Consider the following 224,678-nt stretch of genomic DNA (forward strand, 5'->3'; position numbering starts at 1 on the left):
CTGCAGCGACACGTTGGACCCTTTCCACCCGGTCGATCCAACAATCATGCCAACAGGTGCATCCGAACGTTTTCGCCATTCCCCAACGGAGTCCTTCAGGGCCGAGAAGCTGACTTGGAGCCACTGGCCCGCATCACGGTCGCGGCACCGGTCCGTCACCGGATCCGGGACCGGAACATCGCTGCTTAATCGACATCGCAGAGTGGCTTGTGCGGTCACAGGTGCCAGCGACAGCGGCGCTCGTTGGCCTACGATCTGCCGATGATGGCGGCGGCTGGTGCGTACCGGAGAGGTGCCCCGCTCGGTGGCGAGGCGGCCGCCGCAGGCGGGTCGAACGTCGCGGATTCTGCCGGTGACGTCCGCCGCGCAGTCCCGGAAGTCGTCCGGCGTCGGCTGTCGCCGTTCGACGCGGGCGGTGACCTCTGCTCCTGGCTGGCCACCGCGCTGATCGTCGCCATTGCCGCCGTGCCGCGTCTGCTCAACCTGGGCAGCCCAAATGGCAAGATCTTCGACGAGCTCTACTACGCGACCGAAGCACACCACCTGCTGCTGCGCGGCTTCGAGTGGGACGAGAAGAACAACGTCGCCGCAAACGTCGTCCACCCGCCGCTCGGGAAGTGGATGATCGGGCTCGGTGAGCTGGTGTTCGGCTATAACGAGACGGGTTGGCGCGTCTCCGCCGCGGTCGTCGGCACCCTGTCGGTGCTCATCCTCGTACGCGTGGCGCGGCGGATGTTCCGGTCCACCGTGCTGGGGTGCGCGGCGGGTCTGTTGATGGCGCTGGACGGCATGCATCTGGTGTTGTCCCGGGTGGCGCTGCTCGACATCTTTCTGATGTTCTTCATCCTCGCGGCGTTCGGCACTCTGCTCCTCGACCGCGACGCCCGCCGACGGCGCTGGCTGGCGGCGCTCGAAGCCGGCCTCGACCCTTCCGTGCCGGGGCCGGCCGGCCGCCTGCCGTTCGCGGTGCCGTGGTGGCGCCTGGCCACCTTCGTTCTGCTCGGCTGCGCGTGCGCGGTCAAGTGGAGCGGCATCTGGTACGTGCTCGCCTTCGCCGCGCTGATGCTCTACTGGGAGATGCAGGCACGCCGCTCCGCGGGCGTACGCCGCCCGTGGCGGGACGCTCTGGTCAGAGAGATCGGCTGGCTGGCGATCGGCGGCACTCTTCTCCTCGTCGTGTACCTGGCGAGCTGGTCAGGCTGGTTGTCAACCGACGGGGGACACTTCCGGCACTGGTTGCGCGACGCCGGCCACGACGAGTTGCCGATCGTGGGCGCACTGCAGAACCTCTGGCACTACCACGCGGAGGCGTTACGGTTCCACACCACGCTGGAGAAGGCGCATCGCTACCAGTCCTGGCCGTGGCAGTGGCTGCTGCTCGGGCGACCGGTCGCGTTCGACTGGTGGTGTGGCGGCGCACCATGCGCCGGGTCAGCCCCCACAAGGGAGGTCCTGCTGTTGGGGACGCCGCTGCTGTGGTGGTCGTTCATCCCGGCGCTGGGCGCACTGACCTGGTTCGGCATCGCGCGACGGGACTGGCGGGTCGGCCCCATCTGGCTCGGCATCCTCGCCGGACTGCTGCCCTGGTTCTACTTCGCCGTCGCCGACCACCGGACGATGTTCTATTTCTACGCCCTTCCCGCGGAGCCGTTCCTGGTCCTTGCCGTCGTCTACGTCCTCGGCATGGTCATGACTCCGCCTCGCCCCTCGGCTGCCACCGGCAGCGCGCCGTCCGGACCTGACCGGCGTCCGATCGGCGTCATCGTCGCAGCGGCCTACGTGCTACTGGTTGCGGCTTGCTTCGCGTACTTCTATCCGATCTACGTCGGCAAGGTTCTGCCGTACACCGACTGGGCCGCCCGCATGTGGTTGGGTAACCGCTGGATCTAATTCCGGTCTGATCCCGGGCGCTCGTGCTGGTGCTGGAGATCCACTGGCCGTATGCTCCGTGCGTGTCACAGCCGGGGTCCCGTCTCGTCGCGGCGCGGTTGCTCGTGGTCGGGCAGCTGTCGATGGTGGCGCTCTATATGGCGGGCGTGGTCGTCCCGTACCTGCTGACGTTCACCCTCGAGGGGATCGATCACTGCTCGTCGACGAGCGGATGCCAGGCGCCCGGCGACGTGTTCAGCGGGCCGATGTTGGTGCTGCTGTTTCCCGCCATGATCATCACGGTGCTGGGGCCGATGGCGGCGGTCCTCTTGCTGCTGATGTCGTTTACCTCGCTGGCCAGGCGGCGTCGGGAGATGTCCGCCGTGCTGCGGCGGTCGCTGTTCGGGGCGGCCGGGCTCACGTTGGCCTTCCTGGTCTTCACGCTGCTGCCGCCGGGCCGACTGCTGCTGGGCTGGGTGCTGGACTGATGACGAAGGGACTGTGGCGGGCGCAGCTGGCTCTGGTGTGGGCTTTCGGGCTCGCGGTCTTCTTCTTCCTCTTCGGACTGCTGGGCGGGCCGCACGGCGGAAACAGCAACGGCGTGTACGACATGGTGTACGGACCGCTCCCTGAGGGAGTGTCGGTGCGTGGCTCGCTGGCCTTTCCGCCCGCCTGGTTCACCTTGCTCGCCATGGCGGTGGCCTGGCTGGCCCCGCTCATCGCGGCGTTTCTCGCCTGGCAGGGCCGGCGTGCGCTGAAGGGCGACGGAGAGCAGGGTCTGCGGGACCGGATACAGGCCGGCACCGTCGCCGCCTTCGTCATCGTGGTGTCCTACCTGACGCCGATCGGCTGGACGCTGGTCTACGGACTGACCCGCTGGACGATCATGAACATCTGGGGCGAGGGCCCGGACGCGGCGCAACTGGGGTCTTGAGCGGGCGGCACCTCGCCGACGAAGATTGCCGAGCGCAAGACCCGCAGCTCAACTCATTCTGAAACTGCGGCTCCCCTCGACGGGGTGGATCATCCGGCCACGATCAGTGAGGCAGCGGGACGACGTAGGAGTCGACGCGGGCGATGAGCCCGTCGCGGAAGGTGAACAGGTCGTTGAAGGCGAAGCGGAACGGCCCATGGTCGACGCTGACGCCGCGGCCCTCGCCTATGGCGACGACGACTCGACCGTCCTCGTAGACGCGCTGAACGTCGAGCTCGGGGCTTCCGGTGAACGCCGGATTCTCGATCTCGCCGTCGAACTCTGCCTTGCCGCGGGTGGTTCGGTGGCCGTGGATGACCCACTCGACGTCGTCGGTAAGGGTCGCGAGGATGCGCAGGTGGTCGCTCGCCCGGAATCCGTCGAAGTACTCTGCGACGAGGCCGCGCTGGGTCGTTGGCGTCACGGCGTTCTCCGTCCTTGTGTGGGCTCGTGGTGCTGCAGGTGTGCGGCGAGGGCGTCGAGGATCGAGGCGAGCCCGTCGACTGCTTGCGCTGTCCGGAGCTCAGGGGGAAGGCGCCGCTGATGGACCATGAGGTCCGTGCCATCGCCGGCGGGTTGGACGGTGACGGTCGTGCGGAGGCCGGTGACAGACTCGTCGAAGACCAGTTCGTGCGGAGCGGTGACGCTCACGTAGACGAACCGGAGCCGGCGGGTCCGGCCGTCCGGCGCGCGGGTGTCAAGCGCGAACTCTCCGCCGGGACGCAGATCGACGCTTACCGACTCAGGCGGCACGGTGGCGTGGGAACCTCCCCAGAATGCCGCGATGCTTGCTGGCGAGGTGAAGGCGGCCCAGACACGTTCGGGTTCCGCCCGGAGGTGGCGCTGGGCGATCAGTTCGTCGCCGTGGAGCTCGGCGCTGGTCAACGAGCCGCTCCCTCGTCGGTGAGATGCCGCTCGAGGGCGTCGAGCCGATCGTTCCACGCGCGGCGCTGGTCGTCGATCCACGTGCCGAGCAGCGAAAGCTGATCGACCCTGAGTCGGCAGGGGCGTCTGGTGCCCTCGCGTCGCTGCTCGACCAGGCCGCACCGCCGCAGGACACCGACGTGGTGGGAGATTGCCTGTGGGGTCAGGTCGAACGGTGCAGCAAGCTCTCCCACCGTGGCATCGCCTCCGGCGAGACGAGTCACGAGGGCGCGACGGACGGGGTCGCCGAGGGCGGCGAAGGCCAAATCCAGGTCCGGACCAGGGGCCACGAGTGCAGGAGCCATGGCCCCACCCTAGTGCAAACCATCATTTGCGCAAGCAGCCTTTTGCGTATGTCGCGCCTGCGGGTGCCATGTGCGGGCTCCCAGCAGCGATATCGCCGTGCGGTCGTGGCGCGGTCAAAGCATCGCGACGAGCCGGAACCGTTCCAGCACAGCTGGCGTGTCGTCGTCCACGGTGAAGTCCGGATCACCCAGCCACCCTCGGTAGTCCGTTCCGTGCCAGTAGTCCTCGTGGCCAGCCCGCCAGGCGGCGACCGAGTCGTGCCCCTCGCCCTCGTCCCGGGCGTGGTCAAGGTCCACGTCGCCCAGCCGGCTGACTCTCACCTCGGTCAGTTCGATCACGGCCACCCGGCGACCGGCAGAATCGACCACCGCCGCCCGGGCACCCACGACCGGTAGTGGCTCGCCTTCGATCTCGTAGTCCTGGAGCAGGCCCGTCGTGGTGGTCTTGGTCCCATCGAGCACTGCAGCGACCAGCTTGTCGCGCAGCGGACCAGGGAAGGCGAACTCGAACGTGGGTAGATCGTCTGCGATCACCGGAGGAGACTAACGAGAGACCCTTGTCGCCAGCGAGCCGATTGTGCTGCCCATACGAGCAGTGTTGATACCGCGGATCGACTCGTCGCGGCCAGCCGTCCTGGCATGGCTGGGCCATGACATCCTCGATCTCCGGGATCTGGACTCCTGGCCTGCCTGGGGCTCGACCGCCTGAGCGCACGGCACCCCGGCACCTTGACCGACAAGGTCATCTTCCGTCGCTGGCCCGCCCAAGGCCGCGTATCGCACTGGACTCGGACCGAGGTAACAGGCGCCCAGCGACATCCATGCCATGAATGCGGCAACCGCCACGGCGAGCGAACGCCTCATGATGGAATCCTCGGGGACCGCCACTACGTATCCAACACGGGCTGGCATCAGTGCGCTCACTCTGCGGCCTACGAGCAGCCACAAGCGCCGGTCCAGGAATAGCCGGCCGGGGAGTCCCTGGCGCGTGACGCACGCCGGGTGCCCGTCACAGTCTGACGAGATGCCAGGTGGATTTCAGGACGTCATAGACCGCGGCGCGATCGACCTGACGCGGCAGCTGCCGGGAAAGCCGCCACGGCTCGGACGCGGCGGAGAGGTCCACGGTAACCGTACGTGAGGACGCAGCACCGAGCCTCCCGATCCAATGTGGGCTATCCGCGATCAGGGCTTCGACGAGACTATCGGTTGGCTCTGACACCTCCACGGGCTCGGCCTTGACCAGGGCAGAGCCAACCAACAGAGCCAGCAGGCGCCGCATGATGGCCAGGCAAACTCCCCGATCAGTTGATTCCACCCAGGCATAACAATCGTCGTGTCCGGAATACCAGAGCGAACATCCAGGAAGCGCCGGCAGGATCGGCTGACCTTGTTCGGCTGTCCCGATGGCGAGCGCGATCTCGTCCAACTGCTCCGCGCGCGGCCTGCCGGGAAGGCCGACCAGCGTCAACTCGTACGGTGCCCAGCCGTACAGGAAACCGGGCAGGTCCTGGCGCCGCATCACCAGGGCCTCATCGCTGAGACCGACAACGCCGCCAGCCAGCGAACCGAAACCGTGAACCGAGCAGGTGACGCCCTGCGCTGCCGCTATCCGCGATGGCTGCCACTGCACGTACTTCTCGTCCAGGAAGCTGTTGGTGGCGACGTCCACGACGACGACGGTGTCCTGCGCAGCGCTGACCAGGACATCAGCGAGTTCCGACGCTTGCACCGCCGTCGCGGCGACCACCCAGCAGCCCGCGATCTCGCGAACGCTGAAGCTCAGCGGAAACGGTGCGCCGTCAAGGCCGACTGCGTTGACCGAGAACGCGCCGCCAGGCCCAACACAAATCACGATTCCCTCCGCGCAGCCCGACAATGCGTCACCTGAAAGAGATCATCACACTGTCCCGACCGACACATCAGGTCCCACCGAACGCGTAGAGCTCCAAACGACCACCCGCCGTCAGACATAGACGTCACTGACCTGGCACCGCGGGTGGCCGCTTCGGCTGCCGTTCGTCACCGTGGACCTCGCACTGCGCGTCGATGGCGTCTGGCGGGTTGTCGAGGTTGGCGACGGCCAGGTCAGCGACCGGCCGGGCAACATCGCACCGCAGGCTCTGATCGCCGCGCTCATCACCGGATCGGCCGTTCAGTAGGGCTCTGGCAGGCTGTTCTTCGTGGCGGAACGTTTGCTCGATGATGAGGCCCTGGAATCGTCCGCGGTGGTGGCGAACTCGGCGATGAACCGGGAACGGCAACTCGCTGGTGTGAACAGCTACACGCGGGAACTCGGGTTCAATCCACTCGAGTGGATCGTCGCCCGGATCCGGCAATCCCCACCCAGTCCGCCGCAGCAGACAACCATCGGCTGGCTGGATCTGTGCTGCGGGACCGGGCGGTGCCTCCTACAGGCCGCAGACACCCTCGCCCGCGACGGGCTCGATCAGCTCGTCACGATCGTCGGCGTGGATCTCGTCGACTTCTTCGACCCGACGCCAATCCGGGGCACGGCGCTGCAACTGAACTGTGCCTCCATCACGTCCTGGTCGCCGCCGCGCCGATTCGACCTCATCACCTGCGTCCACGGACTGCACTATGTCGGCGACAAACTCGCGGTGTTGACCCGCATCGCCAGCTGGCTCACCGACGACGGACAGTTCAGCGCCGATCTCGACCTGGACAGCGTGCGCCTCGCCGATGGTCGGCCCGCCGGCCGGAGACTCGCCACCGCACTACGCGGGGCAGGCTTCGCCGTGGACACCCGCCGTCGGCGGATCAGGCGGAACGGGCCTGGCGTCGTGTCACTGCCGTACACGTATCTCGGCGCCGACGACCGCGCTGGCCCCAACTACACCGGCCAGCCCGCGGTCAACTCCTACTACACCGAAACACGCCGCCTTCGGTGATCAGTAGCCGCCGACGAGATGCCCACTGAGATGTGGTACGCGCTAGGCCACCGCAGCGGTATCAGAGGATGCTGCCCGGGCGAGGCCATGCCGCCCGGAGCCAGCGGCTGTGGATGGCCTCGTGGCGGACCGGGTCGACGGCGGCCGGGTCGTCGAGGAGGGTGACCAGCAGGGCGCCGTTGGGGAGCCGGCGCGTGCGGGCGGCGACCTCGGGCAGCCGTGGCGGTGGCAGACGAAGCTCGCGGAAGGGTGTCCGCCTCGGGCACCGGTCGGCGATAGCAGAAGCATGCGTCCAGAGCCCAGACGAGGTGGCCGTCCTCCCAGCTGACAAAGACGTCGATGTCGCCGTTCGTCCAGAAACTGGCCGTGCTCGGCGCCCGTCGCCATTGCGGCGAGCGCCGTGTCGAGGTCCTCGACCGTGCGTTGGTCGGCATCGGGGTTCGTGACAGGTTGATCAGCCCGTCGGGACGCTGCGGGAGCAGATTCCGCTCGGCTCCCAGTGCATACAACTGGCGAAGGGCCGGCCCGGCCGGCGCGGGTACCCGCAGTTCCCAGATCCAGTCCGATCCCACGACCGCATGGTGCCGATCCGCCGCCATCCCGGGCAAGCCGGTTACAAGATCCGCTCATGTCGGCGTTCGCTCCGCCAAGAACGGGCCCTACTGGACGGAATGTGCCGCGAAGCGTCCACTACCGGACGTGCGGCGGCTGCTCGGCAATCGTTGTGTCACCGAGTCCGGCGTTGGTGCGGAACTGGAGCACGTCCATGGCCTGGGGCAGCGGGATCAGCGGGTCGGCTGATCGCATCGCGAGGAGACCAGGTATCGCGCCACGACTGATCGCCGCATCGATTGCCCGCTGCGTCTCCGGTGGAAGCGACTCCCAGGTGGCCTTGCCCGCACAGAGGTGGCACGGCAGACCAACTCGTTCTGCAAGATCCGTGGCGCAGCGCCGGCCGCAGCCCGAGCAGCAGTAGTCGATCATGCGCGGGGCTCAGGCGGACGGGGGCGGGGTCTCCGCCGTGGACAGGGAGAGCCAGAAGAAGCCGTGACCGGCGAGGCCCAGGTCGTATTCGCCGGACTCCCGCACCGCGGGGAATTCGGCGCCGCCCATGAGCTCCCGTGGCCGACGGCCGGCGTGGGAGGACAGGGTCAGTGTCGTCGTCTGCGGGTATCGGGAGAAGTTGAACAAGCACAACACCTCGTCGTCGGGCTCGCCGCGGAGGACGGCGAGCACCGCCGGGTTGGTCGACCGGACGATGCGGCAGCCAGGGCGGGAGAACGCCGTCCAGGCGTGGCGAGTCTCGATCAGCTTCTCGATCACGTGCAGCAGGGACGACCGTGAGCGGAGCTGGTTCTCCACGTTGACCGCCATGTAGCCGTAGATCGACTCGTGGATCAACGGCGCCGGCAGATTCTCCGGCTGCGCCACGGAGAAGCCGCCGTTGCGGTCCGGTGCCCACTGCATCGGCGTGTTGACCGCCCGGTTGCCGGGCAGCGACAGGTTCTCGCCCATGCCGATCTCGTCGCCGTAGTAGATGACCGGAACGCCGGGCATCGACAGCAGCAACGCGAAGGCGAGTTCGAGCTGGCCCCGGTCGTCGTTGAGTAGGCTGGCCGTCCGCCGGCGGATACCGGTCACGCCGCGCATGCGGGCCAGCGGCGCGTAGGTGTGCTGCAGTTCGTCGCGTTCCCGCTCGGGCAGCAGGCCCAGCGACATCTCGTCGCCGTTGCGGAGGAACACCGTCCAGTGGCGGTCATCCGGCTGGTCACGCATCTGCAGCAGCACCTGTGACACCGGCCGGTGCGTCTCCCGCCGCATGGCGAGCAGCAGGCGCGGCATGAGCGACGCGTACGTGACCAGGTGGCACTCGGGGTGCTCGGTGGTGCCGAAGTAGGAGCTGGCGCCCTCCGGCCAGTCCTCACTCCATGCGATGAGGATCCGGTTCGGGTACGTCGCGTCCAGCCAGGATCGTAGGTCCCGCAGGTAGGTGTGCGTCTCGGCGAGGCTCTTGCTCGACGTGCCGGTGCGCTCGAACAGGTAGGGGACCGTGAGCAGGCGCAGCCCGTCGACCCCCTGGCGGAGCCAGAAGTCCATCACCGCGCGCATGGCGGCCCGCACCTTGGGTGCGTCGTAGTTCAGGTCCGGCTCGTGCCGGCTGTAGCGGTGCCAGTAGTACTGCCGCCGCTTACCGTCGTAGGTCCAGCCCCCGCCCTGGCTGCTGAGCGGATCGTCCGCCTCGGCGTAGTCGTCGCCCGTGTCGCGCCACACGTAGAAGTTCCCGTACGGGCCGTCCGGGTCGCTCCGGGAGGCGGTGAACCAGGGATGCTCGTCGCTGGTGTGGTTGAGCACCAGGTCCAGCACCACCCGCAGGCCCTGGCGGTGGGCGAGGCTGAGCAGTTCCAGCAGGTGCGAGGGCTGCCCGAGGCTGGCGTCGATGGTCTCGAAGTCGGACGCGGCCCGGCCGTCACCCAGGGACGGCGACGCCATGATCGGGTTCAGCAGCAGGCAGTCCACTCCCAGCCGGCGCAGGTAGTCCAGTTTCTCTGTGACGCCGTGCAGGTCGCCGTGGCCGTCGCCGTCCGAGTCGTAGAAGAACGGCACGTTCACTTCGTAGAAGGTGCTGCCGGCCGCCCAGTTCGGGTCGCCCGGCGGCTGCGGGCCGGGGCCGTCCGAGGCCTCGGTGCGGGCGAGCCGGAGCTGACCCGACAGGGCCTGCCGGGCTCGCGCGGCCACCCGCTCCGCCGTGTCCCGCTCCAGGGCCTCAAGGGTCTCGAACGCGGCCACGAGCTGCTCGCGGGTCCGCTGGTTGCCGTGCGCCCAGTTGCTCAGCTCGTCCACGGCGAGCACCCGCGCCGACGCGAGCCCGCTGCGGGTGAGCGCGAGCAGGTCGTCCGGAATCAACTCGGGCCGCCGGGGCGCGTTGCTGAGGATCAGGTCCCCGACGCCGGCGGCCCGCATCTGGGGGGTCTGCCGGCGTTCCCGGTCGACCATCCGGACGGCCGCGTACTCGAAGGCTTCCCGGACGCTGATGATGCCGTTGCCGTCCCGGTCGGCGGCACCGGTCCGCAGCCCTTCGAGGAAGGGGCCGGAGAACGCGGACGGCAGCGCGTGCTGCTTGTAGCCGTCACCCTCGTGGGCCAGCTCGGTGGCCCCGGCGGACACCACGACGATGCGGCTGCGGTCCCCGCGCTGCTTGAGGTCGCCGAAGGCGCCCGCATGGCAGCAGTCCAGGATCAGGACCAGCTCGCTGGCCCGGCACTCGTCGAGCCAGTGTCGCAGCTCGTCGGTCGGCACCGCGGTGGGCGGGAGGCGGTCCAGGTCGGTGTCGGTCGCGGTGAGGTAGAGGCGATGGCCGTCGTGCAGCCGGCCGTGGCCGGAGTAGTACACGAGCAGGAAGTCGTGCGGATCGGCGCTCGTCAGGAAGTCGTAGAGCGTGACCTGCACCGTGTGGGAGTCGTCGTCGAGGCAGTCCCGGACGTCGTCGAACGCGCCCAGGGCGGGGTCCCGGAGGAGTCGTCCCCAGTCCTTGAGATCACTGGCGGGTGAGTCGAGGTCGGGCAATCCTTCGCTGGTGTAGCTGCCCACACCGATCAGGAGTGCCCGCTTCACCGCGGCTGCCCACCGGCTCGGAACGCTCCCGGGTCACTCACCATCGACCTTCTCGGGCACGGCGGGCGTGCCCTGCCGGGGCACCGACACCGACTTGATGACCTCGGTCAGGGTCTTCTCCGACACGTCCCGCACCTCGATCTCGGTGCCGTCCGGGAGACTCATCCGCAGGTGCTTGCCCTTGTTGCGGTCCTGGTAGCGCTTGATGACCTCGGCCAGGTGCTTGATGTCCGCCGCGGCGCGCTTCGCGGTCGGATAGCTGAAGACCGCGAGGGTGAGTGCGCCGAAGATGATGCTGACCGTATCTCGCGTCCCCGGCCCGGCCGCCTCGACGAGTTCCGCCGCCTCGACGCCTGGAAGGTGGTTCAGGTGGTCCTTCAGCTGGCGGGTCTGCGCGGCCAGTTCCTCATCGCTGACCGGCCCGTCGGACACCACCCGCAAGATCAATCCATCGGCCATGATCCCATCGTGGTCGCACTCGGTTGACCGTGCAAGGGTCCCGGCCATGGGATCCCGCGCGGCGCCGGGTGCTGTGCCGGTGGTACGCCCGTCACCACGCGATCCGACCCTTACGCGGGCCCTCGACGGCCGGGTGATGACGTGCATCCGACAGATCGCGACGCCGCCGGGATTCCGTGCCGGGTGCGGCAACCACGGGTGACCGTGCGCCGTCCAAGCACTGGGACCGGCGGTTGGGCCGGCACGGCGGAAGGACGGCGAACGAGATGGGCCGGCGAAGGTTCCTCCTGACGATGGTCGCGGTCGGGGCCCTGCTGGCGGGCTGCGCCGGAGGGACAGCGGCGGAAAAGTCTCCGCCGCCCGCCCTGCCGCCGGGCAGCGGAAGCCCGGGGGTAGCGGATCCAGTGGCGTTGCTGGGCAACTGGACGCTGGCCGGAGTCGCCGAGGAGCCGCATGGCATCCTGCGTCTCGCACCCGATCGGATCCAGCTCTTCGGCCGCTGCGGGATCCTGGTCGGTTCCTGGCGGGCCGATGCCGGTGGTCTCTTCGTCGCCGCGATGTTCGGCTCATCCGGGGCGGAGGGCGGCCCTGGCTGCACCAACGCCGAGCCGAACCCGCGGTGGCTGCAGCGGGTCACCTCGTACCGGCTGGAGGGTGACATGCCGATGCTCCTCGACGCCGACGGCGCGCTCGTTGCCCGCCTGCGGCCGGGGGCGACCCCGACGCCCGGACCGTACCTGGCGGCATCCGAGGTGGCGCCACCGGAGATCACCGACGAGGTCCGGCGGCAGTTCGCGCCCGCAGCGGCGCTGCCGGCAACCCTGACTCCCGCCGCCGGGGACCGGCTGGTCGGGGTGGGTGCCCGTGTCCGGGCCCAGGAGGGCGTACGTCGAGTTCAAGGCCGACGGTGAGTGGCGCGGATCCGACGGCTGCAACGGTCACGGCGGGCGCTGGGTGGTGGGCTCCGGAGGAGCCTTCCTTGCCACCACCGGGCCCAGCACCCTGATCGGCTGCGACGGGGTACCCGTTGGGGCGTGGCTAGCTTCGTCCTGGCGGGCTGGACTGGCCGGCGAGACCCTGGTGCTCCTCGACGCCCGGTCCAAGGAGACGGGCCGGCTGCGCCGCGCCGACTGAGTACGCCCGGGATTGTGCGGCTGCCAGCGGATCCTGTTCGGCCTGGACGGATTCGGGCTGGGCGATCGGATGGGCCCGATCGGTTACATCTTCGCGGTCGGCTTTGCGGGTGACCGCGAATCTGGTCAGGCAGGTGGCGTAGTTCGTCGGGCAGCGGGTATCCGGCGGAGCGCCTCTGGCCGTCAGCACGGAGCGTGCGGTAGCGGCGAGCGGTGCGGACGAGCGTCCTGAGCGATCAGCCTGTGCCGTCCTCGATCCGGTGGTTGACGGCGAAGACGATGGCCAGGTGTGCCTCGATCCCCGACACTGCACGAGGCGCGCTCCGTGGGCGCCCCTGCCGGCTGATCCCGGCAGGAAGGGCCCTGTCATCGCCTTCGGGATAGGGAGGGAACCCTTGTCAACGTCTCTGGTGGCGGCGCCGCCGGCAGGTTTGCCGAGGTGCGCCGACGGGCGGCGGGGACACCAGTGGTGGATGCGGCCCGGGCTGGGGTGGGCCGGATGACCGACGCCCGTCTCGCGCTTCGTGTCGCCAACCGGCTCGGGCGGCTCCTCGGCCTGGCCGCCGCCGCGGTGGCGCTGGTGCTGTTCGCCCTGCTGCACGTGCTGGTGGCCCGGCTCAGCCCGGTTACGGACACGATCAGCGACTACGCCCTCTCCCCGGACGGCTGGATCTTCGACACGGCGGTCTTGGTGCTGGCCGCAAGCTCGATATGCCTGCTCGGTCCGTTGCTGCGGCGGCAGGCCGCCGTACCCTCGGCCACCGCCTGCTACGCCTGCTGGTGCCTCGGACTGGTGGTGCTGACGGTCTTTCCACGCGACCCGGTGGGAGCACCGACCACCGTGACCGGCGAGATCCACAAATGGGCATCCGTGATCGCCCTGCTCAGTCTGCCGCTCGGCGCGCTGCTGACGGCCCGGCGCAGGCGCGGACCGGGGGCCCGGGTGGTGGCGGTGACCGCGGCGGTCTGTCTGGTCGCCCTCGTTCCGTTCGTCTCCGCCTACCTGGCGAGTTCGCCGCTGAAGCCGTACCTCGGGCTGATCGAACGGGCCGTCGCGCTGGGCGAGGTCGTCCTGCTGCTATTGCTCGGCACGATCCGGCTGGGCCTGCAGGCAACCGCGCACCTGGCGGCGGAATCGGCTCCCGGCCTGAATCAACCCGGCAGCCGATCGCTCCTGGATGGGTGGCGCGGCGGGGCGTATCGGGCGGGGGATGTCCAGCTCGGCGGCGCCGTCGACAGCGTCGGCAAGCGACGTGTGGCTGGGCAGCTCGGCGGCGGTGGGCGCCCCCGGTAGGCCGCTCCGGTGGGGCAGACACTGCCAGTGGCGCTCGGGCTGCTCGCTACGCGCGTGATGTCCGATGGGGTGACGCGCCCGCGGCCACCAGCAGAGCGGCCGTCTCTGCGTGGCCGCCTCGGACGGCCCAGTCGAGCGGCGACAGGCCGTTGCCGTGGTCTTCACGGAGGTTCGGGTCCGCGCCCCACGCGAGGAGTACGCGTACCACCTCGGTGTGCCCCCACGCCGCGGCACCGGTCAGCGGCGTGCCCTCCTCACCACGCCCGCTCTCCACGTTCGGATCCGCGCCGGCCTCCAGGAGGACCCGTACCACCGCGGGCTCATTGTGCACGGATGCCCGGTACAGGGGCGTCGTGCCGTCGCGGTCCGCCGCGTTCGGGTCCGCCCCCGCGCCCAGCAGCGTGAGGACAGCGCGGAGGTCGTCGCCCAACAGCGCCGCCATCAGGCGGGCGGTGAGTTTCTTGCGCTCTCGGACGTTCACCAGCACCAGCGTAGGCGGCTCCAGACCACCCGGGCCCTGCCCCGTCGACCAGGGTCGACCGGGCAGGGCCCGCGCCGACTCACTCCGTCCCGATGTCGTGCGCGGTGCCGTCGGCGACCGCCCGAAGCTTGTCCGGGTTGGCCACGTTGTGGATGGCGGTAATGCGGCCGACGGCGTCGAAATCGAAGGTGACGGTGGCGATCACCCGACCCGGTCCGCTGAACACGATGCCCGGACCGCCGTTGAGCTCGACGAGTTCAACGTTCATGTCGGCCGGCTCGACGCCCTGATAGGTGACGGTGCCGATGGCGGCGAACCAGGCGGCCACCGTACCCGCGCCGACGACCGGGCGAAGGGCCTGGCGGACCTTACCGCCGCCGTCGGTCCACAGGGTGACGTCCGGAGACAGCAACTCCATCAGGGCGTTGATGTCGCCACCGGTCGCGGCCGCGAAGAACCGCTCGGTGACCTCGCGCTGCCGTGACCGGTCCGCCGTGAAGCGCGGCCGCCGGGCGCGCACATGGTTACGGGCCCGGTGCGCGGCCTGCCGCACCGAGGTCTCGGAGCGCTCCAGGGCCTCCGCGATCTCGGCATGGCTGAAGTCGAAGACCTCCTTCAGCACGAACACCGCGCGCTCGAGCGGGCTCAGGGTTTCCAGCACCACCAGCATCGCCGTCGACACCGACTCGGCTTCCGTGACCACCTCGGCGGTGTCGCCGGTGGTGAGGATGGGTTCGGGCAGCCACGGTCCGACATAGGTCTCGCGCTTGTGCCGGGTGGACCGCAGCCGTTCCAGCGCCAGGTTCGACACGATCCGCGCCAGGTACGCCTTGGGGTCGGCCACCTGTGCGCGGTCGGCGGCCGACCACTTGATCCAGGCGTCCTGGACGGCGTCCTCGGCGTCGGCCGCGGTGCCGAGGATGCGGTACGCCACAGAGAAGAGCAGGTTGCGGTGCTGGTGGAAGACCTGCTGGTCGAGGTCTGACGGCAGGTGGGTCACCGTGCCTCCCGGGTGAAGCGACCGCCGTGGGGCCATAACGCGCCCGAGGCGGGCATCTTCTTCATGCGGCCGTAGGTCGGCCAAGGCGAAGCGGTCACCGTCTCCTTGTACCGTGCCGCCAGGCGGCCGGTCAGACACACCCGCCGGGGGCTGTCGTCGGGGCGGGTGAACTGCACGACCGCATCGTGCCGGCCCAGGCTCACCGGCGTGTGGTAGAAGCCGAACCGGAACGGCTTGGGCTGCTTACCCGCCAGCGTACGGACGATCGACACCGCCGCGTGCACCCCGGTCGGCATACCACCTTGGCAGGTGCCGTGCATGACGCCGTAGCCCTGACGGATCGCGGCCGCGTCGCCCACGGCGTACACGTCCGGGTGTGACACCGACCGCAGCGCGGCGTCGGTGACGACGCGGCCGCGCTCGTCGACGGTCAGCCCGGCGGCGGCCGCCAGCGGTGACACCCGCGTGCCGCTGGTCCACAGGACCACCTCGGCGGCGATGCTCTCCCCGCCAGCCAGCTCGACCGAATCGAGCAGCACCTTCACCACCTCGACCCCGCTGCGCGCCTGGACGCCCAGCCGCTTGAGTGCGGCCTGCAGATACGCCTTCGCCTTCGGGTTCATGGCCGCACCGGGCTCGCCCCGGCCCAGCAGCACGACATTCAGTTCCGGGTGCCGCTCGGCGATCTCCGCGGCCGACTCGACACCGGTCAGCCCGCTGCCACCGACCACCACCGTGCCGCTGCCCAGCTGCGCCAGCCGAGCGGCCAGCAGCTGCGCGTCCTGGGCGCTGTTCAAGGTGTACGCGTGGTCCTCGACACCCGGAACCGCCGCCGTGTCGGCCACGCTGCCCAACCCGTACACCAGCGTGTCGTAGTGCAGGACCCGGTCGTCGTCGATCCGCACGATCTTCGCGTCCGCGTCCACCGCCGTCACCCAGCCACGCACGAACTGCGCACCCGTACCGTCCAACAGCTCCGGGATGCTCAGCTCGGCGACCTGCTGGCCGGTCGCCGTCATGTGCAGCCGCAGCCGTTCGGTGAACCGGTCCTGCGCATTCACCAGGGTCACCTGCACGTCCTCACGCCGCCTGACCCGGGCCGCGAGCTGGACAGCCGCGGCCATGCCCGCGTAACCCGCCCCCAGGATCAGGACGCGGTGGGTGCTCGTGCCGGCTTCGCGCTGTGTGCTCATCGTTGCGCCTTCCTCCACGGGTTGCTGACGACCAGCAGATGGAAGCTGCCCGCCCGTCCGTGACATGAGGTCCCTGTGACGCGCGGCACAGCGATCGGCAGGAGGGACGGCGACGTCGTGTTCTGGCCGCCCGGCTGTGGCGAACCGGTCAGGCGCCGCGGGCGAACAGGGCCAGGCGTACCCGGTTGTCGCTGCCGGTCTTGGTCATGAGGCTGGTGATGTGGGTCTTGACCGTGGTGATGCCGATGTGCAGCCGCTCGGCGATCTCCGTGTTCGACAGGCCCTCGGCGACCAGGTTCAGCACGTCCTGCTCGCGGGCGGTCAGCCCCTCGACCGGCCGGGGTGTGTCGGAGCGGGCGTCGACCGCGCGCTGGACCAGGCGGCGCAGCACCTCCTGGCTGAACGGGCTGTCGCCGGCGGCGGCCTTGCGGACGCCGTCCACCAGGTCGGCGGGGGGTGCGTCCTTGAGCAGGAATCCGCAGGCGCCGGCGGTCAGCGCCGGATAGAGGTGGTCGTCGTCGCCGAACGTGGTCAGCACCAGGATCCGGGTGGCGGGCCGGTCGGCGAGGATGCGGCTGGTCGCGGTGATCCCGTCGACGCCGGGCATGCGCAGGTCCATGACGACGACGTCGGGGATGAGCCGCGCGGCGAGGGACACCGCGTCGCGGCCGTTGTCGGCCTCGCCGACGACCTCGATGTCGGGTTGGGCGTCGCAGAGCATGCGCAGGCCAGCGCGGATGAGGTGCTGGTCGTCGACCAGCAGGACGCGGATCATGCCGGCTCCGTCGTGCGTGGCCCCACCGCAGCCTCGCGGTCCTGGTCCGACTGGGCCGGCGGAACGGCAGGGGAGGGGGGAGCAGGCGCCAGCGAGATGGCCGGGCCCGGGAGGACGGTACGCACCCGCCAACCCGCACCCGCCGGACCGGCCTCCAGTTGACCGCCGAGGACCTCGACGCGTTCGCGCATGCCGGTGATGCCGTGGCCGCCGCCGGACGGCATCGCCGCCGGCACCCAGCCGCCCCCGTCGTCGGACACCTCCCAGTGCACGGCCTCGTCGACCACGCTGACCGACAGGTGGGCGAGGGCGGATGTGCCGGCGTGCTTGGCCACGTTGGTCAGCGCCTCCTGGGTGAGTCGCAACACCGCCATTCCTCGTACCGCATCCAGCGACCCGACCGCGGGGTCGATGTCAGCCTCGACGGTGACGCCGGCCTGGCGGGCCCGGTCGACCGCCGCGCCGAGGGCCGCCGGCAGCGCCGACGGCTCGATGGCGGTCAGCGCCGCGTCGCCGCGTACGCCGTTAGGGTTGCGCAGGACCGCGACGAGCCGGCGCAGGTCGGCCAGGGCGGCGCTCCCCGTGCCATGCACGTCGTCGAACACCTCACCCACCCGCGGGTCCAGATCCGTCAGTACGTGCCGGGCCACGCCGACCCGCAGCACCATCGACGCGACGTGGTGCGCGACCACGTCGTGCAGTTCCCGTGCGATGGCGCTGCGTTCGTCGGCGCGGGCGGCCCGGCTCTCCGACTCGAGTCGGCGCTGCTCCTCCGCCGCCCGCTCCTGCGCCTGCCGGGTGAGTTCCCGTTGGGCCCGGATGACCAGGCCGAGCAGCAACGGGACGCCGACCTCCACGAGCAGCCCGACGATGCCGGAGAGCAACCGTGGGAACGGGTCGCCGATCGAATCGGTCAGGTCGACCGCGGCCAGCAGCCCGGCGGCCAGCCAGATGGTCCGTGGTCGGCGCGCCCGCATGGCCAGTTCGAGCAACGCCCAACTGGCGCCCACCTGGTTGATGGTGATGTCGTCGAGCAGACAGATGGCGACGGCCAGCAGCGCGGTCTGCACCAGCAGGTTGACCAGTGGCCGGCGGTGCAACACCAGCGCGACGCCGAACGCGATCCCCGCGAGGACCAACTGCATGGCCGTCGGCCCGTGGCCTTGCATCGGAGCACCGAAGACCAGGTAGCCGACGCCGCTCAGGTCGAGCAGCACGATCCGCACGAAGCCGTCGCGCACGTCGAACAGTCGTCCCACCCACCCCACGGCGTTCAGCCTATGCGCTGCGGCTCGGCGACCGGAATCGCCGCCGGCTGCGGCCACCTGACCCGGGCGGCGAGGTAGGCGGCCAGGCCGAGCGGCCCGAGCAGGATCGTCAGCACCAGCACCGGAGCCATGACCAGCGCCGGCACCCCCCGTTCCCGGCTGTCGAGCCACGCCCACCGGCCGACGAACAGGTCGAACGCGATCATGTGCGCCCACGCCGCCGCCGCGCCGTTGTCGGTGCCGAGCAGATCGCGTACGCCGTCCAGGGTCGGGGACGCCACCGCCGGCAGCACGTCCCCGAGCGCCGGGATCACCAGGACCGCGTAGATCAGCAGGGCCGGTGCCACGATCAGCGGTGACCTGATGATCCGGACGGTCCACGACCAGCGGGGCAGGAGAATCATCAGCGCCCAGAACGGCGCGGCCACCGCGAACGTCAGCTCGAACAGGATGCCGGTCATGCCGCCAGCACCAGTTCCGCGCGGTGCCGACGGGCCAGGACCGCGCCGGCGGCGGCTGCGGTGGCGACCACCAGCGCCGCCACGGCGGCCAGGGTGAGCGCGTCCGGCCGCAGCAGCGGCTGCCCGCGCAGGGCCTGCCAGGTGAGCAGCATGGTGAGTGCACCGTACGCGCCGCCCGCAACCATCAGCAGCCGCACCTGGGTGCGCTCGTCCAGTCGCCCGAGGAACCGGCGCAGCAGGATCGCCAGCAGCGGCAGTGCCTGCAACGCGTGCATTCCCACGAAGTGTCCGATCCGCAGGTCCCCGCCGGTGGTGCTCCAGCCGACCAGGGGCAGCCCGGGCCCGCCGTCCGGCACGCCCACGCTGTGCGCCCCGGAGATCCCCTCGATGCCCGGCTCCTGGCTGGGCAGCACCATCGGGATCGCCACCAGCATGCCGAGCAGGGTCAGGCCGAGGCCCAGCCCGACCGCGTACTTGCCGACCCGGTCCGCGATCGGCTGCCGCAGCACCACGATCCCGATGACCAGGTGCGCCACGAACAACACCATGATCGCGGCACCCATCAGCGAGAACAGGATGCCGTTGAGCGGGGTGGTCCCGTTGAAGTGGCTGGTCGTGCCGCGCAGCACCTGCCCGACGATGATCGCCATCTCCACCACCCCCATCGCGACGATGACGGTGCCGGCCCACTCCGCGACCCGGCTCCGCCGCGGCAGCAGGGAGAGCATCCAGGCCAGGGTGGTGCCGTACAGCACGAACGACACGGAGAACTTGAACGGCTTGAGCCAGATCGGCACGCCGGTGAGGACCCGCGAGTCGGCGACGATGCCGACCGCGGAGACGAGGGCGAGCACCGCCATCGCCGCGACGAAGAGCATCAGTGGGCGGTGCCAGTGTGCCGCCCGGCGCATCGTGGTTGTCATACCTGCAGATGCTGGTGCGCCGGCCTGCGTACTTCGCCCGACCTGAAGCCCCGGTCGCGGCCGGCGGTCGGAGCCGGTTCCTCCTACCTGGGTAGGAGACGGAACCGTGAGCCCTGGTCCGTGCCTGGCGTTCGACGCCGGGACCGTCCGGTCGCCGGCACGCGGCCGCGCCGGCAGTCCCCCTGCCGACGCGACCGGATGTGCTGGTCAGGACAACTGCAGCCGGGGCTCCAGGGTCACCTCGAACAGCCGGTCCCACGGCAGCTCGACCCGGGCCGACTCGAACCGCGCCAGGGTCGCCGTGAACGTCCTCGCGCCCCGCCGGCCCAGCACGACGCGGTGCCCGGCGAAGTGGTCGGTGAAGTACCGCTCGGTCAGCGGCACCAGCCGCTCCCGTACCCAGCCGTCGAAGTAGCTCTTCTGCTCAGGCGTGAGCGCGAGCGGGTCCCAGCCCTGCGCCCGCGCGTGCGCGTACGCCTCGACCTGCACCACGTTCTTCCACGGGTCGTCCTTGACGAACCGGTACAGCAGGTACTCGGCGTGCGCCAGGCCGGGCCCGCGCAGCTCGGGCACGCCGTAACCGCTGCCCGAGGAGCGCAGGCACGCCCAGCGGGCGGTGCCGTGGCCGAGCGCCAGCCCGAGCGCGTTGCCGCCGGTGTTCCACCCCGAGTACGACAGCAGCGCCGCGAGATCCAGACCGTTCTCCATCCGCGCGACCAGTTCGTGGTCGGCCTTGTTCACGATCAGCGGGTCCACCACGATCACCGGGGTGCCGGCGGCCAGCAGGGCGCCGATCCGCCCGACGAAGGCGTCCAGATCGGCGGCACGCTGCCCGGGTGCCGCCGAGGGGGTGTTCACGGCGACCACGATGTCCGCGTCGCCACTGACCACCCGGCCACCCACGGCGGCCACGTGCCGGCGGATGTTCTCCGCGAACGGGATGCCCTCCAACTGCGCGGTCCAGTCCTCACCCGAGACACCGGCGTACTCCAGCCGGTAGCTGGGCGTCGTGCCGGCGGCGATCACCCGGGCGACCAGCAGCGCGTCGACCTCGTCCGCGCCGGGGAAGATCTCCACCCGGTCCCCGACGCCGAGCCGGGCCACCAACGCCTCCAGCTCCACCCGCTCCGCCCGGGCCAGACCGACCGGCGCGGTGTCGTCCTCCGACAGCACGAGATGACTGATCGTGCCGTCGGCGACCCACTCCACCATCAACCGGTTGACCTGGTGGTTGCGGGCCCGCGCGGCGAGGTAGTCCTCGACGACCTGGTCCGGGATCTGCGCCCGTACGGCGTCGAGCCGAGACCGCAGCTCCTCCTGCCCGAGGTTGACCACCTGGTCGTAGAGCTTCGCCCACTCGACCAGCCGGTCGCGGTACTTGTCCAGCTCCGTGCCCGTGCTGGTGATGGCCAGCCGCTGGATGGTGTCGTGCACCTCGATCACCGCCCCCGGCCGCGTCGCGCGCAGGTTCCGGATCGCGGCCAGGTTCTCCAGGGCGGCAGCCAGCGTCGGGGCGGCCGTACGGGACGCGATCAGACCGCCGTAGGCGAGCATGCTGACCGAGATCACGTACCCGTCGACGCCGTCGACGGTGCCGAGCCAACGGGCGATGGCGGCCCCGTCGCCGGGGGTGAAGAAGCGGCCCAGCAGTTCCCGAGGCGGCAGTAGCACCTGCGCGCCGGCGCTCGCCGCGGTCATCTGGGGGCAGTAGGTGTTGACCGGCCGGTCGTCCAACGGCACCAGCGCCACGGTCAGCTGCCGGTCCGCGGGCTCGGCGAACGCCGGCCGGCCGATGGCCGCGGTGGCCAGCCCGGCCATGCCGGTGGCCAGGAGGGTACGTCGCTTCACTTGCTCTCCCTACTTCTCTGGAGCGCTCGCCGCGCGGGGGGTGGCCGGCACGAGCCGGCGGGTGATCCACAGCGGTGAGGTGACGGCGTTGCCCATCACCACCGCGTGCGCACCGGCCTCGAACGCCGCGCCGATCTGCTCCTTGCTCCGGTACCGCCCTTCGGCGATCACCGGAACCGGCAGCAGTGCGACGAGTCGCGCCACGAGCCCGAGATCGGGCCCGTCAGTCTGTGGGCTGGCCGGGGTGTAGCCGGACAGCGTGGTGGCGACGGCGTCCGCGCCCGCCTCGACGGCGGCGACGCCCTCGGCCGTGGTGGAGACGTCGGCCAGCACGAGCGCGTCGGTCCGTTCGCGGACCGCCCGCACGGTGTCGGCGAAGGTGCGCCCGTCCGGTCGGGGACGGTCGGTGGCGTCGACCGCGACGATGTCCGCCCCGGCCAGCGCCACCTCGAGCGCGTGCGCCGCCGTCGGGGTGATGAACACGTCCGCCGTGCCGTGCTTGTACAACCCGATCACCGGCACGTCGACCGCGGCGCGCACCGCCTTGACGTCGTCCGGCCCGTTGACCCGCACCGCCACCGCGCCGCCGCGTACCACCGCGGCCGCCACCCGGGCCTGGACGTACGGGTCCCGCATCGGGTCCTCCGGCTCGTCGGGCAGCGGCTGGCAGGACACCACCAGCCCGCCGGCCAGGTCGTCGAGCACACTCACCCCTCTGGTCCTTCCGTTGATGTGGGTACGGCTCGCGCCGCCACCGCTCACTCCTACGCGTTCGTGGCCAGCCGGGCCGCGCCGACCACGACGGCGTCGGCGGCCAGGGCGGCCGGCAGCAGCGGCACGTCGGCCCAGCCCGCGGGCAGTTCCGCCGCGTAGGCGGCCGACGCGGCGGGCAGCAGCGCTCCGGCCGCCCCGCCGGCCACCAGGACGGCGTCCGGGTCGAGCAGGGCCACCAACCCCGCCAGCACCGCGCCGAGCACGGCGCCGGCCCGGTCCACGACCTGCCGGGCGACCGCGTCCCCGGCCCCCGCGCGGTCCGCCACCGCCCGTCCGCTGACGCGGTCGCCGGTCTCGATGGCGTACGCGGCGGCCAGCCCGGTGCCCGAGGCGATCGCCTCCAGGTGCCCGTACCGGCCGCACCCGCACCGCAGCCGTTCGGCGCCCGGAGCCGGCAGATGGGCGACCTCGCCGGCGGCGCCGCGGGCCCCGACCTCGACGCGGCCGTTGCGGACGACCGCCCCGCCCAGCCCGGTGCCGGCAGCCACCAGCAGCACATGAGCCCGGCCCCGCCCGGCGCCGGCCCAGCACTCGCCCAGCGCCGCGGCGTTCACGTCGTTGGTGACCCGCACCTCACGACCGAGCCGCGCGGCCAGCGCGTCGGCGACCGGGGTGCCGGTCCAGCCGGGCAGGCTGTCGGTGGCGTACCGGATGCGGCCGGTCGCCGGGTCGACCGTGCCGGCGGTGCCCACCCCCACCGGCCCGGACCCGGCCGCGCCGAGCAGCCCGGCGGCCAGCCCCGCCGCGGCGTCCAGCACCGCCTCTGGCCCGGACCGGGCCGGGGTGGGCGCCTCCTGGCGCTCCAGCACCTCCCCGCCGGGGCCGACCAGCGCGGCGGCCGTCTTGGTGCCGCCGATGTCGACCCCGACCACCGGGGCCGTCATCCCTTCAGGCCGGTGTGCGCGAGGCCCTCGACGAACTGCTTCTGCGCGATGACGAACACCACCAGCACCGGCAGCGCCGTCATCGACGCCGCGGCCAACTGGACGTCCCACATCGGGCCGCCGTAGGCGTCGACGAACTGGGTGAGCGCCTGCGGCAGGGTGAACTTCTCCGGCGAGGAGAGGAACACGATCGGCTCCAGGTACAGGTTCCAGCTGTGCAGGAAGGTGAAGATCGCCACCGCGCCGAGTGCGGGCCGGGACAGCGGCAGGGCGATCCGCCAGAACGTGGCGAAGCGGCCCAGCCCGTCGACCCGGGCCGCCTCCTCCAGCTCACCGGGGAGGCTGATGAAGAACTGCCGCATGATGAACGTCGCCAGCACGCTCGGCGCGCCGAAGATCGGCACCAGGATCAGCGGCCAGTGCGTGTTGATCAGCCCCAGCTTGAAGAACATCTGGAACAGCGGCACGATCGTCACCTCGCTGGGGATGAGCAGGCCCGCGAGGACGACCAGGAACAACACGTTCTGGCCGCGGAACCGGATCCGCGCGAAGGCGTACCCGGCCAGCGCCGACACCGCGAGGGTGCCGACGGTGACCAGCAACGCGATGTAGAGGCTGTTGAGGTACTGCTGCCCGAACGGCTGCAACTCGAACACCCGCCGGTAGGCGTCCAGCCGTGGGTTGACCGGCAGCAGTTGCGGCGGGAAGGCGAAGATGTCCGCCACCGGCTTCAGCGACGAGGTGACCATCCACCAGGTCGGGAAGACGAACGGGATCGCCAGGACCAGCAGCACCCCGTAGAGCACCAGTTTGGTCCGCCGCGACAGGTCACGACTCATGGAAGACCCACCTCTTGCGCATCTGCCACTGCAGCACGGTCAGCGCGAGCACGATGACGAACAACAGGATCGACAGCGTCGCGCCGTAGCCGAAGTGGTGGAACTGGAACGCCTGCTGGTAGAGGTAGTAGACGAGCACCGTGGTTGAGGTGCCGGGCCCGCCCTGGGTGAGCACCGCGATCTGCGCGAACACCTGCAGCGACCCGACCACCGTGATGATCGACGTGAGCAGGATCGTCGGGCTGATCAGCGGCACGGTGATCCGCCAGAACTGGCGCATCCGGCTCGCCCCGTCCACCTCCGCGGCCTCGTACAGCTCCGCCGGCACGCCTTGCAGGGCGGCCAGGAACAGCACCATGTTCAGGCCGACGTTCTTGAACACCTGCACGACGATCACCGACAGCATCGCCGTGCCCTCGCCGCGCAGCCAGTTCGGCCCGTCCACCCCGATCGTGTCGAGCAGGCCGTTGATCCCGCCGTTGTCCTGCAGCAGGAAGCCCCAGACGATGGTCCAGGCCACCAGCGAGACCACCACGGGGGAGAAGAACAGGGTGCGGAACAGGATCGTGCCGCGCAGCTTCTGGTTGAGCAGGACGGCCAGCAGCAACGCCAGGCCGAGGTTGAACACCACCAGCCCGACGGAGAACAGGCCGGTGGCCCGCAGCACCGCGCCGAGGTTGGGGTCGTCGGCGAGAGCCTGGTAGTTGTCGGTGCCGACGAAGTCGAACGTGCCGGCGAGCACGTTCCATTCGTGCAGGCTGTACCAGACCACGAGGATCAGCGGCAGGATCACGAAGACGGCGCTGCCGAGCAGTTGCGGGGTGATGAAGAGGTAACCGGTGAGCTGGTCGCGGCGGCGGGTGGTCCAGAACGGCCGCGCCCGGCCCAGGGTGGGCCGGGCCTCGACCTGGCCCACCCTGGTGTCCGTCCGGGTCATGAGCGGTTGCCTACTTCGCCAGCAGCGGTTGGATCTTGGCGCAGACCCCGTCGAGGACGGCCTTGACGTCCGCGTCGGGCTTCCACAGCGGGTCGAGTCCGGCGCGTACCTGCTGGCTCAGCTCGGCCTGCCCGGCGTGGCTGGGCTTGACCACACCGTTGGTGATGCCGTCGATGACGACCTTCTGCAACTGCTCCGGCTTGAGCTTCGGGTTCGTCTTCGCGAGAGTCTCCGCGGTCAGCTGCGACTGGCGCGGCGGCGGGAAGAACTGGGCGAGCTTCGCCGAGTTGGTGGGGTTGGTCAGGAAGGCGACGAAGTCGGCGGCCACATCGGCGTGCGGGCTCTTCTTCATCACCCCGATGCCGGCCTGACCGACCACCGAGTACGGCCCCTTCGGGCCCGCGGGCAGGGGGACCAGGTCCCAGGCGAAGCCGTCGTCCTTCAGCAGCGAGGCGCGGGAGATCTGGGTGATCGTCATGGCGGCGTCACCGGCGAAGAAGTCGGCGGTGGTGCCCGGACCGGGCAGCGCCTTCGTGGTGAAGATGGCCTTGTGCAGGGTGGTCATCGCCTCGACCATCTCCAGGCTGGCGAAACCGCAGCTCTTGCCGTCCTCGCTCCACGCCTGGGCGCCCCACCCGGTCCAGAAGGTGGACAGGTTGTCCCAGCCCTTGTAGTCGAAGTCCCGGATCACCAGGCCGGCCTTGCCAGTCTTGCCGTTGACCGCTCCAGCCGCCGCGAGGGCGTTGTCCCAGTTCCACTGCCCGGCCGCGATCAGCTCGGCCGGGGCCTTCTGCCCGGCCTTCTTCAGCAGGTCGGTGTTGACGAACACGCCGAACGGCGAGGTGGAGAACGGGTACGCGTACAGCTTGCCGCCGTTCTGCCAGAGCTTCAGCGTGGCGGGGGAGAGGTCGTCGTACTGGTAGCCCTCGGCCTTCTTGAGCGTGTCGTCCAGCGGCAGCAGCGCGCCGGAGGCCACGAAGTCGGGGGCGGAGTTCTCGAACACCCAGGCCAGGTCGGGCGCGTTCCCGCCGGCGATCTGGGTGGTCAACGTGGTGGTGTAGTTGTCGAACGGCAGCGGATCGAACTTGATCTCGGCGACGTTCGGGTGGCTCTTGCGGTACTCGTCGGCGATCTCGTTGAACAGCTTCAGGTGCGCCTCGTTGGCCGACCAGATCGTCATCCGCAGACTGGCCGGGCCCTTGTCCTTCGCCTCGCCGCCACCACAGGCGGACAGGGCGAGGACGCCGGCCAGTGCGGCGGCGACAACAGCCAGACCCTTTCCTCGTTTCACTATCTTCTCCTCACCGGGGGGTTCAGTAGCCCGCGATCTGCGGCCAGCGGCGTTCCACGCCGGCGGCCGAGACGCGGTCGGTGAATTCGGCCAGCAGGCGGGGGGTGCCGCGGACCGCACGCGGGGACTCGCCCCGCGTCAGACAGAAATCGGCGAGCAGGCCGGCGACCTCGCCGACGTTCCACTCGACCGGGTGCAGCCGGTAGCTGCCGTTGGTGATGTGCGTGGTGCCGATGTTCTTGCCCGCCGGCAGCAGGTTCTCCATCCGCTGCGGGATCAGCGCACCGAGCGGGATCTCGAACGGGCAGGAGCCGACGTCGATGTAGTTGTCACCGCCGGTCGACGGGTGCAGGTCGATGCGGTACATCCCCACGCCGATCGAGTCGGGGTAGTGCACCGCGCCGTGCTCACCCCGCACCGCGAGGGAGAGGTCCTGCTCCACCACCGTGTACTCGGCCCGGATGCGGCGCGACTCCCGGATGTAGGGCGCCTGCGCCAACCCGTCCCGGCTGCCGGTCACGTCGCCGCGCAGCCGCAGCCCGGGGAAGCCGGTGCCGCCGTCCGGCCGGGGCGCCTCCGTCTGCAGCCAGTACAGCACCGAGTACGACAGCTCGCGGGCCTTGGCCAGGTGCCACGACGCGTTCGGCACGTCGATGACCGGACCCTCGAAGTAGTCGATCATCGGCCAGTTGACCAGCGTGATGTCGCTGCCGTACGTCCCGTCGGTGAAGTTGCGCCGGGCAGCGATCCGCCGGAACGTCCACAGGTTGCCGTCACCCGGGTTCACGCGCTGATCGGCGTTGACGCTCAGCGGGTCGTCGTCAGGGTTGGGGGTGAAGCTGCGCTCGACGATCTCCAGCGTGCGCGGGTGCGGCGACCGCCAGGACAGCAGCCGGTCACCCCAGAAGTCGGGCTTGTAGTCGCGCCAGAAGTCGTACCCCGCGGGCCGGTCGATGGTCTGATCACCGTCGACGTGGTCGATGGCGAAGCACACCGACACGGCCTGCATGTTCATCGGCTGCGCCTCGGCGGGTGCGCTCGGCTCCCCGGTCTCGGCCTGCGACTCGAACCCGGTGACGTACTCCGTGCCCGTCAGCGGTAGCAGCTCGCCGGTCTCCGTGGCGTCCAGGATGTACGGTGCGACCACGCCGATCCGGTCGTCCCGGTCCCGGTGCGCCAGGGTGACACCGGTGACCCGGTCCCCGTCGGTCTCCGCGGCGACCGGCCGGTACGGCTGGAGCACGGTCAGCCGCCCCGATCCCCGGTACGGCGCGAGCATCTCCTCGAGCACGGCGACGGCCACCCGCGGCTCGTGGCAGAGCCGGCTCACCCAGCCGGCGCCCGGGTTGAGGTCGGTCCAGGCCCGGGACCGCTCCGTCAGCGGGTAGTGGCGACGGTAGTAGTCGCGGATGCCGTTGCGCAGGGCCCGGTAGCTGGCGGTGGCGCCGAACTGCTCGATCCAGGAGTGCTCGTCCGGCGGGACGGCCTGGCTGGTGAGCTGCCCGCCGAGCCAGTCGAACTCCTCGGTCAGGATGACGGACCGGCCGGCCCTCGCCGCGGCGAGCGCCGCGGCGACCCCACCCAGTCCGCCCCCGACGACGAGGACGTCCGCACGCATCTGTACCACTTGCTTCCTTCCAGTTGCGCGGCCCACCGCTCAGCGGCGGTGGACCGCCGGATCAGGGGCGCCGAGGGTGTTGCCCTCGACGAGCTCGCAGGGGAGAAGCCGCTGCTGCAGGCCGGCGGCGCTGCCGTCGATGACGCCGGTCAGCACCTCGACCGCCTGCCGGCCCATCTCCTCCCGCGGGATGAGGAACCCGGTGAACGCGATGTCGGTGGGGACCGGGACGGTCGGGTCGCCGAGGGTGACGATCGACAGGTCGCCCGGCACGGTCAGCCCCCGCCGTCGGGTGGCCGACTCCAGCGCCACCGCCGTGGCGAAGTCCTCCACGAACGCCACCGTCGTCCCGTCGGCCAGGAGATCGTCGAGGCACGCGTCGGCCTCCTCGGCCACCGTGGACACCTGGCGGGCGCTCTCCGCGGTCGTCGCGGCGGCGACGAAACCACGGCGCCGATCCTCTGAGGACTCGGCGTTCATGCCCATGCTTACGTACGTCAGGCGCCGATGACCGTGCTGCAATGCCCGCTCGACGAGCCGGACCACCGCCGTCGCGTAGTCGGCGCCGACGTAGGGCACCGGTCCGCCGGCGTCGTTGCGGCGCCCCACGGCGACGTACGGAAATCCGTCGCGGTTGAGCCGGTGCAGTTCCGCGCCGTCGATCTCGCGCCCGAGCAGGATGCATCCGTCGGCCAGGCGCAGCCGGTTGTCCTGGTGGAAGATGCGTCGCCGGCCGTCCACCACGGGTGCGCTGGTGAACAGCAGCAGGTCGCAGCCCACCCGCTCGGCGTACTCCTCGATGCCGAGCAGGAACGGGTGGAAGAAGTCCCGGCTGCCGCTGGGGAAGGCGGGCTCGTACGTGAAGACGCCGATGATCCGGTTGAACCGTGCGGCGAGGCGGCGGGCCACGGGATCGGCGGCGTACCCAGTCTCGGCGATGACCCGCAACACGCGGTCCCGGGTCTCCGGGGCGATGCGGACCTCGGCGTCGGTGCGGTTGTTCAGCACCAACGACACCGTCGCCTGACTGACACCGGCCAACCGCGCGATGTCACGTTGGGTGACGCGTCTGGGGGGAGCGGACACGACGAGTCCTTCCGGTGCGGCTAATGCGTATTAGCGCTCGGCGTTGGGAAGGAGCTTGGCGGGTGGGTCGGCCTGTGTCAAGAGGTGGAGTAGAGATTTCAGCCCGATGAACTTCCTGAAGTAATGCGCATTAGCGGGAACGGCTCGCGACGGGATGGCGCCTGGGGTGCGTGAAAGGTGCGTGAAACTGGAGGAGGTGGGCCAGCCTCTTGACAGGAGCCCTTCCAGGCGAGCAACATTCGAGAAACATAGATGCTAATACGTATTAGCGCGGCGGCCCGAGAGGACTCCGACCGGTCGACGAACCCTGTCGTCTTACTGAGAGTTACCGCATGCCGCCGGCGGCCGGCGTGGAGCACGACGCACGGGACGGCGCCTCCCGTGCTGCCGCCGGACGCTCCCGCACGCCCGCCGCCGTCCGTCGAGAACCGCCAAGCGATCGATCCGACAGAACAGGAAGACGCATGACGCCACCACCCGCCTCGTCCCGACGCGCCGTCCTGGCAGCCGCCGGCGCCGGCCTGCTCGTCGCCGCCATGGCCGGCGCCGCGCCGGCCGCCGCCGACCCTGGCCTCGACTTCCCCCAGTTCACCTACGTGGGCACCGCGTTCGACAAGAGCAAGCTCGCCTACAACCCGACGAACGAGTTCATCTTCCCGAGCGTCATCCGGGCCGCCGACTACTTCCCCCACCCGCTCGGCACCTACTACCTGTACTACGCCCCGCACGAGCGGCCCGGCGGGATCTCCCTCGCGTACTCCGACTCGATCGACGGTCCGTGGACCGAGTTCGACGCCAACCCGCTGATCAGCAACACCTGGCTGCCGCACTACGCCACGGTCAGCCACATCTCCTCACCGCACGCGGTGTGGATCGAGGGCGAGCGCAAGCTGTTCCTCTACTTCCACGGCGAGAACTCCATCACCCGGTACGCGACCTCCGACGACGGCATCCACTTCAACTATGGCGGCACCGCGGTCAGCCGCAACGAGACCACCGGCGGAGAGACCTCCTACGCCCGGGTGTTCGAGCAGTCCGTGCCCCGCCTGGGGACGCGGTACCTGATGCTGTTCATGGACAATCCGACCGCGGCGCCGCCCGGACCGACCGGGCCGGTGTCCCGGCGGATCCGCTGGGCGGTCTCCAACGACGCACGGACCTGGACCATGCAACCCGAACCGATCGTGACCCCGCAGGGCGTTGAAGGTCCGAACGCCTCGGGGCCGTTCTTTCTCCGCTGGAACGATCGCAATCTGGTGATCTACCACGCCGCCGACGGCAACATGCACGCGGTGGACGTCGGGGAGGACTTCGACCAGGAGATCCACCTCGGCATCGTGCACGACTCGATGTCCGCGGCACCCGACCTCGGCCGGTCGGCCGCGCCGACGTTCTACTTCGACGGGCGTACCGCGCACATGTACTACGAGGCCGGCGGCCGGCTCACCGCGACCATCGGGCACGCCACCGCAACCCTGGCCAACCCATTGCCGGTCCGGCAGCTGGACTGCGCGGTGGACCGGCCGGTCCTGTGGCCGCCGAACCACGAGCTGATCGACGTCACCGTGGCCGTCGACCTGCGCGACGGGGTACTCGGCCCGAACGCGTTCGCCCTGACCGGCGTGACCGGCGGCGACGCCACGGACGTCAGCGGCTTCACCACCGGCACGCCCGCCACGAGCGGCAAGCTGCGGGCCGAACGGGCCGGCAACGGCGGGGACCGCGTCTACCACCTGACCTACGCCGGCCACGACGAGATCGGACGACCGGTCGGCTGCACCGTCACCGTCACCGTCCCGCACGACGAGGGGCAGCCACCCGCGTGATCTTCAACCTACGGCTCCCTAACGGCGGGTAGGGGCGAGGAGACGGAGCAGCCGCGGGAACAGGATGTCCCCGCGGCTGCCTCGTCGATCGTCAGTCGTTCGTGGTGTCCCAGCCGTAGTCGGGCAGGTCGAAGAAGTCGTCGCCGTCGACCCGGTCGACGGTGCCGTCAGCGAGGCCACCGAGCAGCGACTCCACGCCGGTCTGCACGCTCTTCACGAGCATGCCGTGCTGCTTCTGGCCCAGGTCGTCCTGCTGGCCGCGGACCTCGAACAGCACCGTGCCGGTGCCGTTGAGGGCGAACGCCGAGCGGCCCTGACCCGCGTACTCCCGCGCGTCGGGGTGGAAGTACCGGCCCACGGCCGCGAGCTTGGACTGGTCGCCGTACTGCGCCTTCATGCCGTTGGCGACGGTGAGCGCGTAGCGGCGGGACTTGTCCTGGTCGAGCGCCGGCCACGCCGCCTTGTACTTGGCGCCGTCCTGCACCCCGAGCGGCGGGTAGTCGAGCGAGACGGAGATGAGGTTGCCGTCCTGCGTACCGCCGGTGAGCCGGTCGCACGGTCCCATGTGGTGCAGGTCGACGTACGCGTCGACCGCGCCCTTCTCCGCCCGCAGTCCGACGTAGACGTCGCGGATGGCGCGCGACTCGGGGGAGAGGAAGAACCCGGCGTCGGTGTCGCGGCCCGGCAGGTCGGCGGCGCGCGGCACGTAGTTGAGGTCGGGGTTGAAGTCGCGGTTGAGGTCGTAGCCGGGCAGGTCGATGCCGTCTCCGCTGAGCCGGTGGTACCAGGCGCGCGACGCCCCGGCCAGCTGCGGGAACTCCGCCAGCGTCTCGTCCCAGGACCGCACGTTCATCCGGCGGTTGAGCTCGCCACCGTCGGGGTTGACCATGGGCATCGCGACGAAGGTGATCTCGCTGAGGATCTTCCGGGTCTGCGCGTCACCGCTGCTGCCCAGGCGCTTGAGGATCGCGAGCAGCGCCTCCGTGCCGGTCCGCTCGTTGCCGTGGATCGCGCTGGTGACCAGCAGCACCTTGTCGCCGGTGCCCACCCGGGCCGCCCACAGCTCCCGGCCCTGCTGGGTGCGCCCGACCACGTCGACGTCCACCCGGCCGCCGCTGGTGCGCTCGATCTGCGCGAGCTGCTCGCCCACCTGCTGGTGGTTGCTCCAGCCCGACCAGGAGGGGCTGTCGGCGATCTTGCAGCTGCCCTGCCCCGGTCCCTCTGGAGCGGCGGCGGAGACGGGTGGGGCGGTGAGGATCGAACCGGCCAGCGCGGCCGTCACGGCGGCGGCCAGCGCGCTTCGGGATCGGAGGATCGTCGAGATCTTGTGTACCTGCACGCGTACTCCTCTCGTGGATCCACTGTCCACCGAGCGAGGCGCAGCTGAGCACCGGTGAGGCTCGGGGAGCGGACCACCTCTGCCTTTCGGCGATCTTGGCGTGCGCGCCCCCGCCGATGCAATGAAAAGATGCAACTTTGCCAATGAAAATCAAGGTTTCCTACAGACGGTGGAGCTCCGTCCATCTTTTTCCGACAGACGGCAGAAGCCCACGAACCCGCTGCCGTGCTCAAATGGGACTTTTGCCTCCAGTGTGCAGATCAACAACCGCCTCCGTGGACGACGGTGCCGGCGGCGATGGTGTGGGTGACGCGCGTCGGCCGGATAGGGTCGACTGCGTGTCCCGTCCGTCCGTCGTAACCTCCGCAGATTTGAAGCTCTGGGAAGTCAGTGGCTGCTGACCTGGCATCCGGGCTGCGGTTCGCCGCCCAGCCGGTCGTCAGCGTCTTCGTGCCGGGTGCTCCGACCATGCCGCCGAACTTCGAGTTCGGCGGCACGGCGCCGGCCGAGGTGCAGACGTACCTGCTCGAACGGGATGACCCGGGTTCGTACGCCTGGGTCACCGAATACGACCTGGTCTTCGACGAGCTGCCGGCCGACCTCGACGCGTACCTGGTTCACTGCCTGGGCGTCGCGTGCGCCGCGGGCGACAGCGTGGTATGGCTCGGATTCGAGGGATCGTTCCATTTTGACAACGTCCTCACCGATGCCATCGCGCCGCAGATCTACGGCGTGGGCGCGCCAGGCCGCGAACCGGTCGTAGCCCCGGATCTGGAAACCCTCAAGACGCCGGCATGGCGGTTGATAATCCGTTCATTCGGGAGCAGGTTCCAGGGGTACTCGGCTGCTGGCGACCAAAGATCCTAGGCCTCATGCCGATTCGTAGACGACGGCGCCACCCGCGATCGTGTGGGTGACGCGCGCGTCGGCCGGTAGCCCTGCGCCGGCGGCGAACAGGTTGCGGTCGAGCACGGCCAGGTCCGCGCGCTTGCCGACCGCGATAGTGCCGCCGTCGGCGTCGTGGTTGACGTACGCCGAGCCAGCGGTGAACGCCGCGAGGGCGACCGACAGCGGCAGCGCCTGCTCCGGGAGGAACGGCGCGTTGTCGCGGTGCTCCGGGTCGATCCGGGTGACGGCGACCTCGATCTCCTCGAGCGGGTTCGCCGTCGTCACCGACCAGTCGCTGCCCATGGCCAGGGTGGCGCCGGAGCGCAGCAGATCACCGAAGGGATATTGCAGGTCCGCCCGCTCCCGGCCGAGGAACGGCACCGTGAGTTCCTCCATCTGCGGTTCCATCTGTGCCCAGTAGGCCTGGCAGTTCGCGGTGACCCCCAACTGCCGGAAACGCGGCACGTCCTGCGGGTGGACGAGTTGCAGATGGGCGATGTGGTGCCGGTTGTCGCGGTGTCCATTGGCCGTGCGGGCGGCCGCGACGGCGTCGAGGGCGTTGCGTACGGCGCGGTCGCCGATCGCGTGCAGGTGCACCTGGAAGTCGAGCCGGTCCAGTTCGGTCACCGCGGCGGCGAGCAGCTCGGCCTCAACGTACGCCAGGCCGTGGTTGTCGGTGTGGCCGCCGCAGCCGTCGCAGTACGGCTCGAGCAGCGCGCCGGTGTAGTTCTCCAGCACCCCGTCAGTCATGATCTTGACGGTGATCGGGTGGAAGCTGCCACCCCTGGCGGACTCCCGCTGGGCGAGGAACTCGGGGATCTGGTCGAGGCCGCGGTGCCGGTCCCACCACAGGGCGCCGACGACCCGGGCCGCGAGCCGGCCGGACGCGGCGAGCGAGCGGTACGCCGCCAGCGTCCCCGGCGTCACCCAGGCGTCCTGCCATCCGGTGATGCCCAACGAGTGCAGGTGCTCCTGGGCGTTGAGGATGGCCTCCTCCCACTCCGCGCGCCCCGGCAGCGGCACGTGCCGGTCGTTGAAGCTGTACGCCGCGCCCTCGTGCAGTGTGCCGGTCGGCTCACCGGTGACCGGGTCGCGTTCGATCCGCCCGTCATCGGGGTCCGGGGTGTCCCTGGTGATGCCGGCGATCTTGAGGGCTGTGGAGTTGACCCAGGCGCCGTGCACGTCCCGGTTGAACAGGAAGACCGGGCGGTCCGGCACGATCTCGTCCAGGTCTTCCTTGCGCGGGGTGCCGCCGGGGAAGTGCTCCATCGCCCAGCCGCCCCCGATGATCCAGGGCTGGTCGGGGTTGTCGGCCGCGTAGCGTGCGATCCGGTCCAGGTACGCGTGCCGGCCGGCGAGGTCGTTGAGCCAGACCCGGAGCCGGTTGCGCCCGGCGAAGGGCGCGTGGATGTGGGCGTCTTGGAAGCCCGGCAGCACCATGCCGCCCGCCGCCTCGACCACCCTGGTCCACGGGCCGACGAGCTCGGACACGGGCTCGGAGCCGACCGCGACGATCCGGTCACCGCGTACGGCGACGGCGTCGGACCAGCTGCGGGCGGCGTCGACGGTGTAGACGTCGGCGCCGGTGATGACCAGGTCGGCGTACTCGGTCACGGTGCCTTCCCCCTTCCGGCTCCACCGCACGGCCGCCCGCTGGCGCGTCAGCCGGGAGCTGATCCGGGCCGGCGGCTGTTGGCCCAGGATCGAAGCACATACCGAAACGCTTCGGCAATGATCGGTGCCGGCTTGGCGCCCTGGGGGGCCACGAACATCGAGCATCGAAAATGACGATGCTCACCCTGCAAAGCATTCGGGCTGTTCATGCTGGCTGATCCCGGATAGGGTCCCGCCAGTCGTCTCAGCCAGGAGGTTTCCGATGGTCAGCAAGCGTGCGCTGCGCATCGTCGTCGGTCTCGCCACACTCTCGCTCGCCGTCACCGGCTGCGGACGCTCGACCAGCGGTCAGACCCCGCAGGGCGCCGGCGGCGCCTCGGTCGCCGCCGACGCCAAGGCCGCCGATCTGGTCCCCGCAGCCGTCAAGGAGAAGGGCGTCCTCCGGGTCGCCACCGCCGAGGGCTACCCGCCGATGGAGATGTACAAGGACGGGACCCAGGAACTCACCGGCGTCGACCCGGACCTGGCCGCGGCGATCGCCGGGCGGCTCGGCCTCAAACTGGAGATGACCAACGCCAGCTTCCCCGGCCTGATTCCCGGCCTGCAGGCCGACCGCTGGGACCTGGCAATGTCCTCGATGAGCGACACCGAGGAACGCCGCAAGGCTGTCGACTTCGTCGACTACTTCCAGGCCGGCGGCTCGATCATGGTGGCCAAGGGCAACCCGGCCGGGGTGAAGGACCTGGCGGACCTGTGCGGCCGGGCCGTCGTGCTCGCCAAGGGCAGCTCCAACCTCGCCATCGGCGAGAAGCAGAACACCTCGTGCGCCAAGAAGATGACCATCTCGCAGAGCGAGGACGCCCCGACCGGCCTGCTGCAGATCGACGCCGGACGCGCCGTGGCCACCATCGTCGACTACCCGGTGGCCAAGATGCTGGCCCAGCAGAGCGGCAAGTACGACGTCCTGGAGGCCCAGTACGAGGCCGGCCCGTGGGGCATCGCGATCGACAAGAAGGACAGCCAGCTGCGCGACGCCGTGCACAAGGCGCTCCAGGAGCTGATCGACTCGGGCGACTACACCAAGCTCCTCGAGAAGTGGGGCGTGCAGGGCAGCGCCGTCAAGGCCGCGACGGTCAACGACCAGAAGTGAGCACACCGGTGGACGCGACCGCCGCAGGCCCAGGCCACGCCACGCCCGCCGGCCCGGAGACGCCGGAGGCGAACCGGATCAGTCACCCGCTGCGGCCCGGGCGCTGGTTGGCCGCCGGGGTGACCGTCCTGGTCCTGGTCTGGCTGGCCTGGACCATCGCGGTCAACCCGAACCTGCACTGGGACATCGTCGTCAAGTATCAGCTCGACCGGGTCATCCTGGACGGGCTCTGGGTCACCATCCAGCTCACCGTCGCCGCCATGGCGATCGGCGTGGCGCTCGGCGTCATCGTCGCACTGATGCAGGTCTCCGACAGCCGCATCCTGCGCACCGGCGCCATGGCCTACGTCTGGTTCTTCCGCGGCACGCCCCTGCTGGTGCAGCTGATCTTCTGGTTCAACATCGCGCTGATCTTCCCCGAGATCGGGCTGGGTGTGCCGTTCGGCGGCCCGAAGCTGGTGACCTGGGAGACCAACACGCTGGTCACCGGCTTCGTGGCGGCGCTGCTCGGGCTGAGCATCAACGAGGGCGCCTACATGAGCGAGATCGTCCGAGCCGGCCTGCGCGCGGTCGATCCCGGCCAGCAGGAGGCCGCCGCGGCGTTGGGCATGTCCCGCATGAAGATCATGAAGCGGGTCGTGCTGCCCCAGGCGATGCGGATCATCGTCCCGCCGACCGGCAACCAGTTCATCTCCATGCTGAAGACCACCTCGCTCGTCTCGGTCATCGCCGGCGCCGACCTGCTCACCGTCGCCCAACGGCTCTACCTGACCAACTTCGAGGTGATCGCCCTGCTGATCGTCGCGTCCATCTGGTACCTGGTGCTGACCACCGTCGCCAGCATCGGCCAGTACTTCCTGGAACGCCGGTTCAGCCGCGGCTTCGGCGCCACCACCCCGGGCACCCTGCGGGGACGGATCGCCCGTAACCTGCGCCCCACGGGGAGCGCGCGATGACCCCGCCGATGGTGCAGTGCCGGTCACTGCGCAAGAGCTTCGGCCGCCTGGAGGTGCTGCGCGGCATCGACCTGACCATCGAACGCGGCCGGGTGGTCTGCGTGGTCGGGCCGTCCGGCTCCGGCAAGTCCACCCTGCTGCGCTGCCTCAACCACCTCGAGGAACCGCAGGCGGGCCGGATCTACGTCGACGGCGAACTGATCGGGTACTCCGAGCGCGGCGGCCGGCTGCGGCCGCTGCCGGACGTGCGACTGCGCCGGCAGCGCGAGTCGATCGGCATGGTCTTCCAGCGCTTCCACCTGTTTCCGCACCGCACCGCCCTGGAGAACGTGATGGAGGGCCTGGTCGCGGTCAAGGGCGTCCCGTCGGCCGACGCCCGACGGCGCGCCGCCGACCTGCTCGACCGGGTCGGGTTGGCCGACCGCGCCCACCACTACCCGGCCCAGCTCTCCGGCGGGCAGCAGCAGCGGGTGGCCATCGCCCGCTCGCTGGCCATGTCGCCGAAGCTGATGCTCTTCGACGAGCCGACCTCGGCGCTCGACCCGGAACTGGTCGGCGAGGTGCTGGAGGTCATGAAAGACCTCGCGGCCAGCGGCATGACCATGATCGTGGTGACCCACGAGATGGGCTTCGCCCGCGAGGTCGGCGATCACCTCATCTTCATGGACGAGGGCCTGATCGTCGAACAGGGGCCACCCCGCGAGGTGCTCGCCGCGCCGCGCCACGACCGTACCCGCGCCTTCCTGTCGAAGGTGCTCTGATGGCGCGGCTCGACCTGCTGATCACCGGCGCCACCCTGATCGACGGCACCGGCTCGCTGGGCCGACCCGCCGACGTGGGCGCGCGGGACGGGCGGATCGTGCTGCTGCCACCGGGCAGCCGCGCCACCGCCGCCGAGGTGGTCGACGCGACCGGGCTGGTCGTCACGCCGGGCTTCATCGACGTGCACACCCACTCCGACCTGCTCGCCGGCGACGACCAGCAGCGCGAGGTGCTGCGGCAGGCGCCGCTGCGCCAGGGCGTCACCACCGAGATCTGCGGCAACTGCGGGATCAGCCCCTTCCCGATCCCGCCCGACCGCGACGGGCCCGTGCGGGAGCTGATCGCCGCGACCTTCGGCCCGCCCGCCTCGGCGTACGCGTCGTTCGCCGAGTTCGCCCGCGCGCAGGGCGTGGCCCGGCGCAACCATCTCGCCGCCCTCGTCGGGCACGGCACGCTGCGCGCCGCGGTGGTCGGCTTCGCCCAGCGGCACGCTACGCCCGAGGAAACCCGGCGGATGTGCGAGCTGCTCGACGAGGCGCTCGCCGCGGGCGCGGCCGGCCTGTCCACCGGTCTGATCTACTCCCCGGGCGTCAACGCCAGCACCGACGAGGTCATCGCCCTGGCCCGGGTGGCTGCCGCGCACGGCAAGCCGTACGTGACACACCTGCGTGACGAGATGTCCCAGGTCGAGTCCGCCCTCGAGGAAGCGATCGAGATCGCCACCGCCGCCGGGTCGGCGCTGCAGGTCTCGCACCACAAGACGGCAGGGCGGCGCGCCTGGGGGGCCACCGTCCGCACCCTCGCCCGACTGGAGCGGGCCCGCACCGAGGGGCTGGACGTCACCTGCGACGTCTACCCCTACACCGCCGGCAGTACCGCCCTGCACGCGATGCTGCCGCCGTGGCTGATCGCCGACGGGGTACCGGCGATGCTCGCCGCCGCAGCCGAGCCGGCGGTCCGCGACCGGATCCGCCACGATCTGGTCGCCGGGGTGCCCGGCTGGGAGAACACCGTCGGCAACGGCGGCTGGGACCTGATCCGCGTCGCGTCCGCCCCGAACAACCCCGACACCCAGGGCCAGACCATCGCCGACCTGGCCGCCGCGCACGGCGTCGACCCGGTCGACTACGCCTGCGACCTGCTCGCCGCCGAACGCGGCGACGTCACCATCCTCAGCCACTCCATGCACGAGGACGACGTACGCCGGGTGCTGGCCAGCCCGCTGACCATGCTGTGCTCCGACGGCGTACCGAAGGGGGGCCGGCCCCACCCACGGTGGGCGGGCAGCTTCGCCCGCGTGCTCGGCCACTACGTGCGCGACGTGGGACTGCTGGAGCTGGCCGAGGCGGTGCACAAGATGACGGCAATGCCCGCCCGCCGCTTCGGCCTGCCGGACCGCGGGCTGCTCGCCAACGGGTACACCGCGGACCTGGTGGTCCTCGACCCGCAGCGGATCGCCGACGGCGCCACCTACGACGAGCCGCTGGCGCCGCCGCACGGGGTGCGGTGCGTGGTGGTCGGCGGGCAGGTCGTCGTGGACGGCGATACGGTCACCGACGCCCGACCGGGCCGGGTGCTGGCCGTACCGGATCGAGCTGGGCTGGGGCGGCCGTGAGCGCGGCCGGCGGCGGCCCGGCGGTGCGGGTCGGTGCGATGGTGCGGCGGCTGGACGACGGCCACACCCTCTCGGCCGAGCCCGACCTGGTCCTGCCGCTGGCCAGCGTCGGCAAGGTGCTGCTCCTCGGCGAGGTGGCCCGGCGGCTCGCCGACGGCACCCTCAGCCCGACCCAGCCCGTCGAGCTGCGCGACGACGACCGGGAAGTCGGCGGCACCGGCCTGATCGGCCAGCTGTCACCCCAACACTGGACGGTCGCCGACCTGGCCACGGCAGTCGCCGCCGTCAGCGACAACGCCGCCACCAACGCCCTGCTCCGGCTGGTGACGCTGGACGCCGTGCGGCAGCTGGCCCACCGCGCCGGGCTACGGCACACCACCATGCACGACCGGATCCGCCCCGAGCGCGGTCCGGACGTACCGGAGACCTTCGCCAGCGGCACCGCCCGCGAGCTCTGCGCCTTCCTCACCGACGTGGCGGCAGGGACCTGGCAGGGCCCGCAGGCGTGTCGGCTGCTGCGCGGCTGGCTCGCCGGGAACACCGACCGCACGATGGTCGCCGACTCGATCGGCCACGACCCGTGGTCGAGCGACGGGGTCCGGGTGGAGAACAAGACCGGCACCGACACCGGCGTACGCGCCGACACCGGCATCGTGGCCGGCCGGCATACTGTCATCTACGCCGTGATCGCCGCGTTCGAGCCCGGGGCCGAACGGGCCGCCATGGCCGAACTACGGCGCTGGGGCACGGCCGTCGACCGGCTCGCCGGGCCCCACCGCCCCGACAGCTCCTGACTCAGCTCCACCGCCGCGTCGGTCAACCGCTCGACGAACCTGCCGACCACCGGATTGGGGTTGCCGGGGCGCAACGCCACCCCGATCTCCCGATGCAGGCTGGCGTGGGCGAGCTGCCGCACCGCCACCGCACCCGGGTTGCGCAGCCCCAGCGACGGCACCAGCGCCACCCCGACCCCGGCCCGCACCAGGCCCAGCACCACCTCGTAGTGGTCGCTGCGGCACCGGATCCGCGGCGCGAACCCCTCGGCCCGCGCCGCCAGCTCCAGCACCGACACCTCACCCTGCACGCCCAGGGTGGTGATCCACGGCTCGGCCGCAAGGTCGCCCAGCTGCAGCCGCCGCCGGCCGGCGAGCGGATGCTCGGCCGGGAGCACCACCAGCTGCGGGTCCACCATCAGCGGCTCGACCCTCGCGTACGGCAACTCCTGGGCCGGACTCAGCGGATGGTCGAAGACCACCACCAGGTCCAGCTCGCCCTGCTGCAGGCGGGGCAGCAGCTCGTGCGGCTGACCCAGGATCAGCGCCAGCTCCACCTGCGGATGGTCCCGGGTGAAGCTCGACAGCGCGCGCGGCAGCAGCTCCGTGCCGGCGGTGGCGAAGAACCCGATCCGCAGCAGTCCCCGGCGGCCCGCACCGTGCGCGGACAGCTCGTCGCGGGCCGCCGACATCAGATCGGCGATCTGCTGCGCGTAGTCCGCCAGGCGCTGGCCCGCGACGGTGAGCCGCAGGCTCCGCGGCCCCCGGTCCACCAGCGCCACCCCGGCCTCCTGTTCCAGGGTGGCGAGCTGGTGGGAGACCGCGGACGGGCTCAGCCCCAGCTGCTCGGCCGCGGCGACGATCGTGCCGTGCCGCGCGATCTCGAGGACGACCTGCAGGCGTGCGGTGTTGAACATCGGCGGCTGCCTTCCCTGGTCAAAGGCGGTGGGGTCGGCTGGACCTCCGCCCGGCCCACACTCTCGCACGCCCGCCCGCGTCGGCTCCGCGCTGCCTACCGTGGCCTGGGCACCGGTCCCGACCGTGCTGACGTCGCCGGTCCCGTCGCGCGGCCGATCAGTCGAGGCAGAACTCGTTGCCCTCCGGGTCGGCCATCACGATGTGACCGGCGCCGAGCGGGGGAGCGGGCTCGTGGCGCCCGAGCCGGGTGGCGCCGCGGGAGACCAGCCGCTCGGCCTCCGCCTCCAGGGCCGCCATCCGCGCCTCGGCCTCGAGCCCGGGCGCGGCTCGCACATCGAGGTGCACGCGGTTCTTGACCTGCTTGCGCTCCGGCACCCGCTGGAAGAACAGCCGCGGTCCGGCGCCCTCGGGGTCGACCACCGCCGAGGCGTCGTTGCGGCGCTCGGGTGGCACGCCCATCGCCTCCAGGGCCTGCTCCCACGACTCGAAGCCCTTGGGCGGGTCCTGCACCCGGTAGCCGAGGGCGTCGGCCCAGAACGCCGCCAACCCGGCCGGGTCGGCGCAGTCAAAAGTGATCTGTACGTCGCGGGCCATCTCAGTTCGCCTCTCGTCGGGTCTCTTCGTGAGTGTGCTGGTAGAGGTCGCGGAGCAGGCACACCTCGGCCAGATGGTGGATCAGCTCGCGGTTGATGTGCAGCACCAGCGCTGCCAGGGGACGCCCGGCGTACGGGCCCTCCGCCTCCCCGCACGGGCGGGCGAGGCCGGCTTCGCCGAGGGACTCGACCCCGGCCAACCACGTGGCGTACTCCGCGTCGAGCTGGGCCAGCGCCGCGGTCGCGGTCGTGGCGTACTCGAACGACTGGTAGTCGGTGGGCACGCGACCGAAGTGCGCGGCGTTACGTACCGCGAGCACGCCGACGATCACGTGCCCGAGCCGCCAGGCGATTGTCGTGAACGGTGGGGGGTCGGGCTGCGGCATCGCGAAGTCGATGGTCATCGCGCCGGACCCGGCCTGCACCGGTGCGGTGCCGGTGCCGCGCGGGCGCACGCTCCAACAGCCGGGCGCCGGCTCCCAGAAGTACTCGTCGCCGGTGAGTCCGTCGAGGCGCTCGCGCAGTTGGGTGGTCCAGTGCCAGGCGAGCTGGTCCCGGAGCAGGGCGTTCCAGGTCTGGTCGGTCATGGTGCCAGCCTCACGCAGATAGCGGACAGAATCGTTCCGTGATCCGTGGGACGATGAGTGCGTGACCGTGGAAGCGACGACCGAGCGGGTGCTGCGGCTGCTGGCGCTGCTGCAGCGGCGGCCGTCCTGGACCGCCGCCGAACTCGCCGCCGTGCTGGGGGTCACCGACCGGTCGGTGCGCCGCGACGTGGAGCGGCTGCGCGCGCTCGGCTACCCCGTGCACGCGACGGCGGGCGTCGGCGGCGGCTACCAGCTCGGCGCGGGCACCCGGCTGCCGCCGCTGCTCCTCGACGACGAGGAGGCGACCGCGACGGCGGTGTCCCTGCGGCTGGCGGCCGGTGGCACGGTCGCCGGCGCGGGCGAGGCGGCGCTGCGGGCGCTCGCGAAGCTCGACCAGGTGATGCCGCCCCGGCTGCGCGCCGAGGTGCGGGCCGTGCACGCCGCCACCGAGACGCTGGTCGACCCCGGGGTCGAGATCGACGCGGAGCTGCTGGTGACGCTCGCGCGGGCCTGCCGCGACGCCGTGCGGGTGCGGTTCCGGTACGCCGGCCGCGACGGCGGGGACCGCGAGCGCACGGTCGAACCGGTGCGGATGGTCACCACCGGCCGCCGCTGGTACCTGATGGCCTGGGACGTCGACCGAGACGACTGGCGCACCTTCCGGCTGGACCGGATGCGCGAGGTGGTGGCGACGACCTGGCGCTTCCGGGCGAGGGAGCACCCCGACCCGGTCGCCTACGTGCAGCGGTCGGTGACCGAGGCGCCGTACCGGTATCTCGCCCGGGTGCGGGTGCACGCCCGGCCCGACCGGGTGCGGGAGCTGGTGCCACCCCAGGTGGGGCGCGTGGAGGACGACCGCGACGGGTGGTGCGTGCTCGTCGTCGGCGGCGACAACCTGGACTGGCTCGCCGTGCGGGTCGCCGGGCTGGGCTTCGAGGCGGAGATGCTGGAGCCTCCGGAGCTGCGGGAAGCGGCCGCCCGGCTCGCCCGCCGCCTCGTGGCGATGGCCGGGATAAGTCGATGAGCCGCTGTCCGCTGCCGGATCGCAGCCAGTACCGGTAGCCCAAGCCGGCAGCGGAGGAGGCGGATGCCCGCGCACCCACCTCCTCCGGCGTACGAGCGACGCGCCCGCCCGGTCGGTCAGCGGCTGAGCCGCTGGTAGCGGCGGACGGCCAGCGGCGCGACCAGCACGATGAGCAGCAGCGGCCAGCCGAGCGCCAACGGCAGCGGATGCTGCGCCGCCCACGACTCGCCGCCGATGCCCGGGTTGCCGAACAGCTCCCGCGCGGCCGCGACGGTGGCGGACAGCGGATTCCACGCGGCCACCGCACCCAGCCACTGCGGCAGCAGGTCCGGGGCGACGAAGACGTTGGACAGGGCGGTGAGCGGGAAGGCCAGCGGGAACACGATCACCGCGACCGTGTCCGGGTTCGGCACGAGCAGGCCGAACAGGATGCCCACCCAGGTGAGCGCGAGCCGCAGCAGCAGGATCAGGCCCGCCGCCGCCAGCGCGTCGCCCACCCCGTTGCGCCACCGCCAACCCACGAGCAGGCCGCAGACCACCAGCGTGGCCAGCTCCAGCACGGCCCGAGCGAGATCGGCGCAGGCCCGCCCGGTGAGCAGCGCGGACCGGGCCATCGGCATGGACCGGAACCGGTCGACCACGCCACGGCTGGCGTCGACGGCGACCGCCGACGCGGTGGCGCCGAGGCCGTAGAGCATCGTCATCACGAACACGCCGGGCAGCAGAAACTCCCGGTAGTTGCCGTTGTCGGGCACCGCCATGCCGCTGCCGAACACGTAGCCGAAGACGAGCACGAACATGATCGGCAGGCTGAAATAGAGGATGATCTCCTCGGGCGACCGGACCACGTGCCGCATGTTCCGCCCGGCCATCACCCAACCGTCGGCCACCGCCCAGCCGAGCCGGGCCAGCGGACCGGCGGGCGACCGCACCTCGGTGGGTTCCGCCGCACCGCGCCGTGAGTCGACTGCCGTGCTCACACCGCCACCTCCTCGCGGGTACCGGCCGACCGGTGCCCGGTGAGCCGTAGGAACGCCTCGTCCAGGGTGGGCCCGCGCAGGACGACGTCCTCGACCGCCACCCCGTGCTCCTGCAGTGCCCGCATGACGTCGGCGAGCGCGCCGATCCGGTCCACGACGGGCGCGCTGAGCTGCCGGATCTCCACGTCCACGGACACCGGCCCGCCGGTGATCCGTTCGACGACGCCGGCGGCGGCCGGCAACTGCGCGGCGTGCCGGACCACCAGCTCGATCCGGTCCTCGCCGATCCGGGCCTTCAGCTCGGCCGAGGTGCCCTCGGCCACCACCCGGCCGGCGTCCACCACCGAGATCCGGTCGGCCAGCTGGTCCGCCTCCTCCAGGTACTGCGTGGTGAGCAGCACCGTGGTGCCGTCGGCGACGAGCGACCGGACCGCCTCCCACAGGCCGTTTCGGCTGCGCGGGTCCAGCCCGGTGGTGGGCTCATCCAGGAACAGCACCCGCGGCGTGGTGATCAGGCTGGCGGCGAGGTCGAGCCGCCGGCGCATCCCACCGGAGTACGCCCCGGCCGAACGGTCCGCGGCGTCGGCGAGCCCGAACTGGTCGAGCAGCTCGTCGGCCCGGCGCCGGGCCACCCGCGCCGGCAGGTGCCGCAGCCGGCCGAACAGGATCAGGTTCTGCCGCCCGCTGAGGATCTCGTCGACCGCGGCGTACTGCCCGGTCAACCCGATCAGCGCGCGGACCCGATCGGGGTGCCGGGCCACGTCGTACCCGGCGACCCGCGCGTGCCCGGCGTCGAAGCGCAGCAGGGTGGCCAGGATCCGCACCGCGGTGGTCTTGCCCGCGCCGTTCGGGCCGAGCAGTCCGCATACCGTGCCGGCCGGCACAGTCAGGTCGAACCCATCGAGCGCCGGCGTGCCGCCGTACGACTTGCGCAGCCCCTCGGCGACGACGGCTGATGTTTCGTAGGTCATGCCGGCAGCCTGGCCGGCCGCGCTGACCGGCCGCGCACCGTCCGCTGACGGCGGCTGTGCACGCCGTCAGCGCCCGTCCAACAGCGCGAGCGCCCGCTCCCGGCCCAGCCCGGCGCCCCGGGCGAAGGCCCGCTCGAACGTCCCGTCCCCGAGCTCCGCCCTGGCGGCCGCCGCCACCGGCGCGGCCTGCGCCGCCTCGCCGGCGCCGGTACCGCGCAGCAGCGCCGACACCGACCCGAGCAACAGCGCCGCCCGCTCGGCCTCACCGCGCCGCAGCACCGGCCCGACCAGGCCCTCCACCGCGGCGCCGACGGTCGGCACGTCCCACACCCCGAGGGTCGCGCCCAGCACCTCCCGGTAGCGGGCGCGGGCCGTCGGTGCGTCCCCGACCGCGTCGGCAATCTGTCCGAGCGCGACCAACGCCGCCAGCCGCACCACCTCGGCGCCGAACCAGCCGGCCGGGCACTCCGCCACCGCCTGCTCGCACAGCTGCCGGGCCCGGTCCAGGTCACCGCTCCGCCGGGCGATCTCGCCGAGCCCGTAGTGGGCCGCTGCGACCAACTCCGGCGCCCCGGCCGGTTGCGCGACCTCCACCACCCGGTGGTAGTCGGTGCCCGCCCCGTCCAGGTCACCGACCCCGAGCCGCCCGTCCGCCCGGGTACGCAGCAACTCGGCCATGTCGAGCGCCGAGCCGAGCTCGCGCGCCAACCGCAGCGCCTCCGCCATCGGTTCGGCGGCCGCCGCGGAATCCCCGACCCGGTAGGCACCCTCGGCGAGCGTGCTCAGGACCAGGATCATGCCCCACCGTTCGCCGATCGCGCGGAAACCGTCGAGGGCCACCGCCAGCTCCGCGCGGGCCTCGTCGTACCGGCCGTTGAGCAGCCACAACATGGCCAGCCCGAGCGACCCCAGGGCCTGACTCCACGGGTCACCACCGAGCAACCCGTCCCGCCGCTGCGTGAGCAGCGACATCCGCTCCTGTGACGGGGGACCGGCGGTCATCCCGGACAGGTAGAGCAGGAACGGGTACGCGGGCGGCCGGCCCAGACCCCAGAGGATGTCGCTGGCCGTCAACGGGTCCGCGCTGCCGCAGCCGCTCACCGCGGCGACCAGCAGGCAGAGCGCGTACTCCTCGGCGAGCCCTGGTGGCGGGGCGCCGAGCCGGTCGACGAGCCGCCCGGCCAGCGCGGCGCCCTCGGCCCGCAGGCCCCGCAGCCACCAGTAGAACGACAGGGCGGCGACCAGCCGCAACGCGACGGCAATGTCGTCGCCCGCCACCGCCCGGCGCAGGGCGGCGAGCAGGTCGTCCCGGTCGGCGTCCAGCCGCCGCAGCCAGTCCAGCTGCGCCGCGCCCCGCAACCCGACGTCGCCCGCCCGAGCGAGGTCGAGAAAATACGCCGCGTGCGCGTGGCGCAGCCGCTCGACCTCGCCCGCCTCGGCGAGCCGCTCGGCCGCGAACGCGCGCACCGTCTCCAACATGCGGAAACGCCCGTCGGTCGCGTCCACCAGCGACTTCTCCACCAGGCTCGTCAGCACGTCGAGCACGTCCGCGTCCACCGGCGCGCAGACCCGCTCGATGGCCGCCAGGTCGGCGCTGCCGGCGAACACGCTCAGCCGGCGCGCCAGCCGCCGCTCCGGCTCGCCCAGCAGATCCCAGCTCCAGCGCACCACCGCCCGCAACGTCTGGTGCCGCGGCTCGGCCACCCGGCTGCCCCGGTTCAGCAGCCGGAACCGGTCGTCCAGCCGGGCCGCCACCTCCGCCGCCGGCAGCGCCCGCAACCGCGCCGCGGCCAGCTCGATCGCCAGCGGCAAACCGTCGAGGGTACGGCAGATCCGCAGCACCGCCGCCACCGTGCTCGCGTCCACCGCGAACCCCGGCGCCACGTCGGCGGCGCGGTCCGCGAACAGCCGCACCGCGGCGTACTCCCGGGCCAACTCGGACGGGACACTGCCGGACGGCACCGGCAGCCCGACCACCGGGCAGAGCGCCTCACCGGTCACACCGAGCGGTTCCCGGCTGGTGGCCAGGACGCGGACCATCGGGGCGGCCCGCAGCAGCCGTGCGGTGAGCCGAGCCGCGTCGGCCACCACATGCTCGCAGTTGTCGAGCAGGAGCAGCAGCCGGCGGTCGGCGAGCGCCGCGACCAGCCGGTCGGTGACGTCGCGGGGCCCGCCCGGCACGCGCAGCGCGGCGTCGCGCAGGTCGAGCGCGGCCAGCACCGCCGGGGCGACCTCCGCACCGGCCGGCACCGCGGCCAACTCGACCAGGCACACCTCGCCGCCGTGCCGTGCGGCGGCCTCAAGACCCAACCGGGTCTTCCCCACGCCGCCCGGGCCGTGCAGCGTGACCAGCCGAGCCTCGCCGAGCAGCTTGCCGAGGCGGCGCAGTTCCTCCTCCCGGCCCACGAAGCTGCTCAACTGACCGGGCAGCGACGGCAGCCGGGGCGGGGCCACCTCGGCGCGGGGTTCGACCTCGTCGCGCAGCAGAGCCGCGTGCAACGCGACCAGCTCGGCGGACGGGTCGGAGCCCAGTTCGTCGGCGAGCACCCGACGAAGATCCGCGAAGGCGGTGAGCGCCTCGGCCCGGCGGCCGTCGGCGTGCAGCACGCGCATCAGCTGGCCGTGCAGCCGCTCCCGCAACGGGTGCGCGGCCACCAGCTCCCGCAGCTCGGCCACCAGTGTCCCGACGGCAGACGATCCGGGCCCCGCCAACCGCAGCTCCGCCTCGATCCGGTCCTCCGTCGCGGCCAGCCGGCGATCCCGCAGCCGCGCCGCCTGCGCCGCGGCGAACGGCGCCTCCAGCACATCCGCCAGCGGTTCCCCGCGCCACAACGCGAGCGCCTCGCGCAGCAGGTCGGCGGCTCGGCGCGGATCACCGCCGCCGAGCGCGGCCCGCCCCGCGTCGGCCAGGCGGACGAACCGGTGCACGTCGACGTCCTCCGGGTCGACCGCCAGCCGGTAGCCCGCCGGGTGGAACTCGACCGGATCGACCGGCCCGGTCGACAGCACCTGGCGCAGCCGGGACACCTGCGACTGCAGCGCGTTCGCCACGCCGGCCGGCGGGTCGGCGCCGTAGAGGCCGTCGATCAGCCGCCCCCGCGGCACCACCCGCCCGCCGTCGAGCAGCAACAGCACCAGCAGCGCACGCAGCCGCGGCCCGCCGACGGTCAGCCGGCGACCGTCGGCGGTATACACCTCGGTCGCGCCCAGGATGCCGAACCGCACGGCGTCGATTGTCGCTCAGGCGTTCCTGGCCGACGACGGTCACCGCCCACCGGTTCGGGTTCACCTGCGAAATGCGCAGGTGCGTCGAGCGCGGCCCCGATCGACTCCGTCCAATAGCATGGCGCTCATGGTCGCAACCTGGTGGCCGCGCCGCCCCTACCGGCGTCCCCGCCGAGCCGGCCCCTGCCACCACCGTCCCACCGACCCGAGAGTCGCTCGATGACGGACCCCGTCGCCGGCTTTTCCCGCCCAGCCGGATGGTGGCTGCGCATCGTGTTCGGAGTCATCGGGCTGGCCTCCCTCGTCCTCGGCTACATCGGCTTCGAGCGCCTGCTCGCGGTACGGCCGGAGACCGCCCACGACCCGTACGACGTGCTCTACTACGACCTGCAACTCTTCGTCCTCAGCGCCGAGCCCTTCCAGAACGCCGGCCCCTACCCCTGGCAGCTGCAGGTCGCCCGGTTCACCGCCCCGCTGTTCACCCTCCTCGCCGTGGCCGAGACCGGCCGGCTGCTGCTGGCCGCCGAGATCCGCCGCCTGCGCGCCCGACGAGCCCGCGATCACGTCCTGGTCTGCGGCGACTCCCAGTTCGCCCACATGCTCGCCGACCGGCTCTTCGCCGACGGCGAACGCGTGGTCGTGGTGCGCTCCGAACCGTTCGGACCGCTGGAATACCGCCGGCGCCGCTATCTCGGCGTCGTCGGCGACCCGACCAGCCCGGAAGTGCTGCGCGGCGCGGGGCTACCCCTGGCCCACACCATCTACGCCTGCACCGACGACGCCGACCGCAACCACGCGATCGCCAACACCGCCAGCCGACTCGTCCAGGACCGGCGACAGCCACCTCGGGTCTACGTGCAGGTCCACGACCCCGAGATGTGCCTGTCCCTGCAGGCCCGACGACTCGGCGCCGCCGGATCCAGCCGACTACGGCTGGACTACTTCCACGTCGACGACGTTGCCGCCCGCGCGCTGCACCGCCACCACCCACTGCCACCCGCGACCGGCCGACCGACGAGGGTCCTCATCGCCGGCACCGGCGCCTTCCGCCGAGCCCTCCTGGTGGAAACCGCCCGGCACTGGCGAGCCCGCCGCGCCGACACCCCTCCCGGTCACCTCGTCACACCCCTGCGGGTGGACCTCGTCGCCCCGGACGCCAGCACCGAACTGGCCCTCGCGGCGTCCCGCTACCCGTTCCTGACCACCGTCTGCCAGCTCGCCGCATACAACCTGGACCTCGACCGCCTCGTCGAGCTCGCCCCGCTCGAACGCGACCACTACGACCGCATCTACATCTGCGCCCCGGAGGAGACCAGCGGCCTGCAGTTCGTGCTGGACACGCCCGCCCTGTGGCAGGGCGCGGAGAGTTCCGTGTTCGTACCGGTCTATCGGCAGGCCGCGCTCGCCGCCGCCTTCCACGGCGACTCCCGCCACGACCTCCTCGACGAGGTGCACGGCAAGCTCCGCCTCTACCCGGTGCTGACCCGCGCCTGCGACGCCCGACTGATCGCCGAGGACCTCACCGAACGGCTGGCCCGGCTGATCCACGACCGCTACCTGCAAGCCCAGCAGCGCGCCGGAGTACGCCCGGGCGACGTGCCGGCGATGGTGGACTGGTCACGACTGCCCGAGTCACTGCGGCGAGCCAACCGGGCCCACGTCCAGGACATCGCCGCCAAGCTGTTGAACCTCGGCTGCGTCGTGGCACCCCGGCACGGCAGCACCGGCGACGCCTCCGCCGCCGGGCTGGCCATCGACGACCGGATCGAGGAACTCGCCCGCCTCGAGCACGAACGGTGGTGCCGGGAACGACGAGGAGAAGGCTGGACGTACGGCGAACCCCGCGACGACGCCCGGCGGCGGCACCCGGCGCTGCGGCCGTGGGACGAGCTGACTCCCGAGGTCCAGGAGCAGAACCGCGAGGAGATCCGGGCGCTGCCCGACGTGCTGTCCGACAACGGGTTCGAGCTGATCCGGCTGGCACCCGCGGTGCCCGCGCAGCGGAGGGGACCGGAGAATGTCGACTGATTCCGTACCGGTGCGTGTCGGCATCACCGGGCACATCAACCTGACCCGCGCCACCGAGGGTCTCGTCGCCGACGCGCTCCGCGTCGAGCTGCGCCGGATCAGTGACCGGCCGGTGCACGGTGTCACCTGCCTGGCGGCCGGCGCCGATCAGGTCTTCGCGCGCACGATTCTGGCCACCGGCGGCACGTACGAGGTGATCCTGCCGGCGCGGGACTACCGGACCGCCGTGATCGACCCCGGGAACCGGGTCGCCTTCGACGAGCTGCTGGCCCGGGCGGTCGAGGTCATCCACACCGGGTACGACCGCTCGGGCACCGCCGCCTACGTGGCGGCCAACCGGGAACTGGTGCGACGGGTGCAGCGACTCGTGGCGGTGTGGGACGGCGAACCCGGCTGCCACGCGGCGTCGACGGACCGGACCGTCGATTGGGCGCGGCAGCGCGGCATCCCGACCACTGTCCTCTGGCCCGACGGCGCCGCTCGGCTGGATTGACGGGTCGGCACCTGCGGGCTGCCGGTGCCGTGCCACGGAGCAGGACTGTTGCCCCGGCGTTCACGAGTTCCGGCGTTGGCCTGCGCGGCGGGCGGTCCGCGTCCGATGCTTGGCACCACGGGCACGCGACTACCGACCCTCCTGGGACGGGCGTGTCTCAGCCGAGGGGAGGCGGGGTGGCGACCTACACGTACCGATGTTCCCGGCACGGCGACTTCGCGGCGTCGTTCCCGATCGGCGAGGCCGCTGCCCGTGCCCCCTGTTCCGTGTGCGGCAGCGACGGCGTCAGAGTGTTCTCCGCGCCGCTGCTCGTCCGCACGCCACGCCGGTTGGCCGCGGCCATCGACCGGGCGGAGCGGAGTGCGGAGAAGCCGGACGTGGTGTCGGCGATTCCTGGCGGGCAGCAGGCGAGCCGGCGCCCGGTCAACCCCCGCCTGGCTCGCCTCCCGCGGCCGTGAGACAGGGCCCGAACCGCGCGGACGGCACGTGCTGAAGGGAAAGCGGCTATGCCCGAACTGTTGTTTCCCCTGGACTCGACCAGGAGTTTCACCGACCAGGAGAAGGTCGGCCACAACAGATGGCACCCGGACATCCCGCCCGCGGTCACCGTCCGGCCCGGCCAATCGTTTCGGGTCCACTGCCGGGAGTGGTTCGATGGCGCCATCCACAACGACGACTCGGCGGTGGACGTGCGGGACGCGCCCCTGTCGAAGGTGCACGCCCTCAGCGGGCCGTTCGCGGTGCAGGGCGCCGAGCCCGGCGACCTGCTCGTGGTCGACATCCTCGACGTCGGCCCCATCCCGCAGGAGGATTCGGGCCCGCTCGCCGGCCAGGGCTGGGGATACACCGGCATCTTCCCCAAGCGCAACGGCGGAGGCTTCCTCACCGACCAGTTCCCTGACGCCTACAAGGCGATCTGGGACTTCACCGGGCAGAAGGCGACGTCGCGGCACATCCCGGGAGTCGCGTTCACCGGGATGATCCATCCGGGGCTGATGGGCACGGCCCCGTCGGCCCAGCTGCTGGCGACCTGGAATCAACGGGAAACGGCACTGCGGGCCACGGATCCCGACCGGGTGCCGCCACTGTCACTGCCACCCGAGCCGCGTGACGCGATCCTCGGGACGCTGAGCGGCGCCGACTTCGACCGGGTGGCGGCGGAAGCGGCCCGTACGGCGCCCCCTCGAGAAAACGGTGGGAACCAGGACATCAAGAACCTCACCAAGGGATCACGGGTCTTCTATCCGGTCTACGTCCCGGGCGCCAACCTGTCTGTCGGCGACCTCCATTTCTCCCAGGGCGACGGTGAGATCACGTTCTGCGGCGCCATCGAAATGGGCGGCTTCATCGACCTGCACGTCGACCTCATCAAGGGCGGCATGAGCACCTACGGCGTCTCGGAGAACGTCATCTTCCTGCCGGGAAACACCAACCCGCAGTACTGCCAGTGGCTGGCCTTCTCCGGCATCTCCGTGACGCTGGACGGCGAACAGCGCTACCTGGACTCCCAGCTGGCGTTCCAGCGAGCCTGCCTGCATGCCATCGACTACCTGACCAAATTCGGCTACACCCCGGAACAGGCCTACCTCCTCCTCGGCGCCGCGCCGATCGAGGGACGGTTCTCCGGGGTGGTGGACATCCCGAACTCCTGTGCCACCGTCTACATCCCGACCGAGATCTTCGACTTCGACGTGCGGCCGTCAGCCGGCGGACCGACCAGGATCGATCCAGGCCAGGGTGCGCCGAAGGCGAGCTTCTGAGGGACGTCTCATCCTGCGGCGAGCAGCCTCTTCTGCACCTTGCCCATCGCGTTGCGCGGTAGCTGTTCCACCAGATGGATCTGCCGCGGGCGTTTGTGCGCGGCGATCCGGCCGGCCACGAACTCGATGAGCTGCGCCTCGCTCGCCGCGTCGGCGACCACGTAGGCGACCACCTGCTGCCCGAGGTCGGGATGGGGCGCGCCGACCACGGCCGCCTCCCGGACCGCGGGGTGGGCGAGCAGCGCGTCCTCCACCTCGCCCGCCCCGATCCGGTACCCACCACTCTTGATTATGTCGATGGACGCGCGGCCCATGATCCGGTGCCACCCGTCGGCGTCGACGGTGGCGATGTCGCCGGTGCGGAACCAGCCGTCCGAGGTGAACGACTCCCGGTCGGCCTCCGGCCGGTTGAGGTACCCGCGGAACATCATCGGCCCACGCACCTGGAGCTCGCCGGCGGACGCCCCGTCGGGCGCCACCGGGCCGCCGTCCTCGCCGACCAACCGGGTCTCGACTCCGGCCAGTGGCGTGCCGACGAAGCCGGGCCGACGCGCACCGTCCGCGCGTCCGCTGACCGTGATCAGCGTCTCGGTCATCCCGTACCGCTCGACCGGCGGCTGGCCGGTGAGCTCGGCGAGCCGCGCGAAGACGGGCAGCGGCAGCGGTGCGCTGCCGGAGACCAGCAGCCGAGCCGACGACAGGGCCCGGGCGGCGGACGGATCGGCGCAGACCCGCGACCACACGGTCGGCACGCCGAAGTACAGGGTGCCGCCGGCTGCGGCGTACGCGTCCGGCGTGGGACGGCCGGTGTGGGCCAGCCGGGACCCGACCCGCAGCGCACCCAGCACCCCGAGCACGAGGCCGTGTACGTGGAACAGGGGCAGACCGTGCACCAGCAGATCCTCGGGTGTCCACGACCAGGCGTCGGCCAGGGCGTCCAGGTCGGCGGCGATCGCCTGCCGGGGGATCACCGCTCCCTTCGGCGCTCCCGTGGTGCCGGAGGTGTAGAGGATCAGCGCGGGGCTCTCCGGCGCCGGCTCGGGATAGCTGCTGCTTGAGCGGGCGCTCAGGTCGACGGCGACGACGGGAACCGGCCCGTCCGCCAGCGCTGCGCCGCCCTCGATGGCCGGGGGGACGAGCAGCAGCGCGGCGGCGGAGTCGCGCAGCACGTGGTCCCGCTCGGTCGGGCCGGAATCCGGCGGCACCGGTACGACGGGCACGCCGGCGAGCAGGCCGGCGACCACGGCCACCACGGTTTCCATGCTGGCCGTCGCCCAGATCGCCACCGCGTCGCCGCCGGCGATGCGGTCGGCGAGGGCGGTAGCGGCGGCGAGCAGTTGCTCCCGCGACGCCCGCCGGTCCCCGACCCGGATCGCGTCGGCGTCGTCACCGAACGCCCCGGACAAGGCGGGCAGCAGCACCTCGTGGCTCCTCTCGCGTGCTCTCAGTCCAGCAGCCAGGCCTGCATCTGGCTGCCGTACGGGGTCAGGCTGATCGCGAGCAGCGCGAAGGAGACGGCCGTGCCGACCGCGAGCCAGCCGGCGGCACGCCGATGACCACGCACGCCAGCACGGAGCAGGTGCAGCAGCCCGAGGAGCCCCGCGACCGCCGCGAGCGGTCGGATGAAGATCGCTATGAGGTGCGCCAGGCTGAAGATCCAGGTCAACGGATTCCACAGGGAATCGGGGCCGACCGGCGGGAGGTAGACCTTCGGGTCGTCGAACTGATCCAGTCCCGGGCTGAGCAGCCCCTCGTAGTGCCCGCTTCGGACAGCCGCGACGAGCGCGGTGACGCCGGCGCCGAGCAGGTAGCCGGCCGCGAGCAGACCGTGGAGCGCCAGGAGGGCACGCGTGCCGGCGGGGCGTTCCGCATGGATCGACTGCCGGGCACCACTCACCATGTCCGTCATCGGCTGACCGTACCGCCCCAGCCGCCCTCCCCGTGTGCCCCGGTGACGGGCATGCACGCGACGTACCCAGGCCGCTCCCAGCGGCCCGGGTGCCGTCGACGTGGGCCGAGGCCCGACCGGTGTCGCTACCGGCTGCTCTTGAGGTTCTGGTAGAGCTGCTCGGGATCGCGGACGAAGTCCATCTTCTTGTCCCGCGCCCGGGCGAAGTCGTCGATCATGTGCTGCACCTCGCCCGGGGTGAACCGTCGGTCCTCGTCACCTTCCTTCTTCAGCCAGTTGATCACGTCGTCGTAGTTCTTCCAGTCCTTCTTGCCCATCAGGCGCTCGATGTCGGTGACGTCGTAGTCCTTCTGCATCGCCTGGCTGGACGGGTCGTGGATCTTCATCGCCTGCTCCTCCCCGTGACGTGGTTGCCTCGCGCGATTGCCCGTGGTGCGCGCGGGCAAACGGGCCCGGCTGGGGAGCGCTCAGGACCGCGGGCGACGTTGCTGAACGGCCGTTCCGGGTACGCGGGGCGGATGGCCGAACTACTGGAGGACGGCGACATCTACTTCCTCTACCGCCCACGGGTGGAGGAGGAGCACGTCGACTCCCTGGAAGAGGTGCAGCGGCTGCTGGTGGTGATGCACCCGTGGCACGGGAGGCACCTGCGACTGCTGATCGTCGGCCGCAAACGCCTGCCGGACATCGACGAGCACGACCGCTTCTGGGCGTTCGTCGACGAGGTCGTGGACCGGCCCGAGCAGTTGCACGAGGCGTTGCAGGCGCGCGCGTACCGGACGCGGACTCGCGGCGGGCGACGGCAGCCGCCGGCGCGGCCCGCCGCGGAGGGGGCGTACGTGATCGCGCGGCACGATGACCACACCCATCTGGCGTACGAGTTGGAACTGCCGTTGCGGCTCGGCGAGGCGCAGCATGAGCTCAGCATCGAGCCGGAGGCGAGCTACATCGTCACGGTGAAGAACCCGCAGGCGCCGTCCCCGCCCGGCGTCGGCCTCGGCCGCTCGCAGAAGGTCAAACTGCCTGCCCCACTGCAGCAGAAGTTCCACGGCCGGCGCTTCGCCCCGCTCGACCCGCCGGGCTTCCTCGATCACCCCGGGACCGAACTCGTGCTCATCGGCGCCGCCCACGACGCCTCGCAGGAGTTGCGGGTCGACCTGGACGCCGAGGTCGACCGCGCGGAACGGAGCACGGTCTTCGGAGATCTGCGGATCAGCCGCCGGGACCGCCCGGTCGCCCCGCTCTTCGAGGGCCGGTGGGCCTGACCGGCACAAGGCAGCGGCAGCCACCCCGCGTCGTCAGGACGCGCTGCCGCGCCACCGGTACAGGTGCTCCGGCCGGCCGGTGCTGCCGTACCGCAGCTTCAGCTCCAGCTTCCCTGCACGGGCGAGGTCGGCCAGGTATCGCTGTGCGGTGGCCCTTGAGATCCCGACCATGTCGGCAACCTCGACCGCGGTGACCTGTCGGCCGCAGTCACGCATGGCGGTCAACACCTGCTGCGCGGTGACCGACGACCGGCCCTTGGGCAGCGCGGCGGCCGGCAAGTCCTGCTGATGCAGCAGCGCCATCGCCTGGTCGATCTCGGTCTGGCTGAGTTCCTGGCTGGTGCCGAGCTGCTGGCGGTACCGGCGGTAGGCGGTCAGCCGCTCCACCAGTTGCTGCGCGGTGAACGGCTTGACGAGGTAGTTCAACGCCCCGGCGCCGAGCGCGGCGCGGACCGTCCGGGCGTCCGCCGCGGCGGTCAGCATGATCACGTCGGCGGTGAGCTCGGGCAGCACCTCGACGCCGTACCGATCGGGCAGGTACTGGTCCAGCAGCACCAGATCGGGCTGCAACTCCTTGCACCTGGCGACGGTGTCCGCGGCCGTGTGCGCGGTGCCAACCACGGTGAATCCCGCGCCGCTGACGTACGACGCGTGCAGACCGGCGACCCGGAAGTCGTCGTCGACGATCAGGACCCGCATCATTCGCTGCCCTGCCAGGCCAGCCCGGGCTCCGGGTCGAGCACGCCCGGCAGCACGGCCACGAACACCGCACCAGCATGCCCGCCGCCGGCGTCGCGCAGCGTCACGTCCCCACCGTGCCGGCGGGCGGTCTGCCGCGCCAGGGACAGGCCGAGACCATGCGGGCGCGAGGTGTCGCCGCTGGTGGTGAAACCGGGCCGGAAGACCCGCTCGGCGTGTTCGACAGGCAGGCCCCCGCCGCTGTCGGCGACGTACACGTGCAGGTCGGCGCCGGCCGCCAGCAGACTCACCTCCACCCAGGCCGGCCGCCGGAAGCCGGCTGCGGCAGCGCGGATCGCATTGTCGACCAGGTTGCCGACCACCGTGACGACATCGAGCGGGGCGATCAACCGGCCCGGCATCCAACTGTCCTCGCCGGGCCGCAACGTGACACCGGCCTCCGAGGCGACCGCGGCCTTCGCCGTCAGCAACCCGTCGAGGTACGTGTCCGAAACCAGCCCGCCGCCCATCGACTCACCCGCCAGCTCCGTCAGGTACGCCCGCGCGTCGTCGGTGTGCCCCAGGTGCAGCATGCCGGTGAGCGTGTGCAGCCGGTTCGTGTACTCGTGCGCCTGCGCCCGCAGCGCGTCGGTCAGCGCCCGGGTCGCCTCCAACTCGCGGGACAGCCCGTCCAGGTCGGTCCGGTCCCGCATGGTCAGCACGGTGCCGAGATCGTGGCCGCCGCGGCGCACCGGCCGGCGGGTCACCCGGACCACCCGGTCGCCGACGACCCGCAGCGCGCCCACCACCGCTGCGCCGTCGGTGAGCAGCGCGCGCGCCTCCGCCGGCAGGTCGGCGGCGTGTCGCGGGGTGCCACCGAGGATCCGCGCAGCCTCCGCGTTGCAGACGGTGATCCGCCCGCCGGCGTCGACCGCGACCACTCCTTCGCCGATGCCTTCCAACACCGCGACGTGCTCGCGGAGCAGGTCGGCCAGATCGGCCGGCTCCAGCGCGAGGGTGCGTCTCCGCAGGCGTCGGGCCAGCAGCGCCGCGCTCACCGCACCGACGACCAGCGCCAGGCCGGTGAACAAGCCGGTGGCCGGCAGGAGGTCGTCCAGGCGGTTGCCGACCTCGCCCGCGTCGATGCCCACGCTGACCCCGCCGACGACATCGCCGCGGGAATCGTGGACGGGCACCTTGCCGCGGGCGGACAGGCCCAGGGTGCCCCGCTCGATGCTCGACACCTGCTTTCCGTTCAGCGCGCCGGAGGGGTCGGTGCTGACCCGCTCTCCGACGGCATCGGGGTTGGGGTGCGAGTACCGGACGCCTCGGCGATCGAAGACCACGACGAACAGGGCGCCCGTGGCCTGCCGGACACCTTCCGCGTCGCGCTGGATCGCCCCGTCCGAGTCAGGACGAGCCGTGCGTAGCGCGTCACCGAGGCCGGGGCGAGCGGCGACGGATTCGGCGATCCCCAGCGCGCGATCCTGCAACTGTCGCTCCACCTCGGCCCGGAGCAGGGCGCCGACCAGGAGGAAGCCGCTTCCCGCGAGCATCACGATGACTGCCAGCTGCAGCAGCATCGTCTGGGTGGCGAGCTTCGGGGGCTTGAGCACCGTGCCAACCTACTCCCGGACCGCCACGCCCCGGCCGGTGAGCAAAACGCGCAGAACGCTACCTGTGCGGGTTACGGGCGCAACCGGCGTAACACTCCCGCAACCAGGTGCTCATCCGTACGGTCGCCTCCTATGAGCCGGACCACACCCGGCACCCGCCGGCCGGCACCGAGCGCCGACCGCCACCGCTTCAACGACGAACGTAAGGCACCTCATGCTGTCGATTGCCGGTTTCGCGATGATCGCGACATTCCTTGTGCTGATCATGACCAAGAAGATGTCGCCGATCGGGGCCTTGATCCTGATCCCGGCGCTCTTCTGTGTGCTCGTCGGCCAGGGTGCCTCGCTCGGCGACTACGTCATGGACGGCGTCAAGTCGCTGGCACCGACCGCCGCCATGCTCATGTTCGCCATCATCTACTTCGGGGTGATGATCGACGTCGGGCTGTTCGACCCGATCGTGCGGGCTGTCCTGCGCTTCTGCAAGGCCGATCCGCTGCGGGTGGTGGTGGGCACCGCCGTGCTCGCCGCCTTCGTCTCGCTGGACGGTGACGGCTCCACCACGTTCATGATCACGGTCGCGGCGCTGCTGCCCCTGTACCGGCGGTTGAAGATGAGCGTCCTCGTGCTGACCGGCGTGGTCGCGACCGCGAACGGCGTGATGAACACCGTGCCGTGGGGTGGACCGACCGCCCGCGCGGCCAGTGCCCTGCACCTCGACGCGGGCGAGATCTTCGTACCGATGATCCCCGCGCTCGTGGTCGGTCTGGCCTTCGTGCTCCTTTTTGCCGGGTTCCTCGGGCTCCGTGAGCGCCGCCGCCTCGGCGCGCTGACCCTCGACCCGGTCGAGGCGGAAGTCGATTCGGAGACTCGGGTGGTGGTCAGCGAAGCGGTCGCCGTGCCGGCCCTCGCGGGCGTCGGTGGCGACCGTCAGGTGCCGCGCCCCGCATCGCTCGGCGGCGGCACACCGGTCGACGACGACCTGGCCGACACCGGACCGGCCACGCTGGATCCGCACCGCGCCACCCTGCGACCCAAGCTGTTCTGGTTCAACGCGGCCCTGACCGTCGCCCTCCTCACCCTGCTGATCATGCAGGTCATGCCCATCCCGGTGTTGTTCATGCTCGGCGCGGCCATCGCGCTCACCGTGAACTTCCGGCACGTACGGGAGCAGAAGGAGCGCATCGCCGCCCACGCCGACAACGTCCTCAACGTCTCAGGGATGGTCTTCGCCGCCGCGGTCTTCACCGGCGTCCTCGCTGGCACCGGCATGGTGGAGCAGATGGCCCGCACCTTGATCGCAGCCATCCCCGACGCGCTCGGGTCGCACATGGCGACCATCACCGCGCTGCTCAGCCTGCCGCTGACCTACTTCATGTCCAACGACGGGTTCTACTTCGGCATCGTCCCGATCCTCGCCGAGGCGGGCGCCGCCCACGGTGTCGCGCCTATCGAGATCGCCCGCGCGTCACTGGTCGGGCAGCCCCTGCACATGTCCAGCCCCCTGGTGCCGGCCGTGTACGTGCTCATCGGTCTGGCCAAGGTCGAGTTCGGCGACCACACCAAGTTCACCGTCAAGTGGGCGGCGCTCACCTGCCTGGTCATTCTCGCCGCCGCCCTGCTGTTCGGCATCGTGTGAGGCGCGCCGGATGGGGTGCCCTCACCCGCCGCTGGCAGTCGTCCGTCGGTGGTCACCGCGATGTGGTGGATCAGGCGCTGCGGAAGGTGCGACGGTAGGCGTCCGGAGACACGCCGACGGTGTGGTTGAAGTGTCGGCGCAGCGTCGTGGCGGTTCCCATGCCAGCCGCCTGGGCGATGGCGTCGATGCTGTTGTCGGTGTTCTCCAGCAACTCCTGCGCGCGGCGGATCCGCTGTGTCGACAGCCACTGCAGTGGGGTGGTGCCGGTTATCGACTTGAAATGGCGGGCCAGGTTGCGCGAGCTCATGCTCGGCGCTGAAGGGCGCGACCGCGGTCGTCACCTGCGCCGGCCCGTTCGCCTCGACCGCGGCCCCCGTGATCGAGGCCGCCCTACGCGCCAGCATCCCGTACGTGGACGTGGCAGCCGAGATCGAGGCCAACCTCGACACGTTCACGCACTTCGCCGACCGTGCTCGGGCCGCGGGCATCGCGGTGGTTCCGGCGATGGCCTTCTACGGCGGACTCGGCGATCTGCTGGTCACCACGGCGATGGGAGACTGGACGGCGGCCGACGAGGCGCACGTCGCGTACGGATTGAGCAGCTGGCACCCCACGGCCGGGACCCTCGCCTCCGGCCGCGTCTCCCGCGATCGGCGCGACGGCCGGCGGGTCCGCTACACCGCCGGCCGGCTGGAGTACTACGTCGACGCGAGCGACCTGCCGACGCTGGAATGGGACTTTCCCGCTCCGCTGGGCACCCGGCCCGTGCTCGGCGAGTTCACGATGGCCGACGTCGTCACGGTCCCCAGTCACCTGTCGATCCCGGAGGTGCGCACGTACATGACCACCGACGCGGCCAGGGACCTGGCCGCCGCGGACACTCCCGCGCTAACCGCAGTCGATGAGCGCGGCCGGTCCGCGCAGCGGTTCACCGTCGACGTCATGGTGCGCTCCGGCGACACGCAACGACGCGTCGTCGCCAGCGGCCAGGACATCTACGCCATCAGCGCACCGCTGGCGGTCGAAGCGGTCCATCGCATTCTCGGCGGTCAGACGAGGACGAGTGGCGTCGCCTCCGCCGGCGAGAGTTTCGACGCGCCCGACTTCCTGCGCGCGCTGTCCGCGCACATCTCGCTCGAACCGTGCCACGAGTCTCGCGTTCCACAGTTCGCCTGATCGCCGAGCCACAGGTGACAGCCCGGATAGTCCCGATGTTGGGGCGCCGCAGCATTTCGACTGGCCCGGGGGCAAGCGAGTCCCCGGCCAGGGACGATCCAGAAGGTGACGGGGGTCCGCAGGCGTCCGGTGAGCCGCGTCAGGTGGGGCGGCCTCATCCGCCGTTGGCGTTCGGCCGCTGGTGGCCGGCCAGCCGGAACCCGACGCCGCGTACCGCGACGATGGTGACGCCGGTGCCGAGTTCGGTGAGCTTGCGCCGTAGCCGCTTCACCAGCGACTGCACATCCGCCTTGCGCTCCCGTCCTTCGTCACGCCAGACCGATCGGTGCAGCTCGGGGTAGCTCCAGGCCCGGATCGGCTCGGTGGTCAGGCAGGCCAGCAGGTCGTGCTCGAGGCGGGTGAGGCTGATCTCGCGGTCCCGCCAGCGAGCGGTGGACCGGGCCGAGTCGATCAGCAGGATGTCGTCGGCTCCGGTGGACGGGGCGGCGGGTGGCGGCGCGGCCGCCGCCCGGGCAAGCCGCTGTGGCGCCGCGATCAGTCTGCGCAGCTCGTCGAGGTCGGCGACCAGCAGCAGTGGCGCGACGCCGTCGAGGCGTTCGGCGAGCCGGAGCCGCTCGGCCGGCGACGGCGTCACCGCGATCAACAGCGGGAACAGTTCCTCGGCCGGCTCGGACCGGTCCGGTGCCCTGCTTTCCTCGTCCTCGGCCACTGCACCCCACCCCGAACGGTGGGCAAAATCTGCCCAACTTCGCTATGGCCCTGACAGTAATTGTCAATCTTGGCGACAACCAGGCGACCGTTAGTGAGAAGTTGCTTACGTAGCGTCCTTGATCGCGCTTTCCTCTAGATCATAGTGTCCACCCTGGGCAGTCGACGTGACCCGCGCGGCGCCCTGAGGGGGCATGGGGGAGTTCGTCCATTCCGGGTGTGATCCAAACGGGAGTCTCCCGCACCCTTCGCCATGACTCGATCAACTGCGGGTCGTCTCTGGAGGAGGCAGCACCAATGCTAAGACGTCCACACAGGAAGCGCATCGCCAGATGTCTGGTGAGCGCCGGCGCGGCGATCGCCCTCGTCGCAACAGGATTGGCCACCGGTTCAGGTGCACAGGCGGCACAGGCCGGGACGGGAGCAGCCTCCGCCTCTGACAAGATCCAGCCGGACCTGGCCAAGCAGCTGCAGGGCAAGACCGAGGGCGACTTCTGGATCCACTTCAAGGCCAAGGCAGACCTGAGCAAGGCCACCGGAATCACGGACTGGGCCAAGCGGGGCACCGCGGTCGCGGAGGCGTTGCAGAAGACCGCCGCCGAGAGCCAGGCCAAGATCAAGGCTGAGCTCGAGAGCTCGGGTGTGAAGTACCAGACCTTCTGGGCGACCAACGCCATCAAGGTCACCGGCGGGTCGTCCACGATGGCCCAGAACTTCGCCGCCCACGCCGAGGTCGACGGCCTGTACGCCCCGATGGAGTACAAGGTTCCCGAGATCACCAAGGGCACCAACGAGAAGACCGTCAACGCCCTCGAGTGGGGAATCGCCAACATCAACGCCGACGACGTCTGGTCCCAGTACGGCGTCAAAGGCGCGGGCATCACGGTGGCGAACATCGACACCGGCGTCCAGTTCGACCACCCCGCCCTGGTCAACTCCTACCGCGGCAACAACGGCGACGGCACGTTCGACCACAACTACAACTGGTTCAACGCCGCTGGGACCTGCGCCGCCGCGCCCTGCGACAGCAACGGCCACGGCACGCACACCATGGGCACCATGGCCGGCACCGACGGCGCGAACCAGATCGGTGTCGCCCCTGAGGTCAAGTGGATCGCCGCGAACGGCTGCTGCCCCAGCGACGCCGCGCTGATCTCCTCCGGCCAGTGGATGCTCCAGCCCCGGGACCTCAACGGTCAGAACCCGGACGCCAGCAAGCGGCCGAACATCATCAACAACTCGTGGGGTACCACGGCGCCCTCCAACGAACCGTTCATGGAGGACGTGACCAACGCCTGGGCCGCGTCGGGCATCTTCGGCGCCTGGTCCAACGGCAACAACGGTCCGTCCTGCCAGACCAGCGGCTCGCCGGGCAGCCGGATCAACAACTACTCCGCCGGCGCCTACGACATCAACAACAACATCGCCAGCTTCTCCTCCCGCGGCGCCGGGCAGGACGGCGCGATCAAGCCGAACATCTCGGCCCCCGGCGTGAACGTCCGGTCGAGCGTTCCAGGCAGCAGCTACGCCAGCTTCAACGGCACCTCCATGGCAAGCCCGCACCTCGCGGGCGCGGTCGCGCTGCTGTGGTCGGCGGCACCGGCGTTGGTCGGTGACATCAACGCCACCCGCGCGCTGCTGAACACCACGGCGGTCGACAAGGCCGACGCCCAGTGCGGCGGCACCGCGGCGAACAACAACGTGTACGGCGAGGGCCGGCTGGACGCCCTCGCGCTGCTCAACGCCGCCCCGATCGGCGACACCGGCACCCTGGCCGGCACGATCACGGACGCGGGCAGCGGTGCCCCGATCGCGGGTGCCGCCGTGGCCCTGACCGGCGCGGCCAGCCGCCAGCTGACCACCGGGAGCGATGGCAAGTACTCGTCGCTGCTTCCGGCCGGCGACTACCAGGTCGCCGTGTCGGCGTTCGGCTACGCGAGCAAGACGGTGCCGGCGACGGTCACCAAGGACACCACCACGACGGCCAGCGTCGCGCTGGCGGCGGTGCCGAGTGTCACTGTCAGCGGAACGGTCGCCGACGGTTCCGGGCAGGGCTGGCCGCTCTACGCCAAGGTCAGCGTCGAGGGCCCGTCGGGCGTGTCCGACTACACCACCCCCGCCGACGGTCACTACAGCTTCAAGCTCCCGAGCGGGGCGACGTACAGCATCAAGGTCGTGCCGCAGTACCCGGGCTACCAGACGGTGACCAAGGACGTCGTCGTCGGCTCGAGCAACGTCACCCACAACGTTGCCGTGCCGGTGAACGCCAACTCCTGCACCACGGCGCCCGGCTACCGCAACGGCTCCGACGGTGTCTACGAGACCTTCGACGGCACCACCGCGCCGGCCGGCTGGTCCGTGGTGGACGGCCTCGGTAACGGCCAGGTCTGGCAGTTCAACGACCCCGGCAAACGCGGCAACCTGACCGGCGGCGCCGGCAACTCGGCGGTGCTCGACAGCGACAAGTACGGCAGCGGCAACCGGCAGGACAGCTCGCTCGTCAGCCCGGTTGTCGACCTGACCAACGTCACGGCGCCGGTGATCCGGTTCAACCAGGACTTCCGGCAGCTGGGCACCAACAAGGCGGATGTCGACCTCAGCCTCGACGGCGGAACCACCTGGGCCAACGTGCTCCGGCAGTCGACCAGCGCCCGGGGACCGCTGGTCACCGAGGTCAAGATCCCGCAGGCGGCCGGCAACGCGCAGACCAGGGTCCGATTCCGCTACTACGACGCCTCCTGGGCCTGGTGGTGGCAGGTCGACAACGTGCTGATCGGCAGCCAGGTCAGCTGCCAGCCGATCGACGGTGGCCTGGTGCTCGGCCATGTGCAGGACAAGAACGACGACAGCTACCTCAACGGCGCCACCGTCACCAGCGACGACCGGACGGCCGAGAAGGCCACCACCGCCGCGACTCCGGACGACACCGACCTGCCGGACGGCTTCTTCTGGATGTTCTCGTCGTTGACCGGGTCGCACAAGTTCACCGCGAAGGCCGGCAGCTACGTCAGCCAGAGCAAGGACGTCAACGTCCAGAAGAACGGGGCGACGGCCGCGACCTTCCAACTCGGCGCCGGCCGGCTGTCCATCCAGCCGTCGGACGTGAGCGGGACGGTCCAGATGCCCAGCGGCAAGGTCAACAAGACCTTCACCGTGACCAACACCGGTGCCGCGCCGGTCGACGTCCAGTTCAGTGAGCGGGATGGTGGCTTCTCGCTGCTTCGGGCTGACGGATCCACGATGAGCAAGCAGCAGCTGCTCGCCTCCAGCGGCGCGCCGGAGCAGCGGCTCGAGGTCCCGACGTCGTTCGCCGCACTGGCGACCGGCAAGGACGCCAAGGTGACCACCGCGGCCGGCCCGCAGGCCGCGCCGTGGACGGACATCGCTGCCTACCCGGCGAACGTGATGGACAACCGGGTGGTCAACCTCGACGGCAAGGTCTACTCGATCGCCGGCGGCAACGGATCGGCGTCCTCGGCGAAGAACTACGTCTACGACCCGATCGCGCAGAGCTGGGCGGCGATCGCCGATCTTCCCGGTGCACGTAACGCCATGACCGTGGGCGTCGTGGACGGGAAGATCATCGCGACCGGCGGCTGGGGGGCTTCCGGGCCCGACGCCGCCACCTGGTCGTACGACCCGGCGGCGAACACCTGGACGAGCAAGGCCAGCAACCCCGCGCCGCGCGCCGCGGCCGGGCAGGCGGTCGTCGACGGCAAGCTGTACGCCATCGGCGGTTGCACCACCGCCTCCTGCACACCGATGTCCAACACGGTCGTCCGGTACGACCCGGGCAGCGACACCTGGGAGACGCTGGCCAACTACCCGAAGTCGGTGGCCTTCGCCTCCTGCGGCGGGATCGACGGCGTCGTCTACTGCACCGGTGGTAACGACGGGTCCGCCGCGCAGAAGGTCGGCTTCGCCTTCGACCCGGGCGCCAACGCCTGGACCGCCATCGCCGACGCGCCGACCGACACCTGGGCCAGCTCGTTCGCCGTCGCCAGCGGCAAGCTCATGGTCGTCGGCGGCGTGCAGGGCGGAGCCATCAGCAACGCCGGCTTCGCCTACGACCCGGGTGCCAACTCCTGGTCCAACCTGCCGAACGCCAACACGGCCCGCTACCGCGGTGGCGCGGCGTGCGGCTTCTACAAGATCGGCGGCTCCTCGGGCAGCTTCAACGCCGCGCCGGACAGCGAGGCCCTGCCTGGCTTCGAGGAGTGTGCCGAGCGCCCGGCCGACGTCAGCTGGATGACGATCGACAAGACGTCGGCCACGCTGGCGCCGGGCGAGAAGATCACGGTCACCGTCGGGATGACGGCGAACGTCGACCAGCCGGGCACCTACTCCGGTTCGATTGCGATCAAGGAGAACACGCCGTACACGGTGCAGCCGGTGCCGGTGACGATGAACGCGCAGCCGCCGGGTACCTGGGGCAAGCTGCTGGGTACGGTCACCGGGACGAACTGTCAGGGTGTCAGCGCACCGCTCCAGGGTGCGACCGTCCAGGTCGACTCGAAGTCGAGCTCCTGGACCTTCACCACCGACGCCCAGGGCAAGTACGCCTACTGGCTGGACCGCAAGCACAACCCGTTGAAGATGATCGTCGCCAAGGACGGCTGGAAGCCCCAGAACCGTCAGACGACGATTACCACCACCCCGAGGGTGGAGGACTTCGCGCTGTCCCCGACCAGGTGCTGACAACTGAACAGTGACTGACCCGGCCCGCCTGGTTGCGACCAGGCGGGCCGGATCAGTGTGTGCAGGTTGTCAGCCAGCTTCGGCGCCGGCGGAGTGTGGCGGTCAGGCCAGGGCGAGGCGGAAGCCCACCCCACGGACCGCGTGGATCGCCGCCCGGGCGTCCAGCCAGGCGAGCTTGCGCCGTACGCGGCGCACCACCGAGTGCATGTCGGAGCCGCGGCCGAGGTGCTCGTTGCCCCAGACCTTCAGGTGCAGCTGCTGGTAGGTCCACACCTGTCCGGGCGTACCGACCAGGCACACCAGGAAATCGTGCTCCAGCGGGGTGAGATCGATCTCGCGGTCCAGCCAGCGCAGCACCCGTCGGTCGGAGTCGACGATCAGCTCGGGCGGTGGCGGCGGACCGGTTTCCTCCACGGCGTCGACGATTGCGGTCTGGCCAGCCGGTGCGGCCCCGGGTGCCCCGGCCGCGTCGAGGAACTCCCGTGCCTGCTGGACGGTCGAGACGATCAGGAAGGCCTCCGTCCCGCCGAGCAGCTGTGCGAGTTGCCGGCGTTCGGCCGGCGAGGATGCGATGCCGATGACCAAGGATTCGCTCGGGATTGCCCTCATCCCCCCCACCCTTCCGGTTCCCGACCCGTTCTGGGATGTTTCTCCTGTAACGCCAATCAATTGGCGTTCTTACGTGCTAATGCCCGTTTGGCGTAAAGTATCCGCTGATCGGCGAGTCAGTAGTCGATTGTGGACAACAATTTTGAAACGTGGTCGTCATTCTGTTGGGCGGTCACTGCTCGTGGTGGATGGCGAACCCGGTCTCCGCTGCTCGCCTGGTGCGTGGCCCGTGGCCCCCGCCGCTCAGGGTGACCCCTGATGGCGGTTTCCGGTGCTGCCGAGATGTCACTCCGGGTGCTCGTGCTGCCTCTCTTCAGGCGTTTCCTTGCCGCGTCGTTGATCAAGACGCCGCTGGTATAGTAATGCACTTCGATGTAACGGGCAACGTCCAATACGCACCTTGCATTTGTGATAGCCGATACCGGTTTGAGTGTTCCAATACCGATTGTTCAGGTCGCTCAGAAGCGTGGCCGACGAGACGATCGGGTCCCGGGTGGGGGAGGCTGGTACCCCGCGAGTGGATGCCGGCGCGCACGCTCGTCGTAAGCACCGGCTCCCGTTCCGTGGGGTAGCCCTTCGAGCGCGCCCAGGCCCTGCCGGTGGGCAACGATCTGCCCGCGCGGGATTTTCACCAGTGGGCGCTATTGAAATTCCGGCGCAAGCGCGCCAGGATGGCGACGAAGAGCAACCATCCCTGGTGGAGACGGATGGTTGCCACGTGGCACCTGCACACCGCACTCGGAGGTGGCTGACGTGAGCATCGCACCGGCCCAACGCCGCGTCGACCAGCGACCAGTGCTCGACCTGGTCGCCGCCGAACAGGCCGCCGCCCGGTTCCTGGCCGCACTCGACATCGACCTGGACTCGGAGAGCCTGCGCGACACTCCCCGCCGGATGGCCCGGGCGTACGCCGAACTGCTCACCGCACGTCCGTTCGACCTGACCACGTTTCCCAACGACGAGGGCTACGACGAACTCGTCCTGGCTCGATCCATCCCGATCCGGTCGGTCTGCGAACACCACCTGCTGCCCTTCGTCGGTGTCGCACACGTCGGCTACCTGCCCGGCGAGCGGATCCTCGGACTGTCCAAGCTCGCCCGCGTGGTGGAACTCTTCGCCCACCGCCCGCAGGTGCAGGAGCGGCTGACCAAGCAGGTCGCCGACTGGCTGGCCCTCGAACTGGCACCCAAGGGCGTCGGCGTCGTCATCGAGGCCGAGCACCTGTGCATGACCCTGCGGGGCGTACGGGCCGCCGGCGCCACCACCGTGACGTCCACCCTGCTCGGCGCCCTGCGAGACGACCCCCGCTCCAGAGGCGAGTTCTTCTCCCTCACCGGCGCCCACTGACCGAACTGGAGAGCGGCATGGAAAGCAGCGACACCTTCGTCATCGTCGGCGCCGGACTCGCCGGCGCCAAGGCCGCCCAGACCCTGCGCGAGGAGGGCTTCGCCGGCCGCGTCATCCTGCTCGGCGCCGAGCCCGAACGGCCCTACGAGCGGCCACCGCTGTCCAAGGGCCTGCTGCTCGGGACCACGGGCTGGCTGGACGCGTACGTGCACGACCCCGGCTGGTACGCCGCGAACAACGTAGAGCTGCGGACGGCGACCCGGGTCACCGCCGTCGACCGCGACCTCCGCCAGGTCGTGCTCGACACCGGCGAACGGCTCGGATACGACAAACTGCTGCTGACCACCGGCGCCACGCCCCGCCGACTGGACGTCCCCGGCGCCGACCTGGACGGCGTGCGGTACCTGCGCACGCTGGACGACTCCGCCGAGATCGGCACGGCCCTCGTCGGCGGCGCCCGCCTCGTGGTGGTCGGTGCCGGCTGGATCGGCCTGGAGGTCGCCGCCGCCGCCCGCCAGTATGGCGCCGCCGTCACCGTGGTGGAGACCGCCGACCTGCCGTTGCAGCGGGTGCTCGGCGACGAGGTCGCCCGGGTCTTCGCCGACCTGCACCGCGGCCACGACGTCACCTTCCACTTCGGCGTCGGAGTCCAGGAGATACGCGGCGCGGGGCGGGTCTCCTCGGTGCTGCTGACCGACGGCACCGAACTGCCCGCCGACACCGTCGTCGTCGGCGTGGGCATCCAACCCGACACGCAACTGGCTGAGGCGGCCGGCCTGAAGGTGGACAACGGGATCGTCACCGACGCCCGGCTGCGTACCTCCGACCCGCACATCTACGCCGCCGGCGACGTGGCCAACGCCCACCACCCGCTGCTCGACCGGCAGCTGCGCGTGGAGCACTGGGCGAACGCGCTCAACGGCGGCCCCGCCGCGGCCCGGTCCATGCTGGGCCAGCAGGTCGAGTACGACAGGCTGCCGTACTTCTTCTCCGACCAGTACGACCTGGGCATGGAGTACTCGGGGTGGGTGGACCCGAGCGGCTACGACCGGGTGGTGTTCCGTGGCGACCCGGCCGTGGTGGGCGGTCGGGCGCCGGAGTTCCTGGCGTTCTGGGTCTCCGACGGCCGGGTGCTGGCCGGGATGAACGCCAACGTCTGGGACGTGACCGACCAGATCCAGGCGTTGGTGCGGGCGGGCCACCGGGGCCGGGCCGTGGACCTGGACCGGCTCGCCGACCCGCGGGTGCCGCTGGGTGACCTGCTGCCCTGACCGCAGGAGCCGGTGCGACGCGTCAGGCCGGGCGGACCTGCACGCAGCAGGCGTCGGGCGCGGGGGCCAGCCGCGCGCGCAGATCCGCCCGGCCGAGCCCGCTGAGCAGCCCGGCGATGAAGGCCTCGTTCAGGCCGCACACCAGCTCGGTCTGCCGGGCGGCGAGAGCGTGGAAGGGGCAGTTCCGCAGCCGGATCAGCTCCTGCTCGCCGGCCGGCTCGAAGCCCAGATCGGCCAGAACGGCGGCGACCGGCCGGCCGCCGCCGACCTGGCGACCGATCTCCGCGCCCCGCTGCGCCGCCACGCGGAGAGCGGCCGATCGGGCACCCGTCGGATCCTCGGCGACGGCGTCGGCCAGGATCTCGCCGATCAGCTCGTAGCGGCGCTCCGGGATGGTCAGGGCGATGCAGCCCGGCGCCGCCTCGTACACCTTCGGTGTCCGGCCACGGCCGCGCGGCTGGTCGGCCGGAGCCTCGTACCGCGCGCGCAGCAGCCCGGCGTCGACGAGCTTGTCGAGGTGGAACGCCGCCAGGTTGCGCGAGATCCCCTGCGCCTCGGCGGCCTCGTCCCGGGTCACCGGGTGGTCCTGGCTCCGGACGTAGTCGTACAGAGCCCGTCGTACCTGGTCGGTGAGGACAGTCACCGCCTGCCAGGGGGCCGTCGCCATGCCGAGAGTTTATCACCAACAGGCGTTGTCGAAATTTCTCCTCGGCGCATCCATCGAGAAGAAAACGCCTCGGCCGGGTGGACCGAGATCATCTATTCTCGGCGTACTCATCGTCAGGGAGGTTCATGTTGTGAAGCTGGGCGAGGCGCTGGCAGACCGTGCCGAGACGACCCGTCGTGTGGAACAGCTCCGGTCGCGCATCATCGGCAGCGCCCGGTACCAGGAGGGCGAGCTGCCCGCGGAAGACGCCCAGCAGTTGCTGGCCGAGCTGCAGGGCGTACTCGACCATTTCGAGGCGCTGATCCGGCGGATCAACCGCACCAACGCGGCCGTGACGATCGGCAGCCTCGGAACCCTGACCGACGCGCTCGCCCGCCGCGACGTACTCCGGCTGCGCCACGCCGCGCTCACCGCCGCCGCCGACGCCGCGGCCGGCAGCGGACGCGGTCACCAGGTACGGCAGCTCCGCTCGGAGCTGAAGATGCTCGCCGCGCTGCCGGTCGGGGAACTGCGCGGCCAGGCCGACGGGATCGCGCAGGAGCTCCGTGAGCTGGACGTGCTGATCCAGCGCACCAACTGGGAGGCCGATCTCTTGGAGTAGTGCGGCCACAGCGATGTGGAGCAGGTAGTCGTCGTGGAAGCGTGCACAGACAGGGCCGGCTGTAACCCGGCACCCTTCTCCTGGCGCGCGATGGGCAGCGCGGGGGTTCGACTCCCCGAGGTGACAACGCAGCCCAGCACCGAGGACAGGTGATCGCGCACCGCGCACCATTCACCACCACGTGCAGGTCCATGACGGCGAGGGCGGGTTCGGGGTCCTCCACAACGCGGCGGCGAGGCCAGGGTGCTGTCGTTTTTCACAGTCGGAAGATCCGGACCACCAGCCCGGTGTCGTGCAGGGTGTGCGGCGCAACGGCGTGATATGCCCAGGCATGCACCCACGCGTTGCCGGTCCGTACCGTCAGCCAGGCCTTGAACGCGCCGGGCAGGGCGTAGATGAGCAGCACGAACAGGATCGTCAGCACGAACTCGTGCGGCGATCCGTACCGCCCCCAACCCTCGAACACGTGCAGTGCCGCGTAGGTCAGACCGGCGAGGACCAGAGTGCCGGTCGTGGAGCCGGTGAGCCGCGCGTACCGGGGTACGAGGAGGCCCTGCACGAAGATGACGGTGGGCAGGACGGTGCCGGCCAGGTACAGCAGGAAGGTCAACGGTGCGCCGGCCGCGATCTGCCCGGCCGTCAGCCCGGCGAACGCGTGGCCGAGCACCGCCCACTGGGCGAGCGACTCGAGAACCAGTACAACCAGGATGAGCACCACGTCTCCGCGGCGGTCCGCCGAGCGGAGGCAGAGTTGGTGGGTGGTGTACCGCCGGCGGAACCACAGGTACGGCAGCAGCGCGTAGGCCAGACCGTTGTACGCGGCCCAGCCGATTGCCTCGGCCGGACGGATCGGGTCGCTGGTGCCGACCAGGGTGCCGGCAAGGTGGAAGCCGATCGGATGCCAGTCGAGCGCCCGGCCGAGGAGCAGGCCGCCGACTTGGGCGAGGACGCCGTACGCGATGAGCAGCCAGATTTCGCGGTGGGCGGTGGGGCCCGGGGGGATCCGCTCGGCGATCGCCGGGTCCGGCCGCCGGCGGGTGAGTGCATACCCGACAACGCCCAGCAGCAGCAGTTCGACCAGGGTGAACTGAGCGGCGATTACCTGGCCGGGCCCGGACGGCGGGTCGTGCTGCGCCGGCCAGTCGAACGGCACGTGGTTGGGCGCGAGGAGCAGCACGGTTCCGTTGACGGCGATCCAGCCGATGACCGTGGCAGCGAGCCAGACCCTTTCGCGACGTGGCATCCGTCCTCCCCATTTTTGTAGCACGCCTGTGTTAGAACGGCAACGTAGCACGACCGTGCTATAAAGGCGAGGTGCCGAAGGTGGTGGATGCGGAGGCCCGTCGCACGGAGCTCGCGGAGGCGGTGTGGCGGATCGTCATGCGCGACGGGCTGGAGCAGGCATCGGTGCGCAACGTGGCGCGCGAGGCCGGCCTGTCCATGGGCTCGCTACGGCACTACTTCGCCACCCAGTCCGAGCTGCTCGGCTTCGCGCTGCGCCTAGTGGGCAACCGGATCGAGGCGCGGCTCCGGGCAGTGGACGTCACGGGCGACCAGCGACGCGTGGTGCTCGCGATGATCGACGAGATGCTGCCGCTGGACCGGCAGCGGCGCGGCGAGTGTGAGGTGTGGTTGGCGTTCACCGCTCGGGCGGTCGTCGAACCGAGCCTGGCCAGCCTCCGTGAGGAGATCGACGCACGCCTCGTCGAGGCGTTCCAGATGATGATCAGGCGGTTGGCCGACAGCGGCGCGCTACGACCCGACCTGGATCACACGGTCGAGGCTGAGCGGCTGTACGCGCTCGTCGACGGGGTGATCCTGCACGCCGTCCTGCAACCCAGCCGGACGTCCGGTCCGGCCGGCAGGGCCGTCGTCGCCGCGCATCTGGCACAGATCGCGCCCAGCGACCCGGGCGTCGCCTGAGCATCATCCGCCCCTGATGGTGGCTCATTCGCGCCGCCGCCGGTGACGCTGTCACCGCGGCGGGACCACCTCCACGAGCACCGCGCCCGGCTGCGGCACCTCCAGCTCCAGCACCGTGCTCCCGTCTCGGTCGACGGCGTCCACCGGCTCGGCGCGCAAGGTGTCGACCGCGCGTAGCGCCACCCGCTGCTCCTCGTCGGGCCACTCGTCGACCCCGAGCCGCTCGGCGAGGGTGGTGATGTCCCCGTGCTCCCGGTCGAGCCGGGTGATCGTCTGTTCGCTGCCACCGACGGGGCACCGGGCGGGTAGGCAGGCCAGCGCCGCCATGACCGTGCCCTGGTCCAGCGCCAGGTACCGCTTGGACACCGACCCGCTGGTCACGTTGACGGTTGCGGCGCGGTGGCGGAGGTCATGTCAGCTCCCGGTGCCGATCGCGGTCGCCCTGGTCTGCATCTCCTTGGCGGCGGTGGCGGGATCGGAGACGCCGCGCACCACCCGCTCGATGCCGTCGTCGAGGACGTCCGCGACCTGCTCCCAGGTGGCGATCGCCGGCGCCGACTTCGCGTCGTTGAGCTGCTCACCGAACGCCTTCACGAACGGGTCGTCGGCCAGCCTGCCGGACTGCCAGCTCTCCTGCACCGCCGGGAGACTGCCGACCAGGTCGTACAGCTTCTGCTGCGCGGCCGGACCGGTGAGGAACTGGACAAACTTCCAGGCCGTGTCGCGGTTCCTGGACCCCTTGAAGACCGCCAGGTCGGAGCCGCCGATGAAGGAGGTGCCGACCTGCTCGCGCGGCATCTGCGCGACGTCCCACTTGCCCTCGAAGCCCGGGCCGCCCTCCCCACGCAGGATGCCCATGTGCCATGGGCCGGAGACGAAGGCGCCGACCTCACCCTTGACGAAGCCCCATCCCACCGCCTCGGGGGCGAGATTCGTCGGCGCGAGGCCCTGCTTGAAGAACGAGGCGTAGTACTCCAGCGCCTTGCGCATCTCCGGGGTGTCGAGGGTGAACTTGCCGTCCTTCATGATGTCGGCGCCGGCCTGCCAGGCGAAGGGCATGAAGCTCTGCCACGACTCGGTGCCGCCCGGCTGCAGGTAGATGCCCCACTTGGCGCCGCCCTTGTCCATCATCGCCTGGGCGAAGTCCGTGAGCCCCTGCCAGTTGGTCGGTTTCTGCGCGCCGGCCTTGGCGGTGAGATCCTTGCGGTAAAAGATCAGCCGGGTCTCGACGTACCACGGGACCCCGTAGGCGGTGCCGTCGACGACGGTGCTGTTCCACGCGCCCTCGAAGAACTTGCTCTTGTCGAACAAGCCCGTGGGGGTGGGGTCAAAGGCCCCCGTCTTGGCAAACTCGCCCATCCAGGTGGTACCCACCATGCTGACGTCCGGCGTCTGCCGGCCCGCGATGGCCGTGGCGATCTTGTCGTGCGCCGCTTCGAACGGGAACGACGTGACGTTGACCTTGGCCTCGGGATTCTCCTTCATGAAGTCGCTGGCGAGCTCGGTGAGCTTCTCGCCCTCGCCGCCCATGGCCCAGACCCTGATCGCGCCCTTGGCCTTGCCGGCCGCGATCTCCTTGCCGGCGGAGCTCGAGTCGGCCTCGTCCTGGCCGCAGCCGGTCACCCCCAGCGCGAGGGCGACCACCAGGGCGGTCGCATATCGCAGATGCTTCATGCCTCTCCTTCTCGGAGTGGGCGCCGCCGCCCGCCCGGCCCGCGCCGCTGCGGCGCGATCCGGTCGTGCGGCGGCGTCCGGTGGTGGATGTGGTGTCACCGGCGAACGCCAGCCGGCGCAGTCCGTGGTCGACCAGCAGATGCCGGGTCAGCGCGGCCGCCGCGGCGGGGTTGTCCACGCGTACGGCCGGCACCCCGGCGGGCCCGTCGCCCGCCGGCACAACGATCGGGAGCATGCTGGCGAGCTCCTCGACCGTGTCGTGGGAGACCGTGCCGACGAGCACGGCCAGCCCGTCGACCCCGTACGCCATCTCCATGACCTCGGCGTCGGAGTCGGCGGGCAGGTGGGTGCAGAGAATGTGGACGCTGGTCCGGGTCTTCACCGCCTCCGACTCGAAGCCCTGGGTCAGCTCGGAGAAGTACGGCCCGGACAGCCCGGGGAAGACCAGACCGACCGCGCCGTGCCGCCGGGCCGCCAGGGCGCGACCGGAGTGGTACGGGCGGTAGCCGTGCTCCTCTATGGCTGGCAGCACCCGGCGGCGGGTCTCCTCCGACACCTGGCCGGTGCCGTTGGAGACCCGGGACACCATCGCGACCGATACCCCGGCCAGGCGAGCGATCTCCCGGACCGTCAGCCGACTGTTGCTCATGCCACCACCGACCGTTACGTCTTTGTTCACCAAAACCGGTTACCGCAGCACCATCGGCAGCTGTGCCGCAGTTCACAACCGCTCGGCCCGAGATTTCCGGCGACGAGGAGCTGCCCTCGACGGCCAGAGTCGCGTTGCACCGCCGCCGCATCCTGCTCAACGACCGACCCCGCCTGCTGCTCGCCGGAGAGGTGCACAACTTCCGCCTGGATGGACGTGCGCGGACCCGCCGATCCGGCTCACCCTGACCTGACCCGGTCGCGGGCCTCGCGGAGCGGGCCGCCGGGACTGGCCCGACGCGCCGGCAGACCGCGAACGCCCACGCACCGGCGCACCGGCAACCTCGTCAGGGTCCTCTCGCTGGATCGCCGGTCAGCGGCGGCCGCGCTTCGGGAGTAGCAGCTCCTCGTGATCGAGTTCGCGTTCCAGGACGCGGAGCCCCTCGTCGGGCAGCCGGCCGGCGTCGCGCCAGCGCAGCAGCTCCTCCCGTTGGGCCTCGATCGCGGCCCGCCGGATACGCAGCGCCGCCTCGTACTCGGGTGAGGTGGGCACCTCGGCTGATTCGGCGCTCTGCAGTAGGTCGAGGCGACCCCGATAGCGGGCCAGGCGGGTCTGCAGCTGCCCGCGGGTGACGTTGACGGCCGCTGCCAGGTCCGGCTCGTCGGCGGCGACCTCGTCGAGGCGGGCGAGGGCCGCCTCGACGGCCGCGGAGCGGGCCTCGTTGCGTACCCGGGCCTGGTCGTTCTCGTTGGCACGCAGGCCCAGCGCCCGGACGAGCGGCGCGAACGTCAGGCCCTGCCCGACCAGGGTCACGAGAACGACCACGAAGGTGCAGAACAGCAGGAGGTTACGGTCGGGGAAGGGCACCCCGCTGTCGGTGGTCAGCGGCAGGGTGAAGATCGCGGCGAGACTGATCACGCCGCGGGTTCCGGACCAGCTCAGCGCCGCGACCTCGCGGCCGGTCAGTCGACGCGCGTTGCGCTCCGCCCGCGCGGCCTCGCGACTGCTGCCGGGCTCGTCGGTGTCGTCCTCGTCGGAGGTGCCGCCGAGGCGGGTGTGCAGCGACCGGGGGAGCACCTGGATCAGCACCAGCCACGCGGGGCGCAGGAGCAGCACCACGCCGACCGACACGGCGACCGCGATGACGACCGTGGAGGTCTCGTACTCGTGCAGGCCTCGGACCACCGTGGGCAACTGCTGCCCGATCAGGAGGAAGACGAAGCCCTCAAGGAGGAAGTCGACCAGCCGCCACACCGCGCTGGTCTGCAGCCGGGTGGCGCCGGAGACGAGCCGGGGCGTGTGGTGGCCGACGATCAGCCCGGCGATCACCACGGCGAGCACGCCGGAGACATGAAGCTCCTCGCCCACCAGGTAGGCCACGAACGGCGTCGCCAGCGAGATCGCGTTGGACAGCAACGGATCCGAGGTGAGCGGTCGGGCCAGCCGCACGCCCCACGCGACGACAGCGCCCACCGCGACCCCGCCCACCGCCGCCAACATGAACTGGCCGACAGCGGACGGAAACGAGAAGCCACCGCCCACGGCGGCGGCGACGGCGACCTTGAGGATCGTGAGCGCGGTGGCGTCGTTCAGCAGCCCTTCGCCCTGGATGATCGTGACCAGCTTCGGCGGCAGGTTGACCCGGCGGCCGACCGCCAGCGCGGCCACCGGGTCGGGCGGCGCGATCGCGGCGCCGACCGCGATCCCGGCGGCCAGCGTCGCCCCGGCGACGAAGAGGTGGAAACCGACTCCCGCCAGTAGGGCGGTGAGCAGCACCAGCACCACGGACAAACTGACCACGATGCGAAGGTTGCGGCGGATGCCCAGCAGCGAAGAGTCCAGCGCCGCGCTGTAGAGCAGCGGCGGCAGCACGACCGTGAGCACGAGGTTGGGATCAAGGCTGATGTTGGGCCCCGGGAGCAGCGCGTACGCGATGCCGATGAGCGGCAGGAGCGCCGCCGCCGGCAGGCCCGTGCGCGACGCCACCCACCGCACGCCGACGATGACCGCGACGGCGGCGAGCACGAACAACAACGTCGTCTGGGGGCTCACCCGGTTACTCTCCCTAGCCGGCGGATGGTCCGAGCAGACGGCATGCGCGACCGCCCCGGCCCGGGCTTGGCTCAGCCGGCCGGAGCTGATCGGTGGCGGCATCGACGCTGAAGCGCCGGCCGCGCAGTCTGCCGCAGTCCGGAGCGTACCCGCTGGTATGAGCGGGGTGACCTCCGCCGCAGCACGCGGAGAGCGACGCCACGATCCCGCCGGTCAACCCGGTGTCGCCTCGACCACCCTCAGCGGTCGGCCCCGGGACCGCCAGCGAGCAGATCGGCGAGGGCGGCCACCCGGCGTTGGTCGGCGACGGCGACGAGCGTGTCGTCGGGGCGCAGGACGAAGTCCGGCGCCGGCGCGGCGATGACCTGATCGCCGCGAACGACGGCGACGATCGACGCGCCGGTACGGGTACGTGCCCGCGTGTCGCCCAGCGGCCGGCCGACGTACGGGGACCCGGCCGGCAGGCGCAGTCGGACCGCCGCCACCCCGTCGACCTGCCGTTCCAGCTCCGTCAGGTGGTCGACGGTGACCGTCGTGTCCAGCACGTCGGCGACCCAGCGCGCCTCGTCCGGGTCGAGGACGACCGTGCTGAGCGCCCGCTCGGCGTCGTCGGGGTCGTAGACGACGAGGTCACGCTGGCCGGTGAGGTGGCAGACGACACCGAGCCGCTGCCCGGCGCGGGTGGTGGTGGCCCACCCGATACCGACCCCGGGCAGTGCGATTCGTTCCATGGTCATCGTTTCGTTCCCATCAACTCGGCGCGGCGGTGATCGCGCCGCGCGTCCGTGCCAAGGGCCGGCGGCCGCCGGTGCGGGCCGCGATGCTCACCCGGCGACCACCCCCAGGATGGCGCGGCAGCCCGGCACCCCGCATCGGTGCCGACCCCCATTCCCGCCGGCGACCTCCCACGTGCCCGGCGTCGTCCCCTGGCCTGGGCGGAAACATGGGTGTCCGCCCCGATGCCGACCCACCCGCTGCTGGGCGAGGCTGGACGGGCGCCGCGGTTCCGGGCCGACCAACCGCCCGGGTCCCGGGACGCTGTTAGAAAGGACGCGGAGCGCACCGGAGAGGAGGCGGCAGACGTGTCACTGTCGCTGTTCTGGCGGATCTTCCTGCTCAACGCGGCGGTACTCGTGGTCGCCACGGTCCTGCTGTTGCTCGGCCCGATCACCGTGTCGACCCCCGTCGTGCTCACCGAGGTGGCGGTCCTGGCCGGCGGCCTCGCCGCCATGCTGGTGGCCAATGCGCTGCTGCTGCGCGTCGGACTGGCACCGCTGGAGCGGGTCACCCGCACCATGCGGACGATCGACCTGCTGCGTCCCGGGCACCGGCTGCCGGTCACCGGCCAGGCCGGAATCGCCGACCTGATCCGCACCTTCAACGCCATGCTCGACCGGCTGGAGGCCGAACGCGCCACCAGCGCGGCGCGTGCGCTCTCCGCCCAGGAGGCCGAACGGCGGCGCGTCGCCCGGGAACTGCATGACGAGATCGGCCAGACGCTGACCGCCGTGCTGCTGGACCTCAAGCGCGTCGCCGACCACGCACCACCACCTGTCCGCGACGAGCTGCACCAGGTGCAGGAGACCACCCGCAACAGCCTCGACGAGATCCGTCGCATCGCCCGCCGGCTGCGCCCCGGCGTCCTCGACGAACTCGGCCTGGCCAGCGCGCTCAAGGCCCTCACCACGGAATACACCACCGCCGGGCTGGCCGTGCACCGGCACCTCGCCGGGGACCTCCCGGAGCTCGACGACCAGGTCGAACTGGTCCTCTACCGGACCGCCCAGGAGGGGCTCACCAACGTCGTCCGGCACTCGGGGGCCCGCACGGCGCACCTGATCCTGCAGCGCACCGCCGGCGGCGTCGAGCTGCGAATCCGCGACGACGGCCACGGGATCGCGACCGCCCACGAGGGCGCCGGCATCCGCGGCATGCGGGAACGGGCGCTGCTCATCGGCGCCGACCTCACGATCGGCCCGGACCCGACCGGCGGCACCGACGTGTGCCTCCGGGTACCGACGCGAAACGAGACCAGCTGACCATGCCCGGACCCACCCGCATCCTGCTCGCCGACGACCACGGTCTGGTACGCCGCGGCGTGCGACTCATCCTCGACAACGAACCCGACCTCACCGTCGTCGCCGAAGCCGCCGATGGTGCCGAAGCCGTCGAGCTGGCCCGCACCGCGGCCCCGGACCTGGCCATCCTGGACATCGCCATGCCCCGGCTGACCGGTCTGCAAGCCGCCCGGCAGATGTCCCGCGCACTGCCCGACCTGCGCATCCTGATGCTGACGATGTACGACAACGAGCAGTACTTCTTCGAGGCCCTCCGCGTCGGCGCCGCCGGCTACGTGCTCAAGTCGGCGGCTGACCGCGACCTCATCGACGCCTGCCGGGCAGCCATGCGCGACGAGCCGTTTCTCTACCCGGGGGCCGTCACCACCCTCATCCGCGACTACCTCGGACAGGGCAGCAACCCCGACACCGTCACCGCGCGGCGGATCACCGACCGGGAGGAGGAGGTCCTCAAGCTCGTCGCCGAGGGGCACAGCAGCAAACAGATCGCCGACCTGCTGTTCCTCAGCGTCAAGACCGTCGAACGGCACCGGTCCAACATCCTGCAGAAGCTCGGGCTCCGCGACCGGCTCGAACTCACCCGCTACGCCATCCGGGCCGGCCTCATCGAACCGTGACACCGCCTCGCGAGGCCACCCGGCACAGGACGACGTCCGCCGGCACTCAGGCCGTAGCGGCGGGTATCCGGGGTCGCGGTTCGCGCGGTCGGCCGCGGCGCAGGTCGAAGGTGTCCGGGTACCGGACGAACGCCCACGTGGCGAGGGCGAGCGCGATCAGACACAGCGCTCCCGGGACGACGAAGCCGACCTGGTGCCCCAGCGTGGCAACCGACAACGTCGCCACGAGACTCCCGTTGACGGTCGCCACGTTCTCGTGACTGAGATATACCGACGTGGCCCTGCCGGCGTGACCGGACATCAACCGCTGGGCCAGGTCGATGCCGGCAACGATCGTGGCGGCGCCGAACACCGCGTAGCCGACCTGCAGCAGCATCAGCTGCCCAGGCGTGGCGACCACGACGAGGCCGCCGTAGTAGACCACGCTCGCGGCGCCGCCCACCAGGAACACCTTGCCGCGGCCCCAGCGCAGCGCCGCGAATGCCGCCGCCGGCATGAGGACCAGCTCGCACAGCGGTGGCAGCGCGAGCACGATTCCTGTCATCTGCAGCGGGGCGTGCAGGGACACGGTCACCAGGATCGGCAACTGGGACAGCAGCATGACACGTCCGCTGGTGAACAGCACCATCACGACCACGAGGACCAGCAGCAGCCACTGACCGCCGACCGTCCTCGGCTGGGCGTCGCGCTGCTCATCGGTGCTCCGATGCGGGTGCGGTGCTGCGGAGGCACCCGTGACGTGCCCGCGCAGCAGGTACCACGACAGCGCCAGACAGCCGAGGCAGACGACGGCCACGACCCGGAAGAGCGGACGTGCCCCGAGGTAGGCCAGGCCGAGACCGCCGAGGGCGAACCCGGTGAACGAACCGATGGACAACACGACGCGCATCATGGCGATCACGGCGGTGGAGGTGGCGGTGTCGTCCCGGCGTTCGACGAGGTCACGCGCGTAGGCCATCAGCTGCGCATTGGGCACGCCGACCGCGCAGAAGAAGACGACCCCGACGGCGAGCATCGCCGGGTACGTCCGCACGCTCGCCAGGACCGCGTAGCCGATGCTCAACCAGGCGAGGCCCGCCAGGATGAGCAGTCGTCGGACGCCGCCGAGATCGGAGACGTGGCCCGTGGCGAGCAGCACCGCCATGCCGGCCAGCGCGACGACGACAAAGTTGAGCGTCACCATGGTGTCCGAGGCGCCCAGCTCGTCCCGGGCGAACAACGACAGGACGCCGAGCGCTGCGAACGACGCCGTCGAGCTGACCAGCATCAACACCATCAACGGCCGGTACGGCGCCGCGGCGCGCCACGCGACCACGAACCGGCCGGTGCGGTGGGCGTCGCGCCGGGAGTCGGGCTGCGTCACCACCAACACCTCCGTCCACCGTGAAAGTCGACGTGGTCAGCTGCCGCGCGTGGCCGTCCTCGACGGAGAACGTGATCAGCCCCGGGCGATGGTCGCCTACGGTGAATCATGCTCCTCGAAGGCGGCTAAGGCGAGTAGCCGCAGCTCGTGCGGCCGGCGGGCCCACGTCTTGTGCCGCCACTCGTTGCCTGCGTCATCAGTTGAGCGTCTCCTCCCGCTGCCGGGTCAACCGCACGTTCCACCGTGACTGATCGGGGGTCAGCCCGCGACGACCCGGTTGATGAAGGCGACCAGGTTGACCATCGCCCGATCGATCCGCTCCTGCAGGGTCAGCGTCTCCTCCCGGCGGACCAGCCGCATCTTCGGCTGCCGCTTGCCCCGCAGGTAGAGCGAGCAGGCCAGGTCGGCGCAGAGGTACTCACCGATCGTGTTGCCGTTCCGCCCGGCCGCCCCGGCCAGGGGCGCGACGAACAACGCCACCCCCGACGCCGTGTGATCGGTCAGACAGATCCGGCACATGCTCGACCGCAGCGTGCTCGACTTGTACGCCTCGGGCCGCCGTAGCACCACGCCCGTCGGCCCGTCCTCACCCGGCAGGACCAGCAGCGCCCGCAGCGGGGCGCCCGGGTCTGTCCAGCCGAGGAAGTCCAGATCGGCCCAGGGAATGGTGCCCTCCGCGAAGCCCGCGGGCATCCGGATCCGGCTCGCCTCGCCCTTGCTGCAGTTGACGAAGGACCGCCGGATGTCCTTCTCCTCGAGTGGTTGCATGCCGGGGAAGCTAACCGGGCCCACGGCCCCCGGTCACCCGATTTTCGGCTGGTCAGAACAGCGTCGACGGCCCGACCGGCGTCGGCTCGGGCAGCGGCTCGACCCCGGGCAGCCGGGCCCGGACCTCGTCGTGGAACTGGCGGGCGAGGTCGGGCGCGTCGGCGTTGTCCGGCGTGTGCACGAACACGGTCGGCGAGCGGCCCTCGCGCAGCCAGCCGGTCACCACGTCGAGCCACGGCTGCCAGCCCTCGACCGTCCGCGCGGGGTCGTCCCGGCCCAGGTACCGGACGATCGGCCGATCGGTCAACGCCCTGGTGCGCAGCGGTGTACGCGGCTTGCGGGTCCACGCCTCCCGTTCCGCGTCACTGGTCGGTGGGATACGGAAGAAGGCGGTGGTGTCGAAGGGAATCCACTCCGCGCCGACGCGGTCGAGCGTCTCCTCGAGCGTGCGCACCGCCCGGGGGTCGTCGAAGAACGCGGGGTGGCGGACCTCCACGGCGTACCGGTGGTCGGTGGGCAGCCCACGCAGGAAGCGGGCGAGCTCGGGTACGCCGGCGGGGCCGAACGAGCCCGGCAACTGGATCCACAGGGCGTGGGCCCGCGGGCCGAGGGGCTCGATCGCGTTCAGGAAAACCCGTAGCTCGTCCTCGGCACCCGTGAGCCGGCGTTCGTGCGTGACGGCCTTCGGCAGCTTGAGCACGAACCGGAAATCACGGTCGGTCTGCCGCGCCCACGACGCCACCGTCTCCCGCGCCGGCGTCGCGTAGAAGGTGGTGTTCCCCTCGACCGCGGTGCACCAGCCGGCGTACGCGCGCAGCCGCTCGTTCGCCGCCAGTGGGTGCGCCAGAAAGCGTCCCTGCCAGGACTTGTGCGTCCACATCGCGCACCCGACGTGCAGGCGCATCCGGCCCTCCTCACCGCTCGACGGCACGGCGCGGGGCAACCCCGCGCCGTGGGTACGGTATCCGGCCGGGCCGACCGGAGCCCGGGACGCCCGCCCCGGCTTGATGTCGGCGCGGCCCCGCAAAGCCACTGACACACCGTGTCAGTGGTGCGGGCCTAGCGTGCCCGGCATGACGAACACCGATTTCGACTTCCTGGCCGGCCAGTGGGACAGCCGCCAACGCCGGCTGGTCAAGGTGCTGGCGGGGTGCGACGAGTGGTACGAGTTCGACGCGACCCTGGACTGCCAGGTGCTGCTCGACGGCACCGGCGTCTTCGACGTGCTCCGCGCGCCGGAGCGCGACCTGGAGGGCGTCACCCTGCGGTTGTACAGCCCGCAGGAGCGGGTGTGGCGGATCTGGTGGGCTTCCAAGGCCAGCGGCGGCCAGCTGGACGTGCCGGTCGTCGGTCGGTTCGACGACGGGGTCGGCACCTTCGAGTGCGACGACACCTGGCAGGGGACCCCGATCCGGGTGCGCTACCAGTGGTCCCAGGTCGATACTGCGCACCCCCGCTGGGAGCAGGCGTTCTCCGTCGACGGGGGTGCGAGCTGGGAGGTCAACTGGGTGGCCACGTTCAACCGACGTGCATGAGTGGCGAACTCCCTCCACAACCACCGGCCTCGTGACCAGCCGGGGCCGGGTCGCCGAACCGGTCGCTCTGCTGCGCCCTCCGACCGCTTGCCCCGCTGGTCACCATTTGTCCCACGGGATGGTCCAGTCGCCCACCCCGTCGGTGAGCGCCATCGCTCGCGGGGTGTTACGCACGTCGACCACGTCACCGAGCCGGAACGTGTCGTAGAACCAGCGGGCGTGGGCCGGCCCGACGTTGATGCAGCCGTGCGAGGTGTTCTGGCTGCCCTGAGCACCGACGTTCCAGTCCGCCATGTGGACGAACTCGCCGGAGTACGAGATCCGCAGGCAGAGCTGGATGACCTCGTCGTAATAGTCGGGGTTCTTGGGGTCGGTGACCCCGTAGCTGGCCGAGGTCATCCGGTGCGAGGGCTCGCGGGTCATCACCACGTGCGGGCCGGACCGCGTCCAGTAGCTGATGGTCTCCCCGTTCGCGCCCGTGGTGGTGCCGCCCTTGCCCATGCTGATCGGGATGTCCCGCACCAGCTTGCCGTCGAGGTAGACCTTCATCCGGTGGCTCCTGGCGTCGGCGATGGCGATGCGGGACGGGCCGATGGTGAAGTTCGTGCTGACGTTGGTGCCGCCGTAGACGCCCTGGCCGAGGTCCTGGCCGAAGAGGTTGACCTTCACCGAGATCTTCGTGCCGGGCGTCCAGTACTTCGCCGGCCGCCAGTGCGCGTTGCGGCTGTCGATCCAGCGCCACCGTCCCTCGACGGCCGGCGTGGTCTGCACCAGCATCGCCTTCTCGGCCTCGGTGCGGTTCTTGACCGGCCTGCTGAAGTGCACCATGACCGGCTGGCCGACCCCGTACGTGCCGCCGGCCTGGAGGGCGGCCAGCGCGTTGGCCTGGAACGTGGCGGAAGCGACCCCGGACGGCTTGAGGGTGCTGAAGCTGCTCCGGTGCTCGGTCAGCGCGCCGGCCGGGTCGGCCACCGACACGGTGACCGTGTAGGTCTTGCCGTAGGCCAGCTTGCCGGTCGAACGCCAGGTGTGGTCGTCGCCCAGCTTGCCGGCGACGGTCTTGCCGCCGGTGGCCACCGAGACGTCCTTGAGGGTGCCGCCCTCGGCCGCCACGACGACCTGCTCGAGCGGTGACACCTTGGTGGCATCGGCGGCCGGCGTGACGGTCACCCGAACCTCGTCCGCCGGCGCGTTCGCCGCGGCCGCACCGGGCTGCGACCACGCCGCGCCGGACGGCGACGTCTTCTGATTGCAACCTGCCGTCACCAGGCCGGCCGTGACACCCAGACCGGTGGCGATCAACTTTCGACGACTGATCATCGCGTTCCTCTCCGCCGGGAGAGTACTCCCAGCGGCGCCCCATCCCGAGGGCCGGCGTCGATTCCGTTACCCGCGCCGGGTGGGGTGGCTGGCCGGCGTGCCGCGCAAGCCGCTGACCGTCCCGTGCGACGATGGGTCGGAGGCGCCGTCAACCAGTCAACCTGGGTTCTGCCGCCCCTCGGCCACCAGGACCACCGGGTAGCCGTCGGCGACGAGGGCGGTGAAGATCTCGTTCATCAGCTCCGGCTCCCGCGACGGATCCTCCAGCTCAAGATCGACCACGTATGGACCGCTGGCCTGCCGCTGCCTGTCGTCGGGTTGGCGCAGCACCCGGACGTAGCCGGTGGGAAGCGTGCCAACCACCGACTGGCGCTCGCCGGGCACCTCTCGGACCGCCGCGCCGGTCACCCGGGCGACCAACTCCACGATCTGCTCGAACGACCGCCGCCGGTCGACGGCGCCCACCAGCAGCCGGTGGTCCGTCATCGCGCGCCGTTCCGCCGTTGCCCGCTGTCCCGCGGTGCCGGAGCGAGGAGATAGACGATGTCGTCGAGCGCTGTCACCAGGGCACCCAGTGCGCCCCCGGTCACGGCGGCGACCACCGCCGGCCCTGCATCGACGGCTCCGCCGGGCAGCGAGGCGAGCAGACCGGCTGCCGCCACCGCGACGAGCAGCGCGTTACGCAGCACGTGGCGGCGCCCCAACGGGATCTCCGAGCGGCCGAAGCATCGGCATGGGGCGGTGTTTCCGTGTCGCATCGACCCGACGATCACAACGGTGAAGCCCACGAGCAGCCCGGCCGCGAGTAGGAAACCGGCCGTCCCGGGACCCGGCGCCGGGATCACCAGCAACAGCGCCACGACGATCTCGGCGCCGACGGAGATGATCGCCGCCAGGCGGGTCAGCGACGGTGCGACGACCGCCATCCGCTGTATCGACCGCACGAACTCCACGAAGGCCTGCCGGTTTCGCAGCTTTCCGGCGACCGCGACGGCGAACACCGCGGCAAGCAGGGACCGGCAGCCGATGGCGAGATACAGCATCATGTGACCTTCCGCTGGTTGCCCAGCTAAACGACAGCAGCCTCGGCGTCGGTCCTGGCCAGCCGTTCCAGTTTCGTCCGATCAACCTTGCCGGAGGTGGTGAGTGGCAGTCGCGCGACCGGTCGGTAGCGCGCGGGCACCATGTACGGAGGCAGGAGGGACCCGCCGTGTCGGCGAAGCCGTGCCGCCAGATCCGGCGCCGCGGGGCCGTTCGGGACGACGAAGGCGACCAACAGTTGGGCGCCGCCCGGCGTGGTGGTGAGCACCACCGCCGCCTCCCGGACCTCTCTGGCGGCGCGCAGCACAGCCTCGATCTCGCCCGGTTCGACGCGGTAGCCGCGTAGTTTGAGCTGTCGGTCGTTGCGGCCGAGATATTCCAGCGCGCCGTCGGGCAGCCGGCGGACCAGGTCGCCCGTCCGGTAGTAGCGGACCGTCGGGTCGTCCTCGTCGACCACGAAGCGTTCGGCGGTGAGGTCGGGCCGGTCGAGGTACCCCCTGGTCACGGTCGGGCCCGTGAGCCACAGCTCGCCGACCGAGCCGAGCGGCACGGCGCGGCCGTGCGGATCCCGGATCTCCGCGCGGACGCCGGGAAGTTCGGTGCCGATGGGTGACCGCACCGACCCGGAAAGGTCATCCCGGGTGAGGACCCGGCCCGTGGCGTAGACGGTCGTCTCGGTTGGCCCGTACATGTTCAGGACAACCGGCGCCGGCCCGGGCAGGCGGTGGAGGAAGTCCCGGACCACGTCCAGTTCTACGCTCTCTCCGGCGAGGATGAGCTGGCGAAGGGTGAGCGTGTTGCCACGGTCCCGCGCTGTGCTGTGGGCCAGTGCGCGGAAGGCCGACGGGACCTGGCAGAGCACGGTGATCCGGGCGTCGGAGAGCAACTGGAGTAGGTCCGGTGCCGAGCGTGCCACCTCCAACGGAACCACCACGGCGGTGGCCCCGGTGGCGAGGCATCCCCACAACTCCCAGACGGAGACGTCGAAGCCGGACGAGTGGAACAACGCCCACCGGTCGGTCGCGTCGACGCTGATCAGGGACAGCGCGGCGGGCAGCAGCGAGAGGAGGTTGTCGTGTGACACCACGCAGCCCTTCGGAGCGCCGGTGGAGCCGGATGTGTAGATGAGATAGGCGGGATCGCTCGGCCGAACGCTCGGCCAGTCGGCGGGGATCCGCGCCGTACCTGCCGCTCGCGGCGAGACGATCCGCACCTCGCAGCCGGTCGGCGGGGACTCGTCCGTCACCAGACGGCGGACCTGGGCGTCGGCGAGCAGATGGCGAATCCGGTCCGGCGGCTGCACCGGATCGATCGGCAGGTACGCCGCGCCGGACTTGAGGACCCCGAGGATCGCGATGACGACGTCGGCCGACCGGGGCAGCATGATCCCGACGAATTCGCCGGGCTGAACGCCGTCCGCACACAGTTGTGCGGCCAGCCGGTCGGAGGCCGCGTCGAGGTCGGCGTAGCTGAGCCGCCGACGTCCGTCGACGACAGCCAGGGCATCGCCGCGGTCGGCGACCACTGCCCGGAACAGTTGGGGCAGCGAGGCGAAGGTGGCCAGGGCGGGTCGCGGTTCAGTCGGGGACACGGGTGAACTCCTTGCGCAGGATGGCGGCCACCGACTTGTCGCGCAGCAGCGGCAGAGTGCCGGCTGCCGCGGCGGTGCGGCTGGTGACCGAGGCGGCGATGGCGTGCCACTGCTCGTCCAGCCGATGCTCGGCGGACTGGACGAGGGTGAGCGCGCCATCGAAACGAAGCGGGGGATAGTGGTCCTGAGCGAAGGACTCCATGGCCCACACCACCTGACGCCAGTACAGGTCCGCCGGAACCATCCCCTCATCGAGCCAGGCCTCGGCCGCCATTCGTTCGACCAGCCGCTGGTGCGTCGCGCCCAGGTCGGGCATCGCGAACCAGTTGCGCAGCACGTCAAGCCGGAAGTCGTACCGCTCGCGCAGCCCCCAGCCGGGGTCGAGCTCCGGTTGGCCGGGTGCCCTCGTGTTCACCAGGACGAGCGCCGCGACCGGTACGCCGTCCGCGCCGAGTTGCCGGGCGGCCTCGTAGGCGATCCGCCCGCCGGTGCACAGGCCGAGGAACAGGTACGGCCCGCTCGGGCACACCGCCCGGATCTGGGTCAGGTGATGGCGGGCCGCGTCCACGACGGACAGGGGTGGACGGTGCCGGTCCCACAGCCCCCGCGCCTCGGTGCCGAAGACCGGACGGCCGCACCGGAACGCGTCGACCAGGCCGCGCATGAACCGGATGTTGCCCAGATCCCAGTGGAAGCAGAAGATCGGCGTGCCGGAGCCGTCGGCCAGCTGCACCAGCCCGCCACCCTGGCCGGGCTCGGTGGCGGGGCGGCTGCCGCGCCACACCGTGCCGAAATCCGGGGTGGTGTGGACCGTTCGCGCAGCGCCCTCCGCGTGCGCCCCTTCCAGCGCCGCCGCCAGCGCGGCGGGCGTCCGGTACGTGAAGACGTCCCCGGACGTCAGCGGCAACCCCTTCCGCCGTGCCTCGTCGACCACGGTGGGGACCAGCAGCGAATAGCCGCCCAGGTCGAAGAAGTCGTCTTCCGGGGAAACCCGGATGGCGAGCAGGTCACGCCAGATTCGGCAGATCGTCTCCGTCGTGTCCGCCCGCGTCGCCGCGTCCGTCATGGCCGACCGCCAAACCGGCGCAGTACCGTCGCCACGACGTTGCCGGTCGGGATGAAACCCAGGTGCCGGGAGTCCAGGCTCTGGTCCGGGTTGTCGCCGAGGACCACGACGTGCCCCGGGGGGACCAGCGCGACGCCGGTGGCCGGAACGGTGTGGGGTACCTGATCACCGGCCACCGCCACGACTCTCTTGATCAGCCACGGGCTAGCTGACGAGCCGGGTACGCCGACCGGGCGTGGGTTGCGGAAGACCACTACTTGCCCCGGCGCGAGCGGGGATCGCGCCAGACGCCGCAGGGCCAGCAGCCGGTCGCCGTCCTGATAGTTCGGTGACATGCTGGGCCCGGACACCTCAGTGATGATCAGCCGCCGCCGGATGAACAACGAGCCGGCGCCGAGTACGGCGATCAGTGTGCTGGCCAAGACCCAGGTCATGCCCGTACCTCCGGATTCAGGTCGCTGCGGTAGCCTTCCGCCTGCATCGTGAACAGGCGGGCGTAGAGGCCGTCGCGGGCCATCAGTTCGTCGTGCCGTCCCAACTCCGCGACGCAGCCGTCGGCGAGGACGGCGAGTTGGTCCGCGTCCCGGAGCCCGCCCAGCCGGTGGGAGATCAGCAGGCTGGTCCGCCCGGCCCGGTGCGCCTTGACTCGGCGGTGGATGTCGAACTCCGCCTCCGGGTCGAGGCTGGCGCTGGGCTCGTCCATGATCAGCAGGTCGCGTTCGCCGCGCAGGATCGCCCGGGCGAGCGCCACCCGCTGCCACTGCCCGCCCGACAGCACGACGCCGGTCGCCTCGTCGTCCGCGTCGGTGTCGAAGAAGACCCTGGTCAGCAGGGTGTCATAGCCCTTTGGCAGGGACATGAGGTCGTCGTGGATCCCGGCGCCGTAGGCGGCTCGGCGCACGCTGGGCTCGTCCTGCAGCAGGCGGAGGTCGCCGAGTCCGACGTTCTCGCCGGCGGACAGGTCGTAGGTCATGAAATCCTGGAACAGTGCGCTGATCCGGTTCCGCAGCTCCGCCGGGTCGAGATCGCGTAGGTCGACGCCGTCCCAGCGCACGCTCCCGCGCTGCGGATCGTAGAAGCGACACAGAAGCTTCACCAGCGTGCTCTTGCCGGAGCCGTTGTGCCCGACCAGCCCGACCGTCTGCCCGTACGGGATCGTCAGGTTGACGCCACGTAGCACCCACGGGTGGCTGGGGCTGTACCGGAACCAGACGTCCCGGAACTCGATGCCGGAGCGCAACGGGGCCAGGGTGACCGGGTGTGGGCGCAGGGGCAGGTCGGAGCGGGTCGCCTCGATGTCGCGGAAGTGCCGGAACAGTAGAAGTTGCCGGTGGGTCGACGCGATCTGGTTGACTAGCGCCGCGTTGCCGGCCTGGACGCCGGCCGCTGCGGCCACGAACATCGCCACGTCGCCCACGCTGATCGTGCCGCCCCGTACGCCGCTGACCACCCAGATGATGCCGCCACCGGTGATGGCCGCCGACAGTACGCCGAGCGACACCTGGATGAGCATGTTGCGGCGGTCCAGCCGGCGTTGCTTGTCGTTGGCCTGCCGCCGCTCCGCCAGCATCCGGGCCCGGAAGAAGCCGCCGAGCCCGAACAGCCGGACCTCCTTGGCCGCCTCGATGTTGGCCATGAGGTCGGCGTAGAAGAACTCGCGCCGTTGCGCCGGCCCGATCTGCCACAGCATCGCGGCGGTGCGCCGGGCCAGCGCCAACTCGGCCAGGAGGGCCGGGACCGCCCCTGCGGTGATGACGGCGGCCATGACGGGACTGATGGCCAGCAGCGTGGTGAGGAACCCACCGACGGTGAGCAGGCTTCCGCCCAGGCCGAGGGCGCCGTCGACTACCTGCACCGGGGTGCCGCTGGACTGGGTCGCCATCCGCAGCCGGTCGACGAACGCCGGGTCCTCGAACCGGGCGAGGCCGGGCAGCCGGTTCAGCGCCGAGTAGAGCCGGTCGGTGGCCGTGAGTCCGGTGGCCCGCGCCAGCTCCGAACGTAGATAGCTGGACAGTGCGGGCAGGGCGGCCAGCGCGAGGCCGAGCACGCAGAGCCCGAGGCCGAGACCGATCACCGCGGTGTCGCCCGCGGTGATCCGGTCCAACAGCAGCTTGACGGTCAGCGCGCTGCCGACCGGGACCGCCGCGGCCGCGACCGTGCAGACCGCCAGCAGGGTCAGCGCCCCGGGCGCGGCGCGCCAGGCGAGGCCGGCCGCCACGGCGAGCGTGGCGCTCGTACGGCCCCGGTCGGCGACGGTCATGCTCGGACGGCGGTGGGTAGCCGGTCGACCACCGTCTCTGTCGCGACCACCACCCCGTCTTCCAGGACGAGCAGAGCGGGGGTGCCGATCACACCGAGCGCCTTGGTGATCGGGCCGCCCTGCGGCTCGACGACCACCGGGCAGCTCTCCTCGAGCCGGGCGGCCAGCTCCATGTGGTCGTCGCCGTCGGTCATCACCACGGCGATGGCCGAGTCCGCGCGTCCGGCGTATTCGATGAAGCCGGGCAGTTGGCGGTGGCAAGGCGTGCAGGTCGGGGAGAAGACACCGACCACCGTCCGCCGGTCGAGCAGCCGGTCGGAGATGGTGACACCCGTGGTGGACACGGTCGTGAACTCGCCGGTCCTTGCTCCGACCGGCAGCGACATATCGGGCTGGCTCGGGTCGGACGAACGGCTCTCGTACTCCCGCAGGCGCTGGATCACGCCGAGGAGGAGGAGAAGGTTGAGGGCGCAGACGAGCGCCAGGATGGTCATCGCGACCGTGGTCACGGACACCACGCCTCCATGTTGCTGGAATGGTTGACGGAAGGGGACCGGGGCACGGCCAGGAGCCACCCGGACACTCGTCCGGCCTGGTGGCCCCTGGCCGCCGGCCTACCGTTCGCAGCGTCCGGCCGTTACCGGCACACGCAGCGCGTCGGGCAGTTGTCGTACGTGGTGCAGCAGTAGTTCACGCACGTCGCCGTGCATAGGCAGTACGTGCCGAGGGAGATGCACCCCGCCTCCGCGGTCATCCTCGGCGCAACCAGTGACAGCAGCCGTTCGGCCGCCCGGGTCACCACTCGCATGGCTCCACCTCCGTGGGTCCGACCCGTTACCAGTTGCAGGGCGCGGTCTTGGACGGGCAGTTGTCGTAGGAGTAGATGCAGATGCCGTTGCAGTTCGGCGAGTACTTGGAGATGAAGATGCAGGCGGCCTCAGCCGTCACCTTCGGCGCGAGACGATTGAGGAGGGCGTACCCCACCCGGTTGACGATCTTCATTTGCCGGTTCTCCTTCCGGTGTTCGTACTGGCGGTCCAGACTCTGCCGGGCAGGAGTGTCGATCTTGATGGCGAACGTGTGTCGATCTTGTTCTATCGTCCTCTGTGTACGAATCCGTGGACACGGCGCGTCGAGCGCGGCGAGGATGTGACGTTGGTGGAGTTTCGTCTGCTGGGCCCGGTGGAGTTCTGGCGTGACGGGCGCCAGGTCCAATTGACCGGCCACAAGCTTCGGTCGGTGATGGCGGTGCTGGCGCTGAATGTCGGCCGGCCGGTGCCCGCGGACCGGCTGATCCGGCTGGTGTGGGCCGAGGACGCGCCACCGTCCGCGCCGAGACTGCTGCAGCATCAGGTCTCCTCGTTGCGGGCCCTGCTGCCCGACCCGGCCCTGATCCACCGGTCTCCGGCCGGCTACGAACTGCGGGCGCCGCCGGAGCAGATCGACCTGCACGTGTTCGACGCCCAATGCGAATCGGCCGCGGACGCCCTGCGCGGCGGCGACGCCGATCTCGCTGCCCGCCAGCTGCGGTCGGCCCTGGCGCTGTGGCGCGGCCCGGCACTGTCCGGCACCACCGAGGAGCTGACCACCGCCTTCGGGCCGGCCCTCGAGGAGCGCCGCTTGGCCGCGCTGCTGAACCGGATCGACGCCGACCTGCGGGTGGGGCGGCACCTGCAACTGCTCGCCGAGCTCAGCCAGCTGGCGGCCGACCATCCGTTCGACGAGCGGCTGCGGGGCCAGCTGATCCTCGCGCTGGACCGGGCCGGCCGCAAGGCCGACGCGGTCGACGCCTACCAACAGATTCGCCGCCTGCTCGCCGACGAGCTCGGCATCGAGCCGGGCCCGCTGCTGCAGCGCACGTTCCGGCAGGTGCTGGGCGCGACGGACGAGGACAACGGCGCGGTCTCCGCCGGCGGCGAACCGACACCTCCGTCGGCACCGGCCGCCGCGACCACCGGTTCCCCGACCCCTTCCCGCGTGCCACGTCAGCTGCCCGCCACCGTGCCGGACTTCGTCGGCCGGGCCGAGGCGCTTACCGCACTGCACACGCTGCTCACGGGCGGGCATGCGGTGAGCGCGATCGTCGGACCCGCCGGCGTCGGCAAGACCACGCTGGCCGTGCACTGGTCCCACACGGCGGCCCGGCACTTCCCCGACGGGCAGCTCTTCGCAGACCTGAGGGGCTACGACCGGGACGAACCCGTCGCCCCGCAGGTGGTGATCGGCGGACTGCTACGCGCCCTCGGCGTACCCGCGGACGAGGTGCCGCCTGACCTGGCGGAGCGTACCGCCCTGTACCGGACGCTGCTCGCCGACCGTGCGGTGCTCGTGCTGCTGGACAACGTACGCTCCGCGGAACAGGTCCGGCCGCTGCTGCCCGGCTCGAACCGGTGTGCCGTCGTGGTGACCAGCCGGGACGAGCTGGCCGGCCTGGTGGCCCGGGACGGGGCACGCCGCATCATCCTCACCCCGCTCACCGCGCCCGAGGGTCGCGACCTGCTGCGCCGTACGCTGGGAGCGGACCGGGTCGAGGCCGAGCCGGCAGCGGCCACCATGCTGACGATGCTCTGCGACGGGCTCCCGCTCGCCCTGCGGCTGGCCGCCGAGCGCATGAGCCGCCATCCGGACACCCGGCTGACCCGCCTGGTCAAGGCGCTGGAGCTGGAGGCGCACCGGCTGGAAACACTGGACGCGGCGGGTGACCCGGCCGCCGCCGTCAGGGCGGCGTTCTCCTGGTCGTATCTCGCCCTGCCGCCCGCCGCCGCGCGGATGTTCCGGCTCCTCGGCCTCCACCCGGCCGCCGAGATCGATCCGACCGCCGCCGCCAACCTGGCCGGGCTGACGGGGCCCGAGGCCAGCCGGCTCCTGACCACACTGGCCGGGGTCCATCTGGTCACCGAGACCGCACCAACCCGGTACCGGATGCACGACTTGCTCCGGGTGTATGCGCTGGAGCAGTGCCGCGCGGAGGAGCCGGCGCCGGCCCGTCGCGCCGCCGTCGCCCGTCTGCTGGCCGGGTACGACGCTGCTGCCCGGCGCGCGGTGGACCTGGTCGCGCCGCACCGCCGGCGACTGCCAGCGGCCCCACCGCCCGGCTCGCTCGTGCTGCCCACCATCGCCAGCTACGACGAGGCGCTGGCCTGGCTGGACACCGAACGGGGCACACTCGTGGCTGCTGTACGGTACGCGGTGGCCGCCGGCGAACCGGCCTACAGCTGGCATCTCGCGCACACCCTGTGGCGGTATTTCCTGCTCGGCCGACACCTTGACGACTGGCTGACGAGTCACCAGGCCGCGGCACTGGCCGCCCGCGAGGCGGGCGACCGGACAGCGGAGGCGGAAATGCTCAACAGCATGGCGGCCGCCGACACCCACGGTGGGCGGTCCGCCCGGGCGGTCGACCGCTACCAGCGGGTGATCGAGCTGATGCGGGAACTCGGCGACCAGCGCGGCGAGGCCGGCGCCGTGGGCAACCTGGGCACTGCGTACCACCGCATCGGCCGCTACGCCCAGGCGCGACGGCACTACCTGGCGGCCCTGGACCTGTGCACCGACGAGGACCCGCGTGATCGGGCGTTCCTGCTGGGCAACATCGCCGAGGTCTCCTACCTGCTCGGCGACCACGCCGACGCGTTGCGGCACTACGAACGCTCGCTGGCCGTCAGTGAGGACGCCGACGACCGCTACGCGGAAACCTTCGCCCGCATCGGCCTCGGCGCCACCTACCGGGAACTCGGCCGCCTCGATGCGGCCGGGCGGCACCTCGAGCACGCGCTTCAGCTCAGCCGGGAGCACGCGGACCAGCACGACGAGGCGGCCTGCCTCGGCGAACTCGGGCTGCTACGGCTGCGCCAGGGGCGACCCGTCGAGGCGCTACAGCACCTCGACGAGGGGCTCGACCTGGGCCGGCGGGTCGGCGACCCGAACCTGACCGCAATGGTGCTCATCCGACGTGGCGACACGCTGTCTGCCATCGACAGTCGCGACGACGCGGAGCGCTGCTACCGGGAGGCGCTGGACATCGCCGACGCCGCCCGCGATCGGCTCCATCAGGCCCAGGCGCACCGCGGTCTCGCCACTGTCCGGCAAGCTGCCGGTGAGCGAGGCGGCGCCGCGCAGCACCGGCGCCAGGCGTACGACCTGTTCGTCAACCTCGGCCTGCCCGTCCCGTCCGACGTCGCCGGGGAGGACCCGCCCGGTCGCGACCATGGCTGAGCATGCCACTTCCTGGATGCCGGCACGATGTCCCATGGATCAACGGCTGTCGGTTGCGGCTCCTCCGCCGGGCCCGGTCAGCCGGAGCGCGGTGGGCGCGGCGGGTAGGGGAGCGGGCAGCCGCAGCGGGCCGGTGCCGGGCACGATGGCGCCGAGCACCCGGGACCCGGTCGCGCCGGTGCACGACGTCACGGTGGCGGGCAGACCGTGCGCGGTGTGCCAGCCGAGCAGCGCGAAGGCGATCGCCTCCTTGGTGTCGGCCGGCGCGCCGAACTCGTCGGTGGCGGTGACCCGCACCCGGGGCAGGCGTTCCCGCAGCATGCCCATCAGGGTCGGATTGGCGCAGCCTCCGCCGGCGGCGACGAGGGTGTCGACGTCGTGCCGGCGTACCTGGTCGGCGACGGTCTGCGCGGTGAGCGCGGTCAGCGTGGCGACGACGTCCGCGTCCGGCAGGTCCGGGTGCGTGCGCAGCGCCGACTCCAGGTACGCGGCGTGGAACAACTCCTTGCCGGTGGTCTTCGGCGCCTCGAGCCGGTAGTACGGCTCGGCGATCAGCTCCGCCAGCAGGCCGGCGTGCACCCGGCCGGCGGCGGCGAGACGGCCGTCCGCGTCGTACCGCAGCCGGCCATCGCTGGCCCGCACCACGGCGGCGTCGATCAGCGCGTTGGCCGGCCCGGTGTCGTAGGCCACCGGGCCGCCGCCACCGGGCGGCCGCAGCACGGTCAGGTTGGCGATGCCGCCCAGGTTGAGCGCGGCCGGCCGGCCCCGCAGGCCGGACAGCAGCAGAACGTCCATCATGGACACCAGCGGCGCGCCCTGGCCCCCGGCGGCCACGTCCCGCACCCGTACGTCGGCGACCACCGGGACGCCGGTGCGCTCGGCGATCCAGGCCGGCTGCCCGATCTGCAGGGTGCCCCGCACGTGGCGCCCCTGCACCCAGTGGTAGACGGTCTGCCCGTGCGAGCAGATCAGGTCCACCCCGCCGGCGTGCCCGGCCGCGTCGGCCGCCACCTCGGCGAACGCCTGACCGATCAGGGTGTCCAGCTCGCAGGCCTCGGCGAAGGTCAGCGCCGCGGGTGGCAGGGCCCGCATCAGCCGGGCGCGCAGCTCCTCCGGGTAGGGCGCACTGCCGGCGTACCCGACCGTGCCGTGCAGCACCCCGTCGCGCAGCGCGAAGTCGACGGCCGCGACGTCGATCCCGTCGTGGGAGGTGCCGGAGATCAGGCCGAGCACCTTCACGGGCTCGCCTCCAGCGCCTTCCGCAGCCGGCCGCCGCTGGCGGCCAGCCGCTGGCGGGGGTCCGCCCCGTCGGCAGGGCCGTCGAGCATCAGGATCGCGGTCTTGACGTCCAGGTCGGCGCGGTCGAGCGCCGCCTCCGCCTCGGCGTGGGGCGCCCCGGTCACCCGCCGGATGATGCGCACCGCCCGGTCGCGCAGCTTGGCGTTGGTCACCCGCAGGTCGACCATGAGGTTGTCGTACGTCTTGCCCAACCTGATCATCGAGACCGTCGAGATCATGTTGAGCACCAGTTTCTGCGCGGTGCCGGCCTTCAGGCGGGTCGAGCCGGCCAGCACCTCGGGGCCGACCAGCACCTCGATCCCGTGATCGGCGGCGGCGCTCAGCGGGGTGTCGGCGTTGCACGACAGGCCGACGGTCAGCGCGTCCCGCTCCCTGGCGGCCCGCATCGCCGCCAGGACGTACGGGGTGCGGCCGCTCGCCGAGATCCCGACGACCGCGTCGGTGGCCGTGATGGCGCACTCGGCGATCGCCTGCGCGCCGGCCGCCTCGTCGTCCTCCACGCCCTCCTGCGCCGCGAACAGCGCCGGGGTGCCGCCGGCGATGACGGCGCGCACCAGCTCCGGTGGGGTGCTGAACGTCGGCGGGCACTCCGACGCGTCGAGCACCCCTAGCCGGCCGGCGGTGCCCGCCCCGACGTAGAGCAGCCGTCCGCCTGCCGCCAGCCGGTCGGCGATTCCTTCGATGGCCGGCACGATCTGTGGCAGCGCGGCCCGCACGGCGCCGGGCACGGTCGCGTCCGCGTCGTTCATGACCACGGCCAACTGTGCGACCGAGGCGGTGTCGAGGCCGGCGTACCGATCGTCGACCTGCTCGGTCAGCAGGTCACCCAGGCGATCCGTCATGCGTTGCGTCCACTTCTCGGGTCGAGGGCGTTGCGGAGCCCGTCGCCGAGCAGGTTGAGCCCGGCCCGGGCGCTGACCGCACGCCCGGCGACCGAGTATCACGGGGCCCGCGGAGCGCTGTCAACGTTTTCCACCTCATGACGGCAAGATGAAGAAAGTTGCCAGCCATGGGAATGCCGCTCGACCGACGCGTCACCGGGTACGCGCGAGCGCCTCCACCTCGGCGAGGGTGACGACCTCGTCGCACTCCCCGGGCGTCAACTTGTTGATCAACGCCTTGGCTGCCTGCGCCTGCGCTGTGGTGGGCAGGTCACCGGCCACGAGGCCGGGCAGGCTCAGCTCGTAGCCGACCCGGGCCCGGGGCGAGTAGCGCGCACGGTTACGGGCGACGGCGAAGGAGACGCGGATCGCGTGCTCGTTGCCGGGCGGCACGTTCGGCCGGTCCGTCTCCCGAGCGGCGAAGCGCATGCCGTGGTAGTAGGCGCACCGGTGACAGGTGACCGGACCGTGGGTGAGCGTGGATCCGCAGAGCGGGCACGTCAGCCGGTCGAGGGCCGCGTCCACCACCCGCCAGTCGTGCTCGTCGGGACCGTCCGCCACGAGCCAGCCCAGCGCCGTCTCCTCCGGCGAACCCGGGGCGACGTCCAGCTCGGCGAGCAGGCTCGCCCAGGCCAGTTCGAGTTCCGCCACGAGCTCAGCGACGGCCCGGGCCAGGGACGGGCTGCGCCACGTCGGAGTGCCATCGACCATGTCGCCAAGCATGCGCCCACGCCGGATGCCGCGACACCGGGTTCTGCCCGGGCACGGTCAGGAGAAGTGCGTCCTTGGCCGGGCCAGCCGCTCCCCGCCGACGATCAGGTCGACCTTCTCGTTGTAGAACGCGACCAGGCCGGCGATCGGCAGCAGCGCCCCGGTCGGAAAGCGGTACGACCAGGCCAGGTCCGGGTGCACCGTGCCGTCGCCGCGGACCGACCAGTAGTCGCTGGTCCGCCCCTTGTACGGGCAGGAGGTCCTGGTCTCCGACGGTACGAGGCGGTGGAAGTTCACGTCGGTGCGGTTCAGGTAGTAGCGAGTCGGCAGGCCGGTCTCGAAGACCAGCACCGGCGACGCCGACTCGGCCAGCACTGTGCCGTCGAGTTCCACCCGCACGCTGCGCGAGGATCGCACCGCGTCCACCCGGGCGTACGGGTTACGCGGATGGACGAAGACCTCCTCGTCCTCCTCGAACCAGCCGTCGAGCGCCGCCCAGTCGAACCGGATCGTGTCCGCCAGCCCGGGCAGCGCGTCGTCCCCGTACCAGCGGACGCACGAACCGCGGGTGGTCTCGCCGACCCGCAACCCGTGCAACCGCCCGGTGCCCCGCCGCGACGGGTCCGTACGCTGCTCGTCGACCAGCAGGTCACGGTTCACGTCCGCGCTCGGGATGTAGTACTGCGGGTAGAACGGCCACTCCCAGACGTACCGGGCCCGCGTGGTGTCCAGCACCGGCTCGGCGGCGAGGAACGCGCGGACCCGGCGCGGCACGGGCTCGATGTGGTCCACCGGGGTGATCGCCTTCGGGTAGTCCGGCACCTGTCCTGTCCTCCACTGCTGGCTCGCGTCGGGTACCGGTTCAACGATCGGCGCGGCCGTTCGCGGCGCGTGTGACCTGAGGCACCTTCGTCGCGAGTGGGAATGAGATCAGGGGTCCGGTGATTTGGTGGCAGGTGTGACCGCCGCACAGTTCTCCGCCCGCGTCCGGACGGACGTGGCCCCGTGACCGCGACCGTCGACACCATCGAGACACCCACGCCAACCCAGCTTTCCGGTGACCTGATGAGCACCCGGCAACGGCTGCGGCTCGTCCTCGTCCTCGGCTCGCTGATCGCCATCGGGCCGCTGACCATCGACATGTACCTGCCCGCGCTGCCGGCCATCACCACCGACCTGCACACCACGTCGGCGGCCGTCCAGCTGACCCTGACCGGCACCCTCGCCGGCCTCGCCCTCGGGCAGCTGCTCATCGGCCCGCTGTCCGACGCGGTCGGCCGACGCAAGCCGCTGCTCGCCGGCATCGCGCTGCACATCGTGGCGTCCATGCTGTGCGCGATCGCGCCGAACATCGGGATCGTCGGCACCCTGCGCGTACTGCAGGGGCTCGGCGTCGCCGCCAGCTCCGTGGTGGCGATGGCGGTGGTCCGCGACTTGTTCAGCGGCGCCGCCTTCGCCCGGCTCTTCTCCCGCCTGATGCTGGTCATGGGCGTGGCCCCGATCCTGGCCCCCACGCTCGGCAGCGGGCTGCTGCGCTGGTCGGACTGGCGGGGCGTGTTCGTGGCCCTCGCCGTCTTCGGCGTCCTGCTGGTCACGGTCGCGGCGTTCGGGCTCGCCGAAACCCTGCCGCCCGAGCGGCGCCGCCGCGGCGGGCTGGCCGCCACCGGGCGGGACTACCTCGCGCTGCTGCGCGACCGGACGTTCGTCGGCCTCGTGCTGGTCGCCGGGCTCGCCATGGCGGCGCTCTTCGCGTACGTGGCCGGGTCGTCGTTCGTCTTCCAGCAGCAGTACGGGCTGGACGAGCAGCAGTTCGGGATCGCCTTCGGCGCCGGCGCGGTCGGCCTGATCACGGCCACCCAGCTCAACGTGCGGCTGCTGCGCCGGTACTCGCCGCAGCGGATCCTCGTCACCGCGCTCGGCGTGGGCACGGCGGCCGGACTCGTGCTGCTCGCCGTCGCCGCCACCGGCTTCGGCGGCCTCGCCGCCATCCTCGCCTCGCTGTGGGTTGTGCTCGCCGCGGCCGGGCTCGCCATGCCGAACGCGCCCGCCCTGGCGCTGTCCCGCCACGGCGAGGCCGCCGGCACCGCCGCCGCCCTGCTCGGCGCGGTGCAGTTCGGCGTCGGCGCGTTGGCCGCGCCGCTCGTCGGCGTACTCGGCACCGGCAGCGTGGCGATGGCCGTGGTGGTCGCCGGCGGCATGGTCGCGGCGATGGCCGTCCTGCTCGTCGTGGTCCGGCCCGCGCGGCTGGCCGAGGTCGAGCCGGCCGTGGTCGCCGTGGCCGCGCACTGACCGGCGGCCCACCGGCCCGTCGTTGCCCGCCCCGATCGGCGCCCGCCGGATAGGGTCGGGCCTCATGCGGACCAAGCAGGAGCTAGCGGCGGCGATCCGGCGGGAGGGGCGAGCGGTGCTCGTCGTCAACGCCCACTCCCGCCGGGGCCGCCAGCTCTACGAAGGGGCCCGGTCGCGGCTGGTGGCGGCCGGGTTCACCCTGCTCGGCACATACCCGGTCGAGCGGCCCGGCGAGCTCGAACAGCGCCTCGCCGCGGCCGCCGACCTGGGGCCGGACCTGCTGGTCGCCGGCGGCGGTGACGGCACCATCGGCACCGCCGCCCGGCTGCTCGCCCACCGCGACATCGCGCTCGGCCTGCTGCCGCTCGGCACCACCAACAACTTCGCCCGCACCGTCGGTATCCCGCTCGACCTCGACGCCGCGGTCGGGATCCTCACCGCCGGCAAGGTGATCGACGTCGACCTCGGCCTGGTCGGGAACATGCGGTTCACCAATCACGTCGGCATCGGCCTGTCCGCCGACGTGATGCTCCGGACGCCGCCGCGGCTCAAACGGGCCATCGGCCGACTCGCGTACCCGCTCACCGCCCTGGGGCTGCTCACCCGGCACCGGCCGCTGCGGGTGACCGTGCGCGCCGAGGCGCGCACGCACGAGTTCGTCACCCACCAGTTGTACGTGGCCAACGGCGGCCACCAGGCCGGCCGGCCGATCACCGCCGACGCCAACGCCGACGACCGGCTGCTGGTGGCGTACCCCGTCGGCGGGTCGACGCGCCGCGGGCTGCTGCGCGACACCGCCCGCAACGCCGCCACCGGGCACCGCCGCACGCTCGGCGACGAGCCGTTCCTCGCCGTGCGCCAACTGTGGCTGGAGACCGACCGGCCCGCGCCGGTCGAGGTCGACGGCGAGCTGTACGGTGAGACGCCGATCCGGATCGGCCTGGACGCGAACGCGTTGCGCATCATGGCCGCCGCCGACAGCCCGGACCGCTGAGCCCGGCCGGCTGCCCGTCCTGCCCGACCGGCGAGCTCCCGCAGGCGCTGACGGAGTGCCGGTGGCGGCCCGGGCGGGCGGTTCGCCGCCCCGGAGCCCCTCAGTCCCGGCGGTCCTCGTCGGGTACCGGAATCTCCTGGTTCTGCTCCACGGCGTCCGCCGGGCTGACATCGCCGCGGACGGCGCCGGCCAGGTCGGTCTGGTCACTCGGCGGACGCAGGACGCCCTGCTCCGCCAGGTCCGCCTCGGACGCCTCCGGCACGGCGTCGGAGACTGCGTCCGGCGGACCGACCACGGTCTCGTTCTGCTGCTGCTCCTGCGCGTCAGCCTCCGGCGGCCGGTGCAGCGGGTCAGCCTGCTCGTCCCAGTTGGCGGTCATCGCGGCCTCCCGACCCGAGCGGCCCGCTCAGCGGGTGCGCTGCACGAAGGGCGCGGTCAGGTCGGCGACCTCGCCGAACTCCGCCGGGAGTTGGGACACCACGTCGTCATACCCTTCGGGTGGGAGGGCCTGGCGGAGGGCGTCGAACACCGCCGTCGCCCCGTCCTTCGCCCGCTCCGGGTCGACCTCGGCGCGCCCGCTGACCCGCTGCAGGAAGACGTCGAGCCCGAACCGCTCGGCGGTCTCGGTCGGGGCGAAGGCGTACGGCCGCAGGCCCTCGGGAAGCTGGCCGGCCAGATCACGCGCCTCGCCGCCGTCGATCCGCTCCGCCAGCGTCGTCAGCGTGGCCCGGACGAGGGCGGTCGCCTGCTGCGACGACGTCCCGGTGCGCTTCGCCACCAGGCCGATGAACTGGTTGTCGTCCATCATCAGGGCCCTTCTCTCGGACGGATGCCCGCGTCTTCCCCGCCGCCGCCGGCTCAAACGGCAGCAGCCGGTGCAGCACGACCAGCGGCACCACGCCGACCGGATACCAGAGCAGGTCCACCGGATCGAACTGGACGCCCAGCACCAGCCGGGCCAGCAGGCTACGTGCCGACAGCGCGGCCGGCACGCCGGTGAGCTGGAAACACTCCATCGCCCAGCAGAAGCCCGCCGCGATGGCCCCAGCCGGCACCGGGCGCAGGCGCGGCCACAGGAAGAGCACCCCGGCGTACACCAGCGACGCGTAGAGGGCGGTGCCCGAATACTGCTCGAGGCGGCCGTCGGCAAGGCCCCGGATGGCCAGCGCCACCGCCAGGAACAACGCCGCCGACACCAGCATGAGCAGCCGGAAAATGGCCGGCCGGATCGACATTCCGGCGATGCTATCGGCGCCGGGTCGTCCGCGCCGTCCCGAACCGGCGGCCCGTCAGATGATCCGGCGGGCCGCCGGCCGGGTCGCGCGTCAGCGGTAGACGTGCACGGGGACGCCGACCCCGATGACCGACCAGAGCCGGTTCATGGCGGGGATGGGCACCCGGACGCAGCCGTGGCTGGCCGGATAGGTGGGCACGGAGGTGGCACCGTGCACCGCGTAGCCGCGGTAGAAGTAGTTCGGCCGCCACAGCAGGCCGAGGTCGCTCTGCCGCCAGCCGTCGATGCGCCGCTCGATCTTGTAGTTGCCGGTGGGGGTGGGGGTGCTGGACTTTCCGCTGGAGGCGTCCAGGATCCGTACCACTGACCCCCCGCGCGCCAGGTACAGCACCTGCCGGGTCAGGTTGGCCTCCAGCGAATAGCCGGAGTGCGTGTACTTCGGCTTGGGGACGACCGGGCGGTCGAGCGCCGCCCAGGTGCGCGGCCCGACGATCCCGTCCCGGGCCAGCCCGTTCACCTTCTGGAAGGCGACGACGGCGTGGTGCGTCGACGGCCCGAAGTCGCCGTCGATCCCGCCGACGTCGTAGTGCAGCGCGGTGAGCCGGCGTTGCAGGGTGCTGACCGCCGCGCCCTTGGAGCCCTGCCGCAGGACCGGCTGGCTGCTCGCGGCGAGCGTGACGGTGGTGACGGTGCTGGGGGTGGGTGCGGCGGCCGACGCCGGACTGGCGGTCACGGCCAGGCCGCCGGCGGTCACGAGGAGGGCCATCCCGAGCGCGGCGCGCGAGGCGGGGTGGCGAAGGCGGGTGGTGTGTGGTGAGACGGGAAGCATCGTCCCTCCCTTCCGAATTCCTGAGCATGACGGTAGCCCGCGGAAGCGAGGATGGCTGCCCCGTTTTGTAACGGTTCCGCACGTTCGAGGTCAGGGCACGTGCGGCGTCAGGCCACCCGGGGCACGGGCTGGATCGGCAGCGCCACCCGGTGCGCCGAGACGTCGCCGGTGCGCTCCACCGAGGGCGCCGGCACGGTGGCCGTGGTCTCGTCGGCGGTCGGTGCCGAACCGGTCGCGTCACCCCCGGCCGTGGCATCGGGGGCGGCGGCGCTCCGCATGTCGGTGAGCAGGTTCAGGAGTCGCCCGAGGTCCTCAGCCGGCATCCGGAACGAGCCGCGGCACAGCGAGCCGCTCCACAGGGACAACACCACGGCGCCGCGGTCCGGGTGGTAGCTGATCCGCAGCGTCCGGTCCTCGCCGCGCAGGTCGGTGAACAGGTCACCGAAGCTGGGCATCGGAAGCACCTCTCCCATCGATCCAGCATGCCGCAGACACAGCGGCACGGGAAGACCGCGAGCGGTCAGAACCGACCATGCTGACCTACGACCCCGCGGGCACGCCGCGCCTCGGCTCCGTCCCAGGTTGACGCGAGCGGTCAGCCGAGGGTCACGTAGGGCCGGTTTCCAGGTGAGCCTTCAGCGTGGCCAGATCCTTCCGGTTCGCCCGGCGCATCGCGGCGGCCAGGACCGGAGCGGCGAGCGACGCGAAGCCGCTGGGCTCGCCTCGATTGCGCAGGATCATCCGGGTGGCGCCATTGCCGTGCGGCTCCCACCGGTAGGTGGTCTCCATCGGGAACGGCCCCTCGGCGGTCCGCATCACGAGCCGCTCGTCCGGGACCAGCTCGACGATCTCGTACGTGTAGGCGAGCCGCCGACCAAGGAAGTGCGCCACGAAGGCGACCCGGGAACCGACCCGCAGAGGCGGCGGAGTCAACCATTCGACCGAGGCGATGTTCACATACCACGCGGGCGCGTTCGAGGGATCGCCCGCATACCGGGCCACCTCGGCGACCGGACGGTCAATCACCACCTCGGACACCACATCCACCGCCACGGGCACACCCTCCGTCGTCACGGCCGCGCCGACTCCTCGTCGCATCCAGTCTGACCCGTCACCGGGCGCGCCGCGCCCACGACGGGCGGGCCCACAACCTGGCGAGTAGCGTGCACGCCGAACGATCAACGCGAGGAGGTCGCACCGTGCAGACGACGACCGTGGAGGTACCGACCGGCGACGGAGTGGCCGACGCGTATCTCGTCCGGCCCGACGGGGACGGCCCGCTCCCGGCCGTCCTGGTCTTCATGGACGCGTACGGGCTGCGCCCCCGGCTGGCGGAGATGGCCGAGACGATCGCCGCCCGCGGCCACGTCGTGCTGGTGCCGAATCTGTTCCACCGCTTCGGTCGCGCGCCGCTGGTCGACCTCTCCGGGCTCCGCGAGCCGTCCCAGCGCGGCGCGCTGTTCGAGGAACTCGGCCCGATGATCCGCTCCCTGACCCCGGACGTCGTCGCCCGGGACACCGCCGCCTACCTGGACTTCCTGGCCGCGCGGCCGGACGTCGCGTCCGGCCCGGTCGCCATCACCGGCTACTGCATGGGCGGCCTGAACGCGCTGCGGGCCATCGAGGCGCACCCGGACCGGATCGCCGCCGCGGCCGTCTTCCACGCCGGGCGGCTGGCCACCGACGCCCCGGACAGCCCGCACCTGGCCGTCGGCGCGGTCACCGGCGAGCTGTACTTCGGCCACGCCGACCAGGACCGGTCGATGCCGGCCGAGCAGATCGGCGTCCTGGAACAGGCCCTGGACCGCGCCGGCGTGACCTACCGCTCCGAGGTGTACCCGGGTGCCCACCACGGCTACACCCAGTCCGACACCTCCGAGTACGACGAGCAGGCCACCGAGCGGCACTGGGTCGCCCTGTTCGACCTGCTCGACCGCACGTTCCGCCGCTGACCGGCGACCTGGACGCGGTGACCGGGCCAACCGTCACCAACAGGACGGTTCACCCGCGTCGCGTCGGGTAACCGCCGCCATGGCCGGCAAGCGGCGTACCGCCGACACCGTCCGCTCACCCCTGAACCGGGTGACCGGGCGGGGCGAACGAGCGGTGACCCGCGCCCGCAGCCAGGGCGGACAGGCCGGCCGGCTACGCCTGCGTCAGCTGGAGGTCACCGCCGTGATCTCCGTGCAGGCCGGGCTCGCCGCCGCGCTCGCCGCCCTGCTCGCCCAGTACCTCCTCGGCCCCGGCGCGCACGTCTTCGCCCCGGCCGCCGCGGTCGGCACGATCGCCACCGCCATCGGACAGCGGGCCCGGCGGACCTTCGAGCTCCTGGTCGGGGTGGGACTCGGCATCCTCGTCGGCGACCTGTTGCGCTTTCTGCTCGGCTCCGGGTCCTGGCAGCTCGGGCTGGTCGTGGCGCTGGCGATCGCGACGGCCCTGCTGGTGGCCGGCCGGGGCGGCGCCCTGGTCGGCCAGGCCGGCGGTACGGCAGTCCTGATCTCCGCCCTGGCCCCGGTCCGGTCCGGCCTCGAGCTGCCCCGCATCTTCGACGCGCTCGTCGGCGGCCTGGTCGGCCTCGCGGTGGTCGTCCTGCTGCTGCCGGTCAATCCGATCCGGGTGCTGGACCGGGCCGCCGCGCCGATTTTTACCGTCCTCACCGAGCAACTCGACGCGGTGGCGCACGCCCTGACCACCCGGGACGCCGACGCGGCGGTCCGCGCGCTGGAGCGGCTGCGCGGGCTGGACGCCGACGTCGGGCGGCTCAACGAGGCGCTCACCGGCGCCGGAGAGGTGGTCACGCTCGCGCCGGCCCGCTGGCACCGCCGCGCGCTGTACCACCGCTACGCCAACGGCGCGGCACACCTGGAACGGCTGATCCTCTACGCCCGGTCGGTGGCCCGCCGCTCCGCCACCGCCCTGCAATATGACGAACCCATCCCGGCTGCGCTCCCCGACGCCGTCTCCCGGCTCGCTGCGGCCGCCCGGGCGCTGCGCCACGCCGGCCGCTCCGGCGAGGACCTGGACCGCACCCACCAGCTGACCCAGGAGAGCGCCCAACTGGCCGGCCGGGCGTGGGCCCAGGGCGTCCGCTCGTACGGTGATGGCGTGATCACCGACCTCCGTACGGCGGCCAGTGAGCTGCTGCGCGCCACCGGATGCGAGCCGGACGACGCCAACCGGATGGTGCGGACCGCCGCCGGCGCGGGTGAGGCGGAGCTGCACCCACCGATCCGGGCGCGGATGCTCGGGCCCCGGCGGCACACCCCGCGCGCCCGGCGGCGCCTGCGGCTGGAGCGGCGGGCCCACGGACGACGGAAAACGAGTTCCCGGACCAGAGCTCCGGCCCGAGGCGAGCGGCGGGCCGGTGCGGTGGCAGGCCACGGACCGGAAACTGGCCCCTCCCATGACCGGCGAGCGTGATTAGCGTCGGGTCATGACCATGGACCCGGATGAATTGCGCGACCGGTTCGCGACGCTGACCACCGCCCACGTCGCCGACGCCTGCCTGCGGGCCGCCGCGCCGGTCCGCTGCGCCCCACCCGGCGTCGGACCGGTGGTCGCCGGTGGGCGGGCCGCCGGGCGGGTGCTGCCGGCCCGGCACGTCGGCAGCGTCGACATCTTCCTGGAAGCGATCGACCGGGCCGCGCCCGGCGACGTGCTGGTGGTGGACAACGGCGGACGCACCGACGAGGCGTGCGTCGGCGACCTGGTGGTGCTGGAGGCGCAGGCCGCCGGGCTGGCCGGCCTGGTCGTCTGGGGCCTGCACCGCGACACCGTCGACATCCGGGCGGTGGGGCTGCCGGTGTTCAGCCTGGGCGCCACCCCCACCGGACCGCGGCGGCTCGACCCCCGGCCGCCCGAGGCGTTGCGGTCGGCGCGGGTGGGGGAGTGGACCGTCGACCCCGACGACCTCGCGCTGGCCGACGAGGACGGGGTGCTCTTCATCCCGGCCACCCGGGCCCGGGAGTTGTTCGACCTCGCGGAGTCCATCCGGGACACCGAGCGGCGGCAGGCCGAGCGGATCCGTTCCGGCGAACCGCTGCGGGCGCAGGTGGGTTTCGGGGGCTACCTGGCCGCACGGGCCGAGAACCCGGCGCTGACCTTCCGGGACCACCTGCGTGCGGTTGGCGGCGCGATCGAGGAATGAGCTCGGCGGGGTCGCGGTCGGCGATCCCGGGGGCGTCGGCCTCGTCACGCCGCCTGGGGCAGGTGCCGCAGCCGGCGGTTCCACCACCCGGGGCGGGTGTGGGCCTGCCGGCGCAACCGCCGGTGCTCCCAGTGCTGATAGGCGACGAGCAACGGCACGAGTCCGACCATGACCGCCGGCACGCGCAGCCGGGCGGTCCGGTTCTCCCGGACCACGGCGAGCAGGCCCGCGATGGCCGAGGTGTAGAGGATCGGGTTGTAGAAGGGCATCAGCTCCGGTCCCAGCCCCTCGCAGTCCTCCAACCACGGCAGGCCGGCTCTGGTGCGACGAGTTGGCCAACCGCGCAGATGAGCCGACACGGCGGCGAGCCCGAAGCCGTTCGCCGCGGCCAACAACGGGTCTGCGGACTCGTCGCGACCGGTCGCGGCCAGGACGCCGCCGGTGACGAGCGTCCAGAAACCCGCGGCGGCGTACGGCCCGATCAGCGAGGCGAGCGGCATGCCGACACCCGCTGCCAGCTCGAAGGCCACGTGTCCGGCCAGGCTGACCACGGTCAGCCGGGTCAGGGGTCGGCGCCCGACGGGTCCGGCCGGGATGCGACGAGCGCGCCGCGCATGGCCCCCGAACATCACCGGTGGCGGTCCGACGTCATGCACCGGAAATGCCCCACTCTGCTCCGCCCTTCACGAGATTTGCCGCCGCTGCCGCCCGATGGCGGTCGTCCGCCCGAGCGCGGCGGGTGTACCCCGTTTTCGGCTGGGCATTCGCCACGCTGCGATCAGCGGCCGGAGCCCGGAGCGTCGGCCGGCAACCGGGACCGGCGGGACGTCGAGGACGGTGAGCCACCGCCGGCCCGGGCGGCGCAGGAGCCGTCCGGGCCGGCGACGTACTCAGAAGCCGAGCGCCTCGCGGCCGCCGACGATCGGCAGGGTGAGGCGGCTGGAGCCGGGCTGGACGGTCAGTCGGGTGCCGCCGAGCGGCAGCAGGGTGTATTCCTGATCGCTGGAGAAGACGACGACCCCGATGCGGTGCCCCGCCGCGAAGACGTAGTCCTTCGGCTCCAGGGTCCAGCGGTAGTCGTACATCACGCCCTGCTGGACCGCGACCGTGTGCGACCAGCCGGTCCGGTTCTGCGGATCCATCCAGCCCCGCGTCACCACGACCGGCCGCGCGGTCGAGCCGGGCGCGCCGTAGTCGACCAGGTAGACCGACAGGTTCGCGTCGGCGCGGTTGTCGATGGACATCCGCAACCGCATCTCCGGCCGCCCGGACAGGCGCACGTCGCCGGTCAGCACCGGCGAACGGTAGACCAGCCGGTTGGCGCTGGCCGTGTCAGGACCGGCCACCAGGGTGCTCGGGCTGATCGTGCGGCCCTCGTCCACGAAGGACTGCTCGGCCCGTTGGTTCCGGGCGTCGGTGGTGATCAGGTTGCCGGGCTCGGTGGCGCTGTCGGCGGTGAGGGTCAGCGCCACGTCCCGGGCGCCCGGGTCCGGCCAGTTGGCGTACGTGGTGTAGGACCGGTTCTCGCGCTGCAGGACCGCCGTGGGCTCGTCCATGATGCCGTTCTGCACGCCCCACAGCCAATAGTCGAACCAGCGGTTCTCGGTCTGCTTGTAGGTCCACGCCTGGCCGCTCGGCAGGGTCACCGTCGCGGCGTTGCCCGGGCCACCGTGGCCGCCCTGGTGCAGCCAGATCTTGCGCGGCACGCCGGCCGCGGCGAGCCGGTCCCACCAGCCGGCGAAGTTCTCCGTCTTCACGTTCCAGTCGTTGAGTCCGTGCACGACGAAGACGCTGGCGGTGACCTTCTTGGCGCCCGGCAGGTAGTCGCGGGCCCGCCAGAAGTCGCTGTAGTCGCCGGTGATCCGGTCCTGTTCGGCCGTCAGCTGGGCGATCTCGTCGGCGCACCGGCCCTCAGCGCGCGCCCGGCCCGCCGTGTACTGCGCCAGGACGTCGACGTCCTCGCCCTGGAAGGTGCCCGGCGCCACCACCAGCCCGTTGGCCCGGTAGTAGTCGTACCAGTTGCTGATCGCGGAGACCGGGATGATGGTCTTGAGGTTCTCGACCCCGGTCGTGGCCACCTGGTTGGGCAGCGTCCCGTTGTACGACACGCCGGTCATGCCGACCGCTCCGGTAGTCCAGTCGGCGGTGACCGGCTCGCCGGCGGCGTTGTACGCCTTCGCCCGCCCGCCCAGCCAGTCGATGATGGCCTTCGTGCCCAGCGTTTCCGCCATGTCCCCACTGGTCGGACAGCCGTCGGAATCCGCGGTGCCGATGCTCTGCCCGAGCACCACCGCGTATCCGCGGGGGACGTAGTAGTCGTCGAGGGATCCGGGCAGGTTGGCCTTGGCCCGCTGGATCCCGATCGCCTGTGACTGGCTGCGCAGCTGCGTGGTGAGTCCAGTCTGCGGCAGCTCGTCCACCAGCACACTCGGATACGGCACGTCGCCCCAGGTGCCCTTGCGATAGGGGCTGTGCTCGAAGACGACGGGGACCTTGAACCCTTCCGTGGCGGTCTCCCGCGGGCGGGAGATGTCGGCGACGACCCGGTCGAGCCGGCCGTCGTGGTCGGTGTCGAGTGGCGTCTCCACCCACACCCGTTCCTCGATGGCGTCGGCGAACGAGAACACCGGTTGGGTCATCCCGTCGCTGACGACGATGCCGGGCGCCGGCGTGGCGGCGGCCGGTGCCGCGGGCACGGCCAGGACGGTTGTGGTGGCTAGAGCGGCGGTGAAGAGAATGCGAAAGCGCGGTTGGCGCACGTGTACCTCCCGTGGTGGGGGCTTCCCAAGAGGATCATGGTAGTTGCGCCACAGGCCACGGTCGATGGTCGCGCGGAGGCGAATGGCGCCCGGGTCAGACGTGCACGATCACGTCCTTGCCGTACGCGGACAGGGTCTTCTCCTTGTCGTCGTGCATCAGGTAGAGGGCGAAGTTGTGCACCCCGATCTCCTTGAGTTCCTGCAGCCGGTCGACGTGGGCCGACTCGGGTCCGAGCAGGCAGAACCGGTCGACGATCTCGTCCGGCACGAAGTCGGTGGACGGGTTGCCGGCCCGGCCGTGATGCGCGTAGTCGTAGCCCTCGCGGCCTCGGATGTAGTCGGTCAGCGCCTTCGGCACGACCCCGGAGTCGCCGTAGCGGGCGACCAGGTCGGCCACGTGGTTGCCGACCATGCCGCCGAACCAGCGCAGCTGGTCCCGCTGGTGGGCGAGGTCGGTGCCGACGTAGGCGGGCGCGGCCACGCACATGGTGATGGCGTCGGGGTCCCGGCCGGCGGCGATGGCCGCGTCGCGTACCGAGCCGATGGTCCAGCGGGCGATGTCGGGGTCGGCGGTCTGCAGGATGAAACCGTCGGCCTGCTCGCCGACCAGCCGCAGCGCCTTCGGGCCGTACGCGGCCATCCAGACCTCCAGCCGGCCGTCGCGCACCCACGGGATGCGCACCGGCGTGCCGTGGTGGGCGACCTCCCGGCCCTCCGCCAGTTCCTTGATCACGTGCATGGCCTGGCGCAGCGTGGCGAGGCTCGCCGGCGGCTGGCCGATGACCCGCCGGGCCGAGTCGCCGCGACCGATCCCACACACCGTGCGGTTGCCGAACATCTCGTTGAGGGTGGCGAAGAGCGACGCGGTGACCGACCAGTCGCGGGTGCTCGGGTTGGTCACCATCGGCCCGACGATCAGGTGCTTGGTGGCGGCGAGGACCTGCGAGTAGATGACGAACGGCTCCTGCCACAGCACGCAGGAGTCGAACGTCCAGCCGTAGCGGAACCCGTTGTCCTCGGCGGCGGTGAGCCCGGCGACGACGTCGCGGGCGGGCGGGTCGGTCTGGAGTACGACACCGAAATCCACGGCCACTCCTTGTCAAACCAGGTACTGGCAGAGATCGCGCTTGAGGAACGTGCCGTGTCCGACGGCGCCGTGGAACGCGCCGTCGTCGACGACGACCCGACCGCGGGACAGCACGGTGGTCACCTGTCCGGTCAGCTCCATGCCCTCGTACGCGGAATAGTCCACGTTCATGTGGTGGCTGCTGGCGGAGATGGTCTGCCGGGCCGTCGGGTCGTAGACCGTGATGTCCGCGTCCGCGCCGGGCGCGATGACGCCCTTGCGGGGGTAGAGGCCGAACATCCGGGCGGGTGTGGTGGAGCTGATCTCCACCCAGCGCGGCAGGGTGATCTCGCCGCGCACGACGCCCTGATAGAGCAGGTCCATCCGGTGCTCGACGCCCGGCATCCCGTTCGGGATCTTGGAGAAGTCTCCGCGGCCGAGTTCCTTCTGGTCCTTGAAGCAGAACGGGCAGTGGTCGGTGGACACCAGCGACAGGTCGTTGGTGCGCAGACCGCGCCACAGCTCCGCCTGGTGCTCCTTGGGCCGCAGCGGGGGAGAGGCGACGTACTTCGCGCCCTCGAAGTCCGGCCTGGCCAGGTCGTCCAACGACAGGAACAGGTACTGCGGGCAGGTCTCGGCGAACACGTTCTGGCCGGTGTCCCGGGCGCGGGTGACCGCATCGAGGGCGTGCGCGGCAGACAGGTGCACGATGTACAGCGGCGCGCCGGTGACCCTCGCGAGGGTGATCGCCCGGTTGGTCGCCTCGCCCTCCAGCTCGGCCGGCCGGGTCAGCCCGTGCTGCACCGGGTCGGTCTGCCCACTCGCCAGTGCCTGCAGGACGAGCTGGTCGATGGCGATGCCGTTCTCCGCATGCATCATGATCATCGAGCCGGTGTCCCGGGCCTTCTGCATCGCCCGCAGGATCTCCCCGTCGGTGGCGTAGAAGACCCCGGGGTACGCCATGAACATCTTGAAGGTGTTGACGCCCGCGTCGATGCAGGCCTCCATCTCCTTCAGCGACGTGTCGTTCACGTCCGAGATGATCATGTGGAACGCGTAGTCGATCGCGCAGTTGCCGTCCGCCTTGCTGTGCCACTTGTCCAGCGCGGACAGCAGCGACGTGCCTTTGGCCTGCACGGCGAAGTCCACGATGGTCGTTGTACCGCCCCAAGCGGCCGCGATCGTGCCGGTCTCGAACGTGTCCGTCGAGAACGTGCCGCCGAACGGCATCTCCATGTGGGTGTGCCCGTCGATGCCGCCCGGCACCACGTACTTCCCGGCAGCGTCGATCACCCGCTCGGCGCCGGCCGCCCACTGCTGCGCCAGGCCCGAGTCGGGTGCGGCGAGCGCCGCGATCCGCTCGCCCTCCACCAGCACGTCCGCCGGGTATGCCCCGGTGGCGTTGACGACAGTCCCGTTGCGGATGACGATGCTCACGGCTTCACCAGCGATTCGTAGGTCTCGGGCCGGCGGTCGCGGTAGAACGCCCACAGGTCGCGCACCTCGGCCAGCCTGTCCATGTCCAGGTCGCGGACGACGACCTCCTCCTCGGTGTCCGACGCCGCCGCGCCGACCAGCTGCCCCCGCGGGTCGACGAAATAGGACTGGCCGTAGAAGTCGTTGTCGCCCAACGGCTCCACCCCGACCCGGTTGATCGTCCCGACGTAGTACTCGTTGGCGACCGCGGCGGCCGGCTGCTCCAGCCGCCACAGGTACTCCGACAGGCCGCGGCTGGTGGCGGAGGGGTTGAACACGATCTTCGCGCCGGCCAGCCCCAGGGCGCGCCAACCCTCCGGGAAGTGCCGCTCGTAGCAGATGTAGACGCCGATGCGACCCACGGCGGTGTCGAAGACCGGATAGCCCAGGTTCCCCGGCCGGAAGTAGAACTTCTCCCAGAACCCCTTCACCTGCGGAATGTGGTTCTTCCGATGCTTGCCGAGGTAGGTGCCGTCGGCGTCGATCACCGCAGCGGTGTTGTAGTAGACCCCCGGCTGCTCCTGCTCGTACATCGGCACGATCAGGACCACCCCGTGCTGCTCGGCGACCTCGCGCATCAGCGCCGTCGTCGGCCCGTCCGGGATCGCCTCCGTGTACGAGTAGTAGTCGGCGTCCTGGATCTGGCAGAAGTACGGGCCGTAGAACAACTCCTGCAGGCAGACCACCTGCGCGCCCTGCGACGCGGCGCGGCGGATCGCCTCGACCGCGTTCGCGATCATGGACTCCTTGTCACCGGTCCACTTCTGCTGCACCAGCCCGGCTCGGATGATGGTGCTCACCTGACCTCCCCTTTGGCGTGGCTGCCGCGCGGTGCCGACAGCGCCAGATAGACCACGAACGCGCCGACCAGGCCGGCGGCCCAGCTGTAGTCGTAGAGCGGCTTGAGGAACGGGATGAGCCCGTCCTCCGGGAACGGGCCCTTGCCGGGCGCGGAGTAGGCGCCGCCGACGGCGAGGATCGCGCCGACGACGGTGGCGACGACCGCCGTCCAGCTCCAGCCGCCGGAGAACCAGTACCGGCCCTCCGGGCGGTAGAGGGCGGGCAACTGCAGGCGGGTGCGGTTGCGGACCCAGTAGCCGGCGATGAGCACGCCGGCGACCGCGCCGAGCAGGCCCCCGTAGAACCCGAGCCAGACGAAGATGTAGATGTTCGGGTCCTGCACCAGGCGCCACGGCTGGATCAGGATGCCCAGCACCCCGGTGATCAGGCCGCCGGTCCGGAAGCTGATCAGCCGGGGCACGGCGTTGGAGAAGTCGTACGCCGGGCTGACCGTGTTGGCCGCGACGTTCACCGACAGCGTGGCCACCACCACCGTGAACAGGCCGAGCGCCACGACCAGCGGGTTGTCGAACTTCGCGGCCAGCTGGATGGGGTCCCAGATCGCCTCGCCGTAGATCGCCGCCGTGCCCGAGGTGATCACGATCGACAGGATGGCGAAGAACGACATCGTGGTGGGCAGGCCCAGGATCTGCCCGTACGCCTGCTGCCGCTGGCTGCCGCCGAACCGGGTGAAGTCGGGGATGTTCAGCGACAGGGTCGCCCAGAACGCGATCATCGCCATCAGCGACGGCGCGAACAGCTTCCAGAAGTCGGCGCCCCAGCCCAGCTTGGACGGCTGGGACAGGATCGGACCGAGCCCGCCCGCCTCGACCAGGACCCAGATCAGCAGCGCGACGGCGACCACGATGACGAACGGCGCGGCCCAGTTCTCGAAGCGGCGCAGGGTGTCCATGCCGCGCCAGATGATCGCCATCTCGATCGCCCAGAACAGCAGGAACGACGCCCACAGCGTCCACGGGTGGTCCATCACCTCCGCCGCGTCGACCCACCAGGAGCCCAGCAGTTTGCCGGCGATCGCGTAGATCGCCTCACCGCCGATCCAGGTCTGGATGCCGAACCAGCCGCAGGCGATGAAGGCGCGCAGCAGGGCCGCGAGGTTGGCGCCCCGGACGCCGTAGAACGCGCGGGCGAAGACTGGGAACGGGATGCCGTACTTCGTCCCCGCGTGGCTGTTCAACAGCATCGGGATCAGGACGAGCAGGTTGCCCAGGGTGATGGTGAGGAACGCCTGCACCCAGTTCATGCCGAGCTGGATGAGCCCGGCGGCGAGCAGATAGCTGGGGATGTTGTGTGCCATCCCGACCCACAGCGCCGTGAAGTTGTACGTGTTCCAGGTACGCCGCTCGATGGGTACCGGGGCGAGTTCGAGGTTGAAGTACCGGCTGTCGGCGATGGTGGAGAAATCGCGCAGCTCCACTCGGCCATCCGGATGGGTGATCTGGGTGCCCGGCTCGACCGCGGTGGCTTCGTGGGGTAGGGGTTCAACGGCCATCGGTGTCACCTCCCTGTTGCGCTGCCGCAACAGCGCCGGGCAGCCGGCGCGCGCTGCGGATGGGGCGGAACAGCACGATCTTTATCTCGGAATGGTGAGTGTCACGGACCCGCCACGGGCAGTGGCAAAGTGTCCACGCTTGCCATGATCACGGCACACTGTGTCCACGGGCACGGCCGCAGCGATCATGTCAATCCGCGCGGCGGACGGATTCCGGCCGCCTACGGGATTCGGCGTCGGGTCATGCGTCGTCGAGTTCGTGCACCAGCAGCGCGACGTACAGCGACAGCATCGACTCCGGGTCCTCCAACGACACCCCGAGCACCTGCGCGATCCGCGCCAACTGCTGGTAGTACGCGGTCCGCGACACGTGTGCGGCAGCCGCCGCCGCGGACTTGTTGCCGCCCTGCTCGCAGAAGCAGCGCAGCAGCTCCAGCAGCCGGCTGTGGTGGTTGGCGTCCCGCGCCAGCAGCGGACCCAGCTCGCGGTCCGCGAAGGCCCGGACCCGATCGTCGTCGCGCAACAGGTGCAGCAGGCCGCGCAGGCGCACATTGTCCAGCCGGTGGTACAGCTGCGTGCCGGGGGCGCGCAGGGCCGCCCCCGCCACGTGAGCGGCCTCGCCCAGGCTGCGGCGTACCTCGGCGACGTGCGACACGGTGGTGCCGACCGCCACCAGCACCGGACCGGCCGCCGAGCGGTGCACCTCCCGGGCCAACCGGCGCAGCACCGCGTCGATCCCGGCCTGCGCCGGCAACGACAACAGCGCGCGTACCGTCGTGTCGTCCACCACGCCCACCAGGGCGGGCACCGCCACCCGCCGCGCCGCCAGCGCGGTCGCCTCCGCGAGGTCCCGCAACACCTCCTGGTTGGCCAGCGCGGGGGCCCGGGGCGTCCCGGTGGCCGGCCGGATCGCCATCCCGACCAACTGCCGCCGCTCGACGCCGACCCCCAGCGCCGCCGCCCGGGCGGCCAGGTCCGGCGGCGGTACGGCCTGACCGAGCAGCTGCGCGAGCAGCATCCGGTGCGTCTGCCGCTCCAAGCTCTCCCGGTCCCGCGCCACGAGCCGATGCACCGCCAGCGCCGACGCGGCCCGCTCGGCGACCACCACGTGCCGGTGCGGTGGCGGGTCCGGTGAGAGCAGGACCAGTCGCCCCCAGTCGGCGCCCTGCGCCCCGACCATGGTGGCCAACCAGCCGGCGTCCTCGTCGTAGGCGGTCCGCTCGGGCGCGGCCACCGACCGGGACCGCTGCCCCCAGTCGGCCAGCAACTCCGTGGGGTCCCGGCCGGCCGCGTCGTACGCGAGCACCTCGTGCCCCAGCGTCTCCAGCACCACCGGCAGCCCGGAGATCCGGGCCACCTCGCGCAGCACCTCCGCCGGATCAGCACCGGCCACGGTGAGCGAGGTGAACGTCTCGTGCACCTGCTCGGCGGCCCGCAGCTCGGCGAGCTGCGCGTCGACGATCAGCGCCACCACCGCCTCGGTGACGGACACGAACGGGGTCTCCTGCGCCAGCGTGATCAGGGGCAGCCGGCGCCGGTTGGCCGCCGCCACCAACGCCTCCGGCAGCTGGCCGCTCCACCGCCGGACCAGCTCGATGACCAGCCCCGCCGCGTGCACCGCGGCCAGGTCGTCCACGTACCTCGCCAGGGCCGCGGCCTCGTCGGGCAGCGCGATGCCGGTGGTGAGCACCAGCTCCCCGCCGCGCAGCAGGTGCGCGATGTCGGCCACCTCCGCCACATGGACCCAGCGCACCCGGCCCTGCATGCCGGCCGAACCGGCCACCACCTGCGGCTTCCCGCGCCGGATCACCGGCAGTGCGATGGCTTCTGCGACGGAGGGGTACATCGCGGCTCCCAGGGGAGGGACTGCACACAACGTAATGGTGCGGCGACCACAGCGGTACAGGTTGTGCATAGCGGTTGCACAACGATTGCCGCCACACTCGCCGTGGGGACGAGTTACGGGAGGACGCGATGGCCCACCGCGAGCTGCTGGCCCGACACCGATCCGTGCTGCCGAACTGGCTGGCGTTGTACTACGAGCAGCCCATCGAGATCGCTGGCGCGCACGGCCGCCGGGTGACCGATCGCGAGGGGCGGACCTACCTGGACTTCTTCGCCGGCATCCTCACCAACGCCATCGGCTACGACGTCGCCGAGATCAGCGATGCGATCCGGTCGCAGGTCGGCACCGGCGTGGTGCACTCGTCCACGCTGTACCTGATCCAGTCGCAGGTCGAGCTGGCGGAGAAGATCGCGCAGCTGTCCGGCATCCCGGACGCGAAGGTGTTCTTCGCCAACTCGGGCACCGAGGCGAACGAGACCGCACTCATGCTCGCCACCCAGCATCGCCGCAGCGAACAGGTGCTCGCCCTGCGCAACTCGTACCACGGCCGGGCCTTCGCCACCATCGCGATCACCGGCATCCGCGGCTGGTCGGCCAGCGCGCTCAGCCCGGTCAAGGTGAGCTGGGTGCACGGCGGCTACCGCTACCGCAGCCCGTTCCGGGACCTGTCCGACGCGGACTACATCAAGGCGTGCGTGGCGGACCTGCGCGAGGTCATCGAGACGACCACGGCCGGCGACGTCGCCTGCATGATCGTCGAGCCGATCCAGGGGGTCGGCGGCTTCGCCTCCCCGCCGGACGGACTGTTCGGGGAGTTCAAGAAGGTGCTCGACGAGTACGGCATCCTCCTCGTGTCCGACGAGGTGCAGACCGGCTGGGGCCGCACCGGCGAGCACTTCTGGGGCATCCAGGCGCACGGCGTCGTACCCGACGCGATCACCTTCGCCAAGGGCCTGGGCAACGGCCTCGCGATCGGCGGCGTGGTCGCCCGGGCCGACCTGATGGACTGCCTGCGGGCCAACTCGATCTCCACCTTCGGCGGCAACCCGCTGGCCACCACCGGCGCGCTGGCGTCGCTGACCTACCTGCTGGAGCACGACCTGCAGGCCAACGCCGCGCAGCTGGGCACCCGCCTGCTCGACGGCCTGCGCGCGGTCGCCGCGGCCCATCCCGTGGTCGGCGACGTGCGCGGCAAAGGCCTGATGATCGCGCTGGAGCTCGTCGGCCCCGACGGCGAGCCCCATCCGGCGGCCGCGACCGCGCTGCTCGAGGAGACCCGGGAACGCGGCCTGCTCGTCGGCAAGGGCGGCCTCTACGGCAACGTCATCCGCCTGGCGCCACCGATGACTCTGACCCGGGCCGAGGCGGAGGAGGCGCTGGAGATCCTCACCCAGTCGATCGAGGCGGTAGTCAAGGAGGTGCAGCCCCGATGAGGACCACCCACTGGATCGGCGGCAAGCCGTGGCACGGCGTCCCCGAGCGCACCGGGGACGTCTACGACCCCGCCACCGGCCAAGTCGCCGGACAGGTCGACTTCGCCACCGCCGCGGTCGTCGACGAGGCGGTCGCCACCGCCCGCGAGGCGTTCACCCGCTGGCGCGCCGCGTCCCTCGCCCAGCGGACCACCGTGCTGTTCGCCTTCCGGGAACTGCTGAACGCCCGCCGGGCCGACCTCGCCGCCATCATCACCGCCGAGCACGGCAAGGTCCTCTCGGACGCGGCGGGGGAGATCCAGCGCGGGTTGGAGAACGTCGAGTTCGCCTGCGGCATCCCGCAGCAGCTCAAGGGCGGATACAGCGAGAACGCCTCGACCCAGGTCGACGTGTACTCCCTACGACAGCCGCTCGGCGTGGTCGGCGTGATCTCCCCCTTCAACTTCCCGGCCATGGTGCCGTTGTGGTTCGTGCCGAACGCCATCGCGTGCGGCAACACCGTGGTGCTCAAACCGAGCGAGAAGGACCCGTCCGCGGCGAACTTCCTGGCCGAGCTGTTCGCGGAGGCCGGGCTGCCGGACGGGGTGTGCAACGTGGTGCACGGCGACAAGGAGGCGGTCGACCGGATCCTCGAGCACCCGCACGTCAAGGCCGTCTCGTTCGTCGGCTCCACCCCGATCGCCCGCTACGTCTACCAGACCGGCACCCGGCACGGGAAGCGGGTGCAGGCGCTCGGCGGCGCGAAGAACCACATGGTCGTGCTGCCCGACGCCGACCTCGACCTCGCCGCCGACGCCGCCGTCTCGGCCGGCTTCGGCTCGGCCGGCGAACGCTGCATGGCCATCTCCGCCGTCGTCGCGGTCGACCCGGTCGGCGACGAACTGGTCGCCAAGATCAGCGAGCGGATGGCCGCTCTGCACGTCGGCGACGGCCGCCGCCCCGGCTGCGAGATGGGACCGCTGGTCACCGGCGCCCACCGGGACCGGGTGACGGCGTACCTGGACGCCGGCCGGGCCGCGGGCGCGCAGCTCGTGGTCGACGGGCGGAACCACCCCGTCGACGGCGAGCAGGGCGGCTTCTGGCTCGGGCCGACCCTGTTCGATCACGTCGACACCGACATGTCCGTCTACACCGACGAGATCTTCGGGCCGGTGCTGTCGGTGCTGCGGGTGCCCAGCTACGACGCGGCCGTCGAGCTGGTCAACGCCAACCCGTGGGGCAACGGCACCGCCATCTTCACCAACGACGGCGGCGCGGCCCGCCGGTACCAGAACGAGATCGAGGTCGGCATGGTCGGGGTGAACGTCCCCATCCCGGTCCCGGTGTCCTACTACTCCTTCGGCGGCTGGAAGGACTCCCTGTTCGGCGACGCCCATGCGTACGGGCCGGAGGGGGTGAACTTCTTCGTCAGGTCCAAGGTGGTCACCAGCCGCTGGCCCGACCCCGCTCACGGCGGGGTCAACCTCGGCTTCCCGCAGAACCGCTGACCACCGGCCGGCCCGGCGGGGCCGACGGCTGCCCCGCCGGACCTCACCGCCCGGCCGGCGGTGGCTGGCGGGGTACTGACCTCCGTCAGGACACCCCGAAGCGGTCGACGAACGCGGCCCGGACCGGCCCGCCGGCCCGGTCGAGCACCGCGAAGGTGACCTGGTCGAACCAGCCCGCCGCGTCGGCCAGGGCCAGCGCGAACCCCTCCGCCACCGTGGCCGGGTCGTTGCGGAACACCCCGCAGCCCCACGCGCCGAGCACCAAACGCCGGTGGCCGTGTGCGGCGGCGACGGCCAGCACCCGACGGGCCCGGGCCCGCAGCGCCGGGGCGACCCGCTCGGCGTCGGCGGGCTGGTTGCGCAGCACCGCGCCGCGGTTGGGGGCGGCGGCGGTCAGGAACGACACCTCGTGGGCGGCGTCGAGCAGCCGACCCTTGTCGTCGCGGAACACCGGCACCCGCGGCGAGTGGATCACCCGGTCGCTGTAGAGCAGGTCCCGCTGCTCGCGGTGGAAGCCGTAGAACTCGGGGACCGCGGTCAGGCAGGGGAAGAGCGCCGAGGCCCGGGCGATGCTTTCCTCCTGCGCCTGCGCCCCGGTGCGGAACCCGCCGCCCGGGTTCTTCGCCGAGGCGAACACCAGTGCGGCGACGTCCCCGCCTCGGGCGAGGCGGCGGGCGGCCAGCAACGTGCTCTCCCCGGTCACCTCCACCGCCGGGGCCGCGCCACCGGTGGGTGGGGTGGGCAGCGGGTCGTCGGGCAGGTGCAGGCGGGTGGCGGCGACAGCGGCGCGTACCGGGCCGGCGAGCTCGACGGGCTCGCCGTGGCCGTTGACGTACCGGCCGGCGTCGAGGATGTCCAGGGTGTCGCGGGCGATGGCCCGCAGCCGCGTACTCATGATCGCCTGATTGTGCGGCAGCGGTCCGGGGCGCGACGACCGGTTATCGGGGCGGCAGGTGCTGGACGAGCTGGATCGGGTTGCCGTCCGGTGCGGCGGCCGTGTCGTCGGTCCAGAGGACGACCGCGCGTTGGCCCGACGGCACCGGGCCGAGGCCGTGGTCGTCCCAACGCCGCTCAGTCGGGCAGGCGGGGCATCTCCAGGCCGGGATCCCGACCGAGCAGCACGGCCCGGGTCAGCGCCGACGAGCCGAACCGGTCCCGGACGGCGTCCACCGCCGCATCCAGCTCCGCGCCCGGGTCGCGGGTGAACGGCAGCGTCAGCTGCACGTGCCCGGTGTCGAGGTTGCCGACGGCCACCCCGATCAGCGTCACACCCCGGGCGTCGATCTCCGGCAGCGCCGCCCGCAGCAACGCGCGGGCGGCCTCGAGCAGGGGCCGGGTCTGCGCGGTCGCCTTGTCGATGGTGTGCGAGCGGGTCGCCCGGGTGTAGTCGGCGAAGCGCAGCCGCAGGGTGACCGTACGGCCGGTGCGCCGCGCCGCGCGCATCCGCCCGGTCACCCGGTCGACCAGCCCGGCCAGCACGGCGTCGAGCTCGGCGGGGGAGTGCGGCTCCCGGCCCAGCGCGTGCTGGGCACCCATCGACGACCGGCGCCGCCCGACCTGGACCCGGCGGGGGTCGCGGTTGTGGGCGAGGGCGTGCAGGTGGCGGCCGGCACCACCGCCGAGCAGCGACACCAGGGTCGGCTCGTCCAGCCGCGCCACCTGCCCCACGGTACGGATGCCCCGGTCGCGCAGCTTCGTCGCGGTCACCGGGCCGACGCCCCACAGCCGCTCCACCGGCAGCGGATGCAGGAACGCCAGCTCGCGCCCGGGCTCGACGACCAGCAGCCCGTCCGGCTTGGCCACCCCGCTGGCCACCTTGGCGAGGAACTTCGTCCGGGCCACGCCGACGGTGATCGGCAGGCCGACCCGCTCGCGTACCTCCCGGCGCAGCCGGGCCGCGATGTCGGCCGGCGGGCCGACCAGCCGGCGCAGCCCGCCCACGTCGAGGAACGCCTCGTCGATGGAGAGCCCCTCCACCAGCGGCGTGGTCTGCCGGAAGATCTCGAACACCGACCGGCTCGCCGCCGTGTACGCGGCCATCCGCGGCCGCACCACGATCGCCTCCGGGCACAGCCGTAGCGCCTGCCGCCCGCCCATCGCGCTGCGTACGCCCCGGGCCTTGGCCTCGTAGCTGGCCGCCAGCACCACGCCACCGCCGACGATCACCGGCCGACCGCGCAGCCGGGGATCGTCGCGCTGCTCGACCGACGCGTAGAAGGCGTCCAGGTCGGCATGCAGGATGGTGGCCTCGCCCGACACGAACACATGTTCGCACAGGTGTTCGACAATGCTCCGCTGACCTGCCGAAAACAGGTCAACTCAGCGCCGGCCCGGGCACCGCGGCGGCGCCCGGGTCGGCTCAGCGGCGGGGACCGGTCACGGCAGCGCGAGCACCGCGGCGTGCCCCAGATGGTCCGACGCCCACCGGCCGTCCGGGGTCTGCCGCTCGGTGCCGAAGACCTCGCTGCGCACCGGCACGACCGCGCCCTTGACCAGAACCATGTCGATCCGGTGCTCGACGTCGCCGGCCGGCTGGTTCAGATCGTCGCCCAGCCCCGAGGTGTACCCGGGGTCTCCGGGGTGCAGGACCGGCCAGGTGTCGATCATGCCGCCGCCCACCAGCGTGAAGTACGCGAGCCGGTTGTTCGGATCGGGCAGTTCCGGCCCGGTGTTGAGATCCCCGACGAGGATCAGCCGGCCGGTGGTGCGCAGCGGTCCCTGCAGCAGCTCCTGCGCCTGCAGCACCCGGACGCCCGGGTGGAACGCCTCCAGGTGGGTGTTGACGAACCGGTAGGTCCGGCTGCCCTGCGCCACGTCCACCGCCGTCCAGCCGCGGGTGCTGGTGGCGCTGCCACCGACCGGCGGGAGCGGGGTCACCAGATTGTGCACGAAGTTCCCCGACGACGTCCCGGTCACCTTCACCCGGCCGCCGTGCCGCACCAGGATCACGTCGCGCATGGTGAGCCGGGCGTCCACGTTGTGCGGCGCCCCCGCCGGGGCCTCCAGGTCCGCCTCGTTCTGCACCACCGCCACTTCGTACCGGTGGCCGGAGCCGGCCAGCTCGGACATCAGCAGGGCCAGGTAGTCGTACCGGAGCGTGGTGGCCGGCGCCGGATCGCCGAGCGGCCCCGTGCGCCACAGCGCCACCTCCTGCAGGCCGACCAGGTCGGGCTTGCGCTCGCGGATCTCCGCGGCGACCAGCCGCGCCCGGGCGGGGAAGTCCATCCGGTCGACGTGGCTGAGCAGGGCCGCGTTGGCGGCCAGGAACGCCGGCAGGGTCGGCGCGGTCATCGACGGAGTGAGGTCGCCGCCGAGATAGAGGTTGCGGGTCAGCACCGTCACCTTGGGCCCGGCCTCCGCCTGCGCCGGCGCTGGGAGAAGCCCCAGGCTGGCCGCCACGACGGCGGCGGCGGTGACCAGCCGGGTCAGTCGGAAACGTGTTCTGCCGTCCATGCCCCGGTCCTCTCTCCAGCGGATGATCCGCGTCGGGTAACCAGGGCGTACGGTAGCGCCGCGACGACCATCGTGGACACCGCCGTTCGGGCGGTTCCACCAGCTCCGAGAGCAGTGTCAGACGGCAGGGACACGTGCGACAGACCGGCGGCCGCCCCGGTCCAGGGCGGCCGCCGGCCGTTGGTCGTGCGTCGGTCAGGAGACGGTGATCGCGAGCTTGCCCAGTGCGCCCGCGAAGTCGCCGAGTGCTTTGGGTACCTCGGCCAGATCGTAGCGACGGGTGACCGGCACGTGCAGCCGACCGGCCGCGAGGTCGCCGGCGAGCCGGTCGAGTGTCTCGGGGCTCGGGCTGCCCATGATCGACGTGGCGGCCGGATGCTGGTCGGGGCCGAAGCCGATGGTCGAGGCAAGGCGCCCCTCGAAGGCGAGCAGCCCGGCGAGTTCCATGCCGTCACCGGCCAGGTGTACCACCGCGGACACCCCGTCCGGGGCTACCGCGCGGACCTGGGCACTCAGGTCGCCGGTGTAGTCCACCACCTCGGCGGCGCCCAGCTTCCGAACGAAGTCCGTGGCGGCGCCGGCGCGGGCGGTGGCGACGACCCGCGCGCCGGCCGCGGTGGCGTACTGGACGGCGAGCGCGCCGACGCCGCCGGTCGCGCCGGCGACCAGGACGGTGTCTCCCTGACCGGGTGCGACGGCGTTCACCACGTCGACCGCGGTGGCGCCGGCCAGCCCGAGCGCCCCGGCGGTCGACGGGTCGAGACCTGCGGGAAGGCGGGTGATGCCGAACTGTTCGCCGACCGCCACGTGCTCGGCCCACGAGCCGTCGCCCAGGTAGGACCGCATCACCACGCCGAACACCGGGTCGCCGACGCGGAAGCGGGTCACCCCGTCGCCGAGCCCGGCGACCTCGCCGGCGAAGTCCTTGCCGAGCACGACCGGGTACCGGTACTCGAGCCCGCCCTTCATCATCCCGGCCGCCGCCTTCTTGTCGAAGCCGTTGACCGAGGACGCCCGGACCCGCACGAGCACCTCACCGGGGCCGGGGCTGGGCTGGGGCAGGTCGCGGAGGGCGGGTTTCCCTCCCTCCGCGACCAGCGTGATCGCCCGCATGCGCGTACCCCCCTCGTCGCCGCGGTCCGTCAGGCGCCCCGCGTGTGGGGCCGGCCGGCGGCGCCGCGCGACAGCGAACTCGGCGCGTTCACCCCCGCCTGGTCGCTGACGCCGACGCCGAGCCGCTCGACCAGCTCACCGCCGAGCCAGCCCGTGAAGCCGGCCAGCACGATGCCGACGAAGCTGCAGCCCAGAGCCGCCGCAGGGGGTTCCCAGTTCGTCGCGGACAGCCGCAGGAACCAGCTCGCCGCGAACAGCAGCAGCACCACCACGTTGCCGAGGCCGTGGACCGCGCCGACCCGCTTCGCGCGGGTGCCGGCGGGGATGGACAGCCAGTCGACCAGGCCGAACACCCCGGCGATCAGGCCGCCGATGACACCCGCGGCGATCGTGTACGCCGCGGAGATCTGGAAACCCGCCCGGTCGGTGATCAGGTACAGGATGTCGAAGATCACCGAAGTGGCGAGCAGGCCCAGCGGGAACACGATCAGGATGGGGTGGATCCCGTGCCCCATCGCCTTGGCGCGACTCTCCATGCCAACCCTCCTGTCTGTTCAGGTGAGGGCGCTTTCCCCGCCACCGCCGGACTACACGTGCCGGCCCACCCGCTCGACCGCCCAGGCCCGCCGCCCACGGCGGGAGACCGCCTGCCGCGGGGGACGCCGGATCACCGCCAGCCGGTCCCCGCGCGCGCTGATCGAGGTCCGTCCGCCGCGCCGGCGGCGCACGGTCAGGTCGACGGTGGCGCCCCCCACCTGTACGCCCTCCAGCCGCAGGTCCGGCAGCCAGTCGGGCAGGTGCGGGTCCACGATGATCGTCCGCAGGGGCGCGACCGGGCGCAGCGCCAGCAGCGCCTGCACCAGCGCCACGATCGCGCTGGCCGACCACGCCTGCGGAGCGCAGGAGTTCGGGTACACGCCGGGGTGCGGATGGTCGGCGTCTCGGGGCAGGCCGCTGAGCGCCTCGGGCAGGCGGTGCTCCTCGAACAGCGCCGCCGCGGCGAACATCCCCTCGGCCAACCGGTGCAGGTGCTCCCAGCACCCGTACCGGGCCAGCCCGAGCCCGATGGTCCCGGCCTCCACCGGCCAGACACTGCCCCGGTGGTAGCTGAACGGGTTGTACGCCGGATGCTCCGCCGACAACGTCCGGACCCCCCAACCGCTGAACATGTCGGGCGCGAACAGCCGGTCGACCACCCGGGCGGCGGCCCGGGCCGGGACGATGCCGGTGGTGAGCAGGTGCCCGTCGTTGGAGTTGGTCGACCGCACCGGCCGCCGGTCCGGCCCGAGCGCCATCGCGTAGCAGCCCCGGTCCGGCAGCCAGTACGCGACGTGGAAGCGCCGCCGTAGGGCACGGGCCCGGGCCAGCAGCGCGGCGCCCCGGGCCGGGTGGCCGGCCACGGTGAACACCACGGCGGCGTGGCGCAGCGCGGCGTACCAGTAGCCCTGCAGTTCGCTGGTCGCGATCGGGTTGGGCACCACCTGCCCGTCCTCGTCGACGATGGCGGTGTCCGAGTCCTTCCACCCCTGGTTCTTCAGGCCGCCCCGGGAGCGGTGGTGGTACTCGAGGAAGCCGTCGCCGTCGGGATCCCCATACCGTTCGATCCAGTTCAGGGCTTGCCGGGCGGTCGGCAGCAGGTCCCGCACCGTGTCCAGGTCGCCGGTCCAGGCCAGGTACTGCCCGAGGAAGACCAGGAAGTCCGGGGCGGTGGACCAGTCGCCGTAGTAGGCGGTGTACGGGTCCAGGCCGAGCACCGAGACCGGGCCCCGGCGGGCCTCGTGCAGCGGCTTGCCGGGTTCCTCGTCCCGCCAGTCGTCGAATCGCTGCCCGAGGTGCTGGGCGTTGAGCCGCAGACTGTCGGCCAGCATCGTCGGCCCGGCCAGCAGCGCCTGCCAGGAGGCGGTCATCGTGTCCCGGCCGAAGATCTCCTGGTACATGGGCAGCCCGGCCATCGGCGCGGTCGGCCCGGCTGGTTCGCCGAGCGGCAGCACGGCCAGTTCCTCCACCGCGTTCCGCCAGGCCGCCGTGACGTCGAAGTTGCTGCTGGTCAACCCGGCGAATTCGCTGACCAGCAGGCCTCGGGCCCGGGCGGCCGCGTCGGTGCCACCGGCGAAGCTGGCCGGGGGCGCGGGCAGGCGCGCGCCGTCGAAGATCGGCTCCACGATCAGGTCCACCCGGGCGGCGCCGCGCGGCGACACCTCGACCTCGACCGCGAACGCGCCGTCGGCGTACCGAACGGGGGTGTCGGCGCGCACCGCGACGGCGACCGCACGGTCGATGTCGTCGCGCAGGTAGGTCAGGCGGAGCTCCTGCGCCGCGGCGTCCCAGTCCGTACCGACATCGCCGGTCTGCAGCCGGCGGCCCGTCTCGGCCTCGACGCTGTCGGCGAAGTCCGCCTCGACCCGGATCGCCAGCGCCAGCCGCAGCGGCTGCTGAGCGTAGCTGACCACGGTCAGCCTGGTCCGCAGCCCCGCACCGACGAACCGTTCGGTCAGCAGGTAGGCAGCCCGGGACGGCAGCTCTTCCCCGTCACCCAACGCGGCGTACGACAGCTGGGAGCTGCCCAGCACGTTCGCCGCGCTGAACGGGATCGGCTCCCGGCCGTCGACCGTGACCTGCTCGACGCTGAGCACCCGGGTGTTGCGGGCGAAGAATCCCTGCGGGTCGGTTCCGGTGACCCGGCAACGCACGTCGGTGACCAGCGTGCTCCACCCACTCGCCACGTAGAGCAGGTCGGGCCGGACGCGGAGGTTGCGCACCCTGGTCATCGGGCACGCCTGTACCCGGTCGGACGGCCGGTACACGTGCCCGCCGGGCTCAGGGCTGGATCCGCGCCTGGTGGCGGACGAGCAACTCCACGGCGAGGGCGATCGCCACCGCCTCCACGGCGAGCAGGGTGATCAGGATGAGCAGCTGGGTCGCCCCGGCCTGGAGCGGGCCCGCCCCGCCGAGCAGCACACCGACGAACGCGCCCGGCAGGGTGACCAGCCCGACCGTGCGGGTCTGGTCCAGCGCCGGGATGAGAGCCTGCCCGGCGGCCGGCCGGCAGATCTCCAGCGCGGCGTCGCGGGGGAGCAGCCCCAGGGCCAGCCCCGCCTCGTACTCGCCGTGCCGGGTGCGCAGCTCGTCGAGGGTCCGCCGGCCGGCCAGGCTCGCCGCGGTCATCGCCCCGCCGATCAGGATGCCGGCCGTCGGCAGCACCACCAGCGGCGTCGCGGGCAGGGCCCGACTGGCCAGGAGTACGGCGAGACTCGGCACCACCCCGACCGCGATGGCCAGCGGCGCGACCCGGCGCGGGACGGCCGGCCCGATGCGCCGTCCCGCGGTGACGCTGGCGACCACGTACATGAGCAGGATGAACGCGGCGGTGCTCCACCATGCCCGCAGCACCGCGACGATGATCAGCGAGACGGCACCGAGCTGGATGGTGGCCCGGCCCGCCGCGCCCAGCACGGCCCGCGCCCGGCCGAGCCCGGACAGCCGCAGCACCACGGCACCGGCCAGGGTGAGCCCGGTGAGGGCGACCACCAGGGTCGGCCCGATCGGCACCGTGCCGCCACCTGTCGCCGCGCCGGTCATCGTCCCGCCCGGTCGCGGGGGATGTCGTCGACGCCGGCCACCTGATGATCGTATTCGGGCCGTCCTGCCGGGGCGCACGACCGGCCGCTCCTGCCGGACCTCAGCGCCCGAGGTTCCTCAGGCGCGCCGGCCCGCGCGTCGCGGCCGTTGCCCGGGTCAGGCCTGCCGCTGGGCGATGTTGACCATCCAGCCGATGCCGAACCGGTCCACGCACATGCCGAACTCGTCGCCCCACATCTGCTTCTCCAGCGGCACCGAGACCGTGCCGCCTTCGGCGAGCTGCTTCCAGTAGCCGCGCAGCTCGTCGGCGTCGTCGCCGCTCACGCTGATCGAGATGTTGTTGCCGGGGCTGTATTCCATCTCCGGCGGGGTGTCGGAGGCCATCAGGGTGAACCCCCGGTCGGTCTCCAGCATGGCGTGCATGACCTGGTTGGCCACCGCCGGATCCGGGTTGCCGGCCTCGCCGAAGGTGCTCAGCGTCAGGTTGCCGCCGAACACGTTCTGATAGAACTCCATGGCCTGCCGCGCGTTGTCGCGGAAGCTGAGGTACGGGTTGAGCCGAGACGCCATTGTGCGACCCTCCTTCGTCCTTGACGAGGGTCATCGTCGCAGCCGGGTGCGGCAGGGACAATGACGTGTGCTGGGCGAGTCGTACCGAAACGGACGCGGTGGGGGTGGCACCGTTGCCACCCCCACCGCTCTCCCCGCCGGTACGTCAGTCCTGCTGGAAGGACTGCCGCACCACACCCCCCACCAGCGCACACCAGGTGGTGGTGCTGACCTTGCCGTTCGGGTCCAGACCGTGCAGGTGCTGCAGGTCCTTGAGGGCCTTCTTGGTCACGTAGTCGTACTCGCCGGTGATCGCCACGTCGGCGTAGCCCTTGGAGTTGAGCATGAACTGCACCGCGGTGACCGGGATTCCGGTCGCGTCCTTGTCCAGCTCGGGCGCCAGGGTCTCCCAGGTCGGCGCGGTGAGGGTGGCGTCGATGTCGACCGGGATGCCGTTGCGGGCCTGCCAGTCCTGCACGGCGGCGACGGTGGCTGCGTTGAAGACGCCGTTGACCGGGACGGTGTAGCCGCGGAAGGTGAGCAGGTACTGGGCGACGCGGACCACCGGGCCGCCGACGAACCGCCAGATGTCCGGCCACCGGCGGGCCGGCACGTCGGCAAGGTTGGTGCCGAGCTCGGCGAAGACCCGGCGGCGCAGGGTGGGGAACTCCCGGTAGAACATCGCGCCGGGGCACAGCGTGGCCCGGAAGTCCCAGTGGCCGAAGATGTCGTGCGCGTGCAGGCCGTACTGCTGGCAGATGGTGGTGCAGAGCTTGACCAGCGAGTCGAGCAGTTCCCGCGGCGGCGTGTCGGTGACGTACGTGCCCTCGTTCTCGATGCCGATGGCCCGGCCGTTCTCGCCGGGGCAGTGCGCCGAGATCATCTGCCGGTCGCCGGCCTGGAGCCGCTCCAGGCTGCCGTGCCGGCCCTCCAGGACGTGCCCGCCCCGGCTGACCGTGAAGTGCTGCCCGGTGTCCGACCACCCGTTGCCGTCCATGTGCAGGTCCTGGCAGTCGCGGGCCAGCTGCTTGGCGTGCTCCTCGGAGTAGTCCGTGCTGTTCGGGAACGCCATGTGGTGCACGATGATCTTGTTGGTGGCGATGGCGCTGATCGACAGCGGGTCCGCCGGGGGGCGTGCGCCCCACTCGTCGCAGCTGATGATCCAGTCGAGGTTCGCGCCGGGCGCGGCCTGCGCGGCGGCCGGGAAGGCGAGCTCGCTCCCGACGACCGCGACCGCGGCGGCGCCGAATCCGGCCCGCAGCAGGGTGCGGCGGTCCAGCTCAGGGTGGTTGAAGTGCATGTCGTCTCCTCCGCGGCCGGGCAAGGACCAGGGCATGAAAAGGAACTTCAAGAGCCGCGCGTGAGACGGAGGATATTGCCACGAATGCGCGCAGCGCTAGGGGGTGGCGGGGGCGAGAATCGATCTGTGTCCCGGATGGAGGGTCGAATGTGGCCCAGAATGGTCAACTCGGGCGGGGCGATGTCGCATGGGTCGCCCGGGCGGTTGCCGGTCGCCCGCAGCCGGCGGTGAGCAGGAGCAGCGCCGTGGCCGGGGGCGATCGCCGTGCCGGGCCACGGGCCGGTCGGCCCCGGTTGGAAACGTTTTCGTAACGAGCCCTTGACCTGATCGCCGGCTCGGCGCAGACTCCCGGAAACGTTTACAGCAGACAGGTGGAGGTGCGGGGCGTGGGTCGTAAACGTTTACAGGAGTCGGCCGACGGCCGGCCCACCGTCCACACCGTCGCCGCCCGCGCCGGTGTCTCCATCGCGTCCGCCTCCCGCGTGCTCAACGGCGTCGGCGGCAGCCCGGAGACCGTCCGCAAGGTGCGCGAGGCGGCGGCCGAGGTCGGCTACGTGCCCAACGCCATCGGCCGCTCGCTTCAGTCGCAGCGCACCGGCCTGGTCGCGCTCGCCGTCGAGGACATCGGCAACCCCGTCTACGTCGAGATGATGCGGGCCATCGAGTCGGTGGTCGCCGCCTCCGGCCGGCAACTGCTGGTGCACGCCACCGGCGGGCAGATCGCCAACGAGACCGCGCTGCTGCGCCGGCTCGCCCACCGCTACGTCGACGGGATGATCGTCTCGCCGATCCGGGTCACCGACGACCACCTCGCCGCGCTGGTCGACAGCCCCGTACCGGTGGTCGTGGTCGGCCAGCTCGGCGCCGACGCGCCGGTGGACAACGTGCGCACCGACTCGCGTACCGGCGTGGGGCTGGCGGTCGACCACCTGGTCGCGGCCGGGCGGCGGCGGATCGGGTTCGTCAACGGCCCGCTCGACACCGTCCCCGGCGCCGCCCGCGACGCCGGCTTCCGGGCCGCCCTGGCCGCCCACGGCATCGACCTCGACGAGCGCCTCGTCGAGGTCGGCGACTTCCGGTACGCCGCCGGCCGCGCCGCCACCGAACGGCTGCTCGCTCGGGCCCGCCCCGACGCGCTGGTCTGCGCCAACGACCTGATCGCCGTCGGCGCGCTGCACGCCCTGCTGGCCGCCGGCCACCGCGTCCCGCAGGACGTCGCGCTGGTCGGCATGGACGACACCGAGCTGGCCCGGATGATGTTCCCGCAGCTGTCCAGCGTCTCCCTCGGCTCCGCCGAACGTGGTCGGCGCGCCGCCGAGCTGCTGCTGCAACGCATTGCCGACCCGGCCCTGCCGCCGCGGCGGGAACAGGTCGCGCCCAGCCTCGCCGTCCGCGCCTCCAGCGCCACCGGGCCCGCGACCGACGTAACTCTGCCCGCACCGCGTACCCCGGAGGTGACGGCATGACCACCCTGGCCGAACGGCCCGACGTCGCCCCCGCCGACGGGCCGCGGGTGGCCCGGTCCCGGTCCGACCGGATGGGCATCTACCTGCTGCTGCTCCCGTCGCTGCTGCCTATCGTGGTGCTGTCGGTGTTCCCGCTGCTGCGCGGCATCTACCTCGGCTTCACCGACGCCCGCGCCGGACGCCACGTCGAGATCAGCTTCACCGGGCTGGCCAACTACCGCGACCTGCTCGGCGACGAGCTGTTCTGGAACTCCTTCAAGATCGGCCTGCTCTGGGCGGTCGGCGTGACCGTGCTGCAGTTCCTGCTCGCCCTCGGCCTGGCCCTGCTGCTCAACCAGCAGCTGCGCTTCCGCGGCGTGGCCCGGGTGCTGTCCGTGGTGCCGTGGGCGATGCCGCCGGTGGTGGTCGGCATCCTGTGGAAGCTCGTCTACCACCCGGACGCCGGCCTGCTGAACGAGTTCTTCCACCGCATCGGCGCCGACGGGCTGCGCACCAACTGGCTCGGCGACTTCAGCACCGCGCTACCCGCGGTGATCCTGGTGGGGGTCTGGGCCGGCATGCCGCAGACCACCGTCGTACTCCTGGCGGGGTTGCAGGGTGTGCCGCGCGAGCTGCACGAGGCGGCCGCGGTCGACGGCGCCAGCACCTGGCACCGCTTCCGCAACGTCACCCTGCCCGCCATCGCGCCGGTGATCGTGGCGATCACCTCGCTGGACTTCATCTGGAACTTCAACTCGTTCGGCCTGGTCTACGTGCTCACCGCGGGCGGGCCGGGCGGCAAGACGATGCTGCCGATGCTCTTCGCCTACGAGGAGGCGTTCCGCTACGGCAACTACGGATACGCCGCCGCCCTCGGCAACGTCATGGTCGTGATCATCGTCGCGCTGCTCGCCGTCTATCTGCGTCGCCGGTTGAGGGAGGCGAACTGACATGTTCGGAAAGCCGAGCCGCACCGGGCGCACGCTGCAATATCTCGCGCTGACCGGCTACCTGATCTTCCTCGGGTTCCCGCTGGTCTGGCTGCTCTCCACCGCGTTCAAGCCGCCCCGGGAACTGGTCCAGCTGCACCCCACGCTGATCCCCAGCAACCCGACCGTGCAGAACTTCGTGCAGGCCTTCACCGAGCAGCAACTCGGCCGGGCCGCGCTGAACAGCCTCCAGGTATCGCTCGCCTCGGCCCTGCTCACCGTGCTGGTCGCGCTGCCCGCCTCGTACGCCCTCGCCCGGTTCCGCACGAGGCTCGGCACCGTCGCGCTCGGCTGGGTGCTGCTGTCGCAGCTCTTCCCATTCGTCCTGCTGATCATCCCGATCTTCCTGATCCTGCGGCAGGTCGGGCTGGCCAACACGCACGCCGGGCTGGTGCTGATCTACGTGGTCTGGGCGCTGCCGTTCGCCCTGTGGATGCTGCAGGGCTTCGTCCGCAACATCCCCCGCGACCTGGAGGAAGCGGCCGCCGTCGACGGCGCCAGCCGGCTCCAGGTGCTGCGCCGGGTGGTCTTCCCGCTGCTCGCGCCGGGCATCGTGGCGACCGCGCTGTTCTCCTTCATCTCCGCCTGGAACGAGTTCTTCTTCGCCCTGGTGCTGGTCAAGACGCCCGAGCTGGCGACCCTGCCGGTCGCCCTGGCCCGGTTCGTCGGCATCGAGGGCACCGCCCGGCTTGGGCCCCTCGCGGCCGGATCCCTGCTCGCCACCCTGCCCAGCCTGATCTTCTTCGCGTTCATGCAACGCCGGCTCTCGTCCGGGTCGCTCGCCGGCGCGGTCAAGGGCTGAACCCCATCCCCCCACCCACCACCAAGGAGGAACCCCCCCATGCTCCGAAGCAGATTCCGTCGGCTCGCCGCGGCCACCGCGGTCGCGGTCGTCGGCCTCGGCGCCCTCACCGCCTGCGGTGACGGCGGCGGCGAGGACAAGGCGTCGTCCGGCCCGGTCAAGCTGCGCTTCCTCAGCCTGGCCTGGCAGAAGGAGTCGCTGCAGGCCAACAAGGACCTGGTCGCCAAGTGGAACAGCGAACACGCGGACATCCAGGTCGAGTACGTCCAGGGCGACTGGAACTCGATCCACGACCAGTTGGTCACCTCGTTCGAGGGCGGCGACGCCGCCGACATCGTGCACTACGAGGCCTCCGCCATCGGCGAGTTCACCAAGCAGGGCTACCTGACCGACGTCTCGAAGCTGCTCAGCGACGACTTCAAGGGCCAGATCGACCAGGGCGTCTGGGACACCGTCACGTTCGACGGCAAGGTCACCGGAGTGCCGTTCCTGCTGGAGTCGCAGGTCGTCATCGCCAACAAGAAGCTGCTCGACGCCGCCGGCGTCACCGTCCCGCCGGCCGACGGCGGCTGGACCTGGGACGAGTTCCAGGCCAACGCGCAGAAGCTCACCAAGCCCGGCCAGTACGGCGTGGCCTGGGCGCTGAAGTCGCCGACCAACCGGGTGATGAACCTGGCGTTGAACTACGACGGCAAGTTCTTCTACACCGACGGCGGCAAGACCGAGGTCAAGGTCGGCGACCCGGAGAAGGAGGTGCCCAAGCGGATCCACGACATGCTCTACACCGCCAAGTCCGCCTCCCCAGAGGCGCTCGGCATGAGCGGCGCGGACACCCTGCCCGGCTTCTTCGGCGGCAAGTACGCCATGCTCCCCGGCTCGGTCTCGCTGCGCCAGCAGATGGTCGAGCAGGCCCCCGCCGGCTTCGAGTGGGTGACCCTCCCGCCGATCAAGGGGCTGTCCAGCAAGCAGGCCGCCAACCCGCAGACGCTGTCCATCTCCGAGGACAGCAAGCACAAGAAGCAGGCCGCGCAGTTCCTGGAGTGGTTCCTCAACCCCACCAACATGGCCACCCTCGCCAAGGGCGACTGGCTGGTGCCCACCGGCAAGCAGGCCAACCAGGAGCTGGTCAAGGCCACCGGCGGCAAGCAGGGCTGGGACGTCGCCGCGGACAGCGCCGCCGACCTGACCGTCGCGCCGTTCCAGAAGGTCGACGGCTACCCGGAGTGGAAGACCAAGTACGCCACCCCGGCGCTGCAGCAGTACTTCGCCAACAAGATCACCCTGGACCAGCTCGGCACGCAGCTGGTCGACGGGGGCAAGCAGGTGCTGAGGTAACCATGTCACTCTTGCTCGACAAGTCGGTCGGCTGCCTCGTCGGCGCCGCGGTGGGCGACGCCCTCGGCGGGGCCACCGAGACAGCCCTGCCGGAGCAGATCCGCGCCCGCTTCGGCGGCTGGGTCGAGGGGATCGTGCCCCCGTACCACGCCGACTGGGCCACCGCGCGGCCACTCGCGCCGTACCACAAGGGCGACGGGCACATCACCGACGACACACTGATGACCCACGCCCTGGTCCGCGCGTACGCGGCCAAACGGGACCACCTCGACGCGTACGACGTGGCGGAACTGCTCGTCCCCGACCTGATCGAGCGGGTGGTGTACCTCCCGGACCTGGAGCGGGAGGGGGTGACCTTCCACCGGCTGGCCGCGGCCGAACGGTGGCTGGTCACCCGCCTGCACCACGCGCACGCCGACCCCCGCGAGGCCGGCGTGGGCAACATCGTCAACTGCGGCGCCGCCATGTACGTGGCCCCGGTCGGCATCGTCAACGCAGGCGACCCGGCCGGGGCGTACGCCGAGGCGGTGGAGCTCACCGGGGCACACCAGCACAGCTACGGGCGGGAGGCCGCGGCGGTCTTCGCCGCCGCGGTCGCCGCCGCCGCGGCACCCAGCGCGGGCGTCGACGACGTGATCGCCGCGGCCCTCGACCTGGCCCGCGACGGCACCCGCGCCGCCGTCGACGCGGTGGTCAAGGAGGCCCGCGGGTACGACGACTGGAAGGCGGCCATCCCCGCGCTGCGCGCCGCCGTCGCGCCCTACGACACGGTGGGGGAGGAGTACCGCAACCCGGGCCTGGGCGCCCGCCGGCCCAGCCGGCTGCACGCCATCGAGGAACTGCCGGTGGCGCTGGGCATGCTGGTGGTGGCCGGCGGCGACTACCGGGCGGCGGTGCTGGGTGCGGTCAACTACGGCCGCGACGCCGACTCCACCGCCACCATGGCCGGTGCGATCGCCGGGGCCCTCGGCGGCGCCGCGGCCGTGCCGGCCGAGTGGTCGCAGGCGGTCGCCTCCGCGTCCCGCACCGACCTGGTCGAGCCCGCCCGGGTCCTCGCCCAGGTGGCCACCGAGGTCTTCGACCGCGACCGGGAGCGGTTCGCCCGCCGCGCCGAACGCTTCGGCGGTCTGGCATGAGCGACGGGCTCCGGCTGACCTGGGTGCAGCCGGAGGACCTGCTGCCGCACGAGCTGGCCGCGAGCCGCGACGAGGGCCGCGACGTCACCGACCTCGCCGACCGGTGGGCGGCGGCAGGTGGTGACGTCACCGCCCCGGTCAGCGGCGCCTCGCCCGTGCCGGCGTCGCCGCGGCTGCGCGCCCTCGCCGTCGACCTGCTCGACGCCGCCGACGCGCGGCCCGGACCGGACACCGCGCACGAGCCCGACGACCTCGACGCGGTCCGCGCGACCTGGCCGAGCGCCTGGCACCTGCCAACCACGGTCGAGCGGGACCGGCTGCACGGCGCCTGGCTCGGCAGGGCCGCCGGCTGCCTGCTCGGCAAGCCGGTGGAGAAGATCCCCCGTCACGGGATCCGGGAGATCCTCTCCGCCACCGGCCGGTGGCCCCTGCGCGGGTGGTTCACCGCGCAGGGGCTGCCAGCCGACGTCGCCGCCCGCTGGCCGTGGAACCGGCGCAGCGCCCCCACCAGCCTGGCCGAGAACATCGCCGGCATGCCCGAGGACGACGACCTCAACTTCGCGCTGCTCGCGCTGCGCATCCTGGAGACGTACGGGCCGGACTTCACCAGCGCCGACGTGGCGCAGGCCTGGCTGGACTGGCTGCCCGCCGGGCGGGTCTTCACCGCCGAACGGGTCGCCTACCGCAACCTGCTGCTCGGCCTCACCCCGCCGCGGACCGCCCGCCGGCACAACCCGTTCCGGGAGTGGATCGGCGCCCAGATCCGCACCGACGTGTACGGCTGGACCAACCCCGGCCGCCCCGACCGCGCCGCCGAGGCGGCCTGGCGGGACGCCGCCGTCAGCCACGTCCGGGCCGGCGCGTACGGGGCGATCTGGGTGGCCGCCCTCGCCGCGGCGGCACCGGTCGCCACCAGCGTCGACGAGGTGCTGGACGCGGGCGAGTCCGTGCTGCCCCCGGACAGCCGGTTCACCGCCGCGATCCGGGAGGCACGCGCCCTCGGCGCGGGCACCGACGACTGGGAGCACATTGTGGACACCCTCTACGCCCGGCACGGGCACCTGCACTGGGTGCACGTCCGCAACAACGCCGCCCTGGTCGCCGCGGCCCTCGCGTACGGGCGCGGCGACCTGGAACGGTCCATCTGCGCCGTGGTCTCCGGCGGCTGGGACACCGACTCCACCGGCGCCACCGTCGGGGCGGTCACCGGGGCGCTCACCGGCGCGTCCGCCCTGCCCGGGCGCTGGGTCGACCCGCTGCGCAACCGCCTGGCCAGCAGCATCGCCGGCTTCGACGGCGTCCGCTTCGACGAGCTGGCCGGCCGGACGCTCGCCCTGGCCCACCGGAGTGCGCCGTGAGCGAGCGGAGCGAGCGAACCATCAGGCTCAGTAGCGGGGCGCCTCGCGCCGCCGCGGAGCGAAGCGGAGCGGCGGCGTGAGCCCGCGGGTGGTCGTGGTGGGCAGCGCCAACCTGGATCTGGTGGTGACCGCACCGCAGTTGCCCAGGCCCGGTGAAACGGTGCTCGGTGACGGCTTCCGCACCGTGCCCGGCGGCAAGGGCGCCAACCAGGCGGTCGCCGCCGCCCGGGCCGGCGCGGACTGCGCCTTCGTCGGCGCGGTCGGCGCCGACGACTTCGGGGCGCAGCTGCGGGACAACCTGACCGCCGCGGGCGTGGACGTGCGCGGCCTGCGCACCGTCGACGGGCCCTCGGGCGTCGCGCTGATCGCCGTCGACCACGCCGCGGAGAACTGCATCGTCGTCGCGCCCGGCGCCAACGCCACCCTGACCGACCTGCACCCCGCCGACCGGGCGGCGGTGGGCGCGGCCGACGTGCTGCTGCTCCAGCTCGAGGTGCCGCTGGCGGCCGTCACCCAGGCCGCCGACCGGGCCCGCGCCGACGCCACCACCGTGGTGCTCAACGCCGCCCCGGCCCGCCCGCTCCCCGAGGAGCTGCTCGACCTCGTCGACGTGCTGGTGGTGAACGAACACGAGGCGGCCGTCGTCGCCGGGATGTTCATCGACGAGCCCGCCGCCCTGCTCGACGCGCTGGTGGCCCTGGTACCCCGGGTGGTGCTGACCCTCGGCGCCCGGGGTGCCGCCTACGCCGACCGGCACGGTACCCGCCTGCAGGTGCCCGCGCCGGCGATCGAGGCGGTCGACACCACCGCGGCCGGCGACGCGTTCACCGGTGCCCTCGCGGTCGCCCTCGCCGAATGCGGCGGCGCACTCACCGCCGCCACCGCGCCGGCCGTCCTGCGCTGGGCCTGCGCCGCCGGGGCGGCCTGCGCCCAACGCCCCGGCGCGTCCACCGCGCTGCCCGACCGGGCCGCCATCGACACCCTGCACGCCGCGACCTACGGAGCGGAAGAGTGAACGAGCGTAGCGAGCGAACCAGCAAACTCAGTGCGGTGGAGCCTCGCGCCGGCGCCGACCGCAGGGAGGCGGCGGCGTGAGCTTCAACCCGTACGTCCCGCGCCCCATCGACCGGCCCACCGAGGTGCCGCTCGGGGCGCACGCCGACCTGGCCACCCTCGACGAGGCGAAGATCTTCGCCGCCCCGGGCCACCCCGCCGACTGGCCCGCCTGGCGCGACCAGCTCACCCGCTGGCGGGCCGACGCCCGGGCCCGGCTCGCCTACACCGGCGAGCACTACGACGGCATCACCGGCGACTGCTTCACCGTCTGCCTCGCCTGGCTGTGGGACGAGACCCTCTACGACCACGACCGGGGCGAGTTCACCGTGGACGCGTTTCTCGACGCGGCGCGGCGCGACTTCGGCGGCTTCGACGGAGTGGTCCTCTGGCACGCGTACCCGGTGATCGGGCTGGACGCGCGCAACCAGTTCGACTGGTACCGGGACGTCCCCGAACTGCCCGACGTGGTTCGCCAGTTCCAGGCCCACGGCGTCCGGATGTTCGTCGACTACAACCCCTGGGACACCGGCACCAGGCGGCGGCCCGGCACCGACGCCGAGGAGGTCGCCGCGCTGGCCGCCGCCCTCGGCGTCGACGGGGTCTTCCTGGACACCCTCAAGGAGGGCGCCGGCGAGCTGCGCAAGACCCTTGACGCGGTCCGCCCCGGCCTGGTCCTGGAGGGTGAGAGCCGGGTGCCGCTGGCCCGGATCGCCGACCACGCCATGTCCTGGGCGCAATGGTTCGCCGACTCCGACGTGCCCGGCGTGCTGCGGGCAAAGTGGTTCGAGCGGCGGCACATCCTGCACCACACCCGTCGCTGGCACCGCAGCCACCTCGACGAGCTGCACTCCGCCTGGCTCAACGGCTGCGGCGTGCTGGTCTGGGAGAGCGTCTTCGGCGTCTGGGTCGGCTGGAACGACCGGGACAAGGCCGTGCTGCGCGCCATGCGGCGGGTGCAGGCCAGCCACGCGGCGTGGCTGCGCGCCGAGGACTGGGTCCCGCTCGCCGATCACCCGGGCACCGGCCAGGTGTACGCGTCCCGCTGGACCCACGACGGCCAGCCCCTGTGGACGGTGGTCAACCGGGGCGCCGACCACGACGGCCCCTGGCTGCTCACCGAGCCCCGGCCCGGCCGCTTCGTCGACCTGGTCACCGGCGCCGAGCTGACCGTCACCGCACTCGAGGACGGGCGGGTCGCCGTCGGCGGGCCGCTGCCCGCCGGGGCGATCGCCGCGGTGGTCACCACCGACACCCCCGTCGACCGGCACGAGCCGCCGACCGGTGACCCGTCCTTCCCGGCCCGCGCCGCCGTGCGTACCCGCACCCCGTGGTCGCCCCTCGCGGCCCTGCCCGGCGGCATGGCCTGCGTCGACGGCGGCCACCACGAGCTGACCGTCCGCCACCGCGTCCGGGAGACCGGCCTGTACGGCGAAGCCCCCTACGTCGACGAGTGGAAGCCCCTGCCGCCCCGACTGCACCACACCGGCACCCTGCGCCGCCCGGTCCGGCTCGGCCGCTTCGCCATCGACACCCACGAGGTCACCCACGGCCAGTACGCCCGCTTCCTCGCCGCCACCGGCTACCGGCCGGTCCGGCCGGAACGGTTCACCGCCGGGCAGGGACCCGCCGACGCCCCGGTCACCGGCGTCGACCTCGCCGACGCCCGCGCGTACGCCGACTGGGCCGGCCTGCGGCTGCCCACCGAGGACGAATGGCAGGCCGCCGCCGAGGCGGGACTGCTCGCGCGCCGAGCACCCCTGGTCTGGAACCTGACCGAAAGTGAACACTCCGACGGGCGTACCCGGTTCGTCATCCTCAAGGGCGGCTGCGCGTACCGCGCGGAAGGCTCCGACTGGTATCTCGACGGCGGCCCCCAACCGCCCGAGGTGTCGGTGAAGCTGCTGCTCACCGGCGCCGGCCTCACCCGCTCCGACTCGATCGGCTTCCGCTGCGCCGCCGACCTGCCCGCCGAAGGAGCCCCCCGATGAGCAGAACGTGGCGCACCGGCGCCATCCTCGTCGCCCTGCTGGCCGCCGTCGGGCTCACCGGCCTGGCGCCGGAGACCGCCGTCGCCGCCAAGGATCCCGCCGGCACCCTCAGCACCGCCACCGCGCCCTCGCCGGCCCTCGGCGACAGCATCGACTACACCGTCTACCTCCCATACGGCTACCGCGACCCCGCGCAGGCCGCCACCCGCTACCCGGTGCTGTACCTGCTGCACGGGCGCGGCGACACCATGCAGGCGTGGACCCGCATCAAGTCGAACCTCGACCGGCTGATCGCCGACCGGCAGGTGCCACCGATGATCGCCGTGCTGCCCGACGCCCCGTGGAGCAGCCGCGGCAGCTGGTACGTCGACTCCGCGTACACCGGCGCCGACAACCCGGGCCGCCCCGTGGAAACCGCGCTCACCCGCGACCTCGTCACCCACGTCGACGCCACCTACCGCACCGCCGCGCACCGGAACGCCCGGCTCATCGGCGGCTACTCGATGGGCGGCGCGGGCGCGCTGCGCTACGCCCTCGCCCACCAGGACCTCTTCGCCAACGCGCTGGTGCTCAGCCCCGCCGTCTACCAGCCGCTGCCGCCGGCCGACTCCTCGGCCCGCGAGTTCGGCGCCTTCGGCGCCGGCGACCAGCTCTTCTCCGACGACGTCTACCGGCGGCTGAACTACCCGGCCCTGCTCCCCGGCGTCGACCCGGAATCCCCGGTCCGGATGTTCATCGCCGTCGGCGACGACGAATGGCCCAACCCGGACCCGGCCGACGCCGTCCACGACCTCGACTACGAGGCCGCCACCCTCTACAACACCGTCCGGCGCACCGACGGCATCGCCGCCGAGTTCCGCGTCCTCGACGGCGGGCACGACTGGGACGTCTGGCGCCCCGCCTTCGTCGCCGGTCTCACCCAGCTCGCCGCCACCCTCAGCGTCACCCCGCCCGCCGGGCTGCCCGCCCCGCTGCACGGCACCCCCGGCGCGGACTGGGCCGGCGGGGTCGCCGCCCACCCCGACGGCGACGTCACCCTCGGCTACGCGGCGTCCGGCAGTGTCGCCGGCCAGCCGTACGCCGGCGGCCTCGACGCCGTGGTCACCCGGGTCGCCGCGGACCGCACCACCGCCCGCTGGACCGCCCAGTTCGGCACCGCCGCCAACGACCGGCTCTACGGGACCGTGCCGCTGCCCGACGGCAGCGTCCTCACCGCCGGCTACACCCGCGGCGACCTCGACGGCCGGCACCCGGGCAGCCCGGCGGACGACGGGTTCGTGGCGAAACTGACCGCCACCGGGCAGCGCGCCTGGCTCACCCAGGCCGGTGACCCGGCCAAGGCCGACCGCTTCTACGCCCTCGCCGCCGCACCGGACGGTGGCGCGTACGTCGCCGGCTACACCAGCGGCGCGTTCGGCGGCACCAACGCCGGCGACAAGGACGCCCTGCTCGCCCGGATCGCCCCGGACGGCACGCTCGCCTGGACCCGCCAGTTCGGCGGACCCGGCGAGGACAAGGCGTACGCCGTCGCCGTCGGCCCCGACGGCGTCTACGTCGCCGGCGGCACCTCCGCCGCCCTGCCCGGCACCACCCCGCTCGGCGGCGCCGACGGCTGGCTCGCCCGGTTCACCCCCGACGGCACCCGCGACTGGCTCACCGTCGCCGGCGGCGACGGGGACGACCTGCTCGGCGGCGTCACCGTCACCGGCGCCGGGCAGGTCGTGGCCACCGGCGCCACCGCCGGCGACGTGCTGACCGTCGCGTACACCAGCAAGGGCGCAGAGCGCTGGCGGACCGTCACCGGCGGGCGCGGCGCGGACGCCGGCACCGACGTCCTGGCCCTGGCCGACGGCTCGCTCGCGGTGGTCGGCTTCACCGGCAGCACGCTCGGCGTGCCGGCCGGCGGGGCGGACGTGCTCACCCTGCGCCTCGACGCCCGCGGCCGGCAGCTCGCCGTCGCGCAGTACGGCACCGCCCGCGACGACGCGGCCGACCCGTTCGGCGAGGAGAACGTCTACGCCACCCTCGCCCCCGACGGCCGGCTGCTGGTCAGCGGCCGCACCGCCGGCACGCCCACCGGTGGCGCCGCCCTCGGCAACGGCGACGTGTTCCTCGCCGCCGTCGACCCGGCGAAGGGAACGCCATGACCGCGCCCGCCCCGCTGCACGGCGTCAAGGTGGTCGACCTGGCCACCCTCTTCGCCGGCCCGCTCGCCGCCGCCTTCCTCGGCGACTTCGGCGCCGACGTGGTCAAGGTCGAGCACCCGGCCAAGCCCGACCCGTCCCGCGGGCACGGCCCGGCCAAGGACGGCGTCGGCCTCTGGTGGAAGGTGCTCGGCCGCAACAAGCGCACCGTCACGCTCAACCTGTCCGACCCGCAGGGCGCCGAATTGCTGCGCCGGCTGCTCGCCGACGCCGACGTGCTGGTGGAGAACTTCCGCCCCGGCACCCTGGAACGCTGGGGCCTCGGCCCGGACGCCCTGCACGCGGTCAACCCACGCCTGGTGATCGCCCGGATCAGCGGCTTCGGCCAGGTCGGCCCCTACGCACCCCGGCCCGGGTTCGGCACGCTCGCCGAGGCGATGAGCGGCTTCGCCGCCGCCACCGGGGAACCCGACGGGCCGCCCACCCTGCCGCCGTTCGGCCTGGCCGATTCGGTCACCGCGCTCGCCGCCGCGTACGCGGTCATGCTGGCCCTGCGTGGCCGCGACCTGACCGGCCGGGGCCAGGTGGTCGACCTGGCCATCATCGAACCGATCATGGCGATGCTCGGCCCGCAGATCACCTGGTACGACCAACTCGGCTACGTGCAGCCCCGGCTCGGCAACCGGTCCAACAACAACGCCCCGCGCAACACCTACCGGTGCGCGGACGGCCGCTGGGTGGCCGTCTCCACCAGCGCGCAGAGCATCGCCGAGCGGGTCATCCGCCTCGTCGGCCACCCCGAGCTGGTCGACGAGCCCTGGTTCGCCACCGGCAGCGGCCGGGCCGCGCACGCCGACGAACTCGACGCCGTCGTCGCCGGCTGGGTGGCACAACGGGACCGGGACGAGGTGGTGGCCGCGTTCGAGGCGGCCCAGGCGGCCGTCGCGCCCGTCTACGATGTCCGGGACATCCTCGCCGACCCGCAGTACGCGGCGCTCGGCACCGTGGTCGCCGTCCCCGACGAGGACCTCGGCGAGGTCCGCATGCAGAACGTCCCATTCCGGATGTCGGCCACGCCCGGCGAGATCCGGCACGCCGGCCGGCGGCACGGCCAGGACACCGACGAGGTGTTCCGGGCGCTCGGCCTGACCGACGCGGACCTGGCCGCGCTGCGCGAGCGGGGCGTGATCTGATGCTGCTGACCTGGCTCTACGTGCCCGGCGACCGGCCGGACCGGTTCGCCAAGGCGGTCGCCTCCGGCGCCGACGCGGTCATCCTCGACCTGGAGGACGCCGTCGTCGCCGGCCGCAAGGCGTACGCCCGGGACGCCGTCGCCGAGTTCCTCGCCGAACCGTCGCCGGTGCCGGTCCAGGTGCGGGTCAACGAGCTGACCGGCCCGGACGTCGACGCCGACCTGGCCGCCGTCGCCGGTAGATCGGGGCTGGCCGGCCTGCGCCTGCCCAAGGTGGAGTCCCCGGCGGCCGTCGCCGCCGTCGCCGCCCGGGTCGACACCCCGCTGCACCCGCTGATCGAGTCCGCCGTGGGGCTGGAGTCCGCGTACCGGATCGCCGCCGCCCACCCGGCGGTGGCCTCGCTCGGCCTCGGCGAGGCCGACCTCCGCTCCGACCTGGGCGTCGGCGACGACGACGGCCTGCTCTGGGCCCGCGGCCGGATCGTCGTCGCGGCCCGCGCCGCCGCGTTGCCGCCGCCGGCCATGTCGGTGTATGCGAACGTCGCCGACCTCGACGGGCTGGCTGCCTCCTGCGCCGCCGGCCGGCGGCTCGGCTTCCTCGGAAGGACGGCCATCCACCCACGACAGCTCCGGGTCATCGCCGCGGCGTTCCGCCCGGCCGAGCGCGAGGTGGCCCGGGCCCGGGAACTGCTCGCCGCCGTCGCCGAGGCGCAGACCCGCGACTCCGGCACCGTGGTGCTGCCCGACGGGCGGTTCGCCGACCGGGCGATGGTGGCCGCCGCCCGCCGGGTCGTCGACCTCGCCGCCCGCTACGCCGCCTGAGCGCAGCTCACTCCGCCCGGCCGCCCTGGCCGATGCCCACCGGCCGGGGTGGCGGCTGGGTCAACCTCGCCTGGTCGGGCTGGAAGGGTGCGGGGTGAGCCCGTCCGCGACCGCCTCGATGAACTGGGTGAGGTAGTCGAAGTCCGGCACGGCGACCCGCTCGGCCCGTTCGTGCAGGGTGTCCGGGGTGACCGTGTCGTCGATCCGGGCGACCTCGTGGCGTCCGTCGCGGTCCATGGCGTGCCTCCCGTCACTGGTCGTGACGCTCGTCGGTGCCGTCACACCGTCGCTTGCATACAGCCATCATTGCACTGTGCCAGCATCTCGGCCAGGCCCTGACGCATAACCGGTAGGCGGCGCGGTCAGGCCTCGGCCTCCGCCGGGCTGTCCACCGCGGCGAAGCCCAGCCACCACTCCTGCTCGGGCAGCTCACCCGCCGCCGTGGCGAACGCGGTCAGCGCCTCGGTCACCGTCGGCTGCCAGTACGCCGAGGTCGCGGCGACGATCCGAGACAGCTCCGCGCGCCGCCGACGGATCACCTCCTGCACCAGGGCCAGCCCGGCGGGGGTGAGCCGCAGCCGCACCACCCGGCGGTCGCTGCTGGAGCGGGACCGGCGGACCAGGCCCTTGCGGATCAGACGGTCACACATCCGCGTGCCGGTCGACGGGGCGACCTGGAGTTCGGCGGAGATGTCGACGGCGCGCTGGGGTCCCCGGGTGGCCAGCACGACCAACGCCCGAAACTGCGGCAGGGTGACCTCGGCGTCGAGGCCGGCCAGCGAGCGGGCGGCGAGGCCCACGAACGCGCGGCTGGCCGCCATCAGCGCCTCGACGGCCGCCGTTTCGCTGTCGCCGGCGGGTGATTGCATCCCGCCATCATTCCAGCAGGGCGGTAGCCCGTCGGGCGACGCCGGGGGCGGGCGCCGGCGGGTTTGCTTCCGGCGATCCGCGGTATCTCCGATCCATGCAGCGCATCACCTCCGCAGTCCTGGTCTCCCGGCGCGTGGACCGGAGTCCTGCCGTGCCATCGGGTCGGGAGGCCCGCCGTGCGGGGTGACTCCGTGCTCGACCGGGTGACCGCCGCGGCGTACCGGATCCCCACCGACGCCCCGGAAGGGGACGGCACCGCGGCCTGGAGCGCCACCACACTGGTGCTGGTCCAGGTCAGCGCGGGCGGCGAGGTGGGCACCGGCTGGACGTACGCGGCGGCCGCCGCCGGCGAGCTGGTCACCGAACTGTTGGCCGGGGTAGTGACCGGGCGCGACGCGCTCGACGTCCCCGGCAGCTACCAGGCCATGCAGGCGGCCGTGCGCAACGTGGGCCGCCCCGGCGTCGCCGCCTACGCCATCTCCGCGGTCGACGTGGCGCTGTGGGACCTCAAGGCCCGCCTGCTGGGGATCCGTCTGGCCCGGCTGCTCGGCCTGGCCAGGGAAACCGTGCCGGTCTACGGCAGCGGCGGCTTCACCACCTACGACGAGGCACAACTACGGGCCCAGTTCACCCACTGGGTGCACGAGCAGGGCATCCCGCGGGTGAAGATGAAGATCGGCGAGTCGTGGGGGACCCGCGTCGAACGCGACCTGGCCCGGGTCGGCACGGCCCGGCAGATCATCGGCCCGGACGCCGAGCTCTACGTCGACGCCAACGGCGGCTACCAGCGCAAACAGGCGATCCGGGTGGGGCAGGCGCTGGCCGACCAGGACGTGCGGTGGTACGAGGAGCCGGTCTCCTCAGACGACCTGGCCGGCCTGCGGCAGGTGCGCGACGCCGTCCTGCCCGACGTGGCCGCCGGGGAGTACGGCTATCACCTGCCGTACTTCGCCGCCATGGTGCGGGCCGGCGCGGTGGACTGCCTGCAGGTGGACGTGTCCCGGTGCGGCGGCATCACCGAGTGGCAGCGGGTGGCCGCGGTGACCGCCGCGGACAACCTCCAGCTCTCCGGCCACTGCGGCCCGCACCTGCACCTCGACGTCGCCGCCGCGACGCCCAACCTGCGGCACCTGGAGTGGTTCCACGACCACGTCCGCATCGAGTCGATGTTGTTCCAGGGCACGGTCACGCCAGAGCCGGGCGGCCTGCTGCGGCCCGACCTGTCCGTGCCCGGGCACGGGCTGCGGTTCGACGAGTCGGCGGCGGCGCCATACCGGATCGGGTGAACCCGGCGCGTCCGCGCCGTGATCGGGCAGGACTGAACGGCGCCGGAACGGGTAGGCCCGGCGCCGGGAGGCGGGCGCCTCCGGGATTGAGGGGGACCATGGCAGTCGCCGCCATCGTCGCAGTGGTGATCGTCGTCGTGCTCGCGCTGATCGTGCTGTCGCTGAGCGTCCGGCTGGTGCAGCAGTACCAGCGCGGTGTCGTGTTCCGCTTCGGCCGGGTGCTGGACCGCATCCGCCAACCCGGGTTCCACCTGATCATCCCGGTCGCGGACCGGATGGTGCGGGTCAGCATGCAGACCACGGTGATCGGGGTGCCGGCACAGGGCGTCATCACCCGCGACAACGTCACGCTCACCGTCGACGCGGTCGTCTACTACCGGGTGGTCGACCCGGTGAAGGCCCTGGTCAACGTGCGGGACTATCCGGCGGCGGTGCTCCAGGTGGCGCAGACCGCGCTGCGGTCGGTGATCGGCAAGGCCGACCTCGACACCCTGCTGCGGGACCGCGACAAGATCAACGCCGAGCTGAAGGCCGTCATCGACGCGCCCACCGAGAAGCCGTGGGGCCTGCTCATCGAGCGGGTCGAGGTCAAGGACGTGTCGCTGCCCGAGGGGATGAAGCGGTCGATGTCCCGGCAGGCCGAGGCGGAGCGGGAACGGCGCGCGCGGGTGATCGCCGCCGACGGTGAGTTCCAGGCCTCCCGCCGGCTCGCCGACGCCTCGCGGGCGATGGCGAACACGCCTGGGGCGTACCAGTTGCGGTTGCTGCAGACGGTGGTGGACGTGGCCGCGGAGAAGAACAGCACGCTGGTCATGCCGTTCCCGGTGGAGCTGCTGCAGTTCTTCCAGGAGTACGGGCGGCGCACCCGCGAGCAGGCGGCGCCCGGTGGGCCGGGGCGGACAGAACCGGCCGAGGCGCTCGGCCCGACCACGGAGGGCGTCGCCGCGGCGGCCGAGGGGGACGGGCACCGACCGCAGCGCTGACCGGGACAGCGCATATACCGGTAATCTGTATATCCTTGTTGCCATGAGCGACAGTCCACTGCGGGAACCCACGTTCCTCGTCCTCACCGCGCTGGCCGAGACACCCCAGCACGGGTACGCCGTCATCGAGGACGTGCGACGCATCTCCGAGGGCCGCGTCCAGCTGCGGGCCGGCACCCTCTATGCCGTCCTCGACCGGCTGCGCGCCGACGGCCTCATCGAGGTCGACCGCGAGGAGGTGGTGCAGTCCCGGCTGCGCCGCTACTACCGGCTCACCGCGCTGGGCGCGACCCGGCTCGCCGACGAGGTCGCCCGGCTGCGCCGCAACGCCGACGCCGCAGGCCGGCGGCTGCGCCGCGCCGGCCTGCTGCCCGAGGGAGGCGCCGCATGAGTAGCACGCGGACCATCAGGCTCGGCAGCGGAGCGGCGGCGTGAGCGCCGGCGGGCTGGAGCGCCGCTACCGCCGGCTGCTCGCCGTCTACCCGTGGGAACACCGCCGGGCGTACGAGGAGGAGATGCTCGCCGTCCTCCTCGACGGCGCGCGGCCCGGCCAGACCCGCCCGAGCGCCGGGGACGCGGTCAACCTGATCGGCGCCGGCCTGCGGGCCCGGCTACGGGTGAGCGCACGGGGGTTCACCGAGCCGGCCTGGGCCGACGCTGCCGCCGTGACCGGCGTCCTGGTGGCGTTGCTGCTGCTCGCGGCCGCCGGCAAGAGCCTGTTCGAACAGGTGGTATCGGACCCGTCCCTGCCGCCGCGGCTCGCGCCGGGCGGTCCCGATCTGGTCGACTGGCTGCGCGTGGCGGGTTGGGCGGCGGTCGGCCTCGCCGCCCTGATCGGGCTGCGCCGGGTCGCGGCCGGACTCGCCTGGGCCGGGGTCGTCGGCTGGCTGGTGCTGGTGGGGCCGGGCATCACCGGCCAACCCAGCTATGTGATCGACACCCTGCCTCAGTTCGCGCTCGCCCTGGTGGCGGCCGCCGCGCTCACCGTGCCCGCGCCGCCCCGCCGGGCGTTGGCGGTGCTGGGTACGCGCCGGCTGGCGGTGTTGCTGCTCGCGCCGCTGGCGGCGGTGGCCCTCCTGGCGCTGAACCGCGCGACCCGCCCGGCCTTTACCTCCGGGCCGGTGTCCTACCAGCGTCTCTACGAGCTTGAGGCGAGCAGTTCGACCGTCGTCTGGCTCTACGTGGCCGGGTTCGCCGTCGCCGGGCTGGCCGTCCTGGTCAGCCTGGCCACGCTCGCCCCGGGGGTACGGCGGCGTGTCGCCGTCATGCTGGCGCCGGTCGCCGCGCTGGCCCTGCTCATCGACACCGCGCTGGCCGGCTGGGCGGCGTCCACGATGCACATGGGGCACGTCATCCCGCTGGTGCCGGCACAGTGGGCAGCGCTGGTGCTCACCCCCGCGGTGACCTTCCTCGCCGGGGTGCTGCTGGTGCGCCGCCGCGAGGAGACGCTGCGCATGGTGGCCCTGGGCCGGGCCGCCGACCGGGAACGGCCCACCGCCTGAGCCGCCGCCGGTGGCCCCGTGCTCAGGCCGGGGCCACCGGCGGCCGTTGGCCGGACTTCGATCAGTCGAGCAGGCCACCGGTGGGTAGCGGCAGTCCGGGCAGCCCGGGCAACAGGGGTGAGAGGCTGGGCGAGGGCGGCCGCGGCGGCTTGGGCAGCGGCAGCAGACCACCGCCGTTGCTCACGGCGCCGCCCGGCGTGATCGAGGCCGGCGGCTGGGACGGCCCGGGCGGCGGAGCGACCGTGCCGGTGCTGGGGCGAGTGGCCGGGGTGGTCGGGACGACGCCGGGCATGGGAGAGACCGGCACGGCGGTGGGCAGGAGCTTTGCCCGCTCCGCGGTGAGGTCCCGCCCGAGCACGTCGAGGTCGACGCGCAGTCGGGCCGCGCTCGCCGGGTCGGTGACCTGGTCGAGTTCGCCGTGCGCCTGGTCGACGAGTGCCTGGGCCTCGTCGAACCGGTGCTCGGTCAGGGCCGTGCGGGCCCGCGTGATCGTGTCCTCGACGTCCCGTATCTCCGCCTGCTGCGGGTAGAGCAGCCTGGTCAGCGACCACAGCGGACTGCCCGGCTCGGCGTTGCGACTGCTGATCCCGAGCCCGGACGCCAGGGCCAGCAGCGCGACGGCGGCCGCCGCGAGACGCACCGCCCAGGGGCGGGGTCGCCTGGTCCGGGCCGGACGTACCGGAAGTGGCGTGGGCTCGACCGGGTCCGCGGCCGGCGCCCCTGGACGGACCTCGGCCGGTTCGGGGACGCCGTCGGCGATGTCGGCCCGCCAGGCGGCGAGCAACTCGGCCAACTCCTCTCCGGCCGGCACCGGCTCGCCTCGTCCCAGCGCGTCGAGCAGCGCATCGTCGCGGGCCAGGATGTCCAGATCCACCGCCTCGCCGCCGTCCGGCGTCCGCCCGCTCATGCCGCCACCTCGTCCAGGGAACCCCCGGCAAGGGTACGGAGCCGGGCGAGCGCGCGAGACTGGGCCATCCGTACCGCCGCCGCCGTCATCCCCACGATGGTGCCCACCTCGTCGGCGGACAGGCCCACCGCGACGCGCAGCAGGATGATCTCCCGCTGGACGTCGGGCAGCCGGTCCAGCAGGGCGGACAGCCGCCGGGCCAGGTCGGTGGCCAGCACCTGCTGCTCCGGCCCGGGCGCGGCGTCGGGCTGATCCAGCGGGGCGTCGGTGGGGGTGACGGCCGCGTCCCGGATGGCCGCGCGTTGGGCGTCGGCGACCTTGTGCGCGGCGATCCCGTAGACGAAGGCGGCGAACGGGACGCCCTGCTCGCGGTAGCGGGGGAGCGCGCGCAGCACCGCCACGCACACCTCCTGGGCCACGTCGTCCGCGGTGGTGTACGCCCCGCCGACCCGCCCCAGGCGGGCCCGGCAGTAACGGACCAGGCCGGGGCGCACGTCGGTGAGCAGTGTCGCGGTCGCCGCCGGGTCGCCCGCGGCGGCCCGGCGGACGAGATCTGGCTGCTGGATCACTGTCATGAGCTCGCGAGGCACCTTCATTACCGGCGGGTTAACCGGCACGCTATCGAGCCTTGCTCAATTTTCCTAGCTCACGGTTTGTGACCAACCCACGCCGGAAAGAAGTTTGTTGCGTTCTCCACGGTCACGCCGATGTGTCAGGCAGCGACGGAGAGGGGAGGGATCAGTGGGCGTCGAGGTCGCCGTGCAAGGGCTGACCAAGTCGTTCGGCGGGCAGCCGGTCTGGTCGGACATCACCCTGACCCTGCCCGCCGGGGAGATCTCCGTCCTGTTGGGACCCTCCGGCACGGGAAAGTCGGTCTTCCTCAAGACACTGGTCGGGCTGCTGCGGCCCGACCGGGGTGCCATCCTGATCGAGGGCAAGGACCTGCCGCGGCTGTCCGAACGCGAGCTGTACGAGGTACGCAAGCTGTTCGGCGTGCTGTTCCAGGACGGCGCCCTGTTCGGCTCGATGAACATCTACGACAACGTGGCGTTCCCGCTGCGCGAGCACACCCGCATGTCCGAGTCCCAGATCCGGGCCGTCGTCACCGAGAAGCTGGACATGGTGGGCCTGGTCGGAGCCGAGAAGAAGCTGCCCGGCGAGATCTCCGGCGGCATGCGCAAACGGGCCGGCCTGGCCCGTGCGCTCGTGCTCGACCCGCAGATCATCCTCTTCGACGAGCCGGACTCCGGGCTGGACCCGGTGCGCACCGCCTACCTCAACCAGCTCATCATCGACCTCAACCAGCGCACCGAGGCGACCTTCCTGATCGTCACCCACGACATCAACACCGCCCGCACCGTGCCCGACAACATCGGCCTGATCTACCACGGCCACCTGGCCATGTTCGGGCCGCGAGAGATGCTGCTGTCCAGCACCGAACCGGTGGTCCGGCAGTTTCTCAACGCCCAGCGGATCGGGCCGATCGGCATGGCCGAGGAGAAGGACGCCGACGAACTGGCCGCCGAGGCGGAGTCCGGGGTAGAACTGCCGCCGCTGCCGCCGATCCCACTGCAACTGCAGCCGTCGGACGGGCTGCCCCGCCGGGCCGAACGCCCACCCGGGCAGTGGTGCCGCGAGCACGGCGTCACCCCGCCGCCCGGCTCGTTCGAGGGCCTCCGGCAGGTGGAGCGACCGACCATCGACCTGGCGCAACACCTCACCGGCGACCCGGGCAGGCACGGCCGGGAGGTGGCCCGATGAGCGCCCCGACCGCCGCCGTCCGCCGCTCCGGTGAGTTCTTCGCGTTCTGTCTGGACACCCTGCGCGGGCTCGGCCGGCGGCCAGTGCAGGTACGCGAGTTCGTCCAGCAGGCGTGGTTCATCAGCTCGGTGTCCATCCTCCCGGCCGCCCTGGTCTCCATCCCGTTCGGTGCGGTCATCGCCCTCCAACTCGGCTCGCTGGTCCGCCAGCTCGGCGCGCAGTCGTTCACCGGCGCCGCCTCGGTGCTCGCCGTGGTCCGCGAAGCCGGCCCGATCGTCACCGCCCTGATCATCGCCGGCGCCGGCGGCTCGGCGATCTGCGCCGACCTGGGCTCCCGGAAGATCCGCGAGGAACTCGACGCCATGCAGGTCCTCGGGATCGACCCGATCCACCGCCTCGTGGTGCCCCGGGTGCTCGCCTCGATGCTGGTCGCCGTCCTGCTCAACGGCCTGGTCAGCGTCGTCGGCGTCACCGGCGGGTACGCGTTCAACGTCGTCCTGCAGGGCGGCACCCCAGGGGCGTACCTGGCCAGCTTCCAGGCCCTCGGGCAACTGCCCGACCTGCTGGTCGGCGAGGTCAAGGCGCTGCTGTTCGGGGCCACCGCCGCGCTGGTCGCCTCCTACAAGGGGATGACCGCCAAAGGCGGCCCGAAGGGCGTCGGCGACGCGGTCAACCAGAGCGTCGTCATCACCTTCATGCTGCTGTTCGCGCTGAACTTCGTCGTCACGGCCGTGTACTTCCAGGTCGTACCGCAGAAGGGAAGCTGACGTGGCCGTGCTGCGCTACCTGGACGACCTCGGCGGGCAGCTCGCCTTCCACCTGCGCGCCCTCGCCTGGGCGCCACGCACCCTGCGCCGCTACAAGCGCGAGGTGATCCGCCTGCTGGCCGAGGTCAGCTTCGGCACCGGCGCACTCGCCGTGCTCGGCGGCACCGTCGGCGTGATCTGCTTCCTCACCTTCTTCACCGGCACCGAGGTCGGGCTGCAGGGCTACCAGGCGCTCGACCAGATCGGCAGCAGCGCGTTCACCGGGTTCGTCTCCGCGTACTTCAACACCCGGGAGATCTCGCCGCTGGTGGCCGCGCTGGCCCTGTCCGCCACGGTGGGCTGCGGGTTCACCGCCCAACTCGGCGCGATGCGGATCTCCGAGGAGGTCGACGCGCTGGAGGTGATGGGGGTGCCGTCCCTGCCGTTCCTGGTCACCACCCGGATGATCGCCGGCTTCATCGCGGTCATCCCGCTGTACGTGATCGGCCTGCTCTCCAGCTACCTGGCCACCCGCACCATCGCGGTCGTCTACTTCGACCAGTCCGCCGGCACCTACGACTACTACTTCCACCTCTTCCTGCCCCCCGGGGACGTGCTCTGGTCCTTCGGCAAGGTGCTGGTGTTCAGCGTGATCGTGGTGCTCGTGCACTGCTGGTACGGCTACACCGCCCAGGGCGGGCCGGCCGGCGTCGGCGTCGCGGTCGGGCGGGCCGTGCGTACCGCCATCGTCGCCGTCAACGTCGTGGACTTCTTCCTGTCCCTGGCCATCTGGGGCGCGACCACCACCGTCCGGATCGCGGGGTGACCATGCGACACCGTGTCCTCGGCATCGTCTTCATCGCCCTGCTCACCGCGGCGCTGACCGGGTCCGTGCTGCAGTACCGCAAGGCGTTCACCCCGGTCGACCGGGTCACCCTGCACGCCGACCGCGCCGGCCTTCACCTCCTCGAGGGCGCCGACGTCAAGGTACGCGGGGTGGTCGTCGGCGACGTCCGCTCGGTCCGCAGCGACGGTGGCGGCGCCGTCATCGGCCTCGCGCTCGACCCGGCCAGCACCGGCCGGATCCCCGCCGACGTGACCGCCCGGCTGCTGCCCAAGACCCTCTTCGGGGAGCGGTACGTCGAACTGGTCCCGCCGGCGGGCAGCACCGCCGGACCGATCCGTGACGGCGCAGTCATCAGCCAGGACCGCAGCCGCACCGCCGTCGAGCTGGAACGCGTGCTCGACCAGGCGCTGCCGCTGCTGCAGTCGATCCGCCCCGACCAACTCGCCACCACCCTCGGCGCGATCTCCACCGCCCTGCAGGGACGCGGCGACCAGCTCGGGGCGAACCTCACCCGGCTCGGCGCGTACCTGCGGCAGCTCAACCCGGAACTGCCCACCATCGCCGAGGACCTCCGCAAGCTCGCCGTCGTGCTGGACAGCTACGACGCCGCGCTGCCCGACCTGCTCGCCCTGCTGCGCGACGTCACCGTCACCGCCGGCACCGTCAGTGACCAGCGCACCCAGCTCGCCGCGTTCCTCGCCGACACCACCGACACCGCCGACACCGCCCGGGGCTTCCTGGACCGGCACGGCGACCAGCTCATCCGCCTCGGCGAGGTCAGCCGGCCGGTGCTGGAACTGCTCGCCACCTACGCCCCCGAGTACCCCTGCCTGGTCAGCGGGCTGGTCGCCCTGCAACCCCGGGTCGAGGAGGTCTTCTCCGGCGGGCGGATGCACATCACCCTCGAGGTCACCCGCGACGGCGGCCCCTACGAGCGGGGCCGCGACGAGCCGGTCTACGGCGCCCAGGACGGCCCGAACTGCCGGCACCTGCCCGACCCGCCGATGCCCGCCCCGCAGGTGCCGGTCGCCGACGGCTACGACTACCGGGGCATCCGTACCCCGCCGCTGCTGCCCGTCGGGCTGCCCGCCGCGTCCGGCGGCGCAGCCCCGGCCGCCGCCTCCCCGGCCATGGGCCAGGCCGGCACCAGTGCGGAACAGGCCCTGGTCAAACCCCTCGTCGGTGGGCTCACCGGCACCCCGCCGGCCGAGGTGCCGGACATCGCGGTGCTGCTCTGGGGGCCGCTGCTGCGCGGAGCGGTGGTGAACGCGCGATGACCGGGAAGACGACCCCCGCGCTGGTCAAACTGGTGATCTTCGCGGCGGTGACGCTGCTGGCCACCGCGCTGCTCGCGCAGACCCTCGGCGCGTTCCCGCCCGGCGGGGTGGCCTACCGGGCCCGGTTCACCGACGTTACCGGCCTGCTGCCCGGCGACGACGTCCGCATCGCCGGAGTGCGGGTCGGCAAGGTCAGCGACATCGCCGTGGTCGACGACAGCGTCGCCGAGGTCACCTTCACCGTCGACCGGGACGTGCCGGTGGCCACCAGCGTCCGCGCCGCCATCCGCTACCGCAACCTGGTCGGCCAGCGCTACCTGGCGTTGACCGAGGGACCGGGCGACGGCCGGCCGCTACGGGCCGACGGGCTGATCCCGCTCACCCAGACCAAACCGGCGCTGGACCTGACCGTGCTGTTCAACGGGTTCCGGCCGCTGTTCACCGCGCTCAACCCCGACGACGTCAACAAGCTCGCGTACGAGATCATCCAGGTGCTGCAGGGCGAGGGCGGCACCGTCGCCAGCCTGCTGCGTCGCACCGCCTCGCTGACCAACACCCTGGCCGACCGGGACGCCGTGATCGGCCGGGTCGTCACCAACCTCAACCAGGTCCTGGCGACCCTGGCCAGCCACGACCAGCAGTTGGACGAGAGCGTCACCCAGCTCCAGCAGTTCGTCTCCGGGCTGTCCGCCGACCGCACCGCCATCGGCGAGGCGCTGGTCAGCCTCGGCGAGCTCACCGACACCACCGCCGGGCTGCTGCGCCAGACCCGGCCGCCGCTGGCCGCCGACGTCCGCGCCCTCGGCGACCTCGCCGGCACCCTCGACCGCAACTCCGCCGTCATCGACGCCACCCTGGGCCGGCTGCCGCAGCGCTACGAGTCGCTGACCCGGGTCGCCTCGTACGGCTCCTGGTTCAACTTCTACCTCTGCGACTTCGACGGCCGGGTGGCCGTCGCCGGCCAGCCGCCGCTGACCACGCCCGGCGTCAGCGCCACCGCCGCCCGCTGCGCCACCGGAGGCAGCCAGTGAAACCCTTCCGCGAACGCAACCCGGTCGTCGTCGGCGCCGTCGGGCTGGCCGTGATTCTGGCCGCCCTGCTCGGCGCCTTCCAGCTCGACCGCCTCGCCGCGCTCACCGGCCGCAGCTACCAGGCCGCGTTCCACGACGCCAGCGGACTCGCCACCGGCAACGAGGTCCGGGTGGCCGGGGTGCGCGTCGGCGTGGTGACCGCCGTGGAACTCGCCCGCGACAGCCAGCCGTATGTCCGGGTCCGCTTCCGGCTCGACGACGACGGCGTACGCCTGGGCCGGGACACCGGCGCCACCATCCGGATCAAGACCGTGCTCGGCCAGAAGTACCTCGCCCTGTCCCCGGCCGGACCGGGCAAGCTGCCCGAGCACGCCCAGATCCCGCTCGACCGCACCGCCGCCCCGTTCGACGTGGTCCAGGCCGTCACCGGGCTCGCCGACACCCTCGACAAGGTCGACACCGACCAGCTCGCGCAGGCGTTCACCACCCTGTCGCAGACCTTCGCCGACACCCCGGCCAGCGTCAGCACCTCCCTGACCGGGCTGTCCCGGCTGTCCCGCACCGTCGCCAGCCGCGACGCCGAGCTGCGCACCCTGCTCGCCCGCGCCCGGGACGTCACCGGCGTGCTCGCCCAACGCGACGAGGAGTTCCGCAAGCTCGTCACCGACGGGGAGAAGCTGCTCACCGAGGTCAGCCGCCGCCGGGACGCCATCCACCAGCTCCTCGTCGGCACCGACCAGCTCGCCACCCAGCTGTCCGGGCTGGTCGCCGACAACCGCACCCAGCTCGAACCGGCCCTGCGCAAGCTGCGCGACGTGGTCGCCGTCCTGCAACGCAACCGCGACGACCTGGAGCAGACCATCAAGCGGATGGGGCCGTTCGTCACCGCGTTTGCCAACGTGGTCGGCAACGGCCGATGGTTCGACTCGTACGTCGACGGCCTGCTGCAGCCGTACCTGCCCACGACGGGAGGACGCTGATGCCCGGTCCGGTCCAGCGCTGGCGGCGCCCGCTCGCCGCGGCCACCGTCCTGCTTCTCGCCGGCGCCGTCGGCGCCGTGGTGTGGCGGCACGAGACACCCCAACGGCGGGTCGTCGCCTACTTCACCCGCGCGGTCGGCGTGTATCCCGGCTCGGACGTCCGGGTGCTCGGCGTCCGCGTCGGCGAGGTCGAGAGGGTCGTCCCGCAGGGGCGCACCGTCCGGGTCGAGATGCGCTACGACCCGGCGTTGCGGTTCCCCGCCGACGCCCAGGCCCTGATCGTCCCGCCCAGCGTGGTCAGCGACCGGTACGTGCAGCTCACCCCGGCGTTCACCGGCGGATCCGCGCTCGCCGACGGCGCCGAGATCCCGGTCGGGCGGACCGCCGCGCCGATGGAGATCGACGACATCTACCGGGCGCTCGACGAGTTCAACCGCACCCTCGGGCCGACGGGCGCCAACGCCGACGGCGCCCTGTCCGACCTGGTCACCACCGGCCGGGCCAACCTGGAGGGCAACGGCGCCAACCTGCACGACACCCTCGACGGGCTGTCCCGCGCGCTGACCACCCTCTCCGACGGCCGCGGCGACCTGTTCGGCACGGTGGCCAACCTGCAACGCTTCACCACCACCCTGGCGCGCAGCGACGAGCAGGTACGCCGCTTCCAGCAGCAGCTCGCCGATGTCGCCGAGCAGCTCGCGGGGGAGAAGGAGGAACTGGCCGCCGCGCTGCGCAATCTGGCCGCCGCGCTGGCCGACGTGACCACCTTTGTCCGGCAGAACCGGGCCGCGCTCACCTCCAACGTCACCGCGCTGGCGGACATCACCCGCATCCTGGTCCGTCAGCAGCAGGCCGTCGTCCAGATCCTCGACGTGGCCCCGCTGGCGCTGAGCAACCTCAACCTCGCGTACAACGCGCGCTCGGGGACGCTGGACACCCGCGACAACCCGCTCGGCCCGTACGACCCGGCCAGCTTCGTCTGCTCACTGATCGTGGACCAGCTCCCCGCCGCCGAGGTGCCGGCGAAGTGCACCGCGCTCGCACAGACCCTGCACTCCCGCAACCTGCCCCTGACCGACCAGCTGCGCAAGCTGCTCAAGCTGCCGCCCGGCGCCCCGGTGGCCGGCGGGTCCCCACCGGGCTCCATCAGCTCCCCCGGTGCGCCGACCGCCGACGAGGCGCCGGGCGGCTTCCCACCCACCACCACGAGCGACCCGACGCTCGGCGGCATCCTGCGAGGCAGCGCATGAGCGAGCGCCAGCGAGTGAATCATCGGCACAGCGCCGTGGTGCTTCATGACGGCGCCGAGCGGAGCGAGGTGGCGGCATGAGCATCCGGCTGCTCCGCCTGCTGGCCGGCGCGCTCGCGGTGGCGCTGCTGCCCGCCGGCTGCGGCCTGCCCGAGGTCGCGGACCTGCCGCTGCCCGGCGGCAAGCCGGCCGGCGACGGCTACACCATCAACGCCGAGTTCGCCGACGTGCTCGACCTGGTGCCGCAGGCCGCCGTCAAGGTCGACGACGTCACCGTCGGCAGCGTGGAGAAGATCTCCCTGTCCGGCTGGCACGCCCGGGTCCGGCTGCGCATCGACCGCGGCGTGCGGCTGCCCGCCAACGCCACCGCCGCCGTACGGCAGAGCAGCCTGCTCGGTGAGAAGTACGTGACGGTGGCCCCGCCGCCCACCGAGCCCGCCCGCGGCCGGCTCGCCGACGGCGACCTCATCCCGCTGTCCCGCACCACTCGCGGCGCCGAGGTGGAGGAGGTCCTCGCCGCCCTCGGACTGCTGCTCAACGGCGGTGGCCTGGCCCAGCTGCGGACCATCAACGAGGAGCTCGGCAAGGCGCTCGCCGGCCGCGAACCCGCCCTGCGGGACACCCTCACCCAGCTCGACACCTTCCTCGCCGGGCTCGACCGGCAGAAGGCCGACATCGTCCGCGCCATCGACGCACTGGACCGGCTGACCGGCCGCCTCGCCCGGCAACGCCAGGTCGTGGGCAATGCGCTGGACTCCCTGGCGCCCGGGCTGACCGTCCTGGCCCGGCAACGCGTCCAGCTCACCAAGGCGCTGACCGCCCTCGGCCAGCTCGGCACGGTCGGCACCCGGGTGGTCGAGCGCAGCCGGGCGGACACCGTCGCCGCCGTACGCTCCCTGCAACCGATCCTGGAGCAGCTCGCCCGGGCCGGCGACGACCTGCCCAAGTCGCTGGACTTCATGCTGTCGTACCCGTTCCCGCCGAACGTCACCGGCGCCATCGTGGGCGACTTCGTGAACCTGTCCGTCACCGCCGACCTGGACGCCGCCAGCATCCTGGCCAACCTGGTGGCCGCCGCACCCGCCCCGGCCCAGCGGAGCCGCCCCGCCTCGGGCGCCAAGGCACCGACCGCGCCCCGGTCACCCGGCACCGGCCCGAACCGACCCGGCGACAAGCCCGGCGGCATCCTCCCCGAGCTGCCGCTGACCGGGTGCCTGCCGGATCTGAAGAACTTCCCGGCCATCTTCACCCCACCCGAGGAGTGCGGACTGCCGGAAGGCTGCCAGCTGCTCAAGCCCGGCTCGACGGTGCCGCTCGGCGGGCTGCTCCTGCCCAAGGGCCTCGTGCCGGCCGGCACGGCGTTCCCCGCCGGCACCGAGCTGCCCGCCGGCACCGTGCTCACCGCCCAGTGCGTGCTCCCGGTGACCGGGGCTGTCGTCGGCCAGCTCGGTGGTCTCACCGACCTCCTCGGAGGAGGGCTGATCAAGTGATCGGACGCACCGCGAAACTCCAGGTCCTCGCCTTCGTGCTGGTGAGCCTCCTCGGCGTCAGCTACGTCGGGATCCGCTACGTCGGCCTCGGGGACCGGCTGTTCGGCACCGGCTACGTCGTCCACGTCGACCTCGCCCGGGCCGGCGGCCTGTTCGCCAACGCCCCGGTCACCTACCGCGGCGTGCCCGTCGGCCGGGTCACCGCCGTCGCGCTGCGCGCCGACGGGGTCCGCGCCGACCTGCGGATCGACCGGGGCGTACGCGTGCCCGACGCGCTGCGGGCCGTGGTCACCCAGCGGTCCGCCGTCGGCGAGCAGTACCTCGACCTGCGCCCCGACCGCGACGGCGGGCCCTACCTTGCCGACGGGGCGGTGATCCCGGCCGACCGGACCGGCCTCCCGCTCGCCCCGGAGACCCTGCTGACCAACCTCGACGCCCTGGTCCGCTCGGTCGACCCGGACGACCTGAGCGTGCTGATCACCGAACTCGGCACCGCGTTCGAGGGCAACGAGCAGGCCCTCGCCCGGATCCTCGACGCGGGTGACGCCCTGCTCACCGAGGCGGACACCCGGCTGCCCGAGACGCTCACCCTGATCCGCGACGCCCGGACAGTGCTCACCACCCAGGCCGAGTCCGCCGAGGCGCTGCGCCGCTGGTCAGCCGGCCTGGCCGAGCTGGCCGCCGCCATCCGCGCCGCCGACCCGGACCTGCGCCGGCTGCTCGCCACCGGACCGCCGGCCGGCGCCGAGCTACGGGCGCTGCTGCGCGGCCTGGAACCCGACGTCGGGGCGCTGCTCGGCAACCTGGTCACCGTCAACGGCATCGCCGCCCGGCGGCTGCCCGGCATCGAGCAGCTGCTCGTGACGTACCCGATCGCGGTGGCCGGCGGATTCACCGTCACCCCCGGTGACGGCACCGCCCACCTGGGCCTCGTGGTCAACGCCGGCGATCCGCCGTCCTGCGTCTACCGGGGCGGCAGCACCAGGTGCAGCGGCAACGAGCGCGCCGCCGGCGCCAGCGTACGCGGGGCACAGAACGCCCCCCGACCGTCCGGCCGGGAGCCGGCGCCGCCGCCGTCCGACCCAGGGGCGAACGCCGGCTACGACCCGGCGACCGGCCTGGTGCTCGGCTCCGACGGACGACCGCTGCAGTTCGGCGGGACCGGCGGCCAGTACCGGACGGCCGGTGACCAGTCCTGGAAACAGCTGTTGCTCGCCGGGGTGACCCCGTGACCGGCGTACCCGAGGAGGTGGCGATGACCAGCCGCAGGAACACCACGCTGAAAGTCATCAAGGGAGCGTTGGCCGGTGGCCCGTCCCCGGCGCGACGCCGCCTGGTCACCCGTCCCGTGCCCCGTCCGGCCGAGCCGATCGAGCAGGTGCTGGAACGCCTCGACCGGGAGCCGGTGGCGGACCCCGCGCCGGCCGGCGACTTGAAGGTCGTCGACGACCCCGTCGGGGTCGAAGACCCGCCCGACCCCGACGACAAGGCGGCCGGCACCGACACCGGGGCCGACCCGAAGGCGAAGGATGCCGACGCCACCGCGGCGGCCGACGGCGGGCGGGCCGAGGCGGCGCCCGGCACGCCGGGCCGCGGCCGGGCGCTGACCGCGCTGCTCGTCGTGCTGCTCGCGGCCGCCCTCGCCGCCGCCGGCGTCTACGGCCACCGCTGGTACGTCGACCGGGCCACCGACCAGGCCCGCGGCGACGCCGTCGCCGCCGCCCGGCAGGCCGCCGTCAACTTCGTCTCGGTCAGCGCCGCCAGCGTCGACCGCGACCTGCAGCGGATCACAGCCGGCGCGACCGGCGACTTCAAGGACGAGTTCACCCGCGGCCAGGCGCAGGTCCGCACGGCCGTGGTGGAGAACAAGGTCCAGTCGCAGGGCACGGTGCTGCGCGCCGGCCTGGTCTCCGGAGACCGCCGGCACGCGGTGGTGCTGGTGGCGGTCGACGCCACGGTGAAGAACGTGAAGTCACCCGACGGGCGGCCGTCGCACTACCGGATCCAGCTCGACCTGGTCCGGGACAAGGACTCGGGCGACTGGCTGGTGTTCAAGCTCCAGTTCGTCGGCTGACCGGAGGAGGAGACCTCGATGCGTGTCCCGAGCGTTATGCGCCGCCCGCCGCGGCTGCGCCCCGTGCCCACCCTGGTCGTCGCGCTGGTCCTGGTGGCGGCGGTGGCCCTCGCCGCCTGGTACGGCGACCGCCGCGCCGGCCAGCGTGACCAGGCCGTACGCCAGGCCCTGGCCACCGCGCCCGCCGCGGCGAAGGCCCTCTTCTCCTACGACTACCGCACCTTCGACGACAGCATCGCCAACGGCCGCACCTTCGCCACCGGCGCGTTCGCCGACGAGTATGCGCAGACCACCGCCGCGCTCAAGCAGACCGCCACGAACCAGCAGGCGGTCGTGCTGGCCGAGGTGTCCGCCACCGGCGTGGTCAGCGCCGACAGCGACCGGGTGGAGCTGCTGCTCTTCCTCAACCAGTACCGGCGGAACGTGACCACGGCGGGGGAGAAGGTCGACCAGAACCGGGTCGTGCTCACCATGGTCCCGGTCGACGGGGAGTGGAAGGTCGTCAAGGCCACCGCGATCTGACCGGCGGGCTTCCGCCATCGGCGCCGGCGGGACAGCATCGTCGAGCCGTCGCCGGCACCGGCCGGCGCGCAGGTCGCTGCGGGGGCTGACCGCGTTTTCCGCCGGTGTGGCCGGGGTAGGTCCTCACGGGACTGACCCGAACACATGCGTGGAGGCCCTTCGATGAGAGACAACTTCGGCAACGCGGTGGGAGACGCGTTCCGTTCGGTGATGCTGTTCCTGCCCAAGGCGGTCGCCTTCATCGCGATCCTGGTGGTCGGCTGGCTGATCGCCAAGGCCGTGCTGAAGCTCGTGGACAAGATCCTGGAGCGGGTGCACTTCGACCGGGCCGTCGAGCGCGGCGGCATCAAGACCGCGCTGGCCCGCTCGAAGTACGACGCCAGCGATATCGTCGCGAGGCTGGCCTACTACGCGGTGCTGCTGGTCACCCTGCAGCTCGCGTTCGGCATCTGGGGCCCGAACCCGATCTCGGACCTGATCCGCGGCGTGGTGGCGTGGCTGCCCAAGGCGTTCGTCGCCATCGTGATCGTGGTGGTGGCCGCGGCGATCGCCAAGGCGGTGAAGGACATCATCGCCAGCGCCCTCGGTGGCCTCTCCTACGGCCGGGTGCTGGCGAACATCGTCTCGGTGTTCATCCTCGGCCTGGGCGTCATCGCCGCGCTCAACCAGATCGGCGTCGCCACCACGGTCACCACCCCGGTGCTGATCGCCGTGCTCGCCACGATCGGCGGCATCCTGGTCGTCGGCGTCGGCGGTGGGCTGGTCCGGCCGATGCAGGCCCGCTGGGAGAGCTGGCTGGCCCGCGCCGAGGAGGAGCGCCGGATCATCGCCGAGCACGCCCGGGCATACCAGGCCGGGCGGCGGGACGTGGCGGCCCAGCTGGGCAGCCCGTACGCCGAGGCGGAGCGGACCCAGCCGGTCGGCCCGCACGGTGCGGCGGAGCCCACCCAGCCGATGCCGCACGCCGGCACGGCGGCCACCCCGCGGCAGCCCACGGCCGGGCAGGCGGTGGACAACGACGCCACGATGGTGATCCCGCCGGCAAACGCGGAGAAGTTCCGCCGCTGACCGCCCGCGTCGCGACCGGGGTGGGGCCCAGCCGGGTCCCACCCCGGCTTTGCGTCCCGGCGGGGCGGCGGGGACGAGCGGCGCCGACTACCATCGGCGCATGACCTGGCGATGTTGATCCCACCCTGAAGGCCGAGGCCGCGGGCCACCGCGGACACCGCATTTCCGGTGTCCGTCACGTCCCCGTGGGAAGGCCTCCATGCTCATTGTCTCCGCGCGCCGATCCGACGTCCGCCCGCTGGCGGCGGCGCTCTACGCGTACGCGTTCCTCACCGACCTCGTCCTGCTCTACCCGGTCTACGCGCTGCTCTTCGCCGACACCGGACTGTCGGTCGGGCAGATCTCCTCGCTGTTCGTCATCTGGTCGGCCACCGGCATTCTGCTGGAGGTGCCCTCCGGCGCCTGGGCCGACGCGGTCTCCCGGCGGCTGCTGCTCTGCCTCGCGCCGCTGCTGCCCGCCGCCGGCTTCGCCCTCTGGGTGCTCGTCCCGTCCTACCCGGCGTTCGCCGTCGGCTTCCTGCTCTGGGGCGCCGGCGGGGCATTGCGCTCCGGCGCCCTGGAGGCGCTGGTCTTCACCGAACTCGACCGGCTAGACGCCACCGGCCGGTACGCCCGCCTGATGGGCCGGGCGAAGACCGCCGAGATCCTGGGTGTGCTCGCCGCGATGGGACTCGCCGGCCCGGTCCTCGCCCTTGGCGGCTACCGGGCCGTCGGCGCGGCCAGCGTCGCCGCCTGCCTGCTCGCCGCGGTGGTCGCGACCCGGTTCCCCGAGCACCGCCCGGCCGCCGGCGCAAACCCGGCCGACGACGATGGCTCGGCCGACGACGACGGGTCGGACGCCGATCCGGGGTGGCTGGCGAGTCTGCGCGGCGGGCTGGCCGAGGCCCGCGCCGACCGGTCGGTCCGAGCCGCGTTGCTGCTGGTACCGGCCGTCGCCGCGATCTGGGGCGCGCTGGAGGAGTACACGCCGCTGCTGGCCCGGGACACCGGCGTCGCGCTGGACCGGGTGCCGCTGCTGCTCGTGCTGGTGTGGGCGGGCACGACGCTCGGCGGGCTGCTGACCCCGGTGGGGGAGCGGTTGACCACCCGCGGGTACGCGGCTCTGCTCGTGGTCGCGGCGGTGGCCCTGGCCGCCGGTGCCCTGGTTCGCCATCCGGCCGGGTTCGTGCTGATCGGGGCGGCGTTCGGCGCGTTCCAACTCGCCACGGTGCTCGCCGACGTCCGGCTGCAGTCCAGGATCACCGGGCCGAGCCGGGCGACGGTCACCTCGGCCGCGGGGATGGCCACCGACGTGAGCATCATCGCGGTCTACGCCGGTTACGGCGTGGTCGCCACCGCCGCCGGCAACGCCGTGGCGTTCGCGGTGGCCCTGGTGCCGTACCTGGTGGTGGCGGTCTGGCTGGCCGCCCGCCGGACCTGACCCGGCCGGGCGGGGGCCGCAGGCCGGTCCCCGCCCGGCCCGCTCAGGCGGGTCGGGTCGAGATCGGGCAGCGGATGGCGAGAAACGGGCGAGCCAAATGAGAGGTATGCCGGATTAGCCCGGTCTCCGCTGCCCGTTCGGGCGGCATCCCGGGCGGCAAACCCAAGTCATTACCCGAGATGTGACCGTCGTCACGCCCGTTTGGCGGTGTTAGAAACAGAGGCACGAGTCGGGGAGGTGCCAGGTGGACGCAGCGCAACGCAGACACCACATCCTCACGCTGGCCCGCCGGCACGGCGAGGTCGACGTGCAGAAGCTGGCCGCCGACCTGGGCGTCGCCCCGGAGACCGTCCGGCGCGACCTGAGCATGCTGGCCCAGCAGGGCGCGGTGCGGCGCACGCACGGTGGCGCGTACCCGGTGGAGACGGCCCGCTTCGAGACCACCCTGGAGACCCGCACCACCCGGATGGTCGCCGAGAAGCGGCGGATCGCCGCCGCCGCGGTCGAACACGTCGGCGACGCGGAGTCGATCTTCATCGACGAGGGCTACACCCCGCAGCTGATCGCCGAGGCGCTACCCACCCACCGACCGCTGACCGTCGTCACGGCCTCGCTGCACACCGCCGCGGCGCTGGCCCACTCACCCACCCTCACGGTCCTCCTGCTCGGCGGCCGCGTCCGCGGCCGCACGCTCGCCACCGTCGACCACTGGGCCACCGCCATGCTCGCCGGCTTCGTCATCGACCTCGCCTTCGTCGGCGCGAACGGGATCTCCCGGGAACACGGGCTGACCACGCCCGACCCGGCCGTGGCCGCGGTCAAGGCGCAGGCGATCGGGGTGGCCCGGCGGGCGGTCTTCGCCGGCGTGCACACCAAGTTCGGCGGCCACAGCTTCTGTCGCTTCGCCGACGTCGCCGACGTCGACACCATCGTCACGGACACCGCGCTACCGGCGTCCGAGGCACACCGCTACTCGCTGCTCGGCCCCGTGGTGCTGCGCGTCTGAGCGCCCGGCCGATCCGCCTCCACCACAACCCCACCACCACCCATGGAGGTTCACTGTGTCCAGAACACGGTCTCCTCGCCGATGGCGCGGCGCGTTCGCGGTCGCCGTCGCGGCCGGCCTGACTCTGACCGCCTGCTCCGGAGCCGGTGGCGGCTCCTCGTCCGGCCCCGGGGGTGGCAAGACCATCACCGTGCTGATGGTCGGCAACCCGCAGATGGAGGACCTGGCGAAGGTCACCGCCGACAACTTCACCAAGCAGACCGGGATCACGGTGCGGTTCACGATCCTGCCGGAGAACGAACTGCGCGACAAGGTCACCCAGGACGTCGCCACCCAGGGCGGACAGTACGACGTGGCGACGATCGGCGCGTACGAGGCACCGATCTGGGCCAAGAACGGCTGGTTGCACGAACTGAGCTCCTACGCCGACGCCGACGGCGGCTATGACGAGGCTGACCTGCTGAAGCCGATGGTCGCCTCGCTCTCCGGCGAGGACGGCAAGCTCTACGCGGCGCCGTTCTACGGCGAGTCGTCCTTCCTCATGTACAACAAGGAACTCTTCGCGGCCAAGGGCCTGACCATGCCGGAGCGGCCGACCTGGCAGCAGGTGGCACAGTTCGCCGCGACGCTGGACGACAAGAAGGCCGGCGTCGCCGGGATCTGCCTGCGTGGCCTGCCCGGCTGGGGCGAGCTCTTCGCGCCACTGACCACCGTCGTCAACACCTTCGGCGGCACCTGGTTCGAGAAGGACTGGACGCCGAAGGTGAACGCGCCCGAGTTCACCGAGGCGACGAAGTTCTACGTCGACCTGATCCGCGCCCACGGTGAGCCCGGCGCCCCGCAGGCCGGCTTCACCGAGTGCCTGAACACCTTCGGCCAGGGCAAGGCGGCGATGTGGTACGACGCCACCTCCGCCGCCGGCACGCTGGAGGACGCCAGCGCCAGCAAGGTCGCCGGCAAGGTCGGCTACGCGTACGCGCCGGTCAACCGGACGACGTCGTCGGGCTGGCTGTGGGCCTGGGCCCTCGCGATGCCGAAGACCACCAAGAACGCCGACGCCGCCTGGAAGTTCATCGCCTGGGCCACCGGCAAGGAGTACGAGAAGCTGGTCGGCTCCTCCCTCGGCTGGTCCCGGGTGCCGGCCGGCAAGCGCCAGTCCACGTACGAGATCCCGGAGTACCGGCAGTCCGCCACCGCCTTCGCCGACCTCACCCTGAAGTCGATCCAGGAGGCCGACCCGGTCAACCCCGGCCGGCAGCCCCGTCCCGCGCTCGGGGTGCAGTTCGTCGGCATCCCCGAGTTCGCCGACCTCGGCACCAAGGTCTCGCAGGAGGTCTCCGCCGCCATCGCCGGCAGCACCACGGTGGAGAAGGCGCTCGCCGACGGCCAGCGACTGGCCGAGGACGTCGCCAAGGAATACCGGTAGCCGCCGCCGGGGCCGGCCGCCGGACGGCCGGCCCCGGCCACCCCACGAGGTGAACCGATGACCCGGACCATCACCGCCGGTGCCGGCGCACCGCCGCGCCGAGCCGTCCGACCCGTCCCGCTCGGCGCACGGCAACGCTGGACCCGCCGCGCCCCGCTGCTGCCCGCACTGATCTTCGCGATCGTGGTGACCCAGATCCCGTTCCTGGTCACCCTCTACCTGTCCACCCTGGACTGGAACGCACTCCGACCCGGCCGCCGCGCGTTCATCGGCCTCGCCAACTACGGCGAGGTGCTCACCGACGCCCGGCTGCGCGCCGCCCTGCTGAACACGGTGCTGCTCACCGCCGCCTCCGTCGTCGTCTCCGTCCTGCTCGGCCTCGGCCTGGCCATCCTGCTCGACCGCCGGTTCCCCGGACGCGGTGTCGTCCGCACCCTGCTCATCACACCGTTCCTGGTGATGCCCATGGCGGCGGCGCTGCTGTGGAAGCACGCCATCTACAACCCGTCGTACGGCCTGATCAACGGCATCGCCGGCGGCAGCACCGACTGGGTGTCGCAGTACCCGATGATCTCCGTGGTGACCACGCTGGTCTGGCAGTGGACCCCCTTCATGATGCTGATCATCCTGGCCGGGCTGCAGGGCCAGTCGCTGGAAACCCTGGAGGCCGCCCGGGTCGACGGGGCTGGGCCGTGGCAGACCTTCACCCGGGTGACGCTGCCCTACCTGCGCCCCTACCTGGAGCTGGGCGCCCTGCTCGGCTCCATCTACCTGGTGCAGACCTTCGACGCCGTCTTCACCATCACCCAGGGCGGCCCCGGCACCGCCACCACCAACCTGCCGTACGAGATCTACCTGACCACCTTCCGCAAGTTCGAGTACGGCGAGGCCGCCGCGGCCGGCGTCGTGGTGGTGATCGGCACGATCGTGGTCGCCACCTTCGCGCTGCGGGTGATCTCCAGCCTCTTCCGGATGGAGGATGCGCGATGACGACACTGACCCGGCACGCGTCCCGGCGCCGGCCCACCAGCCCCGCCCGGCGGGCCAGCGGCGTGCGTGGGGCGGCCTGGACCACGCTGGCCTGGCTCGCCGGACTGCTGTTCTTCCTGCCGGTGCTATGGATGGTGCTCACCGGATTCAAGCGGGAGGTCGACGCGGCCAGCAACCCGCCGACCTGGTTCTTCACCCCCGTGCTCGACGGCTATCGGCAGGTCTTCGACCGGGACCTCACCCCGTACCTGCTCAACTCGGTGACCGCCAGCCTGGTCTCCACCCTGCTGGTGCTCCTGCTGGCCACCCCCGCGGCGTACGCGTTGTCGATCCGGCCGGTCGCCAAGTGGCGGGACGTGCTGTTCTTCTTCATCAGCACCAAGATGCTGCCCGCGGTCGCCGCGCTACTGCCGATCTACCTGCTGGTCAAGCAGCTCGGCATGCTCGACAACGTCTGGACCATGGTCGTCCTCTACACGTCGATGAACCTGCCGCTCGCGGTCTGGATGATGCGCTCGTTCCTGCTGGAGGTCCCGTCGGCGCTGATCGAAGCGGCGGCGATGGACGGCGCCAGCCTGACCGTCACGATCCGGCGGATCCTGCTGCCGATCGTCGCGCCGGGCCTGGCCGCCACCGCGCTGATCTGCTTCATCTTCAGCTGGAACGAGTTCTTCTTCGCGGTGAACCTCACCGCGACCCGGGCCGGCACCTCACCGATCTTCCTGGTCGGCTTCGTCACGTCCGAAGGGTTGTTCCTCGCCCGGCTCTGCGCGGCGGCGACCATCGTGTCGCTGCCGGTGGTGCTGGCCGGCTGGATCGCCCAGAAGCAGCTCGTCCGAGGACTCTCCATGGGGGCGGTCAAATGAAGGCAGCGGTCATCGTCACGCCGGGACAGATCTCGCTGGAGTCCGTGCCGGATCCCACGCCGGGGCCACGGGAGGTGGTCGTCGAGGTCGCCGGGTGCGGGATCTGCGGCACCGACCTGCACATCATGGACGGCGAGTTCGCGCCCGCGTACCCGATCGTGCCCGGCCACGAGTTCGCCGGCACGGTGGTCGCCACCGGGCGGGACGTCACCGAGGTGCGACCGGGCGATGCGGTCGCCGTCGACCCGTCGCTGCACTGCGGCGAGTGCTACCAGTGCCGGCGCGGCCGGGGTAACCTCTGCGAACGCTGGGCGGCCATCGGCGTCACCGCCTCCGGCGGCGCGGCCGAGTACGCGGTGGCGCCGGTGCGGAACTGTTTCCTGCTCCCCGAGAGCATCGCGCCGGCGGACGCCGCGCTGATCGAACCGCTCTCCTGCGCGGTACGCGGCTTCGACGTGCTGCCCCGCCGGCTCGCCGATCACTACCTGATCTACGGCGCCGGCACCATGGGCCTGATGATGCTGGAGCTGGCGAAGCGCTGCGGCGCGGCCAGCGTCAGCGTGGTGGACCCGAACCCGGACCGGCTCGCCACCGCGGTGCGGCTGGGCTGCTCGGCCAGTGCCGCGAGCGCCGACGAGGTGCTCCGCCCCCGGGGGTGGGACGTGGTCATCGACTGTACGGGCGTGCGCGCGGCGATCGACGACGGGCTGGGCCGGGTTGCCCCGGCCGGGACGTTCCTGCAGTTCGGCGTCTCGGAGTACCGCACCCGGGCCACGGTCGAGCCGTACCGGATCTACAACCGGGAGATCACCGTCACCGGCTCGATGGCGGTGCTGCACAGTTTCGAACGGGCCGGGGAACTGTTCGCCGCCGGCGTGCTCGACCCGGAGGTGTTCATCAGCCACCGCTTCCCGCTCGACCGGTACGCCGAGGCGATGGCCCAGTTCCGGGCCGGCGTCGGTCGCAAGATCCAGGTGACCGGGCCGGGCGGTGCTGCCGACAGCCGGACTGGCAAATCAGGCGTTACCGGATGATGTCCCGCCTTTCGGACTACCGTTGGCGGGAGGCGGTCAGCCGCCCGTGCGGGCCGAGGACCGGCCGAGCGGGGCGGACCTCGGGAGGCGATACCGGTGACCATGGAAGCAGAGCGCACCCTGCGCGCGGAGGAGATCAGCCAGCTGGGTGAACTCGCCGCCCAGCTACGGGTGGACTCGATCCGCTGCAGCACCCAGGCCGGCTCCGGGCACCCCACCTCCAGCCTGTCGGCCGCCGACCTGATGGCGGTACTGATCTCCCGGCACCTGCGCTACGACTGGGTGAACGCCCGCAACCGCAACAACGACCACCTGATCTTCTCCAAGGGCCACGCCTCCCCCCTGCTGTACGCGGTCCTCAAGGCGGTCGGCGCGATCAGCGACCAGGAACTGATGGACACCTACCGCCAGCTCGGGTCGCGCCTGCAGGGCCACCCCACCCCGGCGCTGCCCTGGGTGGACGTCGCCACCGGTTCGCTCGGCCAGGGGCTACCGGTCGGCGTCGGCATCGCGCTGGCCGGCCAGTACCTCGACCAGTTGCCGTTCCACGTCTGGGTGCTCTGCGGCGACAGCGAGACCGCCGAGGGCTCCATCTGGGAGGCCCTGGACAAGGCCGGGCACTACGGGCTGCGCAACCTCACCGCGATCGTGGACGTGAACCGGTTCGGGCAGCGGGGGCCGACCGAGCTGGAGTGGGACCTGGACACCTACCGGCGGCGGGTCGAGGCGTTCGGCTGCCATCCCCTGGTCGTCGACGGCCACGACCTGGCGGCGATCGACGCGACGTTCAGCCGCGCCCGGCAGGCGACCGGGCCGACGGTGGTGCTCGCTCGCACGGTAAAGGGCAAGGGCGTGGCCGAGGTCGAGAACAAGCCGGGCTGGCACGGCAAACCCCTGAAACCCGACATGGCTGAACGGGCCGTCCAGGCGCTCGGCGGCGTCCGGCAGATCCGGGTCGCCGGCCCGAAGCCCGAGCCCGCCAAGCCCGCCGCCAAGCCCGAAGCCAAGCCGCCGGAGCTGCCCCGGTACGACAAGGGGGCGAAGGTGGCCACCCGGAACGCGTACGGCGAGGCGCTGCGCGCACTGGGCTCTCGGCCGGACGTCGTCGCCCTGGACGGCGAGGTGAGCGACTCCACGCGGTCCGACAAGTTCGGCGAGGCGTACCCGGACCGGTTCTTCGAGATGTTCATCTCCGAACAGCAACTCGTGGCCGCCGCGGTCGGTCTGCAGGTGCGTGGTTACCGGCCGTTCGCCGCGACCTTCGCGGCCTTCCTCTCCCGCGCCTACGACTTCATCCGCATGGCCGCCATCTCCCGGGCCGACATCGCCCTGTCCGGCTCGCACGCCGGGGTGGAGATCGGGGCGGACGGGCCCTCGCAGATGGGGCTGGAGGACCTGGCCGCAATGCGCGCCGTGCAGGGCTCGACCGTCCTCTATCCCAGTGACGCCGTGTCCTGCGCCGCCCTCGTCGCGCAGCTGGCCGACCGCAAGGGCGTCAGCTACCTGCGCACCACCCGGGGCAAGTACCCGGTGCTCTACGACAACGGCGACGAGTTCCCCATCGGGGGCAGCAAGCTGATCCGCCCCGGTGACGACGTCGCGCTGATCGGCGCCGGGGTGACCGTGCACAACTGCCTCTCCGCCGCCGACGAGCTGGCGCGCGAGGGGATCGACGCGCGGGTCATCGACCTCTATTCGGTCAAGCCGCTGGACCGGCAGCGGCTGCTCGACGCGGTGCGGGACACCGGCGGCCGGCTGGTGGTGGTCGAGGACCACTACCCGGAGGGCGGGCTGGGGTCGGCCGTGCTGGAGTCGCTGGCCGACCTCGCCGACCCGGTGCGGGTGACCCACCTGGCGGTACGCGGGCTGCCCACCTCCGGCACGTCGACCCAGCTGATGGACCAGGCGGGGATCGGGGTGACCGCCATCGTCTCGGCGGCCCGCGCCCTGGGGTGACGGCTCCCGCGTCGTTTCACCCCCGCCGGCGTGGGTACCCGCAGGTCCGGTCCGAGAGGGGGGTCCAGGTGAACTACACCGAGTTCATCCAGTCGGTGGCGGCGAAACCGCTGGCGGCACCGGCGCAGGCCGAGCCGATCACCCGCGCCACGCTCGTGACGCTGGCGGAACGGATCACCGGTGGGCAGGCGCGGGACCTCGCCACCCAGCTTCCCGAGGAACTGCGGTCGTGTGTCGACAAGCCCGACGAGCACCCCGAACCGTTCGGGCTGACGGAGTTCCTCGAACGGGTGCAGAACCGGGCCGCGGTCGACCGCCAGGAGGCCACCGACGGCGCGCGCGCCGTGCTGGACACCCTGCGGGAGAAGATCAGCGCCAAGGAGTACGGCGACGTCGTCGACCAGTTGCCGCAGGAGTTCTGGCAGCTGACCGGACCATCGGTCAACCGGTTCGAAACCCGCCGGGTCGGCACCTAGGGCGATCGCGGGGTCACCCCTGCAGCCGGATCTCAGCCGGCTCGCGATCGCTGCGCAGCCCCTTCCAGGATGGGTGCCGCAGCCGCCGGTCCGGGGTCCAGGACCGGAAGGTGACGTCCCCGACCAGGGCCGGGTCGACCCAGACGGCGTGGCGGGCGTGCTCGCGCGGCACCGGGGAGTCGAACGGCGAATCCGGCCGGCCCAGCGGCTCGAGGCGCCGCTGCAGGTCACGCAGCACGGTCTGGGTGAAGCCGGTGCCGACGTGACCGATGTAGATCAGCTTGTCGTCCGCGTCGTACATGCCGAGCAGCAGGGAACCGATGGTGCCGGCCCGCCGGCCGGACCCCGGCTTCCAGCCACCGACGATCACCTCGACCGTGTCGTTGAGCGGCACCTTGACCCACGCCGGTGCCCGGCGGCCGGGCTGGTACGGCGCACCCAGCTGCTTGGCGACGACCCCCTCCAGGCCGAGTTCGGCCGCCGCCGTGGCCAGGTCCCGGCCGGCCTCGCCGGTCCAGTACGGCGGCGTGTCGACGCTCTCGCCGCTGACGCCCAGCTCCTCCAGCGCCGCGCGGCGCTCGGTGTACGGCAGCGCGGTGAGGTCCCGCCCGTCCAGGTGCAGGAGGTCGAACAAATACAGCCGCACCGGGGTCGACTCGACCAGCGCGGCGGCCGGCGCCCGGACGTGCATCCGGTGCTGCAACGCCGAGAAGCTGGGCCGCCCCTGGCCGTCGAGCGCCACGATCTCCCCGTCGAGCACCGCCCGCCGCCCCGCCATTAGCCGCGCCAGCTCGCCCAGCTCCGGATACGCCCGGGTGACGTCCCGGTCGTTGCGGCTGAGCAGCCGGAACCCGCCGTCGACGTAGGCGATCGCGCGGACGCCGTCCCACTTGAACTCGTAGCCCCAGCCCGACCCGGTGGGCAGCGCGCCGCTGGAGGCGAGCATCGGCGGCACGAGCTTCGGCATCCTGGCACCCACGCCTCGATCATGGCCAACGCCGGCGCCGGGCAACGCCGGTTTCCGGCCTTTCGCCCGGTGGCCGGACCGCCGTCGTTTGTGGCAGGCGGCGGCGGGTAGCCACCCGGTCTCCGGGACGGGAAGGACGGGGCATGGCTGAGCTGGAGTTCGTCGAGAAGGTGGCGGCGGGGGCCGGGGTCCCGGCGGAGACGGCGCGAGCGCTGACCGACGCCACCCTGCGTACGCTCGCGGAGCGGATCAGCGGCGGCGAGGCGGCCGACCTGGCCGACCACGTGGCGCACCAGCTGCGTCCGCTCCTGGCCCGGGCCCGCCCCGAGGAGCCGGAGGCATTCGGGTACGAAGAGTTCCTGCGCCGGGTGGCGGAGCGCGCGGGAGTGGAACGTGAGGTCGCCGAGCGGGGTGCCCGGGCCGTCCTGCGGACCCTGGACCCCGTGGTCGGGCACCAGGAATTCACGAACGCGCTGTCGCAACTGCCGGCGGACATCCGAAGCTTGGCCCAGCCGGTGCCCCGCGGGCGCTGACCGCCCGGATCGGGCGGCCAGCCGGGACGGGCATTTCCGTGGTCCCGGCGGTCGCCCGTGGACCGCCGGGACTCCTCCGGTCAGCCGGGCAGGTACAGGAACGACCACTGGTGGCCGTCGAGGTCCCGGAACCCGCGCATGTACATGAACCCGAGATCCTGGCCCGGGCCCAGCGACTGCCCGCCCGCGACGGCCGCCAGGTCGACCAGCTCGTCGACCCGTTCCCGCCGGTCGACGCTGAGGCCGACGATGACCTCCCGGCTGGTCGTGGTGTCGCACACCGCGGTGCCGGCGAACGCGGCGAAGGCCGCCGGGGTGTGCAGGATCAGGTGGGTGCTGCCGCCGAGGGTGAGCTGGGCGCTCTCCCCGCCGGGCTGCCGGGGCCCGGCGGTGAAGCCGAGGGCGGTGAAGAACTCGACCGCCCGGTCGAGGTCGCGTACCGGCAGGTTGACGAACGTTCCGCTGCTCATCGGGTCTCCTCCGGCGACTCCAGGAGTTGCTTGAGGGCGGCCAGTCGGTCCCGCCAGTATGCCCGGAGCCGGTCCGCCTCGTCGGCGTCGGCCAGCTTCTCGTGCAGGACGGCCACCCGCGCCTTTGCCTCGCCCGCCGGGGTGAAGCCGACGGCGATCCGGGTGGGCCCGCCCGCCCAGTCCGCCCGGAAGGTCTTCGGCGCGGTGGCGGTACGGACCCGGACCGGCACCTCCGGCAGCCACCGCCGGCGTACGGCCTCGTCGGCGAACGCGGCGAACAGCACCGCCACCGGCACCGCCACGGTCCGGCTGCCGGTGGCCTCGAAGCCGCCGCCTCTGCGCTGCCCCGGCTCGCGCAGCCCGCGCGCCTGCTCGTACCCGACGGTGATCGTCTGCGCCCACCAGCCGGGCACGTCGTGCGTTGTGACCAGCCAGCGCGCGATCTCGGTGTGGCCGCGCTCGGCGGCGCCCCACTCGTCGAGCAGCTGGAACCAGTCGTCCCAGGCGCGTCCGGTCCGCTCGTGCAACACCGCATCCGAGACCCGGTCCCGCTGCCCCCGGCCGCCGGGGGCGGCCGGAACGGGGTCGGGCGTGTTGGGGGTCGGGGCGCCGGTGGTGGCCTTGGCGAGTAGTTGGCGGCGGGCGGTCGTGTAGCTCTCGCCGGTCTTCGCCATCCGGGCCCGCACCCGGGTCTTGAACGACTTCTGAGTCGTCATCACATGCTCCCGTCGGCGGCACGGTCGCAGGGACTCACGCTCCCGTCGACCTCGCCGCACTGGAGTGCATGTGGCGTGTCGAGGTGGGCCAAGCGGCACCGCGCCCCGAGGACCCGAGGTCCCCTTTGCCTCCGCGAGGCCGGCGGCGTGAGCACCGGGCAGGAGGTGAGGCGCAGGACTGCGCCGGGGCCAGCATACGCCTCCGAACGCCCGGGGTGGGGGAGGTCAGCTCACCGGGCGGGTTCGGCGGTCTGCTCCCAGATCGACTTCATCTCGTCGAAGGCCTGTTCCATGAGCTGCACCATCGCCTCCCGGGCGCGCTCGCCGTCGTGCCGCTGGATCGCCTGGGCGACCTCGGCGTGCAGCTGCAGCGCCTGCTCGTGCGGGTGGTGGGGCATCAGGTGGTGCTTGTGTCGGCCGGTGAGCACCTCCGCGACCAGATCCTGCAACCGGACGAACATCTCGTTGCCGGAGGCGAGCAGCACCCGCCGATGGAACTCGATGTCGAGGCGCAGGAAGCGCTCCTCGTCGCCGGCCTTGCCGGCGGCCCACATCTTCGCCGCGAGTCCGACCAGATCGCTCGCCTCGTCGTGGCCGGCCCGGTTGGCGGCCAGCAGGGCGGCGTGCGGCTCGATGGCGGTGCGCAGCTCGGTGATCGACCGGAGCTGGGTGATCCGGCTGTCCGAGGCGAGCCGCCAGCGGATCACCTGCGGGTCGAAGACGTTCCAGTCGTGCGCCGGCCGGATCGTCACCCCGACCCGCCGGCGGGTCTCGATGAACCCGATCGACGCCAGGACCCGCAGCACCTCGCGGACCACCGAGCGGGACACCTCGTAGCGGTCCACCAGATCGTCGATGTTGAGGACCGCCCCGGGGGCGAATTCGCCGCCGCAGATGGCGGTGCCGAGGTGCTCAAGGACACGTGCGTGCAGCCCGGCTTCGGCTGGGGCGTGCTGGGCGGTGGTGCCCCCGGAGGAGTACGGTTCCACGCCAAGGATCATATCAGTTGGGTCTACCCCTTGAATAAGTCAGCTTTTTCGGCCTAGCATCCCGACGTTAAGCGGATGTAAACCCCGAGGTGGCGCCCATCAGGGGCCGCGACCGGGACCGAAGGAGAGATAAGCGTGCGACGTCGATCGATAATCGGCACTTCGCTGGCCGTCGTCGCCGCCATGGGCCTGTCCGCCTGCGGCGGCGGGGCCGACGGCGGCAGCGGGTCGAAAACCCTGCGCGTGACGCTGGTGAACCACGTCTGGACGGAGAACATCAAGAAGGCCCTGCCGGAGTTCGAGAAGCAGACGGGCCTCAAGGTCGAGGTCACCCAGCTCGGTGAGGACCAGCTCTCCGACCAGTACAACGTCAAGCTGAACGCCGGGTCCAGCGACCTCGACGTGATGATGTACCGGCCGCTGCAGGAGGGGAAGCTGTTCGCCAAGAACAAGTACCTCGCCGACCTGACCGACCGGACCAAGTCCGACAGCGCCTTCGACTTCAGCGACTTCCAGGCCGGTCCGGTGCAGGCCACCACGTACGAGGACAAGATCGTCGGCGTGCCGATCATCACCGAGCAGGAGGTCCTCTACTACCGCAAGGACCTGCTGGAGAAGTCCGGTTTCACGGCCCCGCCGAAGACCCTTGACGAGCTCAAGACGCAGGCGGCGAAGGTCGCGGCCGACAACCCCGGAGTCGCGGGCTTCGTGTCCCGTACCGGCAAGGCGGCCGCCGTCACGCAGTTCTCCAGCTTCCTGTACAGCTTCGGCGGCGACTTCGTCGACGGCAGCGGGAAGGCCTCGGTCAACACCGAGCAGGCCAAGCAGGCGTACGCCTACTACGGCGGGCTGCTCCGTGACCACGGCCCGAAGAACATCAGCACCGACATGAGCTGGTCCGAGGCGATGGCGATCTTCACCCAGGGCAAGGCGGCCTTCTACACCGAGGCCAACTCGCTCTACAAGAACGCCACCGACCCGGGCAAGTCGAAGGTCTCCGACACCGTCGGCTTCGCGACCTTCCCGGCCGGCCCGGCCGGCTCGAAGCCGTACAACATCCCGTCCTGGGCGCTCGGCATCAACGACGCGTCGAAGAACAAGGACAACGCCTGGAAGTTCATCCAGTGGGCGGCCGGCAAGGAGCAGGCCCTGTCGCAGCAGAAGGCCGGCGTCCCCGGCGCCCGGGCCTCCGTCTGGGACAACCCGGAGGGCACCGCGACCTACCCGAAGGACCTCGCCGAGGCCACCAAGGTCAGCACCGCCAACGGCGTCGGCCACGACCGTCCGCTGGTCGTGAAGGTCGCCCAGGCTCGCGAGATCGTCGGTCAGCCGATCGTCGACGCGATCACCGGCAAGGACGCGGCCGCCTCGGCGGACGCGGCGAACGAGGCGTTCCAGAAGTTCCTCGACGACGAGGCGAAGTAGTCCGACCGCGGGGTGGCGGGGCTGACCGGCTCCGCCACCCCGCGCCGGGACCCTGGCCCTGAACACCCGGAGACCTCATGTCAGCCGTCACCACACCCGTCACCAGATCGCCCGACGCCGGCCCGGCACCCTCGGCGGAGTCGGCCTGGTCGCGCTGGGCCAACGCGCACCGCAAGTGGCTCTTCGCGGCACCCGCCATGGCATTCGTCGCCGTGCTGATCATCTTCCCGGTGGCGTGGACCGGATACCTCAGCCTGACCGACGCCGAGGGCTCGGTACGCGCCGAGAGCCAGTTCATCGGGTTCCAGAACTACCTCGACGTGCTCACCGACACCGACCGGTTCTGGCCGGCGGTGTGGCGCACCGTCTTCTTCACCGGCGTCGTGCTCCTCGTCGAGGTCGTGCTCGGTATGGCGATCGCCCTGCTGCTGTGGCGACCGTTCCGCGGTGAGAAGTGGGTCCGGGTCGCCATCCTCCTGCCGCTGGTGGCCACCCCGGTCGCGGTCGGCATGATGTGGCGGCTGATCTTCGACCCCAACATCGGGATGGCGAACCAGCTGCTCAGCTGGGTAGGCATCGGCCCCCAGCCCTGGCTGGCCGGCCAGAGTTCGGCCCTGCCGACGACGATGTTCATCGACATCTGGCAGTGGACCCCGATGGTCGTGCTGATCCTGCTCGCCGGGTTGACGTCGCTCTCCGACGAGCCCCAGGAGGCGGCCCTCATCGACGGCGCCAGCACCTGGCAGCGGTTCCGGCACGTCACCCTGCCGCTGCTGATGCCCACCGTGATCGTCGCGATCCTGCTGCGCGGCATCGATGCGCTGAAGACCTTCGACATCCTCTACGCCACCAAGGGCCGCGGCGGCGGGTCGTTCCACGAGGTGGAAACCCTCAACGTCTACGCGTACGGCCTCAGCTTCGACTACAACGACTACGGCGTCTCATCGACGGTCCTCATCATCTTCTTCCTGATCATCATCGGCGTCATGTGGGCTCTGACCTACCGCAAGAAGGGGCTGCAGCGATGAACCCGGGCAAGCCGTTCAAGGTGTTCAAGGCGCTGGCGCTGGCCGTCGTGGTGATCTCGCTGGTCGCGCCGCTGCTCTGGATGATCGCCGCCTCGTTCAAGACCAACGTCGACATCTACGACACCAGCAAGGCGTTCTCCTTCTCGCCGACGCTGGACAACTACCACAACGTGCTCCAGCAGGCGAACTACGTCCAGTTCATCGGCAACAGCCTCTGGGTCGCGTTCGCCGCCACGGTGCTCTCCCTCATCCTCGGGGTGCCCGCCGCGTACTCGATGAGCCGCTTCAACATGAAGAAGTCCGCGCTCGTCGTGCTCATGGCCCGGGTCATCCCCGGTGTCTCGCTCCTGGTGCCCTGGTACTACGTCTTCTCGAACCTGCAGATGGTCGGCGGCTTCACGGTGCTGATCCTCAGCCACATGTTCGTGTCGCTGCCGCTGATCGTCTACATCATGATGGGCTTCTTCGACAGCCTGCCCGAGGACCTGGAAGAGGCGGCGTTGGTCGACGGGCTGACCCACATCGGCGCGTTCCGCCGGATCACGCTGCCGCTGTCCGTACCGGGCATCGCGACCGCCGGGATTCTGTCCTTCATCTTCTCCTGGAACAACTTCATGTTCGCCCTGGTGCTCTCCGGCGCGGACACGAAGACCCTGCCCGTGGCGATTTTCGACTTCGTCGGCTACGCCAGCATCGACTGGGGCGGCCTGATGGCCGCGGCCGCCGTGGTCACCCTGCCGATCATGGTGATCGCCCTGTTCGTGCAGAAGTACATCGTCTCCGGCCTCACCGCCGGTGCCACGAAGGGCTGAGCAGCATGACCACCATCGCACGCATCGAGACCTTCCTCGTCGCCCCCCGCTGGCTCTTCGTCCGCGTCGAGACCACCGACGGGATCGTCGGCTGGGGCGAGGCGACCTGCGAGGGCCGGTCCGAGACCGTCCGCACCGCCGTCGAGCAGCTCAGCGAACTGCTGATCGGCCAGGACGCGCTACGCATCGAGGACCACTGGCAGGTCATGACCAAGGGCTCGTTCTACCGCGGTGGGCCGATCCTGGCCAGCGCCGTGGCCGGCCTCGACCAGGCGCTGTGGGACATCGCCGGCAAGCACTACGGCGCCCCGGTGCACCAGCTGCTCGGCGGCCCGGTCCGGGACCGGATCCGGGTGTACGGCTGGGTCGGCGGCGACGAGCCCAGTGAGGTCCGCGACCAGATCAGCGCCGCCGTCGAGACGGGCCTCACCGCGGTGAAGATGAACGCCTCGGGTCGGATGAGCCCGGTGGCCTCGGTGGCCGAACTCGACGGGGTGGTCCAGCGGGTGGCCGCGGCCCGCGAGGTACTCGGTGATCAGCGGGACGTCGCGGTCGACTTCCACGGCCGGTTCAGCCTCGCCACCGCCCGCCGGGTTGCCCCGCTGCTCGAGCCCTTCCGGCCGTTCTTTCTTGAGGAGCCGGTGGTTCCGGAGAACTCGCACCTCATCGGCGAGTTGGTCCGCGCCACCACCACGCCGGTGTCCACCGGGGAGCGGCTCTACAACCGGCAGGAGTTCCTGCCGGTGCTCCAGGCCGGCATCGCGGTCGCCCAGCCGGACCTCTCGCACGCGGGTGGCATCACCGAGGTCCGCAAGATCGCCGCGCTAGCCGAGGTGTACGACGTACAGCTCGCGCCGCACTGCCCGCTCGGCCCGATCGCCCTGGCGTCCTGCCTGCAGGTCGGCTTCGCCACGCCGAACTACCTGATCCAGGAGCAGAGCATCGGCATCCACTACAACCTCGGCGCCGAGGTGCTCGACTACTGCCTCGACAAGAAGCCGCTGAGCTTCGTCGACGGCCACGTCGAGCGGCTCACGGGACCCGGCCTCGGCATCGAGATCGACGAAGACGCGGTGCGGGCGGCGGACAAGCGCGGCCACGCCTGGCGCAGCCCCACCTGGCGGCACCGCGACGGCTCCTACGCGGAATGGTGACCACATGACCGTCAATCTCACCGCCGAACTCGCCGCCGCCCGGATCCTCGCGGTCATCCGGGGCACCGACACCGCCGGTGCGATCGCCGCCGGCACCGCCCTGCTGGAAGAGGGCGTACGCATTGTCGAGGTGGCCCTCACCACGCCGAACGCGGCGTCGGCCGTCGAGGCGCTGCGCGCGGCCGCGCCCGCCGGGTCCCTGGTCGGCGCCGGGACGGTGCTCACCGCCGCCGACGTCGCCGACGTGGCCGCCGCGGGCGCGCAGTTCGTCGTGACGCCGGCCGTGGTCGAGTCGATCCCCGAGGCGGCGCGGCGCGGCCTGCCCGTCGCCGCCGGCGCGTTCACCCCGACCGAGGCGTACACCGCGATGCGGATGGGGGCGTCGGCGATCAAGCTGTTCCCGGTGTCGGTGGGGGGTCCGGCGTACCTAAAGGCGGTGCGCGACCCGTTCCCGGACATCCCGTTCGTCGCGGTCGGCGGGGTGGGTCTGGCCGACCTGCCCGGCTACTTCGCCGCCGGGGCGATCGCCGTCGGCGTGGGCGGGCCGCTGGTTGGCGACGCGGCCTCCGGCGGCGACCTCGACGCCCTGCGGCAACGGGCCCGCGCCTACCTGGCTGCCACCTCATGACCGCCGTCGACCTGCTCACGTTCGGCGAGGCCCTGGTCTCGCTGCGCTCGGCCGGGCCGCTCACCGCCAGCAGCCCGCTCACGCCGCACCTCGCCGGAGCGGAGTGCAATGTGGCCGTCGGCGTGTCCCGGCTCGGGCACCGCGCGGCCTTCGTCGGCCGGGTCAGCGACGACGAGTTGGGCGGGTTCCTGCTGCGGCAGCTGCGTGCCGAATGCGTCGACGTGGCGTACGTGACCCGCGATCCGCAGCGCTCGGCCGGGCTGATGTTCCTGGAGCGGCGCACCGCCGACCTGACCCGGGTGATCTACCAGCGGGCCGGGTCGGCCGGATCGGCGCTCCGCGTCGACGACCTGCGGGCCGCCCTGGCTGCCGGGGCGCGGGTGCTGCACCTGACCGGGATCACCCCGGCGCTGTCCGACAGCGCCCGGGAGGCCACGACGTGGGCGGCGGAGAGCGCCGCCCGGGCCGGGTCACTGGTCTGCCTCGACGTCAACTACCGGGCGAAGCTGTGGAGTCGGGACGCCGCCCGGGCCGTGCTCGCCCCGCTCGCCGACCACGTCTCGGTCGTCGTGGCCTCCGCGGACGAGCTGGACCTCGTCGGCGCGCCGGGCGCCGACGAGCAGACCGTGGTGGCCGGGCTGCTGGACCGGGGTGTGTCGACCGTGCTGGTGAAGCTCGGTGGCGACGGCGCCCGCGCGTACACCCGGGACGGCTGCCAGCACGCGGCGGCGCTGCCCGTGACGGCGGTCGACACCGTCGGCGCGGGGGACGCCTTCACCGCCGGCTACCTCTCCGGCCACCTGGACGGACTCGACCTGGCCGGGCGGCTGCACCGCGCGGTCACCCTCGGCGCCTTCGCCGTCGCCGGGCACGGCGACTGGGAAGCCCTGCCGCGGCGCGACGAGCTGTCCCTCCTGGACGACCTGCTGCCCGGCAGCACCCTTCGCTGATCCACCCCGAGAAAGGCACCCGCGTGAAGATCGTCGCAGCGGACGTCATCGTCTCCAGCCCCGACCGCAACTTCGTCACCCTCAAGATCACCACGGACGAGGGGCTGACCGGACTGGGAGACGGCACTCTCAACGGGCGCGAACTCTCCGTCGCGTCCTACCTGGCCGATCACGTCGTCCCCCTGCTGATCGGGCGGGACCCGCACCAGATCGAGGACACCTGGCAGTTCCTCTACCGGTCGGCGTACTGGCGGCGCGGCCCGGTCACCATGGCCGCCATCGCGGCCGTGGACGTCGCCCTCTGGGACATCAAGGCCAAGGCCGCCGGGATGCCGCTCTACCAGCTGCTCGGCGGCGCCTCCCGGACCGGCATCATGGCCTACGGGCACGCTTCCGGCCGGGACCTGCCGGAGCTGTTCGACTCGATCCGCCACCACCTCGACCTCGGCTTCCGGTCGATCCGGGTGCAGACCTCGGTGCCCGGCATCAACGCCGTCTACGGGGTGGCCGCGCAGCCCAGCGCCGACGGCAAGCGCTACGACTACGAGCCGGCCCAGCGCACCCCGCTGCCCGCCGAGGAGGACTGGGACACCCGCGCCTACCTGCGCCACCTGCCCGGCGTCTTCGAGGCGGTGCGCAACGAGTTCGGCCCCGAGCTGCCGCTGCTGCACGACGGGCACCACCGGATGACCCCCATCCAGGCCGCCAAGCTCGGCAAGGCCCTCGAACCGTACGACCTGTTCTGGCTGGAGGACTGCACCCCGGCCGAGAACCAGGAGGCGTTGCGGCTGGTCCGTCAGCACACCACCACCCCGCTGGCCATCGGCGAGATCTTCAACACCGTCTGGGACTACCAGACCCTGATCCGGGAACAGCTGATCGACTACGTCCGGTCCGCCGTCACCCACACCGGCGGCATCACGGCCATGCGCAAGCTGCTCGACTTCGCCGCCCAGTACCAGATCAAGTCCGGTATCCACGGCCCCACCGACATCTCGCCGGTCGGCATGGCCGCCGCGCTGCACCTGGACCTGGCCATCCACAACTTCGGCATCCAGGAGTACATGCAGCACGGGGCGCTCACCAACGAGGTGTTCCGCCAGTCGTTCACCTTCGCCGACGGGTACCTGCACCCGGGAGAGCAGCCCGGCCTCGGCGTGGAACTCGACGAGGAGGCCGCTGCCCGGTTCCCGTACCAGCCGGCGTACCTGCCGTACAACCGGCTCAAGGACGGCACCGTCCATGACTGGTGAGCGGCGGTCCACCCGGCACGTCGTGGTGATGGGCGTGTCCGGGGCGGGCAAGACGACGGTGGCCCGGGGGATCAGTGAGCTGACCGGGCTGCGGTTCGCCGAGGCGGACGAGTTCCACTCGGCGGCAAACGTGGCGCAGATGCGGGCCGGCATTCCGCTCGACGACGCGCAGCGCTGGCCCTGGCTGCGCGCCCTGGCCGGCTGGATGGCCGACCGGCACGCCGAGGGGGTCTCCACCATCCTGGCCTGCTCGGCGCTGAAGCGCGCCTACCGGGACGTGCTGCGGCAGGGGCCGCCGGACGTGGAGTTCCTCCACCTGGACGGGACGGCGGAGCTGATCCGGGACCGGTTGAGCCGGCGGGTCGGGCACTACATGCCGGCGAGCCTCCTCGACTCGCAACGGGCCACCCTGGAGCAGCTGGACCCGGACGAGTCCGGGGTGGTGCTGCAGGTGACGGCAGCACCCGCCGAACTGGTCACGGCGGCGATCGAGCGGCTCGGCCTGCCGTTGCTGGGCACGGCGACCGCCGGCCGCTGACCGGCCGCCGCCGGCCCGGGGTGCGGGGCGGCGACGCCGAGACACCGGGCCGGTGGCGGCGCGAGCGGGCGGCGCCGATGATCAGTCGGGCAGCGCGTCGAGATAGACCCAGCGGCCGTCCTCCCGGACGAAACGGCTCTGCTCGTCCAGCGAGCCCGGGCGGCCCGCCTCGCGGTAGTGGGCGCGGAACCGGACTGTGCCGGTGGTGTCGAAGAGGCCACCCCGGTCGGTCCCGAGGATCTCCAGCCGGGTCCACCGCTGCCCCGGATCCAGCCGCAGCCGCGCCGGTCGGGTGCTGGAGTGCCAGCTGCGCAGCAGGTAGTCGGCGTCTCCGACGGCGAAGGCGCTGTACCGGGAGCGCATCAACGCCTCGGCGGTCGCCGCCGTCGACGCGCCCTGGTGGACCGGGCCGCAACAGTCCGTGTACGGCACACCGGAGCCGCACGGACAGGTTTCGATCGGAACGGCCGCGCTCCGGCGGCCAGCGCGCTTCGCCACCCGGCCATTCTCGTCGACCGGTCAGCGCGGCGCGCGGGTCGCCCTGCCCACCGGCTTGCGGCCGGGCGTGCTCGCCGTGTTCCGCTTGCCGAACGACGCCATCGTAGTGGCCTTCTTCGCCGCCTTCGCCGGGGCCCGGCTCGCGGCGGTCGTGCGGGTCAGCGACGCCTCCGTCGCCCGCTTGGCCGGCGCCTTCGCGGCGACCCGCTTCGCCGTGGCCTTCTTCGCGGGCGCCTTCTTCGCCGCTGCCTTCGTGGCCGGCGCCTTCGTCGCCGGCGCCTTCGTGGCGGGCACCTTCTTCGTCCGGGCGGGGGTCGCCGTGGCCGCGGTGGCCTTCTTCCGGGCGGCTCGGGCCGTCGTCGGGGTCGGCTTGCCACCGGGCGTCTTCGCCTGGGTGGCCCCGGTGGCCCGTTTCGCGGCGGTCGTGACCTTCTTCGCCGCGGCCTTGTTCGGCATCGGGGCCTTCCGCGCGCCGGTGACCTTCCGGGCGCTGCTGGGCCTGGTCGCCGCCTGGGCCATCGTCACTCCTCCTCGGCTGCGTCGTCCGCGCCGGTGGCCCGGGGACGCCCGGGCGTCCGCCGGCCGGCACGCTCGGCGGGCCGGTGTCTTCCCCCGAACCGGGCGACCAAACGCGGATCCGGCCCAGCCGCAGTTGGCCCACTGGCGGAGGTACGGCTCTCTTCCTGGCACCGGTCGGCGAGGACCTCGGCGGCCCGCACGGTGGTCGCGGGACACCGCCGGGCCGGCGGAACCGTTAGCGTGGGACGGAACATGGAGCTGACGACGGGGATCCGCAGCGGCCGGACGGGGTGGGCGGCCGGATGAGCCCGACGCAACGCCGCCTCGACCCGGACCTGGTCCGCCGGTACGTCGCCGCGTCCCTCGGCCCCGCGCCCCAGGTGACCGGATGCGGGCCGATGACCGGCGGCGGCTTCGCCGCCGTCTGGTGGGTGAACCTGGCCGACGGGCGCGCGGTGGTGCTCAAGGTGGGGCCGCCGGCACAGGTGCCGCTGTTGCGCTACGAGCACGACCTGGTCGGCGCCGAGGCCCGCTACCTGCGGCTGGTCACCGAGCGCGCGCCCGCCGTTCCCGTCCCGCCGCTGCTTCACCACGGCAGCGACCCGGTGCTGGGTGACTGGCTGCTCACCGGCCTGCTACCCGGCCGCAGCCTGTGGGAGCTGACCCAGGCCGGCGACGACACCGACGAGGTCCGGGCCGAGTTCGGCGTCGCGCTGGCCGCCGTGCACGGGATCACCGGCGACCGGTACGGCTACGACGGCGGCCGCGCGGGCGCCGACACCTGGCGGGGCGCGTATCTGGCCATGCTGGACGATCTGCTCGCCGACGCGGCGGACTGGCGGGTGCCGTTGCCGGTGCCGGCGGACCGGGTCCGGGAACTCGTCGACCGGCACGCTCCCGTGCTCGACGCGGTACGCCGCCCGGCGCTGCTGCACTTCGACGGCTGGGCGGGCAACGTGCTCGCGGTCGCCGGCCCGGACGGTACGCCCCGGCTCAGCGGTCTGGTCGACGGCGAGCGATACCTGTGGGGCGACCCGCTGATGGACCTGGTGTCGCCGCTGTTGTTCCGGCGTACCGAGGACGAACTGGACGACCCCGTGGTGCGGGCGTACCGGACGATCGCGCCGTTCCCCCTGGACACCGGAACGCGTCGCCGCCTGAGTCTGTACCGGCTGTACCTGTACCTGCTGATGACGGTGGAGATGCCCAGTCGCGGCATCACCGCCGAGTCCGACCCGCGGCGGGTGGCCCGCCTGGCCGAACTGCTCGACCAGGAACTGTCCGACCTCAGACCGGGTGCCCTCACAGCCAGCCGGAGCGGCGGAACAGCCGGTACAGGGTGAACGCGGCCAGCGCCATCACCAGCACGGCGCCCGGGTAGCCGTACCGCCAGCCCAGCTCGGGCATGTGGGCGAAGTTCATGCCGTAGATGCCGGCCACCGCGGTCTGGGTCGCGGCGATAGCCGCCCAGGCGGCGATCTTGCGCATGTCGTTGTTCTGGTCCACCGCGAGCTTCGCCAGCCGGGCCTGCAGAAGGGAGTTGAGCAGATCGTCGTACGTGCCGATCTGCTCCACCGCGCGGGCGAGCCGGCCCTCCACGTCGGCGAACCAGCGGTGCAGCGCCGGCGGCGGGCCGTCCCGCTGCTCCAGCAGGGCGCGCAGCGGCGCGGGCAACGGCAGCACCGCCCGCTTGAACTCCACCACCTCCCGTTTGAGCTGGTAGATCTGCTGGATGTCGGCGTCGCGGTCGCGGGCGAAGACACGTTCCTCGACCCGCTCCAGGTCCCGCTCCAGGTGTCCGGCGACCTCCAGGTAGAGGTCGACCATCCGGGCGCAGACCGCGTACGCGACCGCCCACGGCCCCTCTGCCAGCACGCCCGGCCGGCGTTGGATGTCCTCGCGCACGGGAGTGAGGGTGCCCGTCGCGCCGTGCCGCACGGTGATCACGAACCGGTCGCCGAGGAACACCAGCACGTCCCCGGTGTCGATCACCTCCGAGGTGTCGGTCAGCTCGGCGTGTTCGACGTAGCCGGCGGTGCGCAGCACCAGCAGGGTCACCTCGCCGTGCCGCTGCACGGTGGGGCGGTGCCCGTCGGCGAGGGCCTGCGCGACGCTCAGCTCGTCCAGTCCGAACGTACGCCCGACCGCGGCCAGCACGGCGGCCCCGGGTTCGTGCAGCCCGAGCCAGACGAACGACCGCCGGGTGCGGCGGGCCTGCGCGTACGCGTCAGCGTAGTGCGGCCGGCCCGGCTCCCGCCGGCCGGAGACGTAGACCGCGCAGTCCACCACCGCGTCCGGATTGGACCGTGGCGCCGCGGCCGCCGCCGGGCCCACCGGGCGCCCCAGCAGGCGGGCGAGCAGGGCGGGCAACCGCCGTCCACGCTGCCGGGTCCGTGCCGCCGACCGGTCCACCGCGCACCTCCATCGGCAACTCCAGCTCGGCGCGTTGCCGCGCCGCGACCGGGAGCCGCCGTCCGCCGGGAACTGACGGCCCACGGTACGGCGTGGGGAGGGGCCGGTGGTGTCCGGCTGCCGTCAGCGGGTGGCGGTGGCGAAGACGACGATGTTGTCCGGATAGCTACCGGTACGCGGGTTGAACCGGCCGCCGCAGGTGATCAGGCGCAACCGGGCGTCAGTGCCGCCGCCGTACACCCGGTCGGTGGGGAAGCGGTCCTTCGGGTACGCCCCGACACCGTCCACAGTGAACGAGGCGACCCGGCCGTCGGCGCGGGTGACCCGGACGGTGTCGCCCGGACGGAGCCGACCCAGGTCGAAGAAGACCGCGGGGCCGTGGTCCGAGTCGACGTGCCCGACCATGACCGCGTTGCCCGCCTCCCCCGGGGTGGCGCCGGGGCGGTACCAGCCGACGATCTCCGGGTACTCCAGCGGCGGCACCTCGAGCGCGCCGTCGGCGTCGGTGGCGACCGGGATGATGCCGGCGTCGACGCCGATGCGGGGGATGGTGATGCGGACCGGGTCGGAGCGGGGGAGCACCGGCCCGGGCGGACCGGAACGTTCGGCGGTCGGGGCCACTGCGGCACCCGGCTGCGGTGGCCGCGGCGAGGTGGTGCCGAGACCGGCGGCGACCATTCCGGCGCCGGTGGCACCGGCGATGGTCACCGCGGCGACGATGGCGGCGGTCCGGGCCTTCGACGGCCCGTCACCGGGGCTGCTCTGTGGCGACAGGTGCCCACCTCCGTCCGACGTGGGAGCGGTGCCCGCGCCGGTTGCCGCCCGGCGCGGGCACCCTCGCTCAGGGATGGTGTGGCGAGGCCGTCAGGCGACGGTGGTCGCGCGCCGTCGGCGGCGCACCAACACGTACGTCCCGCCAGCGACCGCCGCGGCGGCCAGCGCGCCGCCCGCGGCGAGCACTCCGGTGTCGCCGCCCTTGCCGCCGGCCCCGGCCGGGGCGCCGCCGATCGGCGTGGCGCCGATGGCGATGACGGTGAAGGTGGCCGTGCCGCCGTTGCTGCCGTTGCCGCAGGTGGTGGTGACCGTGTACGTGCCGAGGGTGAACCCGGCGGTGAAGAGTTCCGCGCTCAGTCCGCCGCCGGCCGCGGCGGTGGTGGACCGCACGTTCTCGTCCCGGTTGGGCCCGGTGACGTGGAAGATCGCGTCACCGTCCTTCGGGTTGCACTCCGTCGTGGTGAGCACGACCGTCCCACCGACCGGGGTGGTGGCGGGCGATACCGTGGTGTCCGCGAGCGCGGCGGCCGGGAGCAGGAGTGTGCCGAGGCCCACGCCGACCGCCGCCGATCCGAGAATTCTCTGTGCCTTCATCCGCGTCTTCCCTCACTTTTCGTCCGCTGACTGCGTGGGACGCCGTTCGGGTGGCCAACTCCGTGACTAGCACCGGTGTGGCCAACACTAGGAGGGTTGCGGCGGTCACTCGGCGTAAATGAGAAATCCTCGTTGCCGTCACGTGTCCTCCCTCCCGCCGGGGAGCGCCGGACATGCCCGCCCACCCGCGCCCGGAGCACCCGGACGCCGCGGCACCCGTTGCGCCGCCTGTGCCGTTCCGGTGACGGTGCGCTGTCCTGATCCGGTCATGGGGGAGTGAGCGGTCAACCAGCCCGAGGACTCTCCATGCCGTTCCACCGCCACCCGTCCTGCTGGTGGCGGTGGCGAACATTTCGCCGCACCGCACCCGGTTCGGCCGCGTGGCCCGGCCGCCGTTGGATAGCCTCAGGTCACGGGCGGGTGCCGCCCAGGGCGGCCCGGAGGGGGCGGCCCGTGGGAGCAGACCGCAGCCTTCCGGGCCGGGCCGCTGCCGTGACCAACGGCCCTACCCGCGCCGTCCGACCCGGAGAACGATGGTCGGCGTGAACGCCACCAGAGCGTCGGCCAGCTGCCCGATCCGTCCGGGCGAGCCGTGCACGCTGTGTCAGCTCGACGTCACCGGGCCGCCGGACTGCCCGCTGGTCTATCTGGTCATGGGCGATGACGAGCTGCGGGCCGGGGTCCACCGGACCCGACTGGCCAGGCCCGGGACGCGGCGGCCCCGGCCGGGCCGGTGACGGTCAGCCAGGGCCGTGCGAGGTGATCGCCGCGACCCACAGCGTCGCCGTCAGGGCGAGGCAGATGCGCGGCGACGGGGTCAGCGGGCGGGCGGCTCGGGGCGCACCAGACCCACGTCGTACGCGAAGACCACCGCCTGGATCCGGTCGCGCAGGCCGAGCTTGGTGAGGATGGCGGAGACGTGCGTCTTCACCGTGGCGGTGCTCAGGAACAGCCGTTCCGCGATCTCCGCGTTGGACAGCGCCCGCGCGGTGAGGGTCAGCACCTCCACCTCGCGGGCGGTCAGCGCGGCCAGTCGCGCCGGGGTGGCCGCCGGGCCGGGCAGCCGGTCGGCGAACCGGTCGAGCAGCCGCCGGGTCACCGTGGGGGCCAGCGCCTCGCCGTGCGCCACCACCCGTACCGCCTCGGCCAGGTCCGCCGGGCGGGTGTCCTTGAGGAGGAAGGCGCTGGCTCCGGCGCGCAGCGCGGCGTAGACGTGTTCGTCCAGGTCGAACGTGGTGAGCATGACGACGCGGGCGGGGTTGCCGGCGGCCACCAGCTCCCGGGTGGCGGCGATGCCGTCCTGCCGGGGCATCCGGACGTCCATCAGCACCACGTCGGGCCGGGTCCGATTCACCACCGCGACCGCCTCGACGCCGTCGGCGGCCTCCCCGACCACGGTCAGGTCGGGCCGCGCGTCGATGATCATCGTGAGGCCGGCGCGGATCAGGTCCTGGTCGTCGGCGATCACCACGCGGACGCTCACCGGGCCACCCCCACCGGCAGCCTGGCTTGGACGCGGAACCCACCGGCCGGCAGCGGACCGGCGTCCAGGGTGCCGCCCAGCAGCCGGGCCCGCTCGCGCATGCCGACGATGCCCCGGCCCGTACCCGCGCCGGGCCGCCGGGGCGCCGCCGGGCCGTCGTCGACCACCTCCAGCCGCAGCACCCCGTCGTCGTACCGCACGCTGACGTCGGCCCGGGTGGCCTGGCTGTGCCGTAGCGCGTTGGTCAGCGATTCCTGCACGATCCGGTACGCCGACAACTGCACCCCGCCGGGGAGATCGTCGGCGGTGCCGTCCCGGCTCATCGTCACCTGGAGGCCGACCGCTCGGACGGCGTCGGCGAGGGCGTCGAGCTGCGCGAGGCCCGGCTGCGGCCCGTCCGGATCAGACCCGTCGTCGGTGGCCAGGGCGTGCAGCATCGCCCGCAGTTCGGTGAGCGCGGACCGGGCGGCCGCATTGATCGAGCCGAGCGCGGCCCGGGCCCGCTCCGGGTGGGCGTCGAAGACGTCCTCGGCGGCGGCGGCCTGCACCGCGATGACGGCGACGTGGTGGGCCACCACGTCGTGCAGTTCGCGGGAGATCCGCTCCCGCTCCCGGGACAGCACCTGCCGCTGTCGGTCGCGCCGCCGGTGGGCGTGACCGCGTTGCAGCTCGCCGAGGGCCCAGCTCAGGCCCAACGCGGTCACTGCGAGCAGCAGGTCCCGCCACCCACCGGTGACCAGCTTCCACGGCGTGGGGGCGACCAGCAGCGCCAGCGCGACCAGGGAGATCCGGGGCGGACGCAGCCGCGCCACGTACGCCAACGGAACGGCGACCAGGCCGAGCCAGCCCAGCTGGGGGCAGAGCGCCTCCAGCCCGATCCCGGCGAGCGCGGCCACCGCCAGCGCGTACCCGGGTCGTCGGCGGATCCAGAGCAGGCAGCTGGCCTGTCCGACGGCGAGGCCGAGCGCGGCGGCGGTTTCGCCCGCCGAGGCGGGGCCGATCCCCGGCGTGACCGCCACGGCCAGTGCGACGCCGAACATCACGGTGGCGATGCCGCCGTCGAGCAGCAGCAGGAAACGGGATGAGGACCGGCAGTTCACAACGCGGATGTTAGGCCGCCGGCGCGCCCGGCCTCATCGGCCGCGGGACGGAGATCGGGGGCCGGACCTGGTCCCCGGGACTGACCGGCGAACCCGTCCGCGGCGCGATCCGCGGCCCGCCCGTCCGCGCCTAGCGTGCCACTGAAGGTCGTCCACGGATCCGGCCCCGGGTCCGCACCCAATGGAGGTACGTGCCGATGAACACTGTGACGACTCTCCCGGTCACCGCCGGCCGCCCTGGGCGCCGACGGATGCTGGCGGTGCTCGCCGCCACCGCCGCCACCCTGGCCGTCTGGGCCGTCGCCGTCCCCGTCGCCGGGGTGGATCTGGTCGCCCGCACCGGCGGGACGGATCAGCCGGTGACTCCGGTCGTGGTCGGCGTCGCCACGCTGCTGGCCGGCCTGGCGGGCTGGGCGCTGCTCGCCCTGCTGGAGCGGTTCACCGTCCGGGCGCGAGCCGTCTGGCTCGGCGTCGCCGTGGTGGTGCTGCTGGTGTCGTTGCTCGGGCCGCTGGATGGGGGAGTGGGTACGGCCGCGACGGTGACGCTGGTCGCGATGCACCTGGTGGCCGCCGCCGTCCTCGTCCCGCTGCTGCCCCGCACCGCCGGGCGCTGACCCGACGGGCGCGGCCCGGTCGGGGATGCCGCGACGGGGGCGGGCATCCCCGGCCCGGCCGGGCGTCCGCGTGGTCAGCCGGCCGGAACCGGCTCCGGCAGCGGCTCGCCGGTCTCCAGCAGGCTCTTCAGGCTGGCGAGCAGCTCCGGCCAGCCGCCGCTGCCGTCGAGCTGGCCGCTGATCGCCCGGTGCATCTCGCTGTCGGGGGAGAAGTCGTCGTGGGTCACGGTCAGCCGGACCGCCTCGCCGTACGGCGCGAGGTCGAAGGTCACCTTCGACCGCCGTTCCCGGAGGCGTTCGGCGAGTTCCTCGTCCGACCAGCCGAAGTGGGCCGCGTGCTCGGGCTGGAAGCCGTGCCAGCTGTAGGAGAGGCGGCGGTACGGTTCGGCCACCAGCACCCGCTGGCCGATGTCCTTCGGTTCCGTGTCGGGCGCGTCCTGCCAGAGCACCGGCGACCCGACCCGCCAGTCGGAGACCAGCGCCGCCCCGCCCCAGTAGCGGCGGGTGAACTCCGGCTCGATCAGCGCCCGCCAGAGCTGCTCCGGCGTGGTCCGGATGTACGTGGTGTAGACGAACGTGGGGTTCTCCATGGGCTCCCGCTCCAATGCTCTCTGCAGGTCGGCGAGGGCACGTGCCCGCTCGCGGTGGTACCGGCCGATCCAGCGGTCGGCGACGGCGTTGATCGGGGCCGCGTTGAGGTGGTGCAGCTTCTCGCGCCCCCGTCGCGTCGTGGTCACCAGCCCGGCCGCCTCCAGCACGGCGAGGTGCTTGCTCACCGACTGCCGGGTCATGTCGAGCCCGGCGCACAGTTCGCGCAGGCGCTGCCCGTTGCGGACGTTCAGGCTGTCGAGCAGCCGGCGACGGCTCGGGTCCGCCAGCGCCCGGAACACCTCGTCCACCGCTCACCCACCCTCGGTAAAGGCAGCCAGGAGGTTGCCTTTCCTCACCATAGGCAGCCGGATGGCTGCCTGTCCACTGGAACGGTGGCGGCACTCCGAGACGGGAACCCAGCCTCCTAGGACGCGTTAGCGGGTGTGACACGCCCAGCCAGCTGAAGATCTGCCATCAAGCAGAGACGGACGCCTTCCCGCTGACCGGCATCGGGAAGGCCCGCAAGGTCGAGCTGCGGCACGTCCGCGTAGCCGGTACGCCCGGCCCGCCGGTCACTCCCCGGTGCGTCCGTCGTTCAGCTCGCGGACGATGTCGAGGTGACCGGCGTGCCGGGCGTACTCCTGCAGCACGTGGAAGAGGATCGCGGCCAGCGTCGGCCGGCTGGCCTCGTCGGTGAACCGGCCGCCCAGCGTGGCGGGCGTGCTCAGCGGGGTCGCCTCGGCGATCTGCCGGGTCCGTGCCCCGCCCCGGCGCAGGGCGGTCACCAGGTCGGCGACCCTCTCGTGCGGGCCGACGTGCCAGCGGTCGTCGGCGCGGTCGCCCCACGGGTCCGGCACCGGTTCGCCGAGGAACCCCCAGACCAGCCAGCGCCGCTCCATGAAGGTCAGGTGCTTGACCAGCTCGACCGGCGTCCAGCCGGAGGGCACCCGGGCGGTGCGGGCCTGCGCGTCGGTCAGCCCGGCGAGCCGGTCGGCGACCGTGTCCCGGTAGTAGTCGAGATAGGTGAGGAACAGGGCGGGCACGTCGGACGACGGGCCGGGCTCCGGGAAAGGCACGCGCATGCCCGGCAGTATGCCGCAGGGGGTGGCGGCCATCTGGCCTATCGACCCGCACTGATGCGAGCACCTATAGTCATGTTGCTCAATGCTGTGACCTCGTGACACGGGGTGAACTGACGGGTCGGAAGCAGCAAGGAGAAACATCATGACAAGCAGGGTTCGCACCGTGCGCAGAGCGGCATCCGCGGTCGTCGCCACCGTCCTGGCCGCCGGGTCTTCGCTGGCGATCACATCGCCGGCCGCGCAGGCCGCAGGGGCGACCGGGTCGGCGCAAGCCGTGCTCACCTGGGATCGCCACGCCGAGACGGCGATCTGGGACACCGCACGGCAGGCGCCGCAGGTGCAGTCGCGCGGTACCGCGATGGTGCACGGCGCCATCTACGACGCGGTGAACGCCATCGCCGGCACGCCGTACCAGCCGTACCTGACCGCACCGCCGGCCGACGGCTCCGAGTCCGTCGATGCCGCCGTGGCCGCCGCGGCGTACCGGGTGCTCGACGCGATCTTCCCCGAGCAGCACGACGCCCTCCGCGCGAAGTACGACGAGTCGCTCGCCGCGATCCCGGCCGGCCCCGCCAGACAACGGGGGATCGACATCGGCACGCGGGCCGCCGCCGCGATGATCGACGCCCGACGCGACGACGGGTCCTTCGGTCCGCAGACCTTCCCCGTCGGGACCGAGCCCGGCCAGTGGCGACCCACGCCACCGTCGTTCGCCAACGACGGCGGCTGGGTCGGCCACATGACGCCGTTCGTCCTTCCCCGCGCGTCGGTCTTCCGCACCTCCGGCCCGCCCGCGCTCACCAGCGCGCAGTACGCCAGGGACTACAACGAGGTCAAGACGGTGGGCTCGGCCACCAGCACGGTCCGCACCACCGACCAGACCGAGGCGGCGATCTGGTGGCACGACCGGCGCCTGGGCGAGTGGGAGATCAAACGCCAACTCGTGACCACCCAGCGGCTGAACGCTCTCCAGGCGGCACGCATGTTCGCCATGGTGGACCTCGCCGAGGCGGACGCCGTCATCGCCTGCTTCAACGAGAAGGAGACGTGGAACCGCTGGCGGCCCATCACCGCGATCCGCCTGGGCGACACCGACGGCAACCCGGGTACGCTCGCCGATCCCGCCTGGACACCGCTGCTGGTCACGCCACCGCACCCCGACTACACGTCCGGCCACACCTGCAACACCGGCGCCACCATGTCGGCGTTGGCGTACTTCTTCGGCCGGGACGACATCGCCTTCAGCGCCTACAGCAGCGACTCCGGCACGAGAAGACACTTCAGCAGCTTCTCGCAGGCGCTCACCGAGGTCATCGACGCCCGGGTGTGGGGCGGCATCCACACCCGCAGCGCCGACCTGCAGGGGGCGCGAATCGGCCTGCAGACCACGGCGTACCTGGTCCGGCACCACTTCCGCCCGCTGAGGTGAGCGTCGCGCTCCCCAGCGGTGGCGGTGGGACAGGCCTACCCGGACCGTCCGATCCTCGCCGGGACCGGTGGGGGAGGGGCTGGCCTCCTAACGTCCGTCGGGCGTCGGGGCGAGAGGCGGTGCCGTCTCCGGCTCAGCCCCAGACGCGGCCTCGGTTTGCCGCAGTCCCCGGGTGAGCGCCACGGTGGCTACCAGAGACAGCCCAGCCATCGCCGCCACGGCCCAGCTGGCCGGCAGCCGGTCGGCGATCACGCCGGCCATTGCCGCGAACACCGCCTGGCCGGCCATCATGCCGTTCTGGTGCAGGCCGAGCACCTGTCCCCGCATCCGCTCCGGTGAGTGGGCGATCAGCCGCTCCTGCAACGGCAGCGACGCGGCGAAACCGGCCGAGGCGACCAGCGCGACGAGCATCGCCAGCGGCAGCGCGGGGTGCACGACGAAGGCGAGGTACGGCAGGGCGAGCAGCAACCGCAGCGGCCGGACGGCCCAGTCCCGCTGGGCCGGCGTGAGGAACCGCCCGACGACCACGTCACCGGCGAGCATGCCGAGGGCACCCGCGGCGAACAGGAAGCCGGCCCGCGCCCCGGCGTACGGGATGAACAGCGCCTCGCAGCCCACCACGAGACCGTTGGGCACCCACAGGTTCAGATAGAGCGACCGGCGGCGCGGGTCGGCCCACAGTTCCCGGTTGATCCGCAGCGTGCGGGCCGTCGACGCCCGTTCGCTCGCCCGGGCCGGCCGTTCGGGCAGGCCGAACCAGCCCAGCGCGGTGGCCACGGCCCGCAGCGCCGCGGCGATCAGGAACACCTGGTACGGGCTGAGCCACACCAGCAGCACGCCACCCGCCCCGAACCCGGCGATCTGCATGACACCGACACTCGTGTTCATCGTCGACCGGCCGAGCACGTACGCGCCGGGCGGCAGCATGTCGCTGATCATCGCCCAGCGCGCGCCGCTGGTGATCGAGCCGGCGTACGCGGTGCCGAAGATGATGGCGAATCGGGCCCACAGCGGCAGAGCCGGCACCGCCTGGAGGGCCGCGCCCGCGGTGGCGATCAGCGCGGCGAGGGTCAACGCTCGGCGCGGTGGCAGGCTGTCGGCGGCGGACAGCAGGGTCAGGCTGCCGAGCACGCCGGCCAGCGGAGCACCGAACACGCTCAGCGCGGTGAGCAGGGCGGAGTCGGTCGCCGCGTAGGTCAGCGAGCCCAACGCAAGCGCCGAGGTGGTGTGCGCGGCGAGGCCGGCGCAGTTGGCGACGAACAGGTTTCGGAACTCGCGGACCGCGAAGAGATCGGAGTACGTCCTCACGCCGAGGATCCTTCAGGCCGGCGCGCCGGGCCCGTAGAGTTACGCCTGGAGGCGAAACATGGGTGTCTGGCAGGTGCCGGCAGACCTGCTCGCGCGGAGCCGGTTCACGGTCTCCCCGATGACCGACACGGTCGCCGCGTTGCGGGCGCTGAACGATCCGCGTCGACCCTGGCAGCGGGCCTGGCGCCGGCCCTACGCCGAGGCGTTCCAGCGGATGGTGGCCGACCGGCCGGTGGTGGGGGCGTTGCTGGCGGCGTCGTTCCAGCCCCGGTGGACGGCCGATTTCCTCACCCTCGCCCCCGAGGCGGCGAACCCGACGTTCGCCGAGGAGTTGGCCGCCGTCGCGCGCCGCGGCGACGAGCAGATCCGGGCCGACCTGCGGGCGACCCGGCCCGGGCCACTGGCCGAGGTGCTGCTGGGCGACGGGCTCACCGACCAGGTGGTGGGCCTGCTGGACTGGGTCTGGACGCACACCGTACAGCCCGAGTGGCCGGAGCGGGAACGCCGGCTGCGCGCCGACATCGTGGCCCGCACCGCGCGGCTGAGCGCGTACGGCTGGGCGGGCGTCTTCGCCGACCTCAACCGCAACGTGCGGTGGGTGGGTGACGGCTGCCTCCAGGTCAACGACTACCCGGCTCCGCCGCTGCCGCTCGACCAGGCCGAGCAACTCGTCTTCGTCCCGGCGCACTGCGCCCGGGGCTGGGTGGTGTGGGACCGGCCCACCCGGTTCGGCATGGTCTACGCGGCCAGCGGGGTGCTGGCCGACGCCGGGGCGGTGGCGCCGGACGGGCTGGAGCGGTTGATCGGCGCCAACCGGGCGGCCATCCTGGCCCGGTTGGACACTCCGTTGAGCACCTCGCACCTGGTGGCCCTCACCGGCCTCTCCCTCGGCACGGTCGGCGACCACCTGCGGGTGCTGCTGGACGCGGGCGCCGTGACCAGACGACGGTCCGGCCGGGAAGTGCTCTACTGGCGTACCGCACTGGGCACCGCCCTGGTGGGCGCCGGCCGCACCGGCTGACGGCGTGGCGCCTGTCGTCCACTCAGCCCCGAGGTCACCCTTCGGCGGTCCGCCAGAACTGGCGCGGCGCGTACCCGTCGCGGCGCAGCCAGTGTTCGGTGTAGACGATCCGCTGCGCCGGCACCACGACCAGCGGCACGGTCGGCGGCTCGTCCAGCGGCCGGGACCGCTCCACATGGTCGGCCTGCCACCGGTACGCCGGCCAGTGGTGCTCGAACTCCGGGTCACCCGGATGGAGCACCCGGGCCCGGCCGAAGACCTGCGCGCCGCGGCTGCTGGCCTGCCCGACCAGGGGAGCGAAGACGCCGATGGAGACCCGCGGGTCGGCGGCGAGGTTGCGCATCTTCGGCGAGGTCGCCACGGCGGTGAACATCAGGGTGAAGTCGAGATGGAAGTAGCGCACCGGGGTGGCGAGGGGACCGTCCGGGCCGGTGCTGGCCAGCACGCACATGTTCTGCGACGACAGCAGGTTGAGGATCCGCTCCTCGAGGCGCTCCCGGTCGAGGCGGGCGGTGGGGGCGGGACCGGCGAGCCAGGGATTGGTGACGGGCATGCATGATCCTCCCATCCACCCTGGCATCCGGTGGTGGTGGCGGGCCTGATTCCACGACCTGCACAGACGGCGGTGGTGCGGTGGACGGAACCGGCACCGTAACCCGGTCGGCGGAAGCCGCGACCACTGGTAGGTTCGCTGGCCGTGACGGGGACTGCGGGGGAACAGTTGGGCGCGCGCTTCGCGCGGCTCTGGGCGGCCAGCACCATGTCGGCGCTGGGCAGCGGGATGGCGACGGTGGCCGCGCCGCTGTACGTCGCGTCGCGGACCGACGATCCGCTGATCGTGTCGGCGGGCGCCGCGGTCGCGTGGCTGCCGTGGCTGCTCTTCGCGCTGCCCGGCGGGGTGCTCGTGGACCGGGTGGACCGGCGCCGGCTCATGGTGGTCATCGACTGGGTGCGGGTGGCCGTGCTGATGGTGCTGGCCGCCGCGATGGTCACCGACCGGGCCGGGGTGGCACTGCTGTACGCGGTGCTGTTCGTGGTCAACACCGGCGAGGTGGTGTTCCGCACCGCCGCCCAGGCGGTCGTGCCGGCGGTGGTGCCCCGGTCGCGGCTGGAACGGGCCAACGGCTGGCTCGGCGGCGGCACCCAGGTGATGCAGAACATGGTCGCCGGCCCGCTCGGCGGCTTCCTCTTCGTGGTGGCCCCCGCCATCCCGTTCGGCGTCAACGCCGGCACGTACGCCCTCAGCGCCGTGCTGGTCGGGCTGCTCGCCGGGACGTACCGCGGCTCGCTGGAGCCGGGCCGGCGCCGTTCGGTCCGCGCCGAGGTCGCCGAGGGGTTCCGGTGGCTGCTCTCGCAGCGGCTGCTGCGCACCATGACGCTGCTGATCGGCATGCTCAACGTCACCCTCACCGCCGCCCTGGCGGTGCTGGTGCTGCTGGCCACCGACCGGCTGGGTCTCGGCTCGGTCGGCTACGGCGCGCTGTTCACCTGCATTGCCATCGGTGGGCTGCTCGGCTCGGCCGTCGGTGACCGGCTCGTCGCCGCGATCACCGCGACCTGGACGATCCGGATCGGTCTGCTGATCGAGGCCGGTCTGCACCTGGCCCTGGCCGCCTCGCGCAGCGCCGTGGTCGTCGGGCTGGCGCTGTTCGTCTTCGGGGTGCACAGCGCGCTGTGGAACATGGTGGCGAACTCGCTGCGGCAGCGGCTCACCCCGCCCGCGCTGCTGGGCCGGGTGGGCAGCACCAACCTGTTCCTCGCCGCCGGCGGCAACTGCGTCGGCGCGCTGCTCGGCGGGGTGGTCGCCAACCGGTTCGGGATCACCGCGCCGTACTGGGTGGGTTTCGTGGTCGCGCTGGTGGTGATCGCGGTGACCTGGCGGGTCTTCGACCGGGCGACGGTCGCCGCCGCGTACGCATCCGGCTCGGCCCCGGCGGCGCCGGAAACCCAGGCGAGCGTCGCCTGAGCGGCCTCGCTGCCCGGCCGGTCGGGCGGTGTGTCGTGGGGGCCGCGCCGCACGGGCACAGGGATGTGACAGCGTGGGCGGGTGAACCCGTCCCCGGTCGACGTCGACCTCGCGCTGGTGGGCGGCGGCGGCGCCGCCTCGCTGGTGCTGGCCGCCCTGGACCGGCATGACCTGACCGGCCTGCGGGTCGCCGTGGTCGACCCGGTGCACAAGCGGGGACAGGATCGCACCTGGGCGTTCTGGGGCACCCCGGGCGGCGACCTCGACCCGCTGCTGACCGCCAGCTGGTCACGGGTCGACGTAGTCACGCCCGCCGGCCGCCGGGTCCTGTCGCTCGACCCGCTGCGGTACGCCATGCTCCGCTCCGCCCCGGTCTACGACCGGGCTGCCGCGGCCGAACGCCGCCTCGGCGCCGTGCGGATCGGCGCGCCGGCCGGGACGCTGCACGACGACGGCCACCGGGTGACCGTGTACGACCCGGCCGGGCGGGTGCTGGTCCGGGCCGGCTGGGTGCTCGACTCGCGGCCACGGCCGCCCGAGCGGCCCGGGCGGACCACCTGGTTGCAGCATTTCCGCGGCTGGTGGCTGGCGGCCGACCGGCCCACGTTCGACCCGGACCGGGCGGTGCTGATGGACTTCCGCACTCCGCAGCCCGTCCGGGGCGTCTCCTTCGGCTACGTGCTACCGGTCGACGACCGGTACGCGCTGGTCGAGTACACCGAGTTCGCACCCGCCCAGCTCACCGACGCCGGGTACGACGCAGCACTGCGCGGGTACGCCGCCCAGCTCGGCCTCGACCTGACCGCGCTGCGGGTACGCGAGGTGGAGAACGGGATCATCCCGATGACCGACGGCCCGTTCCTGCCCCGCCCGTCGCCCCGGGTGGTCCGGCTCGGCACCGCCGGCGGCGCCACCCGACCGTCGACCGGGTTCACCTTCGCCGCCATGCTCCGGCAGGCCGACCAGATAGCCCGGGCGCTCGCCGCCGGCCAGGCGCCGGTGCCGGCGCCCGCCTACCCCCGGCGGCACCGGTGGCTCGACGCGGTGGCACTGCGCGCCCTGGACCGCGGACACGTCGGCGGGGTCGAGTTCTTCGCCCGGCTGTTCGACCGCAACCCGCCGGAGCGGGTGCTGCGCTTCCTCGACGGCGGCACCTCACCGGCGGAGGAACTGGCGGTGATGCGGTCCAGCCCACTGCTGCCGATGACCGGCGCGGTGGTCGGCGACGCCGTCGACCGGCTCCGCGCCCGGCTGCGTCGCGACCCGACCCCCACCCCGGTACCCGAGGCCGGGTCGCGCGCGGCCGGTCAGGCCGGCTCGTAGGTGGCGACCACCACGAACAGCGAGTGCCCGTCTCGACCGGTCAGTCAGACGGGATCTCCGCTGACCGGCCTTTCCTCATCGGATTTGCGGCGTGGAAACCCGGCCGTTTACGGCCGGGAGGAAACGTCGCCCCTCCCTTGCGATGAGTGTCTTACATGGACGGTAAAATGTGAGGCGTGGGGGATGTGGTGAAGCGGGCGTACAAGTACCGCTTCTATCCGTCCCCTGAACAGGCCGAACAGTTGAACCGCACCTTCGGGTGCGTGCGTCTGGTGTACAACCGGGCGCTGGAAGCACGCACTCGGGCGTGGGCGGTGGACCGCCGGCGCACCACGTACGTGCAGTCGTCGGCGTGGCTGACCGAGTGGAAACGCACGCAGGAGTTGGCGTTCCTGAACGAGGTGTCCTCGGTGCCGTTGCAGCAGACGCTGCGGCACTTGCAGGCCGGGTTTATGGCGTTCTGGGACAAGCGGGCCCGGTATCCGCGGTTCAAGTCCAAGCGCAAGTCGCGGGCGTCGGCCGAATACACCCGTTCCGCGTTTCGTTGGCGTGACGGTCAGCTCACGCTGGCCAAGATGAACACCCCGCTGCACATCGTGTGGTCCCGGCCCCTGCCCGAAGGGGCGCAGCCGTCGACCGTCACGGTGTCCCGCGACGCCGCCGGCCGCTGGTTCGTATCCATCCTGATCGAGGACCCGACCGTGAAGACGCTGCCGCCGGTCGCGGCCGTGGTCGGTGTGGACGCGGGCATCACCAGCCTGCTCACCCTGTCCCACCCGATCCCCGGAATCAGCGACGAGCAGGGCAAGGTGGCCAACCCGCGGTACGGGCAGACCGACCGGCGCAAGCTCGCCAAGGCGCAGCAGAACATGGCCCGCAAACAGAAGGGCTCCAACAACCGGGCCAAAGCCCGGCTCAGAGTGGCCCGGATCCATGCCCGTATCGCCGACCGGCGTCGGGACCACCTGCACAAGCTGACCACCCGACTCGTCCGTGAGAACCAAACGGTCGCGATCGAAGACCTCAGCGTGCGCAACATGCTCCGCAACCGCCGCCTGGCCCGCGTCATCTCCGACGCAGGCTGGGGCCAGTTCCGCAGCATGCTGGAGTACAAAGCCCAGTGGTACGGGCGCCAGGTGATCCCCATCAACCGGTGGCTGCCCACGTCCAAAACCTGCTCCGGGTGCGGGCGGATCAACACCACCCTCGCCCTCAACGACCGCTCCTGGACGTGCCCCGGCTGCAAGGCCGAGCACGACCGGGACATCAACGCTGCCAAGAACATCCTCGCCGCCGGGCTGGCGGAGAGGTAAAACGCCTGCGGAGCTGACAGAAGACCTCAAGGAAAAATCCTCCCGGACAGGCAGTCGGCAATGAAACAGGAAACCTCACGGGCAACCGTGGGAATCCCGGCCCCTTCAGGGCCGGGAGGATGTCAACACCGAACATTATGGACAGCCCGGTTAGGTTAGGTGTTGTCGTACGCGGCGCGGTGGGGTGAACGCGTACAGGTCGAGCACGCCGGGTGGGTCGGCCAGGCCGGGTCCGCCGGCGCGGATCCAGGCGGCGATGTCGTCGGTGGCGTCGGTGTCGTTGACCAGGCCGAGCCAGACCGGCCGTCCGCCGGCGCGGCGGCCGGCGGGGGAGGGCTGCACGACGATGACGTTGGCGTGCGCGCAGGCGTCGAGGCAGTCGCTGACGCGTACCACCGCGACGTCTGCCACCGCCTTGCGAAATTGGGTCAGCTGCCCGGCGTGGTCGAACCCGGCGGCGGTACCGCAGCAGCACCCGCGACACACCGTGACCGTGCAACCGGTGGACCCGCCGCCGTCACGGGCGCCGCGACTCATGGCGCCCCTTCGGCCTCGGCGCGGCGCCACGCGGAGGAGGCGAGCAGGCGTAGGCCGTTGAGGCCGACGATGACGGTGGAGCCTTCGTGCCCGGCCACACCCAGAGGGAGGGGGAGGTGGCCGAACAGGTCCCAGGCGACGAGCACGGTGATGAAGGTGGCGGCGATGGCCAGGTTCGCCTTGACGAGGCGGCGGGCGCGTCGGGACAGGGCGATGGCGGCGGGCAGGGTGGGCAGGTCGTCGCGGACGAGGACGGCGTCGGCGCTGTGCAGGGCGAGGTCGGAGCCGCCGCGGCCCATGGCGACGCCGAGGTTGGCTGCGGCGAGGGCCGGGGCGTCGTTGACGCCGTCGCCGACCAGCAGCACCCGCCGGCCGTCGGCCTGTACGGCGCGTACCCGGTCGACCTTGTCCTGGGGCAGCAGCCCGGCGTGCACGTTGGTGATGCCGGCTTCTGCCGCGAGGTGTGCGGCGGCGCCGGGGTTGTCGCCGGTGAGCAGCATCGGCCCGGTCCCGGTGAGACGGGTCAGCGCGGTCACGGTGTCGGCGGCGTTAGTGCGGATGCGGTCGGCGAGGGCGAGCACTCCGGCGGGCGTGCCGTCGACGAGCACCACCACGGCGGTCCGCCCGGCGGCCTGTGCGTCAGCGGCCACGGTCCGGGCCTGGGCCACGGTCGGGTCGCCGGGGGTGGGCGTGAGTTCGTCGAGTAGCGCGGGTGCGCCCACGGCCACCCGTCGGCCGTCGACCAGGGCCCGCACGCCCCGTCCGGGCACGGAGGTGAAGTCACTCGCTGCCGGGATCGGCAGCCCGCGGTCCCGGGCGGCGGCGAGGACCGCGGCGCCGACCGGGTGTTCGCTGGCGTGCTCCGCCCCGGCGGCCAGCCGCAGCACCTCGTCGGTGTGCGCGTCGCCGATGGGGTGGGTGTCGACGACGCGGGGGTGGCCTTCGGTGAGGGTGCCGGTCTTGTCGAACGCCACCAGATCGGTATCGGCGAGGTGTTCCATGACCACGGCGGACTTGACCAGGACGCCGTGGCGGCCGGCGAGAGCGATCGCGGACAGCAGCGGCGGCATCGTCGCGAGGACCACCGCGCACGGCGATGCCACGATCATGAACGTCATCGCCCGCAACAACGTCGACCGCAGGTCGGCGCTGAAGGCAAGGGGGACGACGAACAGCGCCAGGGTGGCGACGACCACCGCGATCGAGTACCGCTGCTCGACCTTCTCGATGAACAGCTGTGTCTTGGCCTTGGTCGCCGACGCCTGCTCCACCAGTGCGACGATGCGGGCGATCACCGACTCACCCGCCGCACGGTGCGCCCGGACGACCAGCGTGCCGGTGCCGTTGAGCGTGCCGGCGAACACCTCGTCGCCCGCCGTTTTGGTCACCGGCAGCGGTTCGCCGGTGATGGTGGCCTGGTCCACCTCGCTGGCGCCCTCGACGACGACTGCGTCGGCGCCGATCCGCTCGCCCGGGCGCACCCGCACCAGGTCACCGACCCGCAGATCGACGGTGTCCACCACCGTCTCGCCGCCATCGGCGTTCAGCCGCGTCGCCTGCTCTGGGGCCACGTCCAGCAACGCCCGCACCGAGTCGGCGGTGCGGGCGGTCGCGAATGCCTCCAAGGCGCCGGAGGTCGCGAAGATGACGATCAGCAGTGCTCCGTCGAACACCTGCCCGATTCCCGCCGCGCCGAGCGCGGCCACGATCATCAGCAGGTCGACGTCCAGGGTCCGCTCGCGCAGCGCCCGCAGCCCGGCCAGGGCCGGCTCCCATCCGCCCGCGGCGTAGCAGGCCAGATACAACGCCCACCACACCGGAGCCGGCGCGCCCAACAGTTGCGCCATCCCGCCGGCGGCGAACAGCCCGGTAGCGAGGGCCGCCCAGCGCACCTCGGTCAGCGCCCATGCCCGGGCAGCCAACCGCCGTGGTGCCGGTATCGGCGCGGTGGCGGTCGGGCGGGGTGAAGTCGTCGTCGCGGTCACGACAAGGAACACTACCTGCATAGCAATGCAGGTAGCTAGTCAGGTAGGTAGCTGGATGCGCAGCCTCCGCTACCATGGGCGGGTGCACACCTCGCTGCCGGATTTTCAGATGCCCAACGACGAGCAGGTCCACCTCGCCGCCGAAGGCTTCCGGCTGCTCGCCGATCCCACCCGCATCAAGATCCTCTGGGCCCTGTTGCAGGGCGAGTCATCGGTCGCCTGCCTGGCCGAGATCGTCGGCGCCGCCCCCACCGCTGTCAGCCAACACCTCGCCAAGCTCCGCCTGGCCGGCCTTGTCCGCGGCCGACGCGAGGGCACCTTCGTGCACTACTCCGCCGCCGACACCCACGTCCGCGCCCTGCTCGCCGAGGCGCTCTTCCACGCCGAACACACCGACCGCGACCTACCCGATCACCGCGGCCCGCACAGCCACGCCATCACGCGGTAACGGGCTTGGGCCTGGAGGGCCTGAGTCACCCGGCGCTGGTTTAGCAACGGTAGCGGAACTGCGGACACGACCGTGCAGGGCGTACTTGGACCACGCGAATGCGGCCAGGGTGCCGACGGAGATGAGGGTGTCCATGGTGGCCGTGCCGTGACGCAGGTTGACCCAGGTGGCTTTGTGGAACACCCACCAGCCGTAGACGACGACCGGTGCGGCCAGGATCGCGGAGAGCCACTGCCAGCTGGTGAACTGCAGCGCTGGCACCATTGCCAGCGCAACGACGGGGACGGCTACGGCGACGCTGATCCACAGCCGCAGGCGCAGCCGGCTCACCGCTTCCTCCTCAGGATCCCCGGCCGGCTCGAGGCCGGTGGCCGCGGGCGGCTTGGGGATCGGGGCGGCGTAGCCGACCTGTTCCACGGTGGCGATCAGGTCCGCCGGGGTCAGCGACGGAGGGAAGGCGACCCTCGCTTTCTCAGTCGCGTAGTTCACCGTGGCGGTGACTCCCGGTGTAGGGCGGCAACAGCTCTGAGGGTACGGAGCGCTGCTCAATTGCCCCATCGGCACCAGCGGCCTCAGGGCTCGGCAGCGCCGCTGGCGGCGCTGTCGGTGACTGCCGCCCCTATCAGGGGTTATCATGCGGGCATGGCGGACAGGAACCCCAACACCGGCGCCCGCGGCGAGGACATCCTCGCCGCTGCCGGCATCGTCGTCTCCGACGAGGGGAAGGCTCGCGCGCGCCGCCGCCTGGACGAGGCCCGGGAGCGGTGGACGGCGGAGCTCGACGCCCAGGCTCGCGAGCAGCTCGGCCTGCCGGCCCGCGCCGCGTGACCGAACCGGCCGTCCGGGTCGTCCTCGACGCCTCCGCGATCATCGCCTTCACCCGAGGGTCGATCGACGTCGGTGAGGTGATCGCCGAGGTCGCCGACGAAGAGAACTGCGTGTTCGGGCTGCCGGTACTGTGCGTGGCCGAAGCCGCCCGGGTGGTCGCCGACAGGGACCGTCTGCAGCTGCTCGTCAACCACCCGATCGCCGAGATCCTCTCGCCGCCGCCGGACAGCTGGGAGGCCCTCGCGGTCACCCTTGACACGGTTGGCAGGGTCGACGCCGCCACCGCGGTGCTCGCCGCGATCGACCTCGGCTGCAGCGTGCTGACCGGTCAGCCCGGCCTGTACGGCGGCATCGCCGGCGGCGGCCCGGTCATCCCCATCTGACCCAGGTACTACACGGCGTGGATCCGCCACGGCGACGGCGAGCCCAGGCCCGATGTGCACCGGGCCGGCTCACCATCTCCGGCATCACGCAACTTCCCCGATCCGCATCGGGTGCCTCCTGTTGAATCAGGGCCCGGCCACCGTCGGTTTGCGGGCAGAGAGCCGTGTTGACCTGTCCGAGCCGTGTCAGCGGCCGGATCGTGCCGGACCCGTCCGACGGGCGACCGGCGGACGGGCAGCGCTGGCGGGTGGGTCAGGCGGCGGGCGCAGTTCGGTGGATGAGCTTCTCCACCCGGGCGTGGATCTCGTCGCGGATCGGGCGGACAGCGTCGAAGTCCTTGCCGGCGGGGTCTTCGAGTTTCCAGTCCTCGTAGCGCTTGCCAGGGGAAGACGGGCAGGCGTCTCCGCAGCCCATGGTGACGATGACGTCGGAGGACTCGGCGGTTTTGTACTCGAGGAGCTTGGGGCCGGTGGAGCGGCCGTGGGTGGCCGGGATCCTCTGGCAAGAGCGTGGGCGCAGCTCAGTTGTCGGGGTCGAAGGCGCCGTCCCATTCGAAGACGGGGTTGGGTACGTCGTGGCCGTGGCTGTCGGTCAGGGTGGCCTGGCCGATGAGTTTCGAGGGCCCGCCGGCGATGTAGGTGGCGTCAGCCCGGACCTGTACCTCGAATTTGCCGTCCTGTGGTTGCCCGTGGTCGTCGGTGAAGTGGATCATGCAGATCCAGTCGGGGCCGGGTCCCACGTCGGGGAGCTTGGGGCCGCCGCGGTCGCAGGCGGTGGAAGCGCCGATGGTCTGCACGGTGATGCCGTGTTCGCCGAGCAGGTCGGCCCGCTGGACGTAGAGGTTGGCGAAGGCGGGCCCGATGGCCCGTTCGAGGCGGTCCTTGGTGACGTCGGGCTGGCCGCATCCGGCCAGTGCCCCCGAGGCGGTGACGGCGAGGCCGATGGCCACTGCGACGGTGCGGGTGCGGGTCATGGTCAGCCTCCGGTGATGTCGCGGCGACGCAGGTAGAGGTAGGCGAGGGTGAGGCAGACGACGAGCCATCCGGCGCTGACGATCACGCCGGTGGTGACTGGTGCGTGGAAGGGGTGTGCGGTGAGCAGGCCGTGCCAGGTTTCGAATGGGGTGGTGAGCAGAACATGGCGGGCCTTGTTCAGCCCGCCCAGGCTGCTGAGCAGCTGCATGATCATCCCGAGCACGACGGGTGTGGCGACGCCGATGGTGGGGTTGCGGGTGACGACGGACAGCAGGATCGCCAGGGCGGTGAACCCGAGGACCGGTGCCACGGCGGTGGCCCAGCTGGCGATGACCAGGGGTAGGGCGTGGCCGGCGGGGATGAGTTGGCCGCTGAGCCCGGGTAGGGGCTGCCGGCCGACGACGAGCAGGCTGGTGGTGATGGTGCTGGCGGCGAGCAGGGCCAGGACGAGGAGGTTGAAGCCGACAGCGGTCAGTGTTTTGGCCCAGAAGATCTGGGTGCGGCTGACCGAGCGGGTGAGGATGGTCTTCCAGGTGCCGTGCTGGTCCTCGTTGGCGAAGATGTCGCCGGCGACGAGGGCGGCGAGCAGGGGCAGCACCCATTGGTGGGCGAAGGCGAGCACGAACAGCGGGACGGCGTAGCCGCTGGTGTGGATGTGCCGGCCGTAGATGGTGTCCTTGGGCGGTAGTTGGGTGTTGAAGATCAGCACGATCGCGATCGGGACGATCACGGCGCCGATGAGCAGCGCTCGGCTGCGAGCCTGGGCGGCGAGCTTTGCCACCTCCCAGCGCAGCACTGCGGCGGTGCCGGGCCGGCGGCGTGCGGCCGGAGCGACGGCGGGTACGGCGGTGGCGGTCATCGGCGGGCTCCGGTTGCGGCGTCGAGGCCGGCGGGCGGGCCGGCCGGGGCGGATTCGGTGAGCATGAAGAACAGGGCCTCCAGCGGCGTCTCGTCCCGGCTGAGGCCGCGCAGCGCGATGCCCGCGTCGACGATGTCGGCGATCAGCGCGTCGACATCCTTCTGCGGGCCGCGCACGTCCAGCCCGTCGTCGGCCATGGTGACCTCGAGCCCGCGGGTACGGGCCAGCTCGGCGGCCCGATCGTCATCGGTGGTGACGACTCGGTGGGCCTGCTCGGGCGCCAGCTCGCGCAGGGCGGCGATCGAGCCGTGGTGCACCACCGAGCCGGTCTTCATGATGGTGATGTTGTCGCAGATTTGCTCGACCTCGGCCATGTCGTGGCTGGAGAGCAGGACGGTGAGGCCGGTGTCGGCGAGACGTCGGACCAGGGCCCGCATGTCGCGGATGCCGGCGGGGTCGAGGCCGTTGGCCGGCTCGTCGAGCACGAGCAGTCGCGGGTTGCGCAGCAGGGCGGAGGCGACGCCGAGGCGTTGCCGCATGCCGAAGGAGTAGCCGCGCACCTTGTCGTGCTGCCGGTCGGCGAGTCCGACGATGTCCAGCACCTCGTCGACGCGGTCTGCCGCATCGCCGCCGTCGAGGCCCGCGAGCAGGCGCAGGTTCCGCCGGCCGGACAGGGCCGGGTAGAACTTCGGGCTCTCGATGAACCCGGCGACCCCGGACAGGGAGTTGACGCCGTGGTGCTGCCAGGAGCGCCCGAACACCTCCAGGGTGCCGCTGTCCGGACGGATCAGCCCGAACAGCATCCGCAGGAAGGTCGTCTTGCCGGCCCCGTTGGGGCCAAGGACGCCGTACACCTCGCCTTGGGCGACCTGCACGGTGATGCTATTGACGGCGGTCAGTGACCCGTAGGTTTTGGTGACGTTGACGGCGTTGACCGCCAGTACATCGCGCATGACCCGGACGCTAAAGATCACACATGAAGCCAGCATGAAACCGGCCGGCGGGTCGGCTGCGATTATCCGGGGTGGGCCAGTCGACGGGCCAGCCGCCATCCGGCGTAGGCGAGCGCGGCGAGGGCCGCGGCGGCGAGCAGGTACCACTGGAAGCGGTGCAGATCCGCCACGATGGCGCGGATGTGGTCCCCGGCGAGGTAGCCGGCGGTGGCCCACACCCCGACCCAGGCGGCGGCGCCGAGGGCGTTGTAGGTGACGAAGCGCCGCCACGGCATGCCAGTGGCGCCGGCAATGAGCCCGTTGAACTGCCGCAGGCCCTCCACGAACCGGGCGACCGCGACGAGTTTCGGCCCGTGCCGGCTCATCACCGCCTCCAGCCGGGCGAACCGTTCCGGGGTCAGGCGCACGTAGCGGCCGTAACGCAGGATGAGCCGCCGCCCGCCGGTGCGGCCGATCAGGTAGCCGATGCTGTCGCCGATCACCGCGGCCAGGAACGCGGTCACCGCGACGCCGCCGATGGCCAGTTGGCCGTGCGCCGCGTACCCGGCGCCCAGGATTATCGCCGTCTCACCGGGCGCGGGAACGCCGAAGCTCTCGACCCCGACGAGCACGGCGAGGCCCAGGTAGCCGTAGTGCGCCACCAGGCCGGTGAGGAAACCGACGACGCTCACCGGCCTGCCGCGGCTGCCCCACCGCTCGCCCGCAGCAGGGGCTGTAGCCGGGTGTCGCCCAGCATGTTCAAACCGGCGGTGATCGGCCGGCGGGCGATCAGGTAGCCCAGCAGCGTCACGGTGGCGCCGACCGCGAAACCGGCCAGCACGTCGAGCGGGTAGTGCGCGCCGATGTAGATCCGGGTGAATCCCATCACCGCGGCGGCGACCGCGGCCAGCAGACCGAGCCGCCAACTGACCAGCAGCAGGCCGGCCGCGACGGCGCCAGCCATGGTGGCGTGGTCCGACGGGAACGACGGATCGGCGCTGCGGTCGGCCAGCACCAGGATGCCGGGCAGCGTCGTGTACGGCCGGGGCTCGTGCACGGCGGACACGATCGCCTGGTTCCCCGCCACCGCCAGTAGCATGCCCACCGGCGCCCACACCGCCGCCGGCATCCGCTCACCCGCGCCTCGGGCAACCCACCAGCCGGCCAGCAGCAGGACGGCGAACAGCATCACGCCGTACTTCGCATAACCTGCCATCGGGACGTGCAGCCACGGCGTCGCCCGGGCCAGGTCGTTGATCTCCAAGAAGAGCCGGTTGTTCATGCTGTTCCTCCCATGCCGGCCCTGACCGTAGCCATCCGGACATGAAGGGCAGATGAAGATCGGTGACGGTGTGCTGCACTGGTGGCGGGCATGACGGTCGAGGGAGGCACGGGTGCGGGTCCTGGTGGTGGAGGACGAGCGGCGACTGGCCGACCTGCTCGCCCAGGGGCTACGCGAAGCCGGACATACCGTCGACATCCGGCACACCGGCTCCGACGGGCTGCTCGCCGCGGCCACCGGCGGCTACGACGCGGTGGTGCTCGACGTCATGCTGCCCGGCCTCGACGGCACCGCAATCTGCCGGACCCTGCGCGAGCAGGGCAACCAGGTGCCGGTGCTGATGCTCACCGCCCGCGGCGAGGTCCCTGACCGGGTCGCCGGCCTCGACTCCGGCGCCGACGACTACCTGACCAAGCCGTTCTCCTTCGACGAACTCCTCGCCCGGCTACGCGCCCTGCACCGCCGGACCGCCGGACCGCCGCCAGCCGAAGTTCGCGCCGGTGACCTGCTACTCGACCCCGCCCGGCGGCGGGTGTTCCGCAGCGAGACGGAGATCGACCTGTCCGCGCGGGAGTTCGACATCCTCGCCCTGCTGATGTCCCGGGCCGGGCAGTGCCTGACCCGTTACCAGATCCTCGACGAGGTATGGGATGGCGAAACTGACATCCGTTCCAACGTCATCGACGTCCACGTCGCCACCCTCCGCGCCAAGGTCGACAAACCGTTCGGCCGGCACGCCATCGAAACCCTGCGCGGCGTCGGCTACCGGCTCCGCCCCGACGGCGGCTGACATGGGCACCCGGCTTCGGTGGGGTGGACTGCCGCTGCGGGTCCGGCTGATCGCTGGCTTTGCCGCCGCGATGCTGGTGGTGCTCACCGGCGCGGGCGCGTTCGTCTACCTGCGGGTGCGCTACGCCCTCGACGTGCGCCTCGACCAGGATCTGGACGCGTTGTCCGCGCAACTCACCGACGGCGCCCGCACTGGCACACCGCTGCCCACGGCCGCCCGGACCGGACCGGGGGAGTACTGGCAACTCCTCGACGCCAGCAACCACGTCCTCGCCGCCAGTCCCGGCCTACCCGCCACGTCCCTGCTCAGCCCCGAACAGCTCAACCGGGCCCTGCACCAACCTGTCCGGGCTGACCGAGGCACCCTACTCCCGATCAGCACCCGCCCGCTGCGCCTGTACGCCGTCCCGGTCCGGCCCAGTGCCGTTCCGGCGGCGGGCCAGCCCGCGGTCACCGTCGCGGCAGTCCGCCGCGACCAACGCGACGAGGCCCTGCGCGAACTCATCGGCCAGCTCGCCCTGGCCAACCTCGCCGCCCTCGCGGTCGCATCCCTGGTCGGCTACCGCCTCGCCCGCGCCGCCCTCGCCCCCGTCGAGCGCTACCGCAGCGAAGCCGCCCGCATCGCCGCCGGCGCCACCGGCGTACGCCTTGCCGTCCCCGCCACCGACGACGAGGTCGCCCGCCTCGGCCGCACCCTGAACGACATGCTCACTGCCCAAGATGCCGCACTCGATCGGGAACGGCAGTTCATCAACGACGCCAGCCACGAACTGCGCACCCCACTCACCCTGCTCTCCACCGAACTCGAACTGGCGCTGCGCCGACCCCGCACCACCGCCGAACTGGAACAGACCATTCGTAATGCCGCAGCCGACACCGCCGACCTCATCGCCCTCGCCGACGCACTGCTCACCGTCGGCACCCAACCCGTCCAGGACGACACCGCCCCCACCGTCGACCTCACCGCGCTGCTCACCGACCGGATCGGCCGCTATCGGACCAGCATCGGCGTCGATGCGGACGTGCTGCGCTGCCACGCGGAGCCGGGTCTGACCGTTCGCGGGGACGCCTCCCGCCTCGGCCGGGCCCTCACCAACCTGATCGACAACGCCGCCCGCTACGGCGTACCCCCGATCACCGTCACCGCCGAGCACGTCGACGCCCTAGTGCGGATCACCGTCCAGGACACCGGGCCCGGCATGGACCCGGCGTTCCTGCCCCACGCCGTCGAACGGTTCCGCCGCGCCGACACCGCCCGCACCTCACCCGGCACCGGCCTCGGCCTGCCCATCGTCGACGCCATCGTCCGCGCCCACCACGGCGAACTACGCATCTGCTCCGCCAGCGCCCACCACCGCGTCAACCCCCAGTTCGACGTGCCCTGCGAACACCCCTTGAATGGCACGACCGTGACCATTCTGCTGTCCGCCATCCATCAGTGAACTCGCAGTTCCTGCCGTTCAGGGTCGTTCCCACCTGGGCACCTTCACTCGACGTGCTCGTCTCGGCCCGCCGTGATGCCGCCGCGGCCCGACGGTTCTTCCAGCGTGCGCTGCGGACGCTGAAGGTCACGCCCACCGAGGTGGTCACCGACGCCGCTCCGGTCTATCCCGCCGTGCTCGACGTCTTCGTTCCCTCGGCCTGGCACCACGTCGAGCGGCACGCGAACAATCCGATCGAGGCCGATCACAGCCAGCTCAAGCACCGGTTACGACCCATGCGCGGGCTCCGGACCGACTCCACCGCACAGGTGATCATCGCCGGACACGCGTTCATGCAGAGTCTCCGCCGCGGACACTACGAACTCGGGCTCGACAGTCAGCCCAAGCTCCGAATCGCCACGGCGTTCAGCGAACGTGCGCGGGTGATCTGACCGCGGGCCCGACCCGGGCGTCACGCGTCCCCCCGACCAGATAATGCAACGACGCCCGGGGACTTGGCCATGAGCATCAGCAGCGACGCGCCCTGTTCACCGAGGTGGGTCAGGTCGGAGTGCCGCCACTCATGGAGGTCCCAGCCCGTTCCGGCCCCGGTGTGTCGGGTAGCCCGAGCGCGTTACCGCCCTCCGGCTACCCGACACACCGGGGCCGACCAGCCCGAATCCCGCTAAACGATCACTTCGAAGTCAAGCCAGTGGATCGGGACTCAGTAGACCGTTCCGTTGGCGCGCTGGCCGGGCGAGCGGGGCAGCGAGCTGATGGTGTTGTGCTTGACCCAGCCGCCGGTCGCCGAGCCATCAGGGCTTCGGTTGATGGACACCCCGTCGGAGTCCGCCTGGCTCGAGGTGTAGCTCATCGACTGGACCGTCGCTCCGGCTGAATCCTGCAGGATTACCTGGTCGCCGCTGTTGGAGAGGTTGAGGCCGCCGGTGCTGGCTGCCACCGCCACGATGCCGCTGGGGATCGCGGAGGCTGCGCCGAATACGGTGATCGCCTTGCCGGGCTGCAGTGTCGTACCGGCCGCGAACGTGTGCCGCACTGCCGATCCGTCGCGGATGGTCCAGCCGGCGATGGTGATTGCCGTGCCGCCGACGTTCACGATCTCGATGGCCTCTCCGGCGGTGCTGCTGCCCGGTTCGTTGGCCAGTACCTCGTTGATTATGACGTTGGCGGGTCCGCCGCCGCTGCTGGTGACGGTGACGTTCTGGGTCGTGGTGTCGGTGGCTCCGCCGTTGTCCGTCGCGGTCAGCGAGACCGCGTAGGTTCCAGCCGATGCGTAGGTCACGGTCGGGTTCGTTGCCGTCGAGGTCTGGCCGTTGCCGAAGTTCCAGCTGCGGTTGGCGATGGTGCCGTCGGAGTCGGTGCTGCCATCGGTGAAGGTACAGGTCAGAGCGGTGCAGGAGTACGTGTACGACGCTGTGGGCGGCTGGTTGCCGCTGCCGCCGCCGATGACGAAGTTGTAGCGGGCGAACACCGGGTAGTGGTCGCTGGTCGTCGTCGTGTAGTTCGGGATGTAGGCCTGGGGCTGGAAGGCGGTCGCCGAGCCGGCGACGTATTTCGCCTGCACCTCGTTGGTGGTGAGCTGGTGGTCGATGAAGTCCGGGTAGCCCGCCGTCGACGACACGCCCGCCAGCGACAGGGCCCGCGTCGGGAACGTGTAGCGCGCCGCGTCGTTCACGAAGTTGGCGTAGGGCGAAGCCTTTCCGGGTGTGATAGAGGTGTCGACGTCGTCGTTCCAGTCACCGATGACGAAGACGTTCTGTGTGGGGTAGGTCGTGTCGAGGTAGGACTTGAGGGCCTGCGACGCGGGGTTGCGCAGGTTCCACGCATCCGCGGTGGACCCGGCCTTTGCGTGCAGGACGATGAAGACGAGGTCCTTGGTGACACCGTCGAACGTTCCGCGCAGGGTGAACTCCACCGGCGGGCGGCCGGCGAAGTTGCTGTTCTGGCTGGTCAGGATGACCTTCGCGCTCACCAGGGTGGCCATGCTGGAGCGCCAGACGAGGGCGACCTTTTGCTCGGTGTTGCTGAAGTCCGAGTAGTACTGCGCACCGTTCGTCACGATCGGGTCGTTGGCCACGACCCCGGTGTACCCGGGCATGCCGGCCACGAGTGTGTCGAACGCCGAGGTGCTGACGACCTCGGAGAGGCCCCACACGTCCATGTCGGCGCCCGCCATGACGTCGCGGACGTTCTGCTGCTGAAGCGCCTCGTTGGTCGGGCCGAAGTCCGGCGCACCGAACCACTCGACGTTCCAGTTGCCGACGTCGAGCTGTGTCGGCGATCCCTGCGACGGAACCGAGGCGGCGGCATTCGCCGCGGCGGTGGTGGCGAGCGTTACCAGCGTCACGGCGGCGGCCACGGCCACCCCTGTGAGCGCGCGGAGCCTGAGTTTCATCTACAAAAGACCCTTCCGAGTTGGCGTGCGGGACTGGCCCGCAACCATGCTGTTGGCGGGCTGAGGGAAGTGTCCCGGCCCGGCCCTCGGGCGTAAATGGCGCATGCTGAAAACGTGCAGCCACCTGTGGGTGAACATTCGACTGCCGGACCGATCGACCGGGTCGATCGACGGCTTGCCGCAGTGCGCGAGGACCTCCTCGACTGCGAAGTCGCGAGGCCCCGCCGCCGAGGACTGCGACTGACGGCTGGGAGCGGGCTTTGGGCATCCCGCACCAGGCGGCGGGCTTGGTCGCGTGGGCATTAGGCACGAGTTGGTCGACCGTGCGGGGCAGGTGCCGGGAATGCGGCGGCGCCGCCACCTCATGGGTGACGGCGCCGCGGGTGAGTGCCTAGTTCTTGCCGGTGTACTTGAATACGTACAGCCCGAAGTCGCGATCGCTGGCGAGCACGTACTCGCCACCGGCGCGCTGGAGGATCTGCACGCCCCAGAGGTCGTTGCCGGCCTCGTCGACGAAGTGGCCGACTTCGGTGATCCGGTCGTTCTTGATGCTGAGGACCCGTAGCCCTGCGTCGTAGTACGACGCGTACACCAGGTGCGGGTTCTGCTTCGACACGGCCACCTCGTGCACGGTCAGGTTGCCGAACCCGCTGGCGTAGGCCGGGTCCATGCCTTGCCGTACGGCGTAGGTGTCCAGCTCCTGTAGCTTCCCGGTTCCGTTGCGGAACAGGTGCACGTAGCCCCATCCATCGAAGGTGGCAGCCAGGGTGACGGTGTCCCCGACAGTGCCGACCGGCACCGAGGCCCTGGCCGAGCTCCGCTGGCAGGCCGCCTCGTCGTAGCCGGCGTCCGCATCCATGATGGACAGGCCGGCCTGCCGGTTCACGAAGAAGAACGGCTTGTTGGCCACGACCGACGGGCTCACCAGCGAGCCACAGCCGCCCGACGCACCCGTCCGGTTGAAGACAACCGTCCCCGCATACCCGCGCGACTCCACGTTCGCCGCCATCTCGGTGAAGCCGCATCCGCCCCGCTCGACAAGGGCGACGTAGGGACCGCCGGTTGCCGGGGCGGGCGCTGGCGGGTCTGCGTTGCAACCAAGACCAACGAAGATGGCTGTGCCGGAGAGTTCGTCGCCGGTGGGCAGCTGCGCGCTGCCGGCCTGGACCGCCCGGAAGTCGCCTCCGTCGTTCGTCGCGACACGGACCCGGGTCGCCCCGAAGTCCTCGTCGGTGGTCAGCACGTACTGGCCGTTGTGCACGAACTCGGCGTAGTGGCCGTTGCCCTCGGGGCCGAGCGTCACCCCGTTGGTTTCGAGCAACTGCGGGTCGGGGAAGGTGAAGTCGGTGTCGGCGACGTAGCTCGGGTGGGCCGGGTCGGTCACGTCGAGCGCCACATAACCGGCGTCCCACATCGACAGCAGCATGATCTGCCGATTGCCGTGCTTGCGAACCACCACGTCGTGGAAGAAGACCGTGTCCAGGTCGACACCCGGCTGCAGGATCTGCGGGAACATCGCGGCCACGTCGACGTCGATCACCTGGACCGGGTGCCGCGGGTCGGTGATGTCAAAGATGGGCAGCATCGGCGTACGGCTGTCCGGGAGCACGATGTAGGCCTTGCGGTCCGGCCCGGCCCCGGTCTGCCACATGAACGTGCTGTGGACCGTCCGCGCCCGCGACGTCACCCCGGGCTCGACTGCCCCGAAGCCGTTGGCGAGGACCACTGGGTGCAGGGGGTCGGAAACGTCAACGAGGGTCGCCCCACCCACCGCCGGCGGCGCCGTGGCGTTGCTGCACAGTTCGTTGCTGTACGCCAGCACGTCGCCGCTGAATGCGGGGGTGCTGAAGCTGATCGGATGGATTCCTTCGCCGACGAACGAGCCCGGTGACGCGGCGATGAAGCCGACCTGGCGGGGCTTGCTGAGGTCGGAGATGTCCATGACGTAGACGCCGCCCTCGCACGGCTCGCTGTTGAACGCGCCGAGGTACGCGTAGTCGCCGAGCACGCCGACGTCGGAGACGACACCCGCCCGCGCGTTGTTCACGCGCGCCTTGCCGACGAGGGTGACGTCCTTGCTGCCGTGGTCGAGGTGGCCCCCCTCGCCACCGTGCTGGTGACTCTCGACGACGACACCGCCGTCGTCGAAGGTCTTCGTGTTGTCCGCGCCGGCCGGTCCAACCGTCAGAGCCGTGGCGGCGAGGACGACGGAGAGTAGAATCACGCCTCTGCGGGGTTGCCGCATGCGATCACATCCGATCAGGTGAATCAATCAATGTGCTGATCGGCAGCATGGTAGTCGGCATGGTGGAGCGGAACCATCCCCTGTCCGGCCTCCCCCACGAGCGGGAACGGTGCACAGGCCGCGGTGCTACCGCACCACCAGCGTGAACTCGGCGGTATGCACCCTGCCGCCCACCTGGAAGTCGAAGAACATCCGGTACCGGCCGGGGCTCGCCGCCGTGAGCCAGAACTTGACCGCGCCGCCAATGAGCTGCGTCTCCGGGTGGACGTGCACGTACCCGAGGTCGCCCTCACGTAGCACGACAAGGTGCCCGTACGCGCCGAGGTAACGCTGCAGGTCGGCCACCGGCGAACCGTCCTGGGACACCCGGAACACCAGCGCCTGGGTCTCACCGAGTCGCGGCGTGCCCTCGTACGTCACCGTGAATCCGTCCACGACGGACTCGCGGGCGGCGGCGGGTAATGGGCGCGGCCGGTAATCGCCGGGCACGGTGAGGTCCACGCCGAGGGTCAGCGGGACCTGCGCCTTGGCTGAGCTGACGGCCGCGAAGTCGGCGTACGCGCGCCACGCGCCGGCCTGCGGGAGCGCCAGGTCGACGCTCCAGGTGCCGTCCGGCGCCATCGTCGGGTGCAGGTGCTGGTAGCCGGAGAAGTCCCGACGCGCGACGATCAGGTGCATCGGCTTGTCGTGCACGATCGCGAAGTTCGTCACCGGCTTGCGGTCAGGGCCGGCCACGCGGAACCGCCAGGTGCTTCGCGCGCCCGCCGTGAAGGAGGACGTCTCGGGCACGAGGGTGTAGCCGCCCGCGCTGACGGCCAGCCCATCCACCTCGGCACTGGCAGCCGCCGCGGCACCGCCCGCGTGCTGGTGCCCGGCGCCACCCGAAGTGTGCATGCTGGTGCCGGTCGGCCCGCCCCTCGGAGCCGAACCTGTCGGGCGCGCCGAGTCGCGGACCACCTCGCCGAGCGCAAAGCCGGCAACGAGCGCGAGCGCGAGCCCACCGGCGACGGCGAGCAGGCGTACCGACGCGCCGTCACGGGCCGACGGGGACGCCGGGCGAGGCGTCGCCTCCGTAGCCGAGGGCTCAGCCATCGGCGCCGGCCGGCTCGTAGCCCGCTGCGTCTACCGCGGTGACCGCCTGCACCCAGCGGCCGCCGGCAGCCCTCGTGACGGTGTACGTGGTGGTTTCAGACATCTGCTCTTCCTTGCGTTGGCCGAGGAAACGCCAGCCGGGACATGACTATCCGCACTGTTGCCGGGGAGCGCAATCCCTGCCGCGTAGGGGACCGGGGCGCCGTTGACTGGGCCGGTTCGCGGGCTGTACCGGTCGGTGACCTTGACCCAAGCGTCTGCGCGGGGAGGCCGGTTGGTGCGTCACCGGCAAGACCGACCTTGACTGGCCAGCTGGCCGCCAGGCCCGACGGATGCCAGGCGAGGGCTTCGTTGTCGCCGGTGGCTCACCGGAGCACGGCGAACCAACGCTCGCGAGCATCGAGTGGATCGCACCGGGAGACGAACTGCTGGCCGACTTGCCGTGCTGTAGCGGTCAGCGGTCGGAGCCTTCTGCCGCTCCATCTGGCGTGAAGGCACCCTCTGCATCGCCGGCGTCCAGGTACACGTGTTGGTGGCCGTGCCCGGCATCGATGTTGAGCTGATCGAGTTGGGCCGCGGCCACCGACCAGGTGACCGACGCGAGGGCGGCTTGTCGCGCCGCCAGCGCCAACTGGTTCTTGCGTGCGGGGGCGGGGCTGGTGACGGCCAGGGCGACAGAGTCGACCGCGACGGCGCCCTGATCCACGGCGCTTCTGAGGCCGCCACGGGCTACGTTGGTTGCGGTCATGCCCGACGGTGGGTTGGCGAACTGTTCGGTTAGCTGGCGCATGGTCTGCTGCCATTGTTGGACCTGAGATGCCTCGGGCGTCCGTCCGGCGTCCGTGTCCTGTTTGATGGCGCGGAGGATTGGCGAGAGCTGGTCGGCTGTTTCGCGGGCCATCTCGGTGAGTTCGGTGATCTGCTGGACGTCGCGCTTGGCGTCGGCTTCCCGGATCTGCGCGGTGCCTGCTTCGGTCGGGCTTGGCTGGCCCACGGCGAATCCGATGAGTCCGCCGACCAGGCCCACAGCCAATGCCGCCGCGGCAGCGCCCGTGCCCGTCCTTGTGTTGGATCGCCGTTGTCGGGCGGACGGGGTCAGGAGGTAGGAGGGTCTTCCGGTTCGACGGGACATGGCATCCCTCGCATCGATCGTCGTTTGGCTCGGAGCGTAGACGCTTCTACTGACCTGAGTCGATAGTTCTGCTCAGGGAATACAAACTTTCATCCGACCCAGACGAAAGATGCCCGGCGAGACGGACAGGACGCCAGTCGGGCTCGGCGGGCACATTGGCTATGGCGGCCGGGAGAGCTGGCCCTGACTCCGCAGTCCTGCCTAAGTCGGTAACCGATTTCCTTTAGCGGACGCTGCGGAGGTTGTGCCAGCGCGGTCGGCACTGCGCGAGGCCTGGGTGACCTGGCCTCTTGTCACAGACTGATCACGACAGCTAGAGACGTAGTGACAGTCGATTTCAATAGCCGGATGATGCTCCTCGTTCGTCCGCCGCTGGGTGGTTGTCGTGGGAGGAGTCCGTGCGTGAGTCAGTCATCCCCGGAGGCGTGCGGACCCTGGCGGCGCAGGCCGACGCAGGGGGTGGTGGCCTTCGCCGCTGCGGGCCCTGCCTCACGTTCTGATCACTTCCAGCATGCCCCTGCGTTGGACACCCGGAGAAGGTGATCGCACTGAGCACGACCGATTCCCCGCCCTCTGCCGCGCTGCCCGGCGAGCAGCACTCGCACCCGCCATCGGGGACGGATTCGAAGCCCGCGCCGCCGAAACGCGATCGGGTGATCGGTTCTGTCGAAGTGCTGTGCGTGCTCCTCATCCTCGTCGGCGTCCTGTACCGGCAGATCGGCGCGCTGGTGGCGGACCCGCGGTTGCAGACCTGGTTGACGGTGTTCGTGTCGGTGATGGTGCAGGCGGTGCCGTTCCTCGTGTTCGGGGTGGTGCTGTCGGCCGTGATCGCGGTGTTCGTGCCGCGCTCGTTCTGGGCCCGGGCCCTGCCCCGGCATCCGGCGCTCGCCGTGCCGGTCGCCGGGATGGCCGGGGTGGTGCTGCCCGGCTGTGAGTGCGGCTCGGTGCCGATCGCGGGATCGTTGATCCGCCGCGGGGTCACCCCGGCTGCGGCGTTGGCGTTCCTGCTGGCCGCGCCAGCGATCAACCCGATCGTGCTGACCGCGACCGCCGTGGCGTTTCCGCGTAACCCGGAGATGGTCGCCGCCCGTGGCGGGGCGAGTCTGGTCGTGGCGCTGCTGATCGGATGGTTGTGGCTGCGGCTGGGCCGCACGGAGTGGATCCGCCTGCCGCACCGGGCGCACCTCGACGGCCTGCCGCGGATGGCAGCGTTCTGGGCGGCCTGCCGACACGACATCATTCACGCCGGCGGGTTCCTCGTCGTCGGCGCGATGGCCGCGGCCACCATCAACGTGGCGGTGCCCCAACAGTTCCTGCACGACCTGGCCGCCCGGCCGGTGCTGTCGGTGCTGGCGCTGGCGGCCCTGGCCGTGCTGCTGTCGATCTGCTCCGAGGCGGACGCGTTCGTCGCCGCGTCGCTGTCGCAGTTCTCCCTGACCGCCCGGCTGGCGTTCCTCGTGGTCGGTCCGATGGTCGACCTGAAACTCGTGTCCATGCAGGCCGGAATGTTCGGGCGGCGGTTCGCCGTCCGCTTCGCGCCGGCGACCTTCGTCTTGGCCGTGCTGGTCGCGGCAGCAGTGGGGATGGTGATCTGGTGAACCGGGGCGCTCAGGCCGTGGTGATGGTGTTCTTCGGTGGTGCGATCCTGCGCGCCAGCGTCACCGACGTATATCTACGCTACGTCAAACAGGGACTACGGCCGTTCCTCATCGCCGCCGCGATCCTGCTGATCATCGCCGCCGTGGTGGCCCTAGCGCAGGAGTTCCGTGGCCCGCGCCAGGCGGATGCCCACTCCGCCGACGACGACGGGCACGGGCACGACCACTCCGGGCCGGCGGCGGGTTGGCTGCTACTGCTGCCGACTCTCGCGTTGCTCTTCGTCGCGCCGTCGGCCCTTGGCGCCGACACCGCCGCCCGTGCCGGCTCCGCCCTGACCAGCAGCCGGCAGGAGACCGCGGGAACGGCGGGCGAGTACAGCCCCTTCCCGCCACTGCCGTCGGGCGACCCGGTCAAGCTCACCCTCCTCGACTACGGCTCCCGCGCCCTCTACGGCGAGGGCAAGACGCTGCGCGACCGACAGGTCCAGCTGACCGGCTTCATCGCACCCGGCGCGGACGGCCAACCCATGCTCGCCCGCATCATCCTCAGCTGCTGTGCCGCCGACGGCATGCCCATCAAGATCGGCCTCAGCGGCGATGTGCCCCGTCTGCCCGCCGATAGCTGGGTGCAGGCCACCGGCCGGTGGGTTCCGCAGACCGCCAAGGACCCGATCAACGGATCCGACATCCCGTACCTGGAGGTGGACACCTGGCAGAAGATCGCGCCACCCAAGAACCCGTACGAGTAGGGCGTGCCGGAGGCCAGCGGGGGCGTTCGAGCCACAGGTTGAGCCCGGGGACGCCCCGCCGGGTCGACGGCTGCGACGGGGCCGGCATCCGCGTTGAGGAACTCTCGGGGTGGCAGCTGCCGGTGGTCGCCGTCAGCCAAGGGGTTGGCAACAGCTCTGGATTTTATGGGCAATCATAGTCAAAAATTCGCATGTATTGTGGGGGTGTGAAGCTCTCAGTCTGGGCACGCGAGCAGGGCGTGACCTATCAGACAGCTTGGCGGTGGGTGAAGGACGGTAAGATGCCCGTCCCTGTCCGTCAGGCGCCGTCTGGTACGTGGATCGTGGAAGAGGCGCGGTCCGCAGCGGGTCGCGTGGTCGCCTACTGCCGCGTGTCGTCCAGCGATCAGAGGGGTGACCTGGTCCGCCAGACCGTGCGGGTTGTGGAGGGGGCAAACGCCCAGGGCCTTGCTGTGGCGGAGATCGTGACTGAGATCGGCTCCGGCGTGAACGGCAAGCGCCGCAAGCTGCATCGCCTCCTCGCCGACCCGACTGCGGCGGTGATCGTGGTCGAGCACAAGGACCGGCTGGCCCGGTTCGGTGTGGAGCACCTGCAAGCCGCGCTTGCTGCGACCGGGCGTCGCCTGGTGGTTCTGGACCCGGAGGAATCCACGAACGGCCTGGTCGAGGACATGGCCGACGTGTTGACGTCGATGTGTGCCCGGCTGTACGGGCAGCGGGCGGCGAAGAACCGTGCCGCCCGCGCTCTGGCCGCCGTGACCGGCGAGGTGCCGTTGGTGTGAAGAAGTTCGAGCCGCGGCCCGGTTTCGTGGTCCAGGCGTTTCGTTTCGCGTTGGATCCGAACGCCGGGCAGGAGCAGCGGCTGCGGTCGCATTGTGGTGCGGCTCGTGCCGCGTACAACTGGGCTGTCTCGTGGGTGATGGCGTCGTGGTGGCAGCGGAAGGCGGAGGCCTCGTACGGCATCGCGGAGGAGGAGTTGACGCCGTGGCGGCCGTGGTCGCTGCCGGTGTTGCGGAAGGTGTTCAACGAGGTGAAGAAGACCGACCCGCGTTTCGCCGGCTGGTGGCAGGAGAACTCCAAGGAGGCGTACAGCACGGGTTTGGCGAACGCGGCGGCGGCGTTCGACAACTACGCCACGTCCAAGCGCGGGCAGCGTGAGGGCAAGCGGGTGGGCATGCCCCGGCCCAAGTCCAAGCACACCGCCCGGCTGGCTTGCCGGTTCACTACCGGTGCCATCCGTGTGGAGCCGGACCGGCGGCATGTCACGTTGCCGCGGCTGGGGACGATCCGCACCCACGAGTCCACCCGCAAGCTGGAACGTCGTATCGCTAACGGCACCGCCCGCATCCTGTCCGCCACGGTCAGGTTCGAGCGGGGCCGGTGGTTCGTCTCCTTCCAGGTCGAGATCCAGCGTGCCACCGGCCGTGCTCCGGCACGTCCGGATGGGGCGGCGGGTGTGGACCTGGGCGTGACGTGCCTCGCGGTGATCGCCGAGAGCCAGGGCACGGTGCGGTTCGTGCCGAACCCGGCGCACTACGACGGCGCGCTCAAGCAACTCAAACGGCTGTCCCGGCGGGTCTCCCGCCGTCAGGGGCCGGACCGGCGCACCGGGCAGCGGCCGTCCAGGCGGTGGCTCGCCGCGAACACCGAACGCAACCGCGTGCACCATCGGGTGGCGAATCTACGCGCCGACGCCCTGCACAAGCTCACCACCGACATCACCGCCGAGTACGGCACCGTCGTGGTCGAAGACCTCAACGTGGCCGGCATGCTCCGCAACCGACGCCTCGCCCGCAAGATCGCCGACGCCGGCTTCGCGGAGATCCGCCGGCAGGTTGGGTACAAAACCGCATGGAAGGGCGGTCGGCGGATAGTAGCCGACCGCTGGTATCCCTCCAGCAAGACCTGCTCGGCCTGCAGCACGGTGAAAGCCAAGCTGCCGCTGCACGTCCGAGTGTTCACCTGCGACGCCTGCGACCTGGTCATCGACCGGGACGAGAACGCAGCCCGCAACCTCGCCGCCCTCGCCGCGGCAGAATCAACGGGTACCGGAGTGGCCGGAGACCCGGGCGCGCAAACGCCGAAACCGCGTGGAGCCGACCAGAAGACCCGCACCACCACCCGCAGCCGCAAGGCCGCGGGTGGGCGGGCAGGCGGCGAAACCCTGCCGCGCCAACGGCAGCAGGAAACGCGAGACCGTCATCAGGACACCGAAGCGCAACCCGCGCTCCGTTGACACCGTTACGGACCTTTCCAGCCGAAAGGCTGGGATTGCTGACATCCGACTACGGAATCAGCAACGGGACCGGTAGGCCAGCGCGGAACAGGCCCTGTTCGAGCCAGACAGCGGCGCGTACGCCGTCGGCGGTGGCCTGGCTGACGAGGGTGAGTCCGTCGGGTAGGGCGGGCAGGCGGGCGAGGTCGCCGGCGGCGGACACGCCGGGCACGGTGGTCTGGGCGAACTCGTCGACACGCACGTAGCCGTCGGGCAGCAGTTCGGCGCCGAGCTGGGCGGCCATGGGTGCGTGCTGGCGGGTGGGCGCCCGGTGGAAGACGACCTGCCGGTCCAGGGTGGTGCCGTCGGCGAGGTGCAGCTGCAGGGCGTCGAGGTCGCCGGTGAGCGCGGTGACCGGCTGCTCGATGAGGGGAATGTTCAGCGCCTTGAGGTTGTCCAGGATCGGCTCGGGTAGCTGGTGCGGGCCGTGGGTGGCGACGACGACGTCGTTGGTGTACCGGTCGGCCAGGTAGGCGGCGAGCATGACCTGGGCGGGTTCGCGGCCGAGCACCGCGATGCTCTTGCCGCGGGCTTCCCAGCCGTGGCAGAAGGGGCAGTGGAAGACGCTGCGGCCGAAGCGTTCGGCGACGCCGTCGATGGGCCAGGGTTCGTCGACTTGGCCGGTGGCCAGTAGCAGGCGGCGGGCGTGGTGGGTGGCGCCGTCGGTGAGGGTGACGGTGAAGTCGTCGATGCTGCCGTGGGCGGCTTCGACGCGGGTCTGACGGATCTCGACGCTGGGGTAGGCGGCCAGTTCGCGGTGGCCGGTCTCGAGTAGGCGCAGGGGTGGGAAGCCGTCGCGGCTGAGGTACATGTGGATGCCGTCGGCGGGGTGGTTGCGCGGCGGGCCGCCCTCGATGAGCAGGGTGCGGCGTTGCTGGCGGCCGAGGACCTGGGCGGCGCTGAGTCCGGCGGAGCCAGCGCCGATGATGATGACGTCGTACACGTCGGTGGTGCTCCCTCTACTGGGTCGGGGTGGGGCGAGCGGCGGCGGCGAGGCCGGCAACGGTGGGCGCGGCGAGGAAGTCCCGTACGGTGGCGCCCATGAGGCCGTCGCGGGCGAGCCGGGCGAGGGCGCGCACGGCGAGCAGGGAGTCACCGCCGAGGGCGAAGAAGTCGGTGGTGCGGTCGGTGACCGCGACGCCGAGCAGGTCGGCGAAGACGGCGGCGATCTGTTCCTCGACGCGATCGCGGGGTGGGCCGGGCTCGTCGTCGCCAGCCTGCGGTGCCTCGTCGAGCAGCCCGAGGCGTAGGCCACCGGCGAGCGGGTCGGGGTCCGGCGTGGCAGGTAGCGGCACAACCTCATGCCAGGCGTCGGTGTCGGCGAGGGCGGCGGCCTGGTCGACGAACTCGGCGAACGCTCGGTCGACCTGCTCGGCGGACAGGATCTCGGCGACGGTGCTGAACACCAGTACGAGTTCGTCGTCCAGTTCGAACAGGCGCGCTTCGAGGGCCACCTGCGGGGTACGCAGCTGGTGGTGGTGGTCGGCGGCGTTCACCTCGCCGAGCGGGCCCGCGTGCCGGGGCGCCCGTTCGCCCATCGCTGCGTCCATGCCGATGGTGCTGAGGAACACCACCGGGGCGACCGGTCGGTGGGTGCCCCGCAGGCGGGCGAGGTCGCGGGCGATTTCGACACCCGAGACGAGGTTGTGGGCCGTGTGCTCGGCGAACCGGCGCTGGGTCTGCCCGGCCAGTTCGGCGAAGCTGGCGCCGGGT

The 224,678-nt window shown here is 71.9% G+C and carries 216 protein-coding genes and 3 pseudogenes (1 of these 219 running past the window's edge); 102 read left to right on the plus strand and 117 right to left on the minus strand.

Annotated elements, in window-relative coordinates:
* Positions 1 to 261 precede the first annotated feature (261 nt).
* The 3 genes from ACGF4F_RS23470 to ACGF4F_RS23480 are packed head-to-tail and all read left to right on the plus strand — an operon-like array spanning position 262 to position 2,803.
* Positions 262 to 1,890, plus strand: coding sequence for a phospholipid carrier-dependent glycosyltransferase (locus tag ACGF4F_RS23470; RefSeq protein WP_357440692.1), 1,629 nt, complete (start codon positions 262 to 264; stop codon positions 1,888 to 1,890).
* 23 nt (positions 1,891 to 1,913) lie between these two features.
* On the plus strand, positions 1,914 to 2,357 hold the full coding sequence (locus tag ACGF4F_RS23475; protein WP_357440690.1) for a hypothetical protein: 444 nt from the start codon (positions 1,914 to 1,916) through the stop codon (positions 2,355 to 2,357).
* On the plus strand, positions 2,357 to 2,803 hold the full coding sequence (locus tag ACGF4F_RS23480; RefSeq protein ID WP_357440687.1) for a hypothetical protein: 447 nt from the start codon (positions 2,357 to 2,359) through the stop codon (positions 2,801 to 2,803). Before ACGF4F_RS23475 ends, ACGF4F_RS23480 begins: the two co-directional genes overlap by 1 nt.
* Before the next feature lie 103 nt (positions 2,804 to 2,906).
* On the opposite strand, the gene ACGF4F_RS23485 is transcribed toward ACGF4F_RS23480, so the two are convergent.
* The 5 genes from ACGF4F_RS23485 to ACGF4F_RS23505 form a co-directional block, all read right to left on the minus strand.
* Positions 2,907 to 3,266, minus strand: coding sequence for a nuclear transport factor 2 family protein (locus ACGF4F_RS23485; protein WP_357440684.1), 360 nt, complete (start codon positions 3,264 to 3,266; stop codon positions 2,907 to 2,909).
* Positions 3,263 to 3,727, minus strand: coding sequence for an SRPBCC domain-containing protein (locus ACGF4F_RS23490; protein WP_357440681.1), 465 nt, complete (start codon positions 3,725 to 3,727; stop codon positions 3,263 to 3,265). Before ACGF4F_RS23490 ends, ACGF4F_RS23485 begins: the two co-directional genes overlap by 4 nt.
* A complete protein-coding gene (locus ACGF4F_RS23495) occupies positions 3,724 to 4,071 on the minus strand; it encodes a metalloregulator ArsR/SmtB family transcription factor (RefSeq protein WP_357440678.1) in 348 nt (115 codons plus the stop codon). The genes ACGF4F_RS23490 and ACGF4F_RS23495 overlap by 4 nt, the downstream gene beginning before the upstream one ends.
* 114 nt (positions 4,072 to 4,185) lie before the next feature.
* Positions 4,186 to 4,602: an ASCH domain-containing protein gene (locus tag ACGF4F_RS23500; protein ID WP_357440707.1), complete on the minus strand. Its 417-nt coding sequence runs from the start codon at positions 4,600 to 4,602 to the stop codon at positions 4,186 to 4,188.
* A 478-nt stretch (positions 4,603 to 5,080) separates the two neighbouring features.
* A complete protein-coding gene (locus tag ACGF4F_RS23505) occupies positions 5,081 to 5,950 on the minus strand; it encodes a hypothetical protein (protein WP_393080259.1) in 870 nt (289 codons plus the stop codon).
* Positions 5,951 to 6,098: 148 nt separating this feature from the next.
* Here ACGF4F_RS23505 and ACGF4F_RS23510 point away from each other — a divergent pair, with 148 nt between their 5' ends.
* Both ACGF4F_RS23510 and ACGF4F_RS23515 read left to right on the plus strand, forming a co-directional pair.
* Positions 6,099 to 6,233 carry an ATP-grasp domain-containing protein gene (locus ACGF4F_RS23510; protein WP_357440674.1) on the plus strand — a complete coding sequence of 45 codons (135 nt, stop codon included), beginning with the start codon at positions 6,099 to 6,101 and terminating at the stop codon, positions 6,231 to 6,233.
* Positions 6,234 to 6,302: 69 nt separating this feature from the next.
* Complete coding sequence (locus ACGF4F_RS23515) at positions 6,303 to 6,983, plus strand: class I SAM-dependent methyltransferase (RefSeq protein WP_393080262.1); 681 nt, start codon at positions 6,303 to 6,305, stop codon at positions 6,981 to 6,983.
* A gap of 993 nt (positions 6,984 to 7,976) precedes the next feature.
* On the opposite strand, the gene ACGF4F_RS23520 is transcribed toward ACGF4F_RS23515, so the two are convergent.
* Both ACGF4F_RS23520 and ACGF4F_RS23525 read right to left on the minus strand, forming a co-directional pair.
* The gene (locus tag ACGF4F_RS23520; RefSeq protein WP_393080265.1) at positions 7,977 to 10,595 is read right to left on the minus strand and encodes an alpha-amylase family glycosyl hydrolase; all 2,619 of its coding nucleotides are present in this window, start codon (positions 10,593 to 10,595) and stop codon (positions 7,977 to 7,979) included.
* A gap of 33 nt (positions 10,596 to 10,628) precedes the next feature.
* Positions 10,629 to 11,054 carry a hypothetical protein gene (locus ACGF4F_RS23525; protein WP_393080268.1) on the minus strand — a complete coding sequence of 142 codons (426 nt, stop codon included), beginning with the start codon at positions 11,052 to 11,054 and terminating at the stop codon, positions 10,629 to 10,631.
* Positions 11,055 to 11,347: 293 nt separating this feature from the next.
* Here ACGF4F_RS23525 and ACGF4F_RS23530 point away from each other — a divergent pair, with 293 nt between their 5' ends.
* The 3 genes from ACGF4F_RS23530 (at position 11,348) to ACGF4F_RS23540 (ending at position 13,481) form a co-directional block, all read left to right on the plus strand.
* Positions 11,348 to 11,965: a hypothetical protein gene (locus tag ACGF4F_RS23530; protein ID WP_393080271.1), complete on the plus strand. Its 618-nt coding sequence runs from the start codon at positions 11,348 to 11,350 to the stop codon at positions 11,963 to 11,965.
* Positions 11,919 to 12,188: a hypothetical protein gene (locus ACGF4F_RS23535; RefSeq protein WP_393080274.1), complete on the plus strand. Its 270-nt coding sequence runs from the start codon at positions 11,919 to 11,921 to the stop codon at positions 12,186 to 12,188. Before ACGF4F_RS23530 ends, ACGF4F_RS23535 begins: the two co-directional genes overlap by 47 nt.
* Positions 12,189 to 12,686: 498 nt before the next feature.
* Positions 12,687 to 13,481: a DUF998 domain-containing protein gene (locus ACGF4F_RS23540; RefSeq protein WP_393080277.1), complete on the plus strand. Its 795-nt coding sequence runs from the start codon at positions 12,687 to 12,689 to the stop codon at positions 13,479 to 13,481.
* Positions 13,482 to 13,527: 46 nt separating this feature from the next.
* Here ACGF4F_RS23540 and ACGF4F_RS23545 read toward each other — a convergent pair whose 3' ends face one another.
* The 15 genes from ACGF4F_RS23545 to ACGF4F_RS23615 all read right to left on the minus strand — a co-directional run bounded on the left by ACGF4F_RS23545 (position 13,528) and on the right by ACGF4F_RS23615 (position 28,859).
* Positions 13,528 to 13,962: an ankyrin repeat domain-containing protein gene (locus ACGF4F_RS23545; protein WP_393080280.1), complete on the minus strand. Its 435-nt coding sequence runs from the start codon at positions 13,960 to 13,962 to the stop codon at positions 13,528 to 13,530.
* Between the two features lie 79 nt (positions 13,963 to 14,041).
* Positions 14,042 to 14,962, minus strand: a complete 921-nt coding sequence (locus ACGF4F_RS23550) for an RNA polymerase sigma-70 factor (RefSeq protein WP_357440653.1) — start codon at positions 14,960 to 14,962, stop codon at positions 14,042 to 14,044.
* Positions 14,959 to 16,155, minus strand: a complete 1,197-nt coding sequence (locus ACGF4F_RS23555) for an FAD-dependent oxidoreductase (RefSeq protein WP_357440650.1) — start codon at positions 16,153 to 16,155, stop codon at positions 14,959 to 14,961. Before ACGF4F_RS23555 ends, ACGF4F_RS23550 begins: the two co-directional genes overlap by 4 nt.
* Before the next feature lie 148 nt (positions 16,156 to 16,303).
* Positions 16,304 to 16,930, minus strand: coding sequence for a response regulator transcription factor (locus ACGF4F_RS23560; RefSeq protein WP_357440648.1), 627 nt, complete (start codon positions 16,928 to 16,930; stop codon positions 16,304 to 16,306).
* Entirely contained in the window at positions 16,927 to 18,198 is a 1,272-nt protein-coding gene (locus ACGF4F_RS23565) for a sensor histidine kinase (RefSeq protein ID WP_393080285.1), read from the minus strand. The genes ACGF4F_RS23560 and ACGF4F_RS23565 overlap by 4 nt, the downstream gene beginning before the upstream one ends.
* A gap of 5 nt (positions 18,199 to 18,203) precedes the next feature.
* Positions 18,204 to 18,659, minus strand: a complete 456-nt coding sequence (locus tag ACGF4F_RS23570; RefSeq protein ID WP_393080288.1) for an ABA4-like family protein — start codon at positions 18,657 to 18,659, stop codon at positions 18,204 to 18,206.
* Positions 18,656 to 19,582, minus strand: coding sequence for a hypothetical protein (locus ACGF4F_RS23575; protein ID WP_357440639.1), 927 nt, complete (start codon positions 19,580 to 19,582; stop codon positions 18,656 to 18,658). Before ACGF4F_RS23575 ends, ACGF4F_RS23570 begins: the two co-directional genes overlap by 4 nt.
* Positions 19,583 to 19,789: 207 nt before the next feature.
* Positions 19,790 to 21,430: a DUF4127 family protein gene (locus ACGF4F_RS23580; protein WP_357440637.1), complete on the minus strand. Its 1,641-nt coding sequence runs from the start codon at positions 21,428 to 21,430 to the stop codon at positions 19,790 to 19,792.
* 9 nt (positions 21,431 to 21,439) lie between these two features.
* Complete coding sequence (locus ACGF4F_RS23585; protein WP_393080292.1) at positions 21,440 to 22,141, minus strand: N-acetylmannosamine-6-phosphate 2-epimerase; 702 nt, start codon at positions 22,139 to 22,141, stop codon at positions 21,440 to 21,442.
* A gap of 53 nt (positions 22,142 to 22,194) precedes the next feature.
* On the minus strand, positions 22,195 to 23,088 hold the full coding sequence (locus ACGF4F_RS23590; RefSeq protein WP_357440630.1) for an ROK family protein: 894 nt from the start codon (positions 23,086 to 23,088) through the stop codon (positions 22,195 to 22,197).
* Positions 23,085 to 23,927 carry a carbohydrate ABC transporter permease gene (locus ACGF4F_RS23595; RefSeq protein ID WP_387280951.1) on the minus strand — a complete coding sequence of 281 codons (843 nt, stop codon included), beginning with the start codon at positions 23,925 to 23,927 and terminating at the stop codon, positions 23,085 to 23,087. The genes ACGF4F_RS23590 and ACGF4F_RS23595 overlap by 4 nt, the downstream gene beginning before the upstream one ends.
* Complete coding sequence (locus tag ACGF4F_RS23600) at positions 23,917 to 24,864, minus strand: carbohydrate ABC transporter permease (RefSeq protein ID WP_393080296.1); 948 nt, start codon at positions 24,862 to 24,864, stop codon at positions 23,917 to 23,919. The genes ACGF4F_RS23595 and ACGF4F_RS23600 overlap by 11 nt, the downstream gene beginning before the upstream one ends.
* A gap of 10 nt (positions 24,865 to 24,874) precedes the next feature.
* Positions 24,875 to 26,155: an ABC transporter substrate-binding protein gene (locus ACGF4F_RS23605; RefSeq protein WP_393080298.1), complete on the minus strand. Its 1,281-nt coding sequence runs from the start codon at positions 26,153 to 26,155 to the stop codon at positions 24,875 to 24,877.
* 22 nt (positions 26,156 to 26,177) lie between these two features.
* Positions 26,178 to 27,773: an FAD-dependent oxidoreductase gene (locus ACGF4F_RS23610; protein WP_393080301.1), complete on the minus strand. Its 1,596-nt coding sequence runs from the start codon at positions 27,771 to 27,773 to the stop codon at positions 26,178 to 26,180.
* Positions 27,774 to 27,812: 39 nt separating this feature from the next.
* Positions 27,813 to 28,859, minus strand: a complete 1,047-nt coding sequence (locus tag ACGF4F_RS23615) for a LacI family DNA-binding transcriptional regulator (RefSeq protein ID WP_393080304.1) — start codon at positions 28,857 to 28,859, stop codon at positions 27,813 to 27,815.
* A gap of 464 nt (positions 28,860 to 29,323) precedes the next feature.
* Between ACGF4F_RS23615 and ACGF4F_RS23620 the strand changes: the two genes are divergently transcribed.
* Positions 29,324 to 30,685, plus strand: a complete 1,362-nt coding sequence (locus ACGF4F_RS23620) for a hypothetical protein (protein ID WP_393080307.1) — start codon at positions 29,324 to 29,326, stop codon at positions 30,683 to 30,685.
* Positions 30,686 to 30,776: 91 nt separating this feature from the next.
* On the opposite strand, the gene ACGF4F_RS23625 is transcribed toward ACGF4F_RS23620, so the two are convergent.
* The gene (locus ACGF4F_RS23625; protein WP_393080310.1) at positions 30,777 to 32,024 is read right to left on the minus strand and encodes a M14 family zinc carboxypeptidase; all 1,248 of its coding nucleotides are present in this window, start codon (positions 32,022 to 32,024) and stop codon (positions 30,777 to 30,779) included.
* Positions 32,025 to 32,492: 468 nt separating this feature from the next.
* On the opposite strand from ACGF4F_RS23625, the gene ACGF4F_RS23630 reads away from it, so the two are divergent.
* Positions 32,493 to 32,891: a hypothetical protein gene (locus ACGF4F_RS23630; protein WP_393080313.1), complete on the plus strand. Its 399-nt coding sequence runs from the start codon at positions 32,493 to 32,495 to the stop codon at positions 32,889 to 32,891.
* Positions 32,892 to 32,894: 3 nt separating this feature from the next.
* Here the strand turns inward: ACGF4F_RS23630 and ACGF4F_RS23635 are convergent, their stop codons facing one another.
* Entirely contained in the window at positions 32,895 to 34,526 is a 1,632-nt protein-coding gene (locus ACGF4F_RS23635) for an amidohydrolase (RefSeq protein WP_393080316.1), read from the minus strand.
* 262 nt (positions 34,527 to 34,788) lie between these two features.
* On the opposite strand from ACGF4F_RS23635, the gene ACGF4F_RS23640 reads away from it, so the two are divergent.
* Genes ACGF4F_RS23640 through ACGF4F_RS23660 form a run of 5 tightly spaced genes read left to right on the plus strand, consistent with a single transcriptional unit; the run spans position 34,789 to position 39,803 of the window.
* A complete protein-coding gene (locus ACGF4F_RS23640) occupies positions 34,789 to 35,676 on the plus strand; it encodes an ABC transporter substrate-binding protein (protein WP_357440602.1) in 888 nt (295 codons plus the stop codon).
* On the plus strand, positions 35,673 to 36,632 hold the full coding sequence (locus ACGF4F_RS23645) for an amino acid ABC transporter permease (RefSeq protein WP_393080320.1): 960 nt from the start codon (positions 35,673 to 35,675) through the stop codon (positions 36,630 to 36,632). The genes ACGF4F_RS23640 and ACGF4F_RS23645 overlap by 4 nt, the downstream gene beginning before the upstream one ends.
* On the plus strand, positions 36,629 to 37,393 hold the full coding sequence (locus ACGF4F_RS23650) for an amino acid ABC transporter ATP-binding protein (RefSeq protein ID WP_357440597.1): 765 nt from the start codon (positions 36,629 to 36,631) through the stop codon (positions 37,391 to 37,393). The genes ACGF4F_RS23645 and ACGF4F_RS23650 overlap by 4 nt, the downstream gene beginning before the upstream one ends.
* Positions 37,393 to 39,009, plus strand: coding sequence for a D-aminoacylase (locus ACGF4F_RS23655; RefSeq protein WP_357440594.1), 1,617 nt, complete (start codon positions 37,393 to 37,395; stop codon positions 39,007 to 39,009). The genes ACGF4F_RS23650 and ACGF4F_RS23655 overlap by 1 nt, the downstream gene beginning before the upstream one ends.
* A complete protein-coding gene (locus tag ACGF4F_RS23660; protein WP_357440591.1) occupies positions 39,006 to 39,803 on the plus strand; it encodes a serine hydrolase in 798 nt (265 codons plus the stop codon). Before ACGF4F_RS23655 ends, ACGF4F_RS23660 begins: the two co-directional genes overlap by 4 nt.
* On the opposite strand, the gene ACGF4F_RS23665 is transcribed toward ACGF4F_RS23660, so the two are convergent.
* From ACGF4F_RS23665 to ACGF4F_RS23675, 3 genes are all read right to left on the minus strand, one after another.
* A complete protein-coding gene (locus tag ACGF4F_RS23665; protein WP_357440588.1) occupies positions 39,686 to 40,699 on the minus strand; it encodes a LysR substrate-binding domain-containing protein in 1,014 nt (337 codons plus the stop codon). The genes ACGF4F_RS23660 and ACGF4F_RS23665 overlap by 118 nt on opposite strands.
* Positions 40,700 to 40,856: 157 nt before the next feature.
* A complete protein-coding gene (locus tag ACGF4F_RS23670; protein ID WP_357440585.1) occupies positions 40,857 to 41,294 on the minus strand; it encodes a VOC family protein in 438 nt (145 codons plus the stop codon).
* 1 nt (position 41,295) lies between these two features.
* Positions 41,296 to 41,880, minus strand: coding sequence for a DinB family protein (locus ACGF4F_RS23675; RefSeq protein ID WP_393080327.1), 585 nt, complete (start codon positions 41,878 to 41,880; stop codon positions 41,296 to 41,298).
* A 61-nt stretch (positions 41,881 to 41,941) separates the two neighbouring features.
* Here ACGF4F_RS23675 and ACGF4F_RS23680 point away from each other — a divergent pair, with 61 nt between their 5' ends.
* Entirely contained in the window at positions 41,942 to 42,904 is a 963-nt protein-coding gene (locus ACGF4F_RS23680) for a helix-turn-helix transcriptional regulator (RefSeq protein ID WP_393080330.1), read from the plus strand.
* Positions 42,905 to 43,020: 116 nt separating this feature from the next.
* Here ACGF4F_RS23680 and ACGF4F_RS23685 read toward each other — a convergent pair whose 3' ends face one another.
* The 3 genes from ACGF4F_RS23685 to ACGF4F_RS23695 form a co-directional block, all read right to left on the minus strand.
* Positions 43,021 to 43,776: an ABC transporter permease gene (locus tag ACGF4F_RS23685; RefSeq protein ID WP_393080591.1), complete on the minus strand. Its 756-nt coding sequence runs from the start codon at positions 43,774 to 43,776 to the stop codon at positions 43,021 to 43,023.
* Positions 43,777 to 43,880: 104 nt separating this feature from the next.
* On the minus strand, positions 43,881 to 44,855 hold the full coding sequence (locus ACGF4F_RS23690) for an ATP-binding cassette domain-containing protein (protein ID WP_393080333.1): 975 nt from the start codon (positions 44,853 to 44,855) through the stop codon (positions 43,881 to 43,883).
* A 66-nt stretch (positions 44,856 to 44,921) separates the two neighbouring features.
* Complete coding sequence (locus ACGF4F_RS23695; protein WP_393080337.1) at positions 44,922 to 48,080, minus strand: BTAD domain-containing putative transcriptional regulator; 3,159 nt, start codon at positions 48,078 to 48,080, stop codon at positions 44,922 to 44,924.
* 219 nt (positions 48,081 to 48,299) lie between these two features.
* On the opposite strand from ACGF4F_RS23695, the gene ACGF4F_RS23700 reads away from it, so the two are divergent.
* From ACGF4F_RS23700 to fmdA, 4 genes are all read left to right on the plus strand, one after another.
* Entirely contained in the window at positions 48,300 to 50,108 is a 1,809-nt protein-coding gene (locus ACGF4F_RS23700; protein ID WP_357440568.1) for a RyR domain-containing protein, read from the plus strand.
* A complete protein-coding gene (locus ACGF4F_RS23705; protein ID WP_357440565.1) occupies positions 50,098 to 50,601 on the plus strand; it encodes a hypothetical protein in 504 nt (167 codons plus the stop codon). The genes ACGF4F_RS23700 and ACGF4F_RS23705 overlap by 11 nt, the downstream gene beginning before the upstream one ends.
* Positions 50,602 to 50,777: 176 nt before the next feature.
* Positions 50,778 to 51,059: a zinc ribbon domain-containing protein gene (locus ACGF4F_RS23710; protein ID WP_357440563.1), complete on the plus strand. Its 282-nt coding sequence runs from the start codon at positions 50,778 to 50,780 to the stop codon at positions 51,057 to 51,059.
* Between the two features lie 48 nt (positions 51,060 to 51,107).
* Positions 51,108 to 52,361, plus strand: a complete 1,254-nt coding sequence (fmdA, locus tag ACGF4F_RS23715) for a formamidase (RefSeq protein ID WP_393080342.1) — start codon at positions 51,108 to 51,110, stop codon at positions 52,359 to 52,361.
* A gap of 8 nt (positions 52,362 to 52,369) precedes the next feature.
* Here fmdA and ACGF4F_RS23720 read toward each other — a convergent pair whose 3' ends face one another.
* From ACGF4F_RS23720 to ACGF4F_RS23730, 3 genes are all read right to left on the minus strand, one after another.
* Positions 52,370 to 53,782 (minus strand): acyl-CoA synthetase, encoded by a 1,413-nt coding sequence (locus tag ACGF4F_RS23720; protein ID WP_393080345.1) that lies wholly within the window; start codon positions 53,780 to 53,782, stop codon positions 52,370 to 52,372.
* Positions 53,783 to 53,805: 23 nt separating this feature from the next.
* A complete protein-coding gene (locus ACGF4F_RS23725) occupies positions 53,806 to 54,270 on the minus strand; it encodes a hypothetical protein (RefSeq protein WP_357440555.1) in 465 nt (154 codons plus the stop codon).
* 125 nt (positions 54,271 to 54,395) lie between these two features.
* The gene (locus ACGF4F_RS23730) at positions 54,396 to 54,656 is read right to left on the minus strand and encodes a hypothetical protein (RefSeq protein ID WP_073835825.1); all 261 of its coding nucleotides are present in this window, start codon (positions 54,654 to 54,656) and stop codon (positions 54,396 to 54,398) included.
* 132 nt (positions 54,657 to 54,788) lie between these two features.
* Here ACGF4F_RS23730 and ACGF4F_RS23735 point away from each other — a divergent pair, with 132 nt between their 5' ends.
* On the plus strand, positions 54,789 to 55,535 hold the full coding sequence (locus ACGF4F_RS23735; RefSeq protein WP_357440553.1) for a hypothetical protein: 747 nt from the start codon (positions 54,789 to 54,791) through the stop codon (positions 55,533 to 55,535).
* Between the two features lie 33 nt (positions 55,536 to 55,568).
* Here the strand turns inward: ACGF4F_RS23735 and ACGF4F_RS23740 are convergent, their stop codons facing one another.
* Both ACGF4F_RS23740 and ACGF4F_RS23745 read right to left on the minus strand, forming a co-directional pair.
* On the minus strand, positions 55,569 to 56,234 hold the full coding sequence (locus ACGF4F_RS23740; RefSeq protein WP_357440551.1) for a response regulator: 666 nt from the start codon (positions 56,232 to 56,234) through the stop codon (positions 55,569 to 55,571).
* Positions 56,234 to 57,829 (minus strand): ATP-binding protein, encoded by a 1,596-nt coding sequence (locus tag ACGF4F_RS23745; protein WP_393080350.1) that lies wholly within the window; start codon positions 57,827 to 57,829, stop codon positions 56,234 to 56,236. Before ACGF4F_RS23745 ends, ACGF4F_RS23740 begins: the two co-directional genes overlap by 1 nt.
* Before the next feature lie 214 nt (positions 57,830 to 58,043).
* On the opposite strand from ACGF4F_RS23745, the gene ACGF4F_RS23750 reads away from it, so the two are divergent.
* Positions 58,044 to 59,468 carry a citrate:proton symporter gene (locus ACGF4F_RS23750; RefSeq protein ID WP_357440546.1) on the plus strand — a complete coding sequence of 475 codons (1,425 nt, stop codon included), beginning with the start codon at positions 58,044 to 58,046 and terminating at the stop codon, positions 59,466 to 59,468.
* Between the two features lie 70 nt (positions 59,469 to 59,538).
* On the opposite strand, the pseudogene ACGF4F_RS23755 reads toward ACGF4F_RS23750, so the two are convergent.
* Positions 59,539 to 59,778: pseudogene (locus tag ACGF4F_RS23755) on the minus strand (helix-turn-helix domain-containing protein); the annotation flags it as partial.
* 65 nt (positions 59,779 to 59,843) lie between these two features.
* Here ACGF4F_RS23755 and ACGF4F_RS23760 point away from each other — a divergent pair.
* On the plus strand, positions 59,844 to 60,644 hold the full coding sequence (locus ACGF4F_RS23760; RefSeq protein WP_357440544.1) for a saccharopine dehydrogenase: 801 nt from the start codon (positions 59,844 to 59,846) through the stop codon (positions 60,642 to 60,644).
* 154 nt (positions 60,645 to 60,798) lie between these two features.
* Here the strand turns inward: ACGF4F_RS23760 and ACGF4F_RS23765 are convergent, their stop codons facing one another.
* Positions 60,799 to 61,353, minus strand: coding sequence for a winged helix-turn-helix domain-containing protein (locus ACGF4F_RS23765; RefSeq protein ID WP_357440541.1), 555 nt, complete (start codon positions 61,351 to 61,353; stop codon positions 60,799 to 60,801).
* Positions 61,354 to 61,691: 338 nt separating this feature from the next.
* Between ACGF4F_RS23765 and ACGF4F_RS23770 the strand changes: the two genes are divergently transcribed.
* Positions 61,692 to 66,050 (plus strand): S8 family serine peptidase, encoded by a 4,359-nt coding sequence (locus tag ACGF4F_RS23770; protein WP_393080355.1) that lies wholly within the window; start codon positions 61,692 to 61,694, stop codon positions 66,048 to 66,050.
* Between the two features lie 102 nt (positions 66,051 to 66,152).
* Here the strand turns inward: ACGF4F_RS23770 and ACGF4F_RS23775 are convergent, their stop codons facing one another.
* Positions 66,153 to 66,659, minus strand: a complete 507-nt coding sequence (locus tag ACGF4F_RS23775) for a winged helix-turn-helix domain-containing protein (RefSeq protein ID WP_357440535.1) — start codon at positions 66,657 to 66,659, stop codon at positions 66,153 to 66,155.
* A gap of 753 nt (positions 66,660 to 67,412) precedes the next feature.
* Here ACGF4F_RS23775 and folE point away from each other — a divergent pair.
* The gene (gene folE, locus ACGF4F_RS23780; protein ID WP_357440533.1) at positions 67,413 to 68,006 is read left to right on the plus strand and encodes a GTP cyclohydrolase I FolE; all 594 of its coding nucleotides are present in this window, start codon (positions 67,413 to 67,415) and stop codon (positions 68,004 to 68,006) included.
* A gap of 17 nt (positions 68,007 to 68,023) precedes the next feature.
* Complete coding sequence (locus tag ACGF4F_RS23785; protein WP_357440531.1) at positions 68,024 to 69,277, plus strand: FAD-dependent oxidoreductase; 1,254 nt, start codon at positions 68,024 to 68,026, stop codon at positions 69,275 to 69,277.
* A 22-nt stretch (positions 69,278 to 69,299) separates the two neighbouring features.
* Here ACGF4F_RS23785 and ACGF4F_RS23790 read toward each other — a convergent pair whose 3' ends face one another.
* Positions 69,300 to 69,944 (minus strand): helix-turn-helix domain-containing protein, encoded by a 645-nt coding sequence (locus tag ACGF4F_RS23790; RefSeq protein WP_357440529.1) that lies wholly within the window; start codon positions 69,942 to 69,944, stop codon positions 69,300 to 69,302.
* Here ACGF4F_RS23790 and ACGF4F_RS23795 point away from each other — a divergent pair.
* Positions 69,943 to 70,545, plus strand: a complete 603-nt coding sequence (locus ACGF4F_RS23795) for a DIP1984 family protein (protein ID WP_357440527.1) — start codon at positions 69,943 to 69,945, stop codon at positions 70,543 to 70,545. The two genes, ACGF4F_RS23790 and ACGF4F_RS23795, sit on opposite strands and share 2 nt — an antisense overlap.
* A gap of 256 nt (positions 70,546 to 70,801) precedes the next feature.
* Here the strand turns inward: ACGF4F_RS23795 and ACGF4F_RS23800 are convergent, their stop codons facing one another.
* Positions 70,802 to 71,788, minus strand: coding sequence for a hypothetical protein (locus ACGF4F_RS23800; RefSeq protein ID WP_357440525.1), 987 nt, complete (start codon positions 71,786 to 71,788; stop codon positions 70,802 to 70,804).
* Between the two features lie 80 nt (positions 71,789 to 71,868).
* Here ACGF4F_RS23800 and ACGF4F_RS23805 point away from each other — a divergent pair, with 80 nt between their 5' ends.
* Positions 71,869 to 72,468: a TetR family transcriptional regulator C-terminal domain-containing protein gene (locus ACGF4F_RS23805; RefSeq protein ID WP_357440523.1), complete on the plus strand. Its 600-nt coding sequence runs from the start codon at positions 71,869 to 71,871 to the stop codon at positions 72,466 to 72,468.
* A gap of 51 nt (positions 72,469 to 72,519) precedes the next feature.
* Here the strand turns inward: ACGF4F_RS23805 and ACGF4F_RS23810 are convergent, their stop codons facing one another.
* The 3 genes and pseudogenes from ACGF4F_RS23810 to ACGF4F_RS23820 all read right to left on the minus strand — a co-directional run.
* Positions 72,520 to 72,834 (minus strand): hypothetical protein, encoded by a 315-nt coding sequence (locus tag ACGF4F_RS23810; protein ID WP_357440521.1) that lies wholly within the window; start codon positions 72,832 to 72,834, stop codon positions 72,520 to 72,522.
* 48 nt (positions 72,835 to 72,882) lie between these two features.
* The gene (locus tag ACGF4F_RS23815; RefSeq protein WP_357440519.1) at positions 72,883 to 74,142 is read right to left on the minus strand and encodes a sugar ABC transporter substrate-binding protein; all 1,260 of its coding nucleotides are present in this window, start codon (positions 74,140 to 74,142) and stop codon (positions 72,883 to 72,885) included.
* A 109-nt stretch (positions 74,143 to 74,251) separates the two neighbouring features.
* Positions 74,252 to 74,791, minus strand: a pseudogene (locus ACGF4F_RS23820) (LacI family DNA-binding transcriptional regulator); the annotation flags it as partial.
* Positions 74,792 to 74,853: 62 nt separating this feature from the next.
* On the opposite strand from ACGF4F_RS23820, the gene ACGF4F_RS23825 reads away from it, so the two are divergent.
* Positions 74,854 to 75,039 carry a hypothetical protein gene (locus tag ACGF4F_RS23825; RefSeq protein WP_357440517.1) on the plus strand — a complete coding sequence of 62 codons (186 nt, stop codon included), beginning with the start codon at positions 74,854 to 74,856 and terminating at the stop codon, positions 75,037 to 75,039.
* Between the two features lie 124 nt (positions 75,040 to 75,163).
* On the opposite strand, the gene ACGF4F_RS23830 is transcribed toward ACGF4F_RS23825, so the two are convergent.
* Together ACGF4F_RS23830 and ACGF4F_RS23835 are read right to left on the minus strand one after the other, a co-directional pair.
* The gene (locus ACGF4F_RS23830; protein WP_357440515.1) at positions 75,164 to 76,843 is read right to left on the minus strand and encodes a Na+/H+ antiporter; all 1,680 of its coding nucleotides are present in this window, start codon (positions 76,841 to 76,843) and stop codon (positions 75,164 to 75,166) included.
* Between the two features lie 239 nt (positions 76,844 to 77,082).
* On the minus strand, positions 77,083 to 77,580 hold the full coding sequence (locus ACGF4F_RS23835) for a TrkA C-terminal domain-containing protein (protein ID WP_357440513.1): 498 nt from the start codon (positions 77,578 to 77,580) through the stop codon (positions 77,083 to 77,085).
* Positions 77,581 to 77,925: 345 nt separating this feature from the next.
* Between ACGF4F_RS23835 and ACGF4F_RS23840 the strand changes: the two genes are divergently transcribed.
* Both ACGF4F_RS23840 and ACGF4F_RS23845 read left to right on the plus strand, forming a co-directional pair.
* A complete protein-coding gene (locus ACGF4F_RS23840) occupies positions 77,926 to 78,882 on the plus strand; it encodes a HAMP domain-containing sensor histidine kinase (RefSeq protein ID WP_393080367.1) in 957 nt (318 codons plus the stop codon).
* 2 nt (positions 78,883 to 78,884) lie between these two features.
* Positions 78,885 to 79,538 carry a response regulator transcription factor gene (locus ACGF4F_RS23845; RefSeq protein WP_357440508.1) on the plus strand — a complete coding sequence of 218 codons (654 nt, stop codon included), beginning with the start codon at positions 78,885 to 78,887 and terminating at the stop codon, positions 79,536 to 79,538.
* A gap of 46 nt (positions 79,539 to 79,584) precedes the next feature.
* Here the strand turns inward: ACGF4F_RS23845 and ACGF4F_RS23850 are convergent, their stop codons facing one another.
* The 3 genes from ACGF4F_RS23850 to ACGF4F_RS23860 form a co-directional block, all read right to left on the minus strand.
* Positions 79,585 to 80,901: an MFS transporter gene (locus tag ACGF4F_RS23850; RefSeq protein WP_393080372.1), complete on the minus strand. Its 1,317-nt coding sequence runs from the start codon at positions 80,899 to 80,901 to the stop codon at positions 79,585 to 79,587.
* Positions 80,902 to 81,159: 258 nt separating this feature from the next.
* A complete protein-coding gene (locus ACGF4F_RS23855; RefSeq protein WP_357440502.1) occupies positions 81,160 to 81,669 on the minus strand; it encodes an FBP domain-containing protein in 510 nt (169 codons plus the stop codon).
* Positions 81,670 to 81,721: 52 nt separating this feature from the next.
* Positions 81,722 to 82,549, minus strand: a complete 828-nt coding sequence (locus ACGF4F_RS23860) for a DUF72 domain-containing protein (protein ID WP_357440706.1) — start codon at positions 82,547 to 82,549, stop codon at positions 81,722 to 81,724.
* A 193-nt stretch (positions 82,550 to 82,742) separates the two neighbouring features.
* On the opposite strand from ACGF4F_RS23860, the gene ACGF4F_RS23865 reads away from it, so the two are divergent.
* Positions 82,743 to 83,204: a hypothetical protein gene (locus tag ACGF4F_RS23865; protein WP_357440500.1), complete on the plus strand. Its 462-nt coding sequence runs from the start codon at positions 82,743 to 82,745 to the stop codon at positions 83,202 to 83,204.
* A 99-nt stretch (positions 83,205 to 83,303) separates the two neighbouring features.
* Here ACGF4F_RS23865 and ACGF4F_RS23870 read toward each other — a convergent pair whose 3' ends face one another.
* The 9 genes from ACGF4F_RS23870 to ACGF4F_RS23910 all read right to left on the minus strand — a co-directional run bounded on the left by ACGF4F_RS23870 (position 83,304) and on the right by ACGF4F_RS23910 (position 91,484).
* Positions 83,304 to 84,524: an Ig-like domain-containing protein gene (locus tag ACGF4F_RS23870; protein WP_357440497.1), complete on the minus strand. Its 1,221-nt coding sequence runs from the start codon at positions 84,522 to 84,524 to the stop codon at positions 83,304 to 83,306.
* A gap of 156 nt (positions 84,525 to 84,680) precedes the next feature.
* On the minus strand, positions 84,681 to 85,010 hold the full coding sequence (locus ACGF4F_RS23875) for a hypothetical protein (RefSeq protein ID WP_357440495.1): 330 nt from the start codon (positions 85,008 to 85,010) through the stop codon (positions 84,681 to 84,683).
* On the minus strand, positions 85,007 to 85,567 hold the full coding sequence (locus ACGF4F_RS23880) for a MauE/DoxX family redox-associated membrane protein (RefSeq protein ID WP_357440492.1): 561 nt from the start codon (positions 85,565 to 85,567) through the stop codon (positions 85,007 to 85,009). The genes ACGF4F_RS23875 and ACGF4F_RS23880 overlap by 4 nt, the downstream gene beginning before the upstream one ends.
* A 26-nt stretch (positions 85,568 to 85,593) precedes the next feature.
* Positions 85,594 to 87,156 carry an amino acid adenylation domain-containing protein gene (locus tag ACGF4F_RS23885; RefSeq protein ID WP_357440490.1) on the minus strand — a complete coding sequence of 521 codons (1,563 nt, stop codon included), beginning with the start codon at positions 87,154 to 87,156 and terminating at the stop codon, positions 85,594 to 85,596.
* The gene (locus ACGF4F_RS23890; RefSeq protein WP_357440487.1) at positions 87,143 to 88,222 is read right to left on the minus strand and encodes a thioesterase domain-containing protein; all 1,080 of its coding nucleotides are present in this window, start codon (positions 88,220 to 88,222) and stop codon (positions 87,143 to 87,145) included. The genes ACGF4F_RS23885 and ACGF4F_RS23890 overlap by 14 nt, the downstream gene beginning before the upstream one ends.
* A complete protein-coding gene (locus ACGF4F_RS23895; RefSeq protein ID WP_357440482.1) occupies positions 88,219 to 88,656 on the minus strand; it encodes a S26 family signal peptidase in 438 nt (145 codons plus the stop codon). Before ACGF4F_RS23895 ends, ACGF4F_RS23890 begins: the two co-directional genes overlap by 4 nt.
* The gene (locus ACGF4F_RS23900) at positions 88,653 to 90,482 is read right to left on the minus strand and encodes an ABC transporter ATP-binding protein (RefSeq protein WP_357440480.1); all 1,830 of its coding nucleotides are present in this window, start codon (positions 90,480 to 90,482) and stop codon (positions 88,653 to 88,655) included. Before ACGF4F_RS23900 ends, ACGF4F_RS23895 begins: the two co-directional genes overlap by 4 nt.
* On the minus strand, positions 90,479 to 90,997 hold the full coding sequence (locus tag ACGF4F_RS23905) for a redoxin family protein (RefSeq protein ID WP_357440477.1): 519 nt from the start codon (positions 90,995 to 90,997) through the stop codon (positions 90,479 to 90,481). The genes ACGF4F_RS23900 and ACGF4F_RS23905 overlap by 4 nt, the downstream gene beginning before the upstream one ends.
* 319 nt (positions 90,998 to 91,316) lie before the next feature.
* Positions 91,317 to 91,484 (minus strand): hypothetical protein, encoded by a 168-nt coding sequence (locus ACGF4F_RS23910; RefSeq protein ID WP_357440472.1) that lies wholly within the window; start codon positions 91,482 to 91,484, stop codon positions 91,317 to 91,319.
* Positions 91,485 to 91,640: 156 nt separating this feature from the next.
* On the opposite strand from ACGF4F_RS23910, the gene ACGF4F_RS23915 reads away from it, so the two are divergent.
* The gene (locus ACGF4F_RS23915) at positions 91,641 to 94,697 is read left to right on the plus strand and encodes a BTAD domain-containing putative transcriptional regulator (RefSeq protein ID WP_393080382.1); all 3,057 of its coding nucleotides are present in this window, start codon (positions 91,641 to 91,643) and stop codon (positions 94,695 to 94,697) included.
* A gap of 39 nt (positions 94,698 to 94,736) precedes the next feature.
* On the opposite strand, the gene ACGF4F_RS23920 is transcribed toward ACGF4F_RS23915, so the two are convergent.
* The 4 genes from ACGF4F_RS23920 to ACGF4F_RS23935 all read right to left on the minus strand — a co-directional run bounded on the left by ACGF4F_RS23920 (position 94,737) and on the right by ACGF4F_RS23935 (position 98,410).
* The gene (locus ACGF4F_RS23920; RefSeq protein ID WP_357440469.1) at positions 94,737 to 95,936 is read right to left on the minus strand and encodes an anhydro-N-acetylmuramic acid kinase; all 1,200 of its coding nucleotides are present in this window, start codon (positions 95,934 to 95,936) and stop codon (positions 94,737 to 94,739) included.
* The gene (murQ, locus tag ACGF4F_RS23925) at positions 95,933 to 96,838 is read right to left on the minus strand and encodes an N-acetylmuramic acid 6-phosphate etherase (RefSeq protein ID WP_357440466.1); all 906 of its coding nucleotides are present in this window, start codon (positions 96,836 to 96,838) and stop codon (positions 95,933 to 95,935) included. The genes ACGF4F_RS23920 and murQ overlap by 4 nt, the downstream gene beginning before the upstream one ends.
* A gap of 192 nt (positions 96,839 to 97,030) precedes the next feature.
* On the minus strand, positions 97,031 to 97,588 hold the full coding sequence (locus ACGF4F_RS23930; RefSeq protein WP_357440463.1) for a hypothetical protein: 558 nt from the start codon (positions 97,586 to 97,588) through the stop codon (positions 97,031 to 97,033).
* A gap of 57 nt (positions 97,589 to 97,645) precedes the next feature.
* Positions 97,646 to 98,410: a DUF427 domain-containing protein gene (locus ACGF4F_RS23935; RefSeq protein ID WP_357440460.1), complete on the minus strand. Its 765-nt coding sequence runs from the start codon at positions 98,408 to 98,410 to the stop codon at positions 97,646 to 97,648.
* A gap of 243 nt (positions 98,411 to 98,653) precedes the next feature.
* On the opposite strand from ACGF4F_RS23935, the gene ACGF4F_RS23940 reads away from it, so the two are divergent.
* On the plus strand, positions 98,654 to 99,877 hold the full coding sequence (locus tag ACGF4F_RS23940) for a multidrug effflux MFS transporter (RefSeq protein WP_073838749.1): 1,224 nt from the start codon (positions 98,654 to 98,656) through the stop codon (positions 99,875 to 99,877).
* A gap of 64 nt (positions 99,878 to 99,941) precedes the next feature.
* Positions 99,942 to 100,871: a YegS/Rv2252/BmrU family lipid kinase gene (locus tag ACGF4F_RS23945; protein WP_357440457.1), complete on the plus strand. Its 930-nt coding sequence runs from the start codon at positions 99,942 to 99,944 to the stop codon at positions 100,869 to 100,871.
* Between the two features lie 100 nt (positions 100,872 to 100,971).
* On the opposite strand, the gene ACGF4F_RS23950 is transcribed toward ACGF4F_RS23945, so the two are convergent.
* The 6 genes from ACGF4F_RS23950 to ACGF4F_RS23975 form a co-directional block, all read right to left on the minus strand.
* Complete coding sequence (locus ACGF4F_RS23950; RefSeq protein ID WP_357440454.1) at positions 100,972 to 101,250, minus strand: hypothetical protein; 279 nt, start codon at positions 101,248 to 101,250, stop codon at positions 100,972 to 100,974.
* 27 nt (positions 101,251 to 101,277) lie between these two features.
* Positions 101,278 to 101,649 carry a DUF2267 domain-containing protein gene (locus ACGF4F_RS23955; protein WP_357440451.1) on the minus strand — a complete coding sequence of 124 codons (372 nt, stop codon included), beginning with the start codon at positions 101,647 to 101,649 and terminating at the stop codon, positions 101,278 to 101,280.
* Positions 101,549 to 102,106, minus strand: coding sequence for a DUF2809 domain-containing protein (locus ACGF4F_RS23960; protein ID WP_357440448.1), 558 nt, complete (start codon positions 102,104 to 102,106; stop codon positions 101,549 to 101,551). The genes ACGF4F_RS23955 and ACGF4F_RS23960 overlap by 101 nt, the downstream gene beginning before the upstream one ends.
* Positions 102,107 to 102,196: 90 nt before the next feature.
* The gene (locus ACGF4F_RS23965) at positions 102,197 to 102,934 is read right to left on the minus strand and encodes a L,D-transpeptidase family protein (RefSeq protein WP_357440446.1); all 738 of its coding nucleotides are present in this window, start codon (positions 102,932 to 102,934) and stop codon (positions 102,197 to 102,199) included.
* Between the two features lie 107 nt (positions 102,935 to 103,041).
* A complete protein-coding gene (locus ACGF4F_RS23970) occupies positions 103,042 to 103,407 on the minus strand; it encodes a hypothetical protein (protein WP_357440444.1) in 366 nt (121 codons plus the stop codon).
* Between the two features lie 133 nt (positions 103,408 to 103,540).
* Positions 103,541 to 104,008: an SRPBCC family protein gene (locus ACGF4F_RS23975; RefSeq protein ID WP_357440441.1), complete on the minus strand. Its 468-nt coding sequence runs from the start codon at positions 104,006 to 104,008 to the stop codon at positions 103,541 to 103,543.
* A 125-nt stretch (positions 104,009 to 104,133) separates the two neighbouring features.
* Between ACGF4F_RS23975 and ACGF4F_RS23980 the strand changes: the two genes are divergently transcribed.
* The 3 genes from ACGF4F_RS23980 to ACGF4F_RS23990 all read left to right on the plus strand — a co-directional run bounded on the left by ACGF4F_RS23980 (position 104,134) and on the right by ACGF4F_RS23990 (position 107,081).
* Positions 104,134 to 104,886, plus strand: coding sequence for a dienelactone hydrolase family protein (locus tag ACGF4F_RS23980; RefSeq protein ID WP_357440438.1), 753 nt, complete (start codon positions 104,134 to 104,136; stop codon positions 104,884 to 104,886).
* 79 nt (positions 104,887 to 104,965) lie between these two features.
* Positions 104,966 to 106,354, plus strand: a complete 1,389-nt coding sequence (locus ACGF4F_RS23985; protein WP_357440435.1) for an FUSC family protein — start codon at positions 104,966 to 104,968, stop codon at positions 106,352 to 106,354.
* A 13-nt stretch (positions 106,355 to 106,367) separates the two neighbouring features.
* Positions 106,368 to 107,081 (plus strand): RraA family protein, encoded by a 714-nt coding sequence (locus ACGF4F_RS23990; RefSeq protein ID WP_357440432.1) that lies wholly within the window; start codon positions 106,368 to 106,370, stop codon positions 107,079 to 107,081.
* 44 nt (positions 107,082 to 107,125) lie between these two features.
* Here the strand turns inward: ACGF4F_RS23990 and ACGF4F_RS23995 are convergent, their stop codons facing one another.
* The 7 genes from ACGF4F_RS23995 to ACGF4F_RS24025 form a co-directional block, all read right to left on the minus strand.
* Positions 107,126 to 107,737, minus strand: coding sequence for a hypothetical protein (locus ACGF4F_RS23995; protein WP_393080393.1), 612 nt, complete (start codon positions 107,735 to 107,737; stop codon positions 107,126 to 107,128).
* A 234-nt stretch (positions 107,738 to 107,971) separates the two neighbouring features.
* The gene (locus ACGF4F_RS24000; RefSeq protein WP_357440427.1) at positions 107,972 to 109,840 is read right to left on the minus strand and encodes a Xaa-Pro dipeptidyl-peptidase; all 1,869 of its coding nucleotides are present in this window, start codon (positions 109,838 to 109,840) and stop codon (positions 107,972 to 107,974) included.
* A 94-nt stretch (positions 109,841 to 109,934) separates the two neighbouring features.
* The gene (locus ACGF4F_RS24005) at positions 109,935 to 110,927 is read right to left on the minus strand and encodes a TIGR03842 family LLM class F420-dependent oxidoreductase (RefSeq protein ID WP_357440424.1); all 993 of its coding nucleotides are present in this window, start codon (positions 110,925 to 110,927) and stop codon (positions 109,935 to 109,937) included.
* Between the two features lie 12 nt (positions 110,928 to 110,939).
* Positions 110,940 to 112,343, minus strand: a complete 1,404-nt coding sequence (gene hydA, locus ACGF4F_RS24010; protein WP_357440421.1) for a dihydropyrimidinase — start codon at positions 112,341 to 112,343, stop codon at positions 110,940 to 110,942.
* Positions 112,340 to 113,182 carry a nitrilase-related carbon-nitrogen hydrolase gene (locus ACGF4F_RS24015; protein ID WP_357440418.1) on the minus strand — a complete coding sequence of 281 codons (843 nt, stop codon included), beginning with the start codon at positions 113,180 to 113,182 and terminating at the stop codon, positions 112,340 to 112,342. Before ACGF4F_RS24015 ends, hydA begins: the two co-directional genes overlap by 4 nt.
* The gene (locus ACGF4F_RS24020; protein ID WP_357440415.1) at positions 113,179 to 114,735 is read right to left on the minus strand and encodes an NCS1 family nucleobase:cation symporter-1; all 1,557 of its coding nucleotides are present in this window, start codon (positions 114,733 to 114,735) and stop codon (positions 113,179 to 113,181) included. The genes ACGF4F_RS24015 and ACGF4F_RS24020 overlap by 4 nt, the downstream gene beginning before the upstream one ends.
* Before the next feature lie 241 nt (positions 114,736 to 114,976).
* Complete coding sequence (locus tag ACGF4F_RS24025; protein ID WP_357440412.1) at positions 114,977 to 116,581, minus strand: PucR family transcriptional regulator ligand-binding domain-containing protein; 1,605 nt, start codon at positions 116,579 to 116,581, stop codon at positions 114,977 to 114,979.
* 128 nt (positions 116,582 to 116,709) lie between these two features.
* Between ACGF4F_RS24025 and ACGF4F_RS24030 the strand changes: the two genes are divergently transcribed.
* Together ACGF4F_RS24030 and ACGF4F_RS24035 are read left to right on the plus strand one after the other, a co-directional pair.
* The gene (locus tag ACGF4F_RS24030) at positions 116,710 to 118,014 is read left to right on the plus strand and encodes an aspartate aminotransferase family protein (protein WP_357440409.1); all 1,305 of its coding nucleotides are present in this window, start codon (positions 116,710 to 116,712) and stop codon (positions 118,012 to 118,014) included.
* On the plus strand, positions 118,011 to 119,501 hold the full coding sequence (locus ACGF4F_RS24035; RefSeq protein WP_393080401.1) for a CoA-acylating methylmalonate-semialdehyde dehydrogenase: 1,491 nt from the start codon (positions 118,011 to 118,013) through the stop codon (positions 119,499 to 119,501). The genes ACGF4F_RS24030 and ACGF4F_RS24035 overlap by 4 nt, the downstream gene beginning before the upstream one ends.
* Positions 119,502 to 119,586: 85 nt before the next feature.
* Here the strand turns inward: ACGF4F_RS24035 and ACGF4F_RS24040 are convergent, their stop codons facing one another.
* From ACGF4F_RS24040 to ACGF4F_RS24080, 9 genes are all read right to left on the minus strand, one after another.
* A complete protein-coding gene (locus ACGF4F_RS24040) occupies positions 119,587 to 120,396 on the minus strand; it encodes a TIGR02452 family protein (protein WP_393080404.1) in 810 nt (269 codons plus the stop codon).
* A gap of 176 nt (positions 120,397 to 120,572) precedes the next feature.
* A complete protein-coding gene (gene dinB / locus ACGF4F_RS24045) occupies positions 120,573 to 121,760 on the minus strand; it encodes a DNA polymerase IV (RefSeq protein WP_393080408.1) in 1,188 nt (395 codons plus the stop codon).
* A 117-nt stretch (positions 121,761 to 121,877) separates the two neighbouring features.
* On the minus strand, positions 121,878 to 122,954 hold the full coding sequence (locus ACGF4F_RS24050; protein ID WP_393080411.1) for an endonuclease/exonuclease/phosphatase family protein: 1,077 nt from the start codon (positions 122,952 to 122,954) through the stop codon (positions 121,878 to 121,880).
* Between the two features lie 195 nt (positions 122,955 to 123,149).
* The gene (locus tag ACGF4F_RS24055; protein WP_357440395.1) at positions 123,150 to 124,067 is read right to left on the minus strand and encodes an NADP-dependent oxidoreductase; all 918 of its coding nucleotides are present in this window, start codon (positions 124,065 to 124,067) and stop codon (positions 123,150 to 123,152) included.
* Positions 124,068 to 124,096: 29 nt separating this feature from the next.
* A complete protein-coding gene (locus ACGF4F_RS24060) occupies positions 124,097 to 124,603 on the minus strand; it encodes a DUF2231 domain-containing protein (protein WP_073838742.1) in 507 nt (168 codons plus the stop codon).
* A gap of 51 nt (positions 124,604 to 124,654) precedes the next feature.
* Positions 124,655 to 126,835 (minus strand): glycogen debranching N-terminal domain-containing protein, encoded by a 2,181-nt coding sequence (locus tag ACGF4F_RS24065; protein ID WP_393080416.1) that lies wholly within the window; start codon positions 126,833 to 126,835, stop codon positions 124,655 to 124,657.
* Between the two features lie 49 nt (positions 126,836 to 126,884).
* The gene (locus ACGF4F_RS24070) at positions 126,885 to 127,616 is read right to left on the minus strand and encodes an ABC transporter permease (protein WP_357440388.1); all 732 of its coding nucleotides are present in this window, start codon (positions 127,614 to 127,616) and stop codon (positions 126,885 to 126,887) included.
* Positions 127,617 to 127,802: 186 nt separating this feature from the next.
* Positions 127,803 to 128,216, minus strand: a complete 414-nt coding sequence (locus ACGF4F_RS24075) for a VOC family protein (protein ID WP_357440386.1) — start codon at positions 128,214 to 128,216, stop codon at positions 127,803 to 127,805.
* A 145-nt stretch (positions 128,217 to 128,361) separates the two neighbouring features.
* Positions 128,362 to 129,495: an N-acetylmuramoyl-L-alanine amidase gene (locus ACGF4F_RS24080; RefSeq protein WP_357440383.1), complete on the minus strand. Its 1,134-nt coding sequence runs from the start codon at positions 129,493 to 129,495 to the stop codon at positions 128,362 to 128,364.
* A gap of 386 nt (positions 129,496 to 129,881) precedes the next feature.
* On the opposite strand from ACGF4F_RS24080, the gene ACGF4F_RS24085 reads away from it, so the two are divergent.
* The 11 genes from ACGF4F_RS24085 to ACGF4F_RS24135 all read left to right on the plus strand — a co-directional run bounded on the left by ACGF4F_RS24085 (position 129,882) and on the right by ACGF4F_RS24135 (position 143,762).
* Entirely contained in the window at positions 129,882 to 130,961 is a 1,080-nt protein-coding gene (locus ACGF4F_RS24085) for a LacI family DNA-binding transcriptional regulator (protein ID WP_357440380.1), read from the plus strand.
* The gene (locus tag ACGF4F_RS24090) at positions 130,958 to 131,890 is read left to right on the plus strand and encodes a sugar ABC transporter permease (RefSeq protein WP_357440378.1); all 933 of its coding nucleotides are present in this window, start codon (positions 130,958 to 130,960) and stop codon (positions 131,888 to 131,890) included. Before ACGF4F_RS24085 ends, ACGF4F_RS24090 begins: the two co-directional genes overlap by 4 nt.
* 1 nt (position 131,891) lies before the next feature.
* The gene (locus ACGF4F_RS24095) at positions 131,892 to 132,731 is read left to right on the plus strand and encodes a carbohydrate ABC transporter permease (protein WP_357440375.1); all 840 of its coding nucleotides are present in this window, start codon (positions 131,892 to 131,894) and stop codon (positions 132,729 to 132,731) included.
* 39 nt (positions 132,732 to 132,770) lie between these two features.
* Positions 132,771 to 134,066, plus strand: coding sequence for a sugar ABC transporter substrate-binding protein (locus ACGF4F_RS24100; protein ID WP_357440372.1), 1,296 nt, complete (start codon positions 132,771 to 132,773; stop codon positions 134,064 to 134,066).
* A gap of 2 nt (positions 134,067 to 134,068) precedes the next feature.
* On the plus strand, positions 134,069 to 135,202 hold the full coding sequence (locus ACGF4F_RS24105) for an ADP-ribosylglycohydrolase family protein (protein WP_393080424.1): 1,134 nt from the start codon (positions 134,069 to 134,071) through the stop codon (positions 135,200 to 135,202).
* Entirely contained in the window at positions 135,199 to 136,560 is a 1,362-nt protein-coding gene (locus ACGF4F_RS24110) for an ADP-ribosylglycohydrolase family protein (protein WP_357440366.1), read from the plus strand. The genes ACGF4F_RS24105 and ACGF4F_RS24110 overlap by 4 nt, the downstream gene beginning before the upstream one ends.
* 76 nt (positions 136,561 to 136,636) lie before the next feature.
* Positions 136,637 to 137,575: a ribokinase gene (locus ACGF4F_RS24115; protein ID WP_357440364.1), complete on the plus strand. Its 939-nt coding sequence runs from the start codon at positions 136,637 to 136,639 to the stop codon at positions 137,573 to 137,575.
* A gap of 76 nt (positions 137,576 to 137,651) precedes the next feature.
* Positions 137,652 to 139,604 (plus strand): formylglycine-generating enzyme family protein, encoded by a 1,953-nt coding sequence (locus ACGF4F_RS24120; RefSeq protein ID WP_357440361.1) that lies wholly within the window; start codon positions 137,652 to 137,654, stop codon positions 139,602 to 139,604.
* Positions 139,601 to 141,751, plus strand: a complete 2,151-nt coding sequence (locus ACGF4F_RS24125; RefSeq protein WP_357440358.1) for an alpha/beta hydrolase-fold protein — start codon at positions 139,601 to 139,603, stop codon at positions 141,749 to 141,751. Before ACGF4F_RS24120 ends, ACGF4F_RS24125 begins: the two co-directional genes overlap by 4 nt.
* Positions 141,748 to 142,941 carry a CoA transferase gene (locus ACGF4F_RS24130; RefSeq protein WP_357440355.1) on the plus strand — a complete coding sequence of 398 codons (1,194 nt, stop codon included), beginning with the start codon at positions 141,748 to 141,750 and terminating at the stop codon, positions 142,939 to 142,941. Before ACGF4F_RS24125 ends, ACGF4F_RS24130 begins: the two co-directional genes overlap by 4 nt.
* Positions 142,941 to 143,762 (plus strand): CoA ester lyase, encoded by an 822-nt coding sequence (locus tag ACGF4F_RS24135; protein WP_357440352.1) that lies wholly within the window; start codon positions 142,941 to 142,943, stop codon positions 143,760 to 143,762. Before ACGF4F_RS24130 ends, ACGF4F_RS24135 begins: the two co-directional genes overlap by 1 nt.
* A gap of 60 nt (positions 143,763 to 143,822) precedes the next feature.
* On the opposite strand, the gene ACGF4F_RS24140 is transcribed toward ACGF4F_RS24135, so the two are convergent.
* A complete protein-coding gene (locus ACGF4F_RS24140) occupies positions 143,823 to 143,999 on the minus strand; it encodes a hypothetical protein (RefSeq protein ID WP_357440349.1) in 177 nt (58 codons plus the stop codon).
* 125 nt (positions 144,000 to 144,124) lie between these two features.
* Complete coding sequence (locus ACGF4F_RS24145) at positions 144,125 to 144,631, minus strand: MarR family winged helix-turn-helix transcriptional regulator (RefSeq protein WP_393080431.1); 507 nt, start codon at positions 144,629 to 144,631, stop codon at positions 144,125 to 144,127.
* A gap of 177 nt (positions 144,632 to 144,808) precedes the next feature.
* Here ACGF4F_RS24145 and ACGF4F_RS24150 point away from each other — a divergent pair, with 177 nt between their 5' ends.
* From ACGF4F_RS24150 to ACGF4F_RS24165, 4 genes are all read left to right on the plus strand, one after another.
* The gene (locus ACGF4F_RS24150) at positions 144,809 to 145,918 is read left to right on the plus strand and encodes an enolase C-terminal domain-like protein (RefSeq protein ID WP_357440343.1); all 1,110 of its coding nucleotides are present in this window, start codon (positions 144,809 to 144,811) and stop codon (positions 145,916 to 145,918) included.
* Positions 145,919 to 146,016: 98 nt separating this feature from the next.
* Positions 146,017 to 146,901, plus strand: coding sequence for an SPFH domain-containing protein (locus ACGF4F_RS24155; RefSeq protein ID WP_357440341.1), 885 nt, complete (start codon positions 146,017 to 146,019; stop codon positions 146,899 to 146,901).
* 43 nt (positions 146,902 to 146,944) lie between these two features.
* On the plus strand, positions 146,945 to 147,292 hold the full coding sequence (locus ACGF4F_RS24160) for a PadR family transcriptional regulator (protein ID WP_357440338.1): 348 nt from the start codon (positions 146,945 to 146,947) through the stop codon (positions 147,290 to 147,292).
* 40 nt (positions 147,293 to 147,332) lie between these two features.
* A complete protein-coding gene (locus tag ACGF4F_RS24165) occupies positions 147,333 to 148,403 on the plus strand; it encodes a hypothetical protein (protein WP_393080436.1) in 1,071 nt (356 codons plus the stop codon).
* Positions 148,404 to 148,464: 61 nt separating this feature from the next.
* Here ACGF4F_RS24165 and ACGF4F_RS24170 read toward each other — a convergent pair whose 3' ends face one another.
* Both ACGF4F_RS24170 and shbA read right to left on the minus strand, forming a co-directional pair.
* Positions 148,465 to 149,310, minus strand: a complete 846-nt coding sequence (locus ACGF4F_RS24170; protein ID WP_357440333.1) for an anti-sigma-D factor RsdA — start codon at positions 149,308 to 149,310, stop codon at positions 148,465 to 148,467.
* Entirely contained in the window at positions 149,307 to 149,885 is a 579-nt protein-coding gene (gene shbA / locus ACGF4F_RS24175; RefSeq protein ID WP_357440330.1) for an RNA polymerase sigma factor ShbA, read from the minus strand. Before shbA ends, ACGF4F_RS24170 begins: the two co-directional genes overlap by 4 nt.
* A 166-nt stretch (positions 149,886 to 150,051) precedes the next feature.
* Between shbA and ACGF4F_RS24180 the strand changes: the two genes are divergently transcribed.
* From ACGF4F_RS24180 to ACGF4F_RS24275, 20 genes are all read left to right on the plus strand, one after another.
* Positions 150,052 to 151,071, plus strand: coding sequence for an ABC transporter ATP-binding protein (locus tag ACGF4F_RS24180; protein WP_357440327.1), 1,020 nt, complete (start codon positions 150,052 to 150,054; stop codon positions 151,069 to 151,071).
* Positions 151,068 to 151,838 carry an ABC transporter permease gene (locus tag ACGF4F_RS24185; RefSeq protein ID WP_073834518.1) on the plus strand — a complete coding sequence of 257 codons (771 nt, stop codon included), beginning with the start codon at positions 151,068 to 151,070 and terminating at the stop codon, positions 151,836 to 151,838. Before ACGF4F_RS24180 ends, ACGF4F_RS24185 begins: the two co-directional genes overlap by 4 nt.
* Positions 151,839 to 151,848: 10 nt before the next feature.
* Complete coding sequence (locus ACGF4F_RS24190) at positions 151,849 to 152,643, plus strand: ABC transporter permease (RefSeq protein ID WP_338013282.1); 795 nt, start codon at positions 151,849 to 151,851, stop codon at positions 152,641 to 152,643.
* Positions 152,644 to 152,645: 2 nt separating this feature from the next.
* Positions 152,646 to 153,941 carry an MCE family protein gene (locus tag ACGF4F_RS24195; RefSeq protein ID WP_357440323.1) on the plus strand — a complete coding sequence of 432 codons (1,296 nt, stop codon included), beginning with the start codon at positions 152,646 to 152,648 and terminating at the stop codon, positions 153,939 to 153,941.
* Positions 153,938 to 154,972 (plus strand): MCE family protein, encoded by a 1,035-nt coding sequence (locus tag ACGF4F_RS24200; RefSeq protein WP_357440321.1) that lies wholly within the window; start codon positions 153,938 to 153,940, stop codon positions 154,970 to 154,972. Before ACGF4F_RS24195 ends, ACGF4F_RS24200 begins: the two co-directional genes overlap by 4 nt.
* Positions 154,969 to 155,952 carry an MCE family protein gene (locus ACGF4F_RS24205; protein WP_357440319.1) on the plus strand — a complete coding sequence of 328 codons (984 nt, stop codon included), beginning with the start codon at positions 154,969 to 154,971 and terminating at the stop codon, positions 155,950 to 155,952. Before ACGF4F_RS24200 ends, ACGF4F_RS24205 begins: the two co-directional genes overlap by 4 nt.
* Positions 155,952 to 157,202 (plus strand): MCE family protein, encoded by a 1,251-nt coding sequence (locus ACGF4F_RS24210; protein ID WP_357440317.1) that lies wholly within the window; start codon positions 155,952 to 155,954, stop codon positions 157,200 to 157,202. Before ACGF4F_RS24205 ends, ACGF4F_RS24210 begins: the two co-directional genes overlap by 1 nt.
* A 76-nt stretch (positions 157,203 to 157,278) precedes the next feature.
* Complete coding sequence (locus tag ACGF4F_RS24215; protein WP_357440315.1) at positions 157,279 to 158,691, plus strand: MCE family protein; 1,413 nt, start codon at positions 157,279 to 157,281, stop codon at positions 158,689 to 158,691.
* Entirely contained in the window at positions 158,688 to 159,923 is a 1,236-nt protein-coding gene (locus tag ACGF4F_RS24220; protein ID WP_357440313.1) for an MlaD family protein, read from the plus strand. Before ACGF4F_RS24215 ends, ACGF4F_RS24220 begins: the two co-directional genes overlap by 4 nt.
* 23 nt (positions 159,924 to 159,946) lie before the next feature.
* Positions 159,947 to 160,765 carry a hypothetical protein gene (locus tag ACGF4F_RS24225; RefSeq protein WP_357440311.1) on the plus strand — a complete coding sequence of 273 codons (819 nt, stop codon included), beginning with the start codon at positions 159,947 to 159,949 and terminating at the stop codon, positions 160,763 to 160,765.
* An 18-nt stretch (positions 160,766 to 160,783) separates the two neighbouring features.
* The gene (locus ACGF4F_RS24230; RefSeq protein WP_357440308.1) at positions 160,784 to 161,287 is read left to right on the plus strand and encodes a hypothetical protein; all 504 of its coding nucleotides are present in this window, start codon (positions 160,784 to 160,786) and stop codon (positions 161,285 to 161,287) included.
* A gap of 162 nt (positions 161,288 to 161,449) precedes the next feature.
* Positions 161,450 to 162,355, plus strand: a complete 906-nt coding sequence (locus tag ACGF4F_RS24235; RefSeq protein ID WP_357440305.1) for a hypothetical protein — start codon at positions 161,450 to 161,452, stop codon at positions 162,353 to 162,355.
* A 199-nt stretch (positions 162,356 to 162,554) separates the two neighbouring features.
* Positions 162,555 to 163,775: an MFS transporter gene (locus tag ACGF4F_RS24240; RefSeq protein WP_357440302.1), complete on the plus strand. Its 1,221-nt coding sequence runs from the start codon at positions 162,555 to 162,557 to the stop codon at positions 163,773 to 163,775.
* Positions 163,776 to 164,019: 244 nt separating this feature from the next.
* A complete protein-coding gene (locus tag ACGF4F_RS24245; RefSeq protein WP_357440299.1) occupies positions 164,020 to 164,781 on the plus strand; it encodes a DeoR/GlpR family DNA-binding transcription regulator in 762 nt (253 codons plus the stop codon).
* A gap of 55 nt (positions 164,782 to 164,836) precedes the next feature.
* Entirely contained in the window at positions 164,837 to 166,207 is a 1,371-nt protein-coding gene (locus ACGF4F_RS24250) for a sugar ABC transporter substrate-binding protein (protein WP_357440297.1), read from the plus strand.
* A 57-nt stretch (positions 166,208 to 166,264) separates the two neighbouring features.
* Positions 166,265 to 167,197 (plus strand): sugar ABC transporter permease, encoded by a 933-nt coding sequence (locus ACGF4F_RS24255; RefSeq protein WP_357440293.1) that lies wholly within the window; start codon positions 166,265 to 166,267, stop codon positions 167,195 to 167,197.
* Positions 167,194 to 168,063, plus strand: a complete 870-nt coding sequence (locus ACGF4F_RS24260; protein ID WP_357440290.1) for a carbohydrate ABC transporter permease — start codon at positions 167,194 to 167,196, stop codon at positions 168,061 to 168,063. The genes ACGF4F_RS24255 and ACGF4F_RS24260 overlap by 4 nt, the downstream gene beginning before the upstream one ends.
* Positions 168,060 to 169,097 carry a zinc-dependent alcohol dehydrogenase family protein gene (locus tag ACGF4F_RS24265; protein WP_357440288.1) on the plus strand — a complete coding sequence of 346 codons (1,038 nt, stop codon included), beginning with the start codon at positions 168,060 to 168,062 and terminating at the stop codon, positions 169,095 to 169,097. The genes ACGF4F_RS24260 and ACGF4F_RS24265 overlap by 4 nt, the downstream gene beginning before the upstream one ends.
* Before the next feature lie 102 nt (positions 169,098 to 169,199).
* Entirely contained in the window at positions 169,200 to 171,053 is a 1,854-nt protein-coding gene (locus tag ACGF4F_RS24270) for a transketolase (RefSeq protein WP_357440698.1), read from the plus strand.
* Positions 171,054 to 171,121: 68 nt separating this feature from the next.
* On the plus strand, positions 171,122 to 171,529 hold the full coding sequence (locus ACGF4F_RS24275) for a DUF2267 domain-containing protein (RefSeq protein WP_357440285.1): 408 nt from the start codon (positions 171,122 to 171,124) through the stop codon (positions 171,527 to 171,529).
* Between the two features lie 13 nt (positions 171,530 to 171,542).
* On the opposite strand, the gene ligD is transcribed toward ACGF4F_RS24275, so the two are convergent.
* Entirely contained in the window at positions 171,543 to 172,496 is a 954-nt protein-coding gene (gene ligD, locus ACGF4F_RS24280) for a non-homologous end-joining DNA ligase (protein ID WP_357440695.1), read from the minus strand.
* Positions 172,497 to 172,639: 143 nt separating this feature from the next.
* On the opposite strand from ligD, the gene ACGF4F_RS24285 reads away from it, so the two are divergent.
* Complete coding sequence (locus ACGF4F_RS24285; protein WP_357440282.1) at positions 172,640 to 173,029, plus strand: DUF2267 domain-containing protein; 390 nt, start codon at positions 172,640 to 172,642, stop codon at positions 173,027 to 173,029.
* A gap of 80 nt (positions 173,030 to 173,109) precedes the next feature.
* On the opposite strand, the gene ACGF4F_RS24290 is transcribed toward ACGF4F_RS24285, so the two are convergent.
* The 3 genes from ACGF4F_RS24290 to ACGF4F_RS24300 form a co-directional block, all read right to left on the minus strand.
* Complete coding sequence (locus ACGF4F_RS24290) at positions 173,110 to 173,499, minus strand: VOC family protein (RefSeq protein ID WP_357440279.1); 390 nt, start codon at positions 173,497 to 173,499, stop codon at positions 173,110 to 173,112.
* Complete coding sequence (locus tag ACGF4F_RS24295) at positions 173,496 to 174,215, minus strand: hypothetical protein (RefSeq protein ID WP_357440276.1); 720 nt, start codon at positions 174,213 to 174,215, stop codon at positions 173,496 to 173,498. The genes ACGF4F_RS24290 and ACGF4F_RS24295 overlap by 4 nt, the downstream gene beginning before the upstream one ends.
* Before the next feature lie 230 nt (positions 174,216 to 174,445).
* Entirely contained in the window at positions 174,446 to 175,204 is a 759-nt protein-coding gene (locus ACGF4F_RS24300; protein ID WP_241825229.1) for a FadR/GntR family transcriptional regulator, read from the minus strand.
* A 135-nt stretch (positions 175,205 to 175,339) separates the two neighbouring features.
* Here ACGF4F_RS24300 and ACGF4F_RS24305 point away from each other — a divergent pair, with 135 nt between their 5' ends.
* The 8 genes from ACGF4F_RS24305 to ACGF4F_RS24340 all read left to right on the plus strand — a co-directional run bounded on the left by ACGF4F_RS24305 (position 175,340) and on the right by ACGF4F_RS24340 (position 182,992).
* Positions 175,340 to 176,629 (plus strand): sugar ABC transporter substrate-binding protein, encoded by a 1,290-nt coding sequence (locus ACGF4F_RS24305; protein WP_357440273.1) that lies wholly within the window; start codon positions 175,340 to 175,342, stop codon positions 176,627 to 176,629.
* Between the two features lie 77 nt (positions 176,630 to 176,706).
* Positions 176,707 to 177,657, plus strand: coding sequence for a sugar ABC transporter permease (locus tag ACGF4F_RS24310; protein ID WP_357440270.1), 951 nt, complete (start codon positions 176,707 to 176,709; stop codon positions 177,655 to 177,657).
* Positions 177,654 to 178,469 (plus strand): carbohydrate ABC transporter permease, encoded by an 816-nt coding sequence (locus ACGF4F_RS24315; RefSeq protein ID WP_073834538.1) that lies wholly within the window; start codon positions 177,654 to 177,656, stop codon positions 178,467 to 178,469. Before ACGF4F_RS24310 ends, ACGF4F_RS24315 begins: the two co-directional genes overlap by 4 nt.
* 5 nt (positions 178,470 to 178,474) lie before the next feature.
* Positions 178,475 to 179,623, plus strand: coding sequence for a galactonate dehydratase (dgoD, locus tag ACGF4F_RS24320; protein ID WP_393080458.1), 1,149 nt, complete (start codon positions 178,475 to 178,477; stop codon positions 179,621 to 179,623).
* 4 nt (positions 179,624 to 179,627) lie between these two features.
* The gene (locus ACGF4F_RS24325; protein WP_357440265.1) at positions 179,628 to 180,251 is read left to right on the plus strand and encodes a bifunctional 4-hydroxy-2-oxoglutarate aldolase/2-dehydro-3-deoxy-phosphogluconate aldolase; all 624 of its coding nucleotides are present in this window, start codon (positions 179,628 to 179,630) and stop codon (positions 180,249 to 180,251) included.
* The gene (locus ACGF4F_RS24330; protein WP_357440263.1) at positions 180,248 to 181,201 is read left to right on the plus strand and encodes a sugar kinase; all 954 of its coding nucleotides are present in this window, start codon (positions 180,248 to 180,250) and stop codon (positions 181,199 to 181,201) included. Before ACGF4F_RS24325 ends, ACGF4F_RS24330 begins: the two co-directional genes overlap by 4 nt.
* A gap of 23 nt (positions 181,202 to 181,224) precedes the next feature.
* Positions 181,225 to 182,454: a D-mannonate dehydratase ManD gene (gene manD / locus ACGF4F_RS24335; protein ID WP_357440261.1), complete on the plus strand. Its 1,230-nt coding sequence runs from the start codon at positions 181,225 to 181,227 to the stop codon at positions 182,452 to 182,454.
* Entirely contained in the window at positions 182,444 to 182,992 is a 549-nt protein-coding gene (locus tag ACGF4F_RS24340) for a gluconokinase (protein ID WP_357440258.1), read from the plus strand. Before manD ends, ACGF4F_RS24340 begins: the two co-directional genes overlap by 11 nt.
* An 81-nt stretch (positions 182,993 to 183,073) precedes the next feature.
* On the opposite strand, the gene ACGF4F_RS24345 is transcribed toward ACGF4F_RS24340, so the two are convergent.
* Positions 183,074 to 183,490, minus strand: coding sequence for a YchJ family protein (locus ACGF4F_RS24345; protein WP_393080463.1), 417 nt, complete (start codon positions 183,488 to 183,490; stop codon positions 183,074 to 183,076).
* Between the two features lie 21 nt (positions 183,491 to 183,511).
* Positions 183,512 to 184,009 carry a hypothetical protein gene (locus ACGF4F_RS24350; protein WP_393080466.1) on the minus strand — a complete coding sequence of 166 codons (498 nt, stop codon included), beginning with the start codon at positions 184,007 to 184,009 and terminating at the stop codon, positions 183,512 to 183,514.
* Positions 184,010 to 184,311: 302 nt separating this feature from the next.
* Between ACGF4F_RS24350 and ACGF4F_RS24355 the strand changes: the two genes are divergently transcribed.
* The gene (locus tag ACGF4F_RS24355; protein WP_357440249.1) at positions 184,312 to 185,352 is read left to right on the plus strand and encodes an aminoglycoside phosphotransferase family protein; all 1,041 of its coding nucleotides are present in this window, start codon (positions 184,312 to 184,314) and stop codon (positions 185,350 to 185,352) included.
* On the opposite strand, the gene ACGF4F_RS24360 is transcribed toward ACGF4F_RS24355, so the two are convergent.
* From ACGF4F_RS24360 to ACGF4F_RS24370, 3 genes are all read right to left on the minus strand, one after another.
* Positions 185,312 to 186,421, minus strand: a complete 1,110-nt coding sequence (locus ACGF4F_RS24360) for a magnesium and cobalt transport protein CorA (RefSeq protein ID WP_357440246.1) — start codon at positions 186,419 to 186,421, stop codon at positions 185,312 to 185,314. The two genes, ACGF4F_RS24355 and ACGF4F_RS24360, sit on opposite strands and share 41 nt — an antisense overlap.
* 123 nt (positions 186,422 to 186,544) lie before the next feature.
* On the minus strand, positions 186,545 to 187,099 hold the full coding sequence (locus ACGF4F_RS24365; protein ID WP_393080597.1) for a class F sortase: 555 nt from the start codon (positions 187,097 to 187,099) through the stop codon (positions 186,545 to 186,547).
* A gap of 186 nt (positions 187,100 to 187,285) precedes the next feature.
* Positions 187,286 to 187,789, minus strand: coding sequence for a hypothetical protein (locus tag ACGF4F_RS24370; RefSeq protein WP_357440240.1), 504 nt, complete (start codon positions 187,787 to 187,789; stop codon positions 187,286 to 187,288).
* A 542-nt stretch (positions 187,790 to 188,331) separates the two neighbouring features.
* Here ACGF4F_RS24370 and ACGF4F_RS24375 point away from each other — a divergent pair.
* The gene (locus tag ACGF4F_RS24375) at positions 188,332 to 188,526 is read left to right on the plus strand and encodes a DUF6767 domain-containing protein (protein WP_393080471.1); all 195 of its coding nucleotides are present in this window, start codon (positions 188,332 to 188,334) and stop codon (positions 188,524 to 188,526) included.
* 80 nt (positions 188,527 to 188,606) lie between these two features.
* On the opposite strand, the gene ACGF4F_RS24380 is transcribed toward ACGF4F_RS24375, so the two are convergent.
* Positions 188,607 to 189,272 carry a response regulator gene (locus tag ACGF4F_RS24380; protein ID WP_393080474.1) on the minus strand — a complete coding sequence of 222 codons (666 nt, stop codon included), beginning with the start codon at positions 189,270 to 189,272 and terminating at the stop codon, positions 188,607 to 188,609.
* A complete protein-coding gene (locus ACGF4F_RS24385) occupies positions 189,269 to 190,372 on the minus strand; it encodes a sensor histidine kinase (protein ID WP_393080477.1) in 1,104 nt (367 codons plus the stop codon). Before ACGF4F_RS24385 ends, ACGF4F_RS24380 begins: the two co-directional genes overlap by 4 nt.
* A gap of 197 nt (positions 190,373 to 190,569) precedes the next feature.
* Here ACGF4F_RS24385 and ACGF4F_RS24390 point away from each other — a divergent pair, with 197 nt between their 5' ends.
* Complete coding sequence (locus ACGF4F_RS24390; RefSeq protein ID WP_393080480.1) at positions 190,570 to 190,986, plus strand: DUF6069 family protein; 417 nt, start codon at positions 190,570 to 190,572, stop codon at positions 190,984 to 190,986.
* 74 nt (positions 190,987 to 191,060) lie between these two features.
* On the opposite strand, the gene ACGF4F_RS24395 is transcribed toward ACGF4F_RS24390, so the two are convergent.
* Positions 191,061 to 191,885, minus strand: a complete 825-nt coding sequence (locus ACGF4F_RS24395) for an ArsR/SmtB family transcription factor (protein WP_393080483.1) — start codon at positions 191,883 to 191,885, stop codon at positions 191,061 to 191,063.
* A 264-nt stretch (positions 191,886 to 192,149) separates the two neighbouring features.
* Entirely contained in the window at positions 192,150 to 192,659 is a 510-nt protein-coding gene (locus ACGF4F_RS24400) for a DinB family protein (protein WP_393080486.1), read from the minus strand.
* A 142-nt stretch (positions 192,660 to 192,801) separates the two neighbouring features.
* Between ACGF4F_RS24400 and ACGF4F_RS24405 the strand changes: the two genes are divergently transcribed.
* On the plus strand, positions 192,802 to 194,088 hold the full coding sequence (locus ACGF4F_RS24405; protein ID WP_393080489.1) for a vanadium-dependent haloperoxidase: 1,287 nt from the start codon (positions 192,802 to 192,804) through the stop codon (positions 194,086 to 194,088).
* Positions 194,089 to 194,175: 87 nt separating this feature from the next.
* Here ACGF4F_RS24405 and ACGF4F_RS24410 read toward each other — a convergent pair whose 3' ends face one another.
* On the minus strand, positions 194,176 to 195,396 hold the full coding sequence (locus ACGF4F_RS24410; RefSeq protein ID WP_393080492.1) for an MFS transporter: 1,221 nt from the start codon (positions 195,394 to 195,396) through the stop codon (positions 194,176 to 194,178).
* A gap of 58 nt (positions 195,397 to 195,454) precedes the next feature.
* Here ACGF4F_RS24410 and ACGF4F_RS24415 point away from each other — a divergent pair, with 58 nt between their 5' ends.
* On the plus strand, positions 195,455 to 196,417 hold the full coding sequence (locus tag ACGF4F_RS24415) for an ArsR/SmtB family transcription factor (RefSeq protein ID WP_393080495.1): 963 nt from the start codon (positions 195,455 to 195,457) through the stop codon (positions 196,415 to 196,417).
* A 34-nt stretch (positions 196,418 to 196,451) separates the two neighbouring features.
* Here the strand turns inward: ACGF4F_RS24415 and ACGF4F_RS24420 are convergent, their stop codons facing one another.
* Positions 196,452 to 196,970, minus strand: coding sequence for a pyridoxamine 5'-phosphate oxidase family protein (locus ACGF4F_RS24420; RefSeq protein WP_393080498.1), 519 nt, complete (start codon positions 196,968 to 196,970; stop codon positions 196,452 to 196,454).
* A 144-nt stretch (positions 196,971 to 197,114) separates the two neighbouring features.
* On the opposite strand from ACGF4F_RS24420, the gene ACGF4F_RS24425 reads away from it, so the two are divergent.
* The 3 genes from ACGF4F_RS24425 (at position 197,115) to ACGF4F_RS24435 (ending at position 201,019) form a co-directional block, all read left to right on the plus strand.
* Complete coding sequence (locus tag ACGF4F_RS24425; protein WP_357440213.1) at positions 197,115 to 198,383, plus strand: MFS transporter; 1,269 nt, start codon at positions 197,115 to 197,117, stop codon at positions 198,381 to 198,383.
* A gap of 81 nt (positions 198,384 to 198,464) precedes the next feature.
* On the plus strand, positions 198,465 to 199,706 hold the full coding sequence (locus ACGF4F_RS24430; RefSeq protein ID WP_393080502.1) for a lycopene cyclase family protein: 1,242 nt from the start codon (positions 198,465 to 198,467) through the stop codon (positions 199,704 to 199,706).
* A gap of 176 nt (positions 199,707 to 199,882) precedes the next feature.
* Positions 199,883 to 201,019, plus strand: a complete 1,137-nt coding sequence (locus tag ACGF4F_RS24435) for an RNA-guided endonuclease InsQ/TnpB family protein (protein WP_393080505.1) — start codon at positions 199,883 to 199,885, stop codon at positions 201,017 to 201,019.
* Between the two features lie 150 nt (positions 201,020 to 201,169).
* Here ACGF4F_RS24435 and ACGF4F_RS24440 read toward each other — a convergent pair whose 3' ends face one another.
* Together ACGF4F_RS24440 and ACGF4F_RS24445 are read right to left on the minus strand one after the other, a co-directional pair.
* On the minus strand, positions 201,170 to 201,430 hold the full coding sequence (locus ACGF4F_RS24440; RefSeq protein ID WP_357447440.1) for a hypothetical protein: 261 nt from the start codon (positions 201,428 to 201,430) through the stop codon (positions 201,170 to 201,172).
* Between the two features lie 122 nt (positions 201,431 to 201,552).
* Positions 201,553 to 203,562: a heavy metal translocating P-type ATPase gene (locus ACGF4F_RS24445; RefSeq protein ID WP_393080508.1), complete on the minus strand. Its 2,010-nt coding sequence runs from the start codon at positions 203,560 to 203,562 to the stop codon at positions 201,553 to 201,555.
* An 88-nt stretch (positions 203,563 to 203,650) separates the two neighbouring features.
* Here ACGF4F_RS24445 and ACGF4F_RS24450 point away from each other — a divergent pair, with 88 nt between their 5' ends.
* Positions 203,651 to 203,989 (plus strand): metalloregulator ArsR/SmtB family transcription factor, encoded by a 339-nt coding sequence (locus tag ACGF4F_RS24450; RefSeq protein WP_357447490.1) that lies wholly within the window; start codon positions 203,651 to 203,653, stop codon positions 203,987 to 203,989.
* A gap of 75 nt (positions 203,990 to 204,064) precedes the next feature.
* On the opposite strand, the pseudogene ACGF4F_RS24455 reads toward ACGF4F_RS24450, so the two are convergent.
* Positions 204,065 to 204,496, minus strand: a pseudogene (locus tag ACGF4F_RS24455) (heavy metal translocating P-type ATPase); the annotation flags it as partial.
* Between the two features lie 135 nt (positions 204,497 to 204,631).
* On the opposite strand from ACGF4F_RS24455, the gene ACGF4F_RS24460 reads away from it, so the two are divergent.
* Both ACGF4F_RS24460 and ACGF4F_RS24465 read left to right on the plus strand, forming a co-directional pair.
* A complete protein-coding gene (locus ACGF4F_RS24460; RefSeq protein ID WP_357447443.1) occupies positions 204,632 to 204,817 on the plus strand; it encodes a hypothetical protein in 186 nt (61 codons plus the stop codon).
* Positions 204,814 to 205,200 (plus strand): hypothetical protein, encoded by a 387-nt coding sequence (locus ACGF4F_RS24465; protein WP_357447446.1) that lies wholly within the window; start codon positions 204,814 to 204,816, stop codon positions 205,198 to 205,200. The genes ACGF4F_RS24460 and ACGF4F_RS24465 overlap by 4 nt, the downstream gene beginning before the upstream one ends.
* 253 nt (positions 205,201 to 205,453) lie before the next feature.
* On the opposite strand, the gene ACGF4F_RS24470 is transcribed toward ACGF4F_RS24465, so the two are convergent.
* The 6 genes from ACGF4F_RS24470 to ACGF4F_RS24495 all read right to left on the minus strand — a co-directional run bounded on the left by ACGF4F_RS24470 (position 205,454) and on the right by ACGF4F_RS24495 (position 209,248).
* Positions 205,454 to 205,615, minus strand: a complete 162-nt coding sequence (locus tag ACGF4F_RS24470) for a hypothetical protein (protein WP_393080513.1) — start codon at positions 205,613 to 205,615, stop codon at positions 205,454 to 205,456.
* A gap of 106 nt (positions 205,616 to 205,721) precedes the next feature.
* Complete coding sequence (locus tag ACGF4F_RS24475; RefSeq protein WP_357447449.1) at positions 205,722 to 206,174, minus strand: hypothetical protein; 453 nt, start codon at positions 206,172 to 206,174, stop codon at positions 205,722 to 205,724.
* Positions 206,175 to 206,176: 2 nt separating this feature from the next.
* On the minus strand, positions 206,177 to 207,034 hold the full coding sequence (locus tag ACGF4F_RS24480) for an ABC transporter permease (protein ID WP_357447453.1): 858 nt from the start codon (positions 207,032 to 207,034) through the stop codon (positions 206,177 to 206,179).
* Positions 207,031 to 207,987, minus strand: coding sequence for an ABC transporter ATP-binding protein (locus ACGF4F_RS24485; RefSeq protein WP_393080517.1), 957 nt, complete (start codon positions 207,985 to 207,987; stop codon positions 207,031 to 207,033). Before ACGF4F_RS24485 ends, ACGF4F_RS24480 begins: the two co-directional genes overlap by 4 nt.
* Positions 207,988 to 208,049: 62 nt before the next feature.
* Complete coding sequence (locus ACGF4F_RS24490) at positions 208,050 to 208,658, minus strand: DedA family protein (protein ID WP_357447459.1); 609 nt, start codon at positions 208,656 to 208,658, stop codon at positions 208,050 to 208,052.
* The gene (locus ACGF4F_RS24495; protein WP_393080521.1) at positions 208,655 to 209,248 is read right to left on the minus strand and encodes a phosphatase PAP2 family protein; all 594 of its coding nucleotides are present in this window, start codon (positions 209,246 to 209,248) and stop codon (positions 208,655 to 208,657) included. The genes ACGF4F_RS24490 and ACGF4F_RS24495 overlap by 4 nt, the downstream gene beginning before the upstream one ends.
* A 112-nt stretch (positions 209,249 to 209,360) precedes the next feature.
* On the opposite strand from ACGF4F_RS24495, the gene ACGF4F_RS24500 reads away from it, so the two are divergent.
* From ACGF4F_RS24500 to ACGF4F_RS24510, 3 genes are read left to right on the plus strand one after another with little or no spacing between them, the layout of a single operon-like run.
* On the plus strand, positions 209,361 to 210,038 hold the full coding sequence (locus tag ACGF4F_RS24500) for a response regulator transcription factor (RefSeq protein WP_357447465.1): 678 nt from the start codon (positions 209,361 to 209,363) through the stop codon (positions 210,036 to 210,038).
* 1 nt (position 210,039) lies between these two features.
* On the plus strand, positions 210,040 to 211,479 hold the full coding sequence (locus ACGF4F_RS24505; RefSeq protein ID WP_357447468.1) for an ATP-binding protein: 1,440 nt from the start codon (positions 210,040 to 210,042) through the stop codon (positions 211,477 to 211,479).
* Positions 211,476 to 211,910 (plus strand): DDE-type integrase/transposase/recombinase, encoded by a 435-nt coding sequence (locus tag ACGF4F_RS24510; RefSeq protein ID WP_357447471.1) that lies wholly within the window; start codon positions 211,476 to 211,478, stop codon positions 211,908 to 211,910. Before ACGF4F_RS24505 ends, ACGF4F_RS24510 begins: the two co-directional genes overlap by 4 nt.
* A 272-nt stretch (positions 211,911 to 212,182) precedes the next feature.
* On the opposite strand, the gene ACGF4F_RS24515 is transcribed toward ACGF4F_RS24510, so the two are convergent.
* The 4 genes from ACGF4F_RS24515 to ACGF4F_RS24530 form a co-directional block, all read right to left on the minus strand.
* On the minus strand, positions 212,183 to 213,874 hold the full coding sequence (locus ACGF4F_RS24515) for a lamin tail domain-containing protein (RefSeq protein WP_393080525.1): 1,692 nt from the start codon (positions 213,872 to 213,874) through the stop codon (positions 212,183 to 212,185).
* Between the two features lie 391 nt (positions 213,875 to 214,265).
* Entirely contained in the window at positions 214,266 to 216,098 is a 1,833-nt protein-coding gene (locus ACGF4F_RS24520; RefSeq protein WP_357447478.1) for a PA domain-containing protein, read from the minus strand.
* Positions 216,099 to 216,245: 147 nt separating this feature from the next.
* A complete protein-coding gene (locus ACGF4F_RS24525) occupies positions 216,246 to 217,211 on the minus strand; it encodes a hypothetical protein (protein ID WP_393080529.1) in 966 nt (321 codons plus the stop codon).
* Between the two features lie 454 nt (positions 217,212 to 217,665).
* Positions 217,666 to 218,238 carry a hypothetical protein gene (locus ACGF4F_RS24530; RefSeq protein WP_357447484.1) on the minus strand — a complete coding sequence of 191 codons (573 nt, stop codon included), beginning with the start codon at positions 218,236 to 218,238 and terminating at the stop codon, positions 217,666 to 217,668.
* A gap of 758 nt (positions 218,239 to 218,996) precedes the next feature.
* On the opposite strand from ACGF4F_RS24530, the gene ACGF4F_RS24535 reads away from it, so the two are divergent.
* From ACGF4F_RS24535 to tnpB, 4 genes are all read left to right on the plus strand, one after another.
* Positions 218,997 to 219,941: a permease gene (locus ACGF4F_RS24535; RefSeq protein WP_393080533.1), complete on the plus strand. Its 945-nt coding sequence runs from the start codon at positions 218,997 to 218,999 to the stop codon at positions 219,939 to 219,941.
* The gene (locus ACGF4F_RS24540; RefSeq protein WP_357444342.1) at positions 219,938 to 220,690 is read left to right on the plus strand and encodes a TIGR03943 family putative permease subunit; all 753 of its coding nucleotides are present in this window, start codon (positions 219,938 to 219,940) and stop codon (positions 220,688 to 220,690) included. Before ACGF4F_RS24535 ends, ACGF4F_RS24540 begins: the two co-directional genes overlap by 4 nt.
* Before the next feature lie 206 nt (positions 220,691 to 220,896).
* The gene (locus ACGF4F_RS24545) at positions 220,897 to 221,472 is read left to right on the plus strand and encodes an IS607 family transposase (protein ID WP_393080536.1); all 576 of its coding nucleotides are present in this window, start codon (positions 220,897 to 220,899) and stop codon (positions 221,470 to 221,472) included.
* On the plus strand, positions 221,469 to 222,926 hold the full coding sequence (tnpB, locus tag ACGF4F_RS24550; RefSeq protein ID WP_393080539.1) for an IS607 family element RNA-guided endonuclease TnpB: 1,458 nt from the start codon (positions 221,469 to 221,471) through the stop codon (positions 222,924 to 222,926). Before ACGF4F_RS24545 ends, tnpB begins: the two co-directional genes overlap by 4 nt.
* A gap of 49 nt (positions 222,927 to 222,975) precedes the next feature.
* Here tnpB and ACGF4F_RS24555 read toward each other — a convergent pair whose 3' ends face one another.
* Complete coding sequence (locus ACGF4F_RS24555) at positions 222,976 to 223,908, minus strand: NAD(P)/FAD-dependent oxidoreductase (protein ID WP_393080542.1); 933 nt, start codon at positions 223,906 to 223,908, stop codon at positions 222,976 to 222,978.
* Between the two features lie 16 nt (positions 223,909 to 223,924).
* Positions 223,925 to 224,678 carry the 3' portion of a condensation domain-containing protein gene (locus ACGF4F_RS24560; RefSeq protein WP_393080545.1) on the minus strand. Its footprint extends 1,232 nt past the window's final position, so 754 of the gene's 1,986 nt are visible here — the last part of the coding sequence; its start codon lies off the right edge, out of view; the stop codon is at positions 223,925 to 223,927.

Origin of the sequence: Micromonospora sp. NPDC047740 (assembly GCF_043204735.1) — a bacterium.
GTDB lineage: Bacteria > Actinomycetota > Actinomycetes > Mycobacteriales > Micromonosporaceae > Micromonospora.

What these genes read in the sequence shown, in the direction of transcription:
- ACGF4F_RS23470 (WP_357440692.1), top strand. Translation starts at nt 262, where the DNA reads ATGATGGCGGCGGCTGGTGCGTACCGGAGAGGTGCCCCGCTCGGTGGC.
- ACGF4F_RS23480 (WP_357440687.1), top strand. Translation starts at nt 2,357, where the DNA reads ATGACGAAGGGACTGTGGCGGGCGCAGCTGGCTCTGGTGTGGGCTTTC.
- ACGF4F_RS23495 (WP_357440678.1), bottom strand. Translation starts at nt 4,071, where the DNA reads ATGGCTCCTGCACTCGTGGCCCCTGGTCCGGACCTGGATTTGGCCTTC.
- ACGF4F_RS23525 (WP_393080268.1), bottom strand. Translation starts at nt 11,054, where the DNA reads ATGGCCGATGGATTGATCTTGCGGGTGGTGTCCGACGGGCCGGTCAGC.
- ACGF4F_RS23530 (WP_393080271.1), top strand. Translation starts at nt 11,348, where the DNA reads ATGGTCGCGGTCGGGGCCCTGCTGGCGGGCTGCGCCGGAGGGACAGCG.
- ACGF4F_RS23540 (WP_393080277.1), top strand. Translation starts at nt 12,687, where the DNA reads ATGACCGACGCCCGTCTCGCGCTTCGTGTCGCCAACCGGCTCGGGCGG.
- ACGF4F_RS23555 (WP_357440650.1), bottom strand. Translation starts at nt 16,155, where the DNA reads ATGAGCACACAGCGCGAAGCCGGCACGAGCACCCACCGCGTCCTGATC.
- ACGF4F_RS23560 (WP_357440648.1), bottom strand. Translation starts at nt 16,930, where the DNA reads ATGATCCGCGTCCTGCTGGTCGACGACCAGCACCTCATCCGCGCTGGC.
- ACGF4F_RS23570 (WP_393080288.1), bottom strand. Translation starts at nt 18,659, where the DNA reads ATGACCGGCATCCTGTTCGAGCTGACGTTCGCGGTGGCCGCGCCGTTC.
- ACGF4F_RS23575 (WP_357440639.1), bottom strand. Translation starts at nt 19,582, where the DNA reads ATGACAACCACGATGCGCCGGGCGGCACACTGGCACCGCCCACTGATG.
- ACGF4F_RS23590 (WP_357440630.1), bottom strand. Translation starts at nt 23,088, where the DNA reads ATGACGGCCCCGGTGGTCGGGGTCGACATCGGCGGCACCAAGACGGCC.
- ACGF4F_RS23595 (WP_387280951.1), bottom strand. Translation starts at nt 23,927, where the DNA reads ATGAGTCGTGACCTGTCGCGGCGGACCAAACTGGTGCTCTACGGGGTG.
- ACGF4F_RS23600 (WP_393080296.1), bottom strand. Translation starts at nt 24,864, where the DNA reads ATGACCCGGACGGACACCAGGGTGGGCCAGGTCGAGGCCCGGCCCACC.
- ACGF4F_RS23610 (WP_393080301.1), bottom strand. Translation starts at nt 27,773, where the DNA reads ATGCGTGCGGACGTCCTCGTCGTCGGGGGCGGACTGGGTGGGGTCGCC.
- ACGF4F_RS23620 (WP_393080307.1), top strand. Translation starts at nt 29,324, where the DNA reads ATGACGCCACCACCCGCCTCGTCCCGACGCGCCGTCCTGGCAGCCGCC.
- ACGF4F_RS23630 (WP_393080313.1), top strand. Translation starts at nt 32,493, where the DNA reads ATGCCGCCGAACTTCGAGTTCGGCGGCACGGCGCCGGCCGAGGTGCAG.
- ACGF4F_RS23640 (WP_357440602.1), top strand. Translation starts at nt 34,789, where the DNA reads ATGGTCAGCAAGCGTGCGCTGCGCATCGTCGTCGGTCTCGCCACACTC.
- ACGF4F_RS23650 (WP_357440597.1), top strand. Translation starts at nt 36,629, where the DNA reads ATGACCCCGCCGATGGTGCAGTGCCGGTCACTGCGCAAGAGCTTCGGC.
- ACGF4F_RS23655 (WP_357440594.1), top strand. Translation starts at nt 37,393, where the DNA reads ATGGCGCGGCTCGACCTGCTGATCACCGGCGCCACCCTGATCGACGGC.
- ACGF4F_RS23665 (WP_357440588.1), bottom strand. Translation starts at nt 40,699, where the DNA reads ATGTTCAACACCGCACGCCTGCAGGTCGTCCTCGAGATCGCGCGGCAC.
- ACGF4F_RS23670 (WP_357440585.1), bottom strand. Translation starts at nt 41,294, where the DNA reads ATGGCCCGCGACGTACAGATCACTTTTGACTGCGCCGACCCGGCCGGG.
- ACGF4F_RS23675 (WP_393080327.1), bottom strand. Translation starts at nt 41,880, where the DNA reads ATGACCGACCAGACCTGGAACGCCCTGCTCCGGGACCAGCTCGCCTGG.
- ACGF4F_RS23685 (WP_393080591.1), bottom strand. Translation starts at nt 43,776, where the DNA reads ATGGCCGGGCGGAACATGCGGCACGTGGTCCGGTCGCCCGAGGAGATC.
- ACGF4F_RS23690 (WP_393080333.1), bottom strand. Translation starts at nt 44,855, where the DNA reads ATGACCTACGAAACATCAGCCGTCGTCGCCGAGGGGCTGCGCAAGTCG.
- ACGF4F_RS23700 (WP_357440568.1), top strand. Translation starts at nt 48,300, where the DNA reads ATGACGGACCCCGTCGCCGGCTTTTCCCGCCCAGCCGGATGGTGGCTG.
- ACGF4F_RS23705 (WP_357440565.1), top strand. Translation starts at nt 50,098, where the DNA reads ATGTCGACTGATTCCGTACCGGTGCGTGTCGGCATCACCGGGCACATC.
- fmdA (WP_393080342.1), top strand. Translation starts at nt 51,108, where the DNA reads ATGCCCGAACTGTTGTTTCCCCTGGACTCGACCAGGAGTTTCACCGAC.
- ACGF4F_RS23725 (WP_357440555.1), bottom strand. Translation starts at nt 54,270, where the DNA reads ATGACGGACATGGTGAGTGGTGCCCGGCAGTCGATCCATGCGGAACGC.
- ACGF4F_RS23730 (WP_073835825.1), bottom strand. Translation starts at nt 54,656, where the DNA reads ATGAAGATCCACGACCCGTCCAGCCAGGCGATGCAGAAGGACTACGAC.
- ACGF4F_RS23735 (WP_357440553.1), top strand. Translation starts at nt 54,789, where the DNA reads ATGGCCGAACTACTGGAGGACGGCGACATCTACTTCCTCTACCGCCCA.
- ACGF4F_RS23740 (WP_357440551.1), bottom strand. Translation starts at nt 56,234, where the DNA reads ATGCGGGTCCTGATCGTCGACGACGACTTCCGGGTCGCCGGTCTGCAC.
- ACGF4F_RS23750 (WP_357440546.1), top strand. Translation starts at nt 58,044, where the DNA reads ATGCTGTCGATTGCCGGTTTCGCGATGATCGCGACATTCCTTGTGCTG.
- ACGF4F_RS23775 (WP_357440535.1), bottom strand. Translation starts at nt 66,659, where the DNA reads ATGAGGGCAATCCCGAGCGAATCCTTGGTCATCGGCATCGCATCCTCG.
- ACGF4F_RS23785 (WP_357440531.1), top strand. Translation starts at nt 68,024, where the DNA reads ATGGAAAGCAGCGACACCTTCGTCATCGTCGGCGCCGGACTCGCCGGC.
- ACGF4F_RS23795 (WP_357440527.1), top strand. Translation starts at nt 69,943, where the DNA reads ATGCCGAGAGTTTATCACCAACAGGCGTTGTCGAAATTTCTCCTCGGC.
- ACGF4F_RS23790 (WP_357440529.1), bottom strand. Translation starts at nt 69,944, where the DNA reads ATGGCGACGGCCCCCTGGCAGGCGGTGACTGTCCTCACCGACCAGGTA.
- ACGF4F_RS23800 (WP_357440525.1), bottom strand. Translation starts at nt 71,788, where the DNA reads ATGCCACGTCGCGAAAGGGTCTGGCTCGCTGCCACGGTCATCGGCTGG.
- ACGF4F_RS23815 (WP_357440519.1), bottom strand. Translation starts at nt 74,142, where the DNA reads ATGAAGCATCTGCGATATGCGACCGCCCTGGTGGTCGCCCTCGCGCTG.
- ACGF4F_RS23835 (WP_357440513.1), bottom strand. Translation starts at nt 77,580, where the DNA reads ATGACCATGGAACGAATCGCACTGCCCGGGGTCGGTATCGGGTGGGCC.
- ACGF4F_RS23845 (WP_357440508.1), top strand. Translation starts at nt 78,885, where the DNA reads ATGCCCGGACCCACCCGCATCCTGCTCGCCGACGACCACGGTCTGGTA.
- ACGF4F_RS23855 (WP_357440502.1), bottom strand. Translation starts at nt 81,669, where the DNA reads ATGCAACCACTCGAGGAGAAGGACATCCGGCGGTCCTTCGTCAACTGC.
- ACGF4F_RS23860 (WP_357440706.1), bottom strand. Translation starts at nt 82,549, where the DNA reads ATGTGGACGCACAAGTCCTGGCAGGGACGCTTTCTGGCGCACCCACTG.
- ACGF4F_RS23865 (WP_357440500.1), top strand. Translation starts at nt 82,743, where the DNA reads ATGACGAACACCGATTTCGACTTCCTGGCCGGCCAGTGGGACAGCCGC.
- ACGF4F_RS23870 (WP_357440497.1), bottom strand. Translation starts at nt 84,524, where the DNA reads ATGATCAGTCGTCGAAAGTTGATCGCCACCGGTCTGGGTGTCACGGCC.
- ACGF4F_RS23875 (WP_357440495.1), bottom strand. Translation starts at nt 85,010, where the DNA reads ATGACGGACCACCGGCTGCTGGTGGGCGCCGTCGACCGGCGGCGGTCG.
- ACGF4F_RS23880 (WP_357440492.1), bottom strand. Translation starts at nt 85,567, where the DNA reads ATGCTGTATCTCGCCATCGGCTGCCGGTCCCTGCTTGCCGCGGTGTTC.
- ACGF4F_RS23890 (WP_357440487.1), bottom strand. Translation starts at nt 88,222, where the DNA reads ATGACGGACGCGGCGACGCGGGCGGACACGACGGAGACGATCTGCCGA.
- ACGF4F_RS23895 (WP_357440482.1), bottom strand. Translation starts at nt 88,656, where the DNA reads ATGACCTGGGTCTTGGCCAGCACACTGATCGCCGTACTCGGCGCCGGC.
- ACGF4F_RS23900 (WP_357440480.1), bottom strand. Translation starts at nt 90,482, where the DNA reads ATGACCGTCGCCGACCGGGGCCGTACGAGCGCCACGCTCGCCGTGGCG.
- ACGF4F_RS23910 (WP_357440472.1), bottom strand. Translation starts at nt 91,484, where the DNA reads ATGAAGATCGTCAACCGGGTGGGGTACGCCCTCCTCAATCGTCTCGCG.
- murQ (WP_357440466.1), bottom strand. Translation starts at nt 96,838, where the DNA reads ATGACGGATCGCCTGGGTGACCTGCTGACCGAGCAGGTCGACGATCGG.
- ACGF4F_RS23930 (WP_357440463.1), bottom strand. Translation starts at nt 97,588, where the DNA reads ATGGTCGATGGCACTCCGACGTGGCGCAGCCCGTCCCTGGCCCGGGCC.
- ACGF4F_RS23940 (WP_073838749.1), top strand. Translation starts at nt 98,654, where the DNA reads ATGAGCACCCGGCAACGGCTGCGGCTCGTCCTCGTCCTCGGCTCGCTG.
- ACGF4F_RS23945 (WP_357440457.1), top strand. Translation starts at nt 99,942, where the DNA reads ATGCGGACCAAGCAGGAGCTAGCGGCGGCGATCCGGCGGGAGGGGCGA.
- ACGF4F_RS23950 (WP_357440454.1), bottom strand. Translation starts at nt 101,250, where the DNA reads ATGACCGCCAACTGGGACGAGCAGGCTGACCCGCTGCACCGGCCGCCG.
- ACGF4F_RS23960 (WP_357440448.1), bottom strand. Translation starts at nt 102,106, where the DNA reads ATGTCGATCCGGCCGGCCATTTTCCGGCTGCTCATGCTGGTGTCGGCG.
- ACGF4F_RS23965 (WP_357440446.1), bottom strand. Translation starts at nt 102,934, where the DNA reads ATGCTTCCCGTCTCACCACACACCACCCGCCTTCGCCACCCCGCCTCG.
- ACGF4F_RS23970 (WP_357440444.1), bottom strand. Translation starts at nt 103,407, where the DNA reads ATGGGAGAGGTGCTTCCGATGCCCAGCTTCGGTGACCTGTTCACCGAC.
- ACGF4F_RS23985 (WP_357440435.1), top strand. Translation starts at nt 104,966, where the DNA reads ATGGCCGGCAAGCGGCGTACCGCCGACACCGTCCGCTCACCCCTGAAC.
- ACGF4F_RS23990 (WP_357440432.1), top strand. Translation starts at nt 106,368, where the DNA reads ATGACCATGGACCCGGATGAATTGCGCGACCGGTTCGCGACGCTGACC.
- ACGF4F_RS24020 (WP_357440415.1), bottom strand. Translation starts at nt 114,735, where the DNA reads ATGGCCGTTGAACCCCTACCCCACGAAGCCACCGCGGTCGAGCCGGGC.
- ACGF4F_RS24025 (WP_357440412.1), bottom strand. Translation starts at nt 116,581, where the DNA reads ATGTACCCCTCCGTCGCAGAAGCCATCGCACTGCCGGTGATCCGGCGC.
- ACGF4F_RS24030 (WP_357440409.1), top strand. Translation starts at nt 116,710, where the DNA reads ATGGCCCACCGCGAGCTGCTGGCCCGACACCGATCCGTGCTGCCGAAC.
- ACGF4F_RS24035 (WP_393080401.1), top strand. Translation starts at nt 118,011, where the DNA reads ATGAGGACCACCCACTGGATCGGCGGCAAGCCGTGGCACGGCGTCCCC.
- ACGF4F_RS24040 (WP_393080404.1), bottom strand. Translation starts at nt 120,396, where the DNA reads ATGAGTACGCGGCTGCGGGCCATCGCCCGCGACACCCTGGACATCCTC.
- ACGF4F_RS24050 (WP_393080411.1), bottom strand. Translation starts at nt 122,954, where the DNA reads ATGGACGGCAGAACACGTTTCCGACTGACCCGGCTGGTCACCGCCGCC.
- ACGF4F_RS24055 (WP_357440395.1), bottom strand. Translation starts at nt 124,067, where the DNA reads ATGCGGGCGATCACGCTGGTCGCGGAGGGAGGGAAACCCGCCCTCCGC.
- ACGF4F_RS24060 (WP_073838742.1), bottom strand. Translation starts at nt 124,603, where the DNA reads ATGGAGAGTCGCGCCAAGGCGATGGGGCACGGGATCCACCCCATCCTG.
- ACGF4F_RS24065 (WP_393080416.1), bottom strand. Translation starts at nt 126,835, where the DNA reads ATGACCAGGGTGCGCAACCTCCGCGTCCGGCCCGACCTGCTCTACGTG.
- ACGF4F_RS24075 (WP_357440386.1), bottom strand. Translation starts at nt 128,216, where the DNA reads ATGGCGTCTCGGCTCAACCCGTACCTCAGCTTCCGCGACAACGCGCGG.
- ACGF4F_RS24080 (WP_357440383.1), bottom strand. Translation starts at nt 129,495, where the DNA reads ATGCACTTCAACCACCCTGAGCTGGACCGCCGCACCCTGCTGCGGGCC.
- ACGF4F_RS24090 (WP_357440378.1), top strand. Translation starts at nt 130,958, where the DNA reads ATGACCACCCTGGCCGAACGGCCCGACGTCGCCCCCGCCGACGGGCCG.
- ACGF4F_RS24095 (WP_357440375.1), top strand. Translation starts at nt 131,892, where the DNA reads ATGTTCGGAAAGCCGAGCCGCACCGGGCGCACGCTGCAATATCTCGCG.
- ACGF4F_RS24100 (WP_357440372.1), top strand. Translation starts at nt 132,771, where the DNA reads ATGCTCCGAAGCAGATTCCGTCGGCTCGCCGCGGCCACCGCGGTCGCG.
- ACGF4F_RS24105 (WP_393080424.1), top strand. Translation starts at nt 134,069, where the DNA reads ATGTCACTCTTGCTCGACAAGTCGGTCGGCTGCCTCGTCGGCGCCGCG.
- ACGF4F_RS24110 (WP_357440366.1), top strand. Translation starts at nt 135,199, where the DNA reads ATGAGCGACGGGCTCCGGCTGACCTGGGTGCAGCCGGAGGACCTGCTG.
- ACGF4F_RS24125 (WP_357440358.1), top strand. Translation starts at nt 139,601, where the DNA reads ATGAGCAGAACGTGGCGCACCGGCGCCATCCTCGTCGCCCTGCTGGCC.
- ACGF4F_RS24130 (WP_357440355.1), top strand. Translation starts at nt 141,748, where the DNA reads ATGACCGCGCCCGCCCCGCTGCACGGCGTCAAGGTGGTCGACCTGGCC.
- ACGF4F_RS24135 (WP_357440352.1), top strand. Translation starts at nt 142,941, where the DNA reads ATGCTGCTGACCTGGCTCTACGTGCCCGGCGACCGGCCGGACCGGTTC.
- ACGF4F_RS24140 (WP_357440349.1), bottom strand. Translation starts at nt 143,999, where the DNA reads ATGGACCGCGACGGACGCCACGAGGTCGCCCGGATCGACGACACGGTC.
- ACGF4F_RS24145 (WP_393080431.1), bottom strand. Translation starts at nt 144,631, where the DNA reads ATGCAATCACCCGCCGGCGACAGCGAAACGGCGGCCGTCGAGGCGCTG.
- ACGF4F_RS24155 (WP_357440341.1), top strand. Translation starts at nt 146,017, where the DNA reads ATGGCAGTCGCCGCCATCGTCGCAGTGGTGATCGTCGTCGTGCTCGCG.
- ACGF4F_RS24160 (WP_357440338.1), top strand. Translation starts at nt 146,945, where the DNA reads ATGAGCGACAGTCCACTGCGGGAACCCACGTTCCTCGTCCTCACCGCG.
- ACGF4F_RS24170 (WP_357440333.1), bottom strand. Translation starts at nt 149,310, where the DNA reads ATGAGCGGGCGGACGCCGGACGGCGGCGAGGCGGTGGATCTGGACATC.
- shbA (WP_357440330.1), bottom strand. Translation starts at nt 149,885, where the DNA reads ATGACAGTGATCCAGCAGCCAGATCTCGTCCGCCGGGCCGCCGCGGGC.
- ACGF4F_RS24185 (WP_073834518.1), top strand. Translation starts at nt 151,068, where the DNA reads ATGAGCGCCCCGACCGCCGCCGTCCGCCGCTCCGGTGAGTTCTTCGCG.
- ACGF4F_RS24195 (WP_357440323.1), top strand. Translation starts at nt 152,646, where the DNA reads ATGCGACACCGTGTCCTCGGCATCGTCTTCATCGCCCTGCTCACCGCG.
- ACGF4F_RS24200 (WP_357440321.1), top strand. Translation starts at nt 153,938, where the DNA reads ATGACCGGGAAGACGACCCCCGCGCTGGTCAAACTGGTGATCTTCGCG.
- ACGF4F_RS24210 (WP_357440317.1), top strand. Translation starts at nt 155,952, where the DNA reads ATGCCCGGTCCGGTCCAGCGCTGGCGGCGCCCGCTCGCCGCGGCCACC.
- ACGF4F_RS24215 (WP_357440315.1), top strand. Translation starts at nt 157,279, where the DNA reads ATGAGCATCCGGCTGCTCCGCCTGCTGGCCGGCGCGCTCGCGGTGGCG.
- ACGF4F_RS24225 (WP_357440311.1), top strand. Translation starts at nt 159,947, where the DNA reads ATGACCAGCCGCAGGAACACCACGCTGAAAGTCATCAAGGGAGCGTTG.
- ACGF4F_RS24230 (WP_357440308.1), top strand. Translation starts at nt 160,784, where the DNA reads ATGCGTGTCCCGAGCGTTATGCGCCGCCCGCCGCGGCTGCGCCCCGTG.
- ACGF4F_RS24235 (WP_357440305.1), top strand. Translation starts at nt 161,450, where the DNA reads ATGAGAGACAACTTCGGCAACGCGGTGGGAGACGCGTTCCGTTCGGTG.
- ACGF4F_RS24240 (WP_357440302.1), top strand. Translation starts at nt 162,555, where the DNA reads ATGCTCATTGTCTCCGCGCGCCGATCCGACGTCCGCCCGCTGGCGGCG.
- ACGF4F_RS24255 (WP_357440293.1), top strand. Translation starts at nt 166,265, where the DNA reads ATGACCCGGACCATCACCGCCGGTGCCGGCGCACCGCCGCGCCGAGCC.
- ACGF4F_RS24260 (WP_357440290.1), top strand. Translation starts at nt 167,194, where the DNA reads ATGACGACACTGACCCGGCACGCGTCCCGGCGCCGGCCCACCAGCCCC.
- ACGF4F_RS24265 (WP_357440288.1), top strand. Translation starts at nt 168,060, where the DNA reads ATGAAGGCAGCGGTCATCGTCACGCCGGGACAGATCTCGCTGGAGTCC.
- ACGF4F_RS24270 (WP_357440698.1), top strand. Translation starts at nt 169,200, where the DNA reads ATGGAAGCAGAGCGCACCCTGCGCGCGGAGGAGATCAGCCAGCTGGGT.
- ligD (WP_357440695.1), bottom strand. Translation starts at nt 172,496, where the DNA reads ATGCCGAAGCTCGTGCCGCCGATGCTCGCCTCCAGCGGCGCGCTGCCC.
- ACGF4F_RS24285 (WP_357440282.1), top strand. Translation starts at nt 172,640, where the DNA reads ATGGCTGAGCTGGAGTTCGTCGAGAAGGTGGCGGCGGGGGCCGGGGTC.
- ACGF4F_RS24290 (WP_357440279.1), bottom strand. Translation starts at nt 173,499, where the DNA reads ATGAGCAGCGGAACGTTCGTCAACCTGCCGGTACGCGACCTCGACCGG.
- ACGF4F_RS24295 (WP_357440276.1), bottom strand. Translation starts at nt 174,215, where the DNA reads ATGACGACTCAGAAGTCGTTCAAGACCCGGGTGCGGGCCCGGATGGCG.
- ACGF4F_RS24310 (WP_357440270.1), top strand. Translation starts at nt 176,707, where the DNA reads ATGTCAGCCGTCACCACACCCGTCACCAGATCGCCCGACGCCGGCCCG.
- ACGF4F_RS24315 (WP_073834538.1), top strand. Translation starts at nt 177,654, where the DNA reads ATGAACCCGGGCAAGCCGTTCAAGGTGTTCAAGGCGCTGGCGCTGGCC.
- dgoD (WP_393080458.1), top strand. Translation starts at nt 178,475, where the DNA reads ATGACCACCATCGCACGCATCGAGACCTTCCTCGTCGCCCCCCGCTGG.
- ACGF4F_RS24325 (WP_357440265.1), top strand. Translation starts at nt 179,628, where the DNA reads ATGACCGTCAATCTCACCGCCGAACTCGCCGCCGCCCGGATCCTCGCG.
- ACGF4F_RS24330 (WP_357440263.1), top strand. Translation starts at nt 180,248, where the DNA reads ATGACCGCCGTCGACCTGCTCACGTTCGGCGAGGCCCTGGTCTCGCTG.
- ACGF4F_RS24340 (WP_357440258.1), top strand. Translation starts at nt 182,444, where the DNA reads ATGACTGGTGAGCGGCGGTCCACCCGGCACGTCGTGGTGATGGGCGTG.
- ACGF4F_RS24350 (WP_393080466.1), bottom strand. Translation starts at nt 184,009, where the DNA reads ATGGCCCAGGCGGCGACCAGGCCCAGCAGCGCCCGGAAGGTCACCGGC.
- ACGF4F_RS24355 (WP_357440249.1), top strand. Translation starts at nt 184,312, where the DNA reads ATGAGCCCGACGCAACGCCGCCTCGACCCGGACCTGGTCCGCCGGTAC.
- ACGF4F_RS24365 (WP_393080597.1), bottom strand. Translation starts at nt 187,099, where the DNA reads ATGGTCGCCGCCGGTCTCGGCACCACCTCGCCGCGGCCACCGCAGCCG.
- ACGF4F_RS24370 (WP_357440240.1), bottom strand. Translation starts at nt 187,789, where the DNA reads ATGAAGGCACAGAGAATTCTCGGATCGGCGGCGGTCGGCGTGGGCCTC.
- ACGF4F_RS24390 (WP_393080480.1), top strand. Translation starts at nt 190,570, where the DNA reads ATGAACACTGTGACGACTCTCCCGGTCACCGCCGGCCGCCCTGGGCGC.
- ACGF4F_RS24400 (WP_393080486.1), bottom strand. Translation starts at nt 192,659, where the DNA reads ATGCGCGTGCCTTTCCCGGAGCCCGGCCCGTCGTCCGACGTGCCCGCC.
- ACGF4F_RS24405 (WP_393080489.1), top strand. Translation starts at nt 192,802, where the DNA reads ATGACAAGCAGGGTTCGCACCGTGCGCAGAGCGGCATCCGCGGTCGTC.
- ACGF4F_RS24415 (WP_393080495.1), top strand. Translation starts at nt 195,455, where the DNA reads ATGGGTGTCTGGCAGGTGCCGGCAGACCTGCTCGCGCGGAGCCGGTTC.
- ACGF4F_RS24420 (WP_393080498.1), bottom strand. Translation starts at nt 196,970, where the DNA reads ATGCCCGTCACCAATCCCTGGCTCGCCGGTCCCGCCCCCACCGCCCGC.
- ACGF4F_RS24445 (WP_393080508.1), bottom strand. Translation starts at nt 203,562, where the DNA reads ATGCAGGTAGTGTTCCTTGTCGTGACCGCGACGACGACTTCACCCCGC.
- ACGF4F_RS24450 (WP_357447490.1), top strand. Translation starts at nt 203,651, where the DNA reads ATGCCCAACGACGAGCAGGTCCACCTCGCCGCCGAAGGCTTCCGGCTG.
- ACGF4F_RS24460 (WP_357447443.1), top strand. Translation starts at nt 204,632, where the DNA reads ATGGCGGACAGGAACCCCAACACCGGCGCCCGCGGCGAGGACATCCTC.
- ACGF4F_RS24470 (WP_393080513.1), bottom strand. Translation starts at nt 205,615, where the DNA reads ATGGGCTGCGGAGACGCCTGCCCGTCTTCCCCTGGCAAGCGCTACGAG.
- ACGF4F_RS24475 (WP_357447449.1), bottom strand. Translation starts at nt 206,174, where the DNA reads ATGACCCGCACCCGCACCGTCGCAGTGGCCATCGGCCTCGCCGTCACC.
- ACGF4F_RS24480 (WP_357447453.1), bottom strand. Translation starts at nt 207,034, where the DNA reads ATGACCGCCACCGCCGTACCCGCCGTCGCTCCGGCCGCACGCCGCCGG.
- ACGF4F_RS24485 (WP_393080517.1), bottom strand. Translation starts at nt 207,987, where the DNA reads ATGCGCGATGTACTGGCGGTCAACGCCGTCAACGTCACCAAAACCTAC.
- ACGF4F_RS24495 (WP_393080521.1), bottom strand. Translation starts at nt 209,248, where the DNA reads ATGAACAACCGGCTCTTCTTGGAGATCAACGACCTGGCCCGGGCGACG.
- ACGF4F_RS24505 (WP_357447468.1), top strand. Translation starts at nt 210,040, where the DNA reads ATGGGCACCCGGCTTCGGTGGGGTGGACTGCCGCTGCGGGTCCGGCTG.
- ACGF4F_RS24515 (WP_393080525.1), bottom strand. Translation starts at nt 213,874, where the DNA reads ATGAAACTCAGGCTCCGCGCGCTCACAGGGGTGGCCGTGGCCGCCGCC.
- ACGF4F_RS24525 (WP_393080529.1), bottom strand. Translation starts at nt 217,211, where the DNA reads ATGGCTGAGCCCTCGGCTACGGAGGCGACGCCTCGCCCGGCGTCCCCG.